We start from the raw sequence: 228,514 nt of genomic DNA on the forward strand, positions 1-228,514 counted from the left end.
TCGGAGAAAGGCGGCGAACCGCCTTTCTCACCTCAAGAAAACAAGCCTGAAACAGGCACATTGGGGAAAAACTCTGTATGGCAATCACTACGAATTCGCCTGAAGGCGAGCGCTCATCCATATCGGCGCTGTACGACCCCAAAATCCGGGGCATCGTCTATCAGGCCCTTACCATTCTCATTCTTGTGGGTATCGGCTGGTTCCTCATCCGCAATACCGCTCGCAATCTGAGCGACTTGAACCGCTCCTTCGGTTTTGGCTTTCTCGAAGGTCGCGCTGGCTTCAATCTGGGCCAGGCCCTCATTCCCTATTCCAGCGACTCCACCAATTTAGACGCATTGATCGTCGGCGTCCTCAACACACTCCTCATTTCGGTCGTTGGCATCGTCGCAGCGACGATCGTCGGCTTCATCATCGGCATCGGCAGACTTTCGAACAACTGGCTGATCGCGAAGCTTTCGCAGGCATATGTCGAACTCTTCCGCAACATCCCGCCGCTGCTCGTCATCTTCTTCTGGTACAGCGGCGTTCTGGTGTTGCTGCCGCAGGCACGCGATGCCGTGCATCTGCCGTTCTCGAGTTACCTCAGCAATCGCGGCCTCGCCTTCCCCAGCCCGATTTTCGGCGCCGGCATGTGGGCCGTGGGGATTGCTTTTCTCATCGCCATAGCCGCGGTGTTTTTCGTGGCGCGCTGGGCCCATAAGCGCCAGGCGGCGACCGGCCAGCAATTTCATACGATCTGGGTATCGATCGGCATATTGATCGGCCTGCCGTTGATCGTTTTCCTGGTGACGGGCATGCCGCTTTCCTTCGACTATCCGGTCGCCGGCAAGTTTAACCTGACCGGCGGGACGGTCGTGGGGCCGGAGTTCATAGCGCTTCTCCTTGCCCTTTCCCTCTATACCGCAACTTATATCGCCGAGATCGTGCGCGCCGGCATCCGCGGCGTCGCGAAGGGGCAGTCGGAAGCGGCGGGCGCGCTTGGCCTTCGGGCCTCGGTCATCACCAGGCTTGTCGTCATCCCGCAGGCGATGCGGATCATCATTCCGCCGCTGACGAGCCAATATCTCAACCTCATCAAGAACTCCTCGCTCGCCATCGCCATTGGTTATGCCGATCTCGTCGCCGTCGGCGGCGTAATTCTCAATCAGTCCGGCCGCGCCGTCGAAGTCGTCATCATATGGATGATCATCTATCTCGTCCTGAGCATCATAACGTCGCTGTTCATGAACTGGTTCAACGCCAAGATGGCTCTGGTGGAGAGATAAGATGGCCAGCGTAGATCAACACTTCGTCAGCAAGTCGCTTCTTTCCGCCCAACCTGCTCCCGCCAGCGAAAAGGGTGTATGGCATTGGATGCGGAAGAACCTCTTTGCCACGCCAAAGGACATCGTTCTGACCTTGCTTGCGGTCGTCTTCCTCGTCTGGGCGATCCCGCATCTGGTCAACTGGCTGTTCATACAGGCGGTCTGGGACGGGACCGACCGCACATTCTGCGCGACGAAGGTGCAAGGCGGGACGCAGCCGGACGGCTGGAACGCTGCCTGCTGGGCCTTCGTTCGCGCGAAATTCGTCGTCTTCATGTTCGGCCTTTATCCGCCGGAAGAACGCTGGCGGCCTATCCTCGTCGCTATCCTGATGGTGCTTGGCTTCGCACCTCTGCTGATGCCATCGGTTCCCAGAAAAGGATTGAATGCGATCATCGCATTCTTCGTATTGCCGGTTATCTCGTTCTTCCTGCTCCATGGCGGCTTCGGCCTCGAGACCGTGGAAACGGAGAGATGGGGCGGCCTGATGGTGACGCTGGTCATTGCCTTCGTCGCAATCGCGGTCTCCTTCCCGTTCGGCATCCTGCTCGCGCTGGGGCGCCGCTCGAAATTGCCCGTTCTCCGCATGCTCTGCGTGATCTTCATCGAGATCATCCGCGGCGTGCCATTGATCACGGTGCTGTTCATGGCCAGCTACATGCTGCCGCTGTTCATGCCGCAGGGCTGGACTGTGGATAAGCTGCTGCGCGCCGTGGTCGGCATTGCGATCTTCACATCGGCCTACATGGCCGAAGTCATTCGCGGCGGTCTTCAGGCAATACCGAAGGGCCAGTTCGAGGGAGCCGACTCGCTCGGCCTTGGCTACTGGCAGAAGATGCGGCTCATCATTTTGCCGCAGGCGATCAAGCTGGTCATTCCCGGCATCGTCAACACCTATATCGGCATGTTCAAGGACACGTCGCTGGTGGCGATCATCGGGATGTTCGATCTGCTCGGCATCGTCCGCCAGAACTTCTCGGACGCGAATTGGGCCTCGGCGGTGACGCCGGTGACGGGTCTGATTTTCGCCGGCTTCATTTTTTGGCTGTTCTGCTTCGGCATGTCGCGCTATTCAGGTTTTGTGGAGCGCCATCTCGACACCGGCCACAAGCGATAAGAATTGAGGGAAATACAAAATGGCTGAAGCCCAATCGAAGAAAATGACCGTTTCCGAGACCGAGGTCGCGGTTAACATGATTAACATGAACAAGTGGTACGGCGACTTCCATGTGTTGCGCGATATCAATCTGAAGGTCATGCGCGGCGAGCGCATCGTCATTGCCGGCCCGTCCGGCTCGGGAAAATCGACGATGATCCGCTGCATCAACCGTCTGGAAGAGCACCAGAAAGGCCAGATCGTCGTCGACGGCGTCGAGCTCACCAACGATCTGAAAAAGATCGATGAAGTGCGCCGCGAAGTCGGCATGGTGTTCCAGCACTTCAATCTCTTCCCGCACCTGACGATCCTCGAAAACTGCACGCTGGCCCCGATCTGGGTACGCAAGATGCCGAAGAAGCAGGCGGAAGAAATCGCCATGCACTTCCTGACCCGCGTCAAGATCCCCGAGCAGGCCAAGAAATATCCGGGCCAGCTTTCCGGCGGTCAGCAGCAGCGCGTGGCAATCGCCCGCTCGCTGTGCATGAACCCGAAGATCATGCTGTTCGACGAGCCGACCTCGGCACTCGACCCGGAAATGATCAAGGAAGTGCTCGACACGATGGTCGGTCTTGCCGAGGAAGGCATGACCATGCTGTGCGTCACCCACGAAATGGGCTTCGCCCGCCAGGTCGCCAACCGCGTCATCTTCATGGACCAGGGCCAGATCGTCGAACAGAATTCGCCGAAGGAATTCTTCGACAATCCGCAGCATGAGCGCACCAAGCTTTTCCTCAGCCAGATCCTGCACTGATCCCGATCCGGCCAAAGACGAATGAAAAAAACCCGCCGCTGTTTCGCAGCCGGCGGGTTTTTCATGGACAGACCTTGCACCGCCGGCGCGCGGCGAACCGAAACCGATCAGCGCAACGGCAGAGCATAGGTCTGCTTGACGACCTGGCTCGGCACATCGGTCTTGACGTTCTGGATGCCGTTGACCCTCGTCAGATGCGTGGACTGGAACTGCCTGTAGTCATCGAGATCGGACACCGCGACCCGCAGCAGCGCGTCGCTTTCGCCGAGCATGATGTAGCATTCCATTACCTGCGGCAGCGTCTTCATGGCGGCGATGAAATGGTCGATCGTCTCCGCGTCCTGCGCCGTCAGCCAGACGCGGGCAAACAGCGAAAGCGGCAGGCCCGCCTTGACCGGGTTCAGCACGGCGACATAACGATCGATGATGCCGGCATCCTCCAGAAGCTTGACGCGCCGCAAACAGGGCGATGGCGAGAGCCCCACCTCCTTTGCCAGTTCCACATTCTGAATCCGTCCGTCACGCTGCAGGACGCGCAGGATGCGTTTGTCGATCTCATCCAGCCGCATTGGCATTTCCTACCGGTAAGCCGCATATCTTGAATTCTGATGCCAATATTCTCGCAGAAATTGGCATCTTCGCAAGTCGATTGCGCCACCGAGCCGTTAGGCTTGCACCATGGAAAACGCCAATCTTCTTCTCTTTGCCGCCACCGTGCTGCCGCTCATCTGCACGCCGGGATCGGACATGCTGTTCGTCGCGTCGCAGGCCGTCTCCGGAGGCACCACAGCCGGGCTGCGCTCGACCGCGGGCATCTGCGTCGGCTACGTCGTGCATTCGACGCTGGCAGCGCTCGGTGTGGCCGCGATTATCGCGGCCTCGCCCGTCTTGTTCGCGGCGCTGCGCTGGATCGGCATCGCCTATCTGACCTACCTCGCCTTCCGGCTCATCGCGTCCTCCCTGAGAGCCGGCATTGCGCCGCCACCATCACGGATCGCAGCCAACAGATTTCGGCGCGGCTTTCTGACGGCCGTTCTCAATCCCAAGGGCATGATGATCTATTTCGCCATCCTGCCGCAGTTCATAGGACATGACGAGAGCATCGTCCTGCAGGCCTCCCTGCTTTCCGCGATCTTCATCGGCCTCTGCGGGATCGTCTACGCGTTGCTCAGCCTCGCCATCGCGGCCATCGGCTCTCGCGGAAATTTCAGCGATCGCCGCAGGAGATGGATCGAGAGTATTGCCGGCGGCCTGCTGCTTGTCGCGGCCGGACGACTGGCAACGTGAACAAACCATATAGCGCTTCGCGTGAGACGCGATATAGTATCCGCCACCGCGAACAATGCGGGATTCACGAGACGTCGGGGGAAGCGGGCCGTGAAAAAAAGCGACAGAATCATCGGCGGACTCGCTCTCTTGAGCGCCGCCATCATCATTATCAAGCTGGCCGGAGTGATGTCCGGTCACGACCTCATCCAGATGGCGGTCGATGCCACAAGGCCGAAAGACGCCGGAGGCTGGCCAACGGCAGCGAATTAAATGCCGAATGGATTCCAGCCAGATTGCGCCTTGCGATAGTTGCGACGTGGCGGGCGCTGCCGCGATCGGAAAAGTCTCTGCTTGACTCTTCCTCAACCATGAACATAGTAAGAACAAACAAGGAAGACATCATGAGCACCGGCGAGAAATTTATCATCCTGCCATATCGAAGGAACCGCGGTAATCTTGTGGTCGGTGAAATGAGGCAGGCATCGAGCATTCCATCCGCGGAGAAGATCGCGGCATCCATGGCCTCCCGATTCGTCGGCGTTGCTGCCTATGCCGTGATGGTCGACGAAGAAACCGGCGACATGTCATCCCCGCGCCTGCTGGTGAAGCATGGCGACATCGCGGATCTGAACGCCGCTTGAAGCTGATTGGCAATTTGACGAACGAACCCGCCGCCGTTCGGCGGAGTTAAGACGTGCGCCATGCAAACGGCCGGTAGGGCAAACCATTCCGGCGAAGCCGGAAGCAGCACCGAAAGACCAAGCAATAGCTTACTTTGGTCGCTGACTGCATTTACAGCCGCGTCGATCCGGGTCGCGGACTTTCAAAATGCGATTGGAGCGATACGCTCGACATAATGACGCTCGTCTCAACGCGCGGCCACGATTTTCCACCCGACAACATGGCGAAGCGCCTTCACTGCCCCGCTGCTGCTGCCTGGAACTCCGCATCATCCACGCTTTTCCGTGGCGGGAGGTGCCGCAATTCGAGATGGGCGCGAGAGAAAGCTGGTAATACCGTGAATGATTCGGTTACAAGCGCGCGCGGCTTCCCTGCGACATGTCGTGCGATTTCATCGCACGCTTCCACGGTCGCGAAGACAGCGAATAGCACCTGATATATTGATTATTATAGATTTTGGCGACCCCTGCAGGATTCGAACCTGCGACCACCTGCTTAGAAGGCAGGTGCTCTATCCAGCTGAGCTAAGGGGCCATATGGCCATGCCGCAAGTTGCCTCGCGGCTGCCAACACATGCCTGAAACCGCCGTCAAACTCAATGGGCGGCGTTCAATAAGTGCCTGCTTCAGTGAGTCCAGGGCTGGATGCGGTTGAAGCGGAAGTTGTCGGAATAGGACACGACCTGGCGGATAGGATCCTTCGGCAGGATGACCCGATAGTCGATATCGTTGCGCTTGGCGTAGTCTTCCGCCTGCTCCTGCGTCTCGAACGTCAGCTTGAGCTGCTGACGCGTATCGGCCGACGAGGTGTATCCCATGATCGGATCGATCTTGCGCGGAATTTCCTGATCGAATTCCAGAACCCAAATATGGGTCTTGGCCTTGCCGGATTGCATGGCGGTCTTTGCGGGACGATAAATCTTGGCAGGCATTGCTGCAGCGCCTCCGAATAAAGCGGGAGCGACCCGCCTCTTTGCTTCATTTGTCTTGCCGCGGCCCTTCAAGGCCGAGTGCATGTCAATTTTGATTAGCCGCGAATCCCTTGGTTTTCAAGCAAAAACGCGGTGGAAAATCGTGGCGGCCGATACGGCGTTCAAACTGTGCTTTGCAGAGCCTTGCTCGGAAGGCCATCGGGTGAAATTACCCCGGATTTGGCAACACGCCTGGTTTGGGAGCAGAGGCTGGGAGCGAGCAATGTTTCAACATAGCGCATTTTCTCGCCCGAACACTATTTCGGCCAGAGGCGCATCGAATCATGCGCAGAATTGCGGCTGCCGTTGTAACAGGCGATGTTTTACAGGGAGTTGAAGAGAATTAAGTGGTCGGAGTGGAGAGATTCGAACTCCCGACCCTCTGGTCCCAAACCAGATGCGCTACCAGACTGCGCTACACTCCGTACCGTCGCCATGATCACCGGAACAGCGCCTTCAGGCAACTGCATCATGTCTTGGCTCCGTACCGCTGGATACCAATCCTGCGGAACGAGTGGGGAGATACACGGTTCACCTGCCCGCTGCAACAGCTAAAATCACGGCAAGCCGGTCTTTCCCCCGGCGAAAAATCTATTTGGTGAGTTTTGCGGAAATAGTGGCGCTCGTCACCGTGTCGCCGACGGCAAGGCCAAGTTTCCTGACGATTCCGCCGTTCAGCTCGATGACATAAGCAACCGGTCCGTTGGAACTGATGATCGCTTCGGAATAAGGCACGGCCTTTTCCTGGATGTGGGTGACGACACCCTTCTGGTCCAGAAAGAGCATGTCCAGCGGCAGCTTGGTGTTCTTCATCCACATCATGACGGGCCGCGACGTGCCGAAATCGAACAGCATGCCGTGGTCGGCCGGCATCTTGTCACGATACATCAGGCCGAATTCCAGCTGCGGCGGCGTCAATGCCAGTTCCACGGTGAATTTATGGGTCTGACCTTTGGCCGATGCGATCGAAAGCGGCTCCGAATCGAAAGCCATGGCCTGCTGCCCCGCCGCTTGCGCCGCGAAGGAAGAGGACTGTGCTGCGGCTCCAACGAGAAAAAGCGCCAGAGTGGCGCTTTTCAAAACCTCGAGAAACAAATCTCTTTTCATCTTAGTGCGGCCGCGTGACCGGGCTTGGCGCATCCGGATGGATTTCCGCCGCCATCAGGCCCTTTTCGCCGGGCCCAAAGCGGACGAGCACCACCTGCCCCGGCCGCAGCTCGGCCAAACCGAAGCGGCGCAGCGTTTCCATATGGACGAAGATATCCTCGGTGCCCTCGCCGCGCGTGAGGAAGCCGAAGCCCTTCGTGCGGTTGAACCACTTGACGAGCGCCCGCTCCAGGCCGCTGGTCGCCGTCACCTGTACATGCGTGCGCACCGGCGGCATCTGCGATGGATGCACGGCGGTCGACTGATCCATGGAAAGGATCTTGAAAGCCTGATAGCCGCGCTCCCTGCGCTGGATCAGCGCAACGATGCGAGTACCCTCAAGAATCGTCTGATAGCCGTCTCGGCGCAGGCACGTCACATGCAGCAACACGTCCTGCATGCCGTTATCCGGCACAATGAAACCGAAGCCCTTGGCGACATCGAACCACTTGACGACGCCTGAGATTTCGATGAGCTCGACGGTATCGCCCGACATCTCCTCGAAGTCGACAACTCCCTTCGATGAAATTCTGTCACCCATCCTAGCCAGCCCTCGATTACGCGTCACACTGTTACGGTTAACTGATTCCCTGATATCAAGATTAACATCTTGGTAACGGAAAAGCGCAAGTCCTAGTTTTCGTTTATTCCCACCCTTAGATTATTGCTCCAAGACTTGCGCGAAGCTGGTGCTTCGATCGAAAATCCGGCCAGCTCAACATTAAGAGAGGAAATAGAATGCGTTATCTCCATACGATGGTTCGCGTCACCGATCTCGACGCCTCGTTGCATTTTTATAGCACCTTGTTCGGGCTTACCGAAACCCGCCGCTACGAAAACGAGAAAGGTCGTTTTACGCTCGTTTTCCTTGCAGCCAGCGAGGATGCCGAATCATCCCGCAGCAATGGCGCACCCAGCCTCGAACTGACCTACAACTGGGATCCGGAAGAATATAGCGGAGGACGCAATTTCGGCCACCTTGCCTATGAGGTCGACGATATCTACGCGACCTGCCAGAAACTGATGGACAACGGCATCACGATCAACCGCCCGCCGCGCGACGGTCACATGGCTTTCGTGCGTTCTCCGGACGGCATTTCCATCGAGATCCTGCAGAAGGGCGCCGATCTTCCCTCTGCCGAGCCATGGGCCTCCATGCCCAATACCGGCTCCTGGTAAGGCGCTAGCTTTCGCGAGGCTTACGGCACGCGCGGAGCCATCCGTTTCGCGCTTGCCGCCCATGCCCATCCTCCGGCATGCTTGGACGACTCGAAGCATCATGCATCGGATATTGCGCGGTCATCGTTCCCTGTCGGCGCGCGCGATATCGTCGTCCCTCGCAGGAGGCCGTTCCGATGCAAACCTTTCTTGCAGGGGACGTCCCATGTGCGATCAACAGATTTTATACGGCGGGAAGAAGCTCGCAAGCACTATTGCCATCATCGCTTCATTTGTGATGATCGCGGGCTGTGCAACGACGGGCAAAAAGCCGGCCGAGACATCCGAAGCGGTGCCCGCCGCGCAGCCGACAGCCGCCGAACAACTCGCAGCCGACATGAACAGCAAGGCCGATGCCCGGCGGCGCAAAGCCGACGGCACCTATCGCGACCCGATGGTGCACAGTGTCAACGGCACGCGCCAGCAGATGGTTGCGCAGCAGAATCAGGCGCTCTATCCGGCCCCCGCGACCGCAGCAACGCCTGCGGATGGACAGACCGGCATCGCCGGTCTGGTTACGCAACCGACGGCGGTCAACGCCAACAGGACCAGCATCTTCGCCGCTCCGCCGCCCATCGCCGTCAATCCGGACGGCACGCTTGCCAAGAACCAGCCGGACGGCACGCAGGCCATCACGCCGATGATGCGCAGCGTCTACAGCACGCCGCCCAACGCGATGCAGGCCGCCGCGCCACAAACGATGGGTGCCGTCAGCGCCCCGAATGGTCGCACGTCCGCCGATGTGCTGCCGCCACCCGTCATTCGCAATGCAACCGCACCCGCGGCGAATTCGAAGCAGCCGGTTGCGCAGGTGACATCGTCTGGAGTGATGGCCGCGCCAAACCCGAATGTCCGCGAGTTGAACGGCAGGCAGGCGGAGGCTCTGGCGCAGTTCATAGCCTCGAAGAACCAGCCTCAGAACGGCAAGCTGCTGGTGCAGCCGGTACAGGGCGCGAGCGGCCAGTAAAGGGCCCGTGTTTCCGGGGAATCTTCGATGTCGCCGGCAACGTCCTGTTAAGTCTCACTTATTCACAGCCGGCGGCAGTTTCACCCATCTGTCATTTTTTCCACAAAAAAGCAAAATTGCCGCTTGCGGGATTGAAATCACCCCGCTATAAGCGCGCCACACAACAGCTGAACGCGCCCTTCGTCTATCGGTTAGGACGACAGATTTTCATTCTGTAAAGAGGGGTTCGACTCCCCTAGGGCGTGCCACTGTTGTTCTTCTCCCCTTCGTGAAATCATCGTGCTACCGCTTGCGGACACAATAGGCTATTCCTATCTAGGTCGTGCGGCATGCGCCCTTCGTCTATCGGTTAGGACGACAGATTCTCATTCTGTAAAGAGGGGTTCGACTCCCCTAGGGCGTACCAGATCGCGACGGCTTGAGGTTTTCCACAATCGCCTCGAAAAATCTTCGTCTAGTCATGGATTTTTCTGGGATTTTTCGCGATTTTCCGCTTGCGGGAACGAAAGGTGCTGACTATAAGGGCGCCACAGCACGCGCCCTTCGTCTATCGGTTAGGACGACAGATTTTCATTCTGTAAAGAGGGGTTCGACTCCCCTAGGGCGTGCCACTGCTTCCCTCCCCGACATTGTTGATTTTGCTTTAAAAAAGCAAAGCCGTCATGAGTTTTCAGAGAGCTTTTGCTGCGTCCGTAACGCGAAGCTGCACGCGCCTGCTTCCCTGCCAATGATCGGCGCCGAGCGTGCCCGCAACATGGATCTGCGCGCCACGGGAAGACATCAACAGCTCGCCCAGGGGTGTCTCCGCCGCACGGAAGGCAATGCCATCCACACGGCCGCCATCCTGCGCCTCCAGCGTGATCTTGATATGCGACTGACCGACCAGGCGCGAATCGCGCAGCCTGTGGCTCGGCAGAGCAAAAATGGGCTGCGGATGGCCCGAACCATAGGGACCGGCCGTCTCGAGCCTGTCTATGAGTTCCACGGTCGCGCCGCTTGCGCCGAGCGCGCCATCGATCTTCAGCGTCTCGTTGGCGACCAGACCGGGCACCTGCTTCTCTGCCTTTTCGGTGAAGAAGGCACGCAGCTTTCCGAGATTGCTTCGTTCCACCGTCAGGCCTGCCGCCATGGCATGGCCGCCGCCCTTGACCAGCAGACCGGCGTCGACGGCGGCACGGACCATGCGGCCCATGTCGAAGCCATTGATGGAACGACCGGACCCCGTGCCCTTCCCCGCCGAATCGAAAGCGATGGCAAAGGCCGGGCGACGGAACTTGTCCTTGAGGCGCGAGGCTATCAGGCCGACGATTCCCGGATGCCAGTTCTCCCGCGCCGTGACGATGACGGATGCGCCGTCGCCATTGCCATATTCCGCCAGCGCCTCAGCCTCGGCCTCCTGCAGCATGGCGGCTTCCATGGCCTGCCTTTCGCGGTTGAGATCGTCGAGCTTCGCGGCGATCGTCTCGGCCTCGCCGGCATCCTCCAGCGTGAGCAGGCGCGCGCCGAGCGCGGCATCGCCGATGCGGCCACCCGCATTGATGCGCGGGCCGATCAGGAAGCCGAAATGATAGGGTGTAACCGGCCCGGCGAGCCCCGCCTTGCGAAACAGCGCCGCAAGCCCGAGATTGCCCTGGTGACGGGCAGCGATCAGCCCCTTGACCACATAGGCGCGATTTAGGCCCTTCAGCGGCACCACATCGCAAACGGTCGCCAGCGCGACGATATCAAGCCAGGCAAGCAGATCGATTGAGCGCACGCGGGAATCACCCGCTTCGCGCAACAGCCGCAAGGCGGCCACCAGAACCATGAAGACGACACCGGCGGCACAGAGATGTCCCTGCCCCGACAGATCGTCTTCGCGGTTCGGATTGACGAGGGCGTGGCATGGCGGCAATTCGTGCGCGACCTGATGGTGGTCGATGACGACGACGTCGATACCGCGCGCCTTCGCCACCTCCAGCGACTCGAAACTGGTGGAGCCGCAATCGACCGTGACGATCAGCGTCGCACCGTTGTCGATGAGCTGGCCGATGGCGGTGGGATTGGGGCCGTAGCCTTCGAAGATGCGATCGGGAATATAGATGCTGGCCGGAACACCGAAATGCGTCAGGAAGCGATAGAGCAGCGCTGTGGAGGCTGCGCCGTCGACGTCATAATCACCGAAGATCGCGACCGTCTCGCCCTTCCTGACCGCGTGCAGAAGGCGCTGTGCAGCCTTTTCGCAATCGGTCAGCAGATGCGGATCCGGCATCAGGCCGCGAATCGTCGGATCGAGAAAAGCCATGGCTTCGTCTTGCCCGACGCCGCGCCCGGCAAGCACGCGAGCAATCAGCTCCGGCAGGCCATGCGTCTGCGCAATGGCCAGCGCCCTGTTCTGCCCGGCCTGATCGAGCCTGGAAACCCAGCGATTGCCCGAGACCGAGCGCTCGACGCCCAGAAACGCCCGCTGAACTGGATCGACCGGTTGCTCCACCATCTCTCCCGGAATTTGCGGGCGGCGTCTCTGCGAGATACGCCGCCGCTGTCGGATTATTCTTTCGGCCGCTCGATGCGGATGACCTGTGGTTCGCCGACGAGATAGCCCTCGTTCTTGATGGAGGCAACCGCCTTGCGCACCGAATCCTCGGTCGTTGCATGGGTGACGAGGATAATCGTCTGGTGATCGGAAGGCGCCAGATGCTGCTTCGAGCGCTGGACGATCGATTCGAGCGAGATATGATTTTCCGCCATACGGGTCGCGACGCTTGCGAAGACGCCCGTGCGGTCGAGAACGGTCAGGCGGATGAAATAGCCGCCTTCGTGGCTCTGCATCTGCGCCTTGCGGTAGGGCTCGAGCGCCTTGGCCGGATGACCGAGCACCGGCACGCGCTGCTCGCCCGGGCGGCTCTTGGCGATATCTGCAATATCGCCCAATACGGACGAAGCAGTGGCATTGCCGCCGGCACCGGGGCCGACCATCAGCAATTCGCCGAGAATGTCGGATTCGATCGCGACCGCATTGGTGACGCCATCGACCTGGGCGATGACCGAGTCGAGCGGCACCATAGTCGGATGCACGCGCTGCTCGATGCCGGTTTCGGTGCGCTGGGCGACGCCGAGCAGCTTGATGCGGTAGCCGAGATCGGCGGCGGCGCGGATGTCCTCGATGGAGACGTTGGTGATGCCTTCGAGATAGATATCGTCGGCAGCGATGCGGTTGCCGAAAGCAAGCGTCGTCAGAATGGCGAGCTTGTGCGCGGTGTCGTTGCCCTCGATGTCGAAGGCGGGATCGGCTTCCGCGTAACCGAGCCGTTGCGCTTCCTTCAGGCAATCGGCGAAGGACAGGCCTTCCTTCTCCATCCGGGTCAGGATGTAGTTGCAGGTGCCGTTCATGATGCCGTAGACGCGCGAGATCGTATTGCCGGTCAGGGATTCGCGCAGCGCCTTGATGACCGGAATGCCACCGGCAACGGCGGCTTCGAAGTTGAGCAGCACGCCCTTCTCTTCGGCGATCTGCGCCAGCTCGACGCCGTGATAGGCAAGCAGTGCCTTGTTGGCGGTGACGACGTGCAGGCCGCGCGCAAGCGCGGCGCGCACGGCGGCATTGGCGGCACCCTCGGAACCGCCGATCAGTTCAACGAAAACGTCGATATCGGCCTTCTGCGCCAGATCGACCGGACCGCCGAACCACTCGATGCCTGTCAGATCGATGCCGCGATCCCGCGTGCGATCGCGCGCGGTGACGGCGACGATCTTGACGGGACGACCGCAGGTAACGGCAAGCTCGTTAGCGCGGCTCTGGATGATGCGGACGAGCGAGGCACCAACGGTACCCAAGCCCGCAATGCCGATTTTGAGGGCATCTGCCATGGAAAATTCCTGATCAGTATGGGAAGCGGCAGCCGCAAAAGCGGCTGCCGCACAATATTACGAACGGTGAGCGTTCAGCGAAATGACATTATGCATCGTCTCATCCGCGGTGGAGAGGAAGCGCTTGAGATTGCGCGCCGCCTGGCGGATGCGATGTTCGTTCTCGACAAGCGCGATACGGACGTAATCGTCACCCTGCTCGCCGAAGCCGATGCCGGGCGCAACGGCGATATCGGCCTTCTCGACCAGAAGCTTGGAGAACTCCAGCGAGCCGAGATGACGGAACTTTTCCGGGATCTTCGCCCAGGCGAACATCGTCGCGGCCGGCGGCGGCACGTCGAATCCGGCCTTGCCAAAGCTGTCGACCAGAACGTCGCGGCGGCGCTTGTAGATGCTGCGCACTTCGGCGATGTCGGAACCGTCGCCATTCAGCGCGTGGGTCGCGGCCACTTGGATCGGCGTGAAGGCGCCGTAATCGAGGTAGGACTTCACGCGCGTCAGGGCTGCAATCAGCCGTTCGTTGCCGACGGCAAAGCCCATGCGCCAGCCGGGCATGGAGAAGGTCTTCGACATCGAGGTGAACTCGACGGTCACATCCATCGCACCCGGAACTTCCAGCACCGACGGCGGCGGCGCGTCGTCGAAGTAGATTTCCGAATAGGCGAGATCCGACAGCACGATGATGTCGTGCTTCTTGGCGAAAGCGATGACTTCCTTGTAGAAATCCAGCGTCGCCACATAGGCCGTCGGGTTCGACGGATAGTTGAGAATCAGCGCCAGCGGCTTCGGGATCGAATGGCGCACGGCCCGCTCCAGCGGCGGGAAGAAGCTGTCGTCCGGCTCGACCGACATCGAGCGGATGACGCCGCCGGCCATCAGGAAGCCGAAGGCATGGATCGGATAGGTCGGGTTCGGGCAGAGAATGACGTCGCCGGGAGCCGTGATGGCCTGCGCCATGTTGGCGAAGCCCTCCTTGGAGCCGAGGGTGGCGACCACCTGCGTATCGGGATTGAGCTTCACGCCAAAACGGCGCGCGTAGTAGGCGGCCTGGGCACGGCGGAGGCCCGGAATGCCCTTGGAGGAGGAATAGCGGTGCGTGCGCGGGTCCTGAACCACTTCGCACAGCTTGTCGACGATCGCCTTCGGGGTCGGAAGATCGGGATTACCCATGCCGAGGTCGATAATGTCCGCCCCGCCCGCTCGCGCGCTCGCTTTCAAACGATTGACCTGTTCGAAAACGTAGGGCGGCAAACGCCGGACTTTATGAAACTCTTCCATTTCTTTCCCCATGGGACAGCGGCCCTCAAAACCGCGCTGAAGTTCGTTGATCTCCCGGCCAGCCGCGATACGAACTTGGACTCGCGGCGCCGCAACCATGCTGACTCGAAAGATAAGGTGAATCTTGGGCGATCATGCACGCAAAGTACAATTCGCCGGGCAGATACATCCAAATTCGGCCTATCCGAACGCTTTGCGTCCAAATCGCCTGAAACGCAAGGCTAATTCTGCGCCGGGGCGGGCTGGACGCCCTGCTGCTGGATTTCCTGCAGCGTATCCTGGCCATGGTCGGCCGCCAGCTTGCGCATCTCGGCGACGCGCTTCTGGTACTCGGCCTCCGAGATCGTGCCGGCCTTGCGCTGCGAGCCGAGCGCCGTCAGCTGCTTGACCATGTCGCCGGCCTGCTGATCGTTGATCTGCACGTTTGCAGCTGTCGGCGGCGCGTTGAAGGAAGGGTAGCCGTCCTTGTAATGCTGCTGCGTGCTGGTTTCATCGACCTGGCTACCCTTCGCGGGTTTTACGATCACGGCCTGCGGCGGCTGCTTGCGCTTGGCGTATGCCGCCTTTTCCTCAGGCGTCGAACAACCCGCGAGCGTCAACGCGAGAATCCCGCACATTGCACCGCAGAGTACGGAATACCGGTTCAGTCTTGCCACCATGCCGCCGCCCATAATTGTCGTCCTGCCCAATTCCTTGCCTTGGGTTGCGACTGTTAAATTTGTCGCAGCGTCAAAGCAAGAGCAGGGTTGCGTTTCATTCGACTTGTATTCCTTTTCCCGCAAGATGTACAAATGGAAAACAAGACATAGCTGCCGCCGGGAGGATGATGCGTGACCGACAGCAAGCGGGATAACAATGAAGGTAATGGCGGATTTCCCGGCTTCGACCCGAAGTCAGTCGAGCCTTACATCGTCAGGGATCCCGAAGCGATGGCCGTCAACTTTGCCCGCGCGCTGGAAAATCTCGGCAAGGCGGCCTCCGCATGGCTTGCGCCGCGCGAGCGCGGCGAGAAGATAGATACGGTTGCCGATCCTTTCGCCGACATGATCAAGACGCTTTCCAAGGTCGGTGAATACTGGCTTTCCGATCCTCGCCGGACCCTCGAGGCGCAGACCCACCTTCTCGCGGGCTATTTCAGCCTGTGGACGAAGACCATGCAGCGCCTCGGCGGCGATTCGTCGGCCGAAGCCGAAGTCGAGCCGGTCAAGGATAAGCGTTTTGCCGATGAAGACTGGCAGAAGAACCCCTTCTTCGATTTCCTGAAACAGACCTATCTCCTGACGGCCGGCTGGGCGGAAAAGCTGGTCGGCAATGCCGAGGGGCTGGACGAACACACCCGTCACAAGGCGGCGTTCTACACCAAGCAGATCACCGCGGCGTTTTCGCCGACCAATTTCGTCGCGACGAATCCGCAGGTCTATCGCGAAACCATCGCCTCGAATGGCGAAAATCTGGTGCGCGGCATGAAGATGCTGGCGGAGGATATTAGCTTCGGTCACGGCGAACTGCGCCTGCGGCAGACGGATATGACGAAATTCGCCGTTGGCCGCGACATGGCGCTGACCCCCGGCAAGGTGATCGCGCAAAGCGAAGTCTGCCAGATTATCCAGTATGAGCCGGCAACGGACAAGGTGCTGAAGCGGCCGCTGCTGATCTGCCCGCCCTGGATCAACAAATTCTACATTCTCGATCTCAACCCGCAGAAATCCTTCATAAAATGGTGCGTGGAGCAGGGCCACACCGTCTTCGTCATTTCCTGGGTAAACCCCGATCAGCGTCATGCGGCGAAAGACTGGACCTCCTATGCGCGCGAAGGCATCGACTTCGCTCTGGAGACGGTCGAAAAGGCGACCGGAGAACAGGAAGTCAATGCGGTGGGATATTGCGTCGGCGGCACGCTGCTGGCGGCCACGCTTGCGCTCCACGCCAAGGAAAAGAACAAGCGCATCCGCACCGTGACCTTCCTGACGACGCAGGTGGATTTCACCTTCGCCGGCGATCTCAAGGTTTTCGTGGACGAGGAGCAAATTTCAGCGCTCGAAGAGCAGATGAATACCATCGGCTATCTCGAAGGCTCGAAGATGGCGACGGCCTTCAACATGCTGCGCGCCTCCGAATTGATCTGGCCCTATTTCGTCAACAACTACCTGAAAGGCCAGGAACCCCTGCCCTTCGACCTTCTGTTCTGGAATGCCGACTCCACGCGCATGGCGGCTGCCAACCACTCCTTCTACCTGCGCAACTGCTACCTCAACAACGCGTTGAGCCAGGGCAAGATGGTGCTCGACGGCAAGACGCTGTCGCTGAAGGATGTGCGCATTCCGGTCTATAATCTCGCGACCCGCGAGGATCATATCGCTCCGGCCAAGTCGGTCTTCATCGGCAGCCAGTGCTTCGGCGGCCCCGTGGAATTCGTCGTGACGGGCTCCGGCCACATCGCCGGCGTGGTCAACCCGCCGGACAAGCACAAATACCAGTTCTGGAGCGGCGGCCCGACGGATGGCGGCTATGAAAACTGGTTGGCGCAGGCAAACGAGACGCCTGGCTCGTGGTGGCCGCATTGGCAGGCCTGGATTCTGACGCAAGATCACCGCATGACCGCAGCGCGCCAACCGGGCGGCAAGGCCCTCAACGCGCTTGAGGAGGCACCCGGCAGCTTCGTCATGGAACGGGCCTAGACGATCGTAACGCCATGCTCTTCAATTCGCCTCTCGTCCCAGCCCGCCTGATCGCGCGTTACAAGCGTTTCCTCTTCGATGCCGAGCTGGGGGACGGAACGTTCATCACCGGCTCATGCCCGAATACCGGATCGATGCTCGGGCTGACGGCGCCGGGCTCGCGCATCTGGCTCTCCGAGCATGAGGGTGGCAAGCGAAAATACCGGCACGTCTTCGAACTGATCGAAGCGGACGGCACGACCGTCGGGGTCAACACCGGCATGCCGAACCGCGTTGCGGCGGAAGCGATCGCGCTCGGACAGGTGTCCGATCTCGGCGACTACACGACGGTACGGCGCGAGCAAAACTACGGCCGCAATTCCCGCATCGATCTGCTCTTGACAGACCCTTTGCGGACAACCACCTATGTCGAGGTGAAGAACGTCCATTTCATGCGGCAGCCGGGCCTTGCCGAATTTCCCGATACCGCGACGGCCCGCGGCGCCAAGCATCTCGAAGAGCTTGGCGATATGGCAGAGGCCGGTTATCGTGCCGTCATGCTGTTCGTGATCCAGCGCAACGATTGCGATCGCTTCCGCATTTGCGGCGATCTCGATCCGGTCTATGCCAGGGCCTACGATCGGGCTTTGGCGCGCGGCGTCGAAGTATATGCGCTGAAATGCAGGGTTTCACCGACGGAAATCGCCCCTGCCGGGTTGATCCCGATAGACGAACCCGGCATAGCTGCATTACATACCAGTATAAAGATTTCTGCTGAAGGCTAGTCATGGTGAATTACATCGAAGCGGCAACCGCGCCGGCGAAGAATACGGGCGCTATCCGCATCTACGGCGAGGATGCCTTTGCCGGAATGCGCAAGGCTTGCCAGTTGACCGCCCGCTGCCTCGACGAACTGGCCGCGATCGTCGAGCCGGGTGTGCCGACCGATGTCATCGACCGCTTCGTTTTCGAATTCGGCATGGATCACGGCGCCTATCCGGCGACGCTGAACTATCGCGGCTACATGAAATCCTCCTGCACCTCGATCAATCATGTCGTCTGCCACGGCATTCCCAACGACAAGCCGCTGCGCGAGGGCGATATCGTCAATATCGACGTGACCTATGTGCTCGATGGCTGGCACGGCGATTCCAGCCGCATGTACCCAGTCGGTGAAATCAAGCGGTCGGCCGAGCGGCTTCTCGAAGTCACCTATGAATCGCTGATGCGCGGCATCGCCGCCGTGCGTCCCGGCGCCCGCACCGGCGCCATCGGCGAAGCCATCCAGACCTATGCCGAGGGCGAACGCTGCTCGGTCGTGCGTGACTTCTGCGGCCACGGCGTCGGCAGCCTGTTCCACGACTCGCCCAATATCCTGCACTACGGCCGCGTCAATGACGGCCCGGAACTGCGCGAAGGCATGATCTTCACCATCGAGCCGATGATCAATCTCGGCAAGCCGCATGTGAAGGTGCTCGGCGACGGCTGGACCGCCGTTACCCGCGACCGGTCGCTCTCGGCGCAGTACGAGCATACGGTCGGCGTCACCGCGACGGGCTGCGAGATCTTCACCCTGTCGCCCGGCGGCCTCGACCGCCCAGGCCTGCCGCCGCTGCAGGGATAATTCATGGCGAAACGTCCCGCTTCCTCCAACGGACATGGCGACATGCCCCTCGATAGAGGCGGGAAGGCGGAGACTTTTGAAGAAGCTCCGTTACTGGACGAACGGCTTTTCTTCGCACCACAGGCTGCCAGGCCTGCCTCACAGGCCGGCAAATCCGCGTCAGCGGCCCGACCCGCCCCCACGAACGCCGAAGCGCATTATCACGGTCATCGCGAACGTTTGCGCAATCGCTACCGCGACGGCGGCGATGCGGCGCTGGCCGATTATGAAATTCTCGAGCTGCTGCTTTTCCGGCTCATTCCGCGTCGCGACACGAAGCCGATCGCCAAGGCACTGCTTGCCCGCTTCGGCTCGCTCGGCGGCGTGTTCGGCGCTCCCGTCGGTCTCCTGACCGAGGTCGGTGGCGTGGGCGATGCGGTCGCGCTCGACCTCAAGCTGGTCGCCAGCGTCGCGCAACGCATGCTGAAGAGCGAATTGACGGGCAAGCCGGTGCTCTCCTCCTGGAAATCGCTCATCGACTATTGTCATGCCGCCATGGCGCATGAAGCACGCGAGCAATTCCGCCTGCTGTTTCTCGACAAACGCAACGCACTGATCGCGGATGAAGTGCAAGGCTTCGGCACGGTGGATCATACGCCGGTCTACCCGCGCGAAGTCGTCAAGCGCGCGCTGGAACTGTCAGCCTCCGCGGTGATTCTCGTCCACAACCACCCGTCGGGGGATCCGACCCCGTCTCGCGCCGATATAGACATGACCAAGACGATCATCGATACCGCCAAGCCTTTGGGCATCACGGTTCACGATCATGTTATCATCGGCAAGAACGGCCATGTCAGCTTCCGCGCTTTGCGGCTGATTTGAAATTGTCGCGCCTGCGATAATCCTTCTTCTTAATTTTTCCTCACATCCAATTGAGTTAAAATAATTATCCAATTCGACCTGCTTCAGAAATCTCCGAAGCAGCTCCCAAACTCGCCCCTTCAAGCTCCCCTTTCCGCTTTCAGCTCAGCGTCAGAATGATCTGGCAGAAGGATCGCCGCGTTCCGGTCGGCAAATCCGTCGGCGGAAGTCCTTGTTTTGATTTGGCCAATCCGCCTGTGCGGCCGGCCTTCATGGAGCTTGCATGCTGAAGATATCGCCGACGTCCGCCCGCCGCCTTCGCCGTGCCGGCCGTGGAGCATTGATCGCTCTGGGCGCCTTCGTCGCTATCGCTGGCGGCTTCTATGCTCACATGCTCTGGACCACGAACTTCCATCCGGTCATTGCGGGTGAGCTTTATCGCTCATCGCAGCCGTCGGCCGCGACGATAGCGGCCTTCCAGAAGCAATATGGCATCAAGACCATCATCAACCTGCGCGGCGACAATAGCGGCCGTCACTGGTACGACAAGGAAATCGCCGAGGCGAAAGAGCTCAATATCAACCACATCGATTTCCGCATGTCTTCCAACCGCGAGCTGACGCAGGAACAAGCCGCACAGCTCGTCGAGATCATGCGGGATGCGCCCAAGCCGATTCTCATTCATTGCCAGGCCGGCGCGGACCGCACTGGTCTTGCCTCCGCGCTGTATCTTGCCGCCATTGCCAAGGCGAACGAGACGACGGCGGAGAACCAGATGTCGATCTATTACGGCCATCTTCCGCTGTCCTTCACCCGCGCCTATGCCATGGACAGGACTTTCGAGAAGCTCGAACCCTGGCTTGGCCTCTCTGCCTCCTGATCTGCGGGCACTTCCTGTTAGATAATCTGTAACATTGAGCAGCTACCGGTTGACGGAGGATGTTGCATTGCGACATTGATTCCCTGTTCAGTCATCCGAGGCTTCCTGATGGACCAATTCGATCTCCTAGTCGTGGGTAGCGGCCCTGCCGGCCGCAGAGGCGCTATCCAGGCCGCCAAACTCGGCAAGAAGGTGCTCGTCATCGAGCAAGGCAAACGCGTCGGCGGCGTCTCGGTCCACACCGGCACCATTCCTTCCAAGACGCTGCGCGAAACCGCACTCAATCTTTCCGGCTGGCGTGAACGCGGCTTCTATGGCCGCGCCTATCGCGTCAAGCAGGAGATCAGCGCGGACGACCTGCGTCGTCGCCTGCTGATTACCCTGGACCACGAAGTCGAGGTGCTCGAACATCAGTTTGCCCGCAATCGCGTCCAGCACATACGGGGCAAGGCGAGCTTCGTCGATCCGCAGACCATGCAGGTCGTCAAGGATGACGGCGAGGTCGTCACCGTCTCCGCCGCCAGCATCCTCCTGGCCGTCGGCACGAAACCCTTTCGACCGGACTACATGCCCTTCGACAGCAAGACGGTGCTCGATAGCGATGAACTGCTCGATATAGAGCAGCTGCCGCGCTCGATGGTGGTCATCGGCGCCGGCGTCATCGGGATCGAGTATGCGACCATCTTCAGCGCCCTCGATACGCAGGTGACGCTGATCGATCCGAAATCGACCATGCTCGATTTCATCGACAAGGAAATCGTCGAGGATTTCATCTACCAGCTGCGCGATCGCAACATGAAGCTCCTGCTCGGCCAGAAGGCGGAGAAAGTGGAGCGGCAGAACGGCAAGGTCGAACTGACCCTCGACAACGGCCGCCGCATCACCACCGACATGGTTCTCTTCGCCGCCGGCCGCATGGGAGCGACCGATACGCTCAATCTCGCTGCAGCCGGCCTCGAGGCCGACAATCGCGGTCGCCTCAGCGTCAATCCGGAAACTTTTGCGACAAAGGTGCCGCATATTTTCGCCGCAGGCGATGTCGTCGGCTTTCCGAGCCTTGCCTCCACCTCGATGGAACAGGGCCGTATCGCGGCGCGCGTCGCCGTCGGCGCGATTGCCAAGGAGCCGCCGAAATACTTCCCCTACGGCATCTATGCCGTGCCGGAAATCTCCACCTGCGGCCTCTCCGAAGAAGAGGTCAAGGAGCGGCATATCCCCTACGAATGCGGCATAGCGCGTTTCCGCGAGACCTCGCGCGGCCATATCATGGGCCTCGACACCGGCCTGCTGAAGATGATCTTCTCGCTGAAGACGCGCCGCCTCCTCGGCGTCCACATCGTCGGCGAAGGCGCAACCGAGCTGGTGCATATCGGCCAGGCCGTGCTGAACCTCAAGGGCACCGTCGAATATTTCGTCGAGAACACCTTCAACTATCCGACGCTCGCCGAAGCCTACAAGATAGCCGGCCTCGATGCGTGGAACCGCATGGGCGATATCAAGTCGGAGCTTTAGATTCGGGCAATATTGACGATGCCGGCAGGGCTTACTACTCTGTCGGCATGATGAGCATTCTCAACATCGCTTCGGTCTTCTTCATAAGCCGCTGATCCCCAAGGCTTCCAGCCAAATGAAGACGAGACCGCCTGAGCGGCCATAGGGCCGTCGGCTGGTCTGTGCCGAAACAGCCGTAATGCCCACGCAGAAATGGGCGAGAGACGGCGCGACGATTGGGAAAGATTTCACATGCTATCCCAGCAACAGTATCCGGCTGCGCTTTCCAGCGCTCAGCTGAACGACTTCATCGAACATGGTTTCGTACGCATCGACGGCGCGTTTTCAGCGAAACTCGCCGAAAAGGCGCGCGCCATCATGTGGCGCGATCTTCCATGCAATGAGCATGATCCAGCAAGTTGGACGCTTCCGGTCATCAGGCTGCCAGGCTATGGAGGTGAGCCGTTCCGTACTATCGCCAACATGCCCATTCTCCATACCGCCTTCGATCAATTGGTCGGCCGCGGAAGATGGCTGCCGCGAGACGGCCTCGGCACATTCCCCGTGCGCTTTCCGCACCCTGATGATCCGGGCGATGCCGGCTGGCATGTCGATCTCAGCTTCCCCGGCGACGATTGCGATCCGAACGAGCAAACGGATTTCTCAGCGTGGCGCGTGAATATCACCTCACGAGGGCGCGCGCTGCTGACGCTGTTTCTGTTTTCCGATATCGGTGAGGATGATGCGCCGACCCGTATTCGCGTCGGTTCCCACATGGACATGGCGCGCTATCTCGAGCCGGCGGGAGAGCTAGGGCACTCGCGCATGATGCTCGAGCATATGGGAGCTTATCGCCCTCAAGCCCTCGCGACGGGAACAGCAGGAACTGTCTATATCTGCCATCCCTTCCTCATTCACGCCGCCCAGAAACATCAAGGCAGCACGCCGCGCTTCATGGCACAGCCGTCGATCGGACTTGCTGAGCCCTATCGATTGGAGCGACCAGATAATGCCTATAGTTCGGTGGAAATCGCCATCCGCCGTGCATTGGGTAGGGAATAGTCCATCGAGCCGATAGGAGGCGGTCCCTCACTCCAGCCCTCTCCCCGCTTGCTGGGAGAGGCAGTCGTTGCACAACAAAAAAGCCCCGCCGCGAACGGCAGGGCTTCATTTCGGTCCGGAAGAAAATCCGATTACTCGGCGCTGTCTTCAGCAGCCTTCTTCTTCGGAGCGGCTTTCTTCTTCGGAGCGGCGGCTTCTTCGCCTTCGGCGGCAGCTTCCGTTGCTTCAGCCTTGGCAGCCTTCTTCTTCGGAGCAGCCTTCTTGGCAGCCGGCTTGTCTTCTTCTTCGTCGTCTGCGAGCAGCGCTTCCTTGGAAACGGTCTTGTCCGTAACGTCGACTTCGGTCAGCAGATGGTCGATGACCTTTTCTTCGAAGATCGGCGCGCGCAGGTTAGCGGAAGCGCCCGGCGTCTTGCGGAAGAATTCCAGGATTTCCTTTTCCTGGCCCGGGAACTGCTGGAGCTGAGCGTAAAGAGCGCGCTGCAGTTCGTCTTCGCTGACTTCGACGCCGGCCTTTTCGCCGATTTCGGAGAGAACGAGGCCGAGGCGAACGCGACGCTCGGCGAGCTTGCGGTATTCTTCGCGAGCCTTCTCCTCGGTGGTGTCTTCGTCTTCGAAGGTCTTGCCCGATTCGCTGAGATCGGTTTCGATCTGGCGCCAGATGCTGGCGAATTCAGCTTCGACGAGCTTCTGCGGCGTGTCAAACTGATACATTTCGTCAAGCTGGTCGAGGATCTGACGCTTGACCTTCTGGCGGGTGACCGAGCCGTACTGGCTTTCGATCTGGCCGCGAACGATTTCCTTCAGGCGGTCGGCGGATTCGATGCCGAGCTTGGAAGCGAGTTCGTCGTTGATCTCGACTTCGCCCGGAGCGGCAACTTCCTTGACGTTGATGTCGAAGGTGGCTTCCTTGCCGGCAAGGTTCTTGGCCGGGTAGTCCGCCGGGAAGGTTACGGTGATGACCTTCTCATCGCCAGCCTTGAGGCCGACGAGCTGCTCTTCGAAGCCCGGGATGAAGCGGTTGGAGCCGAGAACGAGCTGAGCGTCCTCGTCCTTGCCGCCGTCGAAGGCTTCGCCGTCGACCTTGCCGAGGTAGTCGATGGTGACGCGGTCGCCATCGGCAGCCTTGCCCTTCTTGGCTTCGTAGCTGCGGGCGCTTTCGGCGATCTTGAGGATCTGCTCGTTGACTTCGTCTTCGCTGATTTCAGCGACTTCGCGGGTCACCTTGATGCCGTTGACCGGCTTCAGCTCGATGGCCGGGATGACTTCGTAGGACAGGGTGAATTCGAAATCGGCCTGGGCGGAGAGGATCTTTTCAGCCTCGTCCTGGTCTTCGGTCATGGCGATTTCAGGCTGCGTTGCCGACTTTTCGCCGCGCTCGGTGAGGATCGCCGGCGGCTGGTCGCGCACGATTTCGTTGACCAGATCGGCCATGATCGACTTGCCGTAGACCTTCTTCAGGTGCGAGACCGGAACCTTGCCCGGACGGAAGCCGTTGATGCGGACCTTGTCCTTGACCTCGGCCAGGCGCTCGTTCATGCGCACTTCCATGTCCTTGGCCGGGATGACCACCTTGATTTCGCGCTTCAGCCCTTCAGCGAGCGTTTCGATAACCTGCATTGTCCTACCTTCATTCATGGCGGCCGTGCCCAGACAGCCGTTCGTTTCGATGAGCACGACGCCGGAAAATCCCGAGCGTGGCTTGGATGCAATTCTCTTTCATCTTGCAAGAGCGCCGCGCCTTCGAACGAACGCGCAAAAGGCAGCTCTATCCCGTTACGGGCCAAAACATCTGATCCACTTTCTATTCGAAAGCGGGATGCTCTGGGCCAGATGGCGCGTCCTGCGGCATATTGGAAGACAGACTTCATCAGCCTCCCCCGTCCACAAGACAGTGTTGGTGCGGGTAGAGAGACTTGAACTCCCACGCCTTGCGGCACCAGAACCTAAATCTGGCGTGTCTACCAATTTCACCATACCCGCGTTCCCAAAACCGCATGGCGATGCCTGCCCATGGGGCCTTCCGGAGCGCGGCGTCTCTATATCACCCGTTTCAAACCACGCAAAGGAAAAATGACGGTTCCGCGACGACGCCCAAAGCTTATCGGCGTCTTCGGGCGGATATCGTCAGTAGAGCGGCTCCTCGTAGACGGATTTGCCGTCGAGAAGCAGGCTTCTGATATGGGCGGCGCCATCCGAAGACACGCGAGCCGCTATGGCGACGCGGTTGTCGTTGCGGGCGCTTTCGATATCGTGGCCCTGACCCTCGGGCACGTAATAGCGCTCTATGCCGTAACTCACGCTGATTGCCGCCTGCGACGTCTCAGCGGAATCGCCATAGGAGACATAATCGAACGGCAGGCTCTTCAATATGACCGTATCGGGCTTGGGCTCGAGCGTGCCGAAGGACGATTCGGCGATGCCCCAATAGCCGTCATCCTGCTTCTTCAGGCGGACGGAGAGAACCTGGTTGCTCAGGCTCTCCTTCGGCGGGCCGCCGACCAAGGTCGAGACGGGAACGCGGGAAATATCATAATTCAGGATGACATAGTCGCCACGCAGTAGATCGCGCGGATCGACCGGCGCCGTCTTCAGGATGACCTCGACGCCGCTTCGCAAGCCCCATGCGCGCTCTCCGACCATATAGCCGAGAACGGCGGTCTGCAGGGCCGCCACGACGATGGCCGCAAACCATAGGCGGCTGGCGGCGATGACGACATTCTTCCCGGCCATGTCGGTCATGCTCGTGTCCCCTGCCCGTTATGATCCGAAAAGCGCCGCTCCAGCTGAATGACCAGCCACGCGGCAATCGCCACAAGCAGGCCGGCGACAAGGAAGAAGCCGGCCGTGCCGATGATCGAGCCGATCGTTTCGCTGGCGAGGTAGAGAATCTCGCAGGCGAAGACGAAATAGGCGAGATAGCGCACCGCGCCGTTGTCGCGGCCACTCAGGGCGATAGCGATCACCGAGCCGGCCAGCGTCGCCGCCGCGATGAGGATGAGCGGCAGCTTGTCTTCGACCCATACATTATTCTCAAAGGAGCCGTTGCTGATCTCGGCATGCACCAGGAAGAAGCCGATCGCCGCGATCAGAAACGTGTAGAAGGCCGGCGCCGCGCCGGCCGTTCGCGCAAAGGGCGCCAACGGCGACACGGGGATGCTGACGGCCAGGAAAGCCGCAAATCCGGCGGCGGCGAACAGGATGGCCGCATTCAACCCCTCCTGCTGGCCAAAAAGCCATGTCAGCCAGCCCACGAGCATCAGATAGGCCAGATGCCGCGCCGCCGGCGCATCGGCATATCGCACAAGGGCAATCAAAATAACGGCCATCAGCGGCGGCACCCACGGCATGATGCCGTACCATTGATCGGAATGCCCCCAGAGGTAGAGGCCGCAAAAGGCCCAGGCGAGAAAGCCCGCAAGCCCGACCTGAGCCGCCGAGCGAAACAACACCGCCACAATGCAGGCCGCAACGAACCAGACGATCATCATCCTCAGTTCATCGCCGGACAAATTGTACATCTGACCCACGAGAGCCATGGCGCCGCCGAAGCTCAATGTACCGAGAATCAGCAACCCGGATGCCAGGACGGATCGTCCCTGCGCCAGCAGATATGCGGATGCCAGATAGAAGGCCCATATCATCGCGACGAGACCGAGAAGGCGCACGATCCTCGGAATTGCCTCCCAGTTTGCAGACACGAACAGCAATATGGCCAGACCGAGAAGCACGGCAGCGATGATGGTCAGCACGCGGCCGGCACTGAAACTCGTCTGGCGGCCGTCATATTCACGCAGAATGGCCTGCGCCGTCGCCGCATCGACCAGACCCTTGCCGGTCCAGATTTTCAGATCCCGTTCCAGCCTGCCTCTGTACATGCCCGGCCCCCTCGCGACGATTCCACTTGCGACAGAGTTAGCACAAATCGGCGCGCAATCGATGCGTGCCTCGTGCATTCGGCCATCACTCCGCTCCGCACGAATACGTCCCGTATTAATACAGAATTAAGGGCTTATTCGGCATTATGAGGACCGGTACTGAGATACCCATAAGAGCCATGCATTCAATTCATGCCTACCATGAAATTATTGCGCTGCACAAATTCAAAAAATCATACTATTAGATAGACAACAAACACGGCGATGGCGAGCCGGGCCGATGCAAATCGGAGCTAGCCTGGGGAGTGAAATCCCGACACGATATTCGGAGCTGCATACTCCTCCTCCCAATGCGCTCCGATCGATTGACGACACTCCTCCTCCCAAGTCGTCAATCACTACAAATGACGCCCACCGCACCTCCTCCCGCGGTGGGCGTTATTTTTCGTCCAAGCTAAATCGTTTGAATGACCAAAACCGCCCTCTCCCGAGATTTGGGACCATGGGCCGAAGCAAAACGCCTGCGGCCCGGCCGACGCGCTCCGACGAGCCGGCGATACCCCGTTTCAACAATCAAAATCCGGCTCAAGGCGTCAAGCCCGGCAAAAGCATGGCAACAAGCTGGCGGCTATCGTCATAACCCTCGCATATCCGGGGATCGGCGGAAATTGACGCCACAAGCTCAATCACCGTTTGGCCGCGATATGCACATAAAGCAGCCACCTTCTTGGGCAAATCGCCCATAAGATCTGCAGAAGGCGCATAGGTGGCATGAAGCTTTGGCTCTTTTAGTTCTTGCAGCGCAGCATATATTACAAGGCATCAGATCGCAGACGGAACCAATCACGGAGCCGCAAGATCTAAAACTCCTCGAAAGGGACTGACAATGAACCTGACCCGCTCTTTCAACAACTGGCGCAAGTATCGTCAGACCGTTAGCGAACTCGGCCGCATGAGTGCCCGTGAACTGCACGACCTCGGCATCGACCGCGCCGACATCCATCGCGTTGCCCGCGAAGCCACCGGCCGCTAATCGCCGGATAGGCTTCGCCAACAGCGAGTGCCTTCTCAACGCCCGTTGCGGACCCCGCGGCGGGCGTTCTTTTTTGCCTGCTCATTGAGCAAGTGCAGCATATCCAGACTCAGCCCGAGCCATTCCCCCTACGCAAAGCATATAAATTTTGAGCATTGGCGGCTTTTTGGGCGTCATATTGCACAAACGCATAGCAGACGCCTTTTATTTGCACTGCACAATCGACGTCCCCGCGCCTATATAGAATGCAATCGCTGAGGCGGTAATCGTACCGCCCGCAACCAAGATACCGAGGATAAGATCATGAACCCGATTCGCATTGCAAAGAACTGGATCAGCTACCGCCGCACCCTGAACGAACTTGGCAACCTTTCCAGCCAGACCCTTTCGGACATCGGCGTCAGCCGCTACGAGATCCGCAACATCGCTGCCCGTTCTTTCCGTTAATAGGAACGAACTCAGCAGACTGCCTCAAGACGGCGCCTTTCGGCGCCGTTTTTGATTCCGGCCACCAGTAAACCAATTGGATCGTCGGCCCGCCCGTGATAATGACGCGCGCATGACACAGATCACCTCCCACACTCCCATTCACGTCATTGGCGGCGGCCTCGCCGGCTCCGAAGCTGCGTGGCAGATCGCCACTGCCGGCGTGCCCGTCATCCTGCATGAGATGCGCGGCGTGCGCGGCACGGAAGCGCACAAGACGGACGATCTCGCCGAGCTGGTGTGCTCCAACTCGTTCCGCTCCGACGACGCGACCAGCAATGCCGTCGGCGTCATCCATGCCGAAATGCGCATGGCCGGCTCCCTCATCATGGCCTGCGCGGACAAACATCAGGTGCCGGCCGGCGGCGCGCTCGCCGTCGACCGCGATGGCTTTTCCGCGGCGGTAACGCAGGCGGTCGGCAGCCACCCGCTGATTACCGTCGTCCGCGAAGAGGTTCAGGGCCTGCCGCCGAAGGATTGGGACCAAGCGATCATCGCCACCGGCCCGCTGACGGCGCCCGGTCTCGCCAGCGCCATCCAGGCCGAGACAGGCGCGGATGCGCTTGCCTTCTTCGACGCCATCGCGCCGATCGTCTATCGCGACAGCATCAACATGGATGTCTGCTGGTATCAGTCGCGCTACGACAAGGTCGGCCCCGGCGGCACCGGCAAGGACTATATCAACTGCCCGATGGATGAGGCTCAGTACAATGCCTTCATCGACGCGCTGATCGCCGGCGATGCCGTCGGCTTCAAGGAATGGGAAGGCACGCCCTATTTCGACGGCTGCCTGCCGATCGAGGTCATGGCCGAGCGCGGGCGCGAGACCCTGCGCCACGGGCCGATGAAGCCGATGGGCCTGACCAACGCCCACAACCCCACGGTCAAGGCCTATGCCGTCGTGCAGCTGCGCCAGGACAATGCGCTCGGCACGCTCTACAACATGGTCGGCTTCCAGACGAAGCTGAAATACGGGGCGCAGGCGGAAATCTTCCGGCTGATTCCCGGCCTCGAGAATGCGGAATTCGCGCGCCTCGGCGGCCTGCACCGCAATACATACATCAACTCGCCGACCCTGCTCGACCGCTCCTTGGGGCTGAAGTCGCGGCCGGGCCTGCGTTTTGCCGGGCAGATCACCGGCTGCGAAGGCTATGTGGAAAGCGCCAGCATCGGATTGCTCGCCGGCCGCTTCGCGGCTGCGGAGCGCAAGGGTGAAGCGCCGTTGCTGCCGCCGGATACGACGGCGCTCGGCTCGCTGCTGAACCATATCACCGGCGGCCACATCGTCTCCGACGAGGAACCGGGCAAGCGCTCCTTTCAGCCGATGAACATCAATTTCGGGCTGTTCCCCGAGCTGGAGCCGGGTTCGATCGTCAAGCCGGAGGGCGTCAAGCGCTTTCGCGGCAAGGACAAGACCATCATGAAACGCCAGCTCATCGCCAAGCGCGCGCTCTCGGACTGCGCGAAATGGCTGAACGTTCAGGCGCCGGCACTCGCGGAAAGCGCCTGAAATCTCGATCTTCCGGGATTTTCAGGCCTTCGCTGGCGGCGCGCGGTGCTCGAGCCTTGCGTCGTCGCCGACGACATAGTTGCCGAGCAGCCAAAGCGAAACCTCGGCGGCTTCGGCGGGCGTCTTGAACTCGAATGTGCCGTTGTGGTGCGGCACATCGAGAAAATCGATGGTCAAGCCGCGACCGCTGCCTGAGAGCTTGGCACGAGCCCGGCCGGGCTCGATCAGGTGTACGCTGAAGTGATTGCGGACGTTGCGCATGAAGCCGGCCTTGTCGTCATGCAAGCGCACGAAGACCACCTGCCCATCCGCAGTTGTCTGCAACTGGCGTATCGCCTCGGTCGGAAAGGCCCGTCCAAATTCCAGAATCGCAAGGCCGGTGTCGTGCAGGCCGTCTTCCTTGTTCTGCGATGCCATCCGTGTCGCGTAATAAGCAATGAAGACAACGATCGCGAACAGTATGCACCAGACGACAATACCCACGGCAGATCCCCCTGAAATGCAAATCAAGTGCCCGCCCATCTCCATAGACACCGAGACTTGTGCGAGCGTATCTTATTTTAGATCTTCTTTGTGATCGACGCCATCGCCATGCGCATCTGCCGGCGCCACTGCGGCAATGCCAGGGATTGGTCGAAGAGACCAGCTCCGAGCCTCTGCGCCTTCTTCAACACAGGCTCAGCCAAGGCGACGGGCAAAAAAGCTGGAAACACCGCCTGCGGTATGGCGCCCGCAGCCCGTGCCTTCGCGAGATGCTCACGGCCAAGACCGGCAAAGGCCTCGATCGCCGCGGAAATGCGCGGCTTGTCCTCACCGGCCAGGAAACGATCGCGATCGAGCCCGGTGGCCGACAGTATCTCCAGCGGAAGGTAAAGCTGGCCGCGATGGCGATGAAGCGGCATGAGCAGCAGCAGGCCGCCGATCGCCTGCGCGACGCCGGCATGGCCGGCGGCATCGGCGGAACGTTTGGCTTCATCGGCGGACAGGACAAGGCTTGCAAGCTGGACAAGAGCGGAGGCCGTTTCTCCGGCATAGCCCTCCAGGCTGCTGCGGCTCTCCATGGGATCGTCGTAGAGATCGAAGATGCGTGCATCGATCATGTCGACGAGCGTCTGGCGCGGCAGGCGATATTGCTCGATCGCGATTAGGAGCTCGGAGGCGAGCGGATTGGCTTCGCTCGATCCGTGAGGCTGTCCTTCGAGGAGATCGCGCCAGTACTGCATGCGCACTTCGCCGGGCAGCGGCTCATGAACGAGATCGCGCACACGCGCCAGCTCGGCGTTGAAGGCATAGAGAGCGGCCAGCGCAGGACGCTTCTCTTCCGGCGCCAGCAGGCAGGCGAGATAGCGATCGCGATCGGTCTCGCGAAGCGTGGCAAGGCAGATGTCCCGGTTGCTACGGGGCGCAGCTGATGTCGTCATGCTAGCATCCGCAGGGTCAGACGGCGATCAGCGCCGCAGCCACGGCGCGCGATTCGGAGAGCATGATGTTGAATGTGCGCACCGCCGCCCCGGTGCTCATCGGGTCGGACGAAATCTGTCTTGCCCGCAGGGCAGCCTTGAGATCGGCGGGCAGCGGCCGCAACTCCATGCCTGTACCGACGAGCAGGACCTCGATCTGCGCGGCTTCGTCCAGCACCTTCTGGAAGCGGTCCGGCGTCAGAGCGTCGCCCAGGATCATGTCCCAGCCATAGATGCCCGAGGGCAGGCAGAGCAGAGAGCCGCGATGCGACATGTCGGCGAAGCGAAAGCCGCCATTGCCGTAAGCGTCGATCGGTGCACGCCCCGGGAAATGCGCGTTACGGATTTCTATACCTTTTGCCACTGTCTCACACCGCTGGTTTGCCTGACTGGATATCGCCGGCCGCGGGTCCATTGCTTTCGCCGCCGGTCTGGAACTTGTCCGGACGCAGCTTGAACAGGATCAGCACGGGCGCCGCAATATAAATCGACGAAAAAGTGCCGACAGCGACGCCGAAAAGCAGAACGAAGGTGAAGGCACGGATCACCTCGCCGCCGAAGATGTAGAGCGCGAGCAGCGCCAGAAGCGTCGTCGCCGATGTCAGGATGGTCCGCGATAGTGTCTGATTGATGGAAGCATCGATCAAAATCGGCAGCGGCATCTGCGAATAGCGCTTCAGGTTTTCGCGCATGCGGTCGTAAACCACGAGCGTGTCGTTCAGCGAATAGCCGACAATGGTCAGGATCGCCGCGATGCCGGTCATGTTGAATTCCATGCCTGATAGCACGAAGAGGCCGAGCGTCAGAATGACGTCGTGCAGCGTCGCGATAATCGCGCCGACCGCAAACTGCCATTCGAAACGCAGCCATATGTAGACGAGGATTGCGGCCAGAGCCGCCAGGACGGCAAGGGAAGCGGTGGTGGTGATTTCGCCCGACACGGCCGGGCCGACCACCTCCACGCGGGAGAAATTGTAGTCCTTGCCCAATTCGTCCTGCACGAGCGAGACGGCGGACTGCTCGGCATTTTCGCCGCCCTCCTGGGCATGGACGCGAATCACCGCGCCAAGGCGATCGGCAAGCCGCTCGACGCGCACGTCGCCCGGAATGATGGCCTCGAGTCGCGTTTGGATATCCGCGGGATCGGCAACGCCCTGCTTGGCACGGACCTCGATGATCGATCCGCCGGCAAAATCAATACCGAGATGCATGCCGATCGTCGCGAAGGCAACGAGCGTGATGACCGACAGGGCAGCCGAGATCGTGAATGTGTAACGACGGATCCCCATGAAGCGGATATTGGCATTGTCGAAAACGCCGCTGCGCACGCCGACCAGCAATGTGCGCGGCTTGCGACGCGATATCCACATGTTCACCAGCGACCGCGTGACGAAGCAGGAGGTGAAGAAGGTCGTGACCACGCCCACCATCAGGGTCGCGGCAAATCCGCGTACCGCGCCGCTGCTCGCATAGAAAAGAATGGCCGCCACGATGAGGACCGTCAGGTTCGCATCGGCGACGGTTGCGGCCGCGCGATTGAAGCCATGGCGCAATGCATCGACGAGCAGATGGGTCTTCTTTTCCTCTTCGCGCACGCGTTCGTAGATCAGCACGAGCGCATCGAGGCCGATGCCGATGATGAGGACGATGGCGGCCACACCGGGCAGCGTCAGCGTGATGCCGAGCAGGCCCATGAGCGCAGCCAGCATGACCATGTTGATGATGAGCGCGATCGTCGCGATGATGCCGAGCAGACGATAGAAGCCGATCATCAAGGCCGCGACGAAGATAGCGGCGGCGATGCAGGCAATCAGGCCGTAGCGCGCCGCCTCGCCACCGAGGCCAGGCTGAATGGTGCGCTCCTCGACCGTCGTCAGCGTGGCGGGCAGCGGCCCGCTCTTAATCATGACGGCCAGATCCTGGGCACCCTGGGCGGTGAAATCTCCCGGAACGTCGAGATCGCCGGTGGCTATGACGGTCTTCAGCGACGCCGCGGAGATGACCTGATAGTCCAGCACGACGACGATGATGCGGCCGAGATTGCTTGCGGTCGATTGCGCGAAGCGGTGCGTGGCCTCCGGCGTCAACTTGACGGACACCGTTCCCTCACCCTTCTGGTTGTCGACGACAGCGACAGCGTCGGAAAAATCCACATTCGAGAGCAACGGCTGCCTTTGCACGAGATAGCCGACCGGTGGGTCGTCTTCGGAAAACAGCACATCGGAGCCGGCCGGCGGATGACCGTTCATCGCGTCCTGCACCGACATCGATTGATCGATAAGGCGGAAGCTGAGTTCGGCGGGCTGGCCGAGCAGGTTTTTCAGCCGCTGCGCATCGGCAAGATCGGGCACCTGCACCATGATGCGATCCGAGCCCTGCCTGCGGATCAGCGGTTCACCCACACCCAACTGCGCGACACGGGCGTGGATGACCTTGATCGAGCGGGCGATGGCCGACGATACATGGCTGTTGATATCGGCATCGGTGATATCGAACGTCATCGCGCCGTTTTCGCCCTGAGACAGCGTGGCGGCAGGCTTGTCCGATTCGGCGGTAAGCGGGCGTAGCGCCGTCAGGGCGACCTGAATCTGCGCGGGATCGTTGATGCGCAGCTGGATTTTTCGGCCGGTGCCGGTCAGGCCCGAATAGGCGACATTGACGGTGCGCAATCGAGTCCCGATATCACCGACGATGGCCTCCAGGCGATCCTTCTCGATATCGCCGCGCTCGATCTTCAAGAGGAGATGCGAGCCGCCGCGAAGGTCGAGGCCGGGCTCGATCTTTCGATGGACCAGCCATGCAGGGAGGGATGAGAGTGCGCGCTCGCCAAGCAAGTTGGGAGCGGCCAGAAGCACGCTCAAGAGAACGACGAACCAGATCAGGGCGGTCTTCCACCAGGAGACGTGCAGCATCGCTCTCTCGAGTTAGGGCTTCCCTACTGCGCCCCTCCTTCGACGGAAAATGCAAAGGGCGCAGTAACACCTTGAATTTGTGCACAGTCCTTCAAGAAAGTCGATCCCGATTTTCAAGGATGCGCAGCAGCGGCACGGCGCCACCTCCGGCAGCGTGCGTTACGCCGCGTCGGCCTTGACCGGCTCGCCCTTGACGCGAACCTCGGAAATCGCGCTGCGGACGACGCGGATGCGCACGCCGTCGGCGATCTCGACTTCCAGTTCCTTTTCGTCGACGACCTTGGTGACCTTGCCGACAATACCGCTGGTCACGATCTGATCGCCGCGGCGGATGTTCTTCAGGACTTCGTCACGCTTCTTCGCCTGCGCGCGCTGCGGACGGATGAGAAGGAAATACCAAACGACCATTAGCGGCACAAACAGGATGATCATTTCAAAGCCGGATCCGCCGAAAACACTCGCGGCCGAATCTGTCGCGCTCTGCGCATATGCGTTGGTGATAAACATCGAAAACTCCCTTGAACTCCCTGCGGGAACGCCGCCCCGCGTCAGGTGGCCGGAATATAGTTACGCACATGACGATTGCAACAAAAACAGGCGCCAACCGTACCGTTTTCCCGGTCTGTTAGCCTTTCAGCCCCCGAGGGAGCATGATACCCGGCAAGACAGCGCGCGCATTTTACGACTTTCTTGTTCAATATTCAGGAGGAAACGGTGACTGAAGACCAAAACGCCCTGATCCTTGCCGAAGTCCGTCGACTTGCCGATGCCGTCGAACGCCTTGCCGGCCCGGCTCCGGCCGTAAACGACTGGAATGCCGCCGACTGCTTCGTGTGGGCGCCCGTCCGGCTCCATCTGCAGCCGGTTTCGCGGCCCAACCGCGTGGCTCTGACCCTTATTCGCGGCGTCGACCATGTCCGCGACATTCTGCACGAAAATACGCTACGTTTCACGGAAGGCTTTGCCGCCAACAATGTGCTGCTCTGGGGCGCGCGTGGCATGGGCAAATCCTCGCTCGTCAAGGCGGTGCATGAAGACGTGCGCCGGGCGACCGGCGTATCGCTGAAACTGGTCGAGGTGCATCGCGAGGACATTTCTTCGCTGCCCGTGCTGCTCGACATCCTGAAGGCCGCGCCGCATCGCGTCATCGTCTTCTGCGACGACCTCTCGTTCGATCACGACGATACGGCCTACAAGTCTCTGAAGGCGGCGCTCGATGGCGGCGTCGAGGGGCGGCCGGACAATGTGCTCTTCTATGCCACGTCCAACCGCCGTCACCTGCTGCCGCGCCACATGATGGAAAACGAGCAATCGACGGCGATCAACCCTTCGGAAGCCGTCGAGGAGAAGGTTTCGCTCTCCGACCGCTTCGGTCTCTGGCTTGGCTTCCACAAGTGCAGCCAGGAAGACTATCTGCAAATGATCGATGCCTATGCCGATCACTTCAAGTTCGATCTCGATCGCGCCGAGATGCATCACGAGGCCCTGGAATGGGCGACGACCCGCGGCGCGCGCTCCGGCCGTGTCGCCTGGCAATATATCCAGGACCTCGCCGGGCGGCGGCGGATCACGCTCGACCGCGACTGATCTCCAAATCCAGACCATGAACGACAAAAAGCCCGGCATAGACCGGGCTTTTTGCAGAGTCCTTGAGACGCACTATCTATTCAAGGAACGTCATTGGGTTGACCGGAGCCGAATTCTTGCGGACTTCGAAGTGGAGCTGCGGCTGGCTGACATTGCCGCTCATGCCCGAGGTTGCCAGCGTCTGGCCGCGCTGGACCTTCTGGCCACGGCTGACGTTGAGCGCATCCGCATGGCCGTAGACCGTCACCGTGCCGTCGTCATGGCGGACGAGAACCGTGTTGCCGAGTTCCTTCAGGCCGTTGCCGGCATAGATGACTACCCCATTTTCGGCCGCCTTGATCGGCGTTCCCGAGGGAACGGAGATGTCGATGCCGTCGTTGCGGCTGCCATTGACGTTCGAGCCGTAGCCGGCGACCACGGCACCGCGAACCGGCCAGCGATACTTGCCGATACCGGTTGCTTCCGGCGCATCGGCCTGGGCGTCCGACTTTGCGGCATCGTTGATGGATTGGCTCGGAGAAGCAGAGGCAACCACCTGCGGCTTGGCGGCAGTGTCGGCCGCCGCGTCGGCGTGGGCCACGACCTTCGGAGCCGGCTGCTTGGCGACGGGGTCTGCCGCTGCGTGCTTCTGCTCGGCAACAGGCAACGCGCCCGGCTTGGCCGAAATCTTCTGCGGCTCGATGGAGGCGGTCTTGACCGGATCCGGAGCGGCTGCCGCGCCATGCGGCAAGACCAGCGCCTGACCGATGCGGATGCCGCCGCCGGCCTGCATATTGTTGGCGCGCTTCAGTTCGGCGACGGTGACACCGCTTTCCTTGGCAATTTTCGCCAGCGAGTCACCCGGCTTGACGACGTAAGTGCCACCCTTCGGGGTCGGGCCCTTGCCATTGCCTGCAGCAAGCTTGTTGGGATCGGCAAGTCCGGCCTGGGATTTGCCGCGCATCTGGTTGCCCGAAGGCAATGCGAGCGCTTCCTGCTGCGGAGCCTTGGCGGGGCCCGGCATCTTGCCGCCCTTGGAAAGATCGGTCGCCTCGGATGCCATCTTGGCCGGGCTCGAAGCGCTCGCGCCGTTCATCGTCGGGATAATGATCTGCTGACCCGGCTGCGCGCCGGCGCCGTTTCGCAGGCCGTTTGCGCGCAGGATTTCCTTTTCCGGAACGCCGTAGCGACGCGACAGGAGCGCGATGTTTTCGCCCTGATGCAGCGTCACGCTCGGCGCGTTGACCGTGGTCCAGCCCGGAGACATCTGGGGCGCAGCGGCGGTCTTGATCGTCCCCGTCGACAGCGTGTCAGGTGCCGGCGCAAGAGCTGGTGCCGCGCGGGAGCCATTGTTGTTGTGCGATGCCGGGAACGGCTGAGCAAGCGCCTCAGACTCGGCGCGCGATGCCATACGAGAGCGTCCCGCATTGGCGGATGCGCCGGGAGGAGCAAGATCGCTGCGCTGAATTGCGACAGGCGCGGTGGACGCCCGGGCGCTGGAATAGGACGGATTATAGCGAGCCGGCGAATTTGGGTAGGGTTGCGATACCGGTGCGCTCTGCTGCGAATAATCCTGCTGGCCGTAACCGCCGGCCTGAGCGATGTCGGCGCGCGGCACAGGATCGCCATCCGGACCATTGAGGCTGCGACGGTTGATCGAACCCGTCGTCACATTGTCCGTCCTGCTGGAGAACAGCCCGCTGAAACGGGTCGTGTCTGAACTACAAGCCGTTGCAGTGCTCGCCAGAAGAATGGCCACCAGGACTTTCCCTGCCGATTTACTGAAGTTTGAAGAAAGACTGAAACCCATGACTCGACCCACTTAAGACGCAACCGATTATGGGTCTATTAAAGCGCGTTAATCTTACCATGCGGTTAAAGCACTGGTGCGGCATGTGTTTTTTTGAGGAATTGCTAACTATAGGAAATGAAACAGCGCACGGATGCCCTGCGTCACGGGCATCAGCCAAATTCGGACCTCAAAGATAGGAGGCGAGCAGCGGCACGATGGGCTGGTAGGGAACGTCAAACAGCTCTTCGCGTTCGAAGCGGCTGCCGGTCTTTGTCAGACGCACAAGGCGGCAAATATCGTCGTTCACGATAAGCGGCGCGATCATCGAGCCGCCAGATACGAGCTGCTCCGCATAAAAGCGCGGCATGGTCTGGAATGCGCATGTCACCAGGATGCGGTCGAATGTGCCCTCGCCCTGCAGACCGGCGCTCCCGTCGGCCTGGCGGATAATGACATTGCGCAATCCGAGCGTATCCATGCGCTGCTGCGCCAATGTCGTCAGCGTCTTGTAGCGATCGACGGTGAGCACGCGCTCGACGATCCGGCCCATGACGGCCGCGGTGAAACCGCTGCCCGTCCCGATTTCAAGAACGCGATGACCCGGCTTGATCTTCAGGCTGTGGAGAACACGCACCACCAGATCGATGCCTTCCATGAAGGCACCGCAGTCGATGGGAATCGTCTGGCTCGAATAGGCGTCATCGGCAAATTGCGGCGGCACGAAAGGCAGGCGCGGCGTCTGCTCGACCGCCGTCATCAAATCGATGTCCAATATGCCTTCTGCCCGCAGCCGCAAAACCACGGCCGCAAAGCCTTCCTTTTCCACCAAACGAGGTGTCAACCTGCTACTCCATACCGAGCGCCCGCGCCACGCGGTCTTGCGCCGAATAATCCGTCAAATCGAGTTTCAAAGGCGTTACCGAAATGCGATTTTGTTTCAACGCCTGAATATCGGTTCCTGGACGGAAGATGCCGCTTCGCTCACCGAAGCGAAGCCAATAGTAAGGGAAGCCTCGGCCGTCGGCCCGCTCCTCGACCTGCACATTGAAGGCGAGATTGCCCTGCGCAGTCACTTCCACGCCGTCCACTTCGCCGGGGCGGCAGTTGGGGAAATTCAGATTGAGGAACGTCCCATCGGGCAGCTCGACATTCATGAGCTTGTCGAGCAGTTCGGAAGCATGCGCCTCGGCGACTTCCCACGGCACGACACGCGCGCCGTTCTCATACACGTAGGCCTGGCTGAGCGCGAAGGAACGCACCCCCTGCAGCGTGCCTTCGATCGCGCCGGCGATGGTTCCGGAATAGGTCACGTCGTCGGCGACGTTCGAGCCGGAATTGACGCCGGAGAGCACAAGATCCGGCTTACCGTCCAAAACCTTGCGGATAGCCATGATGACGCAATCCGTCGGCGTTCCCCGCAGCGCGTAATGCTTGTCGGAAACCTTGCGCATGCGCAGCGGCTCGGAAAGGCTCAGCGAATGCGCAAGTCCGCTCTGGTCCGTTTCGGGCGCGACGACCCAGACATCGTCAGACAAGGTACGGGCGATCCGCTCCAGTGCAGCCAGTCCTTCGGCATGAATGCCGTCATCATTGGTCAGAAGAATACGCATCGCCCACCGTCCGATTATGCTGCTTTTTCGATCCTCTTCAGACCACCCATATATGGCAGGAGTGCGTCGGGTACAGTGACGGAACCGTCGGCGTTGAGATAATTCTCGAGCACCGCGATCAGGCACCGGCCGACGGCCGTGCCGGAGCCATTGAGCGTGTGAACGAACTTGGTGTTCTTGTCGTCCTTGCCACGATAGCGGGCATTCATGCGCCGGGCCTGGAAATCACCGCAGACCGAGCAGGACGAAATCTCGCGATAGGTATCCTGCCCCGGCAGCCAGACTTCGAGGTCGTAGGTCTTGCGCGCGCCGAAGCCCATGTCGCCGGTCGACAGCGTCATGACGCGGTAGTGCAGGCCGAGACGCTTCAGCACCTCCTCGGCGCAGGCCGTCATGCGCTCATGCTCGGCGATCGAGCTTTCGGCATCCGTGATCGATACCAGCTCGCACTTCCAGAACTGGTGCTGGCGCAGCATGCCGCGCGTATCGCGACCGGCAGAGCCTGCTTCCGAGCGGAAGGACGGCGTCAGCGCCGTGAAGCGCAGCGGCAGCTTCTCCTGATCGAGAATTTCACCGGCAACCAGATTGGTCAGCGTCACTTCCGCCGTCGGAATCAACCAGCGGCCGTCCGTCGTCCTGAACAGGTCCTCGGCGAACTTCGGCAGCTGACCCGTGCCGAACATGGCCTCGTCGCGCACCATCAGCGGCGAGCTGACTTCCGTGTAGCCATGTTCGCCCGTATGCAGATCGAGCATGAACTGGCCAAGCGCCCGCTCCAGGCGTGCGAGCTGCGATGTCAGCACCGTGAAGCGCGAACCGGAAAGCTTTGCGGCGCGCTCGAAATCCATGTAGCCGAGCTCTTCGCCGATGTCGAAATGCTCTTTCGGCTGATGGTTCCAGGTCGGCTTGGCACCCCAGGCATGCTTGACGACATTGTCGTGCTCGTCCTTGCCGACAGGCACGTCCTCAAGCGGAATATTGGGTATGCGCGACAGCACGTCGTTGAGCTCGGCCGTCAGCACGCGCTCTTCCTCTTCCGCAGCCGGAAGCGAAGTCTTGATGTCGGCGACCTCGGCCTTCAGCTTTTCGGCAAGCTCGGCGTTCTTCTGCGCCATCGCCGCACCGATTTCCTTGGAGGCGGCATTGCGGCGGGACTGCATATCCTGGACGAACTGAATGACGGAGCGGCGCTTTTCGTCAAGCGCGATGAGGCTTTGCGACAGAGGCTCCGCACCGCGCTTGGCAAGCGCCACATCGAAAGCCTCGGCATTCTCACGAATCCATCTGATATCAAGCATCTTCGTTCCAGGTCGTTTGACATGAGTATAACTCCGACCGAGGTCTCGGTCGGAGGTCGAAACGGCAATAGCTGGGAAACGAGGCTGGATCTCCCTCGCCTAGACGTCGTCCGTCTTGGTGATCTCGGAAGTCCCGCCACTCTCGTCAAGCGCTTGCCGGGTACGCTGGCGTTCCACGAGTCGCGCCGCGTAGATGGAAATCTCGTAGAGAAGGATCGTCGGCAGTGCAAGGCCGATCTGGGACATCGGATCCGGCGGCGTCAGCACGGCGGCGACGATGAAGGCAAAGACGATGGCGAATTTGCGCTTTTCCGCGAGCCAGGCCGACGTCAGCAAGCCGACCCGCGCCAGAAGCGTGGTGATGACCGGCAGCTGGAAGACGAGGCCGAAGGAAAAGACCAGCGTCATGATGAGGCTCAGATATTCCGAGACCTTCGGCATCAGCGCAATCCCGACCTGGCCGTCGCCGGGTGTCTGCTGCATCTTCAGGAAGAACCACATCACCATGGGGGTGAAGAAGAAGTAGACGAGCGCGGCGCCCATCAGAAACAGGATGGGCGATGCGATCAGAAAGGGCAGGAAGGCATTGCGCTCGTTCTTGTAGAGGCCCGGTGCCACGAACTTGTAGATCTGGGCAGCGATGATCGGAAAGGAGATCACCAGCGCGCCAAACATGGCGACCTTCACCTGGGTGAAGAAGAACTCCTGCGGTGCCGTATAGATCAGCTCGGACTTGGCGAGATCGAGATGAGCCCATTCAACGGCCCATTTGTAGGGATAGACCAGATAGTTGAAGAGATGCTTCGCCACAGCGAAACAGCCGATAAAGGCAACGAAGAACGCCACGATCGACCAGATGAGCCGCGTGCGCAATTCCATGAGGTGTTCGATAAGCGGCTGCGGCTTATCGTCGATATCACCCGTCATGCCTGGTCCTTCTTCTTGGGCGTTTTAGGCGTCGCCTGGCTGGCCGCGGCAGTCGCGCGCTTCCTGGGAGCTGGAGGCGCCTTCTTCTCTACGGCAGCAGCGGTCGCGACCTTGCGCGGGGCTCGCTTTGGTTTTTCCGTCACGACGGGCGTGCGGACGACCGCGGCCGCGACATCATCGGCCTTGACCGGCGCCTTTGCACGGGGCTTGCGAACAGCATTGGGCTTCTCAGCAGCCTTGCCCGCAGCCGCAACGGATTGCGGGGCGGGAACAGCCACAGGCTCTGGAACCGAAGCGGCCGCCAGCGGTATATTGCTCGATGCAGCGGCCGTTGCGGACGTGGCCGCAAGCGCCTCCGGCAGGCCGGACGAAACGCCAGGTACCGGCTCGGATGGTAAGGGCGTCGCGGCTAGCGCTGCCTTGTCCGGAGTTGCCGCACGCTGCAGATCGGCCTTTATCTCGTTGCCCATATCCCGCAGCGGGTTCATCGCCTCCCGCAGCGAATTCATCGGATTGAGCTTCTGGGCGTCGGCGATCGTCTGGCGCACATCGTCCAGCTCCGCTTCGCGCATCGCCTCATCGAACTGGGCGCGGAATTCGCCAGCGACTTTCCTGGCTCGCGCCGTCATCTTACCGATCGTCCGCAAGGTCGCCGGCAATTCCTTGGGGCCGATTACGACCAAGGCCACGACGGCGATAATCACGAGCTCGGACCAGCCTATATCGAACATGCAAAGGCTCCTGGGCCAACGGCAAGCCTCTCAGCTTTGCGCCTACCCGACATAATTACTTGGTTTCGTCAGCCTTGTGCTCGACCGTACGCGACGCCGTCGTTGCGGACGTCGGCTGCGCCGAAGTATCTTCGTCGTCGCTCATGCCCTTCTTGAAGCTCTTGATGCCTTTGGCGACATCACCCATCAGCTCCGGGATCTTTCCACGGCCGAACAACAACAGCGCGATGGCCAGGACGATAAGCCAATGCCATATGCTTAGAGAACCCATTGCTATAACTCCCAATTTCAGTGTCTTCCCGATGTAAGACGTTTGCGGATGTTTTTCAAACAACAAAATGCAGTGCATCCACGCATATCAGGATGACGAGCGCCTGCGCAGGCGACCAAGCGTCTCCAAGTCGAGAAGATGATTTTTATATTCGCACCAGCTAATGGCAAAAGAGAGACTTGGCCGAAGGTTTAACGAAAAACTGCCCGGACGATCGCAATTTCGTCAGGAGGCTCAATCGTCCGAGCCTGCACCGCTCGGCGGCAGGATTCCAAGCTCCTCCAGATCCAGCTGCGTGATCGGATCTTCGTCTTCGGTAAGCTCGTCGCTCATCAGCGGCGACGGAATGTTGAAATTGGCCGGGATCCGGCCGGAGAGCAGCCCTGCCCCCTTCAACTCTTCGAGACCGGGCAGGTCGCGCAACTCTTCCAGGCCGAAGTGATCGAGAAAATCGCGCGTCGTGCCGAGCGTGACCGGTCGCCCGGGCGTGCGGCGACGGCCGCGAAAACGGACCCAGCCGGATTCCATCAGCACGTCGAGCGTACCCTTCGAGGTCTGCACGCCTCGAATGTCTTCGATCTCGGCGCGCGTCACCGGCTGATGATAGGCGATGATGGCCAGCACCTCCAGCGCCGCGCGGGACAGCTTGCGCACCTCGCCCTCGTCGCGCCGGATCATAAATGATAGATCGGCGGCCGTACGGAAGGCCCAGGCACCGTCCACCTGAACGAGATTGACGCCACGCATGGCATAATCGCTCTTCAGCTTCCGCATGATAGCGGGAATATCGACGCCGCGCGCCACGCGCTCGGCAATGAATGCTTCGGAAACCGGCTGGGCAGAGGCAAAGACCAGCGCTTCGGCGATGCGCTCGGCTTCGCCCGACCGGCGTTCGTCGACATCGCCCGCTTCCGCGTCGTGCTCGAAATCCTGCTGCTCGTCGTCCGGCTCGTTCACGCTATTTCCTGCCCTATTCCGCTGCTTCCAGCGAGGAATGCTTCGGCCCGCGCCGCATATAGAGCGGCTGGAACGCGCCTTCCTGGCGAATTTCCAACTGCCCCTCGCGCACCAGTTCAAGTGAGGCCGCAAACGCGCTGGCGATGGCCGTCACCCGCTCGCTGGAGCTCGTCATATAGCTCAGCAGATAATGCTCCAGGGCCGTCCAGTCGGTGATCTCGCCGATCATTCGATCCAGAATCACGCGAGCATCGGCCAGCGACCAGACGCGGCGCTTCTCGATCGTTACCTGGGTCACGGCCTGGCGCTGGCGCAGGCTGGCATAGGCCGTGAGAAGATCATAGAGGCTGGCGTCGAAGGCCGATTGACGGCGGTCCGGAATATGCTCGGGTGCGCCGCGAGCGAAAATATCGCGGCCGAGGCGATTGCGGTTGACCAGATCGGCAGCCGCGTCGCGCATGGCTTCGAGGCGTTTCAGGCGGAAGGCAAGCGTTGCCGCCATTTCCTCGCCCGTCGGCCCGTCTTCCTTGCTTTGCTGCGGGATCAGCAGCTTGGACTTCAGATAGGCGAGCCATGCGGCCATGACGAGGTAATCCGCCGCGAGCTCGATGCGGATGCGCCGCGCGCTGTCGACGAACCGAAGATATTGCTCGGCCAGCGCCAGCACGGAGATGCGGGACAGATCGACCTTCTGATTGCGCGCCAGGTGCAGCAGAAGATCCAGCGGCCCTTCGAAGCCGGCCAGGTCGACGACCAGCGCCGGCTCATGCGAGCCGCGCTGCGTTTCGCCATCCTGCCAGAGCTTGTCCATCGGCGTTGCCGCCTGCTGAAGCTTTTCCGTGCCGCTCACCTTGTCACCCGTCCGTTTCTGGAAGTCCGGTTTTACGCCACCGCGAACATCGCGTCGAATTCGGCGCGAACCGCAGCTTCGTCGGCGCCGTCGTTCTTGCCGAAAGCCGCCTCGACCGCCTTGGCCCTTGCCAGCGACGCTCCCGTCAGGGCGGGAACATTGCGGACCACCTGCTGCATCTCGTCCATGACACCATTGCAATGCAGCACGATATCGCATCCGCCTGCAATGATATTTGCCGCGCGCTCGCCGATCGTGCCCTTCAGCGCATTCATCGAGGTATCGTCCGACAAGAGCAGCCCCTGGAAGCCGATATGGCCGCGGATGATCTCCTCGATCACCTTGCGCGAGGTCGTAGCCGGGTTGGTCGGATCGATATCCGTAAAGACGACGTGGCACGTCATCGCCATAAGTTCGTCCTTCAGCGCGACGAAGGGCGGAAAATCATGCGCCTCGAGCTCTGCGCGCGGCACCGAGACGACGGGCAATTCGTGATGCGAATCCGCAAAGCCGCGCCCATGACCGGGGATGTGCTTCATGACGGGCAGCACGCCGCCAGCCTTGAGACCGTCCGCTGCCGCGCGTCCCATCTCCGTCACCGTCACCGGATCGGATCCATAGGCCCGATTGCCGATGACGTTGCTCGACCCTTCAACCGGAACGTCAAGCACGGGCAGGCAGTCGACATTGATGCCGAATTTCAGCAGATCGAAGGCATGAAGCCGCGACATCAGCCATGCGGCGCGCAGGCCGCGCTCGCGATCCTGCCGATAAATGTCGCCCAACGCCTGCCCCGAGGGATAGTGTTGCAAGATCGGCGGACGGATGCGCTGCACCCTGCCGCCTTCCTGATCGATGAAGACCGGGGCATCGCGCCCGACGCTGTCACGCAGGGACGCAACGAGATCGGCGATCTGCGCCGGCTCGGAAATGTTGCGTCCGAACAGGATAAAGCCCCAAGGCTGCTCCCCCTGATAGAAGGATCGCTCTTCGGGCGTGATGGTGTGGCCGCTACAGCCAAGGATCATGGATTTCGATTCGGTCATATCCGAATCATAAGGCTTGCGCCGGGAAATGCGAGTGACGTCAAGCGAGGATACACAGGAACGGTACATTTCAAACGAAAACGGCGAGCCTATGCCCGCCGTTCTCAGAAATGCCGTATCTGATCCTACTTCGAAATCAGGCAGGTGCCGCCTGCTGCGCGATAGCGCTCGCAGATGGCTGCAGCCTCGTCCTTCGAGCCGGCGACGACGCGGACACGATAGTAAGTGCCCTTGCCGGCGATATCGGCCTTGCGGATCTCCAGCGGATGATTGCCGATGACGCTGGCGAACTTGGTCTTGAGGTTCGCCTGAGACTTCTGCGCATCGGCTTCGGTCGGCAGGGAGGCGATCTGCACGCCGTAGGCTCCGCCGCTAGCTGCGGAGATCGCGGCCGGGGCAGCCGCCGGGCTTGCGGACGCAACCTGCTTCGGCTGAGCCTTGGGCTGAGCACTCTGCGCCGGAGCAGTCGTATTTGCCTTGGCAGTCTCGGGGCGAGCCGTCGGGACCGGGTTGGTCTTGACGACGCGGATCGGCGTGCTTTCGGCACTCGCGGCATCGCCGCTATCGGGCTGAACTGCCGCCTGCGCATTCGCTGCCGACGGACGCGGATTGGCGGGTACGGCCTGATTGTTCGCCGGTTTTGCAACCGCAGTCGTCGTATCGGCGGCGGGCTCGTCACGCGGCACCAGCGATCCATCCGGCTTGACGATCATCGTGCGGACCTTGCGCGGCGACACGGCCGGCACCTGATCGTCGCTGTTGTTGGCGGCAACGTTGGTATTCCCGCCGTTCTGATTCGGCAGCAGGCGCGGATCCTCGGTTTCGCCAACCGGCGTCGCCGTGACCTGATCGGCGCTGCCGTCGTCCGGAGATATCGATTCGGGGATGAGCGTCTTCTGCACGACATCGACGGGCTGTTCGTTCGAGGAGACGAGCTCCTTCTGCTTCGGCGCGGCAGTGCTGTCGCCGGCGACGCGGTCATAAACGGCCTTGTCCTGATTCGGGACGACGGTGCCGCCCGGATTTTCAGGCGCGACCTTTACCGGATCGCTGTCAGCCGCGATAACGCGCGGCTCGCCGGAGAAGCTGGAGATCGGCGCGCCGTGGCGGACCCAGCTGTAGGCACCATAGGCGCCCACGCCAAGAACCACGATGACGGCAGCGGTCGTCACCATGCCGCGCACCGAGCGAACCGGCCGACGGCTACCCGCAGCCGGGTTCAGCGTCATCCTGGCCACGTTTTCGACCGGGGTGGCCGCTTCGCGGTAGCTGCGGCGGAAATCCTCTTCCAGCGCACGCTCGAATTCGTCGAATTCCTCGATGGGCTGCTTTGCGACAGGTGCGGCAGGCTGGGCAGCCGCATTCTTCGACCAGGACGCAGCGGCAGCGGCACCACCAAACGCGGTGGTAGCGACGGCCGGCCTGATCGGCTCCGGCGCAGCTTCCTTCGCCGGCGTGCCCAAAAGGCTCGCCATTTCGGAATCGAGATCGAAATCATATTCCGGCGGGACGGCAATCGGCTCCTCCGGCTCGATCGCCGGCAGGTGCGGAACGTGCGATCCCTCGAAGGTCTCGACGCGATCCTCCGTCTCCGAAATTTCCGTCGGATCGAAAGGCAGCGCCTGTTCGGCCTCGAATACCGGTATCGACGGGCGTGCCGCAGGGACAACCGGCGCAGGTGCGGGTGCAGCTTGTATTGGCTGCGTCACCACAGCGGCCGCAGGTGCGACAGGCGCCGGCGCGACCGGCGTCGCCCGGGAAACGATCGGCTCTGAAACCGGCGCGGCGGGAGCAGCTTGCCGGACAGCAGAAGATTTCGCGGCCTCGGCGAAGTCGAGACCGGCAAGTTCCATCTCTATATCGGCAAGATCGAACTCGAAGTCCTGGCCCGCAAACGGGTCTTCTGCATCGAATGCAACCGGCTTCAGCTCTTCAGCTTGCGCGACTGCCGGGGCCACCGGCAAATCCGCCGCCTCGGGGAAGGAAACTCCGAAATTCCCGAAATCGGGCTCTGCCTTTGCCGCAGGCGCATTGGCCCGGGGCGGAACCGGATAACGATCGACATCAGCCAGCAAGGCATCGATCTCGGCGGAAAGCGCGGCCGGATCGGCCTTGGCGACCTTTGGCGGCTCGGGCGACATGGAAACGGCCGGAGCCGGCTGTGTCGCGACAGGCTGCGATGCAGTCTCCCGAACGTGCGAAGGCTCGGCAATGTCAAGCGCCTCGAAATCGAGCGCGCCGTCGAACATCGCGTCCGAAGAGGCCGTCTTCGGTGCTGGCGGAGCAACGGCAGGCGCAGCCACCGGAGCAACCTGCTCCATCGACCCGGCGGACGTTGCAAGCGTGAAATTGGCGAGCGGCAGCCGGATCGTGGCGGCAGCAGATTGCGGCGTCTTGGCGACCGGTGCGACCGGCGTAGCCGGCGGCTCAACCGGTGCGGCTTTCGGCGCAGGCTGCAGAACCGGCGCAATCGACATTTCCAGCTCGTCGATCAGATCGCGAGCACCGATCGTCGGCTTTATCGGAGCGGCCACCTGAGGAGCAGGCTCCTCAAATCTAGGCTCGACAAACGTCGGTTCGGTCCGCACCGGCTCGGCGGGAGGCGCAACCAGCTCCTGGCTCGGTGGCGACACCTGCTCCGCCGGAGCGGAAATGTCATTTGCCGGACTCATTCGCGGCGTATCGTACCGCTCGAATTCGCGAAGAAGCTCGTCTTCGAGATTAAAGGCCGGTTCCTGCCGCTGAGCCGCAGGAGTTGCCTGAGCAGCGGGGCGCGGCTCGAAACCTACGATACGAGCGAGTTCTGCGAGCGGATCATCATCCGCAAAGAACTCGTCGTTTCCGCTTGCGCGATACGCCAACTGTTTTTCTGCCATCACCCGTTCCACTCGAAAACGCTACAGTTAATGCCAGCGCAATGTGGGTAAATGGTGACGTTTATCGCATTTCATCCGGTGCTGCGGTCCCGGTTATACCAAGACCCGACTTCAAAACCGACGCGACAGCGTACACCAGCCCAAGTCTGGCAATGCTCAATTCTCGGTTCTTATCGTTAACAAAACGTAATTCAGGTAAATCTTTACCTTTATTCCAGTGTCCATGGAAGGAACTGGCCAAATCGTAAAGGTAAAATGCGATACGGTGCGGCTCTTGCGACTGTGCCGCAGCTTCAACGATTCGCGGGAATTCCGCAATCTTGGCGACAAGTTGCAATTCCGCCGGATCGGATATGACGCCGGCGACCGCCTTGGACAGATCGAGGGACGCGATATCGAGATCGGGGAACGCTTCCTTGGCCTGGCGGAAGACCGACATGCAGCGGGCGTGCGCGTACTGCACGTAGAAAACCGGATTGTCCTTCGACTGCTCGGTGACCTTGGCGAAATCGAAGTCCAGGGGCTCGGAGTTCTTCCGATAGAGCATCATGAATCGCACCGAATCACGACCGACTTCATCGACGACTTCGCGCAGCGTGACGAAATCGCCGGAGCGCTTCGACATCTTCACCGGCTCGCCGTTGCGGTACAGCTTGACGAGCTGGCACAGAAGCACGGTCAGCTTCGCAGCACCTTCCGAAACGCCCCGCGCGACCGCTTCCAGCCGCTTGACGTAGCCGCCATGGTCGGCGCCGAGAATGTAGATCATCTCGTTGAAGCCACGGTCGAACTTGTTCTTGAAGTAGGCGACGTCGGCAGCAAAGTAGGTATAGGAGCCGTCCGACTTGATCAGCGGACGGTCGATATCGTCGCCCACCTCCGTCGAGCGGAACAACGTCTGTTCGCGATCTTCCCAATCTTCCGGCAACTGCCCCTTCGGCGGCGGCAGCGCGCCCTTGTAGACATAGCCCTTGAAGGTCAGGTCGTTGATCGCGGTGCGGATCAGCGCCGCGCCGTTGGCATGCAGGGTGCGTTCCGAGAAGAAGACGTCATGATGAACGTTCAACGCCTCAAGGTCTTCCCGGATCATGGCCATCATGGCGTCGATGGCGCGATCCTTGACGATGGGAAGCCATTGTTCTTCCGTCATTCCGCGCAGCTTCGTGCCGAATTCCCTCGCGAGCGCTTCGCCGACCGGAACCAGATAGTCGCCGGGATAGAGGCCGGCCGGGATCTCGCCAACCTGCTCGCCGAGCGCCTCGCGATAGCGAATGAAAACGGAGCGCGCCAGCACATCGATCTGCGAGCCGGCATCGTTGATGTAGTATTCCTTGGTAACGTCGTAGCCGGAGAAGGCCAGCAGGTTTGCCAGCGTATCGCCGACGACGGCGCCGCGGCAATGGCCGACATGCATCGGCCCCGTCGGGTTGGCCGAGACGTACTCGACATTGACCTTCTGGCCCGCTCCAAGCTTCGAGCGGCCGAAATTCTCGCCCTCGAAGATCATCGTTGCCAGCAGCCGCTGCCAGTAGCCGACCGAAAGGCGGATATTGATGAAGCCCGGGCCGGCAACCGAAACCTCGGCGACGTCCGGATCTTCCTGCAGCTTGGCGACGATGATTTCGGCAAGCGCACGCGGATTCGTGCCCAGCGGCTTGGACAGAACCATGGCCGCATTCGTGGCGACATCGCCATGGCTGGCGTCTCGCGGCGGCTCCACGCCGATACGTCCGAAGTCAAGCTCCGATCGCTTTTCTCGTACAATATCAATTTGTTCGAGAGCGCTCTTAATTCTTACTTCGAAGTCGGTGAAAAGGTTCATGATATGGTCCACGCAATTGCTTCGGCGGACCGCTATCGGCCCGACGCCGCCGCTGCCTACCGCAAATCGGGAGTCTGGTCAAACAGGCGCTTGTGGGCGCTGATGGCATAGGTGTCCGTCATGCCGGCCAGATAGTCGCCGACATGCCTGGCCTTGGCGGCGATGGCGAGGCCGGCGATATGGTCGACCCAGTAGTGGCTCTGCATCTCCGTGGGGTTGTCCATATAGGCCTGGAAGAGGTCCGTGACGATCTGCGCCGCGCCCGCACGGATGCGCATGATGTCGGGATGACGATAGATGCGCTTGAACAGCATCTGCTTGATCAGCTTGTCGGTCGCGGCCATTTCGGGCGAGAAGGTCGCGATGACCCGGCCGGCGGCGCGAATGTCGGCCACATTCCCCGGCTTGACTTCGGCAAGCGCCTGCTGCGAAACGGCGATGACGTCCTCAACCATGCGGGTGATCTGCCGGCGCATGATCTCATGCGTGAAGCGGCTCGGCTCCAGATGCGGGTAGCGCGCCCTCACCTCGGCCATCAGCCCGGCAAGGAATGGCACGTCCTCCAGCATATCGAATGTCAGATAGCCGGCGCGCAGGCCATCGTCGATGTCATGCGTGTTATAGGCGATATCGTCGGCGATCGCGGCGACCTGCGCCTCCAGGCTGGCAAAGGAAGCGATTTCGAGATCATGGATCTCGCAATAGTCGAGAATCGGCTGCGGCACCGGTCCGCGGATGCCCTTGCCGTCAGGCGTCATCAACGGACCATTGTGCTTGACCAGGCCTTCGAGCGTTTCCCAGGTCAGGTTGAGCCCATCGAAATCGGCATAGCGCCGCTCGAGCTTCGTCACGATGCGCAGGGATTGTGCGTTGTGATCGAAGCCGCCATAGGGCAACAGCACCTCATGCAGCGCGTCTTCGCCGGTGTGACCGAACGGCGTGTGGCCGAAATCGTGAACGAGCGCCACGCCTTCCGCCAAATCCTCGTCCAGCTTCAGGGCGCGCGCCAGAGCCCGCGCAATCTGTGCCACCTCGATCGTGTGCGTCAGCCGGGTCCGATAGTGATCTCCGTCCTGGGCGATGAAGACCTGCGTCTTGTGCTTCAGCCGCCGGAAAGCGGTCGTATGGACGATCCGGTCGCGATCGCGCTGGAATTCGGAGCGCGTCAGGCTCGATCCCTCTTCGTAGAGCCTTCCACGCGAAGCCCAGGGATTCGTCGCATAAACGGCCTTCTCCCCATATCCGAAACCCAATGCATGCGTATCGATCGTCATTATCCATCCATTCCGGCATTTGGCTCCCGCACCAACACAGGCGCGACGGCCGTTTCATTTCGGTCAGTTCACGGCATTATCCGGCAAGTCCGGAATGCCATGCGCTCCTTGAACGCCATAACCCATTGACGCCGCATAGCAGCCTTCATACCTATAGATAAGAAAACAGCAAAATGGTGAGTGGCTCAACCACCAAACCAGAGCTGTCACCGGCCAGACTTTCATGATAAAGGCTATGCATATCAGCCGTTTGAAAGTTCGACGGCCTAACGGTTCTCTCCGGATCTTGACCCCGGCAGGAGGAAAATATGACTGAGACAAGTGTTACCCTATCGGACGCCGCGGCAAAGCGAATCGCCGCCATCGTCGGCGCGGACGCCGGAAAGCGCGCGCTGCGCGTCGCTGTCGAAGGCGGCGGCTGTTCCGGCTTTTCCTACAAATTCGACATCGTCGATGGCCCCGAGGACGACGACGTGATCGTTGAAAAGGGTAACGCGACCGTCCTCATCGATCAGCTGTCGCTGGTCTATATGGCAGGCTCCGAGATCGATTTCGTCGATAATCTCCTCGGACAATCATTTCAGATCAAGAATCCGAATGCTGTCGCAAGCTGCGGCTGCGGCACGAGTTTTGCGATCTGATCCCTGCCCTTTTTTCCACAGTTTGATCACCGGCCAGGAGCACTCGCTCCGGGCCGGTTTCCATATGAGCTGTGGTCAAGCCGAGCGGCTGCGGATACAACAGGAGCGAAGCAAAGGAATGAGCCACCTATGAAAATCGCCACCTGGAACATCAACGGTGTCAAAGCGCGTATCGAGAACCTCTGCCAGTGGCTGAAGGATTCGAGCCCCGACATCGTCTGCCTGCAGGAGATCAAGACGGTCGACGAAGGCTTTCCCCGGCTGGAGATCGAAGCGCTCGGCTATCACGTCGAGACGCACGGGCAAAAAGGCTTCAACGGCGTTGCCATCCTGTCCAAGACCAAGCCGGATGAGGTGACTCGCGGTCTGCCCGGTGACGATGGCGACGAGCAGGCCCGCTTCATGGAAGCCGTGTTTTCCGTGCCCGGCCATGGTGCCCTGCGCATTTGCTGCCTCTATCTCCCCAACGGCAATCCGGTCGATACGGAAAAATATCCCTACAAGCTCGCCTGGATGGAACGCCTGCGCAAGTTCGCCGGGGATCGCCTGGCGCTGGAAGAGCCGATCATTCTGGCCGGCGACTACAACGTCATCCCGGAGCCGCATGATTGCTTCGACCCGAAGGTCTGGGAGAACGATGCGCTGTTCTTGCCGCAGACGCGCCAGGCTTTTCGCCAGCTCGAACATCTCGGCTTCACCGATGCGGTGCGTGCCACCACGGATGCGGTCAAGCTCTATTCATTCTGGGATTACCAGGCGGGTGCCTGGCCGAAAAACAACGGCATCCGTATCGATCACCTGATGCTGTCGCCCGAAGCCGCCGACCGCCTGACCGCAACGTCAATCGAAAAGCATGTTCGCGCCTGGGAAAAGCCCTCGGACCATGTACCTGTCGTCGCGCATATCGATTTCGGCAGCTAAGCCTCAATCCGAAACGAGACGGTGAAGGCGTATGTCGCAGCCTAGGCAAGGACGATAGCGCGGATCAAAACCCGCGATCAGTCGGAGCCGGCGACGTCAAGCTGATGAGCCATGGAGACCGCGACACGGCGGTCGTTCTCGTTGGCGATGGAGAAGGCCTGCTCCTGCATGTCTTCCATCCAGCCGCAGTCCGTCGGCTTGCACTTGTCCAATGCCGCCGTCATGAAGGCCAGACCGCGGATCGATTGCCCTTCCTGGAACAGCAGATTGCCGAAGACGGCCATGGCGCCCGGATGGCCGCTCTTGCGCGCCTGGTTCAGCCACTTCTTGGCCTGCTGCACATTGGTCGCACCGCCCTCGCCGGACAGCATCATCTGCGCCAGCTGGAACTGCGCCTCGGGGACGCCGAAGGTCGATGCCACCTGGAAATAGAGCTGGCGAGCCTGGTTGAGATCGATCTTGACCGGGCTGTTGGCGATGCCGGTCTTGTAGTAGCTCGCGAGCGCCAGGAGCGCGTTGATGAAGAAGCCTGTATCTTCGGAGCCCGGTTCCACGCCCTGCTGGGCAATCTCGCTATAGATCTTGAAGGCTTCGAAATCGTTCTGCGCGACGCCGTCGCCATCGGCATACATGTTGGCCAGAGCCCAGCGCGAGCCGGTATGGCCTTTTTCGGCGGCGTAGCGATAGGCCTCGACCGCCTCTTCCTTCTGGCCGTTCTTGTAGGCCTTGAAGCCGAACTTGAAGAGATCGAACGGACCCGATTCCTTGGTGACGCCGGCATTGATATCGAATGCGCGGGCTTGGCCTGCCAGCGCCACTGCCGTGGCAAGGGACAGGCTGAGCATCATGACTCTCGCTGATATGAACTCGGACTTAAACATAACAGTCGATTTCTTTCGCTCCATTCGGACCTGTCACGGCATTCCCATGCGCGCCGCCAGTTTCACGAATGTTTTCCCTGATGGCGCACGAGACTGGATCATCCTTGAAAAGGACGCTTCCCATGGCATTCAACCGAGGCTGTTTGCCACAATTGCGAGCATAGCTTGCAATTATGTCCAAACCAGCATTTGGGCGGCCGTTATCGTATCCCGCCGCCGAAGCAGCGTTCTCATCCGCTTTCCGATGAGTGGGATCGAACATCGTCAGGCTGACGGCTTCCCTTGGCAGACAAAGACTTTTCCGCTGCGTCGGAAGCACGACCGCTCCGAACCCGGATTGTTGCTTATGCCAAAGTGGAAGTTCACCCATCGACCGCTTACGCACTTTCTACAAGGCTTGCCCCTGTGCCCAGGTAATCGCTGCTCCCCATTTGTGGCGGGAAATGGACAAATTGTAATCTGATCACGCGCCTGCAAAGTCTTGAAACAGAGTGTTGCTGATTCGTCACAAAGATTTTACCGCCCTTGAGTTTCCCTTAACCATAAACCCCGCAAACAGGCGATTCCGCATCGCCCGTTGCCCGGCCCGGGCAAAGAAACGTCGCGAGGCCTGCCGAGGCTCGCGACGTTGACAGCGAGATGGAGAGATTGTCGGAAAGCCCCTTCAATCCAAAGGCTTGTCGTCAGAAGCTCACTTTGACCGACGTCTGAAGAGCGGCAAACAAGTCGTTGCCGAAGCTGTAGGTCGCATCGTTGCCATAGACGATGCCGCCGCGGGTAACCGGTCCGGACTTGCCGCTGGTCATCAGGCCCAAAGCGCCGCCGAAATTGAACTGAACATGCTCGGTCGCCTTATAGGCAACGCCTGCGCCGACGGTCCAGGAGTCCGAGTTTATGCCATAGCCGTCACTCGTTCCACGATCCCAGGTCAGGCTGACCGCGCCGCTCCATTTGTCATTGAACTTGTGTCCGACGCCGCCGGTGACGGTCCAGCCGTCACGATACAGGAGATCGAGCGAAGTCAGTTCGGTCGGGCTGCCGGTCTTGCAGGAAGCGACACCGCGCGTCGAGCTCGGGCACAGCGCGATGCTCTGCAGCACGCTCCAATTCGTCCACTTGACCGAACCGAAGGCGAGCCAATCAGGCGCGATGCCGGTCTGCACCTTCCACTCCAGCGAATCGGGAGCATCGGCCGAGCCGAAAACGGAGGTGAGCTTGCCACCGAAACCCGGGACCACGGGCGGCGGCACCTCGGTCAGATCGACGCTGCCCTTCAGGTTGTCGTACTTGACCCGGCTGTTATAGACGAGGCTCGTGCGGAACGCATATTCCGGAATCTCATAGGCAACACCGGCGCGCCAGCCCCAGCCGTGGCCATCGACGTCAAGCGAACCCACGCCGTCGTAGACAGCGGATATCGGCGCCGGAGTATCGTAAACCAGGCGCGACTTGTAGCCGCTGACCTCCTGGTAGAAGCCGCCGCCGATCAGGCGCAGCTGTCCGGGGCCCGCATCGAACTTGTATGAGCAGGTGGCCGAGTAGTTGTTGGTGCGCACCTTGGTCTCGATTTCGTTGTTGGCACCGGCCCAGTTCTGGCCCTCGTTGAGATGCCCGCCGAACGGCTGGGAGTAGTCGGCCATGCAGTCGATGTCATCCGTGATGCCGATCTTGAAGCCGACATAGGGGATTGCGTAATTTTCCGACGAATCGGTCGAACGGCTGCGACCATTGAGATTGCCGTCGGATGGATTGATATCCTTGGCGTTCTTGAGCTTGCGATCCGGCATGACATAGGTCACGCCGGACTCGAAGACATAACGCCCCTTGTCGAAGAGCAGATCAATGTCATAGCCGCCGCGATCAAGGCCGCCCGCGAAAGCGGCGCTCGCGAAAGACGAGCTTATGACGAGTGCAACCGCGCCCCTCAACGCAACAGAAAATGCCATAGTATCTCCCCCACTGGTGCATTCATTTGCCCGATTGTTGCGACGATCGCTTGAATTGGCAATGCAGCCAGCAAGTGCTCCAAACATGGAAAGGAATGATTGATTTACGTAAGAAAATGAACACCACCTCCGAAAATCTGCGGGATTAGGTAAATTTTTCTTTTTAAATCGCATTGCTGGCCCCACTTAGATTTTCATTCTTAGCTGCAACAATTCTGTAACAATCTGACAACAGTTCAGCTTTTCGAGAATGCCCACTGAATTTAGGGGTAGTCTGTTTCGCCTGTGCGAAGCTGGCGGTGGATCGAAGCCCGCAATCCAATCAATCCACACCGAATCGAGCGCGCAAACAAAAAGGCACGCGGCAAATGCCGCGTGCCTTTTTCATGAAATGCCTGAGGTCTTCCTGCTTAGCCGGCCTCGCTCACCCGGGCCAGCGCCACCTTGAGGCTGGATTGCTGCCCTTCGAGCTCGGCAAGGCGCTCGCGCTCGGCGGCGACGACATCCGGATTGGCGTTCGCAACGAACTTCTCGTTCGAAAGCTTACCGGCGATGCGGGCAATCTCCTGCTCGTTCTTGCCGATCGCCTTTTCAAGACGGGCCTTTTCGGCGGAGAGATCGATAAGGCTGCCGAGCGGGAGGCAGACCGTCGCCTCGCCGACGATGATCTGCGCGGCGCCCTTCGGCGCGGTATCGGCAAGCGAGATCGTTTCGACGCGCGCGAGGCGCTTGATGGCGGCATCGTGACGGAACAGGCGCTCGCGCGTCAGGCTGTTCGCATCCACAACGACCAGCGGCGCGGTCGCTGCAGGCGGCACGTTCATCTCCGAACGAACCGAGCGGATGCCGGAGACGAGATCGATCAGCCAGTTGATTTCGTCGGCCGCAACATCGTCGGCATAGGAAGGCGCCGGCCATTCCGCATGGCAAATCAACCCCTCGCGCTCCTTGCCCTCGCCCGCCGTGTGCGCCCAGAGCTCTTCGGTCATGAAGGGCATGAACGGGTGCAGCAGCTTGTAGGTCTCTTCGAGAACATAGGCCGCGCAGGACTGGCCTTCGGCCTTGGCGTTCTCGTCGTCGCCGTTGAAGATCGGCTTCAGCAGCTCGAGATACCAGTCGCAGAACTGATTCCAGATGAAGCGATAGAGCACGCTCGCGGCGTCGTTGAAGCGGAAGCTTTGCAGCGCCTCGGTGACATCGCGCTCCGCGCGCGCCAGCTCGGTCAGGATCCAGCGATTGACGGTAAGCTCCGCGGCTTCCGGAACGAAGTGCGGATCGCTCTTGGCGCCGTTCATCTCGGCAAAGCGCGTGGCGTTCCACAGCTTGGTGCCGAAATTGCGGTAGCCGGCGATGCGGGCCGGATCGAGCTTCACGTCACGGCCCTGCGCGGCCATGATCGCCAGCGTAAAGCGCAGCGAATCGGCGCCGTACTGGTCGATCAGTTCGAGCGGGTCGATGACGTTGCCCTTGGACTTCGACATCTTCTGCCCGTTCTTGTCGCGCACCAGGGCGTGGACATAGACGGTGTTGAACGGCTCGACGGGTTCGCCATTCTCATCCTTCATGAAGTGAAGGCCCATCATCATCATGCGGGCGACCCAGAAGAAGATGATGTCGAAACCGGTGACGAGGACGTTCGTCGGATAATAGCGCGCCAGTTCCGGCGTCTCATCCGGCCAGCCGAGCGTGGAGAACGGCCAGAGAGCGGAGGAGAACCAGGTGTCGAGCACGTCTTCGTCGCGCGTCAGGATTTCGCCCGGCTTGAAGTTCTCCAGCAGGTCCTCGACATAGGCCTTCATCGGCCCTTCGTGCGAGAGATAGTGCTGGATTGCCGCCTGCAGGGCTTCTTCCTCGGTCTTTTCGACAAAAACCTGGCCATCCGGTCCATACCACGCAGGAATCTGGTGACCCCACCAGAGTTGACGCGAGACGCACCACGGCTGGATGTTTTCCATCCAGTCGTAATAGGTCTTGTCCCAGCTCTTCGGGACGAGCTTGGTGCGGCCTTCGCGAACGGAGGCGATCGCCGGCTCGGCGAGCGTCTTGGCGTCGACATACCATTGCTCGGTCAAGCGCGGCTCGATCGGCACGCCGCCGCGATCGCCGTGCGGAACCATGTGCTTGTGCGGCTCGATCCTGTCGAGCAAGCCGGACTCTTCGAAAATGCGGACGATGATCTTGCGGGCCTCGAAACGATCGGTGCCTTCCAGCTCATCCCAGGCGCCATGCAGGGCAGCGGGATTGTCGAGACCCTCGAGGAAATCCTCGTTGTCCTTGATGGTGATCGTGGCTTCCGGCGTCAGGATGTTGACGACCCGCAGGCCGCGACGCTTGCCGACGTCGAAGTCGTTGAAATCATGCGCCGGCGTCATCTTGACCGCGCCTGTTCCGGCCGTCGGATCCGGATACTCGTCAGCGACGATCGGGATGCGGCGGCCGACGATCGGCAGGATCACATGCTTGCCGACGATCGACTTGTAGCGTTCGTCTTCCGGATTGACCGCAACGCCGGTATCGCCGAGCATGGTTTCGGGACGCGTGGTCGCGACGACGAGGTAGTCGCGCGTTTCCCATTCGGTCGGCTTGCCCTCGTCATCGAAGGCGACCGGATGCTGATAGGTGACGCCCGGCTCCAGCGGATAGCGCAGGTACCAGAGGTTGCCGTTGACCTCGTGCTGCTCGACCTCGATGTCCGAAATCGCGGTCAGCATCTTCGGATCCCAGTTGACCAGCCGCTTGTCGCGATAGATCAGGCCTTCCTTGTAGAGCGTGACAAAGACTTCGAGAACGGCCTTCGACAGCCCCTCGTCCATGGTGAAGCGTTCGCGCGACCAGTCGCAGGAAGCGCCGAGACGCTTGAGCTGGTTGAAGATCAAGCCGCCCGATTCAGCCTTCCATTCCCAGACCTTCTCGATGAAGGCCTCGCGACCCATCTTGTGGCGATCCGGCAGCTGCCTTTCGGCCAGCCGGCGCTCGACGACCATCTGCGTGGCGATGCCGGCATGGTCCATGCCGGGCTGCCAGAGAACGTCCTTGCCGCGCATGCGCTCGAAACGCACCATGATGTCCTGCAGCGTGTTGTTCAGCGCATGGCCCATGTGCAGCGAACCGGTCACGTTCGGCGGCGGAATGACGATGGTGAAGGTTTCAGCGCCCGGCTTGGCGTTCGCACCGGCGCGAAAAGCGTCGGCTTCATCCCATTTTTGGGCGATCTTCGGTTCGACGGTGGCGGAATCATAGGTTTTGTCGAGCATTTTATGACCGGATCTAGAGGACTGGGTGATGCGGGTTGTAAATAGGATGGCTGTGGGCAAGTCAATAAAAAAGCCGCCCCGGAGCCCGGAGCGGCGGATCGGCGAACCGAAGGCTCAGGCTTGTCAGCGACGCGGGCCGCGGGCCACTCGCTCGATTTCCTCGCGCACGAGACGTTCGACAAGCGTCGGCAGATTATCGTCCAGCCATTCCTGGAGCATGGGCCGCAGCATTTCCTGGGCCAGTTCATCGAGAGAGCGACGCGGGCCGCCATCGATGATGGCCGCGAGCTCTTCGAACGAACGGGCGACCTGCGCGCCGGCGGATTCGGACATCAGCGCGGGTGCCGATGCGGGCTGTATCGACGGCGCGGAAGCTTCCATCTCGACCGCAACGGTTGCGGGCAGTTCCGGCGCCTGGAAAATCGATGCCTCGACGGGTGCGGCCAGCTGAGGCGCTGGAGCAGCGGCCATCGGCTTCAACTCTTCCATCTCAGGCTCGACCCTGACTTCGGCCAGAGCCTGAACCGCTGTCGGAGCAACCGGAGCAGGATCGGCAACGGCGTGCCTCAAGGGAAAATCGGCAACCGGCTCGACATGAGCTTCGGCAATGCGGGCGGCGATGGCCGGCGGCAATTCGCGCGGCTGGGGAGGCTCGCGTCCGGCATTCAGCAATGCGGCGGTATTTCGTTCGGACGCGGCACGGACACGCGCGGCGACATCGGCCAGCGAAAGGCCGCGACCGGCGCTTTCCGGTTCGGCAACGGGCATCTGCGAGTTTGCTGCGACGAAACGCGGTTCCTGCTCCGCGGCGCGGGCGCGATCGGCGGCCGCGAACTCCTCGTCGACGGTCAACTGGATATCGTCGTCGCGGGAAGTGGCAAAATGCGGCGCGGGAATCGGCTTGGCGCCCACGGGTTCGTTGCTTTCGATGATCCTGCGGATCGACGCCAGGATCTCTTCCATGGACGGTTCACGCACTACATTTGGCTGAGCCATATTCATCCCCGTTTTCCCATATCCAGCGACCGGAAACTCGCCAACGCGGTAGCCGAATCAGGGCCACCCTAGATGACTGTCTTCGGGAAAAAAATCACCTGGAAAGCACTAAACCCGGTGATGCACAGTTTTGTTACGATCACAACGAATCGCTTTGCTGCCCCTGATTCTGCCACAGGCGCCGCCAATACAAAACAGGCGCCCGAAGGCGCCCGTCGCAAGTCGGATCAGCGAACCGCTCGGGAAGTCAGAATACGAATTCCTTGGCCTTGGCGAAGCCCGGAAGCGGCTTGATCGATGCGTTGAAGAAGACGTTTTCCGAGAAGGCGCCGCGTTCACGCATGAAAACGGTCGCGCGCGCGGCATGGCCATAGCCGATCACCGTAATCAGGCGGCCGTCTTCGCTGAGCTGATCCAGCAGCCCCTGCGGCAGCTGCTCGATCGAGCCGTCGATGAAAATAACGTCGTAGGGGGCGTTGCCGGCGTGGCCCTTTTCGAGGTCGCCGGTCACGACCGTAACATTGCCGTAGCCGAGCGCCGCGATGTTGGCCTTTGCCTGGGCGGCAAGATCCTCATCGCTTTCGAGAGCGACGACCTTCTCGGCGAGAAGCGACAGGATGGCGGATACATATCCGGTGCCGCAGCCGATATCGAGAACCTTGTCCTGCGTGGTGATGACGCCAAGCTGCAGAAGCTTGGCAAGCGGCGAAGCTTCCATCAGAAAGCGCGGAGCCTTGCCGGACGCAGCCGCGGCAATTTCGATATCGCAGTCGATATAGGCAAGAAGCTTCGACTTCTCCGGCACGAAATTCTCGCGCGGCACCGTCAAAAAGGCATTCAACACGGAATGGGAGGTGACATCCGTGGTCCGGATCTGGTTCTCGACCATCTTCACGCGCGCTGCTTCGAAATCCATCTTATCCTCTTGCGCCCTTCATTCCCGAACGGGCCAGCTCTACTTTCTGTTACGGGTGTCTTAATCGCCTGACGCCGCGCTTTCAAGGCATTGCGGCAACGGGTGTGGAGATTCATGACCAGGCGTCGCCCACGGACAACAATCGACGCCTTCAATTTCCGACATGCGCCTTTTCGACATCGCCCCTTGCCGCCAGCTTCGGGCAGAATCCCGGTGCGTCAAATCGGGATATCCGTTAGCAAAATGTTAACTTCGCAGGACCACGCTCCAATATATTGGACCGCCTGGGTATGGTGACCAATCAACCTTCCGGCCCGAAGCCCCTCGGGTTAAGAGCAAAATCGAATAGAAGGTGGCTGGGATGCCTGTCTCTCTCGTTCTTTTCGTCGTAACCTCGCTGCCGCTGGTGGTCTTTCTGGCCGCCAGCCTTTCCTCGATGATGTAGGTTTCCGAATGAGGCTTTCGCTCTCCGTCGCAGCGCTTCTCCTTCTCTTACCCCAGATCGCATTGAGCGAAGAAGCACCGCAGGAGACGGCCCCGATCATCGGGCATGTCGTGACGGGCAAGCAGCTCGACGAATGGTGCGAGGAAGATCGCACGCTTGCCTCGGTCTACATTCAAGGCATTCTCGACGAAGCCCAGCGGACGAAGAACCTGACGATCCGCGCCACCAAGCAGACGCCGAAGAATTCGTCGCGCTACGAGCGCTATCTTCAGCAGTTCGTCGGCGCCTTCTGTCTGCCACCCGATCTCAGCAATGCGAAAGCCACGGCAATCGCCTGCAAGTGGATGGCGGAACATTCATGGCAGCTCGAGCGGCCCGCCAGCTCGCTGATCGCCCGCTCCTACAAGTTCGCTTTTCCATGTCTTGAGGAATAGCCGTATCTCACGCTGCCCGACGATCGCTCAAAACCTGTTCGGGAGCAGTCCGGGCGGCCCAAACGGAGATCGAAGGCACCGCGGCTGAGCTAATTCCCGGTGCCGGCAAACGCCGCTTCTCATCCCCGTTGACAATTACTAAGTCACACTTATAATTAGGATGCTGAATTTGATTGACCTCTAGTCCAGCAAAAGGCGGTCCAGTTTTTTCCCTAGACTGGACCGCTTCTGCTTTTTAAGGGCGCCAAACTCCCCACTCCTCTTTGAATGCATTATTTGGCGGACCTCGGCCGGCACGAGATGACGGCGAACGTCCGGATCTTTATGAAAAGCTGAGATTCCGGTCGATGGATCCCGCTGCTTTGGCTCCACCGTCGCATATTCAGGCGGCAGGCAGGAGGTTTCGCTCATCCCAATCGTCGTCGTAACCGCTACTGTCTGACGGTGCCCAAATCTTCGAAGGCCATTTTGAATTAGCGCGACCTCCATTCGAGGATCAGTGTTGCCACCTTCCTGGAGAACAATTGGAAAACGTTCATTCGGAATGAAAAAAGGACGGAATTCAGAATGAACCCTCTTGCGGTTTTCTTTGGATCATTCTAAATCCGCGCCACCACAACGCAAATTGCTTTCGGATGGCCTCGTGGCGGAGTGGTTACGCAGAGGACTGCAAATCCTTGCACCCCGGTTCGATTCCGGGCGAGGCCTCCATCCCTTTTTCCTGTATCTCAAGTCATAGATCTTACGGCGAATTTCCGTTCGTTCGTATTGCGTGGGCGAGCTTTCCGACATCAAGAGCAGGTTCAAGCGGAAAGCCCACCTTGTATGGCACCCCAGATGAGATGGGGCCGGACGATTCCGTCGGCTCAGGAAACGAAGGCGCCGCGGCTTTAAGAACCCGCTCCGACTTGGTTCGCAATCCTGACTAAAGAGCCAGGCATATTTCACCTCGCCGCTCGCGACTGGAAGAACGTGCCGCCGGACTATCCGGAGGCGGCCCGGCTGCCGCCCATTCAGGTAGGTTATAGAAACCTAAGGTAGCTGCTAGAATCCATACTACCGGTTTGGATGCCACCCCCGAACCGGACAGTGCCGCGTCCGACGAGACTACGCCCCCAGTAGTGTCGTCGGACGCACCACTGCGATCGTTGCCAAAGCGCCATCGGGAAGCGACGAAATTCCCGGACGATTTCCGTCCGTTTCTCCCGTTTCTCTTAATGCCGATAGAAGACCCCTCGCCTGAAGGGTGGCGAGTCGCGCGCCTCGTCCGATTCTTCTCCGACGGAATCATTTTCACAACGCGGCCCAGATCCTCAAAATGGTGAGCCGGCGCAGATATCGGCCAATATTGATCGCCCGAGCCTGTGGACAGGGATGATTGTCCGCCATCTGATCTATGGCTTATGCCCGCCTCGATCCCCTCACCCCTAAGGCAGCGTAGCTTCAGCGCTTTTCCCTATTCACATGGCGGAAACCGGATGGACGCCAAACCCGGCACACTTGGATCTTTCCGGCTGGCGAATTGCGTCATTTTTGCAACAACGTCCGTTTTCAAGTAGTGCGCATATAGTTCGACCCTCTTAGTATCTTGCCAAATCAGTGAAGCAGGTTCAGGAAATAGTTCGCGGGGCTTACTACTTCGCACCTACTGATAGGGAACATGAACGGGATGGGGTTGGGCACGTCGACTTTCGGCGCGATATCTCATGCCCAATCAAGAAAGATTGGAGTTATTATGAACATCAAGAGCCTTCTTCTCGGCTCCGCTGCTGCCCTCGCAGCAGTATCTGGTGCTCACGCGGCTGACGCTATCGTTGCAGCTGAGCCGGAGCCGCTGGAATACGTCCGCATCTGTGATGCTTACGGCGCAGGCTACTTCTTCATCCCGGGTACCGAAACCTGCCTCAAGATCGGTGGCAAGGTTCGTACTGAAGGTGAGTGGTACAACGCTTACAACCGTGACAGCAAGCAGGGCACGCTGTGGCACACTCGTGCCGAGCTGAACGTCGACACCGCGACCGACACCGAATACGGTCCGCTGAAGACCGAAACCATCGTTCGCTGGGACTGGAACGACGGCGGCTCCACCTCCACCAACCTGCTGTGGTCCTACATCAGCCTCGGCGGCTTCACGGTCGGTAAGAAGGACTCGCAGTACAACCTGTACATCGGTTACGCTGGCGACGTCATCAACGACGACGTGATCTATGACGGCCCGTACGAACTCAACCAGTTGACCTATGAATACGACGGCGGCAACGGCTTCTCGGCTGTGATCTCGCTCGAAGATTCCAACTCCGGTTCGGATTCGTCCACCTACGACGGCGCATGGCATCAGGCTGAGGGTGACCACTACGCTCCGAACGTTGTTGCCGGTGCCGGCTTCAAGTCTGGCGCATGGGGCTTCAAGGTCGTCGGCGGTTATGACTCGATCGTCGAAGAAGGCGCCATCAAGGCTCGTGTAGACGCTGACTTCGGCGGCTTCTCGGCCTTCTTGATGGGCGGCTGGAACACGGACGGCAAGAAGCTGAACCAGTATGCCGGTTCGAACCAGGACATCTCCGCTTGCACGGCGCCGGACGGCACTGTGAACGGCGCGAAGTGCGGCTGGGGTGACTGGGCTGTTTGGGGCGGCGTTGGCGTTCCGGTCAACGACAAGCTGAAGTGGAACCTCCAGCTCGCCTACACCGACTCGAAGATCTTCGAAGCCACCACGAACCTGAAGTTCAACCCGGTTAAGAACCTCCTGGTCGAGCCGGAATTGACCTACGTTCACTACGACTACGCCCACGACGACACCGTTTCGGGCATCCTGCGCTTCGAACGCAACTTCTAACCTGATCTGACTTGACCTCCGATCAGAGAAGGAAGGGGTCCGGCTTTCCCTGCCGGCCCCCTTTTTTTTGTCGGTAATTCCTGAAGACACAGGTCCGCCCCACGATCAGCGCGCGTATCGCAAGGCTTCCCATCAACCAGAAAGGGGAACCTTGTCGGTGCGGTAGCGTTTATTGATGAAAAGGGACGTGCCTGAACATAGGAGTTACCGCCTTGAAACATCTCGCTTCAATTGCTTTGACCGCTGCGCTGGCAGTGGGATCCGTATTATCGGCCTCCCTGCCCGCCGCGTCCGCCTCATTCGGCAACAACCCGTCCCCTTCATCAGCATCGAACATCATCCTGGTGCAGGAGCACGGAACCCGCGGATTTCCGGGCGATGGCCGGAGAACCGACTGGCGCGATCGCCACCACGACCGCCGCCATTGGCATGAGCGGGGGTGGGAAGGCCGCCGCTGGGACAATGGCTGGAGAGACGGCCGCCGCTATCATCATCGGCCCCATCATGGCGTGATATTCGAAATTCGACCCTGATATCGTGCCTGGAACGGCCGATGCGCAACGGGATTCCCGGACGCGTCGATCGCCATCCAAGCAGCGCGCAGCCCAACGCAAATGGCGGGCTGGGCGCAAGCGGGCTCAAGCCTCCGCAAACGACATGGCCGCTGCCGAGAACCTCGGCAGCGGCCAGTTTAGTTCAAAGCGGTCACGTTTTCTCTGAAATCGCCGAACCGCTCTATCTGCCTGCTTTACGCAATTCCGGACGGAAAGCTGCTAAGCACTTCCCGGAACCGCTACAAGGGAAACCGGCGCATTTCCCTGCTCCAGCCGATCAACGGCAGACGCGTACCTTGCGTACGACCCAGTGGCCATGCTCTCTGTGCTTTACCGTCTTCATATGGCAGTTGCGGTGATGATGGTGATTGCCATGATGGCGATGATGCATCGGAGCGGCCTCGGAAGGCGCGCTGACGGCAAGGAGCGATGCCAGAGCGACTGCGGAAGCAAGAAACAGGTTTTTCATGTCGAACCTCTAAAGCATTGGGGGACTATGCTGCGCGGATCACGCATCTATGTTCATGCGCCGCTTCGCATTAACGACGCATGAACATGTTCTCACATTTGCGAGAGCAACCATGCCTTGAACTAGTTTCTTGAGAAGATCATATTCGGACGCGTAAAAGCTGTCGTAAACGGGCCTTCCGGAATCCCCGGCGTATCCTGTCGGCGCAATCTCCTTAGCCCGCTACCTTTCGGCAGCAGCAAGGGACGAAGTGCAGTGCAAGATGTTGTTATTGCAACGCAAAAATCCTGGACGACAGTGCGCGGCCCGTTTTCAGCCGATTGACGAATGAAGGGGCAGCAGGCGCCGGATGCGTGCATCGCGAAGATAAAGGCCACCCCACGCCATTACCCCGAGCAATAAACTGATAAGTTGTGGCGGCGACCCAATTTCACCGAGGCGAAAATGCGTGCAGATCGCGCCTCCCAGAAAACCGGTTATCAGGATAGCGCCCAGCATGGCGGTACGCGGAATAGCGTAGAGAACCGCGCAGGCGAGCGTAATCAGCCCCAGCAATGATGCCTGGCCGGCCGGAAATCCGGTGGCCTCCATTTCGGCGGTGAGCGTCGCCGGCGAAAACAGACTGACCGCGGCATCGGCGACCAGCACAAGGACTACGATCAATGTCAGCACCCATCCCACACGAGACAACAGGCGCGATTCCACATTCTCAGGCATCACATATCCCCCATATGCCAAAATCCGCCCCAATCGCCGCCCTCGGCCGAGCCAGCGGCTATCCTGCCATGCCGGTAGAAGACTGGTCAATGAAGACGCCCCATGCGTCCGGATCAAGATCGAAAACGAAGCCCGGGAAAATCTGCGCCGCGAAACGCGTGCAATAAAACTGCAAAATTGTGCTGCTAAAGCTGTCCGCTCATTCAGCCGGGAAACAAGCCGTATGCCGGCAATTCCGCATCAGACGCAGTCGCATCGTCGGATGTGAACTTCAGCCTTAAATCTTGCGAAGAAGAGTGGCTCCCCGGGCCGGATTCGAACCGGCGACCTGTCGATTAACAGTCGAATGCTCTACCGCTGAGCTACCAGGGAATGCGCTTGGCGCGGTGTGAGCGGGGTAATACAAATGCTTTCCCGATTTGCCAAGCGGTTTTTTCAAAAAAATCCATTTCTCTTGCATTATTTCTTCGCTTCACCATTTCCTGTGGATGACCGATCAAAGCGACACGACAACGAATGCCGATCGAAATGGCCGGAAAACAAGGCGTTTCGGCATTGATCCCTCGACCCGCGAGCTTGTTTTCGGCTCTGTGAGAATTCCCCTGCCAAGATCGCGGCTTGCCCGTATGGGTGTGGGAATCGGCCTCATCTTTGGCGGCCTGCTCGGTTTTCTGCCGGTGCTTGGCTTTTGGATGCTGCCGCTGGGCTTCATCGTGCTCTCGCACGACATGCCGATCGTTCGCCGCTGGCGCCGGCGCCTGGCCGTCTGGTGGACGAGGAAGCGCCGTCCGGCGAACTAGCCGCTCATTATTTCACGCCGACAGGGCGGGCAGGATTGCCGACGACGGTCGCTCCAGCCGCAACGTCCCTGGTGACGACCGAGCCGGCGCCGATGATGGCGCCATCGCCTATCGTCACGCCGCCGACCAGAATTGCTCCGCCGCCGATCCACACGCTTTTGCCGATCGTGACCGGCCGGGCGATCTCCATGCCCGCTCCCCGCAGCTCCGGATCCTTGTGGTGCTCGGCACAATAGATATGGACGCCTGGCCCCAGCATGCTGCCGTCACCAATGCGGACGCTGGCGCTGTCGAGAATGACGCAGCCCGTATTCATATAGACCCGGCGGCCGAGCGAAATGTTGATGCCATAGGAGCAATGAAACGGCGCTTCCAGGAAAACGCTCTCTCCCAACTCGGCAAAGAGCGCGGACAGAGCGGGAGCAAGATTGCCGCGCTGCGAAGGTGGCATGCTGTTATGCAGATGCACGGCCTCGCGCGCCTGCCAGCGCAAGGCATCGAGTTCCGGGTCGAAGCAGCAGTACCACTCTCCCGCCGCCATCTTCTGCCGCTCGCTGAGACCCATCTTCGCATTCCTCCAATACCTTCGGGATTCGCTGACGGCGATCTTGCAACACCATTCAAGGTGCCAGCAAGGAAGCAATCCCGAGTTCTCCGGCAGCCGACAAGCTATGCGCGAGTAACCACGCCCCGCACGCATTGATTAGCACAATCTCAAATGCACGATCCTGCGAAGAACGATCGTTCGCGAACCGGCGGCTCAAGTGAAAAAGCCCGCCGATACGGGATTCTTGGCCTCAACAAACTGTCACACAGCTTGTCTATAACCCGCGCTACCGCGGACTTGCGCAAGACCACCGGTTCCGAGCTTTCAAAAGGAAATAGGATTATGTCGAAACTTAAAAATTTCATTTCTGCCGCCGCCGCTGGCGTCATGAGCGCTGCGCTGGCGATGCCGGCTGCCGCAGCTCCGGTCAAGTTCGATTTCTGGTTCGGCCTCTCGGGCGATCTGGAGCGCGTCGTTCAGACGATGTGCCAAAACTTCAATGATTCCCAGAAGGACTATCAGGTCGTCTGCACCAGCCAGGGCAACTACGACGCCGCCCTGCAGAACACGATTGCCGCCTTCCGCGCCGGCAAGCAGCCGACGATCGTTCAGGTCTATGACGTCGGCACCGCAACGATGATGCTTTCCGGCGCTTATTATCCGGTCAGCAAGCTGATGGCGGAAAATAACTATAAGGTGAACTGGAACGACTATTTCCCGGGTATCGCCCGCTACTACGCCACCTCGAAGGGCGAGCTGCTCTCCTTCCCGTTCAACTCCTCCACCGCCCTGCTCTACTGGAACAAGGATTCCTTCGCCAAGATCGGCAAGACCGCTGCTCCGAAGACCTGGGAAGAAGCTGCCGAAGACATGAAGGCCCTGAAGGGCGCCGGCTATGATTGCCCGATGGCGATCAACATCTCCGGCAACGAAAGCTGGCAACTGATGGAGCAGTTCTCCGCGATCCACGATCAGCCGGTCGCGACCAAGAACAACGGCTATGATGGCCTCAGCGCCCGCCTGACGGTCAACAAGACCAAGTTCGTTAAGTACGTCACCGACCTCAAGAGCTGGTACGACCAGGGCTTCGTCAAGATCAAGTCCAAGGACCTCGGTCAGGACATGGTTCAGGCCTTCGCTTCCGGCGATTGCCAGATGATCCTGACCTCGGTCGGCGACCACGGCACGGTCACCAAGACGCAGAAGGCCGGCATGAACTGGGATGTTGCCGAACTTCCGGTCTACGCCGGCACCGAGCGGAAGAATTCGCTCGTCGGCGGCGCATCGCTCTGGGTTCTCTCCGGCAAGTCGACCGATGAATACAAGGGCGCCGCTGCGTTCCTGAACTTCATCGCAAAGCCCGAAACCGCCCTCTTCTGGTCGACCAACACCGGCTACATCCCGGTCACCAAGTCGGGCTTCGACTTCATGAAGTCCTCCGGTTTCTATGACAAGGCTCCCTTCAAGGGCCGTGAAGTCGCCATCGCCAGCCTCACCGCTTCCGAGCCGACCCCGATCACCCGCGGCGTCCGCCTCGGCAACTTCACGCAGATCCGCGCTGAATTCGGCAACCAGATGCAGGCCATCTTCGCCAACAAGGTCAGCGTCCAGGAAGGCCTCGACAACCTCGTCAAGAACGGCGACGCCGTCCTCGATCGCTTCGAAGCCACCTACAAGGGCAAGCAGCTGCCGTAAGCCTCGCAGCTGATGAACATAGCAGCGTCCGCCGGGGTTTCCCGGCGGACGTTCGTTATAAGAGCAAGCGTGGCATCGGGATCCCAAGCCGGAAGAGACAATGGAAAAGCGTATAACTTTCAGCAAATGGAGCGTCGGCATCCTGTTCGCAGTGCCGCAATTGCTCCTTATCTTCACCTTTTTCTATTGGCCGGCCGGTCAGGCGATCTTCTGGTCGCTGACGTTGCAGCAGCCCTGGGGCGGCGGCAACATCTGGGTGGGGCTCGATAACTTCAAATCCATCCTTGCCAATGCCGATTACTGGAACTCGGTCACGATCAGCATCATTTTCGCGGCGATCAGCACCGGTATCTCCCTTGTGGCCGCGCTGATCCTTGCGGCGCTGACCGATCGGCAGCTGCGCGGTTCGAAATTCTACAGCGTGGTGCTGATCTGGCCTTACGGCATCGCCGCGCCCGCCTCGGCAATGGCCTTCCGCTTTATCCTGGCGCCCGAAGCCGGCTTCATGTCCATCGTCAATCATTATTGGCCAGGATTCTGGGACCCGGGCCTCGACGGCACCGCCGCCATGGCCTCGATCATCGCCGCCTTCTCCTGGAAATATATCGGCTACAGCTTCATCTTCTTTCTGGCAGCCTTCCAGGCCATCCCACGCTCGCAGATCGAGGCAGCAGCCATGGACGGTTCCGGCGTGCTTCGGCGCTTCTGGGACATCCAGTTCCCGCTGATCACGCCGACGATCTTCTTCCTGCTGGTCATCAACATCACCGAGAGCTTCCAGGATTCCTACGGCATCGTCGATATCATGACGTCAGGTGGGCCGCACAACTCGACCAACCTCATGGTCTACAAGATCGTCTTCGACGGCTTCAAGGGCCTCGACTATTCCGGTGCGGCGGCACAGAGCATCATCCTGATGCTGCTGATCATCGTGCTTACCGTCTTCCAGTTCCGCTTCATCGAGAAGCGCGTGCATTACCGTTGAGGCTGACATGGTCGAGCGCACACCCATCCTTAATTTCTTCACGCATCTGATCCTGTTCCTCGGCTTCCTGGTGGCCGTCGGACCGCTGGCCATCGTTGCCATCGCCGCCTCGCACAATCTGGCCGACGTCAACAAAGTGCCGATGTCGCTGATCCCGGGATCGGATTTCTGGGTCAACATGAAGACGGCCTGGACCACTGCCGACCTCGGCCCCAAACTCGTCAACAGCCTGATCTTTGCGGGAGGCGTCGCGGCGGGCAAGGTAATCATTTCGGCGCTCACCGCCTTTTCGCTCGTCTACTTCCGCTATCCCGGCCGCCACTTCATCTTCTGGCTGATCTTCATAACGCTGATGCTGCCGCTCGAAGTGCGTATCGTGCCGACCTACGCGGTCGCCGCGAACGTCCTGTCCCCTTACCAGGGCCTTCTCGACATCACCGGCATCACCTGGCTCATCCAGAAGGTCACAGGCATCGAAGTATCGCTGAGCCTCGGGCTGCTCAATTCTTATCCCGGCCTGATCCTGCCGCTGATCGCCACGGCCACCGGCACCTTCCTCTATCGTCAGTTCTTCCTGACGATACCGGACGAACTGACCGAAGCCGCACGCATGGACGGCGCCGGAGCGCTGCGCTTCTTCATCGACATTTTGATACCGCTGTCGCGCACCAATATGGCCGCGCTCGGCACCATCATGTTCCTCTGGGCCTGGAACCAATATCTGTGGCCGCTGCTCGTCACCACCGATCCGTCGCACGCAACCGCAGTGACCGAGCTCAAGCAGCTCATCCCGAACGTGGGCGGGCTTCCTGAATGGCACATCGCCATGGCAGGCACGCTGATCGTCATGCTGCCCCCGCTTGCCGTGGTCGTGCTGATGCAGCGCTGGTTCGTTCGCGGCCTGATCGCAACGGAAAAGTGATCCCGCTACCTGCCGCGCCGCATCCGCGCGCGCGGCAGGCCTCTTTGCGATCGAGCATCGATCTGCATTCCGCCGGACCATCCGCATGATGGCCGGCCGCTCTCCCGGCAACCGGTCGAAACCGGTGGCGGCATCGCACGGTTTCCATCCGATGCCTCGCAATACCTGCCCCATACATCGCCGTAGATAACGACTGCCATGCGAATGGCCTTCCTCCATCGGAATGACCGCTTGGCAGCGGGCAGCCTTTCGCGCCAGCGAGGCGGTCGATCCACGCAGGATAAAAAAAACCCGGAAGTCGGGAAAACTTCCGGGCACACCTACTGAAAAGTTATGTTTGAAATCAGCTTGCCAGCACCTTGAGCGGCGTGACGGAGGCGACGGCATCGAGCCGCAGCCCGGTATCCTGGGCGAAGAGATGCGTGTGCTGCTGCGGCAGCTCCAGCGCAACGGACTGGCCGGTCTGGCCGGTCGTGTGATCGGCAACCGCGACGGCGAAGCTCGAGCCGTTGATATCGCAATGGATGACGCGGCCCGCACCAAGCTCTTCGACGAAATCGACCGTTGCCGGGATCGCGCCCGGCGTACCTGCCGCGACCAGGCGCGCATGCTCCGGGCGGATGCCGAGAGCAACCGGCTGGCCGGCATGGCGCTTGCCGATATTCGCATCGATGGAGATCGGGATACCGTCGAAGATGAATTGTTCGCCGTTAGCCGAGAAGGTCCCTTCCAGGAAATTCATGGCCGGCGAGCCGATGAAGGAACCGACGAAGCGGGTGCGCGGCGTGTTGTAGACCTCGAGCGGCGTGCCGACCTGCTCGACATTGCCCTTGTACATGACGACCAGCTTGTCGGCGAGCGTCATGGCCTCGACCTGATCGTGCGTCACGAAGACGGACGTTGCCGAAAGGCGCTTGTGCAGGCGGCGGATCTCGACGCGCATCTGCACGCGCAGCTTGGCATCGAGGTTGGAGAGCGGCTCGTCGAAGAGGAAGACCTTCGGCTCGCGGATGATGGCGCGGCCCATGGCGACGCGCTGACGCTGGCCACCGGAAAGCTCGGCCGGCTTCCGGGCGAGAAAATCTTCGAGGCCGACGATCCTGGCGGTTTCCTTGATGCGGCGATCACGCTCGGCACGCGGCACACCGGCCACCTTCAGGGCGTAACCCATGTTGGCGGCGACATCCATGTGCGGATAGAGCGCATAGTTCTGGAAGACCATGGCGCAGCCGCGCTCGCGCGGCTCGAGCTGGTTGACCACCTTGCCGTCGATGACGATCTCTCCGGAGGAAATATCTTCCAGGCCGGCGATCATGCGCAGCAGCGTGGACTTGCCGCAACCGGACGGTCCGAGAATGACGACAAACTCGCCTGATCGGAAATTCAGGTCGACGCCATGGACCACCTGATTGCGTCCATAGGCCTTGCGAACTTGTTCGATCCGGATTTCCGCCATGTTAATCTTCCCCGCCTGTCAATTCTGGGCATGTCAATCGGGTGGACTGCTAGCGAATTTGCATTACAGAACAGTGACAAGGGCCCTTATATCACAAGATGCATCCCGATTTCCTCACGAGAGTTGCGTGCGGAATTCCTCGATGAAACGCGCGGTGGTGGAACCATTTCTCCACCGGGGCCGTATATTGGTTCCGGCGGCGGCAAAACCCATGAAGTTTTAGAAGGCGGACGATCGGCCAGGACCATGACGACATCGAAGAAAGAGCCGAATCCCATCCTGCTGTGGTTCCGCAAGGATCTCCGTCTCGACGACAATCACGCTTTGCATGCCGCCGCGACATCGGGCCGCCCGGTCATTCCCGTTTATATTCGCGAGGCGGAGGCAAGTGAGTGCGGGCCGCTGGGTGCGGCGCAGGCTTGGTGGCTGCATCATTCGTTGGCCGCCTTGCAGGAAGCCCTCGATGCGCTCGCCAGCAAGCTCATCCTTCGGCAGGGCGATGCGCAGACGGTACTCGAAAAGCTTCTTGCGGAGACCGACGCCGAGGCCGTCGTCTGGAACCGGCGCTATGATCCGGCCGGCATCGCCGTGGACACCCGGGTCAAGAAGGCGCTGCGGGACAAAGGCATCGAGGCCAACAGCTTTGCGGGTCAGCTGCTGCATGAGCCGACGCGCCTGCGCACGGGCACCGGCAATCACTACAAGACCTATACGCCCTTCTGGCGCGCGCTCGAGCACTCCTGCGAGCCGCCATTTCCGATCGAGGCGCCGGAAAAACTGCTCGCCCCAAGACATTGGCCACAGTCGGATTCTCTCGATTCCTGGTCGCTGCCGCCGACAAGGCCGAACTGGGCATCGGCCTTCGCGGAGATGTGGGTGCCGGGCGAAGCCTCAGCGCACGAGAAGCTGGAGGATTTCATCGACGGTGCGATCGACGGATATGCGGTCGGCCGCGACTTTCCGGACAAGCCGGCAACCTCCCTGCTCTCGCCCCATCTGGCGCTCGGCGAAATTTCGCCGGCCCGCATATGGCATGCGACACGCGGGCTGGCCGGCAAGATTCCCGCGGACAATATCGTTCGCTTCCGCAAGGAGCTTGCCTGGCGGGAATTCTGCTATCACCAGCTCTTCCACTTCCCGAAACTCGGCTCCGCCAACTGGAACGATCGCTACGACGATTTTCCCTGGCATGCGGATGCCAGGCTCTTCGACAGCTGGCGGCGGGGGCAAACGGGATATCCGATCGTCGATGCCGGCATGCGGCAGCTGTGGCGGCACGGCTGGATGCATAATCGCGTCCGCATGATTACCGCCTCCTTCCTCATCAAGGATCTGTTGATCGACTGGCGCGAGGGCGAGGCATGGTTTCGCGATACGCTTGTCGATGCCGATCCGGCGGCCAACGCCGCAAACTGGCAGTGGGTCGCGGGATCCGGCGCCGACGCCTCCCCCTTTTTCCGCATATTCAATCCGGTGCTGCAGGGTGAGAAATTCGATCCGGATGGCGGCTATGTCCGTGCATTTGTGCCGGAACTGGCCGAACTCGACAGCAAGTATATCCATCGGCCCTTCGAAGCGCCCGACGATGTGCTGAGGCGTGCCGGCATAGAACTGGGCAAGCATTATCCCCGCCCGATCGTCGATCATGCTGTCGCGCGGCAGCGCGCGCTTGCTGCGCATGCTTCGCTGAAAGGTGACGAATGAGCGCTATTCGGCCGGGTGCGGTGTAACGCGCGGGCCGACCGACCGGCGTTTGTGCCCACCTCCAAGAAAATATCCAAGCACCCGGAAATAAAGGCTGTAAGGCAGAAACTTCAACAGCTTTGCACGGTAGACCATGCTCTTCGGGAAGCTGATGTCGAAAGCCGCTGATTTCAATCCGGCGGCGATCGCATCCGCCGCCTGCTGCGCCGATACGACGTCGGGCATCTCGAACTTGTTCTGCGCCGTCAGCGGCGTCTTCACATAGCCCGGCGTCACGAGCTGGATATGGATGCCCATGCGGTCGAGCTCGAAATTCAGGCTTTCGGCCATGTTGATAAGCGCGGCCTTGCTGGCTCCGTATGCGGCACCACCCGGCAGGCCGCCATAACCCGCCACGGACGACACGAGGGCGATCTGGCCATGTCCCCTGGCGCGCATATGGCGCACCGCTGGAACGAGGCAATTAACGACACCGTGGAGATTGACGGCGAAACTGCGCTCGAACACCTCATGATTGAGATCCTCGCCGCGCGCCGGCAAATAAATGCCGGCATTCAGGACCGCCAGGGAAACGGGGCCGTGCTGATATTCGATGGCGGCAACGGTGTGCTCCATATCCTCCGCATCGGTCACATCGCCGTCGAGTACGACGATGCTGCCGGCAAGCGCGCTTGCCTCCGCCTGCAAAGCCAGAAGCTTGTCGTGGCTGCGGGCGGTAACGGCCACCTTGTACCCCTCTTCCGCCAGCTTCAGCGCGAGCGCGCGGCCGATGCCGGAACTGGCGCCGGTAATCCAGACGACTCCGTGTTCAGGGCGTGCGATGAACGGGCTCATGGCTCTTCTCCTTGGCTGGGCGGCCGCCAACATCAAACGCTCAATCGCGGCCGTCCTTGGCATTTTAGAAATAGCGTATCATTGTGGCCGCTTTCGGCCGGTTTGCAGGCTCGGCGCGGAAATCGATGTCACCGACCGGAGACCATCGCACCCCATGGAAAAGCCGGGTCGATGGATGCCGCCAAGTCGAATTTTGCCGTGCGAACAAACAGCAAGGAACAGAATTTCTTGCCTATGCAGCCTTGTGAAGGGAAAAGACCGTTCTTACAGTAGTTGCGAACAGAAGGCAGATTCCATGACCGTCCATCCGTCCGTCCTCGAAGCAATTGGCAACACGCCGTTGATCAAGCTCAAGGGTGCCTCCGAGGCGACGGGCTCGACCATTCTGGGCAAGGCCGAATTTCTGAACCCTGGCCAATCGGTCAAGGATCGTGCGGCACTCTACATCATCCGCGACGCCGAAAAGAAAGGCCTCCTGAGGCCCGGCGGCGTCATCGTTGAAGGCACGGCGGGCAACACCGGCATCGGCCTGACGCTGGTCGCCAAGGCGCTCGGCTATCGCACCGTCATCGTCATTCCGGAAACGCAGAGCCAGGAAAAGAAGGACGCGCTGAAGCTGCTCGGCGCCGAATTGGTCGAAGTTCCCGCCGTCCCCTACAAGAACCCGAACAACTACGTGAAAGTCTCGGGCCGGCTTGCCGAGCAACTGGCAAAGACGGAGCCGAACGGCGCGATCTGGGCAAACCAGTTCGACAACGTCGCCAACCGGCAGGCGCATATCGAGACGACGGCCAAGGAAATCTGGGCCGACACGTCAGGCAAGATCGACGGCTTCATCTGCTCGGTCGGCTCCGGCGGAACGCTGGCGGGCGTCGCCATGGGCCTGCATGCCTTCAACAAGGACATCAAGATCGGCATTGCCGATCCGGAAGGCGCCGCACTCTATGAGTTCTACCAGAACGGCGAGCTGAAATCCTCCGGTTCCTCGATAACGGAAGGCATAGGCCAGGGACGCATCACGGCAAATCTGGAAGGCTTTACGCCCGACTTCTCTTACCAGATCACCGATGCCGAGGCGCTTCCCTACGTCTTCGATCTGGTCGAGCACGAGGGCCTTTGCCTGGGCGGCTCGACGGCCATCAATATCGCCGGCGCGGTTCGCCTCGCCAAGGATCTCGGTCCCGGCCATACGATCGTGACCATCCTTTGCGATTACGGCAATCGCTATCAGTCCAAGCTCTTCAATCCCGACTTCCTGAAGTCCAAGGGCCTGCCGCTGCCGTCCTATCTTGCAAAGCGGACGGATATTTCCGTTCCATACGAAACAACAGCGTGATTTCATGACCGTCAATGCCCTCTATCGTGATGATTTCTATCTCTCGACCGCGGAAGCAGTCGTAACCGCAATCCACGAAGACGGGGGCATCGAACTCGATCAGACCTGTTTCTATGCCACTTCGGGCGGCCAGCCCGGCGATACCGGCTTCCTGGAGCGTGGCGACGGCTCCAGGATCGCGCTCGGCCAGACGAAGCACGGCCCGATCAAGGACATCATCATCCATGTGCCGCTCGAGGGTCAGCCGCTGCCGATCGTCGGGGAAAAGCTGGTGCTACACGTCGACTGGGCGCGTCGCTACAAGCTCATGCGCATGCACACCGCCTGTCACCTTCTCTCGGTGGTCTGCCCCTACCCGATCACCGGCGCGGCGGTCGGCGAGGACGAAAGCCGCGTCGATTTCGACATGAGCGAGACGATCGACAAGGACGAGGTGACGGCGAAGATGATGGCGCTCGTCAACGAGAACCATCCGATTTTCGTCCGCTGGATCACGGACGAGGAGCTGATCGCCAATCCCGGTATCGTCAAATCCAAGAACGTGCGGCCGCCGATGGGTCTCGGGCGAGTGAGCCTCGTCTGCATCGGCGAGGATTCGTCCGTCGACAGCCAGCCTTGCGGCGGCACGCATGTATCGGAGACACAGGAGGTCGGGGCGATCCACATCGCCAAGATCGAGAAGAAGGGTAAGGAAAACCGTCGCTTCCGCATTCGCTTCGGCACGCCGGCCGACGAAAATTGACCGGGCAAGCGCCTATATCCCGATATCAAGACCCATAATTCACAGCAGGGAGAGATCATCATGGCAGCGGACAAGAGCCGTTTCGTCGTATCCGCGGACTGGCTGCAAGGCGAGCTGGGCGCCAAGGACCTGCGCGTTGTCGACGCATCCTTCTATCTGCCGGCCCAGAAGCGCAATGCCGACGCCGAATATGCCAGCGGCCATATTCCCGGCGCGATCCGCTTCGATCAGGACAAGATATCGGATCATTCGACCAACCTGCCACACATGGTCCCTGCGCCTGAAGTCTTTGCGGCCGAGGTCGGCAAGCTGGGCATCAGCGAGAGCGACCGCATCGTCGTCTATGACGGCCCGGGTCTGTTTGCCTCGCCGCGCGTCTGGTGGCTGTTCCACATCGTCATGGGGGCGCCGAACGTCTTCGTGCTCGACGGCGGCCTCGATGGCTGGAAAGCCGAGGGACGCCCGCTGGAGACGGTGCTGCCTGCCTTCGAACCCGCGACCTTCAAACCGAGGTTCAACGGCAGCCGTGTCGTTTCGCTCGACGAGATGCGTGCGATCGTCGATTCCGGTTCCCTGCAGATCGCGGATGCGCGCAGCGCCGGGCGCTTTGCTGCCGCGGAACCGGAGCCGCGCGAAGGCATGCGCTCCGGCCATATGCCGGGAGCGAGAAGCCTGCCTTCGGGCGTGTTCGCCACGAACGGCAAGTTCAAGTCGCTGCCCGAACTGCGCGAGACGATCGAAAAGGCCGGCATCGATCTCGATAAGCCCGTGGTGACGACCTGCGGATCCGGCATCACCGCCGCCATCATTACACTCGCGCTCGAATCCCTCGGTCACGGCAGCAACAGGCTCTATGACGGCTCCTGGTCGGAATGGGGCAGCCGGGCGGATACGCCGATCGTTACCGGTCAAGATTGAGCATCGTGATCGTGAAAACGCCCTCGTCCATCAAGGTCCATATCACTCGCCTGGAAATGACCGCACCGCCCAAGACAAGCTTGCCGGTGCCGGTCAATATCCAGACCGCGATCATGCGTTCACCCGATATCCCGCTGCCGTTCTATCGCTATCTCTACCGCCAGGTGGGCTCCCGCTGGCATTGGGTGGATCGCCTTCGCCTCTCCGATGAGAACTTGACGGCCACTCTTCACGATCAGCGCAACAATATCAGCGTGCTCTATGTCAACGGAGCGCCGGCCGGATTCTTCGAATATTTCCGTCAGGACGAAGAGACGATCGAGCTCAGCCATTTCGGCCTCATCGAGCATGCCCTCGGCCTCGGCATCGGCAAATGGTTCCTGCTGCAGGCGCTTTACGCAATATGGACGCTCAATCCTCAGCGGATCGTGACGACCACGAACAATCTCGATCATCCGCGGGCTCTGCAGCTCTACCAGATGTTCGGCTTTTCGCCGATTTCGACCGGTGAAGGTATTGTCAGGCCACTGAGTGACAAGGAACTGCTCGAACTCGTCAAGAGAGGCTGAGGCGCCGCGGCCCGCACAATTGTTCCGCGCCGTGCATAGTGGCTGACCAACGAGGCAAGACCGCAGGAATCGGGTGGTTTCCCACCCCTTGCCGGCGCATGACATTGCAGATCTCGAAAGGAGCTTTGCCATGCCTTCCATCGCTTTTGCCGCCATGCCCACGCCCGACGCCGAAGTTCTCTGGAGCGGCGGTGCGGATGCTTATGGTCACCAAGCGGAGACCATGATCTCCGATGGCCCCGGCCATCCCTGCCGCCACTGCCTGCGCAATATCGATGCCGGCGAAGAGCTGTTCGTGTTTGCCTATCGGCCCTTTCCGGAGTTGCAGCCCTACGCGGAGACCGGTCCGATCTTCCTGCACAAGACGCCGTGCAAGCGTTACGAGGCGGCGGAAATCCTGCCGCCGGTGCTGGCGACCAGCCGGGATTTCATCGTGCGTGGCTATGGGAAGAACGATCGCATCGTCTATGGAACCGGCGCGGTGACGCCGACCGGCGACATCGCGGTCTATGCGGCCTCACTGCTCGAACGCCCCGATATCGCCTATGTCCATGTCCGCTCGGCACGCAACAACTGCTATCAATGCCGGATCGACAAGGTAGGAGCGCCAGCATACGCGGATGCCAGCGCCTTCATCTGAGGTGCGCGCGACAGGCTTTACGCGACGTTCAGAATGCTCTCGGGCGCGACGGCCTCGTAGCCGAGCGCTTCCGCCACCGGCTTGTTGGTCACGCGGCCCTTATGGACATTGAGGCCATTGCGGAGGTGCTTGTCTTCCGCGATGGCGCGCAGGCCACGATCGGCCAAGGCCAGGCCGTGGTAGATGGTGGCGTTGTTCAAAGCGTGCGCCGAGGTGACCGGAACCGCGCCCGGCATGTTGGCGACGCAGTAATGCACGACGCCCTCGACCACGTAGGTCGGATCGGAATGCGTCGTCGCATGGGAGGTTTCGAAGCAGCCGCCCTGATCGATGGCGACGTCGACAATGACCGAGCCCTTCTTCATGCCGGACAGCATCTCATGCGTGACGAGCTTCGGCGCGGCAGCACCCGGGATCAGAACGGCGCCGATCACCAGATCGGCGGAGAAGACCTCCTCTTCCAGCGCCTGGATGCTGGAATAGCGGGTGTGGACGCGGCCGTTGAAGATGTCGTCGAGCTGGCGCAGGCGCGGCAGGGAGCGGTCGAGGATGCTGACGTCGGCACCGAGGCCCGCCGCCATCTTGGCCGCATGCAGGCCAACGACGCCGCCGCCGATGATGGCGACCTTGGCCGGCAGAACACCCGGCACGCCGCCGAGAAGGATGCCCAGGCCGCCATTGGCCTTCTGCAGGGCTGTCGCACCCGCCTGGATCGACAGGCGTCCGGCGACCTCGGACATCGGCGCCAGCAGCGGCAGGCCGCCGCGCTCGTCGGTAACGGTCTCGTAGGCGACTGCGGTCACGCCGGATGCGAGCAGGCCTTTCGTCTGCTCCGGATCGGGCGCGAGATGCAGATAGGTGTAGAGAAGCTGGCCTTCGCGGAGCTGCGCCCATTCGGAGGGCTGTGGCTCCTTGACCTTCACGATCATGTCGCACTTCTCGAAAATGTCTTTGGCGCTGGCGGCGATCTTGGCGCCGGCGGCAATGTAGGCATGATCGTCGGCGCCGATGCCGGCACCGGCCTTCGTTTCGACCCAGACCTCGTGGCCATGGGCGACATATTCACGAACGGACGCCGGCGTCAGGCCGACGCGATATTCGTGGTTCTTGATTTCCTTGGGACAACCAACGCGCATTTCACTCCTCCTCGAATGCTTGTTCGTCTGCATTCTCTCCGGCTGAAATCAGACCACCTCCGCCCCGCAATGTCCTTGCAAAGACAATTTGCGCTGCAGTCATTTTTCGTGATTTATTGCGCGGACACGCGTTTTTTCGAAAGATCTTCGAATGTCCGACCTCGACGCCATCGATCATTCGATTCTGCGGATGCTGCAGCAGAATGCCAGGATCACCAATGCGGAACTGGCCGAGAAAGTCGGCCTGTCCCCCTCGGCCTGCTCCCGCCGGCTCGATATCCTTGAAAAGAGCGGGGTCATCGACGGCTATCACGCGCATCTGTCGCACAAGGCGTTGAACTACAAGATGATCGCCATCGTGCACATTTCGCTATCCGGCCAGTTCGCCAAGACGCTGTCGGAATTCGAAACGGCGGTGAAACGCTGTCCGAACGTGCTCGGCTGCTACCTCATGTCGGGCGAATACGACTACATATTGCGCGTCGCCGCGCGGGATCTCGAGGACTACGAGCGCATCCATCGCGATTGGCTCTCGGCCCTGCCCCATGTCGTGAAGATCAATTCCAGCTTTGCGCTTCGCGAAATCATCGACCGGCCGAATGTCGGCTTGTGAGGATTTTCAGCGCAGGTCCAAAAGCAACGGGCGATGATCCGACACTTCGGGCGCGGCGACGGGATCGAAGCGGACGACTTCGACATTCGGCGTCACCAGCATGTAGTCGGCGAAACGGGGCTGCTTTCGGTAGTGAGACGTGCGCGTGTCGTCATGCCCCCGTGAAGTGACAAGATCGATAAGCTCCAGGCTGGCGAGGATTTCGAACGTCTCGCTGCCGGGCAGCACGTTGAAATCGCCGCAGACGACCAGCCGGTCGCCGTCCTGCTTCACCTGGCGGATAAGTTCCACAAGCGCATTCGCCTGATGGCGGCGCGCGGGCGTGTCGCCCTTGCCTCCCAGGTCACGCAGGCCATGCATGTGGGCGATGGTGACGGGATAAACGTGCCGATAATCGAACAGGCGGATGCAATGGGCGTTGCGCGAGCGCGGATGCGGCCCGTAGCCATCGGCGGAGAATTCACCATGAACGAAACCGGCAGCCTGGCCGATGACCGGACAGGTTCTGCGCACGAAGGTCGCCAGTCCGAATTCCGAGTCGAACCGCCGGTCGCCGTCGAAGAGGTCGCCCCGTGCGACGGGAAGAAAGAAGGCATCGTAAGCCGGCAAAGCAGCCTTCAGTTCCTCGAAAAGACTGGCGCGCTGCGGAAGCTCGACACCATGATCGCGGTAGACCAGCCATCCGGCATCGGCATCATGCATGCGAACCACCTCCTGCAGGCACAGAACATCCGCATCGACATCGGCGAGATAGGGGATCAAAGGCTCATGCAGCCGGCCGCCCCATGCATTCAAGGAAACGATACGCAAATTCTGCACCCTTCAATAGTCACAGAGCCAAGCCACACGTCGCTCGCCGGGACGCACGACACAAGCAAAAACCGGCGATCCTCCGATTGCGTATACCGATCATGGTGTCGATTCGAGACGCCAGACTACAATTTTAGCGATCATGCTAAGCATCTCTCAATGCACATCTGCTATCCAAAAACGGAAAAAGATGCGCAAGCTGGGATATCACCATGCAACACTTTTCGAAATCTGTGTTCCAAGGCAATCTGAAAATCAAGTCGCGAGGCTCCTCCCGCCATCACGCCCGGCTGATGGGACAGGTCCGATATTTCACCAAGCTCGTCACGGGTCGCGTGGTCGATATCTCCACGAACGGTATTGCCCTCGACCTTCAGGCGCCGCTCTATGCCGCCGCGGGAAGCAAGGTTCGCATCGAATGCGACGATATCGGCTTGCTGGATGGGTTCGTGCGCTGGGCCCATAATGGCCGCATCGGCATCGAGTTCGATCGATCCTCCAACGCCTCGGCAAAGGTCGCGTCCTATTTCCGCTTTTTCCACAAGGACATAAAGCCGGTTCTCAAACGTTGATCGAATGCCGGCGCATGTCGGCTCGATCCACAATAAGCTTGTCACATAACTGGTGCACACCTTCAAAAATCGTCCTAATCTCCCGCCCGCAAGAGATTGATGAACGACAGCCCCATCGTTGAAGGAGTGTTCCATGTCTTCCATTCTGGATTTGCCCAGCATGTCGCGCCGTTCCCTGCTGCAAGGCCTGAGTGCCACGGCGGCGCTCATCGTGCTGCATCCTTTCGCCGCTCGCGCAGCCGGCAACCAGGCGCATCTGCGGCTGATGGAAACGACCGACATTCACGTCAACGTCTTCCCCTACGACTACTATGCCGACAAGCCGAACGACACGATGGGCCTGACGCGCACCGCGACGATCATCGACAACATCCGCGCCGAAGCCACCAACTCGCTGCTGATCGACAACGGCGACGTGCTGCAGGGCAATCCGATGGGCGATTACATGGCCTATCAGCACGGCATGAAGGACGGCGACGTCCATCCGGTCATCAAGGCGATGAACACGCTCGGCTATTCCGTGGGAACGCTCGGCAACCACGAGTTCAACTATGGCCTCGATTTCATGTTCAAGGTGCTGGCCGGCGCGAACTTCCCGTTCGTCTGCGCCAACCTGACCAAGGGCCAGCTCGCCTCCGACCCGACGAAGGACGACCTGTTCTTCAAGCCCTATCTGATCCAGGAAAAGAAGATCAAGGACGGCGCCGGCAATGAAAGCCCGATCAAGATCGGCTTCATCGGCTTCGTGCCGCCGCAGATCATGCTCTGGGACATCAAGAACCTCGAAGGCAAGGCGCAGACGCGCGATATCGTCGAAGCCGCCAAGGCCTGGGTTCCGGTCATGAAGGCCGAAGGCGCGGACATCATCATCGCTCTCTCGCATTCCGGCATCGACGGCAGCGGCCCGAGCGACAAGATGGAAAACGCCTCGCTCTATGTCGCCGCGGTCGATGGCATCGATGCCGTCTTCACCGGCCACCAGCATCTCGTCTTCCCCGGCCCAAAGACCTGGGACGGCATCAAGGACGCCGATCCGGTCAAGGGCACGCTGCATGGCAAGCCCGCCGTCATGGCCGGCTTCTGGGGCTCGCACCTCGGCCTGATCGACCTGTTGCTCGAAAAGGACGGCAACAGCTGGAAGATCGTCGACTTCACCTCAGAGGCGAGGCCGATCTATCATCGCGACGACAAGAAGAAGGTCATCGCCGATGTCGCCGACAAGAAGGAAGTGGTGGAAGCGGCCAAGGTCGAGCATGAGGCGACACTCGCCTATGTCCGCACGCCCGTCGGCAAGACCTCCGCGCCGCTCTACTCCTATTTCGCGCTCGTCGCCGACGATCCGTCGGTGCAGATCGTCAGCCAGGCGCAGATCTGGTACATCAAGGACATGCTCAAGGAGACGCAGTACAAGGACCTGCCGGTTCTCTCGGCTGCGGCGCCCTTCAAGTGCGGCGGCCGCAACGGCGCCGACTACTATACGGACGTCCCTGCCGGCAACATTGCCATCAAGAACGTCGCCGACCTCTATCTCTATCCGAACACCGTACAGGCGGTCGTCATCAACGGCGCGCAGGTCAAGAACTGGCTGGAAATGTCGGCTGCGATGTTCAACCAGGTGCAGCCCGGCGCCAAGGATGCGGATCTCATCAACAACGCCTTCCCGTCCTACAATTTCGATGTCATCGACGGCGTCACCTACCAGATCGACGTGTCGCAGCCGCGCCGCTTCGGCGATGACGGCAAGGTTCTGAATGCCGATGCAAACCGCATCCAGAACCTGCAATTCGATGGCAAGCCGATCGATCCCGCGCAGAAGTTCCTGGTCGTCAGCAACAACTATCGCGCCGGCGGCGGCGGCAACTTCCCGGAAATCGGAGCCGACAAGGTCGTCTACCAGGCGCCCGACACCAACCGGGACGTCATCGTGCGCTATGTCCACGATCAGGGCACGATCAATCCGACCGCCGACGGCAACTGGACCTTCAAGCCGCTGCCGGACACGACCGCAAAGTTCCAAAGCTCTCCGAAAGCCAAGGATTTCCTCGATCAGGTCAAGAGCGTGAAGATCGAAGATGCCGGCGAAGGCACGGACGGCTTCCGCAACTACCGGCTCGTCCTGTAGTCGCGACGGCAATCGTCCTCTCCCCGTTTCGGGGAGAGGACTTTTTCATTCGGCGGCCAGCCGCTTGTCGCCTGGCAGGAATATCTCGACAGCCGCCTTGAAGTCTTCCTGATTCGGGCATCGCGAGAGGCGGGAGCGGAAGGCCTCGATCATCCAGGCCGCGGCCGGACCGGGAGGGTTATCGACCTTGCGGACCGCGTAGATCGGATATTCGCTCTGATCGTATGCCTCGAGATCCAAAGGCACCAACCGCCCCTTCTGCAAATCCTCCATGATGAACGAGGCCGGCAGGCCGCCCCAGCCAAGCCCGCCCCGGATCAGCTGATGCTTGGTGGCGATATCGCTGACGCGCCAGGTCTTATAGGAGAGGACGTTGAAATCCTTGCCGTTCGTCAGGCTGGAGGCATCCGTGACGACGAGCTGAACCTCCTCGCGCACATCGGCAAGCGTCAACGGCCTTCCCATCTGGGCAAGAGGATGGGTGGGCGTGGCAACCGGCATCATAAAGGAGTGACCGATGCGCTCGATGACCAAGGCGTCGTCCTGCTTCACCACGGAACCGCCAATGCCGATCGTCGACTTGCCGCTGGAGACAAGCTCCATCATCGTGCCTAGTTCGCCCGTATCGAGCCGCAGCGAGACATAAGGAAAGCGATCGCGAAATTCGCGCAGCACGTCGACGGTCGCATGCACCGGCACCATGACGCTGATCGCCACGGCCACCTCGGCCTCGAGCCCGGTCTTCAATCCCTTTACCCTGGCGCGCATGACCTGCAGATCGGAAAGGATGCGGCGCGCATCCTCCAGCATCACCCTGCCCGCATCCGTGAGTTTCGGCTGGCGCGAACCCGAACGCTCGAACAGCGGCATTTCGAGCTGGGCTTCCAGATTGGCGATCGTATAGCTGATGACCGACTGAGCACGATTGAGCGTGCGCGAAGCGGCGGAAAAACTGCCTGATTCAGCAACGGTCAGAAAAACCTGCAACTGATCGAGGGTGGGATTGGGGAGCATCTTCCATCCATTCTATCGATAATTCCAATCCATATTATCACAGTTTTTCTCGATAGCACTGAGGACTTATCTATTGAACCGAACGTGATCGGACTCTCCCAGCCGATTTCGCAACCCATTGAAAAGGAAAACGGATATGTCCTCCATTCTGCTTCTGACCTCCAGCCCGCGCGCGGATTCGCTCTCCACCAAGATCGCCACCGAACTTGCCGAGAAGATCAAGGCCAACAACCCGGGCAAGACGCTCGTTCATCGCGACCTCGCAGCCGATAACCTGCCGCATATTGACGGCCCCTTCACCGCCGCCATCCGCACGCCCGCCGACGCCCGCACGCCCGAGCAGCAGGAGCTCGTGAAGGTTTCCGACGCACTCGTCGACGAACTGCTGGCAGCCGACACGCTGGTCATCGGCACCGGCCTCATCAACTTCAACATCTATTCCTCGCTGAAGACCTGGATCGACAACATCGCTCGCGCCGGCCGCACCTTCACCTACACGGAAACCGGCCCGAAGGGTCTGGCCAGCGGCAAGAAGGCCTATATCGTCCTCGCCTCCGGCGGCGTCTATTCCGAAGGCCCGGCTGCTCCGCTGAACCATGCCGTTCCCTACCTCAAGTCGGTTCTCGCCTTCATCGGCATCACCGATGTCGAGACCGTCTACATCGAAGGCGTCGCTTTCGGCCCGGAAGCTGCCGAGAAGGCAATCGGCGCTGCCCAGGCCCGCGCCTCCGAGCTAGCGCTCGCCGCCTAATCGACTGCAGTCCTCAGACACCGATAGCGGCCGGCTTCAACCGGCCGCTTTTATTTTGCCTGCGGCATCTCCTTGATGAACAGCTTCACGGTCTCCAGAATCTCATCGGAGAGAGCCTCGTCATTCGCCACGCGCGCGAGGCCGAGCGCCCCGGTCATCAGGCAGGAGGCGATGATCGCCTTCCGCCTTGCTTCCTCCGTCTCCGGTTGCGGCATGCGCGCCGCCATGGAAGCAAAGTTCCTTCGCAGCCCTTCCGTCGCGACGGCGCGGACCGCATCGCTGCTGCGCGCCATATCGGCCGTCAACGCCGCATAGGCACAGCCCTCGCCGCAGTGATCGCGGTGGCGCTCGCTGAGATAGTTATCGATATAGTCATTCAGCGGCACGCTTTCCGGATCGATCCCCCTGTCCTCCTGCTGCTGCCGCCAGGATCCGATCGCGGTTTCCATGGCTTCCGCCACGAGTTCGTCGCGGGAGGCGAAATGCTTGTAGAATCCCCCGACGGTCAAACCCGCCTCCTTCATCAGATCGGCGACACCGATCCCCTCCAATCCCTCCTCGCGCAGACGCTTGGCGGCGAGCGTCACGATGCGTTCGTGCGTCTTCTGCTTCTCGATTTGCGAACGGCCCATCGAAAATCCTTTCGTGCCCGGCTTGACAAAATGGATTACGATCATAATCCTTATAGATAACGATCATAATCCAGATCGTGACAAAAGCCAACAGGAGCAACGAACATGCGTCTCAAGAACAAGGTCGCCCTCATCACCGGCGGAAACAGCGGCATCGGGCTGGCCACGGCCCGGCTCTTCCTCGCCGAAGGTGCGAAGGTCGCCATCACCGGCCGCAACGCGAAGACGCTGGCTGCGGCAGCCGAGAAGCTCGGCGGCGACGTGCTGGCGCTGCAAGCCGACACGACAGACATTCCAGCCATGGAGAAGGCGTTTGCCGAAGCTGCGGAAAAGCTTGGGAAATTCGACATCGTCTTCGCCAATGCCGGGATCGGCGGCGAAACCCCGGTCGGCAAAACGACGCTCGAACAGTTCGAATCCATCGTACGCATCAATTTTACCGGCGTCTTCTTCACGGTGCAGGCCGCCCTGCCATATCTGAACGACGATGGCTCGGTGATCCTGAATGGCTCGGTTCACGCCGTACTCGGCATTCCCGGTTACTCGGCCTATGCCGGCACGAAGGGCGCCGTTCGCGCCATGACCCGCAACCTGGCGTCCGAGCTTGCGCCGCGCGGCATACGCGTCAATCAGGTCACGCCTGGCGCCACGAAGACGCCGATCTGGGACTCGCGGGCAGCGACGCCGGAAGCCATGGACGCTCTGGAAGCCCGTTTCGGCGGATTGAGCCCGCTCGGCCGCATGAGTGAAGCCGAAGAGATCGCCAATGCCGCGCTTTTCTTCGCCTCCGACGATTCCGCCAATGTCACGGCGATCGAAATCACCGTCGACGGCGGGGCCGTCAATGCGCCGTCGGGCGCCAAGATATTCCGCACGGCTTAAACCGATGACGCCGGCAGCCGCATCCTGATGCGGACCAGCGTCTCGACCACACGAAAAAGCCGCCAGAAGCACGATGCAGCTGGCGGCCTTCCTGTACGGGAACACACCGCCTATCCGCGGGCCTTCCGGCTATGAGGATCATGGATGGAGTTCGATGTGCACGCCTATCCGGCATGGCCCTTCATGAAGCGGGCCTTGACGCGACCTGCTGTTCCGGCAGCCCTCGAACGGGAAAGCATAACGCCCTCGTCTCTTTCACGAAAACACGATCACCCGTGAAAGAAGACAGGACCTCGGGGAAGAATTGAAAATTGGCGCGATATCAGACCTGGCGGGTCTTTTCGCCATCGCCGAACAGCGATGCACCATTCTGATCGATGATCTGCTGCGCCTTGCGGAAGGTCGATTCCACGGCATCGTCCGACGAGCTGAAAACATCGGCGCGAATGAAGTTGCGCACCAGAATCTCGCCGTTCACATCCTTCTCGATCCGGCCCATGAGGCGGAACTGGTTGCCCTCGCGCTGCGGCGTCGCATGGATCGTGCAGCCGGCATGCACCTGCGGCTCGACGCTTACCGTGGAGCCGCCGGACTTTTCGGTGTTCGCCTGCGATGCGCCGCCGGTGAAGATCGAGATGATATTTGAGAATAACGAAGCCATGGATCGCCTTTAGCATGAAGGTTGCGGGGTCGCAAAGTCAAATGATCAGGTTTGCCAGGATGTCGTTTTCGGTGATGTCCTCATAGCCCATGCCGGAGCTTTCGAAGTTCGCGATAAGCTGCTTGAAATTATCCGGATTCTTCGTCTCGATGCCGATCAGGATGGAACCGAAATTGCGAGCGCTCTTCTTCAGATATTCGAAGCGGGCGATATCGTCTTCCGGCCCGAGCATGTTGAGGAAATCACGGAGCGCGCCGGGGCGCTGCGCAAGGCGCAGGATGAAGTATTTCTTGAGCCCGGCGTAGCGCATGGCACGCTCCTTAACGTCGGGCAGACGCTCGAAGTCGAAATTGCCGCCGGAGACGACGGCAATGATGGTCTTGCCGCGAATGCTGTCGCGATCGAGCTTTTCCAGCGCCGTGATCGCCAGCGCGCCGGCCGGCTCGAGCACGACGCCCTCGACATTCAGCATATCGGTGATGGTGACGCAGATGGCGTTTTCCTCGATGAGCTGGACCTGCTCGGCCGCAAAGCCCTTCAGGGCGGCGAAATTGAGGTCGCCGATGCGGCCGACGGCGGCGCCATCGACGAAATTGTCGACCTTGGCCAGCGTGACCACCTGCCCCGCCTCGATGCTGCGGCGCAGGCTCGGCGCGCCCGCGGGCTCGGCAAAGGTGAAGGCGTCACGGGCGAGCGTGTCGGCAAAATAGCCGGCAATGCCGGCCGCAAGGCCGCCACCGCCGACGGGAAGAAGGATGCGGTCGACGACAACGCCTTCCGGCAATTGCTCGGCGATTTCCGCCGCGACGGTCGCCTGCCCCTCGATGATATCGGCGTGGTCGAAAGGCGGCACCATGACACCGTCGATGCGTTCGACATGCTCGCGCGCGGCCTGATAGCACTGGTCGAAGAAATCGCCGAAAAGCTTGATGGTGATGAATTCGCCGCCGAAGATGCGTGTCTTGTCGATTTTCTGCTGCGGTGTCGTCACGGGCATGTAGACGACGCCCGGCACGCCGAAATGCCGGCAGACGAAGGCAAAGCCCTGCGCGTGATTGCCGGCGGACGCGCAGACGAAGGTTTTCTCCGTGCCGCCTTCGGCAATCACCTTGCGGAAGAAATTGAAGGCGCCGCGGATCTTGTAGGAGCGGACCGGCGTCAGGTCCTCGCGCTTCAGCCAGATATCCGCGCCGTAGCGGGCGGAAAGATGCTCGTTCAGCTGCAGCGGCGTTGCGGGAAAAAGGCCACGCATGGCCTCGGTTGCTTCGAGAACAGTCTGTTTGTCCACGGCTTGTCCGTCCTTCTTCAATCCACCCCCGCTATGACACAGGAAACATGACCAAAGAAAGCCTGTTTATCGTCCTTTCGGACCTGCGATCGAGATATTGCCGCCATTCACCGGCAATTAACTATTTATGTCGCCAACAGCCGAATTCCGCAAATCTGCGAGTTGACAGCAAAGCTCCCCCTGCGTCCAATATGATACAGCCATCATGACGATGGTTAGAGGCCCGCCCCAACACCGATCCGTCGGCGCAGGCGGGCTTCGCTATCCCTATGGCCTCTCACGATTGAACAGCGCCGAGTTTCGTGGACGCCCTTGGGTTAGATTTTCTGCTGTTTTTCGGACTCGACGGGTGACAGCATCCCGTTCCTGACGTGTTTGCGTTTCGGGTTGTAAGATATCTCGACGTAACCTCCGCAACCGGATAGCCGCGCTCGGTGATCTGACGCAAAATCTCGATTGCCACTCAACTTGCCTTGGAGACGCGGCCATACACCGTGAACCGCCCGTCCTTCGCGACGAGATGGTAGGCGGAAAGCAGCGCGGCAAAACGCGCCTGCCCAAGTACGTGATTGGTCCAGAGCGGGTCGTCCTGTTGAACGACGATCAGATCGTAATTGTGGTTGGCGAACTCGGCATATTTACCATCCAGATAGGTGTCCGACTGCTTCTGGTAGCGGGCAGCGTCCGCCATTTTTCCCTGCGCCGCCGCATCTAAACCCCGCGTGAACGCAAGAGCGCCCAACCAGTCGCTGTTATAGGCAGACAAGAAGCGTCCCCCAACAATCCTGACGAGCGGATGGGCAGCGGTAACGTCGCTGCCGATGACGGCGAGCGTCGGTTCCCCCCTCGATGCCGCTCTGACTGCTGCGACGAAAGCCTCGTCTGGCTTCTGGGTGTCCAGGAAAGGTCGCCAGGCAAACGCGAGGACAATTGCGCAGAGACTGACGCGTCCGAGCGTTTCGCGGTTGCAACGCCAGCCGGAAGACGCTGCGATACGGCAAAGGACAGCAACAACGGCCAGCGAAATCGCGGCGAATGCATGGTAGGGCCAGCCCTTGCCTTGGTAGACTAGAGGGATGACAGCGGCGAGCGAGGCGAGCAGCGCCACCGCGCAGAGCGGGGTCACGGGCGCTTTCGGTGCAACCATCCAGAACAGAAGAAGAAGCATCAGGTAAACGGGCCCGTAGCTCAGCGCGACCCTGACTGAATCACCGGTTCCCATATAGACATCCGCCACCTGCGGAAGGATGTCCCGCATGAATTCGGGGCAAAGCAAAAAGACGAGCGCGACATACACGGCGCCGACAATGCCGATAATGCAATTCTCGGGCGCAAGGAGTGAGCGGACGTCTCGTCGGCGCCAGGCCACGTAAAGGGCGGGTGCAACGTAAGCGACTGCATAATAGGGCTTCACCAGGATAAGAACGCTGCCGCAGAGGCCGACGGCGACAATCAGGGCCAGGCTAGGCCTGACAGGGCGCGTGGCATCGGCCCGCCAAGCCATGATCGCCAGCAACGGCAGAAACAGCACCGTGCCCAGGTGATCCCTCTCCGTGAAGGCGTTGCCGGGAAAAATCATGAACAGCGCGACGAACAGCGGCAACAGCCGAAGCAGGACACGATTTTCGGCAAAGCCGGCGCGCTGGACGACCAATGCTGCCAAACCAAGACCCGCGATCACAGCCAGGCAGGTGTAGAGATAGACGCCGATTTCGGGAGCGATTCCCACCCATCGCGACAGCGCTACTGCCGGCAGGTAAAGCCAGATCGAGAATGGCGGGTTCGGGTCGATCAGATCGACGTAGAGGCGCTCTCCGGCAAGCAACCGCTCTGCGATCGTAATGATCCCGCTGGTGTCGACGATGGTTCCCCACCGCTGCTGCAGCAGGGCGGCCACCGCGAAGACTACAGCGCTCTGGATCAACGCCGCTCGCAGCGCGGACGGTTTCGCCGACCAGAACCGGGATACACCCAGCGCGCTACTCATAGGCGGCCAAACAGATGATTGCCCGACGAAACGGCGGTGTTGCCGTCGATGCACCGTAACCCATGTCAAAACACACCCATTGCCGACTTGCGACGCGACTCTAGCGCGGACTTAATAAACCTGGCGTTAAGACGGGGCATATCGGCCCCGCGTATACCATGTCTGGTACCAACGAGCGCGGCTTCCGCCGACGCGGCGGGCAGGCTCAAGCTGCCCGCGCTCCCGATGGGCAGGCATCGGTGGGTGACCCGATAAGATCCACCGGTATCAGTGTTCCGCCAGTCTGTGCTCGGGAGACCGCCTCCGGCGGGCTTCGCCTGTTTCACTTTGGCGACATGCTGCCTTCACGAACGGCTTCTTGCACAGTCTCGCGAGAATGCCTTGGTTCGAGGGTCAGCAGCTTTTGCTCTATCGCGACGACCTGAAACTTTGCCTTTGTATCGCTGCGCTTCAAGCCAGCGAGCAATTCCGGGCGCAAACCGTCGCCGCGTCTTGCGGCGATCTCATGCAGCCGAAGAAAAATCGACATGGCACCCTCCGATCCGGCTGATGAGATCAGAGTAGGCGTCGACATGGGCGGCAACCACCCGATTCCTGTGAAGCCGTTGGTGCGGACGACGGGGGTCGAACCCGTACAGCCAAAGGCCGAGGGATTTTAAGTCCCTTGCGTCTACCAGTTTCGCCACGTCCGCGCTGGGCGATTTCAATATCTTGCGTCGGGTGATTTGGAAAGCGCTGGGCGGTCGTTTTTTGGCTTGCCGGGCAGGTTTCTGGAATAAGCGTTTTGAGCCTCTCGGCCCCGTCGATCAGTGTCGACGATGTGGCGCACTTTCGGCGAGCGGATCACCCTCACCTCAATGGAAAAGGCGCAGCTTCCGCCGCGCCTCTCCGACACCATGTGTGACTTTCAAATCAAGCGGTGAGCTTGGCTGCGATCTTGGCGACGTGGGCGCCCTGGAATTTGGCTGCTTCCAGCTCGATTTCGGACGGCTGGCGCGAGCCGTCGCCGTTGGTGATGGTGGAGGCGCCGTAGGGCGAGCCGCCCTTGACTTCTTCCGTGCCCATCTGGCCCTGAAAAGCATAGGGAAGGCCGACGACGGCCATGCCGTGGTGCAGAAGCGTCGGGATGAAGCCGAGGATGGTCGATTCCTGGCCGCCATGCTGGGTCGCGGACGAGGTGAAGACCGAGCCGACCTTGCCGACGAGCTTGCCATTGAACCAGAGGCCGCCGGTCTGATCCCAGAAATTGCGCATCTGCGAGGCGACCGTGCCGAAGCGCGTGCCGGCGCCGACGATGATGGCGTCATATTCGGCCAGTTCGTCAGGCGTTGCGACCGGGGCTTCCTGGTCGAGCTTGAAGTAGGAGGCCTTTGCAACCTCTTCCGGAACGAGTTCCGGGACGCGCTTGACGGTGACTTCGGCACCGGCGGACTTTGCGCCTTCCGCGACGGCATAGGCCATCTTCTCGATGTGACCGTAAGCGGAATAATAGAGAACCAGAACCTTAGCCATGAACGTCTCCCGTTTGTTGGACGCGTTGATTGTCGAGGCATGTTGTATCAGCGATGCGACAGGGGCGCAGCCCCCAGGCTCAGAACGCACTGTTCATCCTGCGTAGACGGAAAATCATTTGCAATACGTGCGAGGGCCGCCGGAGAAACAAAAGGAGCGTTTGCATTCGCCGTAAACAGCGCTACCTATTTCGGACCCTTTTGCGAACGCGCCGATGCGCATTTTCCTGGATGTCTTCATGTCAAACGAAACCATTGTCACAGCCGCCATGCTGGCCATCGGCGACGAACTGCTGTCCGGCCGCACGAAGGACAAGAATATCGGCCATCTCGCCGACGTGCTGCTGCTTGCCGGCATCGACCTGAAGGAAGTCCGCATCGTCGCCGACGACGAAGATGCCATCGTGACGGCGCTGAACGCCTTGCGCGGCCAATACGACTATGTCTTCACCTCGGGCGGCATCGGCCCGACCCACGACGACATCACCGCCGACGCCATAGCCAAGGCCTTCGGCGTGCCCTGCGAGCATGATGCCGAAGCGATGCGGCTGATGGGTGAAATGTATGCCTGGCGCGAGATGGAGTTTACCGAGGCTCGCCAGCGCATGGCCCGCATGCCCGTCGGATCGAAGCATATCGCAAATCCGGTCTCGACGGCTCCAGGGTTCAATATCGGCAATGTCTATGTCATGGCCGGCGTGCCGCAGGTTTTCCAGGCAATGCTCGACAATGTCATACCGACGCTGCGGACCGGCGCGCACATCTTGTCGACCGCCATTTCCTGCCCCTATGGCGAGGGAGAAATCGGCACGCCGCTCGGCCTCATCCAGAAGGCGCATCCCGATACCAGCATAGGCTCCTACCCGCGCTACGTCGGTCAGTTCTTCTCTACCGAAATCGTCGTCAGAGGCCGCTCCGCCGAACTGGTTGAAAATGTCGCAGCGGAAGTGCGCGCCATGATCGAAACGATCCGGCAGTCGAAAGCGAAGGAAAATCAGTCGGCTGAGGCGTGACATTCAACGAATAAGTGCATATCGCGACGGAACCGGATGCGCCTGCCACGCATTAATTTATCGCGGAATGCAGATATAATGAGCAGATCAACCCCTCCGCATGGGAGATCACGTCATGGCTTACAAGACCATATTGACCGTTCTCGACAACCCCGACAACACGCGCATCGCCGCTGATTTCGCGGCGGCGCTGGCCAAGGAACACGGCGCTTACATCGTCGGCCTTCATGCGGAAATCGTCTCCACCGTGCCGCTGGTGGCCCCGATGGAAATTCCGGATCCCGTCGCGGTGCAGGCGCTTCAGGATGTGGCGCACAATCAGGCCCTCGAAATCGAACGGCTGTTCCGAACCAAGATGGAAGGCGCCGGCCTCGGCTATGAATGGCATAGCTTCGCCAGCACGATCGGCTACGGGACGGAACCGTTGATCGAAAGCGCCCGCAGCGCCGATCTGCTGGTTGCCGTACAGCCGGACCCATCGAAATATGCCGACTCCCAGGTCGATGTCGAAACATTCCTGTTCGACAGCGGACGGCCGGTGCTGCTCATTCCCTATATTCTGAAGGAACCGAAGCCCGTTCGCCGCGTGCTGATCGCCTGGAACGGCTCCAAGGAAGCGGCCCGCGCCACCTTCGATGCCCTGCCCTTCCTGAAGGCGGCCGATTCCGTCGAGATCCTCTCGGTCAGCCCCTCCGAAAAGGACCCTCATCCGTCCAAGGAAACCGGTGTTCAGCTCGCGGCTGCGCTGACGCGTCACGGCGTCCGCGCCACGTTCGAGACGGCGGCCTGCGCCGGCAAGTCGACGCCCTCGCAGGTCATCGAAAATCGGCTTGCGGACGACAGCATCGACCTTCTGGTCATGGGTGCCTATACGCACTCCTGGCTGTGGCAGATGATCTTCGGCGGCACGACGCGCACCTTGCTGCAGTCGATGACCGCGATGACGCTTCTGGCCCGTTGAGCCGCTCGCACAAGCCGAATGAGGCGGCTCCCGGCATCGATGTGCAACGGGAGCTGCTTTGCGGCTATTGCCTTTTGCCAGTAAATCCAGCAGAAAGCAGCGACCGATGACAGAATTCCCGCCAGGGAACCGTTCGCGCGGTCGTAAGGGGCAGATCCCGAAAGGCATATCGCTTTTCCTCGGATGAGATCCTGTTCAAGCAGACAGCCGGCGAATCGCGTTCCGGACCCGGATCCCCGATCTGGATCAAGGTCTGCGCCCGCTGCGGGGTCCTGCTCAGGGTCGCCGGTGTTGCCGGTGCGTCATTATTCCATGCCCCGGAGCTTCTGCCATGTCCCTGCCCGATAAAGCCTTTCCCGTATCCTGGGATCAGTTCCATCGCGATGCGCGCGCGCTTGCCTGGCGGCTTGCCGGCCTCAACCGCGAATTCAAGGCCATCGTCTGTATTACCCGTGGCGGCCTCGTGCCGGCCGCCATCATCTCGCGCGAACTCAACATCCGCATGATCGATACGGTCTGCATCGCCTCCTACCACGACTATGCGAGCCAGGGCGAAATGAACCTGCTCAAGGGCATTGCGCCGGAATTGACGGCCAATGGCGGCGAAGGCGTCCTTGTCGTCGACGACCTCACGGATACCGGCAAGACGGCTCTCGAAGTGCGCGCCATGCTGCCGAAGGCACATTTCGCCTGCGTCTATGCCAAGCCGACGGGCGTTCCCACAATCGATACCTTCATCACCGAGGTCAGCCAGGACACCTGGATCTACTTCCCCTGGGACATGGGCTTCACCTATCAGGAGCCGATCGCCAAGGGTCATCGCGGCTGATCCCGAAGGCCGGCGGCGCGAATCAGTTGCGCTTTTCCACCCGGCACCGAAACAAGACACGACGGACGGTAATAGAGGTGGGCGCTGCGGCGCCCACTACATTTAGTGGGCCTCATATCCGCGGGAATGCGCGGGATTCAAGGGGTTCCGCGCGAATCATGAGGTGCCACGGCACGATTTCAGCGCGCTGCCAATGGCATCAAGGTCACGGTCACAATTTTGTCGTTTTCAACTACGGCGATAATGGCTGTTGCTTTGTCTGCGGTCGTCCGAAGGGCGAGCGCCTCCCCTCAAGCTCTTGATTCTTCTACCCTACTGGCGTTTCCCCAATTTCCACAGGCAAGCCCACAAGATATTGTGGTTAACAATCCACCACAAACCACCCCTTGACGGAATCGGGTCTTTCAAAGTTAATGGATGACGTTGCGGCGGCGACTGAACCAGACGAATTTACGAGGGCTGGTTCTCATTTCGAAATCGGATTTGGATTCAAGGCGATTCACCTTTGCCGGTGGCCGCCGAGAAGGTTTTTGTGCCGAAATCGATGCTGCCGAAAAAACATATGCGGGGACTGGCGGCAATAAGCTGTTAATACTATATTTAGTGTTTGCAGCCACCATCACCACAAGATACAGGATGGCATCTCCGGGTGAAACCTCCTGTTAGAGAACGGATTGAAAGCTGGCTGCGCGTTGAAATCGCGATGCCGGGATGAGAATTTTTGCGCCCTGTTCTCATGCGGGCGCGCCAACGAATGAGGATCGGGACCATGCGCATCGAACGTCGTTTTACGAAGGCCGGCCAGTCACCCTATGCGGACATCGAATTCCGCAAGGCGACCAGCGAGATCAAGAATCCTGACGGGTCGATCGTCTTCCGCCTCGAAAACATCGATGTGCCGGCGCAGTTCTCGCAGGTCGCGGCGGACATCCTGGCGCAGAAGTATTTCCGCAAGGCCGGCGTGCCCGCCAGGCTCAAGAAGGTGGAGGAAAACGACGTTCCTTCCTTCCTGTGGCGCTCGGTACCTGACGACGCGGCGATCAAGGACCTGCCCAAGGATCAGCAGAGCGGCTCTGAAACCGATGCGCGCCAGGTCTTCGACCGCCTTGCCGGCACCTGGACCTACTGGGGCTGGAAGGGCGGCTATTTCTCGTCCGAAGAAGATGCGTCCGCCTTCTGCGACGAGCTTGCCTATATGCTTGCGACCCAGCGCGTCGCGCCGAATTCGCCGCAGTGGTTCAACACCGGCATGCACTGGGCCTACGGTATCGACGGCCCCGGCCAGGGCCACTATTATGTCGACCCCTTCACCGGCAAGCTCACCAAGTCCAAATCGGCCTATGAGCATCCGCAGCCGCATGCCTGCTTCATCCAGTCGGTCGAGGACGATCTCGTCAACGAAGGCGGCATCATGGACCTGTGGGTTCGCGAAGCCCGCCTGTTCAAATACGGCTCGGGCACCGGCTCGAACTTCTCGATGCTGCGCGCCGAGGGCGAAAAGCTCTCCGGCGGCGGCCGCTCCTCGGGCCTGATGAGCTTCCTGAAGATCGGCGACCGCGCTGCGGGCGCCATCAAGTCGGGCGGCACGACGCGCCGCGCCGCCAAGATGGTCGTCGTCGACATCGACCATCCGGATATCGAGGAATACATCAACTGGAAGGTCAAGGAAGAGCAGAAGGTTGCCGCTCTCGTTACCGGCTCGAAGATCGTCGCCAAGCACTTGAAGGCGATCATGAAGGCGACCGTCAATTGTGAAGGCGACAATGACGATTGCTTCGACCCGGCCAAGAACCCTGCCCTGAAGCGCGAAATCCGCGCCGCCAAGAAGGACCAGGTTCCGGAAAACTACGTCCAGCGCGTCATCCAGTTCGCCCGCCAGGGCTACAAGGATCTTGAATTCAAGACCTACGACACCGACTGGGATTCGGAAGCCTATCTCACCGTATCGGGCCAGAACTCCAACAACTCGGTCTCGATCAAGGACGACTTCCTGCGCGCCGTCGAGAACGATGGCGACTGGCACCTGACCGCCCGCAAGGACGGCAAGGTCGTCAAGACGCTGAAGGCCCGCGACCTCTGGGAATCCATTTCCTACGCCGCCTGGGCATCGGCCGATCCGGGCCTGCATTTCAACACGACGATGAACGACTGGCACACCAGCCCGGCTGCCGGCCCGATCCGCGCATCCAATCCGTGCTCGGAATACATGTTCCTCGACGACACGGCCTGCAACCTCGCTTCGCTGAACCTGATGACCTTCAAGGACGCGGCGACGAAGCGCATCAACATCGCCGACTACGAGCACGCCGTCCGCCTCTGGACCGTTGTCCTCGAAGTGTCCGTCATGATGGCGCAGTTCCCCTCGCGCCGCATCGCCGAACTTTCCTACGAATACCGCACGCTCGGCCTCGGCTACGCCAATATCGGCGGCCTGCTGATGTCGTCGGGCATTCCCTATGATAGCGACGAAGCCCGCGCCATCGCCGGCTCGCTGACCGCGATCATGACCGGCATCGCCTATGCGACCTCGGCCGAAATGGCCTCCGAACTCGGGACTTTCCCGATGTTCAAGCCGAACCGCGAGAACATGCTGCGCGTCATCCGCAACCATCGCCGCGCCGCCTACGGCGAGACGTCGGGCTATGAAGGCCTGTCGGTCAACCCGGTGGCGCTGATCCACTCCGAAAATCCGGACCAGGATCTCGTCGCCCATGCCAAGGCTGCCTGGGACAAGGCGCTGGAACTCGGCGAAAAGCACGGCTACCGCAACGCCCAGGCAACCGTTATCGCGCCGACCGGCACGATCGGCCTCGTCATGGATTGCGACACGACCGGCATCGAACCGGACTTCGCTCTGGTGAAGTTCAAGAAGCTTGCCGGCGGCGGCTACTTCAAGATCATCAACCGCGCCGTTCCGGAAGCACTGCGTACGCTCGGCTACTCCGAAAGCCAGATCGCCGAGATCGAGGCTTACGCCGTCGGTCACGGCAACCTGAACCAGGCCCCGGCCATCAACCCCGCTTCGCTGAAGGCCAAGGGCTTCACGGCGGAGAAGGTCGATGCCGTCAACGCCGCCCTGAAGAGCGCCTTCGACATCAAGTTCGTCTTCAACCAGTGGACCCTCGGCGCCGACTTCCTGAAGGGCACGCTGAAGGTTTCCGACGAACAGATGGCCGACATGAGCTTCAACCTGCTCGACCATCTCGGCTTCTCCAAGAAGGACATCGAGGCCGCCAACATCCATGTGTGCGGTGCGATGACGCTGGAAGGCGCTCCCTTCCTGAAGAACGCGCATCTGGCCGTCTTCGATTGCGCCAATCCCTGCGGCAAGATCGGCAAGCGCTACCTCTCGGTCGAAAGCCATATCCGCATGATGGCGGCAGCCCAGCCCTTCATCTCGGGCGCCATCTCCAAGACGATCAACATGGCGAACGAAGCAACCGTCGAGGATTGCAAGAACGCCTACATGCTCTCCTGGAAGCTCGGCCTCAAGGCCAACGCGCTTTATCGCGACGGCTCCAAGCTCAGCCAGCCGCTGAACGCCTCGCTGATCGAAGACGACAGCGACGAGGACGCGCTGGAGGAATTCCTGCAGGCGCCGGCCGCCGCACAGGCCGTCACCATTACGGAAAAGATCGTCGAGCGCGTGATCGAGAAGGTCATCCGCACGCAGGAGAAGCTGCCGGGCCGCCGCAAGGGTTACACCCAGAAGGCCAAGATCGGCGGACACACCATCTTCCTGCGCACCGGCGAGTATGACGATGGCCGTCTCGGCGAAATCTTCCTCGACATGAACAAGGAAGGTTCGGCGCTGCGCGCCTTCATCAATAACTTCGCGATTTCCGTCTCGCTCGGCCTGCAGTATGGCGTGCCGCTCGAGGAATATGTCGACGCCTTCACCTTCACCAAGTTCGAGCCGGCCGGCATCGTCACCGGCAACGACGCGATCAAGAACGCGACGTCGATCCTCGACTACGTGTTCCGTGAACTGGCGATCTCCTATCTCGGCCGTCACGACCTTGCTCATGTCGACACCTCCGACTTCAACAACACGGCGCTCGGCCGCGGCGTTTCGGAAGGCAAGGCGGATGTCGTCTCCAAGGGTCTGACCCGCGGCTACAAGCCGACGCTGGTTCCGACATCGGGCGAACGTCCCGCAGCCGAGGTCAAGGGCTCCGCAACGGCCGCCCCGGCCCGCGCCGCCTCGCTCAGCACCGTCACCGCCTTTGCCGGCAACACCGTACGCAAGCTGGAACCGGCCGGTGCCGTCTCCACCTCCGAAGTCGTCGCCTTCAAGCGCGACTATGAGGAACGCGCGAAGGAACTGGCCGAGGAGATCGCCGAGGAACTGGCAAGCGAAAGCAGCGAATCCTCAACCGGCCTCTTCACCGACAAGGCGGCAAGCGACGCGGCAACGGCGAAGACGGAAGCCAAGAAACTGGAATCCGAACGCCGCGCCCGCTCCATCATGCAGGGCTATACCGGCAACATGTGCACGGAATGCCAGAACTTCACGATGGTCCGCAACGGCACCTGCGAGAAGTGCGACACTTGCGGCGCAACGAGCGGTTGCAGCTGAGTGCCGGCCTGAGCACAGTTGAAAAGCAGACATTGGAAAGGCCCGGAAGTTCTCGCTTCCGGGCCTTTCGTTTGACGGGGTTCGTCTCGCCAGCGGGATGGAGCGTCGAAGACAGGCTACTGCGATGTATCCGCGCTTTGTGCTGTCCCGCTGATCACCGGGCAGGATTGCGGCACCGGTCGATCGAAGAGCACTGCGATGCTGCAATCCGACGTGAACATCGCTTCGTCGTCATGCCCGACGCCGGGCACCTCGACCACTTTCTGGTTGAGATCGGCCGGATGCCGCTTCTTCATGTAGTCGAAATAGGTCAGCCCGCGCGCCAGGCGGTAAGGGCCCTGCGCCATGGCGGCGCAGGAGCGATCGATGAAATGGGTGTAGGGGTTGGTGTCCGCCTCCCCCAACAGGTAAACGACATTGCGCTGGGCATATCTGGTTTCGAGAAGCTTCGGGTCCTGCGAGGACACGTATGGCGGTGCGGAGGCCAGCCCATATCGCCATTGCGTTGCGCGCGGACAGGCGGCCACCGATTGATCCGCCGGCAAAGCCGGGCGCTCATTGTCGAAATAGAGATAGCTTGACGGATTGGCGACGAGATAGCGAACGGAGATGCCCGTATTGGCCAGATCCTGCGCTTCGCGTCCTACCACGGCGTAACGCTGCACGAGCTGAGCCCCTGCCGAATGGCCCATGACGACGATGGTCTTCAGTGAAGGATACAGGCGACGATCGGCAAAATGCTGCAGCAGGGCATCGAGCGCGGAAAAGGAGCCGACCGGCGCGGGCTGACGTGCGGCATCGCCGCCTTTCCAGCCATTCTGCGTCCAGGCCAGCGTCTGCGCGGACAGGGAGAAGGCCCTGACGTCAGGCCTTGTCAGGAACTGCGGCGCGACCACCATCGTCCCCTTCGCGAGATCGCCTGCCTTGGCCAGCAACTTCTCTCCGGTCGCATAATAGGCGTCGGCATTTCGAAGTGTGCCATGGACGATGACCAGAACCTTCGTCACATCGGGCGCCACGGCATCGATTGCGTGGTCCGCATAGACGGGCAGTTCGCCCTTTCCATCCGGCGTCTCGATGAGCAGTCGCTGGTCCGCGACCTGCTTGACCGGCTCACGAAGCCGCTCATGCTCGGAGGCTGCATGCGCGAAGCCGGCTTCACCCGAGAGGCCGGCCGCGACCAATGCCGCTCCCAACAATCGGGCACAGACCCCATTCCCGATGCTTCGCAAAATCTTCATTCGCAAAACCCGATCCCGGCAGGCGATAATCATTGCATGTCCTGTCTCTTTGCCGACCTGAAGGATAGTCATCCATTCCCGATCCGGCATCTGGCAGTCTTGAAACTCGTACGGCTTCAACGCGCGAACGAACGAAAATCCGTCGCGCCATCGAAAATTTCCCGGCCGCTTCGGATGAGGTCGTTCCAATGCGTTAGACAGTCGCGTGATCTTCCATCCGCAACAGCCATGAAAACCGGCCTTTAAAGCCGCATTCTTTGCCCGAAAAGCTGCGACAGAGCGGATAACTCATGGCATAAGGCGCCAAAACTTTCTTCGGACTTCGCGTTAGACATGATTCGTATCGAGAATATCAGCAAGCAGAACAGCCATCGCATCCTCTTCATCGAGGCTTCCGCGGCCCTCAACAGGGGCGAGAGCGTCGGCCTCGTCGGCCCGAACGGCGCGGGCAAGACGACGCTTTTCCGGATGATCACCGGACAGGAACTGCCCGACGAGGGACAGGTTTCCGTCGATAAGGGCGTAACCATCGGCTATTTCAGCCAGGATGTCGGAGACATGTCCGGCCGCAGCGCCGTCTCGGAAGTGATGGAGGGCGCCGGCCCGGTCAGCGCGGTTGCCGCCGAGCTGCGCGAGCTGGAAGCCGCCATGAGCGATCCGGACCAGGCCGACAAGATGGACGAGATCATCGAGCGCTATGGCGAGGTTCAGGCGCGCTACGAGGAGCTGGACGGCTATGCGCTGGAGGGCCGCGCCCGCGAAGTGCTGGCGGGCCTGAGCTTCAGCCAGGAAATGATGGACGGCGATGTCGGCGCGCTGTCGGGCGGCTGGAAGATGCGCGTGGCGCTTGCCCGCATCCTCTTGATGCGCCCCGATGTCATGCTGCTCGACGAACCGAGCAACCATCTCGACCTCGAAAGCCTCATCTGGCTCGAACAGTTCCTGAAGGGCTATGAAGGCGCATTGCTGATGACCTCGCACGACCGCGAGTTCATGAACCGCATCGTCGGCAAGATCATCGAAATCGATGCCGGCAACCTGACCAGCTATTCGGGCGACTATGAGTTCTACGAGCAGCAGCGCGCGCAGAACGAGAAGCAGCAGCAGGCGCAATTCGAGCGCCAGCAGGCCATGCTCGCCAAGGAAATCAAGTTCATCGAGCGTTTCAAGGCGCGCGCCTCACATGCCTCGCAGGTGCAGAGCCGCGTCAAGAAGCTGGAAAAGATCGATCGCGTCGAGCCGCCGAAGCGCCGCCAGACCGTCGCCTTCGAATTCCAGCCGGCACCGCGCTCGGGCGAAGACGTGGTCGTCCTGAAGAACGTTCATAAGGGCTATGGCAGCCGCAGCATCTATGAAGGGCTTGATTTCATGGTGCGGCGGCGGGAGCGCTGGTGCATCATGGGCATCAACGGCGCCGGCAAATCCACGCTGCTGAAGCTTGTGGCCGGTTCGACGGAGCCTGACGAAGGCAGCGTCGCGCTCGGCGCCAGCGTCAAGATGGGATATTTCGCCCAGCACGCCATGGACCTGCTCGACGGAGAGCGCACCATTTTCGAAACGCTGGAGCATGAATTCCCGCAGGCCGGGCAAGGCTCCCTGCGGGCGCTCGCCGGCTGCTTCGGTTTCTCCGGCGACGACGTGGAGAAGAGATGCCGCGTGCTGTCGGGCGGCGAGAAGGCGCGGCTTGTCATGGCGATCATGCTCTTCGATCCGCCGAACCTGCTGGTGCTGGACGAGCCGACGAACCATCTCGATCTCGATACGAAAGAGATGTTGATCCAGGCGCTGTCGCAATATGAGGGCACGATGCTGTTCGTCTCGCACGACCGGCATTTCCTCGCCGCACTCTCCAACCGCGTGCTGGAACTGACGGCGGAAGGCATCCACCAATATACCGGCGGCTACACCGAGTATGTCGAGCGCACCGGCTACGAGGCCCCCGGCCTCAGGAGCTGACGGTTCGCCAAGGGGCGCTATTGCGGATCGGCAGAAGCTGCGGCACCGGCATTGATCACGGCAACGGGTGCCGTCCTGCCGCGCACGCGGATTTCGATGCGGCGGCGTGCCTCGACGGCACCGCGCTGGCCGGACGTGATGGTATCGCCGGGCAGGATAAGCTGCGCGGCGGACATCGGCAGAATGGTGGCATCCTTCAGCTTGGGATTGGCCTTGAGCACGTTGGCGACGGCAATGGCGCGGGCAAGGCCTAGCCCTGCATTGTCGGCGGGCAGCAGGGCCGATACCGGCAGCTTGCCGTCCATCGCGTTGATGATCGTGTCGTCGAGATTGGATTTTTCACGCGCCACCGGCTGCTCGTCCGTATGGCCGATCACCTCGACGATATTGGCGCCGTAGAGGCTGAGGTTGCTGGCGATTTCGTCTGTGATCGTCGTGCTGAGCAACTGGGCGAAGGTGCCGGTGAGCTCGGCGCTTCCCGACTGGAAATAGTTCTTCTTGGCATCGTCGAGATTGATGATGGGCGGCCAGTCGTGCGTGCCCTTCCCGCTCCCATTTTCGGCCAGCAGCTGGTTGATCTGGTCCGGCGCTGCCGTGAGCGGGATGCCATGCTCCTTCAGAGTGGCGGCAACCTTGGAAAGCGATTGCAGATCGGCCGCTGTCGCACCCTGATCGATGATGCTGTCGAGCGTCTCCTTCGCCAGCACCAGCTCACGCCATTGCTTGTCCACCACGGCCTTGTCGGCTGCGGAAAGATCGCCGGAGACGACCTTCGATTGCAGCAACACGATCTCGACTGCCTGCTCGGCCCGCTTCTTCTCCAGCAATGCGACCTGCTGTTCGGCTTTCACAAGCTTGCGCTCGACCTCGTAGCGCCGGTTTCTTTCCGCCGAAATCATGGCGGCGGCCACGAGCAGCAGACAGAAGACCAGAAGCAGCATGGATTCGGCCATGGTCAGGCCAAGGATAAGGCCGCGATTGTAGCCCTTGTGCTCCAGCTTCGGCGCGCTGTCCGAGCCTCCCGCTACCATAGATGCCACCAGTGTTTTCGCGGCACCGCTTCGTTTTCGGAGGCAGCATCGTCAGGTTCGGCCGCTGCGGATCTTGGCAAGGGCGCCTGCCCCATCGCTTCGGCCATGCGCCCGATCGCCACTTCGATATTGCGCAACGGCTGCAATTGCGCCTCCGACATCTCCTTGATGGCAGCGATCGCCGGCGCCAGCTCCGCCCGCACCAGATCCTCCGGCGAGCGGATCTCCTCCAGCTTCTTGCCGACATTTTCGACGGCGGCGCCGAAGGTTCCGATGATCTCCGAAAGCTGCGATGTCGTCGCCGTCAGCTGGGCGGCTGCGTCGTTGATCGGGGTCACCGCCTGCCTCGCCAATGTCTCCAGGATCTTGTTGATCTCCTGGCCGTTGCGCTCGGCCTGATGCGCGATCTCCTCGAACCCCTCCGACAGCATCTGATTGCTGACACGCCGATAGTGAGAGAACTCGCGCGACGAGGAATCCAGTTCCGTGCGCACGCGCCGCGTCATCTCGGCAAGTTCGTGGCGCACGCTGCGCTCGATGTCGATCGGGTCGCGCCGCATCTGGTTGAAGAGGATGCGCAGCGTCACCCCGGCAATGGTCGAGGTGACGGCGATGCCGAAATTGCGGACGATGGTCTCGATCGATGTTTCGCCGGCAAAGAGATAGAGCGATACGCCAAGGCTCGACAGGGTGAAGAGAAAACCCATGTAGTAGAGATTGTCGCCCGCCTGCTCGTTGTGCAGCCGGAATCCCGCGACCGCAAGCGACACGACGAAGTAGATCGCCATCAGCGCCAGCGGAACGCCGGTGACGACCGGCAGCGACCAGCCCAGGAGCTTCGACGACCAGATGAAGACCATGCCGCCGATGGTGATGGAGGCGAAAAGCACCATCGGCCCGTAATCCCGGAAGAGATATCTCGCGTCGGTGCCAGCCATCAGCGTATCCCCTCCAACCGCACGAAGCCGTCGAAATAACCGTTGTTGTTCTTGATCCACTGCGCCCAGAAGTTGGCGAGATCCTCCATGCCGAACTTCATGTTCGGCCTTTGGAAGGCGAGGATCCTGACCGTGACACCATCCAGCGACGTGCGAAAGCGGTCGTTTGCCGGGCTCTGCTGATATTTCTTGTAGGAGACGCCATCCCGGTAGTTCGAGAAGGCGGCGGTATGCTCGATCATATCGGAGGCGATGTAAAGGCGCTTTGGGATGCCGCCAGGCGCGCTGGCAAAGACCTCCAGATTGATCTTCTGGATGGCCGCCATGATCGGTGACAGCCTGCCGGATTCGCCGGCACTCAGCTTGCCGGCGATATCGGCAAGCGGCTTCTGGAAGCCCTTTTCCCATCGGGCCTGCGCCAGACGCGGATTGCTGGTCCATTCATCGACGTTGGCACCGCTTCCGGGATTGCAGCCGTGGAAGGTCTGGATCAGCTCGCCCTCCTTTTCGGTGAGCGCATAGATATCGACCGCGCCGCCGACCGGCACGTCCGCCACGATCTTCTGGAACTGGTTGCGCAGATCGAGCGCCGTCGTATCCGAGATCGGATCGGTGACGTCGAGCAGGATCGCCGTTTCCGCCTTCGCGCCGTCCACCGGGCAGAGCGATGCTTGGTCGACGGCGACATTGCCGTTCGCCTTGTAGCGCAGCCAGCCATAGGCGCCGACGATGCCAAGGGAGAGCACGGCGAGACACACCGTTGCGATGATGAGACCGGCGGAACCGCCGCGCCGGCTACGCCGCTTGCGTCGCGCCAAGGATGCTCTCCGGGAAAAGATTGTCGAGCTGATGATATTTCTCGATAGCGCGCTCGAATTCGTCGCCGATCCGCTTAATCTGGTCCGACAATTCCGCCTGAGCGCTCTGGATGCGCGAGCCCAGCACCTTGTCGTCCCATTCCTCTTCGCTGCGAATGACCGGCGTCAGGCGCTCCATCCTGTAGGCGGTGTTGAAGTAGGATGGCGCAGGCTCCGTACGGGCGGCCCGGTCGGCGTCGCGGTAAGAGGTGAGCAGCACATTGGCCGCGCGCTCAAGATGGTTCTGGTGCTCGGCAAAAAGGCCCGCCGTTCTGGCCCGATGAGCGATGATGGCCGCCGTTTCCTGTCGGCGCAGCGAGAGATCGCGGATGATTTCCTCGATCTTGCTGTTGTGCTCGTCGCGAATCTCGCGGAGATCATCGATCAGATCGAGCTTGCGATCGATATAATTATCCCTGGCCGCATCGAGGCGCTTCTGCACGCCGGCAAAGCCAGGATAGGGGTCGGTCAGATAGCAGCCGTCGATGAAGGCGACGAGCGAGAACATCAGGCCGATGGCGAAGAGCATCCACGAATTCAATTCCTGAAGCCCGAGCGGAGCCGTCTTCAGACGCTGGATCACCTCGGCGCCGGCCCCGCTCAAAATCGTCGCCGAAACCTCGCGATAATGCGCCAGCACAATGTTGATGCCCAATGCCACGGCGACATAGGCGACGAGCCCAAGCAGGCCGAGCAGCTTCAGCGTATAGGATCGATGCACCAGGAAGCGGACGCAAAAGAAGGAAAACATCAACGCCGCGCCGATGTTCAGGAAGGCAAAGGCGGCTGCTTCGGTCACGCCGCCGACGATGCCCTGCTCGCTGCCCTTGGCCAGAAAGCTGCCGTTCATCACCATTTCGACAAGGACGAGGAAGACGATGAGCGAAACCTTGAAGCCCCATGCCGCCTTGCTGGAGACCTTCGCGGCGCGCTGCAGCCTGTGCGTGGCCTTGAAACCCACCATCTCATCTTCGGCGGTTTTCAGCTTGCGGCGCAGGCCGTGCAGTTCGTCGACGCCGCTCGCCGCCTCAGCCTTGAAATCCGAGACGCTGGAGGCATTCGCCTGCCGGATCAGCCCGAACTGGCCCTCGAAATCGAGGTTGCGCAGACGGCTGTCGAAGGTCTGGAACTGGTCCTCGAGGATCTGGTAGGAGCTTTTCTTTTCCGCCTCGACCCAGGCGACGATGCGCTGCTCCGTCTCGTCATGCGACTGCGCATCCGGCGGCGGCCGGTTTTGCCGACCGGCGGCTGCTCCCTTCTCCTTCAGATCGAGGGTCGTGCCGAGTTTCTCGATATCGACGACAGGAAAAACGTCCGTCGAGGCACGGAAATCATGGCTGGTCTCCCGAACGCTGTTCCAGAGACGGTTGAGGGCTTCGAAACGCAACGATCTTCCCCGGCGAATTCATCAACTTAGAAAGGACAATTGACAAATCGATACCGCACCGGTTGTCCACGGTCCAGAGCGATGTGATGAAGGTTAGGATGCGATTGTGGTAAAGACTAGCCCGAGCCCGTGGCGATCTAAAAACACTCGCTTCAATGAGGGCGACTGCTGCCATGCCGGGCGATTGCGTCTACACCCCGACCGTGTTCGGGGTAATTTTCCAGAACCCCGCGCGGCGCAGCCCCTCGCTATAGATATCGCGCTGCCATTGTTCCTTGAACGGCATGACGGAAACCCAGCGATCGACATCGAAACCGGGATTGGTTTGATGGATGCGCCGCACGAAGAAGCCGGCCCTTTCCTCTTCTCCGAGCATGGCCCAGCTCGCTGCGGAAACCCGGTCCGCCAGGCGGGAATCGGCCATCCGGCCGATATAATCCAGAGCGGTCTCGAAGCGGCCGAGCGTGTAGCTGGCCACGGAAGCGGTCCAAAGATAGGTGTCGGGGCTGACCGGATTGAGCGCGATCGCACTTTCTATCTTCGTCAGCGCAAGCTCCGGCCGCGATGAATGGAGCAGCGCTTCGGCGTGGTCGGCAATGATGCCGGCGTGGCCCGGATTGAGCGCTTCGGCCAGTTGCAGCGCCTCGATGCTCTCGTCGTTTTCCCGCTGAAAGGTCCTCGTCATGCCGAACTCGCGATAGCCGTCGGCGATATCCCGCCGAGCTGCGATGGCCTGCATGGCGTAATTTTCCGCCTCGTCCAGCAGGGCCGCGTCGCTGCCCGAGGTCAGCACCCACTCCTTGGAATAGGTCCGGGCAATCGAACTCAAGGCAGGAGCGAAATGGCCGCTGCCCCGCAATGCCGCCTCCAGTTCCGACCGCGCTTTTCTCAGGTTCGGGATCGAGAGGCGATCCAGGTAGCGCCTGCCGGCGAGATAGCGATGATAGGCCGTCGGGTTTTCGGCGAAGTGGGACTTCATCATCTCCCGGCGCTCGATCTGCCCTGCAAGGGACAATACGATATGACGCGTGACCGTCTGCCTCTGCTCTTCGGACGGCGACTGCCCAAGGCTCGTGCGCTCTGCCCAGACGATTTCATCGCTGGCCGCCTCGACCAGTTGCAAGAACAGCAGCGGGCCGTCGTCCCGCACGCTGAGGCGCATCTCGAGAATGTAGGAGCGGTCCCATTGGTCGAACGTCGCGGCGGCACCCTCGCCAACCTTGCCGATCCGGACCGCCGTGTTGCGGCCCGCAATGTCCAGGCTGTCCAGCGCGCAGAAGCCGATGGTGATATCGTTCACAAGGGACGAGGCATCATACCCTATATCTTGCCTCTCCGCGGATGGGAGTAGGAGTAGAGGTATCCGGACCCTCGCCCGCCCAGCCGACGCTCTTTCATGACGGAGATTGGCGCCTTCAGCCTGCGCCACCAAAATGTCCTCTTGCCGCAGCGACCATGAACCGAGCAGCTCGGCACGCTGCTCGAAGGTCTGCCTGAAATACGCCACCTCGCCCGCCGCATCGAATATCCGCAGCAGGATGTGATGAATATCCCGATCTTCCGGGTCGACACCCAGGACAAGAAGCGCCGCTTCCTTCACCAGCGCGACATCATCGTTTGCGGTCGCTTCCGCGGCGGCGGCTGTCAACGCTTTCTTCAGCACATCGACATGTCTGCGTCTTTGCGCCTCGCGCCAATGAACGAAAACCGCGCTTTGGCAATCGATCCCCTGCAGGAACTGCGCCTCGAGCGTTTTCGCCAGCAGTTTCAATCTCGCAAACATCGGCTCGGCCTGCTCCCCGCGGGCAAACCAAAGATCGGAGGTCGAGGGCGGCGTTTCGAGTTCGACGACGGTTTCGCTGAAACGAAGAAACGACCTGCCAAGCGCTTCCTGGCGGGCCCTTACGCGCGAAACCAGCTTGCGCAGATTGACTTTTGCGCTGCCATTGTCGTCTCCCCACAACAGCCGGGCGATCGCGCTGCGTGACGCGCGCGCCGTTGGCTCCAGCATCAGATAGACCAGGATCAACAGGCCCTTTTCCGGAAACGCAACCTCGCGACCGTCGCTGTCCAGAAGTTGCAGGCTGCCAAATGCATTCAGTGAAAACATGATCCTGTTCACAAAATCCACGCGAGACCACGCTGGCGGAAAAACCTCTTCCTTTTTACCGGCGGCTCTCATTCGGGCTCGGATGAGCGTGGTGAAATTCCCATAAGCCTGTAGTGTGTAGGAAGGTCCGGCGATTTTCAATTCCAATTGCCTCCAACCCGACAGCCCTTCGCCAAATCGAAAACGCGACATATCTTTTCAAAACACGCGATCTCATTCGGAGCATCAAGCCATGACGTCTTCCCCCTTCAAGAACATCTGCATCTACGGCGCCGGCGCGCTGGGTGGCGCGATCGCCACGAAGCTCGCTTCCGCCAAGGGAGCGCAGACGCAGATTTCCGTCGTCGCGCGTGGTGCTCACCTGGATGCCATCCGCTCGGGCGGCCTGAGCCTGTGGGAATCCGGTGCGAACAGCCCCCTTGTCGCGCAGATGACGGCAACGGCCGATGCCGGCGAATTGCCGCCGCAGGATCTCGTCATCACCGGGCTCAAAGGTCATCAGCTTGCCGCCGCCGTTCCCGGAATTGCCAAACTGCTGCATTCGGGGACCCGCGTCGTGATGATCCTCAACGGCGTGCCGTGGTGGTATTTTCATCGGGACCGGCAGAGCGGCCATGCCGAATACCAGATGGAAGAACTCGATCCGAACGGCGATCTCTGGCGCCTGATCGGGCCCGAGCGCGTCATCGGCTGCGTTGCCTATCAGGGAGCGGAGGTCATCGCGCCCGGCGAGGTCAAGCTCAGCAACAGCGGCCACTTCATCCTTGGCGAGCCTTCCGGCGAGACAACGGCGGATATCGAAGCCATAGCGGCGCTTCTTCGGCAGGCCGGCGTCAACATCTCCATTTCCTCGCGCATTCGCGACGATATCTGGAGCAAGCTGATGGGCAACGCCGCCTTCAATCCGATCAGTGCGCTCACCCGCGGCTTGATGTCCGACATCATGGAAGATCCCGCGCTGGCGGCGATGGTCGGCCAGGTGATGGGCGAGGTCAAAGCCGTTGCGGAGGCATTGGGATCGCAAGTCGCCATGTCCGTGGAAGAGCGGCTTGATCGCTCGCGCCAGATCGGCCCCGTGCGCACGTCGATGCTGCAGGATCTGCTTGCCGGCAAGGCACTGGAAATCACGCCGCTCGTCGGTGTCGTCGTGTCGCTCGGCAAGCTCGTGAACGTACCGACACCAATTTCCGCGACGATCCTGGCGCTGGTGACGCAACTCGACCGCAAGAACCAGCAGGACGCGGGCTGACTGGAGATCGAGGGCGCGCGAAGAGCCCTCCGACTTTCCGGCAATGGGCCACAGGCCTATTGCCGGATCAATTGCGGGTATGGCGGCTCTTTATATCTCCCTTACTTCTTCACCTTTGGCTGCGAATGGATTTCCTATGAACGGCGGCGTTACGCTTGCGGCGAAATATGGAGATCGACCCCATGCTCGACACGCACGCACCCAATCTGACGGAATCCATCCGTGTCCTGGTCCACAACAGCGATGAGAGACGTCACCGCACCGCGGCAGCGGTGCCGGGCGTAAAAAACCGGTGCAAACGCTCGCCCCACAATCGGCAAGTTCGCGAAAAACGCACCTTTCAGGCCATGTTCGCCTTCGGGCTTCTGCTCGGCGGCCTCGAGCTGTTCATCGTGCTGCACTATCTTTGAGATTTCGCCGACATGAGTAGACCGACTTTTCAGAGACGCATCGGCGGTGCGATGACCGCCCTTGTCACGCCTTTTCGAGATGGCATTTTCGATGGCGTCGATATGATGGCGCATATCGAATGGCAGTTGCTGAGCGGGATCGACGGCCTTCTGGTCTGTTCCCTGACGGGCGAGGGTCCGACGCTGACAGAGGCCGAACGCATCCGCGCCATCGAGATCTGCATCGAACTTTCCGACGACAAGGTGCCCGTCATCGTCGCGACCGGGACCAATGACACGGCCACGACCATAGAGGAAACGATCCAGGCGCAGCGGCTCGGCGCCGACGCCGCCTTCGTGACGGTTCCCTATTATTCCAAGCCGACGCAAAACGGTGTCATTCACCATTTCGAACAGCTCGCGGCGCGGACCGAGCTGCCCATCATCGTCCACAATCAGCCATCGCATACCGCGATCGACCTCACCCCTGCGACGGTCGCGCGGTTGGCGGAAATTCGAGGGATCGTAGGGATCGCCGATGGCAGCGGCGATGTCTCGCGCCTCGATCTCTGGCGTTCCTTGCTGCCGGAGCGATTCGGCCTCTACACGTCGAACGACGCCTGCGCGCTCGCCTTTACCGCTGCCGGCGGCAACGGCTGCTTTTCCGGCGCATCCAATATCGTCCCGCGGCTCTTTCATTCCATGCAGCATTCGGCCATTTGTGGAAACATCAGCGCGTCCCGATCCATCGACGAGCGGCTGCAACCCTTGCTCGGCGCACTCGCACGCGAAAGCGAGCCGACAACGGTCAAGTACGCCCTGTCACTGGTCAGGGATATCGAGGCGGATATGCGTTTGCCGTTGGTCGGCGTCGCCGATGAGACGGCAGCGGCCATCCGGGCGGCAATCACACCGTTTCAGCTCGACGGCAGCGGACGGTTCGCGTCCCGCCATGCCTATCGCCTGGGATTGTGAAACCGCTTCATCCCTATGAAATTTTTATATTTTTGCCGTTTCAGGCAAATGGAAATCCTAGCAACTCCCTCATAGATTCAAGAGCGTAGCACCGGAAAGGGTCTTGTCGGACCGGCGGTGCTGGTGACACGGAAAGGAACCATGATGTCACGCTACAGGCATGTCGGCCTATCAGCCGATCCCCTTCAACGCCCTCGTGCCGCGGGCTTCGCAACGAGCGAGCGGCACATCTCTTCGGATGCACTGCTGGACGGGCTTCGCTCCGTCGCTCCACGCCTCGGGCTTGTTCTCCTGATCGCCGGCGCCCTGCAAATCGCGCTGCGCCTGACCGGACATTGAGTGAAATCGCAGAGATCCAAGAGGAAGAATACAATGGCAAACGCACAGCATATTCAGCGTCGCTCGGCTCATAGTCCGCTCTCGCCGGCTCCCGCTCGCTTCATCATCGGCCGGGACCGCCGTGGCGGCTGGATCGTTCAGGACAGGATGGGCCTCGTCGGCGGCCTGTTCCGCAACGAAGCGGCCGCCCTGCACTTCGCGGCTGAAGAATGCAACCATAATCCGGCCGACATCTGCCTTGCGCCCGAAGGCGCCATCCTCGACCTGGACGGCTTCGCGGTCCACTCCTCCAACCTGCACTAGCCCTGCCCGATCGCGGGCTTCGACAGCTGCGGCATCCGGCCGAACGCTTCCTTAACCCGCCTTCGGTAGGCTTCCAGGCCGGGTGTCCCAGAAAATAGAAACACGATGTCGAAGCCTGCCTTCCGCTACAGCCACTATGATCTCAAGGAACAACGCGCCGGTACGGTGATTGAAATCACGCTATCGGCCGTCGCCAATGTCCGGTTGATGAACAGCTCGAATTTCGAGCGATTTACCGAGACGCTCAAGCATCAATTCCTGGGCGGCGTCGCCAAGAAATCACCGATTCGACTGAGCATTCCGGAGGCCGGCCATTGGCATCTGGTCGTCGATATGGAAGGGCACAAGAGCCTGGCGGAATCGAGCGTGAAAATGGTCGACAAGACGGCTGCTCCCCGCATACAGAAAGCACCGCAGGACGTCGCCGACAGGTGATGCGCAGATCAGCGCTCGCCGCGCTCCTTGCGCAGCTTCGCCCACCAGTCCAGCCGCTTGCGGATTTCGCGCTCGAAGCCGCGCTCCGGCGGATCGTAAAAGGTCTGGCGACCCATTTTCTCGGGAAAGTAATTCTGGCCTGAAAAGGCATCCGGCTCGTCGTGATCGTAACGATAGCCGTCGCCATATCCTTCGGTGCGCATCAGCTTGGTGGGTGCATTGAGGATGTGCTTCGGCGGCAGGAGCGAGCCATTCTGCTTGGCGGCCTGCGTCGCTGCCTTGAAGGCCGTGTAGACGGCATTGGATTTCGGCGCGGTCGCAAGATAGACGCAGGCCTGCGCCAGCGCCAATTCACCTTCCGGCGACCCCAGATAATCATAGGCATCCTTGGCCGCGTTGCAGATTACCAGAGCTTGCGGATCGGCAAGGCCGATATCTTCGACCGCCATGCGCACCAGCCGGCGGCCGAGATAGAGCGGATCCTCGCCGGCATCGAACATGCGCGCGAGGTAGTAAAGTGCTGCGTCGGGGTCTGAGCCGCGAACCGATTTATGCAGCGCCGAGATCAGATTGTAGTGCCCGTCCTGCGCCTTGTCATAGACCGGTGCGCGGCGCTGGACGATCTTGACCAGCATATCGGGATCGAAAAGCTCGTCCTTGCGCGCCGCGCGCCAGACTTCCTCCGCCAACGTCAGAACCGAGCGGCCGTCGCCGTCGGCCATGCGGATCAGGCTGGCCCTGGCATCCTCCGTCAGCGGCAGCGGCTTGCCCTCTACCGCTTCGGCGCGGCGCAGCAGCTCCTCCAGGCTTTCCTCGTCATGCGAGCGGAATGTCAGAACGCGGGCGCGAGAGAGAAGAGCGGCATTGAGCTCGAAGGACGGATTTTCGGTCGTCGCTCCCACCAGAATGACGGTGCCGTCTTCCATCACGGGCAGGAAGCTATCCTGCTGCGCGCGATTGAAGCGATGGATCTCATCGACGAAAAGCAGGGTCTGGCGGCCGTCCATGCGGCGCAGACGCGCCGTCTCGAACACCTTCTTCAGATCGGCGACACCGGAAAAGATCGCCGAAATCTGTTCGAAGGCAAGGCCCGCCTCGCCCGAAAGCAACCGCGCGACCGTCGTCTTGCCGGTGCCGGGAGGCCCCCAGAAGATCATGGAGCCGAGAGAACCCGCCTCGATCATCCGGCGCAGCACGCCATCCTCACCCGTCAAATGCGGCTGGCCGGTGACTTCGGCCAATGTTTGCGGCCGCAGACGATCGGCCAGAGGCCGCTTGTTGGCGACCTCCTCCGGTATCCGCGGTGCAAACAGGTCATCGCTCATCGGAAGAACTGCCGGATGCGCTGGCCGTCGCGCTCGATTTCGACGCGCCAGAAGCTTGGGTTGGAGGTAACGGTCTTCTGAAGGATCTCCGTGGTGTTGATGGTGACGCCATTGATGGAGATGACGATATCGCGCGCGGCAAATCCGAGGCGATCGGCCGGCGAGTTCGGCTTCAGGCTCTCGATGACGACGCCCGTGGAATCCGGGGGCATGTGCAGATCATCGGCAACGCGCGGCGAGAGATTGGCAACGGTCGCGCCGGAGAACGGATTGTTGCCCTCGATCACCCGTTCGTCGCGCGGCGTGGATTCGGGCGCCGCGGCAAGCGTCATCGTGGTCTCGTGTTCCTTGCCATTGTCCAGCACGGTCAACGACACCGTCGCGCCGAGACCGGCCGTGGTCAGGCGGTAGCCGAGCGCGTCGGGATGCTCGATGGAGATGTTGTTCAGCGCCGTAATGACCTCGCCCGGCTTGAGCCCGGCCTTGGCCGCCGGGCCGCCATCGACCACCTTGGTCACCAGCGCACCGCGCACCTTGTCCAGGCCAAGCGCTTCGGCGACATCGGATGTCACGGGCTCGAAGGAGGCGCCGATATAGGGGCGCTCGAAGGATTTGTCGCCACGATCGGCTGCGGCAAGGAAGACCTTGACCAGATTGGCGGGGATGGCGAAGCCAATGCCGTTGGAGCCGCCGCCCTGGGAAAAGATCGCCGTATTGAGCCCGATCAGCTCGCCGGTCATGTTGACGAGCGCGCCGCCCGAATTGCCGGGGTTGATCGAGGCATCGGTCTGGATGAAGAAGCCAACCTCGTTCTTCACCTGATTGCGGGCGAGCGCCGAAACGATGCCGCTCGTCACCGTCTGCCCGACACCGAAGGGATTGCCGATCGCCAGCACGAGATCGCCGACCTCGATGCCATCGGAGTTGCCGAGGGGCAGGATGGGGAAGGTCTCGTTCTTCGACTCGATCTTCAGCACCGCGAGATCGACCCGATCGTCCTTCAGAATGACCTTGCACGGAAACTCGCGGCCATCCGAAAGCGCGATCTTGATATCGTCGGCACCATCAACGACGTGGTTGTTGGTGATGACCGTGCCGTTTGCCTCCACGATGACGCCCGAACCCAGCGACGATTGCTTCTCGGTGCGATTCGGCATGCGCTGGCCGAAGAACTGCTCGAAGAAGGGATCGCCGGCAAAGGGAGACTGACGCTGCACCACGCGCTCGGCATAGACGTTCACCACGGCACCGGACGTCTGCTTGACGAGCGGGGCGAAGGAAAGCTGCATCTGCGTCTGGCTTTGTGGCAACGTCTTCGCCGTCTGGGCCTGAACGGAAAGCGGCATCGCCATGACGAGGGCAATCATCGAAACGGCAGCGCGCTTCAGGAGGACATGCATGGAGGTTTCCCTTTTTAATTCTCTTTAAACAACGTTGTAGCGCCCGACGCTAGAAAGAAAAGAGGGCGGAAGCATGAAGCATAAATGGACGTTTGCGGCGATAAAAAATAGGCTCGTTGAACAAAAACATGCTGTCATGCATTTCGCGTTGGGAATCGTGAAAAGGGAACCAGACATGCGATCGAACCATCTTGCCGCCATCTTCGTCTTCACCTTCGTCATGGCCGGCACCTCCCATGCCGCAAGCTTCGATTGCGAGGCGCAGACCCTGAAGCCGGACGAGAAGACGATATGCGATGTCCGGGCACTCAACGATGCCGATGTGAAGATGGTGACGACCTTCGATCTGCTCTCCGGCCTGCTCGCCATGGGCGCGCGCGGCACGATGCAGGATCAGCAGACGGAATGGCTGAAGAAACGGCAAGCCTGTGGCGCCGATGTCGCCTGCCTCACTTCGTCCTACGAGGAGCGCCTGAAGGTGCTGAACGACACCTACAAGCAGATCAATCGGCCGCTGTAAGGGCTTGGTTTGCAATGGCTTAAGGGCTTACGCCGAAAATGTCCCCTCTCCCCGCCTGCGGGGGAGAGGGCTAGGGTGAGGGGCAAGCGCGCATCAGGCAGACTATGCTTTCGCGGCAAATCTCCTGAAAGCCCCTCATCCGTCCTCTCGCGGCCGAGCTCCGCTCGACCGTTCGAGTCCACCTTCTCCCCGCTCTGCGGGGCGAAGGGGCTTGGTTATTTCCCACCGAGATCTCTGACCGCGCCGCGGTCAGCGCTCGTGGCAAACGCAGCATAGGCTTTCAGCGCTGTGGTGACGTTGCGCTTGCGTGCTTCGGCCGGATGCCAGCCCTTGACGTTCTGGGCTTCGCGGCGAGCGGCAAGCTCCTTGTCGTCGATGCGCAGGCTGATGGTGCGGTTCGGAATATCGATGTCGATCATGTCGCCTTCGCGCACCAGGCCGATCGCGCCGCCGTTTGCCGCTTCCGGCGAAGCGTGGCCGATGGAGAGGCCGGACGTGCCGCCGGAGAAACGGCCATCGGTGATGAGCGCGCAAGCCTTGCCGAGACCCTTCGACTTCAGATAGCTCGTCGGATAGAGCATTTCCTGCATGCCGGGGCCGCCCTTGGGGCCTTCGTAGCGGATGACGACGACGTCGCCGGCCTTGACCTCGTTGCTGAGGATGCCCTTGACGGCCGAATCCTGGCTTTCGAAGACCTTTGCCGGGCCGGAGAACTTCAGGATCGATTCATCGACGCCGGCCGTCTTCACGATGCAGCCGTCGAGCGCCAGATTGCCCTTGAGGACGGCGAGACCGCCGTCCTTGGAGAAGGGATGCTCGACGGAGCGGATGACGCCAGTCTCGCGGTCGGTGTCGAGTTCGTCCCAGCGGGAGCTCTGGCTGAACGCGACCTGCGTCGGAACGCCGCCGGGAGCCGCGCGGAAGAATTCGCGGACGCTCTCGCTGTTGGTGCGGGTGATATCCCAGCGATCGATGGCGTCACCGAGCGTTTCGGCATGGACCGTCGGGCAATCGCGGTTGATGAGGCCGCCCTTGTCGAGTTCGCCGAGGATCGACATGATGCCGCCGGCGCGGTGCACGTCTTCCATGTGGACGTCGCTCTTTGCCGGCGCGACCTTCGACAGGCATGGCACGCGCCGCGACAGGGCATCGATATCGGCCAGGGTGAAATCGATTTCGCCTTCATGCGCGGCGGCAAGAATGTGCAGAACCGTATTGGTCGAGCCGCCCATGGCGATGTCGAGCGCCATGGCGTTTTCGAAAGCCTGCTTCGAAGCGATGGTGCGCGGCAGGGCGTTGCTGTCATCCTGCTCGTAATAGCGGCGGGCGAGATCGACGATCAGATGGCCGGCCTCGACAAAAAGGCGCTTGCGATCGGCATGGGTGGCGAGCGTCGAGCCGTTGCCGGGCAGCGACAGGCCGAGCGCCTCCGTCAAGCAGTTCATCGAATTGGCGGTAAACATGCCGGAACAGGAACCGCAGGTCGGACAGGCGGAGCGCTCGATGACCTGAACGTCCTCGTCGCTGATCTTGTCGTCGGCAGCGGCAACCATGGCGTCCACGAGGTCGAGAGCGACCTTCTTGCCGTGCAACACGACCTTGCCGGCTTCCATCGGGCCGCCGGAAACGAAGACCGTCGGGATGTTCAGGCGCAGCGAGGCCATGAGCATGCCGGGGGTGATCTTGTCGCAGTTGGAGATGCAGACCATGGCGTCGGCGCAATGGGCGTTGACCATGTATTCGACGCTGTCGGCAATGAGTTCGCGCGAGGGCAGCGAATAGAGCATGCCGTCGTGCCCCATGGCGATACCGTCATCGACGGCGATGGTGTTGAACTCCTTGGCAACGCCGCCGGCCGCCTCGATCTCGCGCGCGACAAGCTGGCCGAGATCCTTCAAGTGAACGTGGCCGGGCACGAACTGGGTGAAGGAGTTGACCACCGCGATAATGGGCTTGCCGAAATCGCTGTCCTTCATACCCGTTGCGCGCCAAAGGCCGCGTGCGCCGGCCATGTTGCGGCCGTGGGTGGTGGTTCTGGAACGATAAGCTGGCATGGTGTCTTCCTCGTCATCCTGGAATTCGTGCGGCGTCGGCAAGGCCCAAGCTTTCTGGCCGAAGAGGACGCCGACAACTCCGCTTTTTGGAATTGTCCTAATCCAATCGTGCAATACTGTCACTATCAACTCAAGCGAATCCGGTACGCCGCAGGGGCAACGGCCGCATCCGCGCCATCAGGGCGCAAGTCTAGAATTGGGAATGCAGCGACCCGATCACAAGCGCACACAAAAAGTTGGTTTCACTTCCAAAGAGATACCGGCCTAGGAGTGTAACAAAATCTGCGCCCACCGCGTATTGCTCATATCGAAACCGCAATCGCATAGAGGAATTGTTTCATGGCTGCTTTCCGTCCGCCGAAAATTGCGCCATCCGAGATCACGCCGCGCTCGGCCTATCTCAGGCGCCGCGAATTCCTGACGGCCGCAGCGACCGGCATCGGCATGGCTGCCATCGGTGGCAAGGCGGCGCTGGCCGAGGCGCTGACGGCGACCAAGAGCAATTACACGGTCGATGAAAAGCTGACGCCGATCAAGGATGTCACCACCTACAACAATTTTTACGAATTCGGCCTCGACAAGGCCGATCCGGCCAATCTTTCCGGGAAATTCAAGCCACGGCCCTGGACTATCACGGTTGACGGCATGGTCAACAAGCCGGGCACTTTCGATGTCGATGCCCTCATCAAGGAGTTTCCGCCGGAAGAACGCGTCTATCGCATGCGCTGCGTCGAGGCATGGTCGATGGTCATCCCATGGGACGGCTTTCCGCTCTCGGCCCTGCTCGACAAGGTAGAGCCGCAGGGGAGCGCAAAATTCGTCGCCTTCGAGACGGTTGTCAGGCCGGAGGAAATGCCGGGGCAGTCCGGCCTCCTGCAATCGCTGGACTGGCCCTATGTCGAAGGCCTGCGACTGGACGAGGCGCGCAATCCCCTCACGCTGCTCGCCGTCGGCCTCTACGGCGAAACGCTGCCGAACCAGAACGGTGCGCCGATCCGCCTTGTCGTGCCGTGGAAATACGGCTTCAAGGGCATCAAGTCGATCGTGCGCATCACGCTCACCGACAAGCAGCCGCTGAACACCTGGCAGGCGACCAACAGCCAGGAATACGGCTTCTACGCCAACGTCAATCCGGCCGTCGACCATCCGCGCTGGAGCCAGGCGACCGAGCGGCGCATCGGCGAAGGCGGGTTCTTCGGCTCCAACCGCCATCCCACCCTGCCCTTCAACGGTTATGCCGACCAGGTCGCCAGTCTCTATAGCGGCATGGACCTCAGGGTGAATTTCTGATGGCTTTCTCCTTCGCCCTGCCCAAGCGCTGGCAACCTGCTTCCGTCTGGGCGCTTTATGTCGTCGGGCTGCTGCCGGCCGCCTGGGAATTCTATCTCGGCGCGACCGACCAGCTCGGCGCCGACGCGGTCAAGACCTTCGAGCTTTTCCTGGGACTGTGGGCGATCCGCTTTCTGCTGCTGACGCTGGCGGTGACGCCGCTTCGGGATCTCTTCGGCTGGAATTATCTGCGCTATCGCCGCGCGCTCGGCCTGCTCTGTTTCTACTACGCCCTGATGCATCTGACCGTCTATATGGTCCTCGATCAGGCGCTGGACGTGCAGGCCGTCATCGACGACGTGCTGAAGCGGCCCTTCATCATGTTCGGTATGGCGGGCCTCGTCATGCTGCTGGCGCTTGCCGTGACCTCGAACAACGTCTCGATCAAGCGCCTCGGCAAGAAGTGGATCTGGCTGCATCGCCTGGTCTACATCGTCGCCGCCTGCGGCGCGCTGCACTTCGCGCTGTCGACCAAGATCCTGTCGCTGGAGCAGTTTATCTATATCGGCCTGCTGATCGCGATGATCCTCTATAGATCCTACAGGCCGATCATGATGGAAAAACGCCGGGCTGCGCGCAGGCCGGCCGCGGCTTCCAATTCCCGAGCGGCCTGAACGCGGCCGCTCTCTCCTTTTCAGGCAATGGTCATTCCGCAGCGCTGGCGATCTTGGCCTGGCCGTGCTCCTGCACCTCGACGGTTGCCGTCAGGCCGGCAATCAGCTTCGTGCCGTCAGGCACCTTGTCGAGCGCGATGCGCACCGGCACACGCTGCGCCAGGCGCACCCAGCTGAAGGTCGGCGTAATGTTGGCAAGCAGGCTGCCGGAGGTCCGTTCACGGTCCTCGATGCCGTAGGCGATGCTTTCGACATGGCCGGTCAGCTTTTCGGCCTGCCCCATCAAGTGGATGGCAACCTCGTCGCCGACATGGATGCGCGGCAGCTTGGTTTCCTCGAAATAGCCTTCGACACGCAGGGAATCGGTATCGATCAATGCCACCTTGGCTGTTCCGGCCGAAACGTAGTCGCCCGGGCGCAGGCTGAGGTTCGAAATCGTGCCGTTGACGGTAGCGTGAACTTCGGAACGGTCGAGGTTCAGCTGAGCGAGCTCGCGATTGGCGGTCGCCTGACGGAGAGCGGCCTCCGCCTGCTGCTCGGTCGTCTGCGCCTGTTCCTTCTGCTGAAGCGACGCGGCATCGCCGAGGCGCCCCTGCCGCTCGCTTTCGCGGCGAGCCTGATCGAGAGCGGCATTGCTGCTCGCAAGCGCTGCATCCGCCTGTTCGAGAGCGATGGCAAAGCGATCGCGATCGACACGGAAGAGAACATCGCCCTTCTTGACGGTCTGGTTGTCCTTGACGAGGACTTCGCTCACGAGACCGGAGACATCAGGCGCGATGCCGACGACATCGGCCCGCAGGCGCGCGTCGCGCGTCCAGGGCTCATCCATGTAATGACCCCAAAGCTGGCGGCCGACATAGACGGCGGCAACGACGAAGATGAGAGTGACGGCCACACGGCCGATGAGTTTTAACGCGTTCATGTGAAGTACCAACGGGAGACAGAGGAGACGGCGCCGAGCAGCAGGACGTAAAGCGCGAGATCGAAGAGACCGCGATGCCAGACCAGAGTGTAGGCTCCGGCCCATGCGAGCAGGCGTCGAAGGATGATGACGACAAACAGCGTCATGAGCATGAGTACGAGAAGGCGTGGAACGTAGACGCCATAAAGATCGAATTCTGCGGGCATGATATTACTCGGCGGCAATGGAAAGAGGTTGAGTTGTATCCGATACGGGCGGTCGCCAGCTTGCAGGCGGCTCGGCATGGGGGAAAAGCGCGCGGCGAAGGCCCACGAGCGCATCGAGGCTCGCTCGGCTCGATTGCCGTTTTTCCCGTGCGACTGCCTCGAGGCTATGGTCGATCGAGATGCGCAATTCGTCGGAGGGGTCGACGGCGCTCTTGGCTTTCAGCCGTGAGCGATAGAAATCCGAGACGCCGATCAGGACTTCGCTGACGGATGCGGCGGCGGCGGATTTCAATTGGCCGCGCTCCTTTTGCAGCATCAGCACGTTGAAGCCGAGACGGACATCCGCATAGCCATCGACCTTTTTCAGCTCGCGATCTTCGACAATTGCAAGACGCGGTACAAGCTGACCGAGACGATCCAGAATGCGGCCGGAGAGGCGCTCATGGTCGGCGCGGCGGATGCCGGCTGCGGTTTCGGCAAGATCGGTCCAGCCGGCCTTAACGAGCCGCCAGGCGGCGAGCTCCGAACCAAACGGACGGGTAAGCAGGGTCCAGACCAGGGCGAAACCCATGCCTGCCAGGCTCGAGATCGAGCTGTTGGCGAAGCTTGCGAAATCGGCCGTATAGCGATCCTGCAGTGCAATGAAAGACGCGCTGTTCACCGCCAGCAGCATGGCCAGCATGTTCATCTGCGGTCGCGGTATCAGCAAGCCCATCACCAGGAAAGGAGGCGCAAAGACCAGCGCCAGCATCTCGAAGCCGGATATGGACGGCAATATGGCGAAGATATAGGCACAGGCGATGACCACGCTCACCGCGCTCCAGACAAACATCGACGTGATGAAGGGAGCGGGCCGATCGAACGAGGCGAAGAACGAGCATGCAACGGCTGCCATGGTGACGAAGCCAGCCCCGTCCTCCCATCCGGAATAGATCCAGAAGAAGCAGGCGACCGCAATCCCGACGACGACGGTGCCGGCCGAGAAGGCAAGCAGCGCGTAGTCATAGTGCCTGATATGGCCGACGACGTTGCGATGGCGGAAGGCAGGACGCCAGGTGCCGACCTGCTGTCCGGAGGCGATCTGATCGCGCAGCGTCAGACAATCCTGCCAGAGATCGACGATTTCCTTCAGGCGAGCCAGAGCGCTCGACCGGACGAGATCGTCCCAGCCGAGATCCAGGTCATTCTCCTGCAATTCCTCGATCTTCTTCGACAGGATATCGGCGGTCTCGTCAGCCTTGCCGCGTCCGCCCTGCCCGAGCCAGTCGGCGATATCGTTCAGCACGGCGACCAGCTCCTGCGATAGCGGCTTTCCACCAGCTTTCAGGGCATGCAGCCGGTCGGCAAGCGAGGAAAACAGCGGCAGCAGCATCAACAGGCGGCCGCGCAGCTCGCGGGAATGCCGGACGATATCGCGGCTGCCCGCATCATATTTGAGCTGGCTGATGACGAGATCGAGACCGGTGACGTCTGACGCAAGCTTCTGCCGCTTCAGCGGGGTTGCCGGCGAAGCGCCCTCGCCGCGCAGGATCTCGTCCGCCCAGGTGCCGGCATCATCCAGCCAGGAGCCGATGCGCTGGCCGAGCACCGAACCGACGCTGCTTGGAAAGATAATGGCGCTGACGACGCTCGCGCAGACGATGCCGATGATGATCTCTTCCGAGCGGGCCAACGCCACATCGAAAACGGTTTCGGGTGCTCCGACGGTCGGCAGCGCGATCAGCGGCAGGGAATAACCGGCAAGCATGAAGACATAGCTGCGCGAGGTGCGATCGAGCATCGAGATGAACAGCAGCGTGCCGGTCCACAGCGCGACGACAATGGAAAGCAACTCCGGCGCATTCACGAAGAGCGGGATCAGGATCACCGACGCGCTGGCGCCGATGAGTGTGCCGAGAGCGCGATAAAGTCCCTTGGAACTCGTCGCTCCGGCAAGAGGATTGGCAACCACATAGACGGCGGCCATCGCCCAATAGGGGCGCGGCAGGTCCAGCGACAGCGCGATGAACAGCGCCATGATAGCCGCAATGAAGGCTTTGACCGAAAACAGCCAGTCGCGCCAGGATGGAATGTTCATAGGACCTTCTCCCGCTCCTGCTCGGCCCCGCCAATCTTCGGCGATTCGAATTCCTCGAAAGCCTTCAGGACTCGAACGGCGGCTTCGATATCGGCAGGATCGACATTGGCGAGGATCTTGCCGCGCAACTCGTCGAGGGCGTCCTCCATGCGGGAAGCGAGCACCTCGCCTTCGGCGGTCAGCCACAGGCCCTTCGCGCGCCGATCCGTCGGGTCGTCCCTGCGGATGACGAGATCCATGCTTTCGAGCTGATCGAGCAGCCGGACCAGCGACGGGCCTTCGATACCGACATAGGTGGCGAGAACCACCTGCCGCACGCCTCCCCCCAGACGGCCGATCCAAAGCAGCGGCGCAGCCGCGGCTTCCGATATGCCATAGGAGCTCAGCGCGAGATCGACGACGCGCCGCCATTGGCGACCGGTCGTTAGCAGATTGGCGGTGAAGAGGCGTTGTAGGGCGTTTGACGATTTCATGGAAACTTATTAGCACTAAACTAATTAGGATTCAAATTATTATGACCCGAAGTGCTATCGGAAATGCGAAATGCAGCCATGCATCCAGAGCAATTCCCGGAAGAATATATAGCGGTTTTCCGTCTGGAATTGCGTGAAAACAAAAGGATAGAGCGTTTTCGCGATTCGAGGAAAAGCGGGAGGCTTTCGCGGTGAGCGCCAACCAAGGGCGGTCGGGAGTGCGCCGGATCGGTCACAGGGTGCGTCGCTCGACCGCTCGTTATTGACCGATGTGCCTACAATTGCCGGCTTTTCGTGACGGCGCCCCTCTCGCCGGCAGCTTGTGGCTACGACATGAAGCGCTCCCGCATTCACATGGAAGATTTCGGCCTCGACAGCGCGCAATCGACCGCCAGCGCGGCCGCTATGCCGGCGGCATAGGCCAGGATGTTCCAGGGTGAGAACACTCGCCCCAGCAAAAGGGCTCCGGCCGTCGTCAGGCGAAATGCATCCAGCGACGGCGTATGCCAAAGCCTGAAAAGCTCGACGAAGATCGCGATAGTCAGCGCCACCGAAACAACCTTGATACGCCGCGTTGAAACGAAGATCGTCGCAAGGAGCCAGTAGACCATCGCTCCCCACAGTAAGGAGCCACCATATTTGACGACCACGAAGGGCAGATGCAGCGCATAGCCGTGCCGCCGGAGTGCAAGGCCGCTCGCTATGGTCAGCAGTAGCGCGAGGAACAGGAGCAGTCTCCCGCGTGTCAATGTTCGCTGCATGTCCAACGGCGCTCCCCTCTTATCGATGCATATGAGCCGAGCACGACTCGACAAGGCAGCCACGATATTCCTCGACGAGGACGGTGAATAAAAGGTGGCAAGCGCCCAAAACGACACAAGGGCCGGATGATCGCTCATCCGGCCCTCGATCTTTTACCCGAAGCTGGCCTTAAGCGGCTGCGGCTTCTTCCTCGGCAGCAACGCGAGCCTTGTCGGCTGCACCCTTGGCAGAGGTGTCGCGATCAACGAATTCGACGACTGCGAGAGCGGCGTTGTCGCCCTGGCGGAAGCCTGCCTTCATGATACGCAGGTAGCCGCCGTTGCGGGTGGCGTAACGCGTTGCGATCGCATCGAACAGCTTGGCGACGACAACGGCGTCGCGGATCTGCGAGATGGCCTGACGACGAGCGTGCAGGTCGCCGCGCTTGCCGAGGGTTACCAGCTTCTCGACGATCGGACGGATTTCCTTCGCCTTCGGGAGCGTGGTGACGATCTGCTCATGGGTGATGAGCGAAGCCGCCATGTTGGCGAACATCGCCTTACGATGGCTAGCGGTTCTATTCAGCTTGCGGCCGGCTTTACCGTGGCGCATGGCTATTCTCCTTCACTTGCAGGCATTCGCCTGCCGTTTGAACTGTTAATATTGGTCTTCGTAGCGCTTGGCGAGATCTTCGATGTTCTCAGGCGGCCATGCCGGCACTTCCATGCCGAGGTGCAGGCCCATGGAAGCGAGAACTTCCTTGATTTCGTTCAGCGACTTGCGACCAAAATTCGGCGTGCGGAGCATTTCTGCTTCGGTCTTCTGAATGAGGTCGCCGATGTAGACGATGTTGTCGTTCTTCAGGCAATTTGCCGAGCGAACGGACAGTTCCAGTTCGTCTACCTTCTTGAGGAGCGCCGGGTTGAAAGCGAGTTCGGTAACTGCTTCCTCTTCGGTTTCCTTCTGCGGCTCGTCGAAGTTGACGAACACGCCAAGCTGATCCTGCAGGATGCGAGCAGCAAAAGCGACGGCATCTTCGCCGCTGATCGAACCATCGGTTTCGATCGACATGCTCAGCTTGTCGTAGTCGAGAACCTGTCCTTCACGGGTGTTTTCAACCTTGTAGGACACCTTCTTGACCGGCGAATAGAGGCTGTCGACCGGGATGAGGCCGATCGGAGCGTCTTCCGCACGATTGCGCTCGGCCGGAACATAGCCCTTGCCGTTGTTGACGGTGAATTCCATGCGGATTTCGGCACCCTCGTCGAGCGTGCAGATAACATGCTCGGGGTTGAGGATTTCGATATCGCCGACCGTCTGAATGTCGCCAGCCGTTACGACGCCTGGGCCCTGCTTGCGGACGACCATGCGCTTGCTGTCATCGCCGTCCATCTTGATGGCGATTTCCTTGATGTTCAGCACGATGTCCGTCACGTCTTCCCGGACGCCCGGGATAGAGGAGAACTCATGCAGCACGCCGTCGATCTGCACGGCCGTCACAGCGGCACCGCGCAGAGACGACAGCAGAACGCGACGCAGCGCGTTGCCGAGCGTAAGACCGAAACCACGCTCCAGCGGCTCGGCTACAAGCGTAGCCTTCGTGCGACCGCTCGAGGTGAACTCGACCTTGTTCGGCTTGATCAGTTCCTGCCAATTCTTCTGAATCATGTTTTTGCCTTCCGTTCGTTGCCACCATCCAATCGTGGCAACCGAGCTTGAGTAACACCAAGCCGGGCGCATCTACCCCGGCCGATGTCGTGAGTGGCGATGATCAGACGCGGCGCTTCTTGCGCGGGCGGCAACCATTGTGCGGGATCGGCGTCACGTCGCGGATGGACGTGATCATGAAACCAGCAGCCTGGAGCGCGCGCAGAGCGGATTCACGACCGGAGCCCGGACCGCAAACTTCAACTTCCAGCGACTTCATGCCATGTTCCTGAGCCTTCTTGGCGCAGTCTTCGGCAGCGATCTGGGCGGCGAACGGGGTCGACTTGCGCGAACCCTTGAAGCCCTTGGCACCAGCGGACGACCAGGCAATCGCATTGCCCTGTGCGTCGGTGATGGTGATCATCGTGTTGTTGAAGGTCGAGTTGACGTGTGCGACGCCCGACGTGATATTTTTACGTTCGCGACGACGAACGCGTACGGCTTCCTTGGCCATTTTAGTCCTTTCTTGGATCTCTGCACCGCCGTAATCCCAGCGGCTACACCGAAGCGACACCCAGAGGACGCCGCTCCAAACTCAAAAGAGGCCGGCGGATCGCCAGCCCCTTCCATCCGGTTTCCCGGAGATTACTTCTTCTTACCAGCAATCGCCTTTGCCGGACCCTTGCGGGTACGAGCATTGGTGTGGGTGCGCTGGCCGCGAACCGGCAGACCGCGACGATGACGCAGGCCGCGATAGCTGCCCAGATCCATCAGACGCTTGATGTTCATCGCGGTATCGCGACGCAGGTCACCTTCAACCTGATAGTCACGGTCGATGGTTTCGCGGATCTGCAGAACTTCAGCGTCCGTCAACTGATTGACACGACGCTCGGCCGGAATACCGACCTTCTCGCAGATTTCCTGAGCAAACTTAGGTCCGATCCCGTGAATGTAGCGAAGCGCAATAACTACGCGCTTTGCAGTCGGGATGTTGACGCCAGCGATACGAGCCACGCCTGTTCTCCTTGCATTCCTTTTGCCTAAGCAAAGGGCTTTGTTATGCAGCCCGGGAGCTGCTTGTTCGATTTGAGTCCGCAACATGTCAAAACGACCGTACCCGGACTTCCCGTTGGAAATCCGCGCCGATCGCATGGCATATCGCGAGTTGGCGCGGTGTTTAGCGGAATCAGTGCAAAAAAGCAACCGTTCCGGCAAGTTTATTTTAGGCTATCTAAACCTTAGCCAGGATAGCCTCTATGCTGTCGGTCACATGCTCGATATCGGCCATGCCGTCGATGCTCTGCAGCTTGCCCTTCGCATAATAGTAACCGATCAGCGGCGACGTCTCCTTGTAGTAGACCTGGAGGCGGGTCGCCATGGTTTCGGCATTGTCATCCGGACGACGCTTGAAGTGCGTCGAGCCGCATTTGTCGCAAACGCCAGCCGTTGCCGGAACCTTGTCGGTGTCGTGATAGACGCTGCCACAGTTCGAGCAGGAATAACGTCCGGAGACGCGGCGAATCAGTTCGGCGTCGTCGACCTTCAACTCTATGACGACGGAGAGCTCCAGGCCCTTCGCGTTGAGCATACGTTCGGTTGCGTCCGCCTGCACCAGGGTGCGCGGGAAACCATCGAGGATGAACCCTCTGGCGCAATCCGGCTGGTCGATGCGTTCGGAAACGATGGCGTTGACGATCTCATCGGAAACAAGCTTGCCCGCGTCCATAACGGCCTTGGCACGCTTGCCAACTTCAGTTCCGGCAGCTACCGCAGCCCTCAGCATATCGCCTGTGGAAAGCTGCGGGATGCCGTGCTTTTCCACGATACGCTGGGCCTGGGTCCCCTTACCTGCTCCCGGCGGCCCTAAAAGTATGAGTCTCATCGCCCCCTCTTTCCTCCACGCAACTTCGATTTCTTGATCAGGCCTTCATATTGCTGTGCGATCAGGTGACCCTGAATCTGCGCCACCGTATCCAGCGTTACGCTAACCACGATCAGAAGCGAAGTGCCACCCAGAGACAAGGGAATACCTGTCTGGGATACGAGAATTTCGGGCAGGATGCAGACGAAGACAAGATAGATCGCGCCGATGACCGTGATGCGGGTCAGCACGTAATCGATGTACTCGGCGGTGCGCTCACCCGGACGGATGCCCGGAATGAAGCCGCCATGCTTCTTCAGATTGTCGGCCGTGTCCTTCGGATTGAAGACCAGCGCGGTATAGAAGAAGGCGAAGAAGGCGATCAGGGCGCCGTACAGCACCATGTAGACGGGCTGTCCGTGGCCGAGAGCGGCGACGATCGACGTCACCCAGCCCGGGAGCGCCGTGTTGTTGCCGAGGCCCGCGACCGTTGCCGGCAGCAGGAGCAGCGAGGATGCGAAGATCGCCGGAATGACGCCCGAAGTGTTGAGCTTCAGCGGCAGGTGCGACGTGTCGCCCTGGAACATGCGCGTGCCGACCTGACGCTTCGGATACTGGATCAGCAGGCGGCGCTGAGCGCGCTCGACGAACACGATGAGCGCGATGACGAGAACAGCGACGACGAGCACGGCAAGAATCAGGCCCGTCGACAGCGCGCCGGTGCGGCCGAGTTCGAGCGTGCCGGCCAGAGCAGTCGGAAGACCGGCGGCAATACCGGCGAAGATAATCAGCGAAATACCGTTGCCGATACCACGCGACGTCACCTGTTCACCGAGCCACATCAGGAACATTGTGCCGCCGAGCAGCGTTATGACGGTGGAAATGCGGAAGAACCAGCCTGGATCCACCACGACGCCATTGCCATGCTCCAGGCCGATCGCAATGCCATAGGCCTGCAATGCGCCGAGCAGCACCGTGCCGTAGCGGGTGTACTGGTTGATGATCTTGCGCCCCTGCTCGCCTTCCTTCTTCAGGTTCTCGAGCGACGGCACGACCGACGTCATGAGCTGAACGATGATCGAAGCGGAAATATAGGGCATGATGCCGAGCGCGAAAATCGCCATGCGCTGCACGGCTCCGCCCGAAAACATGTTGAAGAGGCCAAGAATCCCGCCCGACTGATTCTGGAAAGCCTGAGCGTAAGCGGCAGGATTGAGGCCAGGAAGCGGGATGTGAGTACCGAGCCGGTAAACGAGGAGAGCGCCGAGCGTAAACCACAGGCGCTTCTTGAGATCCTCGGCCTTGGCGAAGGTCGAAAAATTGAGATTGGACGCCAATTGTTCCGCTGCAGAAGCCATGCAAATCTCCGCATCACTAATTCCGGCATAATCGGCCGAGCCCGGAATCAGTATGTAAATTGTTCAAAAGCCGGGCTTCGGACAGATTGCACAGCAATCGGGCGCCTCACCCTTGGTTCCCGTTATTGACCGGAAAGACACTAGCGCATCAATCAGGTTCGTGAGGCTCACATATGGGAGCAAAATCGCCCGAAGTGAAGCACCTCGGGCGATTATTGATAATATTATTCTGCGGCAGAAGCGAGCAGCTTGATGGAACCGCCAGCCTTTTCGATCTTTTCGACCGCCGACTTGGAAGCACCTGCAACTTCAAGGGCAAGCTTCGCCTTCAGTTCGCCATCCGAGAGCACCCGGACGCCGTCCTTGACGCGGCGAATCACGCCTGCTGCCTTGAGAGCAGCTGCATCAACGGTGTTCTTGGCATCGAGCTTGCCGGCATCGACGGCAGCCTGGATGCGAGCCAGCGATACGACAACGTAGTCGGAAGCGAAGATGTTGTTGAAGCCGCGCTTCGGCAGGCGACGATAGATGGGCATCTGACCACCTTCGAAGCCGTTGATCGCAACACCCGAACGGGACTTCTGACCCTTCACACCACGGCCACCGGTCTTACCGGAGCCGGAGCCGATGCCGCGGCCGAGGCGCTTGCGGCTATGGGTCGAGCCTTCGTTATCCTTAATCTCATTCAGTTTCATAGCGATTACCTCCGGCTCACTTCTCGTCGACAACGCGAACGAGATGCTGGACAGCACGGATCATGCCACGAACAGCCGGGGTATCTTCCAGCGTGCGGCGACGGTGCATCTTATTCAGTCCGAGACCGATCAGCGTCTTCTGCTGAACATCCGGACGGCGGATCGGGCTGCCAATCTGCTCGACCGTAACGGTCGCCTTGGCTTCAGCCTTCTTGGTCGTCTTGGCCATAGGTCAAACTCCCTTATTCTTCAGCGGCATTGCCCGAAGCGGAACGACGAGCCTGCAGAGTGGCATACTTGATGCCGCGCTGAGCTGCGATGTCCTTCGGGTGAACCTGGTGCTTCAGGGCGTCGAACGTAGCGCGAACCATGTTGTACGGGTTCGACGAACCGGTCGACTTCGCAACGACGTCATGAACGCCGAGCGTTTCGAAAACGGCGCGCATCGGGCCACCGGCGATGATACCGGTACCGACCTTGGCCGAACGCAGGAGAACCTTACCTGCGCCGTGACGGCCATGGACGTCGTGATGCAGCGTACGGCCGTCGCGCAGCGGTACGAAGATCATGTCGCGCTTGGCGCTTTCGGTTGCCTTGCGGATGGCTTCCGGCACTTCGCGTGCCTTGCCATGACCGAAGCCTACGCGGCCCTTCTGGTCGCCGACGACGACGAGAGCGGCAAAACCGAAACGGCGGCCACCCTTGACAACCTTGGCGACGCGGTTGATCGCGACCAGCTTGTCGACGAATTCGCTATCGCGCTCTTCACGGCTCTGACGGTCTTCCCGCGGAGCCCTCTTTTCCTGTGCCATTGTCCTCTTCCTTTTTCTTTTCCGGGTGCAATCGGCAAACAAAACGAAGACCGCATGCCCTCCCTTGCGGGAAACCTGCGGTCCGGTGAACATCCGGCCGGCATCCTGAGATTACCGGCCGGAAATCTGATTAGAAGGACAGGCCGCCTTCGCGGGCTGCTTCAGCCAGAGCCTTGATGCGGCCGTGGTAGATGAAAGCGCCGCGATCGAACACGACTTCCTTCACGCCGGCCTTGGAGGCGCGCTCGGCGACGAGCTTGCCAACCAGGGCTGCGGCTGCGGTATCGGCACCGGTCTTCAGAGAACCGCGCAGATCCTTGTCGAGGGTGGAGGCAGCCGCAACGGTCTTGCCAGCCACGTCATCGATGACCTGGGCGTAGATGTTCTTCGACGAGCGATGAACCGACAGGCGCGGACGGCCATTGGCCACCGCCTTAAGTTGACGGCGCACGCGGTTGGCGCGACGCGCAAGTGCTTCTTTCCTGCTAGCCATTTCGCGTGATCCTTACTTCTTCTTGCCTTCTTTGCGAACGATCCGCTCGCCGGCATACTTAACACCCTTGCCCTTGTAGGGCTCAGGACCGCGATATTCGCGGATTTCAGCCGCAACCTGGCCGACCTGCTGCTTGTTGATGCCGGTGACGACGATTTCCGTCGGCTTCGGCACAGCGATCGTGATGCCTTCCGGCGGCACGTAGATCACGTCGTGGCTGAAGCCGAGCGCGAGCTGCAGGTTCTTGCCCTGCAGGGCGGCACGGTAGCCGACGCCGTTGATTTCGAGCTTGCGCTCGTAACCTTCCTTAACACCCTTCAGGATGTTCTCGACCATCGTGCGGGACATGCCCCACTTTGCGCGAGCGTCCTTGGAGTCGTTAAGCGGCGTTACGACGATTGCATTGTTTTCCAGCTTGAGACCGATTTCGTCATTGGCGACGAAAAACAGCTCGCCCTTAGGGCCCTTGGCAGTCACTTTTTGGCCATCAACCGTGGCCGTGATCCCTGCAGGCACCTGAACGGGCTTCTTACCGATACGAGACATTTTTCAAACCTGTCTGTTTCGAAGGAGATCCCTGTCCGATCTTAGAAGACCGAGCAGAGAACCTCGCCACCAACATTCTGTTCACGAGCCTGGTGATCGGCCATCACACCCTTCGGAGTCGAAAGGATGGTGATGCCGAGACCGTTCGCGACCTGCGGAATGGACTTAACCGAGACATAAACTCGGCGGCCCGGCTTGGACACGCGGCCGATCTCACGGATCACCGACGAGCCTTCGTAGTACTTCAGCTCGATGCTGAGTTCAGACTTGCCGTTGCCGAAATCGACGACGGAGTAGCCACGGATGTAGCCTTCAGCCTGCAGAACATCGAGGACGCGTGCACGGAGCTTGGAAGCAGGCGTCGAAACCGACGACTTGCGACGCGAAGCGCCGTTGCGGATGCGGGTGAGCATATCGCCCAAAGGATCAGTCATAGTCATCTAATCTGCTCCTTACCAGCTCGACTTGACAATGCCCGGCACCTTGCCGAGGTTGCCAAGTTCACGCAGCGCGATACGCGACATGCGCAGTTTGCGGTAGTATGCGCGCGGACGGCCCGAGACTTCGCAACGGTTGCGAATACGGGTCTTCGATCCATCGCGCGGGAGCGATGCCAGCTTCAGGGTGGCCTTGAACCGGTCTTCGATCGAAAGAGACTGGTTCATGATGATTGCCTTGAGAGCAGCCCGCTTCGCGGACTGGTTGGCAACCGTATTGCGGCGGCGCTTGTTCTTTTCAACTGCGCTTGTCTTCGCCATATCAGGGTTCCTTTTCTACGCTCGTCGTTACGGTTATTGACGGAACGGGAAGTTGAACTCTTTCAGAAGAGCCCGTGCTTCGTCGTCGGTCGTCGCCGTCGTGCAAACGATGATGTCCATGCCCCACATCTGATCAACCTTGTCGTAGTTGATCTCAGGGAACACAATGTGCTCCTTGATGCCCATGGCGAAATTGCCACGACCGTCAAAGCTCTTCGGGTTCAGGCCGCGGAAGTCGCGAACGCGCGGAAGCGCGATGTTGACCAGACGATCCAGGAACTCATACATGCGGGCGCCGCGAAGGGTTACCTTGGCGCCGATCGGCATATTCTCGCGGACCTTGAAGCCAGCGATGGAATTGCGCGCGCGGGTGATGACCGGCTTCTGACCAGCAATGGCCGCCAGGTCGGCTGCAGCAACGGTCGGCTTCTTCGAATCAGCCGTCGCTTCGCCCACGCCCATGTTGATCACGATCTTGTCCAGCTTCGGGATCTGCATCTCGTTGGCGTAGGAGAACTTCTCCTGCATAGCCGCGCGGATGCGGGCGCCGTATTCCGTCTTGAGCCGCGGCTCGTACTTTACCTCAGCCATCGATCACTTCTCCCGATGTCTTGGCCACGCGGACCTTCTTGCCATCTACAACCTTGAAACCGACGCGGGTCGGCTTGCCGTCCCGGTCGACGATTGCCAGGTTGGACAGGTGAAGCGAGGCTTCCTTGCTGATGATGCCGGCTTCCTGGGTCTGCGTCTGGCGCTGATGGCGCTTGATGACGTTAACGCCACGGACGACCGCACGGTCTTCCTTCGGCATCACTTGAATGACTTCGCCGGTGCGGCCCTTGTCCTTACCGGTCAATACGACGACCTTGTCGCCTTTACGGATCTTCTGCATCGCTCCGCTCCTTACAGTACTTCTGGAGCCAGCGAGATGATCTTCATGTGGTTCTTGGCGCGAAGTTCGCGCGGAACCGGTCCGAAGATACGGGTGCCGATCGGCTCTTTCTTGTTGTCGATGAGGACTGCTGCGTTGGTATCGAAGCGGATGACGCTGCCATCCGGACGACGGATGTCCTTGGCGGTGCGAACGACAACCGCCTTCATCACGTCACCCTTCTTCACACGGCCGCGCGGGATAGCTTCCTTGATCGAAACGACGATGACGTCGCCGATCGAGGCATACTTGCGCTTCGAGCCGCCCAGCACCTTGATGCACATGACACGACGTGCGCCGGAATTATCCGCCACGTCGAGGTTTGTTTGCATCTGAATCATGTCAGGTCGCCTTCTTGTTGTTACCGGAATGGTTGGGCCAAAAGACCCCCTACCCCGGCTTATGGACTAGTCTCTTGTCTGATTTCGCCGGTTTCCGAGACCGCTTGCGGTCACCATTGCCAGCCATCAATAAAGCAAAAGAACGCTCGTTATCGAGCGTCCTGCTTCCAAGCTCGTGCTTCATACAGATATTTCGCCCAAGCGCAAGGGCCTGAGCGAAATTCTGTTACTTGGTCTGGGCGGAAACGACCGTCCAGGTCTTGTCCTTGGAGATCGGTGCGCATTCCTCGATGGAAACGACGTCGCCGATTTTGTACTGATTGTTCTCGTCGTGAGCCTTGTACTTCTTGGAACGACGAACAGTCTTCTGGAGCAGCGGGTGAGCGAAACGACGCTCTACGCGGACTACTACCGTCTTCTCGTTCTTGTCGCTGACCACGACGCCCTGCAGAATGCGCTTCGGCATGTTATTTTTCCTTTAGGCCTTTGCTTCTGCCGCCTTCTGGCGGGCAATGGTTTTTACGCGAGCGATGTCCTTGCGGACTTCGTTGATGCGCGAGGACTTCTCAAGCTGGCCGGTCGCCTTCTGAAAGCGCAGGTTGAACTGCTCCTTCTTCAGCTTGGCAAGCTCGTCCTTGAGTTGGTCGGCGCTCAGGGCGCGAACATCTGCGGCTTTCATGAGCTTCTTCCTTACTCTGCAATGCGCTGTACGAAGCGCGTCTTGACCGAGAGCTTGGCGGAGCCGAGGCGCAGAGCCTCGCGAGCGATTTCTTCGCTCACACCGTCGATCTCGAACATCATGCGGCCGGGCTTGACCTTGCATGCCCAGTATTCGACGGAACCCTTACCTTTACCCATACGGACTTCGGTCGGCTTTGCCGTCACCGGAACATCCGGGAAAACACGGATCCATACACGGCCGGCGCGCTTCATGTAGCGCGTGATCGCGCGGCGGGCCGCCTCGATCTCGCGAGCGTTGACGCGGTTAGGTTCCTGCGCCTTCAGACCGAATTCGCCGAAAGCCAGATCAGAACCACCCTTGGCGACGCCCTTGATGCGACCCTTGAACTGCTTACGGTACTTCGTACGCTTTGGTTGCAACATTTTCTTATTCTCCGAACTTATCTGCCACGTACGCTATCAAGCGTTGTCGCGGCGGCGGTCTCTATCGCGATCGCGGCTAGCCGGACCCTGGGCGTCGCCCTCGAGCGCGCGGCGTTCGGAGGCCATCGGATCGTGCTCAAGGATTTCGCCCTTGAAGATCCAGACCTTGATGCCGCAGATGCCGAAAGCGGTTTCTGCTTCAGCCGTACCGTAATCGATGTCGGCGCGCAGCGTATGCAGCGGCACGCGACCTTCGCGGTACCATTCCGTACGAGCGATTTCTGCACCGCCGAGACGGCCTGCGCAGGTGATCTTGATGCCTTCGGCGCCAAGACGCATCGCGGACTGAACGGCGCGCTTCATGGCGCGACGGAAAGCAACACGGCGCTCAAGCTGCTGAGCGATCGACTGGGCAACCAGCGTCGCATCGATTTCCGGCTTGCGAACTTCAACGATGTTGAGGTGCGTTTCGGAATTCGTCATGTCCGACAGCTTCTTGCGGAGCTTGTCGATGTCAGCGCCCTTCTTGCCGATGATCAGGCCCGGACGAGCCGAGTGGATCGTGACGCGGCACTTCTTGTGCGGACGTTCGATGACCACCTTCGAGATACCAGCTTGCTTCAGTTCGTTCATGACGAACTTGCGCATCTTCAGGTCTTCGTGGAGGAGCTGGCCGTACTCGGCATTGTCCGCAAACCAGCGGCTATCCCAGGTACGGTTGATGCCGAGACGAAAACCGATCGGATTGATTTTCTGACCCATTATGCGGCCTCCCCTTGAGCTTCCACTTCGCGAACGACGATCGTCAGATGTGCGAACGGACGCTCGATGCGAGATGCGCGGCCACGGCCACGAGCGTGGAAACGCTTCATGACGATCGACTTGCCGACGTAGGCTTCTGCGACGACCAGCGAGTCAACGTCGAGATCGTGATTGTTCTCAGCGTTTGCGATCGCAGATTCGAGCGTCTTCTTGACGGCACCTGCGATGCGCTTGCGAGAGAATTCCAGCTCTGCGAGTGCGCGATCAACCTTCTTGCCGCGGATAGAAGCCGCGACCAGGTTGAGCTTCTGCGGGCTGACGCGGAGAGTGCGCGCAACTGCCTGCGCCTCATTATCCTTCAGCCGGCGTTCGGTTTTTGCCTTGCCCATTGTTACTTCCTCTTCGCCTTCTTGTCCGCACCGTGACCATAATAGGTACGGGTCGGGGCGAACTCGCCGAACTTGTGTCCGACCATGTCTTCATTGACGCTGACCGGAATATGCTTGCTGCCGTTGTAAACACCAAAGGTGAGACCAACGAACTGCGGCATGATGGTGGAGCGACGGCTCCACATCTTGATTACTTCGCTGCGTCCGCCTTCGCGCACCTTCTCAGCTTTCTTGAGAAGATAGCCGTCAACAAACGGACCTTTCCATACTGAACGAGCCACTTGAGACTTCCTCTCTTACTTCTTGCGCTGATGGCGCGAGCGCATGATCATCTTGTCGGTCGACTTGTTCGACCGCGTACGCTTGCCCTTGGTCGGCTTGCCCCACGGAGTCACCGGATGGCGACCACCAGAGGTGCGGCCTTCACCACCGCCGTGCGGATGGTCGACCGGGTTCATGACAACACCGCGGTTATGCGGCTTCTTGCCACGCCAACGCGAACGACCGGCCTTGCCGTCATTGATGTTGCCGTGATCCGGGTTGGAAACGGCACCGATCGTTGCAAGGCAGGTGCCGTGCACGAGGCGCTGTTCACCGGAGTTCAGGCGAAGGATCGCCATGCCCTGGTCACGACCGACGAGCTGGGCGTAGGAACCGGCGGAGCGAGCGATCTGACCGCCCTTGCCCGGCTTCATTTCCACGTTGTGGATGATGGAGCCGACCGGAATGAACTGAAGCGGCATGGTGTTGCCCGGCTTCACGTCCACTGCCTTGTCAGAAGCGATGACCTTGTCGCCGGCAGCGAGGCGCTGCGGAGCGAGGATGTAGGCCAGCTCGCCGTCCGTGTACTTCACCAGAGCGATGTAAGCGGTACGGTTCGGATCGTATTCGATGCGCTCGACGGCTGCTTCAACGTCGAACTTGCGACGCTTGAAGTCCACCAGACGATAGGTGCGCTTGTGACCGCCACCCTGGAAACGCACGGTGATGCGGCCGGTGTTGTTGCGGCCACCCTTGGAGGTCAGGCCTTCCGTCAGCGTCTTGACCGGCTTGCCCTTGTAGAGCGAGGAGCGATCGACGATGACCAGCTGACGCTGGCTCGGGGTCGTCGGATTGAATGTTTTCAATGCCATTTTCTTATTCCTCAGAGACCGGTGGAGACGTCGATCGACTGGCCTTCGGCGAGCGTCACAACAGCCTTCTTCACGTCCTTCTGCTTGCCGACGAGACCCTTGAACCGCTTGGTCTTGCCGAGGCGCAGCAGAGTGTTGACGGCCGTAACCTTGACGCCGAAGAGCGCTTCGACGGCAGCCTTGATTTCAGGCTTCGTCGCGTTCTTGGCAACGTTGAAAACAACCTGGTTATTGTCCGAAAGCAGCGTGGACTTTTCGGTGATCGCAGGAGAAACGATCACATCATAATGGCGAAGATCCGTCACTTGAATCGCTCCTCTAGAGCTTCAACTGCAGCCTTGGACAGCACGAGCTTGCCGCGGCGCAGGATGTCGTAAACGTTGATGCCCTGAACCGGCAGAACATCGATATTCGGGATGTTCTTGGCTGCGAGCTTGAAGTTGCTGTCGAGTTCAGCGCCGCCGATGAACAGAGCGTTCGTCAGGCCGAGCGTTTCGAAAGCGCCAGCGAGTGCCTTGGTCTTGGCTTCGGTTGCGACGAGATTGTCGATGACGATCACGTCTTCAGCCTTGAACTTGGCCGACAGAGCATGACGCAGGCCGAGGGCGCGAACCTTCTTCGGCAGATCATGTTCATGGCTGCGGGCGACAGGGCCGTGAGCCTTACCACCGCCGCGGAACTGCGGAGCGCGAGCCGAATGGTGACGAGCGCGGCCCGTACCCTTCTGCTTGTACATCTTGGCACCGGTGCGCGCCACGTCGGCGCGGCCCTTGGCCTGATGCGTGCCCTGCTGCTTCTTGGCAAGCTGCCAGCGAATGACGCGGGCAAGAATGTCTTCGCGCGGCTCGAGGCCGAAAATCGCGTCAGAAAGGGAAACCTTCCCAGCGTCTTTGCCCTCAAGGGTCTTGACGTTCAATTCCATTGGTTTGGCTCCCTTACTTCGCTGCCGACTTGACGGCGTCGCGCACGATGATCCAGGCACCCTTGGAGCCAGGAACCGCGCCCTTGACGAGGATCAGACCGCGATCTTCATCGGTCGATACCACTTCGAGGTTCTGCGTCGTCACGCGCGTCTGGCCCATGTGACCAGCCATCTTCTTGTTCTTGAACACCTTGCCCGGGTCCTGACGCGAGCCGGTCGAACCGTGCGAGCGGTGCGAAACCGACACACCGTGCGTGGCGCGCAGACCGCCGAAGCCGTGACGCTTGATAGCGCCGGCAAAGCCCTTACCGATCGTCGTGCCGGTCACGTCGACGAGCTGGCCCGCCGTGAAGTGAGCGGCCTTGAGCTCGGTGCCGACTTCAAGCAGGTTGTCGTCCGTGACGCGGAATTCAACGAGCTTGGCCTTCGGCTCAACGCTTGCGACGGCGAAATGACCGCGCAGGGCCTTCGTCGTGTTCTTAACTTTTGCCTGGCCGGCACCGAGCTGTACTGCGGTGTAGCCATTCTTTTCAACTGTGCGCTGGGCTACGACCTGGCAGCCATCCAAACGCAATACGGTTACCGGGACGTGCTCGCCGGCGTCGTTATAGACGCGGGTCATTCCCACCTTCTGTGCAATCACACCTGAACGCATCGGTTCAATCCTTCTCACTCAGCTCGAGAACCTAAGTCTCAGAGCTTGATCTCAACATCGACACCGGCGGCGAGATCGAGCTTCATCAGCGCGTCTACCGTCTGCGGGGTCGGGTCAACGATGTCGAGGAGGCGCTTGTGCGTGCGCATCTCGAACTGCTCGCGGCTCTTCTTGTCGATGTGCGGGGACCGGTTAACCGTGAACTTCTCGATACGGGTCGGAAGCGGAACGGGGCCCCGGACGCTAGCACCGGTGCGCTTCGCCGTCGACACGATCTCGCGCGTGGAAGCATCGAGAATCCGGTGATCGAACGCCTTCAGGCGAATGCGGATATTTTGGCCGTTCATTCGACGTTATCCTTGTGTTTTGTTATCTCGCGTGCCGCTTAAAAAAGGGCACGGAATGTTCTTTTTCCTAAGGCGGACCACCGGTTTCAAAGATCGAGAGGGACGCCGGCTGCGGCATCCCCATCCACTCTTTAGACCTTTCGGCCCACCTTATTGTTAATTTCATCGGCTGCTTCGTTATCCGAAGCAGAGTGCAAATCGCGCTCGCGCGCCATTTGCAACATTTCCATGTCATAAGCAAGCGGCTACAGCCGCTTGCTTCATATTATTGTCATCGAATCGGTAAAGCCGGCGGCGTGGCCGCCTGCTTTATTACTCGACGATGGAAGCGACGATGCCAGCGCCGACGGTACGGCCGCCTTCGCGGATAGCGAAGCGAAGCTTCTCTTCCATCGCGATCGGAACGATCAGCTCAACCGCAACCGTGACGTTGTCGCCAGGCATAACCATTTCCGTGCCTTCCGGAAGCGTCACGATGCCCGTCACGTCCGTCGTGCGGAAGTAGAACTGCGGACGGTAGTTCGTGAAGAACGGCGTATGACGGCCGCCTTCTTCCTTCGTCAGGATGTAGGCTTCGGCCATGAACTTCTTGTGCGGCTTGACAGAACCCGGCTTGCACAGGATCTGGCCACGCTCGACGCCGTCACGGTTAACACCGCGAACCAGCGCGCCGATGTTGTCGCCGGCCTGGCCCTGGTCGAGCAGCTTGCGGAACATTTCAACGCCGGTAACCGTCGTCTTCGACGTCGGACGAATGCCGACGATCTCGACTTCTTCACCAACCTTGACGATACCGCGCTCGACGCGGCCCGTCACAACCGTACCACGGCCCGAGATCGAGAACACGTCTTCGATCGGCATCAGGAACGGCTGGTCGATCGGACGCTCAGGCGTCGGGATGTAGGCGTCAACAGCCGCCATCAGTTCGCGGATCGCGTCTTCGCCGATCTTCTTGTCCGAATCTTCAAGCGCGGCAAGCGCCGAACCCTTGATCACCGGAATGTCGTCGCCCGGGAAGTCGTAGGACGACAGAAGTTCGCGAACTTCAAGCTCGACGAGCTCCAGAAGCTCGGCGTCGTCAACCTGGTCGACCTTGTTCAGGAACACAACGATCGCCGGAACGCCAACCTGACGGGCCAGCAGGATGTGCTCGCGCGTCTGCGGCATCGGGCCGTCGGCTGCCGAGCAAACCAGGATCGCGCCGTCCATCTGTGCGGCACCCGTGATCATGTTCTTCACATAGTCGGCGTGGCCGGGGCAGTCGACGTGCGCATAGTGACGGTTCGGCGTCTCGTATTCAACGTGGGCCGTCGAGATCGTGATGCCGCGGGCCTTCTCTTCCGGAGCGGCGTCGATCTGGTCGTACGCCTTGAACTCGCCGAAGTACTTCGTGATCGCTGCCGTCAGAGACGTCTTGCCGTGGTCAACGTGCCCAATCGTACCGATGTTAACGTGCGGCTTATTGCGCTCAAACTTACTCTTTGCCATTTTCGGCTCTCCGTTTTTCCTGTCCCCGAAGGGATCAATTCTTGTTATCGGTCAATTGGTATTCCGGTCACTTCTGACCGGAATACTTTGCCTGGATTTCCTGTGCGACGTTCGACGGAACCGGCGCGTAATGATCGAAGGTCATCGTGTACTGCGCACGGCCCTGAGACATGGAGCGCAGGTTGTCGACGTACTTGAACATGTTCGCCAGCGGGACGTTCGCGTTGATGACAACGGCGATACCGCGGCTTTCCTGGCCCTGGATCTGGCCGCGACGCGAGTTCAGGTCGCCGATGACGTCGCCGACGTAATCTTCCGGCGTTACGACTTCGACCTTCATCATCGGCTCGAGGAGCTGGGCACCGGCTTCGCGGGCTGCTTCACGGAAGCAGGCACGAGAAGCGATTTCGAAGGCCAGAACCGACGAGTCGACATCGTGGAAGGCGCCGTCGATGAGCGTCGCCTTGACGCCGAGCATCGGGAAGCCAGCCAGCGGACCCGAAGACAGAACGCTTTCGATGCCCTTCTGAACGCCCGGGATGTATTCCTTCGGAACGGAACCGCCGACGATCTTGGACTCGAACTTGAAGTCGTCGCCGTCCGGGTTCGGTTCGAACACGATCTTGACGCGAGCGAACTGACCGGTACCACCCGACTGCTTCTTGTGAGTGTAGTCCTTTTCCGTCTGACGCGTGATGGTTTCGCGGTAGGCAACCTGCGGCGCGCCGACGGTGGCTTCAACCTTGAATTCACGACGCATGCGGTCGACGATGATGTCGAGGTGAAGTTCACCCATGCCGGCAATGATCGTCTGGCCCGATTCCTGGTCCGTCTTTACGCGGAACGACGGATCTTCTGCAGCCAGGCGGTTGAGCGCGAGGCCCATCTTTTCCTGGTCGCCCTTGGTCTTCGGCTCGATCGCGATCTGGATGACCGGCTCGGGGAATTCCATGCGCTCGAGGATAACCGGCTTCAGCGGATCGCAGAGCGTATCGCCAGTGGTGGTTTCCTTGAGGCCGGCCAGGGCAACGATGTCGCCCGCGAAGGCTTCTTCGATGTCTTCACGCGAGTTCGAGTGCATCTGCAGCATACGGCCGACGCGCTCGCGCTTGTCCTTGACCGTGTTGATGACCGATGCGCCCTTTTCGAGCTTGCCGGAGTAGATGCGGGCGAAGGTCAACGAACCGACGAAGGGGTCGTTCATGATCTTGAATGCCAGCATGGACAACGGCTCGCTGTCGTCAGCGTGACGTTCGATCTCGGCGTCGGTCTTGAAGTCGATGCCCTTGATCGCCGGAATGTCGAGCGGCGACGGCAGGTAGTCGACAACGGCGTCGAGCAGCGGCTGAACGCCCTTGTTCTTGAAGGCGGTGCCGCAGAACATCGGATGGAACTTGACGTCGATCGTGCCGCGACGGACGAGCGCGCGGATCTGATCGTTATCAGGCAGGTTGCCTTCGAGGTAGGCTTCGGTCGCGGCTTCGTCGATCTCGACAACGGTCTCGATCAGCTTTTCGCGGTATTCCGCAGCCTTGGCCTTCATGTCTTCCGGGATTTCAACGACGTCCCACTGAGCGCCGAGCGATTCATCGCGCCAGATGAGAGCGTTCATCTCGATCAGGTCGACGACGCCCTTGAACTCGGTTTCAGCGCCGATCGGCAGCTGCATGACGACGGCCGTCGCGCCGAGACGGGTCTTGATCATCTCGACCGAGCGATAGAAATCGGCGCCGGTCTTGTCCATCTTGTTGCAGAAGATCATGCGCGGAACATGATACTTCTCAGCCTGACGCCAGACGGTTTCCGTCTGCGGCTCAACGCCAGCGTTGGCGTCGAGCAGAGCAATCGCACCGTCGAGAACGCGCAGCGAACGCTCGACTTCGATGGTGAAGTCGACGTGGCCGGGGGTGTCGATGATGTTGAAGCGGCGGGTCTTGCCGTCGCGGCCCTTCCAGAAGGTGGTCGTGGCAGCGGAGGTGATCGTGATGCCACGCTCCTGCTCCTGCTCCATCCAGTCCATGGTGGCTGCGCCGTCGTGCACTTCGCCGATCTTGTGCGACTTGCCGGTGTAGTAAAGAATACGCTCGGTGGTCGTGGTCTTGCCGGCGTCGATGTGCGCCATGATACCGAAATTGCGGTAGTCTTCGATTTTATATTCGCGAGCCATAATGGACTGCCTTTCCGAAACCGTTCGGGATTACCAGCGATAATGCGAGAACGCACGGTTGGCATCAGCCATCTTGTGCGTGTCTTCGCGCTTCTTGACGGCGGCGCCGCGGTTGTTGGAGGCATCGAGAAGTTCGCCGCTGAGGCGATCGACCATCGTCGTTTCGTTACGCTTGCGAGCAGCAGCGATCAGCCAGCGAATGGCAAGAGCCTGACGACGCTCCGGACGAACATCGACCGGAACCTGGTAGGTAGCACCACCAACGCGACGCGAACGAACTTCAACGTGCGGAGCGATGTTATCCAAAGCCTGATGGAACACGCCGAGCGGCTCCTGCTTTGCCTTGCCCTGCACGGCGTCGAATGCGCCGTATACGATGTTTTCAGCTACCGACTTCTTGCCGTCGAGCATGATGGCATTCATGAACTTGGTGACGACCAGATCGCCGAACTTCGGGTCCGGGTTGATCTCGCGCTTTTCTGCTCTGTGACGTCTGGACATGTACTTCTCGTCTCTCAACTGTTAGCGGCGCTCTACCACGCGGAGAACCTCGCGCAGCGCCGAATGATTACAACCGAAGGATTACTTCGGACGCTTCGCACCGTACTTGGAACGGCGCTGCTTGCGGTTCTTGACACCCTGGGTATCGAGTACGCCGCGGATGATGTGATAACGGACGCCCGGAAGGTCCTTTACGCGGCCGCCACGGATCATGACGACAGAGTGTTCCTGAAGGTTGTGACCTTCGCCGGGGATGTAACCAATGACTTCGAAGCCGTTGGTCAGGCGGATCTTTGCGACCTTACGCAGAGCCGAGTTCGGCTTCTTCGGCGTCGTCGTGTAGACGCGGGTGCAAACGCCGCGCTTCTGCGGGTTCTCCTGGAGAGCGGGAACCTTGTTACGCTTTACCTGCGCCTGGCGAGGCTTGCGGATCAGCTGGTTTACGGTAGGCATTCAACCATCCCTTGTAAATCTATCTCGACACCCTTGCGGGCATGACTCTCGCCGTCACCGGCAACGACACACGTTCGTCTCAATGCGCAAAACGTGGCCCGATCCGCTTTCGCAGATGGACCACAGAAAAGCAGAGGACGCCGTTTTGGCGTCTTGCGTGCAGCATTCGTGTCTTCAACGTGCGTTTAGAACCTTGTTTGAGGTGAACTCCAGAGCGCGTCGCTCCGGACAGCCATGCCTCACATGGGTCCCGATGGCGGCGGTACTACTGGTTTCTCGCCGTTTCGTCAAGGCCGGTTAAGAATTATCTTTGTCACAAAGCCCGGAAAGGCTAGGCAAACCGGCCATTTGAGGCCCTGGATACGGAAATGCCGTCTCTTCGGCAAGATGGACTTTGGTATTTCGTCAAAATCCCTATAAGGAATCACCTGAGGACATTTCCATCCAACGAACCCGGGCAACCAAAGGGAATCACCGGGTCGATTCGATACTCCCGAAGGAAGACTCATGATTACTGCGCCAGACAACGACAATAATTCCGACGGCCCCATGGTCTTCATCATCATCGGCAAGGGATACGAGTCCGATGGTGGCGAAGGCATCGACCTGCATGTCATGCTGAAAGCGCCCGATGACGATACCGCCGTGCGCGAAGCGCTGAACGCGCTAGCCGAGGAAGGCTTCATCGAGGCCGACCTGGACCAGATCGGCCTGCTGACGGACATACCGGACGAGGAGCCGCACGCCTCCGCCTATCAAGGCGCCCTCGAAGGCGAAGTCGCGATCATTCGTTTCCGCTGACAAAGCCGTCTTCATCGACGGAGGCGACCTCCCCTCGCCCGCTCCACTTCATCGCCGCATAAAAAGAAACCGCCCGGATCGCTCCGGGCGGTTTTGATTTTTCGCGTTCCGCGCCGCTTATTCGGCCGGCGTGTTCTCGCTTGCGAGATCCTGCAGCATCGGCGTTGCGACGCCGGCGCCCGTGCCCTTGCGGCGCTCTTCCAGGATGAGCTCGTCGCGAGCCGTAGCGATGCGGCGGATCTGCGTCATGGTGCCGCCCGTACCGGCCGGGATCAGGCGACCGACAATGACGTTTTCCTTCAGGCCCTGCAAGCCGTCGGTCTTGCCGGCGATTGCAGCTTCGGTGAGCACCTTCGTCGTTTCCTGGAAGGATGCGGCCGAGATGAAGGACGGCGTCTGCAGCGATGCCTTGGTGATGCCGAGCAGGACCGGATCGCCGTAGGCAGGCTTCTTGCCGACTTCGATCAGCGAGTCGTTCATGTCGTCCAGCTCGATACGGTCGACATTGTCGCCGACGATGTACTGGCTGTCGCCTGCATCGGTGATTTCAACCTTCTGCAGCATCTGACGAACAATCACTTCGATATGCTTGTCGTTGATGACAACGCCCTGCAGACGATAGACTTCCTGGATTTCGTTGACGAGGTAGGAAGCCAATGCCTCCACGCCCTTGATCGCCAGGATGTCGTGCGGAGCCGGGTTACCGTCGAGTATGTAGTCACCCTTTTCGATATAGTCGCCTTCTTGAAGGTGGAAGGGCTTGCCCTTCGGGATCAGGTATTCGACCGGCTCGACACCGTCTTCCGCCGGCTCGATGATGACGCGACGCTTGTTCTTGTAGTCGCGGCCGAGGCGGATCGTACCATCAATCTCTGCGATGATGGCGTGGTCCTTCGGACGACGGGCTTCGAACAGTTCGGCAACACGCGGCAGACCGCCGGTGATGTCCTTCGTCTTGGCGCTTTCCAACGGCGAACGAGCGAGAACGTCACCCTGAGACACCTTGGTGCCCGGCTCGACGGACAGGATCGCGTCCACCGAGAGCAGGAAGCGGGCTTCACCGCCGCGCGACAGCTTGGCAACGTTACCGCTGGCGTCCTTGATGACGATCGCCGGCTTCAGATCGGAGCCGCGCGGCGTCGAGCGCCAATCGATAACCTGACGCTTGGTGATACCGGTCGACTCGTCGGTCGCTTCGAGAACGGAGAGACCATCGACGACGTCTTCGAAGTGAACCGTACCGGCCACTTCCGTCATCATCGGACGGGTGTAAGGATCCCACTCCGCCAGACGCTGGCCGCGCTTCACCTTGTCGCCATCGTCGACATAGATTTTCGAACCGTAGGCAACACGCTGCGAAGAGCGCTCGACGCCACGCTCGTCCAGGATCTGGACGGCCATGTTGCGGCCCATGGCAACGAGGTTGCCTTCGGAGTTGCGCAGCATGTTGCGGTTCTTGATCTGCACCGTGCCCTCGTAAGAGGCTTCCAGGAACGACTGGTCGACCACGGTCGCGGTGCCGCCCAAGTGGAAGGTACGCATGGTCAGCTGCGTGCCCGGCTCACCGATCGACTGTGCGGCGATGACGCCGACAGCTTCGCCGATGTTGACTGGCGTACCGCGAGCAAGGTCGCGGCCGTAGCAGACCGAGCATACGCCCGTCTGGATTTCGCAGGTCAGCGCCGAGCGGATACGGATCGACTGGATACCAGCCTTCTCGATCTCGATGACATCCGGCTCGAGGATCATCTTGCCGGCATCGACGATGCGCTCACCCGTGACCGGATGATCGATGTCGTCCAGTGCCGTACGACCGAGGATACGGGCGCCGAGCGAGGCAACGACCTGACCGGCATCGACGATGGCGGTCATGGTGAGGCCGTTTTCGGTGCCGCAATCGATCTGCGTGACGATGCAATCCTGCGCGACGTCGACGAGACGACGGGTCAGGTAGCCCGAGTTCGCGGTCTTCAAGGCGGTGTCGGCCAGACCCTTACGGGCACCGTGCGTCGAGTTGAAGTACTCGTTAACGGTGAGGCCTTCCTTGAAGTTCGAGATGATCGGCGTCTCGATGATTTCGCCCGACGGCTTGGCCATGAGGCCGCGCATGCCGCCCAGCTGGCGCATCTGGTTCGGAGAACCACGAGCACCGGAGTGGCTCATCATGTAGATCGAGTTCATCGGCTTCTGGCGACCGGTCTTCTCGTCGAATTCGACAGCCTTAATGCGGGCCATCATTTCTTCGGCGACCTTTTCCGTAGCCTTGCCCCAGGCGTCGACAACCTTGTTGTACTTCTCGCCCTGGGTGATCAAGCCGTCGTTATACTGCTGCTCGTATTCCTTCACGAGTGCTTCGGTATCGCCGACGATCTTAACCTTGGTATCCGGAATGACCATGTCGTCCTTGCCGAACGAAATGCCGGCGCGGCAGGCATGGGAGAAGCCAAGCTGCATGATGCGGTCGCAGAAAATGACCGTGTCCTTCTGGCCGCAATGGCGGTAGACCGTGTCGATCATCTTGGAGATGTTCTTCTTGGTCATTTCCTGGTTGCAGATGTCGAAGGTGACCTTGCCGTGCTTCGGCAGCAGTTCGCCGATCAGCAGGCGGCCAGGCGTCGTTTCGTAGATCTTCGAATAGGTCTTGCCCTCTTCGTCGACCGACTTGAAGCGGCCGCGGATCTTCGAATGCAGCGTCACGACCTTGTTTTCAAGAGCGTGATGCAGCTCGCCGAGATCGGAGAAGGCCATGCCTTCGCCGGGCTCGTTCTGGTTCAGGATCGACAGATAGTACAGGCCGAGAACCATGTCCTGCGAAGGAACGATGATCGGCGCGCCGTTTGCCGGATGCAGAATGTTGTTGGTCGACATCATCAGCACGCGGGCTTCAAGCTGGGCTTCCAGCGAGAGCGGTACGTGGACGGCCATCTGGTCGCCGTCGAAGTCGGCGTTGAAGGCCGTGCAGACGAGCGGATGCAGCTGGATCGCCTTGCCTTCGACCAGCATGGGTTCGAAGGCCTGGATGCCCAGGCGGTGCAGCGTCGGTGCGCGGTTCAACAGAACCGGATGCTCGCGGATGACCTCGTCGAGGATATCCCAGACTTCCGGCTTTTCCTTTTCGACCAGCTTCTTGGCCTGCTTGACGGTCGAGGAATAACCCTTCGCGTCGAGGCGGGCGTAGATGAACGGCTTGAACAGCTCGAGCGCCATCTTCTTCGGCAGGCCGCACTGATGCAGCTTGAGTTCCGGACCGGTCACGATGACCGAACGGCCGGAATAGTCGACGCGCTTGCCGAGCAGGTTCTGACGGAAGCGGCCCTGCTTGCCCTTGAGCATGTCGGACAGCGACTTCAGCGGGCGCTTGTTGGCGCCGGTGATGACGCGGCCACGGCGGCCGTTGTCGAAGAGCGCATCGACAGATTCCTGCAGCATGCGCTTTTCGTTACGGATGATGATGCCCGGAGCGCGCAGTTCGATGAGGCGCTTCAGACGGTTGTTACGGTTGATGACGCGGCGGTACAGGTCGTTCAGATCCGACGTCGCGAAACGGCCGCCATCGAGCGGAACCAGCGGGCGCAGGTCCGGCGGGATGACCGGGACGACCTTCATGATCATCCATTCCGGGCGGTTGCCGGATTCCATGAAGTTCTCGACGATCTTCAGGCGCTTCATCAGCTTCTTTTGCTTGAGGTCCGATGTCGTATCGGCAAGCTCGGAGCGCAGGTCGCCGGCGATCTTCTCGAGCTGCATGCTGGCCAGCATCTCGTAGATCGCTTCAGCGCCGATCATGGCGGTGAACTGGTCTTCGCCATATTCGTCGACGGCGAGCATGTACTCTTCTTCCGAGAGAAGCTGATGCTCCTTGAGAGCGGTCAGGCCCGGCTCGGTAACGATATAGTTTTCGAAGTAGAGGACGCGCTCGACATCCTTCAGCGTCATGTCGAGCAGCGTGGAAATACGGCTCGGCAGCGACTTCAGGAACCAGATGTGGGCAACGGGAGCCGCAAGCTCGATATGGCCCATGCGCTCACGGCGAACGCGCGACAGCGTGACTTCGACGCCGCACTTTTCGCAGATGATGCCCTTGTACTTCATGCGCTTGTACTTGCCGCACAGGCACTCGTAGTCCTTGATCGGCCCGAAGATTCTTGCGCAGAAAAGACCATCGCGTTCCGGCTTGAACGTGCGATAGTTGATCGTTTCCGGCTTCTTGATCTCGCCATAAGACCAGGAAAGAATCTTCTCCGGCGACGCGATCGAAATCCGGATGGAATCGAAATTTTGCGCAGGCACCTGCGGATTGAAAAGATTCATGACCTCTTGGTTCATGCCTATCTCCTTTAGGGGCGAAACGCCCTCGAATTGCGATCAGTCCGGCAAATCCCGGGAGCCTGACTGACGCTTTAAAACCGCCTTGCGGCGCCATGCATCCGAAGGGACGCCGACGGCGCTGCAATATTCCAACGGTGCGCGCTGACAGACAGCGCGCACCCGACAGGTTATTACTCGGCTGCGTCCGGAAGCTGGCTTGCCGTCTGCAGATCGTCGACCTTGGAGTTTTCCAGTTCGACGCTGAGACCCAGCGAGCGCATTTCCTTGACGAGAACGTTGAAGCTTTCCGGAATGCCCGCCTCGAAGGTGTCGTCGCCACGAACGATGGCTTCGTAGACCTTCGTACGGCCGGCCACGTCGTCCGACTTGACCGTGAGCATTTCCTGCAGCGTGTACGCCGCACCGTAAGCTTCGAGCGCCCAGACTTCCATTTCGCCGAAGCGCTGGCCACCGAACTGCGCCTTACCGCCCAGCGGCTGCTGGGTGACGAGCGAGTACGGGCCGATCGAACGGGCATGGATCTTGTCGTCGACAAGGTGGTTCAGCTTCAGCATGTAGATGTAGCCAACCGTGACCTGACGGTCGAACTGCTCGCCGGTACGACCGTCGTACAGTGTCGACTGACCGGTCCGCTTCAGACCTGCCATTGCCAGCATCTCGTTGACATCGGCTTCGCCGGCGCCATCGAAGACCGGGGTCGCGATGGACACGCCACGCTTCCACTGGTCAGCCAGACGCAGAACCGACGCATCGTCATACTCGTGAACGTCGTCGCTCTTTGGACCGTCGCCGACGACCAGATCGATCGTCTTGCGCAGAGGCTCGATGTTGCCGCTCGCCTTGTAGGCTTCGATCAGTTCGCCGATCTGGCGACCCATGCCGGCGCAAGCCCAGCCCAGGTGCGTCTCAAGGATCTGACCGACGTTCATGCGCGAGGGAACGCCGAGCGGGTTCAGCACGATATCCACATGCGTACCGTCTTCCAGGAACGGCATGTCTTCGACCGGAACAATGCGCGAAACGACGCCCTTGTTCCCGTGACGGCCTGCCATCTTGTCGCCCGGCTGGATCTTGCGCTTAACAGCGACGAAGACCTTGACCATCTTCATGACGCCCGGAGGCATTTCGTCGCCGCGCTGGACCTTCTCGACCTTGTCCATGAAGCGCTGTTCAAGGCGCGACTTGGATTCGTCGTACTGGCCACGCAGGGCTTCCAGCTCGCTCTGGACCTTTTCGTCCTCGACGGCGAACATCCACCACTGCGAACGCGGATACTCCGAAACGACGGCGTTGGACAGTTCCGTGCCCTTCTTGAAGCCCTTCGGACCAGCAAGAGCCACCTGACCACGCAGCATCTCCACCAGACGGCCGTAGACGTTACGGTCGAGGATCGCCTGCTCGTCGTCACGGTCCTTGGCGAGGCGCTCGATCTCTTCGCGCTCGATCGCCATGGCGCGTTCGTCCTTTTCAACGCCGTGGCGATTGAAGACGCGAACTTCGACGACCGTACCGTAGGTGCCGGGCGGCATGCGCATGGAGGTGTCGCGAACGTCGGACGCCTTTTCACCGAAGATGGCGCGCAGCAGCTTTTCTTCCGGCGTCATCGGGCTTTCGCCCTTCGGCGTGATCTTGCCGACGAGGATGTCGCCCGGCTGAACTTCGGCGCCGATGTACACGATGCCGGCTTCGTCCAGGTTCTTCAGCGCTTCTTCCGAAACGTTCGGAATATCGCGGGTGATTTCTTCCGGACCGAGCTTGGTGTCGCGCGCCATCACTTCGAACTCTTCGATGTGGATGGAGGTGAACACGTCGTCGGCAACGATACGCTCGGAGAGCAGGATCGAGTCTTCGTAGTTGTAGCCGTTCCACGGCATGAACGCGACGAGCACGTTGCGGCCGAGAGCCAGATCGCCGAGGTCGGTCGAGGGACCGTCCGCCAGGATGTCGCCCTTGTTGACCACGTCACCGACGGTAACCAGCGGACGCTGGTTGACGCAGGTGTTCTGGTTCGAACGCTGGAACTTCATCAGGCGATAGATATCGACGCCGGACTTCGACGGATCGAGGTCTTCGGTGGCGCGGATAACGATACGCGTCGCGTCGACCTGGTCGACCACGCCGCCGCGGCGAGCGCCGATGGCAGCACCGGAGTCACGCGCGACGACCGGCTCCATGCCGGTGCCGACGAACGGAGCTTCGGCACGCAGAAGCGGCACGGCCTGACGCTGCATGTTCGAGCCCATGAGAGCGCGGTTGGCGTCGTCGTTTTCCAGGAACGGGATCAGAGCGGCTGCGACCGAAACCAGCTGCTTCGGCGAGACGTCCATCAGGTTGATGTTGTCGCGCGGAGCGAGCATGACTTCGCCGGCATGACGGCAGACGACGAATTCCTCGATGAAGGAGCCGTCGGCGTCGAGCTCGGCATTGGCCTGAGCAACGTAGTACTTCGCCTCTTCCATGGCGGAGAGGTAGAGCACGTCGTTGGTCACCTTACCGTCGATGATGCGGCGATAAGGGCTTTCGATGAAGCCGTACTTGTTGACGCGGGCAAAGGTCGCCAGCGAGTTGATGAGGCCGATGTTCGGACCTTCCGGCGTTTCGATCGGGCAAATACGACCGTAGTGCGTCGGATGAACGTCGCGGACTTCGAAGCCGGCGCGCTCGCGGGTCAGACCGCCCGGGCCGAGAGCCGAGAGACGGCGCTTATGGGTGATTTCCGAAAGCGGGTTCACCTGGTCCATGAACTGCGACAGCTGCGAGGAGCCGAAGAATTCGCGGACCGCAGCGGCAGCCGGCTTTGCGTTGATCAGATCCTGCGGCATGACCGTGTCGATTTCGATCGAGGACATACGTTCCTTGATCGCACGCTCCATGCGCAGCAGGCCCAGACGATACTGGTTTTCCATCAGCTCGCCGACCGAACGGACGCGGCGGTTGCCGAGGTTGTCGATGTCGTCGATCTCGCCCTTGCCGTCGCGCAGCTCCACGAGCATCTTGACCACGGCCAGGATGTCGTCCTTGCGCAGGATGCGAACGGTGTCTTCGACGTCGAGGTCGAGACGCATGTTCATCTTCACGCGGCCGACGGCGGAGAGATCGTAACGCTCCGCATCGAAGAACAGCGAGTTGAACATGGCTTCGGCCGATTCCATGGTCGGCGGTTCACCCGGACGCATGACGCGGTAGATGTCGAACAGAGCGTCCTGACGGTTCTCGTTCTTGTCCGCCGAAAGCGTGTTGCGGATATAGGCGCCGACGTTGATGTGGTCGATGCCGAGGATCGGGATTTCGTCGAAACCAGCCTTCAGGATGACCGGCAGGGTCTTCTCGTCGATTTCGTCGCCGGCTTCGAGGTAGATCTCGCCGGTCTGGAAATTGACGATGTCTTCCGCCAGGAAGAGGCCGTAGAGCTCTTCGTCGGTCGCCTTGAGAGCCTTGAGGCCCTTGTCCTGCAGCTGACGAAGCAGACGCGGGGTCAGCTTCTTGCCGCCTTCGACAACGACTTCGCCGGTATCGGCGTCGATCATGTCGGTGACGGTCTTCGCACCCTTCAGCGTTTCCGCCTTGAAGGGAATGCGCCAGCCATCGCCGGAGCGCTCGTAGAGCGACTTCGTGTAGAAGGTCGACAGGATTTCTTCGCCATCCATGCCGAGCGCCATCAGCAGCGACGTCACCGGAATCTTGCGGCGGCGGTCGATACGGGCGTAGACGATGTCCTTGGCGTCGAACTCGATGTCCAGCCAGGAACCGCGATACGGGATGACGCGAGCGGCGAAGAGCAGCTTGCCGGAAGAGTGGCTCTTGCCCTTGTCGTGATCGAAGAACACGCCCGGCGAGCGGTGCATCTGCGACACGATCACGCGCTCGGTGCCGTTGACGATGAACGTACCGTTGTTCGTCATGAGCGGCATGTCGCCCATGTAGACGCTCTGTTCCTTGATGTCCTTGATGGACTTCGCGCCCGTATCCTCATCGATATCGAACACGATCAGACGGAGGGTCACCTTCAGCGGCGCGGCATAGGTCAGGTCGCGCTGGCGGCACTCATCGACGTCGAACTTCGGCGGTTCGAACTCATAGGAAACGAACTCCAGCATGGAAGCGCCGGAGAAATCGGTAATCGGGAAAACCGACTTGAAGACAGCCTGAAGACCTTCGTCCGGGCGGCCGCCCTTCGGTTCTTCGACCATGAGAAACTGATCGTAGGATGCCTTCTGAACCTCGATGAGGTTCGGCATCTCTGCGACTTCGGGAATCTTACCAAAAAACTTGCGTACGCGCCTGCGACCGTTGAACGAAAGGGTCTGAGCCATCGTCGCTCCTTTAAAATCCTGCACCCGGGCCTGCAACGGACGGGTATCGCTGGCCAGGCGACCCCATCAATCAATGAGTAGTTCAATCTCGTCTGTCTAACCGAAAACCGCTCGGCCGGATTGCGTCGCGGTTCGGTTTGAGACCATCCTCTTGAAGAACCCATTACCCAAAAGCCGTTTTTCCCGCGGCTTTTGGGTAATTCGTTCAGAAAAACGGCAAATGGGAGGCGGCAAAAAGCCACCTCCCAAAGCAGTTTCAAGCTTACTTGACGTCGACCTTTGCGCCGGCGTCTTCGAGCTTCTTCTTGATGTCAGCAGCTTCTGCCTTGGAAACAGCTTCCTTGACAGCCTTCGGAGCGGCTTCAACGAGATCCTTGGCTTCCTTGAGGCCCAGGCCGGTGATGGCGCGGACTTCCTTGATGACGTTGATCTTGTTTGCGCCGGCATCAGCGAGGATGACGTCGAACTCGGTCTTTTCTTCTTCAACGGCAGCAGCAGCGCCAGCACCACCGGCAACGGCAGCAACAGCTACCGGAGCAGCGGCGGAAACGCCCCACTTTTCTTCGAGAAGCTTGGACAGTTCTGCGGCTTCGAGAACGGTCAGCGAGGAGAGGTCGTCTACGATCTTTGCGAGATCAGCCATTTTTGTAGTTCCTTTTGTTCGGTTCGAACTGGTTGATTATGAACAGCGAAAAACCGCCTTACGCGGCTTCGTCCTTCTTGGCGTAGGCCGAGAACACGCGAGCAAGCTGACTTGCCGGCGCTGCAACAACACCTGCGATGCGGGTAGCCGGAGTCTGGATCATGCCCAGCAGCTTCGCGCGCAGCTCATCCAGCGAAGGCAGGGTCGCGAGCGACTTTACTGCTTCGGCGTTGAGCGTTGTTGTTCCCATGGCTCCGCCCAAAACAACGATCTTGTCGTTGCCCTTGGCGAAATCCACGACGACCTTCGGAGCGGTAATCGGATCAGTGCTGTATGCAATCAGCGTCTGACCGGTGAAGAGATTGGAAATCCCTTCCGCATCCGTGCCCTGAAGAGCAATTTTGGCCAGGCGGTTCTTCGCGACTTTGACGGTGCCGCCGGCAGCGCGCATCTTGGAACGAAAATCGTTCATCTGAGCGACTGTAGCACCAGCATAGTGGGCCACGACAACCGAGCCCGAAGCCTTGAAGACTTCGTTCAGTTCCGTGACGAATTCGCGTTTTTCCGCTCTTTCCACTGCTTTTCTCCAGTTGACAGGACCGGGTTAGCGGGCCTGCCGGGTTGCCTTTTGCCTCCTGGGATCAAGAGAGATCCCAAGCGACGCTTGAGGATCCTGTCCCCTCGCGCTCGAGCCTGACGGCTCCAAGGCACAAGGCATCCAAGGCTCGAACCGAGTTCATCGAAGCAGCGCTTCTTCAAAATTCGGGTCTTACCCGTCTCATGCAGGCTTGAGTGATTAAGGGATAACCACCTGCAATCTCGGACAGGAATTCCGGATTTCTCCGGAAATCCCGGCCCCGAAAGGCCGGGAATTCTTAAACGCCAGACACGAGGTCCGGCGTGATTATCAGGCGCTCGGCGCCGTAACCGTCGACAGCTCGATCTTGACGCCCGGACCCATGGTCGAGGAGATCGCGACACGCTTCAGGTAGTTGCCCTTGGCGCCAGCCGGCTTTGCCTTGATGACGGCGTCTGCGAAGGCACGGATGTTTTCTTCCAGAGCCTTGGCATCGAACGAAGCCTTGCCGATACCGGCATGGATGATACCAGCCTTCTCGACGCGGAACTCGACAGCGCCGCCCTTGGAGGCTTCAACAGCGCCCTTGACGTCCATCGTAACGGTGCCGACCTTCGGGTTCGGCATCATGCCACGCGGGCCGAGAACCTTACCGAGACGACCGACGAGCGGCATCATGTCCGGGGTCGCGATGCAACGATCGAAGTCGATCTTGCCGCCCTGAACGATTTCAACCAGGTCTTCAGCGCCGACGACGTCAGCACCGGCAGCCTTGGCTTCGTCAGCCTTGGCACCGCGAGCGAAGACGGCAACGCGAACCGTACGGCCCGTGCCGTTCGGCAGGTTGACGACGCCGCGAACCATCTGGTCGGCGTGACGCGGGTCAACGCCGAGGTTCATCGCGATTTCGACGGTCTCGTCGAACTTGGCGACGGCACGGTCCTTGACCATGTTGATGGCCAGATCCAGAGCATAAAGCTTGGTCGGATCGACGCCTTCACGAATCTTCTGAATACGCTTTGCTACCATGGTCTCAGCCCACCACTTCCAGGCCCATCGCGCGGGCAGAGCCCTCGATCATGGCCATTGCGCCTTCGATATCGGCGGCATTCAGATCCTTCATCTTGGCTTCGGCGATAGACTTCACCTGAGCCTTGGTAAGAGTGCCAGCCTTGGCGCCCTTGCCCGGAGTCTTCGAGCCGGACTGAATCTTCGCTTCCTTCTTCAGGAAGTAGCTGACCGGCGGCTGCTTCATTGCGAAGGTGAAGGACTTGTCCTGGTAGTAGGTGATGACGACCGGGATCGGCATACCCTTTTCCATTTCCTGCGTGGCGGCATTGAACGCCTTGCAGAATTCCATGATGTTAATGCCACGCTGACCAAGCGCAGGACCGATCGGCGGCGAAGGATTCGCCGAGCCGGCCTTAACCTGCAGCTTGAGCTGGCCTGCAACTTTTTTAGCCATTTCTCTCTGCCTTTCTGAATGACCGGTTTCCCGGTCCACGATGCCGGATCACTCCGGCGGCTGCGGTTGCGTGGTGCGGATCACAAGGTCCGGCTAAGACCCTACCCTTCCACGCGGATTGCGGCGGCGCCGCGAGACGCAAGCGAATATTCGCCTACGTCGAAACTTGAGCGAGAGGCCGGCAGCCGAGCCAACCCCTTCGCGAGGATACAATCAAACCTTCTCGACCTGGCTGTATTCCAGCTCGACCGGCGTAGCGCGGCCGAAAATAGACACTTCCACCTTCAGGCGCGAACGCTCCTCGTCGACATCCTGAACCGTGCCGTTGAACGAGGCGAACGGACCATCAGAAACACGAACCTGCTCGCCGATCTCGAAGGATACGGAAGCCTTCGGCCGTTCGACACCCTCCTGGACCTGCCCGAGAATGCGCTCGGCTTCATAATCCGGAATCGGAACGGGCTTATTGTCGGAACCGAGGAAGCCAGTAACCTTCGGCGTATTCTTGATCAGGTGGTAGGCTTCATCCGTCAGGTTGGCACGAACAAGCACATAACCCGGGAAGAACTTGCGCTCACTGTCAACCTTGCGGCCGCGACGCACTTCCACAACCTTCTCGGTCGGCACCAGGATCTTTTCGAACAGATGCTCGAGACCCTTCTGCCTGGCCTTCTCCTCGATGGATTCAGCCACTTTCTTCTCGAAATTAGAATAAGCGTGGACGATGTACCAACGTGCCGCCATGTTCATCTCCACTCGATATCAATTGCCGGTATTCAGCGCGTAGCTGAGAATCCAGCCGATCAGCTGGTCGGCAGCAAAGAAAAACAACGAGGCGAAAACAACCATGACGAGAACCATCACCGTCGAGATCATAGTCTCGCGGCGTGAGGGCCAGGTGATTTTCGACGTCTCGGAGCGGACCTGCTGTAGAAACGCTAGTGGATTCGTTTTGGATGCCATTGACCGCCCACGCAATTACGGCGCGTAAAGCTGAAAATATCAGCCCCACGCACCGCGTGTCTGTTAAACCCTACATAAACACCGATTCCCGATTTAACAAGAGGAAATACGGTGTTTTCTAAAATTTGCCGACAATTCGGCATGACCCTCGACACGAGAAGCGGCAAAACCAATGCGCCAGTCAAATCAAGGAGAATGGCAGGGGCAGCAGGGCTCGAACCTACGACCTGCGGTTTTGGAGACCGCCGCTCTACCAACTGAGCTATACCCCTTCTTCCTTCGATTTTCACTTCGAGCGGTGAACCGCCGGAGCAATTCGAAGACATGGCGCTCCCTTTAAGGCGGGATGAAACGATTGGCAAGAGCGTTTTTTGCTTTTTCCCAATCGGGTCCGCAACTTCACCCACCACCGCTTGCGCGACGAGCCTGATCGCAGCCGGAAAGCCGCGTTTCGGCGTTCATTGCTCCCCAGGCGCGCCTTTCGGCCTGCGCTTGAGAAATTTCGGTCTGATCGACCGCAGGAAATTGTCCGTCGAGCGAATCACGTTCGTCAGGGATATCAGCTTGTCGATCTCGGCGTCGGCATTGCCGAGCCGCTCCGACAGCACCTCGGCGGCGGCCAAGGCAATCTCGGCCGGCGGAACTTCCGTGAAGCGCTCGGCGAGCCGGACATAGGGGTTCACCGATACGCCGCCGTGGATCGAGATCTTCCCCAGCCGGGCAAAGAGGCGCAGGAAGGTTTGCTCGAAGCTCCAATCATGCGCGGAAACCACTCTCCACTTCTGGGTGCGCCTGGCCGAGAAACCGGCAAGCACGATGGTCCCCGGCAGTTTCAGATCGCTGAGCCACAGCGCCATGGCAAAGCCGCTCGTCGGCGTCTTGCCTTCCGTGTAGAAATCCGAACAAAACCCAACCAGATCGAGATGGCCGGTCGGCGCCCCCTGGAAATCGGCCGCGGGATTGAGCTTCTCCTCAGGGCCGAGGCGAATATTCATGATGCCGAGGAAAAACTCCTTCGGAAAGAACTTCACGACCTCGCCCACCTCGCCTCGATAGACGATGTTGGCCCCGCGCGGCTGGCCGCGCGAGATCAGCAGCGAATGCCCATGGAACGGGCGGCTCAGAACCTTGTAGACCTTGTTGAAGAACACGAAGAGCGTGGTCGGCGGAAACTGCGCCTGCAGGCTCGCAATATCGACCGCATCGCTATTGGCGACCAGAACGATATGAGAGAACCCCGCCAAGGTTTCGCGCCACTCTTCCGCGCTATTCAACCCGGCTGCGGAACCCGCAGCCGGAAAGCCGGCGTCAACAGGAGCTGTCGTTTTCCGATCCAACTCGCTCACTTCTGCTGGACGTGCAGCATGCGCTCGCGCATGGCGAACCATTCTTCGGCATAGTCATCGTTGCGGTACTCGTCGAAATACGGGCCGCCGTCGGTGAAATGCACCAGCTTGGCATCTTCACGATAGTCGTATTCGTTGACGAGGTAATTCCAGGTCACCGGCACCTCGCCGATCTGGTCGTCATTCTCCAGCCATTTGAACTGATGAAGCTGGAGGCCGGTCGCCGTGTTGACGAAATCCTTCGTCAACGCCGTGCAACGGGCATTGTTGAACAGGATCATGCTCGACCAGTTCTTCTTTTCGTATTTGGTCTGCGTCTGGCCGAGGAACTTGGTTTCGATCTTCGGCTGATAATCATGCTTGACGCACATTGCGGCATAGCGGTCGTCGCGCAAGGCCCACAGCTCGGCGATATCGGCGCGGGCAAGCATGTCGCAATCCATGAAGATGCTCCAGCCCTGGTAGTCGCTGAGATAGGGAACGAGGAAGCGCGAGAAGGAAAATTCGGTCGATTGCAGCGGATTGCGCTCGCGCGTGAAGATGCCATCGAGATTGTTGAGCACGATCGGCGAGAAGACCACCGGAATAGACGAGCGCTCGATGATGCTCTGGGTCAGAACGTGATAGGCGACGACTTCCTTGGAATCGAAACCGACAAAAATACGTGCAACATTATCCTTCATGATACCTCCGAAGCGGCTGATCTCTTCGCGATCAACCGGCAAACTATCTTCCGACGCGACATAGATCGCGCCCAGCTCATCCTCCAGGCGCTCTTGCCATGGGACGCTGGTTCGAAACGAGGGCGCGGATATACCGTACCAAGCGTTGCAATCTCAAGGAGATGCCCCGCAAACACAACCCTACTTAAATAAACGGGGGTATTTGTCGAGTGTTTGCGGAAGCATTTTTGGTTATCCCACGTAACAAATGGAGAGGCGGCCGGCTCGACCCCTATCCCCACCCGGCGTTGCGGTCGCGCACGCCGGTTTCCTCCGGGGGCCGCCGCCCTTCAGATTTTTACGTGGCGGCGCCAGTCGTGCTCCTCCTTGAAGCCCAGAACCTCGCGAATCTTGCGGTTGGACAAGAGGCCCTCGTATTCACCGATCTCGCGCGTGAAAGGGACGCCCGGATAGTGCTTGGCGGCAAGCTCGCGCGACGGCGTGTTGGCTGACACCGTGTCGTTCGCGGCATTGAACACCTGGAAGCCGAGACCGTTCTTCTCGATGCAGAGATGGACAATCTGGCCGAGATCGCGAGCATCGATATAGCTCCAGGCGATCCGCTTGCGGATCTCGCTGTTGGCGAAATAGTCGGGGAAATGCTCATATTCGTGCGGCTCGATGACATTGCCTATGCGCAGCGCATAGACGTCGATGCCGAAGCGTTCGGCAAAAGCGCGGGCCGTCTTCTCGTTCACAACCTTAGACAGGCCGTATGAGTCCATCGGATCGACGTCATAATCTTCCTCGAGCGGGAACTGGTGGAAGTCGCGATGACCCTCGGCAAAGCAGACCCCGTAGGTCGTCTCGCTGGAAGCGATGATGATCTTCTTCACGCCGAGCTTCGCAGCCGCCTCGATGACATTGTACGTGCTCATCGTATTGATGCGGAACGTCTCGTTGTCGGGCTTGATCAGGATGCGCGGCACGGCGGCAAAATGCACGACGGCATCGAAAGGCTGCACGCCCTTGCCGTGGTCGAGATCGGGGAAATCGCGATGCATGGTCAGAACATTGTAGACTTGTCCTGCATCGGTGACATCGGCCTGCAGATTGGTGACACCGGGGCTGTTCAGCGGCACGAGATCGACGTTGTGGACCTCATAGCCGGCATTGACCAGCCACGGAACCGTGTGCCGCCCGGCCTTGCCGCTTCCGCCGGTAAACAAAATACGTTTCTTCATGAAATTTCCTCCTGATAAAATCGAGCGATAGATAGGCCCTTGCGTTCATTTCGCAAGACACGCTTTGGTGACGCGGAGCCTCTCCGGCAAAATAGCCGAGGAGGCCTTATCGGCAAAATATCACCGACAGGTGACTTTGGCATCGCGCTAGCTTTGCAGATGCTTCAGAACTTCATCTCCACCCTGCCGGATCGAAAGGCCACTCGTGTCGATGATCGCGCAGCCATGCGACCTGGCTTCATGGCGCAGATAGGCGGCCCAGTTCATCATGGTCGCATCGGCAAGTTCTGGCTGACCACGCTCCACAGTCAACCGGGCTGCTCTCGTTGCATCGTCGCAATCGATCAATAGCAGGCGATAGTCATCGATCTTCGCGGCTGCAGCCGCTTCCCTGACGAAGGATGGCCGCATCTGTCCTTCAAGCAGAACCGCCCGGCCCTTTCGCAGCTGCGGCGCAAGCCGCGCCAGCCATTCGACGGTCTTGTCGCGTTGCCAGGCCTCTGGCGAACCATGATCCCGGATCATGACATCGAGCGACGGCACGCCGATGCTATCGAAATGATAGACGGTCACGGTCTGCGCATGGTCCCTGGCGACTGCCCCCGCGATGGCCGTTTTCCCCGAACCCGAGGCACCCGTCAGAATGATCAAGCTCATGCATGTCTCCACAATGCAAAAAAGCCCCGCTGTTTCCAGCGGGGCCTTCTTATAAAGGAATAATCCGAGGATTACTCGACGATGGAAGCGACGATGCCAGCACCGACGGTACGGCCGCCTTCGCGGATAGCGAAGCGAAGCTTCTCTTCCATCGCGATCGGAACGATCAGCTCAACCGCAACCGTGACGTTGTCGCCAGGCATAACCATTTCCGTGCCTTCCGGAAGCGTCACGATGCCCGTCACGTCCGTCGTGCGGAAGTAGAACTGCGGACGGTAGTTCGTGAAGAACGGCGTATGACGGCCGCCTTCTTCCTTCGTCAGGATGTAGGCTTCGGCCATGAACTTCTTGTGCGGCTTGACAGAACCCGGCTTGCACAGGATCTGGCCACGCTCGACGCCGTCACGGTTAACACCACGAACCAGCGCACCGATGTTGTCGCCAGCCTGGCCCTGGTCGAGCAGCTTGCGGAACATTTCAACGCCGGTAACCGTCGTCTTCGACGTCGGACGAATGCCGACGATCTCGACTTCTTCACCAACCTTGACGATACCGCGCTCGACGCGGCCCGTCACAACCGTACCACGGCCCGAGATCGAGAACACGTCTTCGATCGGCATCAGGAACGGCTGGTCGATCGGACGCTCAGGCGTCGGGATGTAGGCGTCAACAGCCGCCATCAGCTCGCGGATCGCGTCTTCGCCGATCTTCTTGTCCGAATCTTCAAGCGCGGCAAGCGCCGAACCCTTGATCACCGGAATGTCGTCGCCCGGGAAGTCGTAGGACGACAGAAGTTCGCGAACTTCAAGCTCGACGAGCTCCAGAAGCTCGGCGTCGTCAACCTGGTCGACCTTGTTCAGGAACACAACGATCGCCGGAACGCCAACCTGACGGGCCAGCAGGATGTGCTCGCGCGTCTGCGGCATCGGGCCGTCGGCTGCCGAGCAAACCAGGATCGCGCCGTCCATCTGTGCGGCGCCCGTGATCATGTTCTTCACATAGTCGGCGTGGCCGGGGCAGTCGACGTGCGCATAGTGACGGTTCGGCGTCTCGTATTCAACGTGGGCCGTCGAGATCGTGATGCCGCGGGCCTTCTCTTCCGGAGCGGCGTCGATCTGGTCGTACGCCTTGAACTCGCCGAAGTACTTCGTGATCGCTGCCGTCAGAGACGTCTTGCCGTGGTCAACGTGCCCAATCGTACCGATGTTAACGTGCGGCTTATTGCGCTCAAACTTACTCTTTGCCATTTGAATGCTTCCTATGAACGTAATGAGTGACCCCGGCGAACCGGTTTAGTGCCGCCGTTTAAGGCTTTCGTCGCGTTTGCGCAAGACTTAATTGCAGGGCCTATAACGGGCGAAGTCCCAGCAAAGACGCGTGATCCGCAGCCTTCGGCATTCCTTCGCCGCGTAAGCTTCGCCGGCCGATCCGGAAAAACATAAAAGCGTTTGCCGGTTCAGGCGGTTAGATAGGCACGTTCAGGACGGAATTCCAGATGGCCAACACCGGAGCGCCCCATCTGACGTGCAGTTACAAAACCAAACGCGCCCTCGCCCGTCGGGCAAGAGCGCGAAGCCAGGAAACGGCAGCGATCTCTCATTGCCGTGATCTCTATTCCATCCGCGAGAGTCGGCGCAAGCCGACAACCACGACCGGATCGCTGTCAATCGAGAAGATCGGCCGGCACTTTGCCGCCATTGTCCGCTAGCTTCTTCAACAGCGCCTTGTGAAGGAAGATGTTCATCTTGGCTGAATCTCCGGCATCGCCGGTATAGCCGAGCTCCTGCGCCAGTTCCTTGCGCTCGGAAAGGCTCGCATCCATGCCGAGCGCCTTCATCAGGTCGACGATCGAATGCTTCCAATCGAGCTTCTGGCCGCTCTTCTTGACCGCAGCATCCAGGATCGCTGCGATGTCGACCGGCGCAGCAGGCGCGCTGGTTGCCGGAGACGTTGCTGCGGTGGTCGATGAAGGAGCCGGCGTCGGCACAGGTGCCGGATTCGCGGTTGCCGCCGTGCTCTGCGTCGGTGCGGGAACAGCCTCGGCAGCCTTTGCCTCGCCCCAGATTGCACCCTTGATCTTGTCGAAGATACCCATTTGCGCTCTCCCGTTTCGGTTGTTCGAACAATATCTATCGCTCGCGCCGATATAAGCAACCCTTCATGTCAAATAGTGCTGACGAAGATGAAGCCCCGCTTTTGCGAGATTGCAGGCCGCAGCTCAAACGCGGGCCGGCCTCCTGAGGCCGGCAAACTCCGCATTTTCCGGCCGAGGCCTGGCAAGAGAATCCTCTTGCAATATAGTCCGTGGACAGATAGTCTGTGCGCAGATCAAATAACTGATCGAAAGAGATGGATGGAGCGAAGACCATGTGGACCAATGAATACACTGCCGTTTCTCCCCTTTCGGCCCAGGCAATATGGGCCGCCCTTAAAGCGCTGCACGAAGGTCGCCTCACCTACGAGGGCGCCGATACATTCGTGCTGCACGGGCCCTTTGCCAAGGGCTCCAGGGTCTCGGTAACGCCCGTCGGACAGGACACGTTTGAAGCGACCATCGTCGACGTTGTCGACAACGTGACCTATGCCGACGAGACCTCGTTCGGCGATACGAAGCTGTTGTTCCGGCACACGCTGGTGCCCGTCGCGGACGGTACGCAAGTGACCCATCGGCTCGAGATTTCCGGCTCTTCCGCCGCCGAAGTCGGACCGGAGCTCGGACCGCAGATCAGCGGCGATTTCGATACCTCGATGGCCAGATTGTTCGAGCAGGCGCGGGAGCTGGCAAACCTTGACTGAAGAACAGGAGCTCAACACCCGCTTCAAGGGTGGCCCTTCGGAGAGTCCAGGATTGTTGCTGTGGCGAACCACCATGCGCTGGCAGCGCGTCATGACGGCGGCTTTGGCTCCGCTGGATCTTACCCATGTACAGTTCGTGCTGCTGGCCTCGGCCATGTGGCTCGGCCGCAACGGTCAGCCCCCCAATCAGGTGCAGCTCGCCGCTCAGGCCGGCACCGAGGTAAAGATGACGTCGGACGTCGTTGCCCGGCTCGAGGCAAAAGGATTGATTGCGCGGGAGACGGACCCTCACGATTCGCGGGCCAAAGTGATACGCGTTACCGCGTCCGGAGCTGCGGCAGCACAGCGCGCCATCATGGCGGTCGAGGCCGCCGACGCGGAATTTTTCGAGCCGGTGGACGAGACGCAGCTCGTCGAGCTGCTACGGCAGCTTGCCGGCGAGATCCGCTAAGATCAACGGAATGGCGCCAGCCACCACCTTGCAACCATTGGGGATATGCTTCCCGGCGGCGGGCGTATTGTCATCCATGATGCACTTCGCGGATTCCAGCGAAGCACCGGTCAAGATAAGCAGGCTTGTTCAAGCTATCAGGTATGGGAAACATGGAGCGGGTAGCGGGAATCGAACCCGCGTATTCAGCTTGGAAGGCTGCTGCTCTACCATTGAGCTATACCCGCGGGTGGTCAAGATCCGGCACGGAATGGTGGAGGGAGTTGGATTTGAACCAACGTAGGCTGAGCCAACGGATTTACAGTCCGTCCCCTTTAACCACTCGGGCATCCCTCCAGTATTCCGACTGGATCTTGCGACCAAGCTTGCTAGACGTTGGCGTCGCCGCCGTCGTCTGCGCCGCGTATATGACCGGACGATTTCCGTCTGTCAACACAAGGAATTGCCAAAAATGACGAAAAAATTTCAGCCTGTGGGAAAAGCCCGGTATGGAAAGAGGACTATGCGCTCGGGAAGGCGCTGGTTATAAAGCCGCATGAGCAAAGATAAATCATCGGGCCGCCAGGGCCAGGGCAGCAGCGCCGACGACACGTCGGCGAAAGACACTCATTACGCGACGCTGCGGCGCGCGCATCGCGATGCCAAGCGCGAGCGCGGCGAAATCCCGACGCCGGTGCCGCAGAAGCGCAAGCGGCAAGGCGCTGACGACTGGAAGCCACCGGCGCTTGCACCCGATCAGGTCTATCTCTACGGCCTGCACACGGTTCGCGCCGCCCTCGGCAACCCCGAGCGCAAGAACATCAAGCTTTCGACGACCCAGAATGCGCTGGTGCGGCTGGAGATCGGCCCGGTCGACGCGCTCGGCATCCCGGTCGAGATCGTTTCGCCGCAGGATATCGACAAGGTGCTGGGTCCCGAAGCGATCCATCAGGGCGTCATGCTGGAAACACGTCCCCTGCCCGTGCGCCGCCTGGAGGCCTTGAAGAACAGCCCGCTGCTGCTGGTTCTCGATCAGGTGACGGATCCGCACAATGTCGGCGCCATCATGCGCTCGGCCGTTGCTTTCGACGCAGGCGCCGTCATCACCACGCAGCGCCACAGCCCGACCGAATCAGGCGTGCTGGCCAAATCCGCCTCCGGCGCGCTCGAGCTCATACCTTATATACAGATCACCAATCTTGCGGACGCCCTCGGCGAACTGCATCGACTCGGCTTCACGACGATCGGGCTTGATTCGGAAGGGCCGGCACCGCTGGAAGGCACCTTCAGCGGCGACAAGATCGCCCTTGTGCTCGGCTCCGAGGGGAAGGGGTTGCGGCAGAAGACGCGGGAAACGGTGAATGCACTGGCGCGGCTCGACATGCCGGGCGCCATCAAATCGCTGAATGTCTCGAACGCAGCCGCGATCGCGCTATATGCAACGCGATCCTATCTCAAATCATAGCAGCGTCATCGGCCGCTGCGGCATGTTGGGAGAATTTGCTTTGATCCGTGTTCTCGGCCCAGCGGCAGTTTCCGCCGCCCTCGCTTTCACATTGGCTCAGCCGGCCCGTGCTGCCGACGACGAACTGGTGCAGGCGCAGGCCGGCGTGTGGCTGGTCGCCCCCGAAAGCGGCGCCAAAGGTTGCCGTATCACCTTCGGGACGAATGTCGTTTCCGGCGGTTATGAAATCACCGGTGCGGATTCCTGCGCAACGCCCCTGCCCGCGCTCTCCAAGGCCAGCGCCTGGAACTTCACCGACGATGGCTCGCTCGCCATCGCCGATGCCGAGGGCAAGCCGCTCATGCGGTTCCAGCAGGAGGAAGGCTCCCCTTGGGAGAGCGAAGCAGGCGACCCCACATGGCTGCTGCCGGCGGTCGGCGACGTCGATCATGTGCCGACCGTCGCGAGCCTCGCGGGCGCGTGGCGTATCCAGCAGCCTGACGGCAAGCCTGTCTGCGATGTCACGCTGACCACCGACAAGGATCAGGACGGCACCGCCAAGATGTCAACGGGTGGAGACTGCGCCGCTGAAATCGGCGAACTCAAGCTTTCACTCTGGGCGGCCGAAGGTTTCGGCCTGGTGATGCTGGGCAATGACGGCTCCTCGCTTTCCTTCGACATGAAGCCCGACGGCAGCTTCCAGAAATCCGAGGAAGAGGAAGGCGAGCCGCTTCTGCTGGTACGCAAATAGAGCCGCGGGAGCGCATCGAAGCACGCTGCGGCTTGACCTATCGAAAATGTGACTATGTTTCCAGAAACCGGCATGAGGCCGGCAGAAGTGTCACATGACCGAATAGGTGCGGCGCGCATGGTATTATCGAATATCCGAAAGTTCATTTTCCACGATCTTCGCAGCGTGGAGGGGTATATCGATCCACCGGACGCTCTCGTTTTTCTTTCACTCCTCGACTGCCAGAGGCAACACAACCTTAGCGGTGGCATAGCCGAAATCGGTATTTACTTCGGGCGGTCCTATTTTCTACTGAAAAAGATCGCCGGCCCCGACGAAGATGTTCTCGGCATCGATCTCTTCGACATCGGCAACCTGTCTCACGGTATTTCGGACCAGTACCGCCTGTTCCTCGAACACGGAAATCGGCTTGGCCTGCCCGTCGACGAGGAGATGCTGCTCGTCGGCGACAGCACGACTTTGGCGGCGCAGGAGATTACCGACAAGATCGGCGCTGTGCGTTTCTTCAGCGTAGACGGCGGCCACAGCCTGACCACACTGACCAACGACAGCCATCTGGCAAGGGACACCATCGCCGATCACGGCGTCATCGTCTTCGACGATACGTTCAATCCGGCATGGCCGGAAGTGACGGTCGGCGTGGCGGACTTCCTCCGCGACAACGACGACGCCTTTTCCACCTTCTGCATGACCAAATACAAAACCTATGTCTGCCGGCGCGAATTTCACGATTTCTACCGCGCGGCGATAGAGCAAGCGCCGGACCTGGGCGCATTTGACCTGGCCGAGACGCATTTTCTGGGCTGCGATGCGGTGCGCGTCCACAATCCCTTCAGCCGCCGTCTTCTCTACGAACTGATGACCCGCTCCGGCATGGGAGCAATTTCCGAGCGCGCCTATCGGTGCCACTAGGTAGGGCTGACAATGCTCATTGCACTGTCACCGGCGCGGGCTGCCAGGCAGACTGTCGCCAAAGCGATCTTTCCGTGACTGGACATCCGTCCTGCAGCTTGGACCATGAAGTGACATTGAGGTTCATCTCGCATTGCGCGAGATAGCTTTTGCCGCCTACGGTCATGCAGGCGACCTCGCCGACTGCATGCTGCTTTCCATCCGTATTCTTGCAGTAGCAATTCTCACCGGCAAACGCCGGCACGCTTGCAATCACCGCGATGACGACAAGCGGCAATCCCAAGACGACATGCCTCGATATTTCGTGCATGACCATATCCTCACCCGCCATTGACGCATGAAGTCTATGCCTATTTCAGACATTGTAAATGTGCCTGTATTTCCGCGCATAACCGACAGGGACGCGAAGGCGGGCTCAGTGAACGGCGGGATCCTCGTCGTCGAAGAACGACCGGATACCGTCACGCGCGACGGTCGCCAGGAATTCGTCAAAGGCTTCGCGGTCGGTCGCGAAGGGCTCTTCCCATTCGGTCAGATCCTCCTCCGGCGTGATGACCTCCATCCGCCAATCGGCATTGGTGCCGGCGGGACGAAAGATATCCACGAGGACGGTCACATCGTCATCGGTGAATTCACCCGAGAGTTCGGAGTGTTCCAGCTTAGGCTTCTTGGGCTTATTGGGCATATTTTTCCAAGCATACGATATGGTACTGGTGGCTGCCACGAGCGTTCCGATCTCGTGCGCAACCACATATTATCTCGCCGCCACCGGTTTTCCATACCGGAGATGCGATGATGACCAATTTCCAAGGAAAATCTGGTGCCCCCGCCAGGGTTCGAACCCGGGACCCCCTGATTACAAATCAGGTGCTCTACCAACTGAGCTACAAGGGCGTATGCGCATGCCAAGTAACAGATTTTGAAATCCTGTAAAGGGAAAATCGGTCGCTCGGCGTCAAAGCTGGGGATCGGCGATTCACCAGTTCCAGCAAAACGCCTTGTCGCGAGAAGGGAATAACATTACCTAGTATCGCCATTCAAAGGACGTTGCATGTCACGCAATCTTCAATCCGTTTGTTTTCTCGCCTCCACCGCACCGGAAGCCCAGGCGGCCCGGGAAGACCTGATCCGTCTTTACGGCCAGACGTCGCAGGAGGAAGCGGATGTCGTCGTGGCGCTTGGCGGCGACGGTTTCATGCTTCAGACGCTGCACAATACGATGAACTCAGGCAAATGCGTCTATGGCATGAACCGGGGCTCCATCGGCTTCCTGATGAACGACTATCGCACGGATTGCCTGGCCGAACGCATCGAAGCGGCGGTCGAGAACGCATTCCATCCGTTGCAGATGAATACGCATAATGACGATGGCAGCACGTCGAGCGCTCTTGCCATCAACGAGGTCTCCCTGTTCCGCCAATCCTATCAGGCGGCAAAGCTGAAGGTCGAAATCGACGGCCATGTCCGGCTGCCCGAGCTGATCTGCGATGGCCTGATGGTGACGACGCCGGCCGGCTCCACCGCCTATAATCTCTCCGCGCACGGCCCCATTCTCCCTCTCGAAGCGCCGCTGCTGGCCATGACGCCCGTCAGCGCCTTCCGCCCGCGCCGCTGGCGCGGTGCGCTGCTGCCCAACAGGGTATCGATCGATATCAGCGTGCTTGAGCCGGAAAAGCGGCCGGTCAACGCGGTCGCCGACAATGCCGAGGTCAAGTCCGTGCTCCGTGTCCGGATTGCCCAGACAGAAGACACGACCGCGCGCATTCTCTCCGATCCGGACCGCTCATGGTCAGAACGGATATTGGCCGAACAGTTCGCCGATTGAAGCGGTGCCGTGAAGACATAAAAAAAGCCCCGTTCCCGGGGCTTTTTTCGTCAGTTTGAGTGGATCCAACCTTATTCGACGTCATCCACGACGGCATCGGCGGCGCCGCTGATGCGATGTGCAAGAGCCGCTTCCATGAATTCGTTGAGATCGCCGTCCAGAACGTCGCTAGGCGCCGTGCTGGCAACGCCAGTGCGCAGATCCTTGACGAGCTGGTAGGGCTGCAGGACATAGGACCGGATCTGGTGACCCCAGCCGATATCCGTCTTCGAAGCAGCTTCGGCATTGGCAGCCTCTTCCCGCTTCATCAACTCCGCCTCGTACATGCGGGCACGCAGCATGTCCCAGGCCTTGGCACGGTTCTTGTGCTGCGAGCGCTCCTGCTGGCACTGCACGACGATACCGGTCGGGATATGCGTGATGCGCACGGCCGAATCGGTCGTGTTGACGTGCTGGCCGCCGGCGCCGGACGAACGATAGGTGTCGATGCGGCAGTCGCTTTCGTTGATATCGATCTGGATCGAATCGTCGACGACCGGGTAGACCCAGATCGATGAGAAAGACGTATGGCGACGCGCATTGCTGTCATAGGGCGAGATGCGAACGAGACGATGAACGCCCGATTCGGTCTTCAGCCAGCCATAGGCATTATGGCCCTTGACCAGAAGCGTTGCCGACTTGATGCCGGCTTCTTCGCCGTCATGAACTTCGAGCAGCTCCACCTTGAAGCGCTGGCGTTCGGCCCAGCGGGTATACATGCGCAACAGCATGTTCGCCCAATCCTGGCTCTCGGTGCCGCCCGCACCCGAATGGACTTCCACATAGGTATCGTTCGAATCGGCCTCGCCGGAGAGCATGGCCTCCACCTGCCGGCGCGCCGCTTCCGTCTTCAGGCCCTTGAGGGCCTCTTCCGCCTCGCGGACGACATCCGCGTCGCCCTCTTCCTCACCAAGCTCGATCAGCTCGACATTGTCGGCAAGCTGACGCTCCAGCGCGCGAACGCCGCTGATGCCATCGTCAAGCTGCTGGCGCTCGCGCATCAGCTTCTGCGCTTCGGAAGCGTCGTTCCAGAGGGTCGGATCCTCTGACTTGTTATTCAACCAGTCCAGTCGTCTTACCGCCTGATCCCAGTCAAAGATGCCTCCTCAGCAGGGTGATAGCCTGCTTGGTTTCATCGACTATTTTCTCGATTTCGGCTCTCATGATCCTGTTTCTTCATTTCACCGCTCAAGACGAGCGATTATCCAATTCAAAAAGAGTGCTGGTGACATAATTATACATGCCGCGGCTGTAAAGCCCCGCGGCATGCCGATCGGACAAATAGGGTCGGGTCAGAAGAGCCCGCCGGATCCCGAAGTGACGGCCTGGTTCGCCTGCGGCGACGTTCTCAGGATCTCCTCCGGCGGGGCCTGCGTGGCATCGCCGCCGCCGATGACCTGCAGGCTCGTGGCAGGGCCGGTGCCTGGCTTGAAGGCTTCCATGATGGCGCTCGGATCGCCCGGTTGCGCCGCCATGCCCGTGGCGCGATTGACCGCAATCATCGTCATTCCGGCCGGAACCTGGAATTTCTCGGGTGCCTCGTCCTTCGTGGCTGCCTGCATGAACTCGTTGAAGATCGGCGCGGCGAGAGCGCCGCCCGTACCGCCCCTGCCCAGCGTGGCCGGGGTGTCGTAGCCGATATAGAGGCCGGCAACGAGGCTTGGCGTGAAGCCGACGAACCAGGAATCCTTTTCATCGTTGGTCGTACCGGTCTTGCCGGCGACATCCGTGTTGAGCTTGATCTTGCCGGCGGCCGTGCCGCGGATGACGACGCCCTGCATCATCGACGTGACCTGATAGGCCGTCATCGGATCGAGCACCTGCTCGCGATTGTCGGCGATGACCGGTTCATCCTGATTCTGCCAGGCGCTGACATTGCAGCTGTCGCAGACACGCTCCTCGTGTTTGAAGATGGTCTTGCCGTAGCGGTCCTGAATGCGGTCGATCAGCGTCGGCTTGATCTGCTTGCCGCCGTTGGCGATGACCGAATAGGCCGACACCATGCGCAGCACGGTCGTTTCGCCGGCACCCAGCGACATGGCTAGCACAGGGTTCATGTGGTCGTAGATGCCGAAGCGCTCGGCATATTCGGCAACCAGCGGCATGCCCATATCCGCCGCCAGACGCACCGTCATCAGGTTGCGCGAGTGCTCGATGGCGAAGCGCAGCGTATGGACGCCGCCGCCCTCACCTTCGTAGTTCGTCGGCTTCCACACATCGCCGTTGCTGAGCGTGATCTGCAGCGGATCGTCCAGAATGACCGAGGCCGGCGTATAGCCGTTGTCCATCGCAGCCGCGTAGACGAAGGGCTTGAACGAGGAACCCGGCTGACGCTTGGCCTGCGTTGCGCGATTGAACTCGGACTGGGAATAGGAGAAGCCGCCGACCATGGCGAGCACGCGGCCGGTATGCGGATCCATGGCGACCAGGCCGCCCTGCACCTTCGGCGGCTGACGCAGGCGATAGCTGCTCGAATCGGCAGCACCGGTCTTCTGCACGTAGATCACGTCGCCCGGGTTCAAGACCCCGCTCGGCGATTTTGCCGACTTGCCGCCGGCCGAACGGAAAGCCCAGCGCATGTCGGCTGCGGCGATCGTGCCGCGCGTACGCTCCGTCGAAACCTTGCCGGCGGCATCCACGCTCGGCTGTACTCCGATGTCGACGGCCTGATCCGATACGGAAAGGACGACGGCGACCTGCCATTCCGGCACGTCGCTCAGCGCGGGAACCTTGGCGAGCTCGGCACCCCAATCCTGCGAGGTCGCGATCTGCTTGATGGGACCGCGATAGCCACGACGCTCGTCATAGTCGACCAGACCGTCCTGCAGCGCCTTGCGCGCCTCGAGCTGCATCTGCGGGTCGAGCGACGTGCGGACGGAAAGACCGCCCTCATAAAGGGTCTTCTCGCCATATTGGTCGATCAGCTGGCGGCGAACTTCCTCGGCGAAATAGTCTGAGGCGAACAGCGAGGGGCCGCTCTTCGGCGGCACGACGCCGAGCGGCTGCTTCTTCGCCTCTTCGCCGTCGCTCGGGCTGACATAGCCATTCTCCACCATGCGATCGATCACCCAGTTACGGCGGGTGAGCGCTGCTTCGGCGCGACGGAACGGATTGTAGTTGGCAGGCCCTTTGGGAAGCGAGGCCAGGTAGGCCGATTCGGCAATGGTCAATTCGTTGACCGACTTGTCGAAATAGGTGAGCGCCGCGCCGGCGATACCGTAGGAATTGAGGCCGAAATAGATTTCGTTCAGGTAAAGCTCGAGGATCTTGTCCTTGCTATAGGCCTGCTCGATGCGGAAGGACAGAATCGCTTCCTTGATCTTGCGGTCGAAGGTCTGGTCGGCGGACAGAAGGAAGTTTTTGGCGACCTGCTGCGTGATGGTGGACGCACCGACGAAGCGGCGGCCGGAGCCGATGTTCTGCAGGTTTACCGCCACCGCGCGGATGAGGCCGCCGACGTCGACGCCGGGATGATTGTAGAAATTCTTGTCTTCAGCCGAAAGGAACGCTGCCTTGACGCGATCGGGGATCGCCTGGATCGGCACGAAAAGCCGGTTCTCCCGCGAATATTCCTTCATCAGCGCGCCGTTGCCGGCGTGAATGCGCGTCGTCACCGGCGGGGCGTACTTCGCCAGGACCTCGTAATCGGGAAGCTCCTTCGAGACCACGCTCAGATAGATGGCAGCTGCAGCCGCTGCACCCAGAAACAGGAGGCAGCCCAGCCCAAAGAAATATCCAATCAGTCTGATCATGTGATACTACCGGTGCTTGTTCTTCATGAGGCACGCGTGCGAGATCATCGCACAACCACGGGCGTTTTGCACGCTCGCGGCGTGAATGCAATACGGCATCGAGACAAAGCCGTGTGTCGCTCGCGAGCGAATGATACTTCGCTGTAAAGGCGGGAATGTGAGCAAAATAGGGCTTGCCTCCGGTATTCCCAGTTTCATTCGGTTCTAATGTTCCGCGCTGTTACATGGAAGCCACGGCCGGCCGGCACACCTGCCGGTGCTAACCGCCATTTGCGACGATCGCCACGCGATACTGCTTCACGGCCTCCGTCAGCCGGTCGGCCACCTTCTGCCGCCAGTCCGCGTCGAGCAGAAGCTTTTCATCCTCCTTGTTGGAGAGAAAGCCCAGTTCGAGCAGGATCGAGGGGACGTCCGGCGCCTGCAAGACCTGGAAACCTGCGTGGCGATGCGGATTGTTGATCATGGAAATCTGGCCGTTGAACGAGGACAAGACATCCTGCGCCAGCGAAATGGAGAACGCCTGCGTCTCGCGGCGGGTCAGATCCATCAGGATGTCGGTGACAGCGGCAGGCTGCGTCTGGGCCTCCGCGCCGGCGATCCGATCGGAGTTGTTTTCGCGGTCGGCCACCTCCCCGGCAAGCCGGTCCGAAGCCTTGTCCGAGATCGTATAGACGGTCGCGCCGCGAATGTCCTTCTGCTTGAGCGTGTCGGCATGCAGCGAGATGAAGAGCGAGGCATGATTCTGCCGGGCTATCGTCACGCGCTCCGACAGGGAGAGATACTGGTCCTTGTCGCGCGTCAGAAAGGCCTTGATGCCCGGCTGGGCGTTCAGCTTGTCGGCGAAGAGCTTGGCGAAGGCGAGCGTAATATCCTTCTCTTGCGTGACGCCGTCGCTGCCGGTCGCACCCGCGTCGATGCCGCCGTGACCGGCATCGACGGCGACGAGGAACGTATTCGGGTCGGCCTTCTGCGTCGGCTCGACGGGCCCGACATCCTTGGCGGTATCCTCGCCGGTCCAGCTCTGCTTCTTCACGAGATCGGCGAATTGCTCGGCCGGCAGCATCTCGGCATCGAGCACTAGGCGCTGGCCTTTACCGCTTTCATCCGCCTGCACCTTGGCCACGACCAGCTTCACCGGCTTCTTCGCCGTCAGCACGATACGAGCGCTGTCCGCATCCATCGCGCCAAACCGGATATCCTTGAAAAGACCGGTCGGCTTGAGATCCGTGGCCGGGAAACCGAATGCCGTCGCCGGAAGATCGACGACGATGCGGACGGGATTGTCGAGATAATGAACCGTGAAGGCGGGCTCGCGATCCATGTCGATGACGATGCGCGTTCGGGCGTCGTCGCCGGCGATGCGCGCTCCGTAGGCAAGCAAGGGGTCGGCCGCCGCAGCGACGGGTACAAATGCCGAGGCTGCCAGAAGAATCACCAGGGCGAAGGCCGCTGCCGCAAATCGCAAAGCCCTCACGCAAATCTCCGCCACATGCCGCAATCCCTTTACCAAGTATCCAACGCGCCCCATATTGGTTTCGACGTTGCTTTTGAAGTCCCAATAGCGGGAACCAGGTTTGACGTGATGGCCACACCCGATGATGCGCCGGAGGGCGAATCGACGAGACACCCTCCCGTGTTCTCATCAACGGACGAATCCATCAATATTATGGCATACTTGGCTTTTCCCTTGCTATTGTGACAGATAAAACATACAACGCATATTAGGGTAGAAGTGTTGACGGGATAGAGTCGTCGCAAAGGCAGCCGCCTTCGAGTACCAGGCGCCAAAAAGCGGCATTCATCCGCCGTCTGCAGTGCTTCTGCTCCGAACAGTGGATATCTGAATTTCCGGTTTCAGACGGGAAGTTCATCGGTGGAGAGCCACCAAACGCTCTTTAGAGAGCACATTCATCGGGCCCATTTGTGGGTCTAAGGCATAGTTGATCTCGCTTGGTTACGGATGCTACCGCAGCAGCTTTTTGAGAGAGTGAACAGACCCCAGGGAAATGATGCCCCGGCTGCCGTCTGGATACTGTCATCGCCGAACCAATCGCGACTTTCATTATCCGGTGCAGCAAAGGCGGAGCATGTCCCGCTTGTCCCTGTGACAAGCAGGCCTCCGTCCGGTTGTCTGCGCCGAGGAGCACAGCTTTCATGGCAGACAAAATGCTTATCGATGCGTCTCACGAGGAAGAGACGCGCGTCGTTGTCGTTCGCGGGAACCGCATAGAGGAATTTGACTTCGAGTCGCAGCACAAGAAGCAAATCCGCGGCAACATCTATCTTGCAAAAGTAACGAGGGTCGAGCCTTCGCTTCAGGCTGCTTTCGTTGACTACGGCGGCAATCGGCACGGCTTCCTGGCCTTCGCCGAAATTCATCCAGACTATTACCAGATCCCCCTTGCCGATCGTCAGGCGCTGCTGAAGGCCGAAGCCGAAGAGCATCGGCACGAAGACGATGTCGAGCATGTCGAAACGGCGCTCGATCTTTCCCAGCAGGAACAGCCGGATATCGGCATCGTCCCCAAGGCGAGCGGCGAAACCGAAGCGCCTGCCGCGACCGCTGAAGATGCTTCCGCCGCCGAGGAAGCGGCACCCGCCGAGGAAGCGGCCCCTGCCAAGAAGGCCAAGCCCCGCCGCAGCCGCAAGAAGGTTGCTGCCGAAGCTCCCGCCGAGGAAACGCCTGCTCCGGAAGCAACCGCTGCCGTCGATGCGCCGAGCGAAGATGAGGAAGGTCCGTCGGGCGAAATGGCCGCGATGGTGGAGACCGATTCGATATCCGAGGACGTCACCGTTTCCAAGCGCCGCCACGATGACGACGACGATGATGATCACGATCATGAAGAGGAAGTGATCGAATCCGTCGGCGCCGAAGACGCGATGGAAGAGGTTCCGGATCGCGTGCAACGCAAGCCGCGCAAGCAGTATCGCATCCAGGAAGTCATCAAGCGCCGGCAGATCCTGCTGGTGCAGGTGGCCAAGGAAGAGCGCGGAAACAAGGGCGCGGCGCTGACCACCTATCTCTCGCTCGCAGGCCGTTACTCGGTTCTGATGCCGAATACGGCTCGCGGCGGCGGCATCTCCCGCAAGATCACCAATCCGCAGGATCGCAAGCGCCTGAAGGAAATCGCCAAGATGCTCGAAGTGCCGCAAGGCATGGGCGTCATCCTGCGTACCGCCGGCGCCAACCGCACCAAGGTCGAAGTCAAGCGCGACTTCGAGTATCTGATGCGCCTGTGGGAAAACGTCCGCACGCTGACGCTGTCATCGACCGCTCCTTGCCTGGTCTATGAAGAAGGCAGCCTGATCAAGCGCTCGATCCGCGACCTCTACAACAAGGATATCAGCGAGATCATCGTTGCCGGCGAAGAAGGCTATCGTGAAGCCAAGGACTTCATGAAGATGCTGATGCCGAGCCACGCCAAGGTGGTTCAGCCCTATCGTGACATTCACCCGATCTTCTCCCGCTCCGGCATCGAGGCGCAGCTCGACCGCATGCTGCAGCCGCAGGTAACCCTGCGTTCGGGCGGCTACCTGATCATGAACCAGACGGAAGCCCTGGTCTCGATCGACGTCAACTCCGGCCGCTCGACCCGCGAGCATTCGATCGAGGACACCGCGCTCCAGACCAATCTGGAAGCAGCCGAGGAAATCGCTCGCCAGCTGCGCCTGCGCGACCTTGCCGGCCTGATCGTCATCGACTTCATCGACATGGAAGAGAAGCGCAACAACCGCGCTGTCGAAAAGAAGCTGAAGGAATGCCTGAAGAACGATCGCGCCCGCATCCAGGTCGGCCGCATCTCGCATTTCGGCCTTCTGGAAATGTCGCGCCAGCGCATCCGCGCATCGGTTCTCGAAAGCACGACGCAGATCTGCTCGCATTGCGGCGGAACCGGCCATGTGCGCTCCCAGTCCTCCGTCGCGTTGCATGTCCTGCGCGGCATCGAGGAATACCTGCTGAAGAACACGACGCATGACATCACCGTGCGCACGACGCCTGACATTGCGCTCTATCTGCTCAATCACAAGCGCCAGACGATCATCGACTACGAAAGCCGCTTCGGCGTTGCGATCGTCATCGATGCCGACAACGCTGTCGGCACGCAGCATTTCGCGATCGACCGCGGCGAACCCGTCGCCAATCCGGTGAAGATCGAAAGCCTGTTCAACTTCGCAGCCATCCCCGAGGACGATGACGACGATATCGTCATCGAGGCCGAGGAGGATGAAGACGAAGAGCTGGAAGAAAAGGCAACGAGCGTCGAACAGCAACCCTCTGCCCGCTCCGAAAACAATGACGGCAACCGCAAGCGCAAGCGCCGTCGTCGGCGTCGCGGCCGCGGCAATGATGGCCATGCGGCCTCGGTTTCCGGCGATGCTTCCGCGGACGATGCCGCAGAGGATGCGGACGGGGATGAAGGCGACGACGATGAAGCCGATGCCGGCGTAGAAAACGCCGCATCCGCCGGAAGCGACGATGACGCGCAGCAGAAGCGCAAGCGCCGCCGTCGCGGCAAGCGTGGTGGCCGTCGCAATCGTGAAAACGAAGGTAACGAGCAGACCGCGGGCGATGACGAAGGCTCGGACGAAGCGCTCGAGACCGCCGCATCCGGTGAAGGCGAAGAAGAAGCAAGCGTATCCGTAGTGGAAATTGCGATTGCCGAAGGCGAAGCCGCCGTCGAGGGGCAGCCTGCCATGGCCGCCGTCGAGACCGCAGCGGTTGTCACCGAAGACGTGAAGCCCGCCAAGGGCCGCGGTCGCCGGAAGGCAAAGGCTGTCGAGGCATCGCCAGTGGAAACGCCGATTGTGGAAGAAGCGCCCGCGGCAGACGTCGAAACCGAAGTGGTTGCCGAAATCACCGAAGCTTTGGACACAACGGCTGAGCCGGCAGCGTCCGACGCAGCGGACGATGCGGCCAAGCCGGCGCGCGCCAACCGCGAATCCAACGTTTCCTCCTCCGCTCCGGTCGTAACGTCGACACGCACCAATGAAGGTGGGGATGGTGACGGAGAACCGACCAAGCCGAAGAAGGCCGGCTGGTGGCAACGCCGCGGCTTCTTTTGAGAAGACCGATTTAGAATGAATTTTTAAAATCCGGCCGTGGCGACACGGCCGGATTTTTTATTGCCGTAAGTGTGATTTGCCGCTCGCGCATCGGCGCACGACTTCGCGACTTGCGAAAACACATTCGCAAGTCCGTGCAAGCCATTGATCCCGGATTCTATTTCAGCCAGGCAGCCATGCGTTCGGTGGCTTCCTCGATCTCGGCATTGGAACCGGCATAGGAGATGCGCATGGCGCGATGCCCCTCCACCGGATCGAAATCGAGGCCGGGCGTGGCGGCCACATTGATTTCCGCCAGCATCTTGCGTGCGAAGGCCATGCTGTCGTTGGTGAAGCGGCTGACATCCACATAGGCATAGAAGGCGCCGTCCATCGGCGAGGCGATGCGGAAGCCGATTTCCGGCAGTCGGCGCATGAGAAAATCGCGGTTGCGTCCATAGCTTTCGCGATAGATATCGAGTTCGGCACCCGCGCCGAGCGCAGCTTCGGCGGCGATCTGCGACAGTTCCGGCGCGGAAATGTAGAGGCTCTGCGCCACACGCTCGATTGGACGGACCAGCCGCTCCGGCAAGACCATCCACCCGATGCGCCAGCCGGTCATGCAGTAATATTTCGAGAAGGAGTTGATGACGATCGCCTCGTCCGTAAGCTCCAACGCGCTCGTCTCCTCGCCGACGAAGGTCAGTCCGTGGTAGATTTCATCGGAGATGAAGGCAATCGAACGATCGGCGCAGTAGTCGGCAAGCGCCTTCAATGCCGCCCTGCCCGTCACCGTTCCGGTCGGATTGGCCGGGCTTGCCAGCAGCACGCCCTTCAGGCGCTTGCCGCTCGCCGCCTGTGCCGCCTCGAGGCTCTCGGGCGTGAGCGTAAACTGCGTTTCCTCTGTGACCGGCACCTCGGCGACATCGAGGCCGAGGGCGGCAAGGATATTGCGATAGGCCGGATAGCCCGGCCGCGCGATGGCGACGCTGTCGCCCGCATCGAACAATGTCAGAAAGGCAAGATTGAAACCGGCCGACGATCCGGTGGTAATGGCAATGCGTTTCGGATCGATGGCCAAGCCATGGCGTGCCCGATAGTGCTGGGAAAGCGCCTGCCGCAGGGCCAGCGTGCCGAGCGCATCCGTATAGCCGATGCGCCCATGACCGAGGGCCGCCCGCGCGGCCTCCAATGCCGCCTGGGGAGCCGGATGGGACGGCTGCCCCACCGCCATGGAAATGACCGGGTGTCCGGCCTGACGGCGCAGCGTCGCCTCGGCCAGCACATCCATCGCATGGAAGGGTTCGACATCGCTGCGTTTGGATAGGGAAAACAAGGTCAATTCTCTCCTGGGTCGGATCGGCATGCGACATTTGCCGCAATATGGGCTCGTTCACAATCCTGCGATTGAGGCTTTGTCGTGAAAATTCCTGTTTCTGGAATTAAGGACGCACCGTAAATTGTCGATCGATATTTGCGGATGTTAACCCGACGATGTTATGCCGCATCCGAAAGTGGCGTCTCCGCCCAGATCCAAACGAGGACCCAATGACCTTTTCTCTCAAAAGCCTGCTGACGGTTTCGGCGATTGCCCTGACAGCGTCATTCGCCATAATCCAGCCAGCTGCCGCGCTGGACGACCAGCAGAAGAAGGAAATCGGGGATTTCATCAAGGAATATCTCGTCGAGCATCCGGAAGTGCTGCTGGATGCACAGGCCGCGCTCGAAAAGAAGCAGGACGAAGCCCGAATTAGCCAGTCGGCCCAGGTAATCAGCCAGAACAAGGACGAGATCTTCAGTTCCAAGGATGATGTGGCCATCGGCAATCCGAAGGGCAATATCACCGTCGTCGAGTTCTTCGACTACAACTGCACCTATTGCCGGCATGCCCTCGGCGACATGGACACGCTGCTGAAGCAGGACAAGGACGTGCGTTTCGTCCTGAAGGAGTTCCCGATCCTCGGTCCGGATTCGGTTGCGGCTTCCCGTGTTTCCAACGCCTTCCGCCAGCTCGCGCCTGAAAAATACGAACAATTCCATCGCAAGCTGCTGGGCAGCGACGGCCGGGCGTCGGAAGACAGCGCCATCGAGGTCGCGACCTCGCTCGGCGTCAGCGAAGCGGCCATCCGCGCGGAAATGGCAAAGAGCCCGAATACCGCAACGATCAAGGCAACCTACCAGCTTGCGTCCGATCTCAATGTCACCGGCACACCCGCCTACGTGATCGGCAACGAAATGATCTCCGGCGCCATCGGCCTCGATGCCATCAAGGAGAAGATCGCCAACGTCCGCAGCTGCGGCAAGACCACCTGCTGATCGGCGCCACGGGCCGGCTTGGCCAGGGGAAACCGATCGCTTGCTCTGATTTTGACAGAGCTTTGAAACGCGCCGCGTCATCGCGCGGCGCAAAAATGCCAAAATCGTGGCGTTTCCACACCTAGAGACATGCAACCTTCGCTCCGGGGCTTTTCTACAGGGCCTCGGGAGTCTATAGGTTGCGCTGTACTTTGACGGAACATCTGATGGCGCAAACGATTTTTGTCCTGAACGGACCCAATTTGAATGCCCTGGGCAAGCGCGAGCCGGGCATCTATGGCGGCAAGACGCTCAAGGATATCGAAGCAGACTGCAAGTCCGCAGGTGAAAGCCTGGGCTTCGTCGTCGATTTCCGGCAGAGCAATCATGAAGGCGTGCTGGTCGACTGGATGCACGAAGCTGGCGACAAGGCTGCCGGCGTCGCGATCAATCCCGGAGCCTATGGTCACACATCGATCGCGCTGCATGACGCGATCCGCGCCATCACCGTTCCTGTCGTGGAAGTGCATATCTCGAACATCCACGCACGCGAGGAATTCCGGCACAAATCGATGATCGCGCCTGCCGCAAAGGGCGTGATCTGCGGTTTTGGGCCTTATAGCTACATCCTGGCGCTTCATGCGCTGAAATCCATCACCCAATAACAAAAATACAGGGCAAGAAATCCAATGGCTGAAAAGAAATCGGGTATCGACCAGGCGCTGATTCGCGATCTCGCCAACATTCTCAACGACACGGATCTGACCGAGATCGAAGTCGAACAGGAAGATCTGCGCATCCGCGTGTCGCGTGCCGGCACGCCCCAATATGTGCAGGCGCCGATCGCCGCTCCGGCCGGTTACGCCGTTCCGGCAGCTGCCGCCGCCGCTCCTGCTGCCGCAGCACCCGCCGGCAAGACCCGCAATCCTGACCACGTCATCAGCGCACCGATGGTCGGAACCGTCTATCTGGCGCCGGCGCCGGGTTCGGCTGCCTTCATTCAGGTCGGCTCGGTCGTCAAGGAAGGCCAGACACTGCTGATCATCGAAGCAATGAAAACGATGAACCAGATCCCTGCGCCGAAGTCCGGCACCGTAACAGAAATACTCGTTCAGGATGGACGCCCGGTCGAATACGGCGAAGCCCTGGTCGTCGTCGAGTAGGCCGGCCCCATGCCCATGATTTCGAAGATTCTCATAGCCAATCGCGGAGAGATCGCCCTGCGGGTGCTGCGCGCCTGCAAAGAGCTCGGCATCGCGACCGTTGCGGTCCATTCGACCGCCGATGGCGACGCTATGCATGTGCGCCTGGCGGATGAAAGCGTTTGCATCGGCCCGCCGCCGTCGCGCGACAGCTATCTCAATATCCACCAGATCGTTGCCGCCTGTGAGATCACCGGCGCCGACGCCGTGCATCCCGGCTATGGTTTCCTGTCGGAGAATGCCAAGTTCGCCGATATCCTCGAAGCGCATGGCGTCACCTTCATTGGCCCCACGGCGGAACACATCCGTATCATGGGCGACAAGATCACCGCCAAGACCACCGCGCAGCAGCTCGGCATTCCGGTCGTTCCGGGTTCCGACGGCGAGGTGAAGACCGAGGCGGAGGCGCTGAAGACGGCGCGCGAGATCGGCTATCCGGTTCTCATCAAGGCGACCGCCGGCGGCGGCGGCCGCGGCATGAAGGTCGCTCGCACCGAGGAAGACCTGATCGAGGCCTGGTCGACGGCACGCACGGAGGCTGCAGCCGCCTTCGGCAACGAATCCGTCTATATGGAAAAGTATCTGGGCAAGCCGCGCCACATCGAGATCCAGGTGTTCGGCGATGGCGAAGGCAATGCGATCCATCTCGGCGAACGCGACTGCTCGCTGCAGCGCCGTCACCAGAAAGTCTGGGAAGAGGCCAACTCTCCGGCACTCAATGTCGAGCAGCGCATGAAGATCGGCAAGATCTGCGCGGACGCCATGATGAAGCTGAAGTATCGCGGCGCCGGCACCATCGAGTTCCTCTATGAGAACGGCGAGTTCTATTTCATCGAAATGAACACCCGCCTGCAGGTGGAGCATCCGGTGACGGAAGCCATCACCGGCATCGATCTTGTGCACGAGCAGATCCGCGTCGCTTCCGGCGGCGGCCTCTCCGTGACGCAGGACGAAGTGCATTTCCATGGCCACGCCATCGAGTGCCGCATCAACGCCGAAGACCCGCGCACCTTCGTCCCCTCGCCGGGCACGATCACGCATTTCCATGCGCCCGGCGGCCTCGGCGTGCGCATCGATTCCGGCGCCTATCAGGGCTACAAGATCCCTCCATACTACGACAGCCTGATCGGCAAGCTGATCGTGCATGGACGCACCCGCGTCGAATGCATGATGCGTCTGCGCCGCGCGCTCGACGAATTCGTGGTGGACGGTATCAAGACCACTCTGCCGCTGTTCCAGGATCTGGTTTCCAATCAGGATATCGCCAACGGCGATTACGATATCCATTGGCTGGAAAACTACCTGGCGAAGACATCGGCCTAGCCTGTGCCAGGAGCGCGCGGCAGACATCCCGGCGTTACCCCGGAGATTTTGCTGCGCGCCTATTCCATCGGGCTTTTTCCGATGGCGGAATCGGCTGACGACCCGGAGATATTCTGGGTCGAGCCGGAATTGCGGGGCATCATCCCTCTCGATACGTTTCACGTCTCCAAGAGCCTCGCCAAGAAAATCCGCCAGGATCCTTTCGACATCCGCTTCGATAGCGATTTCGAGGCTGTTATCGCGGCTTGCGCCGAACAGACGAGCGGTCGCCCGAGCACCTGGATCAACGATACGATCCGCTCCCTCTATTCCGTCCTGCATCATATCGGCCATGCCCATTCGGTGGAGGCCTGGGAAGGCGACCGGCTGGTGGGCGGCCTCTATGGCGTTTCGCTGGGGTCTGCCTTCTTCGGCGAAAGCATGTTTTCCCGCCGCACGGATGCCTCCAAGATCTGCCTCGTCTATCTGGTCGAGCGCCTGCGGGAGCGCGGCTTCACCCTGCTCGACACGCAATTCACCACGGAACACCTGAAGACATTCGGCGCCATCGATGTGCCGAAGGACGTCTATGCCACGATGCTGGAAAAGGCGATGGAATCCGCCAATCTGAGCTTCTCCGACGAGAGCCACTGAGAACCCGGCCACTATCAAGTTCAGGGCACTTCAAACTCTGATTGCAACCTGCTATCGCTAAACGCGAAGAGCGTTGGTGCATAGAGGTTCCACTTTGCCGTCGTAAATACCGGTCTCATTTAAATCACCCAATGCATCGGGGCGGCGCACCGCCGTCCGATGCGTATTCATGTCCATCGGGTGATGGCCTGAGACCGGTTTGGCATTGTCACAACGCGCCCCGCGCAGCCATTGCTGTCTCAGCTCTTCAGCCGTCCCGCAACATCGCCATACCGCGCCCTGACGGGCTTGTCTCACCGCCAGTCTGGTGGACTTCCAGACGGAAGACCAAGACGGTATGTGCAATATTCTTCAGGTCCGTTGGACCATTTCGCCCCGAACGGCGCCTCAGCCATGGATTGCCTGCAGCGGCTGCGGATGTTTGAAACCCTTCAGATCGAGCGGCAAGATCCGGCTCAACGCCAATGGCAAGAGGCTCGATGCCTGGCTCGTCTACAAATGCGTCGATTGCGACAAGACCTGGAACCGAGCGCTTTTCGAGCGGAAGGTGGTTCACGATATCTCTCCCTACACCCTGGAGGCGCTGCAACACAGCGACCCGCATTGGGTACGCGCTCGGGAATTCGATCTCGACGGATTGAAGCGGAAAGTCAGGCGCGTTGACGAAATATCCGATGTCTTCATTCGGAAGAGGATAACGCGGGAAGCGCGCGACTGGACAATACTGGAGATAGAAATAGTCGCCGAACTCTCCACGAGCCTGCGCCTTGACCGGTTGCTGTCTTCGGGGCTGGCCATCTCGCGTTCGAGGCTGCAGGCTCTCAGCAAAGGCGGTCAATTGAAAGCCGAGCCGGACCGCAACAATTTTCTGCGTCACAGGCTCCAGGACGGAATGAGGATTGCCCTCGACCTGTCGGAGATCTCCGATCGCCAGGCGATCGGACGTGCCGCCGCCGATTGAGAAAGATTCTAAAAATTCAGCCCGCAGGAGCCAGGCTTCTGCGGGCGGTACGGTTCAACAGCGGAAATCCAGAAACCGATTATTTTGCGCCGGTAGTATCGGGGGGCGGAACGTCGGACTTCTGTTTGCACTCTTTCAACCAGACGTCATAGATCGGGTGCTCGACAGCATTGAGACCGGGGCTGTCGGCAAACATCCAGCCGGTGAAGATGCGCCGGATACGGCGATCAAGGGTGATTTCATCCACCTCGACAAAACCATCCACCTTCTGCTGCTCGGTATCATCTCGCGAATAGCAAGCGCGCGGCGTCACCTGCAACGCTCCGAACTGCACGGTTTCGTTCACATAGACATCGAAAGTCGTGATCCGGCCGGTGATCTTGTCCAGGCCGGAGAAAACGGCGACCGGGTTGGCGATGCGGGCCGCCTCGGCGGAAGGCGCGGACATGATGCCGGCCAGGAGAGCAATGCCTGCTCCCGATAATACACGCAAAGAAGCGCTCCGCGTGAAAAACGTCATATCCGCCAATCTCCGCTTGGTCTCGGTCAAGGCGCCGAGCAAAAGCCGGCATATGTCGCGCCTAAAGGCCAATTGTGGCCAAAGGACGAGCCGGCCCTTCAGCTCAGTTGCCAGGGGTCCAGGCGTCGTAGTCGCCAGTCACGCGCGGACGCTCGCCGGCAACGGCGAGCGAGCCCGGCGGACGGTAAGCCTGCGGCGAGCCGGTCGGGTTGGCGCGATGCTCTTTCTGCCATTCCTTGGCGACGTAGTTTTCCTTGGAGGGCGGAACATCGGTGCGGTGATGCATCCAGCCGTGCCAGCCCGGAGGAATAGCAGAGGCTTCGGCATAGCCCTTGTAGATCACCCAGCGCTTCGGAAGGCCGTAGGAGGACATGCCGCCTTCGTAATAGACGTTGCCGAGCTCATCCTCGCCGACACGCTTGCCAAAACGCCAGGTCGCGAAGCGCGTCCCCATTGTCTGACTGTTCCACCAGGTGAAGGTCTGTACGATGAGATTCCACATGTCTTTTCCTCGATACCCGCTGAGGGGCGAGCGATACCAGAATTCGATAGTTTGCTTATGCCGCCACCGGACCGGCTTGTCCAGTGATTCCAGCAAGCAAACGACCTCATTTCAATGTCATCTTGAAGCCCAGATGCGTCGGCTTGAAACCCAATCTTTCATAGAAGCGATGGGCATCTTTGCGTACGGCATTCGAGGTCAATTGCACCATGCGCATGCCGCGGCCTTTTGCCTCGTCGATACAGAAATCGATCATTGCGGCGCCGATCCCCTGCCCGCGCATGTCCGCCCGCGTCTGGACCGACTCGATGATCATCGCCGACGATCCCCGGCCGTGCAGCGAAGTGACCACGATCGTCTGGAATGTACCGACGATCTCGCCGCCAAGCTCGGCGGCGTAGAGCGTCTGGTCCGGCGATGACGCGATAGTGCGAAAGGCACGCAGATAATCGTCGTGGGCAGAGGGATCGGTCGTATCGCCGTGGCCGCCCATAGCGTCGGCGGCGAACAGGCCGATCAAGGACGGAAGGTCAGATTCTTTCGCTTCGCGGATAAGTAGTTCTTGTGAGGGCAATGCGTTCTACCTAAGTCTTCATCTGCAATGATGCGCAGGAAATGCCAAATGGTGACGACCAAGACATATGGATTTGATTATTTTATGCCGGAACTTCACCTCAAGACGGCACTTCTGACTTCTTTAACCGCATTCCTTGGCTTTGTATCCCTCATCCCGAGAGGTGGCGCGGGAATACACCTTGCTCTGTTCCTGGCATTTGCGGCGAGCGCCTCCTTCACCTTTATAGGATTTCATACAATCGCCCGTTGGACACGGAAGACCGTTCTGACCATGAGCCCACAGGGCCTTACCGATAACAGATTTGGACAGGTAACCATCCCCTGGACGGCAATTGAGCGTATCGATCAGACCCCGCCAGTAGAGAACAACAGTTCGCAAGCCGATAATGCCCGCTTCATGTTTCGCGGCATAATCCGGCTGCTTATCGCATCAGGAATCTACGGGAAGGTCACGATTCCCGGCAATCCCACTCTGACCCGACACCGCGACAAACGGCGCATCAAAATTTGGCTTCGTGCTGGAACGCACATCGAGCAAGCAACTCCGGCAGCAAGGCTTCGCATCCGCGACAATGCGGATGGAACGCAACGAGTTTACATAGCCACGGCAGATCTCAATGTGACGCGCGAAGAGCTTCTCGGCCTGATCATCAACTTCCAGAACCAATATGGAAGCGCGGCTCAAGGCCTGCCGGCTACTGCGTAGCCAGCGGCTTTTCGAGTATCAGCGTCGGCAAGCCCGATTGCCCCTGCCCGCTATTGTCGGCGCGGCCGACCTCGACGAAGCCGTGCGCCTTGTAGAAGGCAAGTGCGGGCTCGTTTTGCGGATCGACCTCCAGGCGCATGATCTCCGCGTCCGGAAAGCAGGTCTCAAGTTCCGCGAAGATATCGCGGCCCACACCCTGGCGCTGATAGCGGGGACCAACATAGAGCATGTGGAGCATCACGGTCTTCGTCAGTTCGGTCGACATGGCCGCATAGCCCATGCCGCCGATCGTCCTGCCGTCATCGGCGACGAGGAATTCGGAATTCTTGTTCGCCAGCCGAGCTTTCAGCGAAGCCGGCGAATGCCAGGAGGCGTGCAGCTCGCTGACCTTCTCCGCTCCGTAGATCCGGTCGTAGGTCGCGTGCCAGGTCTCGCCCAGCAGAGCGCGGACCTTTTCCAGGTCCTGCTCGCCGGCGCTGCGGACGAAGAACACCGATTATTCCTCTTCGATGCCGAGCTTGGCCTTGACCAGCGCCTGCACGGCCTGCGGGTTGGCCTTGCCGCCGGTCGATTTCATCACCTGGCCGACGAACCAGCCGGCAAGCGTCGGCTTGGCCTTGACCTTGGCGACCTGATCCGGGTTGGCGGCGATGATCTCGTCGACCGCCTTTTCGATGGCGCCGGTATCGGTGACCTGCTTCATGCCGCGGTACTCGACGATTTCAGCGGGATCGCCGCCTTCGTTGAGTACGATTTCGAACAGATCCTTGGCGATCTTGCCGGAGATGGTTTCGGCCTTGATGAGATCGATGATCGCGCCGAGCTGAGCGGGCGAAACCGGAGTCTCTTCAATGTCTTTGCCGGTTTTGTTCAAGGCGCCGAGCAAGTCGTTGATGACCCAGTTTGCGGCGGCCTTGCCGTCACGGCCGGCGGCAACCGCCTCGAAATAGTCGGCGATCGCCTTTTCCGAGACGAGCACGGAGGCGTCATAGATCGACAGGCCGAGCTCGCGAACGAAACGCTCCTTCTTGTCGTCGGGCAATTCAGGCAGATGCTCGGCAAGCTCCTTGACGAAGGCATCATCGAATTCGAGCGGCAGCAGGTCCGGATCGGGGAAATAGCGGTAGTCATGCGCATCTTCCTTGGTGCGCAGCGAGCGGGTCTCGCCCTTGTTCGGATCGAACAGGCGGGTTTCCTGGTCGATCGTGCCGCCGTCTTCCAGAATGCCGATCTGCCGGCGCGCTTCGTATTCGATCGCCTGACCGATGAAGCGGATGGAGTTGACGTTCTTGATTTCGCAGCGCGTGCCGAACTCGCCGCCGGGGCGACGGACCGAAACGTTGACGTCGGCGCGCATCGAGCCTTCGTCCATGTTGCCGTCGCAGGTGCCGAGATAGCGCACGATCGAGCGCAGCTTCGTCATATAGGCCTTGGCTTCGTCGGACGAGCGGATGTCGGGCTTGGAGACGATCTCCATCAGCGCCACGCCGGAGCGGTTAAGATCGACATAGGACATGGTGGCGTGCTGGTCGTGCAGCGACTTGCCGGCATCCTGCTCGAGATGCAGGCGCTCGATGCCGATCTCGATATCCTCGAACTGGCCCTGGCGATCGGGGCCGAGCGAAATGACGATCTTGCCTTCGCCGACGATCGGATCCTTGAACTGCGAGATCTGGTAGCCCTGCGGCAGGTCGGGATAGAAGTAGTTCTTGCGGTCGAAGATCGAGCGCTTGTTGATCTGCGCCTTCAGGCCGAGGCCGGTACGCACGGCCTGCTTGACGCATTCCTCGTTGATGACGGGCAGCATGCCGGGCATGGCGGCATCGACCAGCGAGACGTTGGAATTCTGCGGCTTGCCGAACTCGGTCGAGGCTCCGGAGAAGAGCTTGGAATTGCTCAACACCTGGGCATGGACCTCCATGCCGATAACGATTTCCCAATCGCCGGTGGCACCGGGAATGAAGCGTTTTGGATCTGGCGTGCGGACGTCGACAAGGGTCATGGGAAGCTCTTGAAATGCTGTTCTTCTGAACTTTGTGAGGTAGAGCAATTGGCCGGGCGGCGCAAGGCTTTCGGCATCCGGCGATGCGCTATATGCCCGGTCCGTAGGCGCCGTCGCTTTCCTCGACCAGCGATTTCGAAAGCCCCACGGTCGGCACGTCGCTGTCGAGTTTCGGAGAGTAGACGACCGACAGCCAGTGTATTTGATAGCCGCGCGCCTTGAAGAAGGCGATGGCATCCGTGTTGCCGGCATGCGTGTGCAGGGAAACCTTTTCCAGCCCCTGCTCGCGCACGTCCTGCTCAATGCGCGCCAGAAGCGCGGAGCCGAGGCCTCGTCTCACGAAATCCGGATCGATCCAGAAATCGGAGATCGCTTCGTCCAGCCCCTCGCGCGCGGCCCATCCGACCGCCTCTCCGTTCCGCTCGATGACCGTGATCGTCAGCCACAGATTGCGGGTGAAACTCGAGAAGGCCTCGCTCGCGGTTTCCAGCAGCTCGCCCGTGCCGCCGATCGCGCCCATCGCCTTCTGCCAGGAGCGCAGGCCGATGCTCGCCAACACCTCGGTTTCACCTTCATGGGCATTGCGAATATGGATCATCGGGCCCCCGCCATTTGCAAGCAGTAAAGCACCGGCGAAAGGCTTTTGCCAGCGGCGAGATTCGCAATCACGGCCACGGACGAGATACATGAAACGGGTTGCGCTTGACCGCCGCACGCAACCTGCCTTACACAGGGCATCTCAACGGAGTTTTGATGTCTAGCTTTCGTCAGTCCCGGTAAAGGCCTCGCTCGCAAGTCTTCTTGCGTGCCGGGCCTGAAAAACGAAGCCCCGACTTCCCCAAAGGGAAGCCTCGGATCGTTTTTGTGCGCCTTTTGGCGCTATACGGATTCTGACAACAATGGACATTTCCCGCGCCGAACAGCGCATCCTGCACTTGCTCGCCCAAGGCGGGCGCATCGAAATCGAACGCAGCGAAAACAAGAAGGTCGAGAACGCCTTCTGCTTCACCCGCGACGGCTGGGTCTATCCCGACTTCGATATCGATCTTTTCCGCAGGCTCAAACGCCTCAAGGCCATCAAATCCAGCGACGGCCATCCCTATCGCATCAGTGAAAAGGGGCTGCGGTTGGTGCGCTCGCAATTGAACAATCGATAGAACAAGCACGAGAGCCGCCCGATTCGAGGCGGCTCTCGCCGATTGAGCCGTTGATATGAGACCGCGTGGCGATCAGAACGCGCTGATGATTTCCGCCACCTTGTCGCTCCGGCGATCGCTTTCCTCCTGCACCGCAACGCGCCTTTCGTTCAGCGCGGCGATTTGATCCTCGCTGTCCGCCAGAGCCTTCAAGTAGCGCTTCTTCAAATCGCTATTGTCAGGCACGGCGCCGAGATTCTGTCTTATCCGCTCCTGCTCGCTGGTGGTCTTCTCGATTTCGCTGTCGAGGCTCGCCAGATCGTTCTGGACGGCGACCTGCCTTTTGCGCGCGTCAGCGAGATTTGCGAGCTTGTCCGTGAGTGCCTTGTCGTGTGTCGAAGCCGACCACCCGATCAGTGTGTCAGGCTCCGCATCGACCAGAGCGTAGCTGTTGCTCTGAAGCTGCTCGTCGACTGCCGTCAGCGTCTTTTCGGAGCCGGCGGGCACAACCGCCTTGAGCCGCTGGTGCGTTGCCGTCTTGCCGAAACTATCGGTCGAGGAGAACGACCAGCCGTCCCTGATCGGGTGCTCGATGAGGACGGTCCTTTCGCCGTCGAGCGCTCCCGACACGGTATATGTCGTCGTCTGGCGGTATTTGACGACGGCCTGCATCATGCCGTCGGAAACCTTCAGAGAGGCGATCTCCTCCGTCGGCGTCTGCTGCTCGCTGATCGATACCTTGCGATCGGTTGCGAAGCTGGCGAGGCGCGTATCGTCCTTGGGCAGCGCCGATAGCTGGGAATCGCCGATATAGCCGGTCTTGCTGTCGTATAACGTCAGAATTCCCGCCGGCATGCTGACCCCGGTGGTGTTCTTGAGCATCACGGCGGCGATAGGATTGTGCAAGGTGCTGCCTGCCCGATACATATCCACCATGTCGGCTTCCACATCCGCATCCATGATCGGCACCGACAACGTGTCGCCATTGGCCAGATCGTAAGTCCCCGGAAGTTCGAACGTGGCGGAAATATCGCTTTCGGTCGCAGCGGTGGGGTTGCCGGCGGCAACTTGCATTGGCGCGGCAGGCTGTTCCAGTTCGTCGGTTGCGTAGGCCTGCGCGTCTGCCATTTTTCTGGCCTCGCTCCTCGCCGCTCCTGCGGGGGCGGGCATTGCCGGCACCCCGATACTCGAAGCCAGACGCCGCCTGTTGGACAGGTCGCCGCTATCGGGATCGGGGACATTGTCGGAAGCCGTATTAACAGGCACTTCCTGCCGCTCTCTCCAATAAAGCTGGTGCAGACCCTGCTTCAGCGTCACCGGCTCGGCCGACGTCAGCGTCAGCTTGACGCCCTTCCAATCCTCGCCGCTGGCATTTTCCAGCACCGTCCATGCCTGCAGGCGCGCCATTTCATTTCCCTCGATGACGACCTTGTAGGCCGTTTTCCAGATCGGCGACGGGACGACATAGGTGAGGCCGATATCGCTGCTGTTCTTCACACCGTTCACCTTGATATCGATGGCGCGGGTGCGATCGTTCTTGCCTCGGGCAATGGCCGCCGTCGCCTGGGCGAGCTTCGCTCTCGTGTTGGGATCGTCAAACCGGACGGACGCATCCTCGCCGAGCGCCAGCGTCTCCACCGCGCCATCCTTGTCGATGACGGTCAGCAGGTACACCGTTGCTTTCCCGTCGGCCTTCCTCGTCTCGATTCCAAGAATGTTGCCCTCAACCGTCTTTCCGCCGCTGGCGACTGCCACTTTGGCGCCCTGCATCGATGTCAGAAGCGACGGCACGGAGGAGAGCGCTTCCAGGCTGAACGGCAGACCCTTGAACGCCTCCTGCAACGGCTGCGGCCCTGCCAGCGACATGCCGGCAACCGAGCCCGCGGACCCGTCGACCACAAGGCTCTTGAGAATGTCATCGACCTGATCGAGCGGCACCTCGATCCGGATCACGCCGTCGCCATTGATATCGGCCGATCGCGAAACCTGGGCCAGGCCGCCCGAGGACAGGGTGATGGATCGGATGGCCCCATTGTCGGCCGCCAGCGAAAACGCTGGAAATGACGCGCTGAGAAGCAGGATCGCCGTGACGTGCTTGAGCATGAAGAGACCTTCCGATTCGGTTGCAGAGAACAAGACCAAGCGGCCTTCTGCAATTTATGATCGTATTTCGGTCCAAAGTGTGATGGCGCGTGGGCGGAATATTGGCATGTGCAAAAAGGGCCGCCCGGATTTCCCGGCGACCCTTCTGATAAGTAATGTCAAACGTCACGAAGCTTCGCGAGATCGTTCAGCAGGCCGCTCCTGCCGCTGTGGATCTTCGGCTTACCACCACTTCGCTGGTGTGAACTTGCCGGCGGCCTGTTCGATGACGTGGGCGGTCTTGAACAAGGTCTCTTCTTCGAACGGCTTGCCGATGAGCTGCAGGCCGAGCGGCAGGCCCTTCGGGTCGAGGCCGGCGGGGACGGCGATGCCGGGGAGACCGGCCATGTTGACCGTCACCGTGAAGATGTCGTTGAGGTACATCTTCACCGGATCGGAAGCGAGGTTCTCGTCGGCGATGCCGAAGGCCGAGGACGGCGTTGCGGGCGTCAGGATGGCGTCGACGCCGGCATTGAAGGCCAGTTCGAAGTCACGCTTGATCAGCGTGCGAACCTTCTGGGCGCGCAGATAGTAGGCGTCGTAATAGCCGGCCGACAGAACGTAGGTTCCGATCATGATGCGGCGCTTCACTTCCTGGCCGAAGCCGGCGGCGCGCGTCTTTTCGTACATGTCGACGATATCCTTGCCGTCGACGCGCAGGCCGTAGCGAACGCCGTCGTAGCGGGCAAGGTTCGAGGAAGCTTCCGCGGGCGCGACGATGTAGTAGGCCGGCAGCGCATATTTCGTGTGCGGCAGGGAGATATTGACGATCTCGGCGCCGGCATCCTTCAGCCAGGCGATGCCCTGCTGCCAGAGCGTTTCGATCTCGTCCGGCATGCCATCGACGCGATATTCGTTGGGGATGCCGATCTTCATGCCCTTCAGCGACTGGCCGAGCGAGGCTTCGTAATCCGGCACCGGCAGGTCGACGGAGGTCGTGTCCTTCGCATCGACGCTTGCCATCGACTTCAGCAGAATGGCGGCATCGCGCACGTCGCGGGCGATCGGGCCGGCCTGGTCGAGCGACGAGGCGAAGGCGGCGATGCCCCAGCGCGAGCAGCGGCCATAGGTCGGCTTGATGCCGACGGTGCCGGTGAAGGCGGCGGGCTGGCGGATGGAGCCGCCCGTATCGGTCGCGGTCGCGCCGGCGCAGAGATGCGCGGCAACGGCAGCGGCCGAACCGCCGGACGAGCCGCCCGGAACGAGCTGCTGGTTGGACCCTTCGGCACGCCAGGGGTTGATGACCGGGCCGTAATAGGAGGTTTCGTTGGAGGAGCCCATGGCGAACTCGTCCATGTTGAGCTTGCCCAGCATGACGGCGCCGTCGTTCCAGAGGTTCTGCGTCACCGTCGATTCATAGCGCGGCTTGAAGCCGTCGAGGATGTGGCTGCAGGCCTGGGTATGGATGCCTTCGGTGCCGAACAGGTCCTTGATGCCGAGCGGGATGCCTTCGAGCGCGCCGGCCTGGCCACTGGCCAGGCGCGCATCCGAGGCCTTGGCCATCTCGCGGGCTTTATCGGGCGTCACGGCGATATAGGCGTTGATCTGACCGTTGGCCGCGTCGATCGCCGAGATATAGGCCTCGGTCAGCTCGGTGGCGGTGATCTGCTTGGCGCGCAGCTTGTCGCGGGCTTCGGCAATGGTCAGGCTGGTCAGTTCGCTCATTTTGTTTCGCTTCAGATCTGGAATTGGGCAATGGGTCGGAACGGGCTCGAAGCGAGCCGTTATTCGACGACTTTGGGCACCAGGAAGAAATTCTGATCGGTATTCGGCGCATTGGCGACGATATCGGCGGCCTTGTTGCCGTCGGTCACTTCGTCGGTGCGCTTCTTCATCGCCATCGGCGTGACCGAAGTCATGGCCTCGACGCCATCGACATTCACTTCGGAAAGCTGTTCGACGAAGCCCAGAATGCCGTTCAGCTCGCCCATCATCCGCTGCGCTTCGTCTTCGTTGACGGCGATGCGGGCAAGATGGGCGACGCGTTTGACAGTGGCGAGATCGACGGACATGGCATTCTCCGAGGTAGGTTTTACCTACATTGCAGGTAGGTATTTTTCACACTCGCTATAAAGGCCATGCCCGCCATACGCAACGGGTATCGTTAGGCAGAAACGCTCTCGCCCACCTTCGGTGCCGCAACCGCGGTCTTCGAGCCTTCCATGCCGGCGATGAACTTTTCCGGCGTCTGGTCGATGATCGGGAAAGTGCCGTAGTGGCAGGGAATGGCGGTCTTGAAGTTGAAGAAGCGCTGGCAGGCGAGCGCGGCCACCGCGCCGCCCATGGTGAAGCGGTCGCCGATCGGCAGGATGCCGATATCGGGCTGATGCAGTTCGTTGATGAGGCCCATATCCGAGAAGATGTCGGTATCGCCCATATGGAACAGCGTCGGCTCGTCATCGAAATGCAGCATCAGGCCGTTCGGATTGCCGAGCGCGTGGGAAACGCCATCCTCGGTGATCTGTGCGGAGGAATGCAGAGCGTTGGTAAAGGTGGCCGAGAAACCGCCGAGGCCGACGGTGCCGCCGGTATTGCCCATTTCCAGCTTCTCCACGCCCTTGGTGCCGAGCCAGGAAGCGAGATCGGCATTGGCGAGAACGACCGCGCCGGTATCCTTGGCGATCTGAACCGCATCGCCGACATGGTCGGCATGACCGTGCGTCAAGAGGATGTGGGTCACGCCGGCGGCAACGTCCTTGAGATTGAGACCGGCGGCGGCAAAGGAAGAATTGTAGCTGAGGAAAGGATCGATCAGTATTTTTGCCTTGCCCGTTTCGATGCGAAACGCGGAATGGCCGAGCCAGGTGATCTTCATTGGATTTCTCCTTAATGCTTGATTTGAAAAGGAAGGCCGATGTCCAGAGCGTTTCCGGTTGGAGCCAAGCCAGTGGAAACGCCCTATCTGTTTGTTCTTCCGCATCTCCGGACGCAAAACCGCTGTGCGCTTTTGCTGGAAATGCTCTAGGAGATATCTCAAACCGCTGCAAAGAAAAGCGGCTTTGACTTCAATTTGTTTTGACGAGAGCGAGACCCCGATGACGACGTTGACCATCGAAGACCTAGCCGTGATGCTTCTGCCCGGCCAGCCGATTGCCGGCCTCGACCTCGGCACGAAGACCATCGGGCTCGCCATGTCCGATCTCGGACGGCGCTTTGCGACCCCGCGCCCGGTGATCAAGCGTGTGAAGTTCACTCAGGATGCGGAAACGCTGCTCGCCTTTGCCGGGAAGGAAAAGGTCGCGGCCTTCGTCATAGGGTTGCCCGTCAACATGGATGGCTCTTCGGGCCCGCGCGTCCAGGCGACTCGCGCCTTCGTGCGCAGCATGTCGGAAAAGACCGCCCTGCCCTTCGTCTTCTGGGACGAGCGGCTGTCGACCGTTGCGGCCGAGCGGGCTCTGCTGGAAATGGACGTCTCGCGGGCCAAACGCGCCGAGCGCATCGACTCGGCCGCCGCCAGCTTCATTCTTCAGGGAGCCTTGGACAGGCTGTCGGCGCTCGGCAGGGAGACCTTGCCCGATCTCGATGCCTGACGGCGGCGCCACCAGCCCATGATGGCGGCACGGCGACGAAAACCGAAGATCGCGAATACCAGCAGGCTGTCGAAGGCAATGGCGCGCGCGACGAGCGGCGGGATGGTTTCCGGCGGAATGCCGAGGACCTTGCCGTAGATGGCAAACACCAGATCATGCATCTGCCGCGTCAGCATGAAGATGCCGAAGCTCATGTCGTAGTACGACAAATAGTACCATGCCCCGAGAAACGAGACGGGGGCGGCCCAGCAAATCAACAACCACTTCATGCGGTACCTCTTCGACGCGGATATTGCGTCGTGCCAGCCGACAGGACGAGCCAGTTCGACAATGCCATGGCGCTCAACACCACAGCGGGCAGCGTTATATCTAGTGCGAGCACGGCGAAGAACATCATCGCCATGACAAGAAACACCAATTTTGCGGGTCTCAACCCCATGGCTGCACGCTTGATGGTTAACTATTCGTCTTTTCACAGTGACGAGTTAACCGTTGCGGCGCAATGTAAACCATTTGTTAAGGTTAACGGCCGAGCAGGCTTGTGGATATCCCCTGCCGAAGCACCGCCGTCAGCCGTAGACGCCGCGCACGATGCGCTTCAAAGCCGTTGCCGCCTTCTCCCAGTCCTTTGAGTTTTTCAAGGCAAGACCGGCGCATTGATCGCTGACGGCCGAAGCCAGCACGATATGCTGGATGGCCGCAAAAATCATGGCGTTGACCGCCTGCGCATCGACGCCCTTGGGGGGCACCAGCGAGCCCCGCATGCGCTCGATCCAGCCGGCCAGCGCCTTGGAGCGCGCCTCCGACAGCCGGCGAACCTGCTCGCTGCTTTCGGAAACTTCCCAGGCGACGATGCGGCGCATCAGGGGGTCGGCACGCAGCGCATCGAGAAACAGAAGCGAGAGCCTCTCCATCAGGTCGCCGTAGGTCAGCAGGAACATGCCGCCGGTATCGTCGGGAATGCGATCCGCCACCCAGCTGCCGAGATCCGTGCCGATCGCTTCGACGAGGCCGTCGAGACCGCCGTAGTAGCGATAGATCAGCTGCTTGTCGCAGCCGGCGCCGCGGGCGACCGCATTGATACCGAAATTCTGGAACCCCTCCTCCGCCAGAAGCCGCTTGGCGGCATCGAGGATCGCCTGCTGGGTTGCGGCGCGATTGCGCACGCGCTTTTCCACGACAGGCACGTCCAAGGGGATTTTCACGGCAGCGTTTGCGACGGCCATCGACTCGACTCCAATCTGTCACCGGGCGGTGAATAGCAGGCCAGGCGGCCTCAAACAACAAAGATGCCAGGATGCGAGCCCGTCAAAACCCGCGAATCCACAGATTAGAGAGACCGACCAAACCACACAGTGGTTTCGGACACCAGACCCGCAGGGAGTTCCACGGGCACGAAACCGCGCGACGACCAGAATCGGACGGCACCGCGGTTGCCGGCGTTGGCGCCGAGATGGATGCCTGTGACACCGTTGGTCCGGGCGTTAGCGATCCACCGATCGAGGAGTGCGGTGCCGATACCCTTGCCCTGTGCTCGCGGCAGCAGGTTCATATGAATATGTGCGGGGAACCGCTCGATCAAGAACGCGGGCGCCTGCTTCGGATGATGGATCGCCGATATCCGCTTCTGGTCCGCATCCCAGAGAGCCAGATCGCCTTGCGGATCGGGATAGAGCCGACGCAGTTGCGGCCACCATTCGCGCTCCAGCCGCTCATCGAAGGCAATCGTGTCGAAGGCACCGGAAATATAGCCAATGACGCCCTCGTCATCCTCGGCGACAAAAACCAGCTCGGGATGAAGCGTGGCGTAAGGCGCGGAATAGATATGCCCGATCAGGCGGCCGTCGCGATGCAACGGCGCCGCATCCTTGCCGGCATCGCCCGTTGCCAGCGAAATGGCGTAGAGCTGGTCGATGTCTTTCGAGCGCACTTGGCGAAGATTGATCATGACGGCCTCTGGATACAGGCCTTTCAGCCGATTGAACTTCAGACGTCTTTTCAGAGGTGTCGATTTACATCCATCCGCTTGTGCAGCACACGGATGATAGCGATCTGCGAATCCTGCAAGAGATAGTAAATGACATGGGAACCAACGATATATTTGAAATAGCCTTCACGAACATCAGCGCGACGGCCGATATTTAGACCGGATGCCAATCCTTCGAATGACCTAATGACCTCTGCATGATAGGTTTCCGCCTGTTTTACCGACCAGCGCTCGACGGTATATCGCCAAATGTCCTCAAGGTCTCTCTCGGCAAGCGGAGATAAGGCGTAGCGGCGCTGCTTATTCGCCATATGTCGCACGCATCCGCTTCACGAACGCAGCATTGTCGAAGGAAGCCGGCTGCCCGGACGCCTCGCCGGCAATCAGCGCGTCCTGGAGAGACTTTACCTTGGCTTCGTGCTCTTCCAGAAGACGCAAACCCGCACGGACAACGTCACTAGCGGAACCATATCGGCCTGTCTGAATCTGAGCTTCAATGAAGGCGCTAAAATGGTCGCCAAGCGAAACGGACGTGTTACGAGCCATCGAAACCTCCTGCGTCGATACCAATATATAATATCGGTTGGTATCACATCAATGCGGCCAAAATCTGCGGAAACCGCGCAACCTAGGTCGCCGGCGGATAAAGCAGATCGACGATGTAGCTGGCGTCAAAGCGCGAATCGAGCATGCCGTAGGTCGCGCGCCAGCCGCCGGCCAGACGCGTTTCGATGAAGGCGTCGGCGATCTTGCCGGCTCCGAGGCGATAGAGCTCGGCGGCGCCGGCCGCGAGCGCCATCTGTTCGACCAGCAGGCGGGCGGCACCCTCGTCCTGCTCGCAAAGCGCCATGGCGGCACGCAGCACATCGATGGTCTTCTTGCCGGCCGGACCGAGATCGCGGGCAAGACCGGCAAAGACGGTCTCGAACAGGTCCTTGCCCCGGTTCAGCACGCGCAGCACATCGAGCGCCATGACATTGCCGGAGCCTTCCCAGATCGCGTTGACGGGGGCTTCCCGATAATGGCGGGCGATCGGGCGTTCCTCGATGTAACCGCTGCCGCCGATGCACTCCATGGCTTCATAGATCAGCGCCGGCGCGATCTTGCAGCACCAGTATTTGGCAACGGGCGTCATGACGCGGGCATAGGCCGCATCCTCGCTGCTGCCGCTGGCCTTGTCGAAGGCTTCGGCGAGACGGAAGGCAAGTGCCGTCGCCGCGGCGACATCGAGCGCCATGTCGGCGAGCACGCGCGTCATGATCGGCTGGTTGACCAGCATCTTGCCGAAAACGCTGCGGCCGCGTGCGTGATGCACGGCTTCGGCCAGCGACGCGCGCATGATACCGGCAGAGGCCAGCGCGCAATCGAGCCGCGTCAGCGTCACCATGTCGAGGATGGTGCGGATGCCGGCATCGGGCGCGCCGAGCAGGAAGCCGAACGTGTCGGTGAACTCGACTTCCGAGGAGGCGTTCGAGCGGTTGCCGAGCTTGTCCTTCAGCCGCTGGAAATGCAGGCCGTTCGCCGAGCCATCCTCCAGCAGACGCGGCACGAGGAAGCAGCCCATGCCGTCCTTGGTCTGGGCGAGCATGATGAAGGCATCGCTCATCGGCGCCGACATGAACCACTTGTGGCCCGAAAGCCGGTATATGCCCTCGCTGACCTTGTCGGCGCTCGTCCTGTTGGCGCGGACATCCGTGCCGCCCTGCTTTTCCGTCATGCCCATGCCGATGGTAACGGCACTCTTCTGCATGGCGGGCTTGTTGGACGAATCGTACTTGCGCGAGAGAATTTTCGGCGCCCAGTCCTTCTGCACGGCCGGCGAGGCCATCATCGCCGCCACCGAAGCGCTGGTCATGGTCAACGGGCAGAGATGGCCGCATTCGAGCTGGGCCGTCAGATAGAAGCGGGCGGCGCGCACCTTGTGCGACTGGCCTTTCGCTTCCGGATCGGCCTGCGCATCCCAGATCGAGGAATGCAGGCCCATCGCCATGGAGCGGCGCATCAGCGCATGCCAGGCCGGGTGAAATTCGACGACATCCAGGCGCTCGCCACGCGGGCCGTGGGTGCGAAGCTGCGGCGCGCCCTGGTTCGCCATGCGCGCCAGTTCCTGTGCCTCGTGCGAGGTGACGAAACGACCATGCTGCTCCAGCTCTTCACGCGTCGAACGCGGCAGGCCGGAGGTGAGATCGACGATCAGCGGATCGGAACGATAGGCATTGATGCCGGTCCAGAGGCTCGGCTGGTTCAGGTCGGCAAAAGGGTCGTCAGTCCGGGTCGCTTGGGTCATGAATCGCTTGTAGAGCAAGAAGGTAGCAAAGGGAAACTGGAAGTTATATCTCCCAACAGCATAGCTCCTGTAGCGGGATTCGGGCGAAATTGCATGGGGAACAAACGGGCTCGGCGCACGCCCCCGCTTGCCCCGTGGGCGCTCCCTCTTTATAGACCGCCTGACGAAATCCAGAGGGCAGGTCCATGGTCTTCTTTCCCCACCGCCACCTCATCGGCATCAAAGGCCTCACCGAACAAGATATCACCTATCTTCTCGACAAGGCCGACGAGGCGGTCAAGATCAGCCGCCAGCGCGAAAAAAAGACATCCACGCTTCGCGGGCTGACGCAAATCAACCTCTTCTTCGAAGCCTCGACGCGCACGCAATCCTCCTTCGAGCTGGCCGGCAAACGGCTTGGCGCCGATGTGATGAACATGTCGGTCGGCAATTCCTCGGTCAAAAAGGGCGAGACGCTGATCGATACGGCGATGACGCTGAATGCCATGCGGCCCGACGTGCTTGTCATTCGCCATTCGAGCGCGGGCGCTGCCGCGCTGCTGGCGCAGAAGGTTTCCTGCTCCGTAGTCAATGCCGGCGACGGCCAGCACGAGCATCCGACGCAGGCCCTGCTCGACGCGCTGACGATCCGCCGCGCCAAGGGCAAGCTTTCGCGCATCATCGTCGCCATCTGCGGCGATGTGCTGCATTCGCGCGTTGCCCGCTCCAACATCCTGCTTCTGAATGCCATGGGCGCGCGCGTCCGCGTCGTCGCCCCCGCCACGCTGCTGCCGGCCGGCATCGCCGACATGGGCGTCGAAGTCTTCCATTCGATGAAGGAAGGGCTGAAGGACGCCGACGTCGTCATGATGCTGCGGCTGCAGCGCGAGCGCATGTCCGGCGCCTTCGTGCCCTCGGTCCGCGAATACTATCACTTCTACGGGCTCGACGCCGAAACGCTCAAGGTCGCCAAGGAGGATGCGCTCGTCATGCATCCGGGTCCGATGAACCGTGGGGTGGAAATCGCCTCCGAAGTCGCCGACGGCCCGCAAAGCGTCATCGCCGAACAGGTGGAGATGGGTGTCGCGGTGCGCATGGCCGTGATGGAGACCCTGCTCGTTTCGCAAAACCAGGGACCTCGCACCGAGGGAGTGGGCGCATGACCAACTCGATCGTCCTCCAGAACGTCCGCATCATCGATCCCTCGCGCGATCTCGATGAGGTCGGCAGCATCGTCGTGGAAGACGGCGTGATCGTTGCCTCCGGCAAGGATGCCAAGAGCCACGGCGTTCCCAAGGGCGCGACCGTTCGCGATTGCAGCGGCCTCGTTGCCATCCCCGGCCTGGTCGATGCGCGCGTCCATGTCGGTGAGCCCGGCGGCGAGCATCGCGAAACGATCGCCTCCGCCAGCCGTGCGGCAGCGGCCGGCGGCGTCACCTCCTTCATCATGATGCCGGACACGGATCCGGTCATCGACGATATCGCGCTGGTCGAGTTCGTCAGCAAGACGGCGCGCGATACGGCGGTCGTCAATGTCTATCCGGCGGCGGCCCTCACCAAGGGCCTCGCGGGCGAAGAGATGACCGAAATCGGCCTGCTGCGGGAAGCCGGCGCCGTGGTCTTCACCGACGCCCATTCCAGCGTCCACGACACGCAGGTCCTGCGTCGCATCATGACCTATGCGCGAGAATTCGGCGCGGTGATCTCCTGCGAGACGCGCGACAAATATCTCGGCGCAAACGGCGTCATGCATGAAGGCCTGCTGGCGAGCTGGCTCGGCCTGTCGGGCATTCCGAAGGAAGCCGAGCTCATTCCGCTCGAGCGTGACCTGCGCATAGCCGCGCTGACGCGCAGCCACTATCACGCCGCGATGGTTTCGGTGCCGGAATCGGCTGAAGCCATCCGCCTCGCCCGCTCGCGCGGCGCCAAGGTCACCTGCGGCATCTCGATCAACAATCTCGCGCTCAACGAGAACGACATCGGCGAATACCGGACCTTCTTCAAGCTCTATCCGCCGCTGCGCTCCGAGGACGACCGCATGGGCATGATCGAAGCGCTGGCGGACGGCACGATCGACATCATCGTCTCCTCGCACGATCCGCAGGACGTCGATACGAAACGCCTGCCGTTCGGAGAGGCAGAAGACGGTGCCGTGGGGCTCGAAACGCTGCTTCCGGCGGCACTCCGGCTCTATCACAGCGGCCAGGTCGGCCTGATGCGCCTTGTCGATGCACTTTCGACGCGGCCGGCGCAGATCTTCGGGCTCGCCGCCGGTACGCTGAAGCCCGGCGCCAAGGCGGATATCGCCCTTGTCGATCTTGACGAGCCTTGGCTTGTCGCCAAAGACATGCTTCTGTCGCGCTCGAAGAATACGCCCTTCGAAGATGCGAGAATGAGCGGCCGCGCGGTTGCAACCTATGTCGCCGGCAAGCTGGTTCACAGCCTCTAGGGCGAGCCCGGAGTTTATGGAGAATAAGACGTGATGGCGGACTTCTGGACTTGGCAGCTTACCCCGCAGACCGTGCTAGCCGCCCTCGTCATCGGCTACCTGCTCGGCTCCATTCCATTCGGCCTCTTGCTGACGCGCATGGCCGGGCTCGGAGATGTGCGCAACATCGGCTCCGGCAACATCGGCGCGACCAACGTGCTGCGCACCGGCCACAAGGGCCTCGCTGCGGCGACGCTGCTGCTCGATGCCTTCAAGGGCACGGCCGCCGTCCTGATCGTCGCGCATTTCTTCGGCGAGGATGCCGGCGTTCTGGCCGGTTTCGCCGCCTTCATCGGCCACATCTTCCCGGTCTGGATCGGCTTCAAGGGCGGCAAGGGTGTTGCGACCTATCTCGGCATCCTGCTCGGACTGGCGCCGCTGATGGCGCTGATTTTCGCCATCATCTGGCTGGTCATCGCCTTCACCACCCGCTACTCCTCGCTTTCCGCGCTGGTTGCAACTCTTGTCATCCCGGTTGTATTGTGGATATTGGGCGTCGACAAGATCGCCGCCGTGATGGCGCTGATGACCGTCATCTCCTGGTACAAGCACAGGGCCAATATTGCCCGGCTGACCGCCGGAACGGAAGGCAAGATCGGAGCGAAGGGATAATGGACACAGGCAGCGCAAGACGGACCGGAGTTGCGCTGACCGAAAAACAAAGGATCGCCTGGCTCAGGCTCATCCGCTCCGACAATGTCGGCCCGTCCACCTTTCGCGATCTCATCCATCACTACGGTTCGGCTGAAGCGGCCCTTGCCATGCTACCGGAGCTTTCGCAGCGCGGCGGCTCGACGCGCGTGGTCCGCATCGCCGATGAACGCGACGCTCTTCGGGAACTGGAGACGGCACATCGCTTCGGAGCACGCTTCGTCGGCATCGGCGAGCCGGATTATCCGCCGGCCTTGCGGGAAATCGACGGCGCTCCGCCACTCCTCGCCGTCAAGGGCAACATGCCGACCGCGACACGCCCGGCCATCGGCATGGTCGGATCGCGCAACGCCTCGATCAGCGGTGTCAAATTCACGGCCATGATCGCGCGCGTCTGCGGCGAGGCCGGTTATGCCGTGGTCTCCGGCCTGGCACGCGGCATCGATACCGCGGCCCATCGCGCCAGCCTTGCGACGGGTACGATTGCCGCCATGGCCGGCGGGCTCGACAAGCCTTATCCGCCTGAAAATATCGGACTGCTCAACGAAATCTGGGACGGCAGCGGGCTCGCCGTCAGCGAAATGCCGTTCGGCTGGGAACCCAGGGCGCGCGACTTTCCGCGCCGCAACCGGCTGATCGCCGGTATTTCGCTCGGTGTCGTGGTCGTTGAAGCGGCGACCCGCTCCGGCTCGCTGATAACGGCGCGCCTTGCCGGAGAATTCGGCAGGCTCGTTTTCGCCGTTCCCGGTTCACCGCTCGATCCGCGCTGCGAAGGCACCAACGGCCTGCTCAAGGACGGCGCGATGATCGTGACGAGGCCGGACGATATCGTCGAGGCACTGCGACCGCTCGCCGAACCGGACCTCTTTCGTCCGCGCCCGGCCGAAGCACCCGTCGAAAGGAGCAAGCCGCTTTCCACACCGCCGGACGACGCAGAGCGCGACCATATCGTCGAAGCGCTCGGGCCGACACCGGTCGAGATCGACGATATCGTGCGTCACACCGGCCTGCCGATATCGGCTGTTCATTCCATCCTTCTCGAATTGGACATGGCCGGCCGGCTGCACCGCCATCCCGGCGGACTTGTGTCGATCTCCATGCTGGATTGAAAACTGTGACACGCATACCAATTCTAAGCATCGCATCGTCGCGCCAAGCGCAAAAATTGCCATCGCCTCTTGACCGCGACGAATTCCCTGTCCATGTCGGAAGGCCGGGAAGCCGGAAAAACCGGTATCTCCCGCGCCTTTATCTCGGCGCGACCTCGTATTCAGAGACTTAATGATGAACGTTGTAGTGGTGGAATCGCCTGCCAAGGCCAAGACAATCAATAAATATCTGGGACCCGGATATAAGGTTCTTGCTTCCTTTGGCCATGTGCGCGACCTGCCCGCCAAAGACGGCTCGGTGCTGCCGGACCAGGATTTCGAAATGCTGTGGGAAGTCGACGGCGCTTCGCAAAAGCGCATGAAGGACATCGCCGACGCGGTGAAATCCTCCGACGGCCTGTTTCTCGCAACCGACCCGGATCGCGAGGGTGAAGCGATCTCCTGGCATGTGCTCGACCTGCTCAACAAGAAGCGCGTCATCAACGGCAAGCCGGTGAAGCGCGTCGTCTTCAACGCCATTACCAAGAAGGCCGTGCTCGACGCCATGGCCGACCCGCGCGACATCGACGTGCCGCTGGTCGATGCCTACCTCGCCCGCCGCGCCCTCGATTATCTCGTCGGCTTCAACCTGTCGCCGGTGCTGTGGCGCAAGCTGCCCGGCGCCCGCTCGGCCGGCCGCGTGCAGTCCGTCGCGCTCCGTCTGGTCTGCGACCGCGAATCCGAGATCGAGCGCTTCATCTCGGAAGAATACTGGAATCTTTCGGCGATCCTGAAGACGCCGCGCGGCGATGAATTCGAGGCGCGCCTCGTATCGGCCGACGGCAAGCGTCTGCAGCCACGCGCGATCGGCAACGGCGAAGATGCCGGCAAGCTGAAGGCGTTGCTGGAAGGCGCCGCCTATGTCGTCGACAGCGTCGAGGCAAAGCCGGTCAAGCGCAATCCAAGCCCGCCCTTCACCACATCCACGCTGCAGCAGGCAGCCTCCTCCAAGCTGGGCTTCTCGGCTTCGCGCACCATGCAGGTGGCGCAGAAGCTCTATGAAGGCGTCGACATCGGCGGCGAAACCGTCGGCCTCATCACCTATATGCGTACAGACGGCGTACAGATGGCGCCAGAAGCGATCGAGGCGGCACGGCATGCCATCGCCGACCAGTTCGGCAACCGCTACCTGCCGGAGAAGGCCCGCTTCTATTCGACCAAGGCGAAGAACGCCCAGGAAGCGCACGAAGCGATTCGCCCGACGGATTTCGATCGCACGCCGGACCGCGTCCGCAAATTCCTCGATGCCGATCAGCTGAGACTCTACGACCTGATCTGGAAGCGCGGCATCGCCAGCCAGATGGCCTCCGCCGAGATAGAGCGCACCACCGTCGAGATTCTTGCCGACAATGCCGGCCAGAAGGCCGGCCTGCGCGCCGTCGGCTCCGTGATCCGCTTCGATGGCTTCATTGCCGCCTATACCGACCAGAAGGAAGACGGCGAGCAGAGCGACGATGCCGACGACGAAGATGGCCGTCTGCCGGAGATCAACGCACGCGAAAATCTCGCCAAGCAGAAGATCAATTCGACGCAGCACTTCACCGAACCGCCGCCGCGCTATTCGGAAGCGTCACTCATCAAGAAGATGGAAGAACTCGGCATCGGCCGTCCGTCGACCTATGCCGCGACGCTCGCGACGCTGCGTGACCGCGATTATGTGACGATCGACAAGCGCAAGCTGCTGCCGCAGGCCAAAGGCCGGCTGGTGACGGCCTTCCTCGAAAGCTTCTTCACCAAATACGTGGAATATGATTTCACGGCCGATCTGGAAGAAAAGCTCGACCGCATCTCCGCCGGCGAGCTGAACTGGAAGGACGTGCTGCGCGATTTCTGGCGTGACTTCTTCGCCCAGATCGAAGACACCAAGGAGCTGCGCGTCACCAACGTTCTCGACGCGCTGAACGAGACGCTCGCCCCGCTCGTCTTCCCGAAGCGTGAAGACGGCAGCGACCCGCGCATCTGCCAGGTGTGCGGCACCGGCAACCTCTCGCTGAAGCTCGGCAAATACGGCGCGTTCGTCGGCTGCTCGAACTATCCGGAATGCAACTATACCCGCCAGCTTTCTTCCGAGGGCGGCGCGGAGGCCGAATCCAACGGATTGAACGAGCCGAAGGCGCTCGGCGCCGATCCTGTGACCGGCGAAGAGCTGACGCTACGCTCCGGCCGCTTTGGGCCTTATATCCAGCGCGGCGACGGCAAGGAGGCCAAGCGTGCCTCGCTGCCGAAGGGCTGGAAGCCAGAGGATATCGATTATGAGAAGGCAATGGCGCTGATCTCGCTGCCACGCGACATCGGCAAGCATCCGGAAAGCGGCAAGATGATCTCGTCCGGCATCGGACGCTACGGTCCGTTCCTGCTGCATGACGGCAGCTATGCCAATCTCGAGACCGTCGAAGACGTGTTCACCGTCGGCCTGAACCGGGCGGTGACCGTGCTTGCCGAAAAGCAGAGCAAGGCGGGTGGCGGAGCACGCGGCGGCACACCGGCGGCGCTGAAGGATCTCGGCGCGCATCCGGATGGCGGCGGCTCGATCACCGTTCGCGACGGCAAATACGGCCCCTATGTCAACTGGGGCAAGGTCAACGCCACTCTGCCGAAGGGCACGGACCCGCAGGCGATCACGGTCGAGGAAGCTCTGGTTCTGATCGCGGCAAAGGCCGGCAAGAGCGGCGGCACGACCAAGAAGGCACCCGCCAAGGCAAAGGCCGCGGCAGCCGGTGCGAAAGCAACGAAGACGACCGCCAAGCCCAAGGCTGCTGCAAAGAAGCCCGCGGCCAAGGCGACAGCGAAAAAGAAGAGTGCAGAGTGAGCAGAGAACCGCGCGGCAGGAATCCATCGTCGGAACGACGTTCCGGCAAGCCCGGCCGCGCCGGTAAGCCCGGCGGCGACGCCGAACCGATGATGGCAATCGTTCACGGCACGCTGCCGCCACGCGAAGTCATCCTGCGCTTCATTGCCGATCATCCGGAGCAGGCTTCCAAACGCGAGCTTGCAAGGGCCTTCGGTTTGAAGGGCGAGAGCCGCGTCGCGCTCAAGAACCTGCTGCGCGAACTCGAAGAAGACGGCATGGTGCAGAAGAGCCGCAAATCGCTCATCCGCCCGGGCGCACTGCCGCCGATCGCCGTTCTCGATATCACGACACGCGACAAGGACGGCATGCTGATCGGCCGCCCGGCCGAATGGGCTGAGGAAAGTGGCGTCGCGCCGGCCGTGATGATCAAGCAATCCTCTTCCTCCGCCGGCCGCAACGGCAAGGGCAAGGCGCCCGTCGCCGGCATGGGCGACCGCATCCTTGCCAAGATATTTCCGGCGGTCGATCGCGGCGGCCCGGCCTACACCGCGCGCATCATCAAGGTCATCGACAAGCGGCAGGGCGCCTCCATGGGCGTCTTTCGCGAGACCCCGGGTGGTGGCGGCCGCCTGATGCCGATCGAGCGGCGCGGCGAAGAGATGGTGATCGATCCCGACTATACCGGCGGCGCCAAGGACGGCGATCTGGTGGAAGTCGAGGTGGCCCGCCTCGGTCGCTTCGGACTGGCGCGCGCCAAGGTTCTCTCCGTCGTCGGCTCTGTCGCGTCCGAAAAGGCGATCTCGATGATCGCCATCTACGCCCATGGCATTCCGCATGTATTCCCTGCCGCCGTGATCGCGGAGGCCGACGCGGCCAAGCCCGCGACGATGTCGCATCGCGAGGACTGGCGCAGCCTGCCGCTGATCACCATCGATCCGGCCGACGCCAAGGACCATGACGACGCGGTTTACGCCGAAATGGACCCCTCGCCCGACAATCCGGACGGCGTGATCGTCACCGTCGCCATCGCCGACGTTTCCTGGTATGTGCGCCCGAACTCGCCGCTCGACCGCGAGGCACTGAAGCGCGGCAATTCGGTCTATTTTCCGGATCGCGTCGTACCGATGCTACCCGAGCGCATCTCCAACGATCTCTGCTCGCTGAAGGAAGGCGTCGATCGCCCTGCCCTCGCCGTGCGGATGATCTTTTCCCGTGAGGGACGCAAGGCCGGCCATACCTTCCATCGCGTGATGATGAAGAGCGCGGCCAAGCTTTCCTATCAGCAGGCGCAGGCGGCCATCGACGGCAAACCCGACGACAAGACCGGGCCGATGCTGGAACAGATTCTGAAGCCTCTCTGGCACGCCTACGAGATCCTGAAGAAGGGCCGCGAGCGGCGCCAGCCGCTCGAGCTCGACATGCCGGAACGCAAGATCCTGCTGAAGCCGGACGGCACGGTCGACAGTGTTATCGTGCCGCCGCGGCTCGATGCGCACAAGCTCATCGAAGAGATGATGATCCAGGCGAACGTCGCCGCCGCCGAGACGCTGGAAAAGAAGAAGCAGGCCCTCATCTACCGCATCCATGATGGCCCCACGCTCGCCAAGCAGGAAGTGCTGCGCGAATTCCTGGCGACGCTCGGCATATCGCTCGGCAAGGGCGGCAATGTCCGCGCCAACAGCTTCAACGGCATCCTGGCGAAGGCCGAGGGCACGCCGCATCAGACCATGGTCAACGAGATGGTGCTGCGCTCGCAGAGCCAGGCGATCTACAGCCCCGACAATATCGGGCATTTCGGCCTGAACCTGATGAAGTATGCCCATTTCACCTCGCCGATCCGCCGCTACGCCGATCTGATCGTGCATCGCGCGCTCGTGGGCTCGCTCGGCCTCGGCGAAGGCGGGATCACGCCGGACGAAGAGGCATCGCTCGACGATATCGCCGCTGAAATCTCGACCTTCGAGCGTCGCGCCATGGCGGCTGAACGCGAGACGGTGGACCGGCTGATCGCCCACCATCTTGCCGGTCGCGTCGGTGCGGAATTCGAGGCGCGCGTCGGCGGTGTCACCAAGTCGGGACTTTTTGTCACTCTTCCGGACTATGGTGCTGACGGTTTCATCCCTATATCTACGCTCGGTACTGATTATTTCATCTATGACGAGGCGCATCAGGCGCTGACGGGCGAAAGAACGGGGCTCGGCTATCGTCTCGGCGACGATGTGACCGTGAGGCTGGCGGAAGCCGTGCCGCTTGCCGGGGCGCTGCGCTTCGAAATGCTGAGCGAGGGAAAGCCCATGCCGACGGCGGTGCGCTCCTTCCACAAGGCGACCCGCCGCAACAAGAACCAGGCCCGCAAGACGCCGGGCACGAGACCGCCACGCGGCCGCAGGTAAAAGGGCGGCTGCCGGCAGGGAGGAAGAGCATTCATGACGGGCAACCCATCCGACTCCCCCATCCGCTTCGGTGACGCCGACGAAAGCGAGCGTCCGGTCGGGCGCTCCATTGCCCGTGGCATGTTGAATCGCTGCCCGCGCTGCGGCACCGGCAGGCTTTTCCAGGCCTTCCTGAAGCCGGTCGATCACTGTGCCGTATGCGGCGAGGATATTTCCCATCAACGAGCCGACGATCTGCCCCCCTATCTGGTGATCCTGGTTCTCGGGCACATTATCGTTGGCGGCTACATGTTGACGGACATGACCTTCAAACTGCCGCTCTGGGCGCATTTCGTCATCTGGGCGCCCCTCACCGTCATCGCAGCGCTTGCGATCATCCAGCCGATCAAGGGCGGTGTCATCGGCCTGCAATGGGCTCTGCGCATGCATGGCTTCGGTGGTCACGACGACAGCCCGGAGGAGTGGGATCAGGGAAATGGCCGTTCGTGACCATGCTTTCAGCCGTATGCTGCCTGCCTCAGTCGAGGACGGAAAGTGCCTCGGCGCATTACGCCCTCATATCGGGAGTTGATGTCGATTTATTGCTTATTCGTGCTTCCGGCGCGCTGCTTCGGCGGCAACCGCTTGACATAAGCAGCATTTCTTGTCTGAACATCCCCGCATCAAAGGGACCATTCCGGAAGGTGTGACTGTTCACATGAAAGCCGACCCGTCACCAGAATTTGGCCGTGCCGTGCCTTTCTATGTTGCGCATCCGGATCGATTCGCCCGCCTCATGCTCCAGGAATTAGTTTATGCTTGAACCGACGAACGACAAGGCCGGCCATGTCGAAGCAATTCACTGGCCTTCGCTCGTCGCAGCCATCGCGTCCGTGTCCGCCGTCGGCATCGCCATCGGACTGGGCCTGCCTCTTCTCAGCATCATTCTGGAGAAGCGCGGTGTTTCCTCGAGCCTGATCGGGCTCAACACGGCGATGATGGGAGTTGCGTCGATGCTGGCCGCGGTCATCACGACCAAGCTCGCCCATCGTTTCGGCGTCGTGCAGACGATGATCTGGGCGGTCGTTCTGTCGGCGCTGAGTTCGCTCGGATTCTATTATGCGGAGAACCTGCTCCTATGGTTCCCCCTGCGCCTCGTCTTCCATGGGGCGACGACCACGCTTTTCATCCTGTCGGAATTCTGGATCAATGCAGCCTCGCCGCCTTCCAAGCGCGGCTTCGTGCTCGGCCTCTACTCCACGGTTTTCTCCCTCGGCTTTGCCGCCGGCCCCCTGCTCTTCTCCGCCGTCGGCAGCGAGGGCCTGATGCCCTTCGTCATCGGCGCCTGCATCATCCTGGCGGCCGCCATTCCGATCTTCATTGCGCGTAACGAGAGCCCGCTCGTCGACGAGAAGCCGGAACTGCATTTCGTTCGCTATATCTTCCTCGTGCCGACGGCGACGGCGGCGGTCTTCGTGTTCGGCGCGGTCACGGTCGGCGGAGGATCGCTGTTCACCAGCTACGCGACGCGCCTCGGGTTCAACGAATCACAGGCCGCGCTGCTGCTGACGGTCATGGGCGTGGGCAACTTCGTCTTCCAGATCCCGCTGGGGCTGCTTGCCGACCGCATGCGCGACAAGCGGCCATTGCTGTCGATCATGGCCACCATAGGCCTTGTCGGCGCGCTTCTGCTGCCGTCGCTGGCGTCGAACTGGGTCATTCTCGCCATCATTCTGCTCTTCTGGGGCGGCTGCGTTTCGGGCATGTACACGGTCGGCCTCAGCCACCTCGGCACGCGGCTGACCGGCGTGGATCTCGTCGCGGCCAACGCAGCCTTCGTGTTCTGTTATGCCGTCGGCATGGTCCTGGGGCCGCCGACGATCGGCACCGCCATGGATTTCGTCAATCCCAGCGGTTTTGCCTGGGCTGTTGCCTTTTTCTTTGGGCTTTATGTCCTGCTTTCGGGGATACGACTGCTTTTCATGGGCAACAGGGGTTGACTTTTCGGGCGCTATTTGTAGTTTCGCGCCAGAATTCGCCGTGGACCTCCGCACTGGCCGTCCACGGCGTTCATTTTTATTAAAGGCAGGACGACTATGGCCAAGGCTACCACCATCAAGATCAAGCTGCTGTCGACGGCCGACACCGGTTTCTTCTACGTCACGACGAAGAACAGCCGTACGATGACGGACAAGATGACGAAGACGAAGTACGACCCGATTGCTAAGAAGCACGTCGAGTTCAAGGAAACGAAGATCAAGTAAGTTTCCTAAACTTCAGGTTACAAAAAGGCGCAACCTCCGGGTTAGCGCCTTTTTTGTTCTTCGGAGACGTTTTCCGCGAGCCGTCCGGTTTTGCTACATCATCCGGGACAATACTCGACCGCCCCGCCAGAAAGAAAAAACGCCGCCTTCGACAACGAAGAGCGGCGTTTGAATTGGGGGTCGGCTGACCTGCAAAACGGCACGAGGAACCGTTCTTTTTTGCCTGTCAGCCGACCGACCCCACGACCCAGGAGATGCGGCGGACCTGAGCATCATGGGGTATTCCTGAACCCTTGCGGGCTGTCTGTGTATGGGACTAAATTCGCGCGAAATCGAAAGGAAATCAACAAATTCTTAATGATAAAAAATACTTGTCTGTTGGGATGGTTAAAATTCATGACTTCGGCGAAGAGAAATCATCGATAGTTTTAATCAGCTAATTCTCCGGAAGTACCAAGAATAAAGAAACATCTCCTCCGATGACAGCAAAGTTCGAATACAGATATTAAAGAATATTTGAATATATAAATTACCGCCAGTTGAGCTCGCATCTCCCAATTGGCTCATTACAAGAAAATAAAAATCAAAACAAAACTATATAATAAAATAACAGAAATATTTCAAAGTTATTCCAAAACCGAACCAAATCTTCCAAATCAAAAGTAAAGATCCGATCCTTTTCTTTAAACGACGCCAAACTGCTTACAAGCTCGGAACAATGAGCAAAAACCTTTCAGCATTGTTCAAAACCTGTGAAATACCCCCAATATTCGCGGATGATACCCGTCTCCTGAGAGCGGCAGCCTCAGGCTGCCGAAGCGACGACCCGATTGCGGCCTGCTCTTTTGGCCTCGTAGAGCGCAAGATCGGCTTGTTTCATAAGCTGCTCCGGCGTCTCGATCGTCTCCAAACGGCACGAAATCCCGAAGGACGCCGTGATGTTGAGCGCAACGCCACTATCGCGCAGCTTTACCGGCATATTTTCTACCGCAGCGCGCAAGCGCTCCGCGACGGCGGCGGCGATATCGGCTGGCGTGTCCGGCATGACCACCACGAACTCCTCGCCGCCGTAGCGGCAGGCAAGGTCGGCGCCGCGCACCGTGGAGCGGATGCGTGCGGCAAACTCCTTCAACACTTCATCGCCGGCATCGTGACCGTGGGTGTCGTTGACGCTCTTGAATCTGTCGATGTCGGTGATCAGCACCGAGAGCGGGCGCCCCCGCGCCAGCGACCGGTCGAAAAGCACCTTGAGGTGATTGTCCAGATAGCGCCTGTTGTTGAGGCCCGTCAGCGCATCGGTGACGGCCAGCTCGATGGTCTGCTGCACGCTGGCGCGCAGGCGGTCGTTGTAGCGCTTGCGGCGGATCTGCGTCAGGCAGCGGGCCACCAGCTCGTTCGGATCGATCGGCCGGACGATGTAGTCGTTGACGCCGAGGTCGAGCGCGCGGACGATCATCTCGTCAGCCCCCTGCTCCGTCACCAATAGCACCGGCAGGAAACGCGTCCGCTCGAGCGAGCGGAGCTGCGAGCAAAGCCGCAACGGATCGTAATCCTCGAAATTCGAATTCACGATCACCAGTTCGAACGGACGCTCGGCCGCCTCGAACAGAGCCGCCTGCGGATCGGACATGGCGATAACCTGGGCGATCGGCTTGAGGGCGCGGATGATTCGCTCCTGCGAATTGGCGCGGCCATCGACCAGAAGCACCTGGCCGGCTTCGTCGGCGCGGCCATCGCCGATCCGCAACAAATCCTCAATGCCGAAATTGCGCGCGGTCTCATTGCGCATGCGCAGTTCGTCACTCAGCGTCTTCAGGCGAAGCAGGCTCTTGACGCGGGAAATGAGCTGCAGATCGTTGACCGGCTTGGTCAGGAAATCGTCGGCACCGGCCTTCAGGCCGCGCACGCGGTCGGCGGGTTGATCGAGCGCCGTCACCATGACCACTGGGATGTGCGCCGTGCGGGGATCCGACTTCAGATGCTCGCACACCTCGAAGCCGTCCATGCCAGGCATCATGATGTCGAGAAGGATGAGATCGACCTGGGTATTCGCGCAGATGGCGAGCGCCTTCAACCCATCCTCGGCCGTCAGCACTTCGAAGTATTCCGCCAGCAGCCGGGCTTCCAGGAGCTTCACATTGGCCGGAATATCGTCGACTACGAGGATGCGTGCGGTCATCAGCTCTTCCCCATCATCAGGCGTCGCCCAGATAGGTCTTGATCGTCTCTATGAATTTCGGCACGGAGATCGGCTTCGAGACATAAGCTTCGCATCCGCCCTGGCGAATGCGCTCCTCGTCACCCTTCATGGCGAATGCCGTGACGGCGATCACGGGGATGACGTGGAGATCGTCGTCCTCCTTCAGCCATTTGGTGACTTCCAGGCCGGAAACCTCCGGAAGCTGGATATCCATGAGAATCAGATCCGGACGGTGCTTGCGCGCGAGGTCGAGCGCCTCCATGCCATTTCGGGTCTGGATCGTCGTATAGCCGGAAGCCTCGATCAGGTCGCGAAAGAGCTTCATATTCAGCTCATTGTCTTCTACAATCATTACCTGCTTAGGCATGGAAAGATGTCCCTGCATCCGGTACTGTATCCATTCTCTCGAAATATAGGGTCGCGAGGAACCGATTCCAGAAATACTTGAATCGCAAACTACCGGCATTTGGTTGAAAAATAGGTAACTCCCCCTTCAAAATGCAAAGTAACTTCAAGAACCCGAAGAAGAATGCGGCCGACCCGCACGAGACTGCGATCGCGGTACTCGGCTGGCTGGCGAACGAACCGGATATGTTCGGCCGATTCTTGGCGCTGACCGGCGTAGAACCGGCGCAAGTGCGCAACGCCATCAACGAGCCTGCCTTCCTTGCCGGGATGCTCGATTTCCTGATGAACCACGAACCGACATTGCTGGCCTTTTGCGAGGCCAGCGGTATTTCGCCGGAGGCCGTCGCTGCCGCATCGGTGCATTTGTCGCCGCCCGGCCTCGCCTCTGGAGAATATTGACCATGGATGCCCCGCTCGAATTCGACGTTTCTCATATCCAGCTGCAGGAGCGGCCGCTGATCGTTTGCGATGTCGACGATGTCGTCTTGCATTTCTTTGCGCCTTTCCTGACCTTCATTGACGGCGAAGGCTATGAATTCCTGCCGCGTTCCTTCCGGCTGACGGGCAATCTCGTCTCCAAGGCTACCGGCTCGGCGCTGGAGGAAAAGGATGTTCACCGGCTGATCGAAACCTTCTTCGAAGCGCAGGAGCACTGGCAAACGCCATTCGATCGCGTCGTCGATACGCTTGGCGAATTCTCGAAGGATGCCGACATCGTCTTCCTCACGGCCATGCCGCCGCAATTCTGGGCGCAGAGACGACGGCTGCTCGACAGGCTCGAGCTTGCCTATCCTCTGCTGGCATCGCTGCAGCCGAAGGGGCCGATCGTGCGCTCGCTGCACCGACAGCGCACGATGCCCGTCGCCTTCGTCGACGACATGGCCCACAATCTGCATTCGGTCAGCGAGCATGTTCCGGAATGCCTCCTGATCAATCTGAAACCCGATTCCATCGTCCATCGCATGGCGCCGGCAGCCCCCGCGGGCATCCCGCAAGCAAACGAATGGGGCCAGGCAGCAACGCTGATCCAGGCCCATATCGTGCGCTGACGCGACGCGGTCCGATCTCAAAGAGCGAGGCGCATCAAAGGCCGGCCATCCTTGCGCTTCGCCACTTCAGAAAATCCGGCCGCCTCGAATATACGTCGCGAACCGACATAGAGGCCGACGGATTTTGATTGTTTCGTGCGTTCGATCGGACAGCCTTCCAGCAGTCGCGCGCCGGAAGCCCGGGCGAAAATTCACGGCCTCCGACAGCATGCGATGGCTATGGCCCTTGCCGCGATCCCGCGAGTTCATGAAGAAACAGCTCACGGCCCAGACCGAGCGATCTTCCGCATCGGCCGGATCGAGCGGGCGCGATACGGTCTTCGGCGAATTCCATTGCGGCAGATCGGCGCGTGGACCGACCTGCACCCAGGCGATCACCTGACCGCCGATATAGCCGAGGAGGCCGGGCGGCGGCCCTTCCGCAACGCGCTCCTGAATGAACTGCTTCTTTGCCGTCGCATCCATCGTCTTGCGCTGCGATGTCGGAACGCGAAAATAGGTGCACCAGCAGCCATAGCAGGCGCCACTCGGCCCGAACAGCGTTTCAAAATCGTCCCATCGATCCGGCGTCAACGGCTGCACGCTTAAATTCTGCACCTCTCCTCCCCCTGCAGTTTTCCGGCTTGAGACTCGCAAGCTTAGAACATAAAGTGGCAATGTTCAATTTTTGTTCTCATCCGATGACCAATGCACCAGACAAGATCTCCGGCTTCTGTCGCGATTGCCTGAGCGAGCAATCGGCAGCACGACCGCGTTGCCGGAGCTGTGGCAGCCCTCGCCTCGTCTATCATCGCGAACTCTATGCGCTGACGCTCGCGCACATCGATTGCGATGCCTTCTACGCCTCGATCGAGAAACGCGACAATCCGGAGCTGGCTGACAAGCCGGTCATCATCGGCGGCGGCAAACGCGGCGTCGTCTCAACCGCCTGCTATATCGCCCGCATCCACGGGGTACGGTCCGCCATGCCGATGTTCAAGGCGCTGGAAGCCTGCCCGCAGGCTGTCGTCATCCATCCCAACATGGAAAAATACGTCCGCGTCGGCCGAGAGGTCCGAGCCATGATGCAGGAACTGACGCCCCTGGTGCAGCCGCTTTCGATCGATGAAGCCTTTCTCGAACTCGACGGCACGCAGCGGCTCCACCACGATCCGCCGGCCCGCATCCTGGCCAAGTTCGTCAAGCGGGTGGAGCAGGAAATCGGCATCACCATCTCGGTCGGCCTTTCCTATTGCAAGTTCCTCGCCAAGGTGGCTTCCGACCTGCAGAAGCCGCGCGGCTTTTCCGTCATCGGCCGGGAAGAGGCGCTCTCCTTCCTGGAGCCGCGATCCGTCACAACGATATGGGGTGTCGGCAAGGCCTTTGCCGCGACGCTGGAAAACGACGGCATCCGAACCATCGGGCAATTGCAGGCCATGGAGGAAGGTGACCTCATGCGCCGCTACGGTGTCATAGGGCAACGGCTCTTCCGCCTTTCGCGAGGGATCGACGACCGCACCGTCCATCCGAACGAAGCAGCAAAGAGCGTCTCCGCCGAAACCACCTTCTTCGAAGATATCTCCCGCCATGACGATCTCGTGCCGATCCTGCGCGATCTTTCGGAGAAGGTTTCGCGACGTCTGAAGCGCAGCGGCATTGCCGGCCAGACGGTGGTGCTGAAGCTGAAGACTGCCGATTTCAAGACCCGAACGCGCAACCGCCGCCTGGAAGATCCGACCCAGCTTGCGGACCGGATTTTCCGGACCGGCCTGCGCCTGCTCGAACACGAAACGGACGGCACGAAATTCCGTCTCATCGGTATCGGCGTTTCCGATCTTGGCGATGCCGCACGCGCCGACCCGCCAGATCTCATCGACGAACAGGCCACCCGGCGCGCGGCTGCGGAAGCCGCCATGGACAAGCTGCGAGAAAAATTCGGAAACAAGACCGTCGAGACCGGTTATACATTCGGCGATAAACGCCATAAATAACAATGGCATAAAATAAAGTCACCGTACGGTGATGAAAGTCTGCGCGCGCAGATGATCGTGCTACGCGCGTGAATCTTCGCGCCGAAAAGCTCGGATTCAAACTTTTTTGGTAAATTTCCATTAGGACTTGGAATCTGTAACTTCCGAACGGCGCGGATCCGCCGTCGATTGTGTTTTGCGTACGGGTTCCTATGCGTCTATCGGCTGTATCGACTATTCTTCTCGCCTGCCTGACGATCTCAGGCTGCGCCGCCCGAGGTGAGCGCGAAGCCGCGCAAGCCAGCCCGCCTTCGAAGGAATTGACCAGCTCCATCGCAAAGACCGGCAGGCCCGTGCCGTCGGTCGAAATCGGCGAAACGGTTTCGCGCGTCGAACAGCAGCAGGCTCTCGCGGTTGCTATGCCGACGGATATCCGGCCGGAAGGATTGCTGCCCTCCGACCAGGGGGGCGACGACACGCCCGTACCGCTTCAGCGGCCGCTTGCCATGCTCGCGCCCTCAAACCCGATCCCTCGCGCCCTGCGCCAGCAGCCGATGCAGATCTACACGCACCGCTTCCGCGACGCCAAGCCGATCAACTTCGGCTCCTCCACCTCGCCCCGGACGCTCGCCGTCCACGGCGTCGATGTCTCGCGATGGCAGGGCGAGATAGACTGGGATACGCTGCGCACGCAGGGGGCGAACTTCGTCTATATCAAGGCGACGGATGGCGGCGATCATCTCGATCCGATGTTCAGGAAGAACTGGCGGGCTGCTCAACAGGCCGGCCTGAAGCACGGCGCCTATCACTTCTTCTATTGGTGCCGGACAGCCGGGGAACAGGCCGACTGGTTCATTCGCAACGTTCCGAAGGAAGCCGGGGCCCTGCCGCCGGTGATCGATGTGGAGTGGAATGGCGAATCGAGCTGCAAGCGCCGGCCTTCGCGCGAGCAGGTGCTCGCCAAGATGCAGGTCTTCATGGACAAGCTGGAAAAGCACTACGGCCAGCGCCCGATCGTCTACACCGCTCCGGATTTCTATCGCGACAATCTGCGGGGCGAGTTGCTCAACTATCCCTTCTGGCTGCGTTCCGTGGCTGCCCACCCGTCCAAGGTCTATCCCGGCCGCAACTGGCTGTTCTGGCAGTATTCGGGCTCGGGCGTTTCCCACGGTGTCGATGGCAGGATCGACCTCAATGCCTTCCACGGCACCGAGCGGGATTGGCATAACTGGGTAGCGTCCAGCGCGCACTGAACCTTTCCGCCTTCGTTGACGGAATAGCGCCGAGACAGAGCCGAACGCTCCGTCTCGGCGTTGTTGTATAGTTCATGGCTGCAGAGGCCCGCCTCATGGCGACAAGAAGCGTCTCTTCGGCAAGTCTTCCTTAAACTTCGATCTCTAACCTTGGGCGCTACGAGTATTGCGTTTTGGTTTGTGTCTATGAAGCCGTTTTTATTGCTTGGGCTCGGGCTGCTCTCAGCCACGGCCCTTTCTCATCCCGCTCTTGCCGCGCAGGATGCCCGCACCCTGCAGATCGTGGTGTCGAAGGACAGGCAATCGCTTGCGGTCTATGATGGCGATACAGTGATTGCGACCTCGAAGGTTTCGACCGGCAAGCGCGGGCATACGACGCCGAGCGGCATCTTCTCCATTCTGGAAAAGAAGGTCTATCACGAGTCCAATCTCTATTCGGGCTCGCCGATGCCCTTCATGCAACGGCTGACATGGTCTGGAATCGCGTTGCACGAATCCAATTCGGTTCCGAATTATCCGGCCTCCCACGGCTGCGTGCGCATGCCGAAGGCCTTCGCGAAGACGCTTTACCAGATGACCGAGCGCGGCGTGCATGTGGTCATCGCCGATCAGCCGCTGGTGCCGCAGCCCTTCGACAATTCCATGCTGTTCCAGCCGCAGGCCGCTCCACCGCCGGCGCTGTTCTCCGGCATCGAACTTCGCCCCATGACCGCGAGCTTTCTGCCGCAGGGGCAATCGCTGCAGGTCGCGACGAACGATGTCACTTCGATCCAGATCCCGAAAGCGCAGGAAATCATCGCCCCGCCTGCCGATCCCGCACCGCTCAGCATCCTGATTACCCGGCGCGGCCTGCGTGAGAACGTGCGCGACCTCCAGGGCCTGCTGAACGGCATGGGTTTCATCACCGGAACGCCCGACGGCATGCTCGGGCCCGCGACGGTGCAGGCCATCGAGGACTTCAAGAAGGCGCATGACATCAAGGCGGCAGGCAGTCTCGTCAGTCCGGATCTGATGAAGGCGGTCTATGCCGCCGCCGGCAAGGGCGAGCCTCCGAACGGCGCAATCATGGTTCGGCAGAATTTCGCGCCGCTCTTCGAGGGGCCTGCCATCATCGCCGAACCGCAAGAGGCGCTCGGCGTGCATTTCTTCACCGCCAATGCGATCGACCGCATCAGCGGCAAGGCCGACTGGTTCGGCATGACGCTGGAAGAAGATCTCAGCAAGCAGGCGAAAAAACGCTACGGCATCACCAGCGAGGAGCAATCGCAATCGCTCGACGCCGCAGGGCAAGCGCTTGGCCGCATCACCATCCCCGATGATGTTCGCCACCGCATCGAGGATCTGTTGACGGCCGGATCGTCGCTGACGATTTCCGACACCGGCATCGGGCCGGAAACCGGCAACGAGACCGATTTCATCACCATCACCAACAATGGCGCGCTCGGGAAGAAGGGCTAAAGCCTTTTGTCTTCACGCAATTGCGGAGGGAAAGCCGCCATGCGCTTTTCCCGGGATTGCTCTAAACAAGCTCCACATCAATCACGCCCGGCGCCGTGCGCAGTGCGGCGGCGATTTCCGGCGTGATGCGATATTTCTCCGGCAAAGCCACCTCGACCTCGCGCATCCCTTCCTCCTTGATGACGATGAAGGAAACGAGGCCATCGCCCCTGGCGTTGAGATGCGCGGCCACTGCTTTCAGCGGCCCGGAATCGCGAACATAGACGCGCAGGGCCTTCTGCATCTGCAGCGATTTCTCCTCCAGCGATTGCGCGGTCTGCAGACGCAGGCTGATGCCTTCCGGGCGCTCATCCGCCTGGGCGGTGATGACGAAGGATTTCCCGACTTCGAGAACGTCGCGATACTGGTTGAGCGTCTCCGAGAAGAGCACGGCCTCGAACTGGCCCGAAGCATCGGAAAACACGAAGATACCCATCTTGTTGCCGGTGCGCGTCTTGCGCTCCTGCTTCGAGATGACTGTGCCGGCCAGGCGACCGTTGCTGGCCCCTTGCTTCACCGCAGCGGAAAAGTCGGCGAAGGGCTGGACGCGCATCTTGTCGAGCACGCTCTTGTAGGTGTCGAGCGGATGCGCCGTCAGATAGAAGCCGAGCACCTGGAATTCGCGCAGCAGCCGCTCCGAGGCGAGCCAGGGCGTGTAGGTCGGGAAGACAATCTTTTCCGGCCCTGACGCCGCGCTTCCGAACATGTCGTGCTGGCCGCTGCGCTTGTTTTCCTGCGCCACCTGGGCATAGCCCATGATGCGGTCGATACCGGCGATCAGCTGCGCGCGGTCGATCTCGAAGCAATCGAAGGCGCCGGCGCAGATCAGGCTTTCCAGAACGCGGCGGTTGATCTGCTTGGGATCGATGCGCAGGCAGAAATCCTCGATGCCGGCAAAGGGCTGCTCGCCGCGCACCTCGACGATATGGTCCACGGCGGATTCGCCGACGCCCTTGATGGCAGCAAGCGCATAGCAGATCCGGTTGTCGCCCGTCTCGAAATGACGGAACGAGGTCTGAACGGAAGGCGCGATGACCTCGATGCCCAGGCGCTTGGCATCCTGGCGAAAGTCGTTGACCTTCTCGGTATTGGACATATCGAGCGTCATAGACGCCGCAAGGAACTCCACCGGATAGTGCGCCTTCATATAGGCGGTCTGGTAGGAGACGATGGCATAGGCGGCGGCGTGCGACTTGTTGAAGCCGTAGTTGGCGAATTTCGCCAGCAGATCGAAGATGACGTCGGCCTGGCCCTTGGAAACTTCGTTCCTGATGGCACCATCGACGAAGCGCTCGCGCTGCTGGTCCATCTCCGCCTTGATCTTCTTGCCCATGGCGCGGCGCAGAAGGTCGGCCTCGCCGAGCGAATAGCCCGAGAGCACCTGGGCGACCTGCATCACCTGCTCCTGGTAGACGATGACGCCCTGCGTTTCCTTCAGAAGATAATCGATCTTCGGATGGATCGACTCGATTTCTTCCTCGCCATGCTTGCGGGCATTATAGACCGGGATATTTTCCATCGGGCCGGGACGGTAGAGCGCCACCAGCGCGATGATGTCCTCGATGCAGTCCGGGCGCATGCCGATCAGCGCCTTGCGCATGCCCGCGCTTTCCACCTGGAACACGCCGACCGTCTCGCCGCGCGAGAGCATGTCATAAGTCTTCTTGTCGTCGAGCGGGATGCTGGCAAGATCGATGCTGATACCGCGCTTGGCGACGAAATCGACGGCCGTCTTCAGGACCGTCAGGGTCTTCAGGCCGAGGAAGTCGAACTTCACGAGGCCGGCCTGCTCCACCCATTTCATGTTGAACTGGGTGACCGGCATGTCGGAACGCGGATCGCGATACATCGGCACCAGCTTCGACAGCGGGCGGTCGCCGATGACGATACCGGCGGCGTGCGTCGAGGCGTGGCGATAAAGGCCCTCGATCTTCTGGGCGATATCGAGAAGGCGGGCGACGACCGGCTCCTTGTCCGCCTCCTCCTGCAGGCGCGGCTCCTCTTCGATCGCCTTGCTGAGCGGCGTCGGATTGGCGGGATTGTTCGGCACGAGCTTGCAGATCTTGTCGACCTGGCCATAGGGCATTTCCAGCACGCGGCCAACATCGCGCAGGGCAGCACGCGCCTGCAGCGAACCGAAGGTAATGATCTGCGCCACCTGCTCGCGGCCATATTTGGCCTGCACGTAGCGGATCACCTCTTCGCGCCGGTCCTGGCAGAAGTCGATGTCGAAGTCCGGCATCGAGACGCGTTCCGGATTGAGGAAGCGCTCGAACAGCAGCGAGAAACGCAGCGGATCGACATCGGTGATAGTCAGCGCGTAGGCAACCAGCGAGCCCGCGCCCGAGCCGCGGCCGGGGCCGACCGGAATATCATGCCGCTTCGCCCATTTGATGAAGTCGGCAACGATCAGGAAGTAGCCGGGGAACTTCATGCGCTCGATGACGCTCAGTTCGAATTCCAGCCGCTCGCGATAGTCCTTTTCCTCATAGCCCGGCGCCATGCCGAGCGAGGCGAGACGCTGGTCCAGTCCCTCGATAGCCTGGGCACGCAGCTCCGCCGTCTCGGCACGTTCGGCTTCCTCGGCATCGTCGGTGGCACCGGTGAAGCGCGGCAGGATCGGCTTGCGCGTCTTCAGCACGAAAGAGCAGCGGCGGGCGATCTCGACGGTGCTGTCCAGCGCCTCCGGAAGATTGGCGAAGAGCTTCGCCATGTCGGCGCGGCTCTTGAGATAATGATCCGGCGTCAGGCGGAAACGCGTGTCGTCGGAGACGATGGCGTTGTGGGCAACCGCCATCAGCGCGTCGTGCGCATCGTAGTCGTCGCGCGTCGGGAAAAAGGCTTCGTTGGTGGCCACGAGCGGAAGCTCGTGCTCATAGGCCATCGCGATCATCTTCTGCTCGTGGCGACGATCATAGGTGCCGTGACGCTGCAGCTCGACATAGAGCCGGTCGCCGAACAACCGCTTCAACGTCAGCAGCCGGGAGAGCGCCTGCGGCGCATGGCCTTCCTTCAGCGCCATATCGACCGGGCCTGTGAGCGAGCCGGTGAGCGCGATCATGCCTTCCGTGCCGATCTCCTCAAGCCAGGAGGCGGTGATGTGGACGGCGCTATTGCCTTCGCCGCCGAGATAGGCACGGCTGACCAGATCGACGAGGCGCTCATAGCCCTGCTCCGTGGCGGCAAGCAGCACGATGGACGGCAGCTTGGCCAGTGCCTGTTGCGGCCCGCGCTTCTCGCCCTCGCCGCCATCTTCCATGTCGATCGATACCTGGCAGCCGATAATCGGCTGCAGTCCCTCGTCCATCGCCTTCTGTGAGAATTCGAGGGCAACGAAAAGATTGTTGGTATCGGTGATGGCGATGGCCGGCTGGCTGTCGCCGGCAGCCTTGGCCAGTATCTTCTTGAGCGGCAGCGCTCCCTCCAGCAGGGAGTAGGCGGAATGAACCCGGAGGTGCACGAATTCCGGCATTTCGCCGACCGGCACAACCGCGCCGCCGCCACTCACATCCGCCATTTCAAACCCTTCCGCATGCCCAAATGAATCGGCGGCATTGTCGGCATTACGGATCATAAAGTCCAGAAGTTGCTCCCATCAAATACGGGAGCATCATGTGCATCTGGGGATAAAACTCACATCGCCATCATGATGAGGGAAAAGCTGGCAACGAACATGACGATGGAGGTGAATGCTGCAACGTCTCGAATGATATCGGTCATTTACGCGCTCCTTACTCGTTATGTTTCTTTTTTGTTCTATTTTTGTTCGAGAGTCAATAGAAGCATCAATAAATTTCATCACCGGACTTTTTTGGGCCTCCGATAGACGCGGAAACGGCGTGACGCTATGCAAAGGCAACCGGGAGATCACCATGAAAACACCTGCCTGCGCTCTCATTCTTCTTTCGCTCGCAACCGCAGCCCATGCCGGGGATCCCGTCCCGCCCGGGCGCATCATCGATGCCGCGATCGGCGACTGGAACAAGGACGGCAAACCGGATCTCGCCCTTCTGGCGGCGTCTTCCCCTGACGATCAGGCGGACAATCCGATCGGCATCTACATCTACCTGCGCGACGACGAGCATTCCTTGCTGAAGCTGGCCGCAAGCGCTCCAGACAAGATATGGGGCAGCGTCGAGCCCGGCGGCGTTGTCGGCCAGGAACCGTCTATCTCCGCGCTGCCGAACGGTTCGATCGCAATCGTCTCGCAGAATGACAGCATCGGCCGCGACCGCTGGGAACAGACGCTGACCCTCGCCTATCGCAACAGCGGCTTCGTGGTCGCCGGCTATACGTACGACTCCAGCGACACGCTCGAACCGGATAACAGCCACAGCTGCGACTACAACGTGCTGACCGGCAAGGTGACGAAGGACGGCAAGACGCTGAAGGCCGATGCCAAGACCGTCAGCATCCAGGACTGGCAGGACGATATCGGTCAGAAGGCGTGCGAGAGCGGCCAATAGTTAGTTTGTTCTCTTTTTGTTCTTTACAATCCGCCCAACCAATGCCATTGTGATTGCTCACCAAAATTGGAGAGCGTCATGCCGGACCTTGCCGAGCTGAACGATTTTATTGTCATCGCCAAGGCGGAAACCTATGTCGGCGACGGCGAGAGGCTGCCGTCCTGCCGCAGCGGTTCGCATGACATCGGCTACGTCAACGGCCGCTGGCGCTATCTCGACAGCTATTTCGGCGGCACGGATTTTGCCGGGCAGGAGCTCGTCTGGTACGATGACGAGCCGGTCTGGGCGATGAATTACTTCGGCCATATCATAGAGCCGGATCTGATCGACGGCAGGCGTGCCGGCATGGTCATCAAGGCAGCGCTGCTGCGGCTCTATCTGGACGAAAACCGCTTTCCCGGCGGCTTCGAGTTCGAGCACGCGTACGGTCGCTATATCGACCGCAGCAACGGAACTTGCGACCATTTCATCGGCCACGAGGCCATCATGGTGAGGGAGAGCAAGGCCTATGAGCTGGACTATCGTGGCGGCCTGATCGTCCCCTGATGGAGCCGATCAGACTTCGACCACCTTGCCGTCACTCAACGTCACGCGGCGGTCCATGCGGATGGCAAGTTCGTGATTGTGGGTAGCGATCAGGGCCGCAAGGCCCGATTGACGCACCAGCGCCTCCAGCGCATCGAAGACATAGTGGGCGGTTGCGGGGTCGAGGTTACCGGTAGGCTCGTCGGCCAGCAGCACCAGCGGGGCGTTGGCGACGGCGCGGGCGATGGCGACACGTTGCTGCTCGCCGCCGGAGAGCTCGGCCGGGCGATGATCGGCGCGATGGCCGATGCGCATGTAGTCGAGAAGCTGGGCAGCCCGCTCGCTTGCATCCTTGCGCGAGAGGCCGGAAATGAGCTGCGGCATCATGATGTTTTCAAGAGCCGAGAATTCCGGCAAGAGGTGATGGAACTGATAGACGAAGCCGATCTCGCTCCGGCGCACGGCCGTACGCTTGTCATCGGACAAGCCTTCGCAAGCCTGGCCGTTGATCAGCACCTCGCCGGCATCCGGGTGTTCAAGCAGGCCGGCGACATGCAGCAGCGTCGACTTGCCCGTACCGGACGGTGCGACAAGGGCGACGATCTCCCCGCTGTGCAGGGCGAAATCCGCGCCTTTCAGGATCGACAGGCTCGTCTCACCCTGCCCATAATGACGCTCCACGCCCGAGAGCTGGAGAACGACCTTGCGTTTCATCAAATGCGAATTCCTTATTCGTAGCGCAGCGCCTGCACCGGATCGAGCCTCGAAGCGCGCCAGGCCGGAAAGATCGTAGCAAGGAAGGAAAGCGTGAGCGCCATCACGATAACGGAGATGGTTTCACTGAAATTCATCTGGGCCGGCAGTTTGCTCAGGAAATAGACTTCCGGATTGAAGATCACCGTGCCCGAAATCCAGGAGAAGAACTGGCGGATGGACTCGATGTTCAGGCAGACCACGACGCCGAGTATCACGCCCGCAAGCGTGCCGACGACGCCGATAGCGGCCCCCGTCATGAAGAATATGCGCATGATCGCGCCGGACGTCGCGCCCATGGTGCGCAGGATGGCGATGTCGCTGCCCTTGTCCTTCACCAGCATGATCAGGCCTGAAATTATGTTCAATGCGGCGACGAGGACGATCAATGTCAGAATCATGAACATCGTATTGCGCTCGACCTGCAAGGCCGAGAAGAAAGTGGCGTTGACCTGCCGCCAGTCGGTCAGGAAGATCTGCCGCCCGGCCGCGTCCTCGATCTTCGGTCGCAACTGATCGACGTCATCCGGGTTGGTGACGAAGAGCTCTATCTTCTCGACAATGCCTTCGGCATTGAAAAAGACCTGCGCCTCCTCCAGCGGCATGAAGACAACGGAGGAATCATATTCCGACATGCCGACCTCGAAGAGACCGGAGATCGTATATGCCTTGACGCGCGGATTGACGCCGAAAGGCGTGACGTCGCCATCCGGCGCCGTGAGCGTGATCTGATCGCCCACCGTCAGACCCAGTTGCCGCGCGAGGCGGCTGCCGACCAGCACGCCCTGCCCTGAAGCGAAACCGACCATGTCGCCGGAAACGATGTGATCGGAAACTGTCTTCAGCTTGGTCAGATCCTCCGAGCGGATGCCGCGCACCAGCGCGCCGGTTCCGGAGCCGCCGCGGCCGGAGGCAAGCGTCTCGCCCTCGACGAGCGGCAGCGCCATGGTGACACCGGGCACGGCGGAAAATTTCTTGGCCAGCTCCGCATAGTCGTTCAAAGGCGAATCGATCGGCTGTACGACCACATGGCCGTTGAAGCCGAGGATCTGCTTGAAGAGCTCGGCGCGGAAACCGTTCATGACGGCCATGACGATGATCAGCGCCGCAACGCCCAGCATGATGCCGACCAGCGAAAAGCCGGCGATGACCGAAATGGACGCTTCCTTGCGCCTTGAGCGCAGATAGCGCCAGGCGACAAGCCGCTCAAATCCGGAAAACGGACGAGACGATGGGCTGGCCTTGAACGAATTTTCCTGCTGTTCCACTGCCGCGCTCACCGCCATTCGCCTTCCATCCCATCTATCGTCAATCAGCCCGCCAGCCGCTTGATTGCTGCCTCGACCGTCATCGTCTCGCGAGCGCCGGTCTTGCGGTTCTTCAATTCCACTTCGCCGCTCGCGATCGAACGCGGGCCGACAATAAGCTGTACCGGCACGCCGATGAGGTCGGCCGTCGCAAACTTCGTTCCGGCGCGCTCATCGCGATCGTCGAACAGCACGTCCTTGCCGGCTTTCGACAGCGCGGCATAAACCGTTTCGCAAGCCTCGTCACACGCTTGATCCCCGGCCTTCATGTTAATCACCACGACATCAAACGGCGCGACCGAATCCGGCCAGATGATTCCGTTCTCGTCATGCGATGCTTCGATGATGGCGGGAACAAGGCGGGTCGGGCCGATACCGTAAGATCCCATGTGGACAGGATGTTCCTTGCCGTCCGGACCC

Annotated in this window: 222 protein-coding genes, 13 tRNA genes and 1 pseudogene (1 of these 236 only partly in view); 90 read left to right on the plus strand and 146 right to left on the minus strand. The window is 60.5% G+C overall.

The features are described 5' to 3' along the window. Positions 1-77: 77 nt before the first annotated feature. Genes GR212_RS07725 through GR212_RS07735 form a run of 3 tightly spaced genes read left to right on the plus strand, consistent with a single transcriptional unit; the run spans position 78 to position 3,217 of the window. The gene (locus tag GR212_RS07725; protein WP_163985892.1) at positions 78-1,268 is read left to right on the plus strand and encodes an amino acid ABC transporter permease; all 1,191 of its coding nucleotides are present in this window, start codon (positions 78-80) and stop codon (positions 1,266-1,268) included. Between the two features lies 1 nt (position 1,269). Further along, entirely contained in the window at positions 1,270-2,424 is a 1,155-nt protein-coding gene (locus tag GR212_RS07730) for an amino acid ABC transporter permease (protein WP_163985893.1), read from the plus strand. Positions 2,425-2,443: 19 nt separating this feature from the next. After that, positions 2,444-3,217, plus strand: a complete 774-nt coding sequence (locus GR212_RS07735) for an amino acid ABC transporter ATP-binding protein (RefSeq protein ID WP_163985894.1) — start codon at positions 2,444-2,446, stop codon at positions 3,215-3,217. Positions 3,218-3,324: 107 nt separating this feature from the next. Here GR212_RS07735 and GR212_RS07740 read toward each other — a convergent pair whose 3' ends face one another. Beyond that, positions 3,325-3,792: an Lrp/AsnC family transcriptional regulator gene (locus tag GR212_RS07740; protein ID WP_204326314.1), complete on the minus strand. Its 468-nt coding sequence runs from the start codon at positions 3,790-3,792 to the stop codon at positions 3,325-3,327. A 103-nt stretch (positions 3,793-3,895) separates the two neighbouring features. Between GR212_RS07740 and GR212_RS07745 the strand changes: the two genes are divergently transcribed. From GR212_RS07745 to GR212_RS07750, 3 genes are all read left to right on the plus strand, one after another. Further along, positions 3,896-4,504, plus strand: a complete 609-nt coding sequence (locus tag GR212_RS07745) for a LysE family translocator (protein ID WP_163985896.1) — start codon at positions 3,896-3,898, stop codon at positions 4,502-4,504. A gap of 90 nt (positions 4,505-4,594) precedes the next feature. Continuing rightward, entirely contained in the window at positions 4,595-4,756 is a 162-nt protein-coding gene (locus GR212_RS36795; protein WP_204326484.1) for a hypothetical protein, read from the plus strand. Between the two features lie 131 nt (positions 4,757-4,887). Next, on the plus strand, positions 4,888-5,127 hold the full coding sequence (locus GR212_RS07750) for a hypothetical protein (RefSeq protein ID WP_163985897.1): 240 nt from the start codon (positions 4,888-4,890) through the stop codon (positions 5,125-5,127). A 497-nt stretch (positions 5,128-5,624) separates the two neighbouring features. Here the strand turns inward: GR212_RS07750 and GR212_RS07755 are convergent. The 5 genes from GR212_RS07755 to GR212_RS07775 form a co-directional block, all read right to left on the minus strand. After that, positions 5,625-5,701: transfer RNA gene (locus tag GR212_RS07755), tRNA-Arg, on the minus strand. Between the two features lie 91 nt (positions 5,702-5,792). Further along, positions 5,793-6,098, minus strand: coding sequence for an ETC complex I subunit (locus GR212_RS07760; RefSeq protein ID WP_163985898.1), 306 nt, complete (start codon positions 6,096-6,098; stop codon positions 5,793-5,795). 387 nt (positions 6,099-6,485) lie between these two features. Continuing rightward, positions 6,486-6,562: transfer RNA gene (locus tag GR212_RS07765), tRNA-Pro, on the minus strand. A gap of 166 nt (positions 6,563-6,728) precedes the next feature. Then, positions 6,729-7,244, minus strand: a complete 516-nt coding sequence (locus GR212_RS07770; protein WP_163985899.1) for a DUF192 domain-containing protein — start codon at positions 7,242-7,244, stop codon at positions 6,729-6,731. Between the two features lies 1 nt (position 7,245). Beyond that, positions 7,246-7,824: a cold-shock protein gene (locus GR212_RS07775; RefSeq protein WP_015339721.1), complete on the minus strand. Its 579-nt coding sequence runs from the start codon at positions 7,822-7,824 to the stop codon at positions 7,246-7,248. A 197-nt stretch (positions 7,825-8,021) separates the two neighbouring features. Here GR212_RS07775 and GR212_RS07780 point away from each other — a divergent pair, with 197 nt between their 5' ends. The 5 genes from GR212_RS07780 (at position 8,022) to GR212_RS07800 (ending at position 10,079) form a co-directional block, all read left to right on the plus strand. Next, a complete protein-coding gene (locus GR212_RS07780) occupies positions 8,022-8,462 on the plus strand; it encodes a VOC family protein (protein ID WP_163985900.1) in 441 nt (146 codons plus the stop codon). Positions 8,463-8,667: 205 nt separating this feature from the next. After that, positions 8,668-9,468: a hypothetical protein gene (locus tag GR212_RS07785; protein WP_163985901.1), complete on the plus strand. Its 801-nt coding sequence runs from the start codon at positions 8,668-8,670 to the stop codon at positions 9,466-9,468. Positions 9,469-9,641: 173 nt separating this feature from the next. Next, positions 9,642-9,716: transfer RNA gene (locus GR212_RS07790), tRNA-Glu, on the plus strand. Positions 9,717-9,799: 83 nt separating this feature from the next. Further along, positions 9,800-9,874 (plus strand) — tRNA-Glu (locus tag GR212_RS07795). 130 nt (positions 9,875-10,004) lie between these two features. Continuing rightward, positions 10,005-10,079 (plus strand) — tRNA-Glu (locus GR212_RS07800). Positions 10,080-10,138: 59 nt separating this feature from the next. Here the strand turns inward: GR212_RS07800 and recJ are convergent. The 4 genes from recJ to GR212_RS07820 all read right to left on the minus strand — a co-directional run bounded on the left by recJ (position 10,139) and on the right by GR212_RS07820 (position 15,266). Beyond that, a complete protein-coding gene (gene recJ / locus GR212_RS07805; RefSeq protein WP_204326315.1) occupies positions 10,139-11,944 on the minus strand; it encodes a single-stranded-DNA-specific exonuclease RecJ in 1,806 nt (601 codons plus the stop codon). A 53-nt stretch (positions 11,945-11,997) separates the two neighbouring features. Beyond that, positions 11,998-13,317, minus strand: a complete 1,320-nt coding sequence (locus GR212_RS07810; RefSeq protein ID WP_163985902.1) for a homoserine dehydrogenase — start codon at positions 13,315-13,317, stop codon at positions 11,998-12,000. A 57-nt stretch (positions 13,318-13,374) separates the two neighbouring features. Beyond that, a complete protein-coding gene (locus GR212_RS07815; RefSeq protein ID WP_163985903.1) occupies positions 13,375-14,595 on the minus strand; it encodes an LL-diaminopimelate aminotransferase in 1,221 nt (406 codons plus the stop codon). Between the two features lie 221 nt (positions 14,596-14,816). Continuing rightward, positions 14,817-15,266: a hypothetical protein gene (locus GR212_RS07820; protein WP_163986321.1), complete on the minus strand. Its 450-nt coding sequence runs from the start codon at positions 15,264-15,266 to the stop codon at positions 14,817-14,819. 159 nt (positions 15,267-15,425) lie between these two features. Here GR212_RS07820 and GR212_RS07825 point away from each other — a divergent pair, with 159 nt between their 5' ends. The 7 genes from GR212_RS07825 to GR212_RS07855 all read left to right on the plus strand — a co-directional run bounded on the left by GR212_RS07825 (position 15,426) and on the right by GR212_RS07855 (position 23,149). Then, positions 15,426-17,273: a PHA/PHB synthase family protein gene (locus tag GR212_RS07825; protein ID WP_163985904.1), complete on the plus strand. Its 1,848-nt coding sequence runs from the start codon at positions 15,426-15,428 to the stop codon at positions 17,271-17,273. Between the two features lie 14 nt (positions 17,274-17,287). After that, a complete protein-coding gene (gene sfsA, locus GR212_RS07830) occupies positions 17,288-18,037 on the plus strand; it encodes a DNA/RNA nuclease SfsA (RefSeq protein ID WP_163985905.1) in 750 nt (249 codons plus the stop codon). A 2-nt stretch (positions 18,038-18,039) separates the two neighbouring features. Next, positions 18,040-18,876 carry a type I methionyl aminopeptidase gene (gene map / locus GR212_RS07835; protein WP_047634638.1) on the plus strand — a complete coding sequence of 279 codons (837 nt, stop codon included), beginning with the start codon at positions 18,040-18,042 and terminating at the stop codon, positions 18,874-18,876. A gap of 42 nt (positions 18,877-18,918) precedes the next feature. Beyond that, positions 18,919-19,737: a RadC family protein gene (gene radC / locus GR212_RS07840; RefSeq protein ID WP_432444359.1), complete on the plus strand. Its 819-nt coding sequence runs from the start codon at positions 18,919-18,921 to the stop codon at positions 19,735-19,737. Between the two features lie 262 nt (positions 19,738-19,999). After that, positions 20,000-20,596, plus strand: coding sequence for a dual specificity protein phosphatase family protein (locus GR212_RS07845; protein WP_163985907.1), 597 nt, complete (start codon positions 20,000-20,002; stop codon positions 20,594-20,596). A gap of 108 nt (positions 20,597-20,704) precedes the next feature. Beyond that, positions 20,705-22,108, plus strand: coding sequence for a Si-specific NAD(P)(+) transhydrogenase (gene sthA / locus GR212_RS07850; RefSeq protein ID WP_163985908.1), 1,404 nt, complete (start codon positions 20,705-20,707; stop codon positions 22,106-22,108). A 231-nt stretch (positions 22,109-22,339) separates the two neighbouring features. Continuing rightward, positions 22,340-23,149, plus strand: a complete 810-nt coding sequence (locus GR212_RS07855; protein WP_163985909.1) for a phytanoyl-CoA dioxygenase — start codon at positions 22,340-22,342, stop codon at positions 23,147-23,149. 131 nt (positions 23,150-23,280) lie between these two features. Here the strand turns inward: GR212_RS07855 and tig are convergent, their stop codons facing one another. The 4 genes from tig to GR212_RS07875 form a co-directional block, all read right to left on the minus strand. After that, a complete protein-coding gene (gene tig / locus GR212_RS07860) occupies positions 23,281-24,768 on the minus strand; it encodes a trigger factor (protein WP_163985910.1) in 1,488 nt (495 codons plus the stop codon). Positions 24,769-25,046: 278 nt separating this feature from the next. Continuing rightward, a tRNA-Leu gene (locus GR212_RS07865) sits at positions 25,047-25,131 on the minus strand. Between the two features lie 144 nt (positions 25,132-25,275). Further along, a complete protein-coding gene (locus tag GR212_RS07870) occupies positions 25,276-25,881 on the minus strand; it encodes a GDYXXLXY domain-containing protein (RefSeq protein WP_432444360.1) in 606 nt (201 codons plus the stop codon). A 5-nt stretch (positions 25,882-25,886) separates the two neighbouring features. Next, positions 25,887-27,026 carry a DUF2157 domain-containing protein gene (locus GR212_RS07875; RefSeq protein ID WP_163985912.1) on the minus strand — a complete coding sequence of 380 codons (1,140 nt, stop codon included), beginning with the start codon at positions 27,024-27,026 and terminating at the stop codon, positions 25,887-25,889. Between the two features lie 886 nt (positions 27,027-27,912). On the opposite strand from GR212_RS07875, the gene GR212_RS07880 reads away from it, so the two are divergent. The 3 genes from GR212_RS07880 (at position 27,913) to trmFO (ending at position 30,055) form a co-directional block, all read left to right on the plus strand. Then, the gene (locus GR212_RS07880; protein ID WP_163985913.1) at positions 27,913-28,059 is read left to right on the plus strand and encodes a DUF1127 domain-containing protein; all 147 of its coding nucleotides are present in this window, start codon (positions 27,913-27,915) and stop codon (positions 28,057-28,059) included. Between the two features lie 303 nt (positions 28,060-28,362). Then, positions 28,363-28,506 (plus strand): DUF1127 domain-containing protein, encoded by a 144-nt coding sequence (locus tag GR212_RS07885; protein ID WP_069611985.1) that lies wholly within the window; start codon positions 28,363-28,365, stop codon positions 28,504-28,506. Between the two features lie 112 nt (positions 28,507-28,618). After that, on the plus strand, positions 28,619-30,055 hold the full coding sequence (gene trmFO / locus GR212_RS07890) for a methylenetetrahydrofolate--tRNA-(uracil(54)-C(5))-methyltransferase (FADH(2)-oxidizing) TrmFO (protein WP_163985914.1): 1,437 nt from the start codon (positions 28,619-28,621) through the stop codon (positions 30,053-30,055). Between the two features lie 21 nt (positions 30,056-30,076). Here trmFO and GR212_RS07895 read toward each other — a convergent pair whose 3' ends face one another. The 5 genes from GR212_RS07895 to yajC all read right to left on the minus strand — a co-directional run bounded on the left by GR212_RS07895 (position 30,077) and on the right by yajC (position 34,934). After that, positions 30,077-30,538, minus strand: coding sequence for a hypothetical protein (locus GR212_RS07895; protein ID WP_163985915.1), 462 nt, complete (start codon positions 30,536-30,538; stop codon positions 30,077-30,079). A 77-nt stretch (positions 30,539-30,615) separates the two neighbouring features. Beyond that, positions 30,616-31,476, minus strand: a complete 861-nt coding sequence (locus tag GR212_RS07900; protein WP_163985916.1) for a phytoene/squalene synthase family protein — start codon at positions 31,474-31,476, stop codon at positions 30,616-30,618. A 16-nt stretch (positions 31,477-31,492) separates the two neighbouring features. After that, a complete protein-coding gene (locus GR212_RS07905) occupies positions 31,493-31,879 on the minus strand; it encodes an MTH938/NDUFAF3 family protein (RefSeq protein ID WP_163985917.1) in 387 nt (128 codons plus the stop codon). 4 nt (positions 31,880-31,883) lie between these two features. Further along, positions 31,884-34,427, minus strand: coding sequence for a protein translocase subunit SecDF (secDF, locus tag GR212_RS07910; RefSeq protein WP_163985919.1), 2,544 nt, complete (start codon positions 34,425-34,427; stop codon positions 31,884-31,886). A gap of 159 nt (positions 34,428-34,586) precedes the next feature. After that, positions 34,587-34,934 carry a preprotein translocase subunit YajC gene (yajC, locus tag GR212_RS07915; RefSeq protein WP_163985921.1) on the minus strand — a complete coding sequence of 116 codons (348 nt, stop codon included), beginning with the start codon at positions 34,932-34,934 and terminating at the stop codon, positions 34,587-34,589. A gap of 207 nt (positions 34,935-35,141) precedes the next feature. On the opposite strand from yajC, the gene GR212_RS07920 reads away from it, so the two are divergent. After that, complete coding sequence (locus tag GR212_RS07920) at positions 35,142-36,014, plus strand: DUF815 domain-containing protein (protein WP_163985923.1); 873 nt, start codon at positions 35,142-35,144, stop codon at positions 36,012-36,014. Positions 36,015-36,090: 76 nt separating this feature from the next. On the opposite strand, the gene GR212_RS07925 is transcribed toward GR212_RS07920, so the two are convergent. From GR212_RS07925 to GR212_RS07985, 13 genes are all read right to left on the minus strand, one after another. Next, complete coding sequence (locus GR212_RS07925; protein ID WP_163985925.1) at positions 36,091-37,803, minus strand: LysM peptidoglycan-binding domain-containing M23 family metallopeptidase; 1,713 nt, start codon at positions 37,801-37,803, stop codon at positions 36,091-36,093. Positions 37,804-37,972: 169 nt separating this feature from the next. Beyond that, a complete protein-coding gene (locus tag GR212_RS07930) occupies positions 37,973-38,626 on the minus strand; it encodes a protein-L-isoaspartate(D-aspartate) O-methyltransferase (protein ID WP_163985927.1) in 654 nt (217 codons plus the stop codon). Between the two features lie 4 nt (positions 38,627-38,630). Beyond that, on the minus strand, positions 38,631-39,395 hold the full coding sequence (gene surE, locus GR212_RS07935; protein ID WP_163985929.1) for a 5'/3'-nucleotidase SurE: 765 nt from the start codon (positions 39,393-39,395) through the stop codon (positions 38,631-38,633). Between the two features lie 14 nt (positions 39,396-39,409). After that, the gene (gene serS, locus GR212_RS07940; RefSeq protein WP_163985931.1) at positions 39,410-40,693 is read right to left on the minus strand and encodes a serine--tRNA ligase; all 1,284 of its coding nucleotides are present in this window, start codon (positions 40,691-40,693) and stop codon (positions 39,410-39,412) included. Positions 40,694-40,792: 99 nt separating this feature from the next. Further along, complete coding sequence (gene tatC, locus GR212_RS07945) at positions 40,793-41,620, minus strand: twin-arginine translocase subunit TatC (RefSeq protein WP_163985933.1); 828 nt, start codon at positions 41,618-41,620, stop codon at positions 40,793-40,795. Beyond that, complete coding sequence (gene tatB / locus GR212_RS07950; RefSeq protein ID WP_163985934.1) at positions 41,617-42,351, minus strand: Sec-independent protein translocase protein TatB; 735 nt, start codon at positions 42,349-42,351, stop codon at positions 41,617-41,619. Before tatB ends, tatC begins: the two co-directional genes overlap by 4 nt. A gap of 55 nt (positions 42,352-42,406) precedes the next feature. Further along, positions 42,407-42,622: a twin-arginine translocase TatA/TatE family subunit gene (locus tag GR212_RS07955; RefSeq protein ID WP_163985936.1), complete on the minus strand. Its 216-nt coding sequence runs from the start codon at positions 42,620-42,622 to the stop codon at positions 42,407-42,409. A gap of 234 nt (positions 42,623-42,856) precedes the next feature. Further along, positions 42,857-43,579, minus strand: coding sequence for an SMC-Scp complex subunit ScpB (gene scpB, locus GR212_RS07960; RefSeq protein WP_163985938.1), 723 nt, complete (start codon positions 43,577-43,579; stop codon positions 42,857-42,859). Between the two features lie 13 nt (positions 43,580-43,592). Next, positions 43,593-44,390, minus strand: coding sequence for a segregation and condensation protein A (locus GR212_RS07965; RefSeq protein WP_163986322.1), 798 nt, complete (start codon positions 44,388-44,390; stop codon positions 43,593-43,595). A gap of 71 nt (positions 44,391-44,461) precedes the next feature. Continuing rightward, positions 44,462-45,475, minus strand: coding sequence for a beta-N-acetylhexosaminidase (gene nagZ / locus GR212_RS07970; protein WP_163985940.1), 1,014 nt, complete (start codon positions 45,473-45,475; stop codon positions 44,462-44,464). 125 nt (positions 45,476-45,600) lie between these two features. Beyond that, a complete protein-coding gene (locus tag GR212_RS07975) occupies positions 45,601-48,351 on the minus strand; it encodes an SPOR domain-containing protein (RefSeq protein WP_163985941.1) in 2,751 nt (916 codons plus the stop codon). 61 nt (positions 48,352-48,412) lie between these two features. Beyond that, positions 48,413-50,173 carry an arginine--tRNA ligase gene (gene argS, locus GR212_RS07980; RefSeq protein ID WP_163985942.1) on the minus strand — a complete coding sequence of 587 codons (1,761 nt, stop codon included), beginning with the start codon at positions 50,171-50,173 and terminating at the stop codon, positions 48,413-48,415. 56 nt (positions 50,174-50,229) lie between these two features. Then, on the minus strand, positions 50,230-51,447 hold the full coding sequence (locus tag GR212_RS07985) for a deoxyguanosinetriphosphate triphosphohydrolase (protein ID WP_163985943.1): 1,218 nt from the start codon (positions 51,445-51,447) through the stop codon (positions 50,230-50,232). 308 nt (positions 51,448-51,755) lie between these two features. On the opposite strand from GR212_RS07985, the gene GR212_RS07990 reads away from it, so the two are divergent. Together GR212_RS07990 and xth are read left to right on the plus strand one after the other, a co-directional pair. Further along, positions 51,756-52,088, plus strand: coding sequence for a HesB/IscA family protein (locus GR212_RS07990; RefSeq protein WP_163985945.1), 333 nt, complete (start codon positions 51,756-51,758; stop codon positions 52,086-52,088). A 129-nt stretch (positions 52,089-52,217) separates the two neighbouring features. Beyond that, on the plus strand, positions 52,218-53,009 hold the full coding sequence (gene xth / locus GR212_RS07995) for an exodeoxyribonuclease III (RefSeq protein ID WP_163985946.1): 792 nt from the start codon (positions 52,218-52,220) through the stop codon (positions 53,007-53,009). Between the two features lie 77 nt (positions 53,010-53,086). Here the strand turns inward: xth and exoR are convergent, their stop codons facing one another. From exoR to GR212_RS08020, 5 genes are all read right to left on the minus strand, one after another. After that, the gene (gene exoR / locus GR212_RS08000; protein WP_163985948.1) at positions 53,087-53,890 is read right to left on the minus strand and encodes an exopolysaccharide production regulator ExoR; all 804 of its coding nucleotides are present in this window, start codon (positions 53,888-53,890) and stop codon (positions 53,087-53,089) included. 683 nt (positions 53,891-54,573) lie between these two features. Further along, positions 54,574-55,836, minus strand: a complete 1,263-nt coding sequence (locus GR212_RS08005; RefSeq protein ID WP_163985950.1) for an OmpP1/FadL family transporter — start codon at positions 55,834-55,836, stop codon at positions 54,574-54,576. A 410-nt stretch (positions 55,837-56,246) separates the two neighbouring features. After that, positions 56,247-59,090, minus strand: coding sequence for a valine--tRNA ligase (locus tag GR212_RS08010; RefSeq protein WP_163985951.1), 2,844 nt, complete (start codon positions 59,088-59,090; stop codon positions 56,247-56,249). A 123-nt stretch (positions 59,091-59,213) separates the two neighbouring features. Continuing rightward, entirely contained in the window at positions 59,214-60,086 is an 873-nt protein-coding gene (locus GR212_RS08015) for a PopZ family protein (protein WP_163985953.1), read from the minus strand. A gap of 247 nt (positions 60,087-60,333) precedes the next feature. Beyond that, positions 60,334-61,002, minus strand: a complete 669-nt coding sequence (locus GR212_RS08020; protein WP_163985955.1) for a protein-L-isoaspartate O-methyltransferase family protein — start codon at positions 61,000-61,002, stop codon at positions 60,334-60,336. 453 nt (positions 61,003-61,455) lie between these two features. On the opposite strand from GR212_RS08020, the gene GR212_RS08025 reads away from it, so the two are divergent. The 4 genes from GR212_RS08025 to GR212_RS08040 all read left to right on the plus strand — a co-directional run bounded on the left by GR212_RS08025 (position 61,456) and on the right by GR212_RS08040 (position 65,250). Further along, entirely contained in the window at positions 61,456-61,881 is a 426-nt protein-coding gene (locus tag GR212_RS08025) for a Rap1a/Tai family immunity protein (protein ID WP_163985956.1), read from the plus strand. Positions 61,882-62,518: 637 nt separating this feature from the next. Then, positions 62,519-62,592: transfer RNA gene (locus GR212_RS08030), tRNA-Cys, on the plus strand. A 1,024-nt stretch (positions 62,593-63,616) separates the two neighbouring features. Continuing rightward, positions 63,617-64,717 carry a porin gene (locus tag GR212_RS08035; RefSeq protein ID WP_163985958.1) on the plus strand — a complete coding sequence of 367 codons (1,101 nt, stop codon included), beginning with the start codon at positions 63,617-63,619 and terminating at the stop codon, positions 64,715-64,717. Positions 64,718-64,929: 212 nt separating this feature from the next. Then, positions 64,930-65,250, plus strand: coding sequence for a hypothetical protein (locus GR212_RS08040; RefSeq protein WP_163985960.1), 321 nt, complete (start codon positions 64,930-64,932; stop codon positions 65,248-65,250). A gap of 298 nt (positions 65,251-65,548) precedes the next feature. Here GR212_RS08040 and GR212_RS08045 read toward each other — a convergent pair whose 3' ends face one another. The 3 genes from GR212_RS08045 to GR212_RS08055 form a co-directional block, all read right to left on the minus strand. After that, the gene (locus tag GR212_RS08045) at positions 65,549-65,740 is read right to left on the minus strand and encodes a hypothetical protein (RefSeq protein WP_163985961.1); all 192 of its coding nucleotides are present in this window, start codon (positions 65,738-65,740) and stop codon (positions 65,549-65,551) included. A 312-nt stretch (positions 65,741-66,052) separates the two neighbouring features. Then, positions 66,053-66,457 carry a DoxX family protein gene (locus GR212_RS08050; protein WP_163985963.1) on the minus strand — a complete coding sequence of 135 codons (405 nt, stop codon included), beginning with the start codon at positions 66,455-66,457 and terminating at the stop codon, positions 66,053-66,055. 297 nt (positions 66,458-66,754) lie between these two features. Then, positions 66,755-66,829, minus strand: a tRNA-Asn gene (locus GR212_RS08055). Between the two features lie 116 nt (positions 66,830-66,945). On the opposite strand from GR212_RS08055, the gene GR212_RS37040 reads away from it, so the two are divergent. Continuing rightward, complete coding sequence (locus GR212_RS37040; protein WP_163985965.1) at positions 66,946-67,257, plus strand: hypothetical protein; 312 nt, start codon at positions 66,946-66,948, stop codon at positions 67,255-67,257. Between the two features lie 7 nt (positions 67,258-67,264). Here the strand turns inward: GR212_RS37040 and GR212_RS08065 are convergent, their stop codons facing one another. Beyond that, the gene (locus tag GR212_RS08065; RefSeq protein ID WP_163985966.1) at positions 67,265-67,822 is read right to left on the minus strand and encodes a sugar O-acetyltransferase; all 558 of its coding nucleotides are present in this window, start codon (positions 67,820-67,822) and stop codon (positions 67,265-67,267) included. Between the two features lie 324 nt (positions 67,823-68,146). Here GR212_RS08065 and GR212_RS08070 point away from each other — a divergent pair, with 324 nt between their 5' ends. The 3 genes from GR212_RS08070 to GR212_RS08080 all read left to right on the plus strand — a co-directional run bounded on the left by GR212_RS08070 (position 68,147) and on the right by GR212_RS08080 (position 71,406). Then, positions 68,147-69,499, plus strand: coding sequence for an extracellular solute-binding protein (locus GR212_RS08070; RefSeq protein ID WP_163985968.1), 1,353 nt, complete (start codon positions 68,147-68,149; stop codon positions 69,497-69,499). A 100-nt stretch (positions 69,500-69,599) separates the two neighbouring features. Then, positions 69,600-70,484, plus strand: coding sequence for an ABC transporter permease subunit (locus tag GR212_RS08075; RefSeq protein ID WP_163985970.1), 885 nt, complete (start codon positions 69,600-69,602; stop codon positions 70,482-70,484). A gap of 7 nt (positions 70,485-70,491) precedes the next feature. Continuing rightward, positions 70,492-71,406, plus strand: coding sequence for an ABC transporter permease subunit (locus tag GR212_RS08080; protein ID WP_163985971.1), 915 nt, complete (start codon positions 70,492-70,494; stop codon positions 71,404-71,406). Positions 71,407-71,749: 343 nt separating this feature from the next. Here GR212_RS08080 and GR212_RS08085 read toward each other — a convergent pair whose 3' ends face one another. Next, on the minus strand, positions 71,750-72,862 hold the full coding sequence (locus GR212_RS08085; protein ID WP_163985973.1) for a sn-glycerol-3-phosphate import ATP-binding protein UgpC: 1,113 nt from the start codon (positions 72,860-72,862) through the stop codon (positions 71,750-71,752). Between the two features lie 246 nt (positions 72,863-73,108). Between GR212_RS08085 and GR212_RS08090 the strand changes: the two genes are divergently transcribed. Beyond that, a complete protein-coding gene (locus GR212_RS08090) occupies positions 73,109-74,566 on the plus strand; it encodes a cryptochrome/photolyase family protein (RefSeq protein WP_163985975.1) in 1,458 nt (485 codons plus the stop codon). A 3-nt stretch (positions 74,567-74,569) separates the two neighbouring features. On the opposite strand, the gene GR212_RS08095 is transcribed toward GR212_RS08090, so the two are convergent. Next, positions 74,570-75,400 carry an SDR family NAD(P)-dependent oxidoreductase gene (locus tag GR212_RS08095; RefSeq protein WP_163985976.1) on the minus strand — a complete coding sequence of 277 codons (831 nt, stop codon included), beginning with the start codon at positions 75,398-75,400 and terminating at the stop codon, positions 74,570-74,572. A 295-nt stretch (positions 75,401-75,695) separates the two neighbouring features. On the opposite strand from GR212_RS08095, the gene GR212_RS08100 reads away from it, so the two are divergent. From GR212_RS08100 to GR212_RS08120, 5 genes are all read left to right on the plus strand, one after another. Further along, complete coding sequence (locus GR212_RS08100) at positions 75,696-76,736, plus strand: cysteine synthase A (RefSeq protein WP_163985978.1); 1,041 nt, start codon at positions 75,696-75,698, stop codon at positions 76,734-76,736. A 4-nt stretch (positions 76,737-76,740) separates the two neighbouring features. After that, positions 76,741-77,478, plus strand: a complete 738-nt coding sequence (locus GR212_RS08105; RefSeq protein WP_163985979.1) for an alanyl-tRNA editing protein — start codon at positions 76,741-76,743, stop codon at positions 77,476-77,478. A gap of 60 nt (positions 77,479-77,538) precedes the next feature. Continuing rightward, positions 77,539-78,396: a 3-mercaptopyruvate sulfurtransferase gene (gene sseA / locus GR212_RS08110; RefSeq protein WP_163985981.1), complete on the plus strand. Its 858-nt coding sequence runs from the start codon at positions 77,539-77,541 to the stop codon at positions 78,394-78,396. Between the two features lie 8 nt (positions 78,397-78,404). Further along, a complete protein-coding gene (locus GR212_RS08115; RefSeq protein WP_163986323.1) occupies positions 78,405-78,965 on the plus strand; it encodes a GNAT family N-acetyltransferase in 561 nt (186 codons plus the stop codon). Positions 78,966-79,095: 130 nt separating this feature from the next. Next, positions 79,096-79,605, plus strand: coding sequence for a DUF1203 domain-containing protein (locus GR212_RS08120; protein WP_163985982.1), 510 nt, complete (start codon positions 79,096-79,098; stop codon positions 79,603-79,605). Between the two features lie 17 nt (positions 79,606-79,622). On the opposite strand, the gene ald is transcribed toward GR212_RS08120, so the two are convergent. Continuing rightward, a complete protein-coding gene (ald, locus tag GR212_RS08125; RefSeq protein WP_163985984.1) occupies positions 79,623-80,741 on the minus strand; it encodes an alanine dehydrogenase in 1,119 nt (372 codons plus the stop codon). Positions 80,742-80,892: 151 nt separating this feature from the next. Between ald and GR212_RS08130 the strand changes: the two genes are divergently transcribed. Beyond that, the gene (locus tag GR212_RS08130; protein ID WP_163985986.1) at positions 80,893-81,354 is read left to right on the plus strand and encodes an Lrp/AsnC family transcriptional regulator; all 462 of its coding nucleotides are present in this window, start codon (positions 80,893-80,895) and stop codon (positions 81,352-81,354) included. 6 nt (positions 81,355-81,360) lie between these two features. On the opposite strand, the gene GR212_RS08135 is transcribed toward GR212_RS08130, so the two are convergent. Next, positions 81,361-82,164, minus strand: a complete 804-nt coding sequence (locus GR212_RS08135) for an endonuclease/exonuclease/phosphatase family protein (RefSeq protein ID WP_163985988.1) — start codon at positions 82,162-82,164, stop codon at positions 81,361-81,363. 212 nt (positions 82,165-82,376) lie between these two features. Between GR212_RS08135 and GR212_RS08140 the strand changes: the two genes are divergently transcribed. Together GR212_RS08140 and GR212_RS08145 are read left to right on the plus strand one after the other, a co-directional pair. Further along, positions 82,377-82,736: a PilZ domain-containing protein gene (locus GR212_RS08140; protein WP_163985989.1), complete on the plus strand. Its 360-nt coding sequence runs from the start codon at positions 82,377-82,379 to the stop codon at positions 82,734-82,736. Positions 82,737-82,869: 133 nt separating this feature from the next. Further along, on the plus strand, positions 82,870-84,858 hold the full coding sequence (locus GR212_RS08145; protein ID WP_163985991.1) for a bifunctional 2',3'-cyclic-nucleotide 2'-phosphodiesterase/3'-nucleotidase: 1,989 nt from the start codon (positions 82,870-82,872) through the stop codon (positions 84,856-84,858). Positions 84,859-84,903: 45 nt separating this feature from the next. Here the strand turns inward: GR212_RS08145 and GR212_RS08150 are convergent, their stop codons facing one another. Beyond that, positions 84,904-85,872: a LysR family transcriptional regulator gene (locus tag GR212_RS08150; protein ID WP_163985992.1), complete on the minus strand. Its 969-nt coding sequence runs from the start codon at positions 85,870-85,872 to the stop codon at positions 84,904-84,906. 136 nt (positions 85,873-86,008) lie between these two features. On the opposite strand from GR212_RS08150, the gene GR212_RS08155 reads away from it, so the two are divergent. Further along, on the plus strand, positions 86,009-86,623 hold the full coding sequence (locus GR212_RS08155; protein ID WP_163985994.1) for an FMN-dependent NADH-azoreductase: 615 nt from the start codon (positions 86,009-86,011) through the stop codon (positions 86,621-86,623). Between the two features lie 50 nt (positions 86,624-86,673). On the opposite strand, the gene GR212_RS08160 is transcribed toward GR212_RS08155, so the two are convergent. Further along, positions 86,674-87,255, minus strand: a complete 582-nt coding sequence (locus GR212_RS08160; protein WP_163985995.1) for a TetR/AcrR family transcriptional regulator — start codon at positions 87,253-87,255, stop codon at positions 86,674-86,676. 105 nt (positions 87,256-87,360) lie between these two features. Between GR212_RS08160 and GR212_RS08165 the strand changes: the two genes are divergently transcribed. Beyond that, positions 87,361-88,137: an SDR family NAD(P)-dependent oxidoreductase gene (locus GR212_RS08165; RefSeq protein ID WP_163985997.1), complete on the plus strand. Its 777-nt coding sequence runs from the start codon at positions 87,361-87,363 to the stop codon at positions 88,135-88,137. Positions 88,138-88,459: 322 nt separating this feature from the next. Here the strand turns inward: GR212_RS08165 and GR212_RS08170 are convergent, their stop codons facing one another. The 6 genes from GR212_RS08170 to wrbA form a co-directional block, all read right to left on the minus strand. Beyond that, positions 88,460-88,798 (minus strand): HlyU family transcriptional regulator, encoded by a 339-nt coding sequence (locus GR212_RS08170; RefSeq protein WP_163985999.1) that lies wholly within the window; start codon positions 88,796-88,798, stop codon positions 88,460-88,462. Positions 88,799-88,835: 37 nt separating this feature from the next. Continuing rightward, positions 88,836-90,086 carry a threonine ammonia-lyase gene (ilvA, locus tag GR212_RS08175; RefSeq protein WP_163986000.1) on the minus strand — a complete coding sequence of 417 codons (1,251 nt, stop codon included), beginning with the start codon at positions 90,084-90,086 and terminating at the stop codon, positions 88,836-88,838. A gap of 463 nt (positions 90,087-90,549) precedes the next feature. After that, positions 90,550-92,142: a hypothetical protein gene (locus tag GR212_RS08180; protein WP_163986002.1), complete on the minus strand. Its 1,593-nt coding sequence runs from the start codon at positions 92,140-92,142 to the stop codon at positions 90,550-90,552. Between the two features lie 253 nt (positions 92,143-92,395). Continuing rightward, positions 92,396-92,602 carry a hypothetical protein gene (locus tag GR212_RS08185; protein ID WP_163986003.1) on the minus strand — a complete coding sequence of 69 codons (207 nt, stop codon included), beginning with the start codon at positions 92,600-92,602 and terminating at the stop codon, positions 92,396-92,398. A 77-nt stretch (positions 92,603-92,679) separates the two neighbouring features. Further along, positions 92,680-92,765, minus strand: a tRNA-Leu gene (locus tag GR212_RS08190). A gap of 220 nt (positions 92,766-92,985) precedes the next feature. Next, positions 92,986-93,585, minus strand: coding sequence for an NAD(P)H:quinone oxidoreductase type IV (gene wrbA, locus GR212_RS08195; protein WP_163986005.1), 600 nt, complete (start codon positions 93,583-93,585; stop codon positions 92,986-92,988). Positions 93,586-93,823: 238 nt separating this feature from the next. Here wrbA and GR212_RS08200 point away from each other — a divergent pair, with 238 nt between their 5' ends. From GR212_RS08200 to GR212_RS08215, 4 genes are all read left to right on the plus strand, one after another. Next, complete coding sequence (locus GR212_RS08200) at positions 93,824-94,597, plus strand: competence/damage-inducible protein A (RefSeq protein ID WP_163986007.1); 774 nt, start codon at positions 93,824-93,826, stop codon at positions 94,595-94,597. A gap of 115 nt (positions 94,598-94,712) precedes the next feature. Continuing rightward, positions 94,713-95,558 carry a universal stress protein gene (locus GR212_RS08205; protein WP_163986008.1) on the plus strand — a complete coding sequence of 282 codons (846 nt, stop codon included), beginning with the start codon at positions 94,713-94,715 and terminating at the stop codon, positions 95,556-95,558. 331 nt (positions 95,559-95,889) lie between these two features. Beyond that, complete coding sequence (gene gpt / locus GR212_RS08210; protein WP_163986010.1) at positions 95,890-96,387, plus strand: xanthine phosphoribosyltransferase; 498 nt, start codon at positions 95,890-95,892, stop codon at positions 96,385-96,387. 769 nt (positions 96,388-97,156) lie between these two features. Next, entirely contained in the window at positions 97,157-100,966 is a 3,810-nt protein-coding gene (locus GR212_RS08215) for a vitamin B12-dependent ribonucleotide reductase (protein ID WP_163986012.1), read from the plus strand. Between the two features lie 116 nt (positions 100,967-101,082). Here the strand turns inward: GR212_RS08215 and GR212_RS08220 are convergent, their stop codons facing one another. Then, positions 101,083-102,207, minus strand: coding sequence for an alpha/beta fold hydrolase (locus tag GR212_RS08220; protein ID WP_163986013.1), 1,125 nt, complete (start codon positions 102,205-102,207; stop codon positions 101,083-101,085). Positions 102,208-102,540: 333 nt separating this feature from the next. On the opposite strand from GR212_RS08220, the gene GR212_RS08225 reads away from it, so the two are divergent. Beyond that, the gene (locus GR212_RS08225; RefSeq protein WP_163986016.1) at positions 102,541-104,163 is read left to right on the plus strand and encodes an ABC-F family ATP-binding cassette domain-containing protein; all 1,623 of its coding nucleotides are present in this window, start codon (positions 102,541-102,543) and stop codon (positions 104,161-104,163) included. 17 nt (positions 104,164-104,180) lie between these two features. On the opposite strand, the gene GR212_RS08230 is transcribed toward GR212_RS08225, so the two are convergent. From GR212_RS08230 to GR212_RS08250, 5 genes are all read right to left on the minus strand, one after another. After that, on the minus strand, positions 104,181-105,194 hold the full coding sequence (locus tag GR212_RS08230) for an OmpA family protein (RefSeq protein ID WP_163986324.1): 1,014 nt from the start codon (positions 105,192-105,194) through the stop codon (positions 104,181-104,183). Then, positions 105,188-106,132 carry a hypothetical protein gene (locus tag GR212_RS08235; protein WP_163986017.1) on the minus strand — a complete coding sequence of 315 codons (945 nt, stop codon included), beginning with the start codon at positions 106,130-106,132 and terminating at the stop codon, positions 105,188-105,190. The genes GR212_RS08230 and GR212_RS08235 overlap by 7 nt, the downstream gene beginning before the upstream one ends. Next, entirely contained in the window at positions 106,132-106,950 is an 819-nt protein-coding gene (locus tag GR212_RS08240) for a hypothetical protein (protein ID WP_163986019.1), read from the minus strand. The genes GR212_RS08235 and GR212_RS08240 overlap by 1 nt, the downstream gene beginning before the upstream one ends. Next, complete coding sequence (locus tag GR212_RS08245; protein ID WP_163986021.1) at positions 106,928-108,376, minus strand: hypothetical protein; 1,449 nt, start codon at positions 108,374-108,376, stop codon at positions 106,928-106,930. Before GR212_RS08245 ends, GR212_RS08240 begins: the two co-directional genes overlap by 23 nt. Before the next feature lie 190 nt (positions 108,377-108,566). Next, positions 108,567-110,486 carry a hypothetical protein gene (locus tag GR212_RS08250; protein ID WP_163986023.1) on the minus strand — a complete coding sequence of 640 codons (1,920 nt, stop codon included), beginning with the start codon at positions 110,484-110,486 and terminating at the stop codon, positions 108,567-108,569. A gap of 232 nt (positions 110,487-110,718) precedes the next feature. On the opposite strand from GR212_RS08250, the gene GR212_RS08255 reads away from it, so the two are divergent. The 6 genes from GR212_RS08255 (at position 110,719) to GR212_RS08280 (ending at position 114,176) form a co-directional block, all read left to right on the plus strand. Next, a complete protein-coding gene (locus tag GR212_RS08255; RefSeq protein WP_163986024.1) occupies positions 110,719-111,735 on the plus strand; it encodes a ketopantoate reductase family protein in 1,017 nt (338 codons plus the stop codon). A gap of 182 nt (positions 111,736-111,917) precedes the next feature. Next, positions 111,918-112,145 carry a hypothetical protein gene (locus GR212_RS08260; protein WP_163985748.1) on the plus strand — a complete coding sequence of 76 codons (228 nt, stop codon included), beginning with the start codon at positions 111,918-111,920 and terminating at the stop codon, positions 112,143-112,145. A 12-nt stretch (positions 112,146-112,157) separates the two neighbouring features. Then, positions 112,158-113,099 carry a 4-hydroxy-tetrahydrodipicolinate synthase gene (gene dapA, locus GR212_RS08265; RefSeq protein ID WP_163986026.1) on the plus strand — a complete coding sequence of 314 codons (942 nt, stop codon included), beginning with the start codon at positions 112,158-112,160 and terminating at the stop codon, positions 113,097-113,099. A gap of 141 nt (positions 113,100-113,240) precedes the next feature. Next, on the plus strand, positions 113,241-113,438 hold the full coding sequence (locus tag GR212_RS08270; protein ID WP_163986028.1) for a hypothetical protein: 198 nt from the start codon (positions 113,241-113,243) through the stop codon (positions 113,436-113,438). A 33-nt stretch (positions 113,439-113,471) separates the two neighbouring features. Further along, complete coding sequence (locus GR212_RS08275) at positions 113,472-113,741, plus strand: hypothetical protein (protein WP_163986030.1); 270 nt, start codon at positions 113,472-113,474, stop codon at positions 113,739-113,741. Positions 113,742-113,846: 105 nt separating this feature from the next. Continuing rightward, positions 113,847-114,176, plus strand: a complete 330-nt coding sequence (locus GR212_RS08280; protein WP_163986033.1) for a DUF1883 domain-containing protein — start codon at positions 113,847-113,849, stop codon at positions 114,174-114,176. A gap of 8 nt (positions 114,177-114,184) precedes the next feature. On the opposite strand, the gene GR212_RS08285 is transcribed toward GR212_RS08280, so the two are convergent. Together GR212_RS08285 and GR212_RS08290 are read right to left on the minus strand one after the other, a co-directional pair. Then, positions 114,185-115,501 (minus strand): replication-associated recombination protein A, encoded by a 1,317-nt coding sequence (locus GR212_RS08285; RefSeq protein ID WP_163986034.1) that lies wholly within the window; start codon positions 115,499-115,501, stop codon positions 114,185-114,187. After that, positions 115,498-116,901 carry a DegQ family serine endoprotease gene (locus GR212_RS08290; protein ID WP_163986036.1) on the minus strand — a complete coding sequence of 468 codons (1,404 nt, stop codon included), beginning with the start codon at positions 116,899-116,901 and terminating at the stop codon, positions 115,498-115,500. Before GR212_RS08290 ends, GR212_RS08285 begins: the two co-directional genes overlap by 4 nt. Positions 116,902-117,076: 175 nt before the next feature. Here GR212_RS08290 and GR212_RS08295 point away from each other — a divergent pair, with 175 nt between their 5' ends. Beyond that, positions 117,077-117,421: a lysozyme inhibitor LprI family protein gene (locus GR212_RS08295; protein ID WP_163986038.1), complete on the plus strand. Its 345-nt coding sequence runs from the start codon at positions 117,077-117,079 to the stop codon at positions 117,419-117,421. A 215-nt stretch (positions 117,422-117,636) separates the two neighbouring features. On the opposite strand, the gene ilvD is transcribed toward GR212_RS08295, so the two are convergent. Continuing rightward, positions 117,637-119,475 carry a dihydroxy-acid dehydratase gene (gene ilvD / locus GR212_RS08300; RefSeq protein ID WP_163986040.1) on the minus strand — a complete coding sequence of 613 codons (1,839 nt, stop codon included), beginning with the start codon at positions 119,473-119,475 and terminating at the stop codon, positions 117,637-117,639. Positions 119,476-119,814: 339 nt separating this feature from the next. Here ilvD and msrP point away from each other — a divergent pair, with 339 nt between their 5' ends. Together msrP and msrQ are read left to right on the plus strand one after the other, a co-directional pair. Then, positions 119,815-120,765, plus strand: a complete 951-nt coding sequence (gene msrP / locus GR212_RS08305; protein WP_163986042.1) for a protein-methionine-sulfoxide reductase catalytic subunit MsrP — start codon at positions 119,815-119,817, stop codon at positions 120,763-120,765. After that, a complete protein-coding gene (gene msrQ / locus GR212_RS08310; protein WP_163986044.1) occupies positions 120,765-121,418 on the plus strand; it encodes a protein-methionine-sulfoxide reductase heme-binding subunit MsrQ in 654 nt (217 codons plus the stop codon). Before msrP ends, msrQ begins: the two co-directional genes overlap by 1 nt. A gap of 31 nt (positions 121,419-121,449) precedes the next feature. Here the strand turns inward: msrQ and GR212_RS08315 are convergent, their stop codons facing one another. The 36 genes from GR212_RS08315 to rpsL form a co-directional block, all read right to left on the minus strand. Beyond that, the gene (locus GR212_RS08315) at positions 121,450-122,340 is read right to left on the minus strand and encodes an efflux RND transporter periplasmic adaptor subunit (protein WP_163986045.1); all 891 of its coding nucleotides are present in this window, start codon (positions 122,338-122,340) and stop codon (positions 121,450-121,452) included. Continuing rightward, positions 122,337-122,546 (minus strand): DUF1656 domain-containing protein, encoded by a 210-nt coding sequence (locus GR212_RS08320; protein ID WP_163986046.1) that lies wholly within the window; start codon positions 122,544-122,546, stop codon positions 122,337-122,339. The genes GR212_RS08315 and GR212_RS08320 overlap by 4 nt, the downstream gene beginning before the upstream one ends. Positions 122,547-122,550: 4 nt before the next feature. Further along, positions 122,551-124,623 (minus strand): FUSC family protein, encoded by a 2,073-nt coding sequence (locus GR212_RS08325; protein ID WP_163986047.1) that lies wholly within the window; start codon positions 124,621-124,623, stop codon positions 122,551-122,553. After that, entirely contained in the window at positions 124,620-125,096 is a 477-nt protein-coding gene (locus GR212_RS08330) for a MarR family winged helix-turn-helix transcriptional regulator (protein ID WP_163986048.1), read from the minus strand. The genes GR212_RS08325 and GR212_RS08330 overlap by 4 nt, the downstream gene beginning before the upstream one ends. A gap of 350 nt (positions 125,097-125,446) precedes the next feature. Further along, the gene (locus GR212_RS08335; RefSeq protein WP_204326321.1) at positions 125,447-125,857 is read right to left on the minus strand and encodes a DUF2809 domain-containing protein; all 411 of its coding nucleotides are present in this window, start codon (positions 125,855-125,857) and stop codon (positions 125,447-125,449) included. 169 nt (positions 125,858-126,026) lie between these two features. Beyond that, positions 126,027-126,449: a 50S ribosomal protein L17 gene (rplQ, locus tag GR212_RS08340; RefSeq protein ID WP_007690793.1), complete on the minus strand. Its 423-nt coding sequence runs from the start codon at positions 126,447-126,449 to the stop codon at positions 126,027-126,029. 45 nt (positions 126,450-126,494) lie between these two features. Continuing rightward, a complete protein-coding gene (locus GR212_RS08345) occupies positions 126,495-127,505 on the minus strand; it encodes a DNA-directed RNA polymerase subunit alpha (protein WP_037152076.1) in 1,011 nt (336 codons plus the stop codon). 103 nt (positions 127,506-127,608) lie between these two features. Further along, positions 127,609-127,998, minus strand: a complete 390-nt coding sequence (gene rpsK / locus GR212_RS08350) for a 30S ribosomal protein S11 (protein WP_004118426.1) — start codon at positions 127,996-127,998, stop codon at positions 127,609-127,611. A 131-nt stretch (positions 127,999-128,129) separates the two neighbouring features. After that, positions 128,130-128,498, minus strand: coding sequence for a 30S ribosomal protein S13 (gene rpsM, locus GR212_RS08355; RefSeq protein WP_015339612.1), 369 nt, complete (start codon positions 128,496-128,498; stop codon positions 128,130-128,132). A 217-nt stretch (positions 128,499-128,715) separates the two neighbouring features. Beyond that, positions 128,716-129,366, minus strand: a complete 651-nt coding sequence (locus GR212_RS08360; RefSeq protein WP_163986049.1) for an adenylate kinase — start codon at positions 129,364-129,366, stop codon at positions 128,716-128,718. Then, complete coding sequence (gene secY / locus GR212_RS08365) at positions 129,363-130,703, minus strand: preprotein translocase subunit SecY (protein ID WP_163986050.1); 1,341 nt, start codon at positions 130,701-130,703, stop codon at positions 129,363-129,365. Before secY ends, GR212_RS08360 begins: the two co-directional genes overlap by 4 nt. Positions 130,704-130,927: 224 nt before the next feature. After that, entirely contained in the window at positions 130,928-131,398 is a 471-nt protein-coding gene (gene rplO / locus GR212_RS08370) for a 50S ribosomal protein L15 (protein ID WP_163986051.1), read from the minus strand. 16 nt (positions 131,399-131,414) lie between these two features. After that, the gene (rpmD, locus tag GR212_RS08375; protein WP_007690786.1) at positions 131,415-131,627 is read right to left on the minus strand and encodes a 50S ribosomal protein L30; all 213 of its coding nucleotides are present in this window, start codon (positions 131,625-131,627) and stop codon (positions 131,415-131,417) included. Positions 131,628-131,640: 13 nt separating this feature from the next. After that, positions 131,641-132,210, minus strand: coding sequence for a 30S ribosomal protein S5 (rpsE, locus tag GR212_RS08380; protein ID WP_163986052.1), 570 nt, complete (start codon positions 132,208-132,210; stop codon positions 131,641-131,643). A 130-nt stretch (positions 132,211-132,340) separates the two neighbouring features. Beyond that, a complete protein-coding gene (gene rplR / locus GR212_RS08385; RefSeq protein ID WP_163986053.1) occupies positions 132,341-132,703 on the minus strand; it encodes a 50S ribosomal protein L18 in 363 nt (120 codons plus the stop codon). A gap of 12 nt (positions 132,704-132,715) precedes the next feature. Then, positions 132,716-133,249 (minus strand): 50S ribosomal protein L6, encoded by a 534-nt coding sequence (gene rplF, locus GR212_RS08390; protein ID WP_163986054.1) that lies wholly within the window; start codon positions 133,247-133,249, stop codon positions 132,716-132,718. Positions 133,250-133,290: 41 nt separating this feature from the next. Further along, a complete protein-coding gene (gene rpsH / locus GR212_RS08395) occupies positions 133,291-133,689 on the minus strand; it encodes a 30S ribosomal protein S8 (protein ID WP_034480422.1) in 399 nt (132 codons plus the stop codon). Between the two features lie 12 nt (positions 133,690-133,701). After that, positions 133,702-134,007, minus strand: a complete 306-nt coding sequence (gene rpsN / locus GR212_RS08400; RefSeq protein ID WP_163986055.1) for a 30S ribosomal protein S14 — start codon at positions 134,005-134,007, stop codon at positions 133,702-133,704. Positions 134,008-134,040: 33 nt separating this feature from the next. Then, positions 134,041-134,598, minus strand: coding sequence for a 50S ribosomal protein L5 (gene rplE, locus GR212_RS08405; RefSeq protein WP_163986056.1), 558 nt, complete (start codon positions 134,596-134,598; stop codon positions 134,041-134,043). Further along, positions 134,591-134,899 carry a 50S ribosomal protein L24 gene (rplX, locus tag GR212_RS08410; protein ID WP_163986057.1) on the minus strand — a complete coding sequence of 103 codons (309 nt, stop codon included), beginning with the start codon at positions 134,897-134,899 and terminating at the stop codon, positions 134,591-134,593. Before rplX ends, rplE begins: the two co-directional genes overlap by 8 nt. Positions 134,900-134,910: 11 nt before the next feature. Next, on the minus strand, positions 134,911-135,279 hold the full coding sequence (gene rplN / locus GR212_RS08415) for a 50S ribosomal protein L14 (protein WP_003573790.1): 369 nt from the start codon (positions 135,277-135,279) through the stop codon (positions 134,911-134,913). Positions 135,280-135,505: 226 nt separating this feature from the next. Then, the gene (gene rpsQ, locus GR212_RS08420) at positions 135,506-135,745 is read right to left on the minus strand and encodes a 30S ribosomal protein S17 (protein ID WP_112341047.1); all 240 of its coding nucleotides are present in this window, start codon (positions 135,743-135,745) and stop codon (positions 135,506-135,508) included. A gap of 12 nt (positions 135,746-135,757) precedes the next feature. Further along, a complete protein-coding gene (rpmC, locus tag GR212_RS08425) occupies positions 135,758-135,958 on the minus strand; it encodes a 50S ribosomal protein L29 (RefSeq protein WP_007690763.1) in 201 nt (66 codons plus the stop codon). An 11-nt stretch (positions 135,959-135,969) separates the two neighbouring features. Further along, entirely contained in the window at positions 135,970-136,383 is a 414-nt protein-coding gene (gene rplP / locus GR212_RS08430; protein WP_003573792.1) for a 50S ribosomal protein L16, read from the minus strand. A 36-nt stretch (positions 136,384-136,419) separates the two neighbouring features. After that, positions 136,420-137,145, minus strand: a complete 726-nt coding sequence (gene rpsC, locus GR212_RS08435) for a 30S ribosomal protein S3 (protein WP_004118393.1) — start codon at positions 137,143-137,145, stop codon at positions 136,420-136,422. After that, positions 137,145-137,534 carry a 50S ribosomal protein L22 gene (gene rplV / locus GR212_RS08440; protein WP_004118391.1) on the minus strand — a complete coding sequence of 130 codons (390 nt, stop codon included), beginning with the start codon at positions 137,532-137,534 and terminating at the stop codon, positions 137,145-137,147. The genes rpsC and rplV overlap by 1 nt, the downstream gene beginning before the upstream one ends. 2 nt (positions 137,535-137,536) lie before the next feature. After that, positions 137,537-137,815, minus strand: a complete 279-nt coding sequence (rpsS, locus tag GR212_RS08445) for a 30S ribosomal protein S19 (protein ID WP_004118389.1) — start codon at positions 137,813-137,815, stop codon at positions 137,537-137,539. A 15-nt stretch (positions 137,816-137,830) separates the two neighbouring features. Next, positions 137,831-138,667, minus strand: a complete 837-nt coding sequence (gene rplB, locus GR212_RS08450; protein WP_163986058.1) for a 50S ribosomal protein L2 — start codon at positions 138,665-138,667, stop codon at positions 137,831-137,833. A gap of 11 nt (positions 138,668-138,678) precedes the next feature. After that, on the minus strand, positions 138,679-138,972 hold the full coding sequence (locus GR212_RS08455) for a 50S ribosomal protein L23 (protein WP_047634801.1): 294 nt from the start codon (positions 138,970-138,972) through the stop codon (positions 138,679-138,681). Further along, positions 138,969-139,589: a 50S ribosomal protein L4 gene (rplD, locus tag GR212_RS08460; protein ID WP_112803573.1), complete on the minus strand. Its 621-nt coding sequence runs from the start codon at positions 139,587-139,589 to the stop codon at positions 138,969-138,971. Before rplD ends, GR212_RS08455 begins: the two co-directional genes overlap by 4 nt. A gap of 13 nt (positions 139,590-139,602) precedes the next feature. After that, positions 139,603-140,244 (minus strand): 50S ribosomal protein L3, encoded by a 642-nt coding sequence (rplC, locus tag GR212_RS08465; RefSeq protein ID WP_028753974.1) that lies wholly within the window; start codon positions 140,242-140,244, stop codon positions 139,603-139,605. Between the two features lie 38 nt (positions 140,245-140,282). Beyond that, positions 140,283-140,591 carry a 30S ribosomal protein S10 gene (gene rpsJ / locus GR212_RS08470; protein WP_003547547.1) on the minus strand — a complete coding sequence of 103 codons (309 nt, stop codon included), beginning with the start codon at positions 140,589-140,591 and terminating at the stop codon, positions 140,283-140,285. A gap of 312 nt (positions 140,592-140,903) precedes the next feature. Beyond that, entirely contained in the window at positions 140,904-142,079 is a 1,176-nt protein-coding gene (gene tuf, locus GR212_RS08475; protein WP_163986059.1) for an elongation factor Tu, read from the minus strand. A 67-nt stretch (positions 142,080-142,146) separates the two neighbouring features. After that, on the minus strand, positions 142,147-144,246 hold the full coding sequence (gene fusA / locus GR212_RS08480; protein WP_163986060.1) for an elongation factor G: 2,100 nt from the start codon (positions 144,244-144,246) through the stop codon (positions 142,147-142,149). 30 nt (positions 144,247-144,276) lie between these two features. Further along, complete coding sequence (rpsG, locus tag GR212_RS08485) at positions 144,277-144,747, minus strand: 30S ribosomal protein S7 (RefSeq protein WP_034513449.1); 471 nt, start codon at positions 144,745-144,747, stop codon at positions 144,277-144,279. A gap of 81 nt (positions 144,748-144,828) precedes the next feature. Beyond that, complete coding sequence (gene rpsL, locus GR212_RS08490; protein WP_003507760.1) at positions 144,829-145,200, minus strand: 30S ribosomal protein S12; 372 nt, start codon at positions 145,198-145,200, stop codon at positions 144,829-144,831. A 507-nt stretch (positions 145,201-145,707) separates the two neighbouring features. Between rpsL and GR212_RS08495 the strand changes: the two genes are divergently transcribed. Then, entirely contained in the window at positions 145,708-146,001 is a 294-nt protein-coding gene (locus GR212_RS08495) for a hypothetical protein (RefSeq protein WP_047637046.1), read from the plus strand. 117 nt (positions 146,002-146,118) lie between these two features. Here the strand turns inward: GR212_RS08495 and rpoC are convergent, their stop codons facing one another. From rpoC to GR212_RS08570, 15 genes are all read right to left on the minus strand, one after another. After that, on the minus strand, positions 146,119-150,327 hold the full coding sequence (rpoC, locus tag GR212_RS08500) for a DNA-directed RNA polymerase subunit beta' (protein ID WP_163986061.1): 4,209 nt from the start codon (positions 150,325-150,327) through the stop codon (positions 146,119-146,121). Between the two features lie 173 nt (positions 150,328-150,500). After that, on the minus strand, positions 150,501-154,643 hold the full coding sequence (rpoB, locus tag GR212_RS08505) for a DNA-directed RNA polymerase subunit beta (protein WP_163986062.1): 4,143 nt from the start codon (positions 154,641-154,643) through the stop codon (positions 150,501-150,503). Between the two features lie 262 nt (positions 154,644-154,905). Beyond that, entirely contained in the window at positions 154,906-155,286 is a 381-nt protein-coding gene (gene rplL, locus GR212_RS08510; RefSeq protein WP_004123442.1) for a 50S ribosomal protein L7/L12, read from the minus strand. A gap of 58 nt (positions 155,287-155,344) precedes the next feature. Continuing rightward, positions 155,345-155,863: a 50S ribosomal protein L10 gene (gene rplJ / locus GR212_RS08515; protein ID WP_163986063.1), complete on the minus strand. Its 519-nt coding sequence runs from the start codon at positions 155,861-155,863 to the stop codon at positions 155,345-155,347. A gap of 330 nt (positions 155,864-156,193) precedes the next feature. Then, positions 156,194-156,892, minus strand: a complete 699-nt coding sequence (gene rplA / locus GR212_RS08520) for a 50S ribosomal protein L1 (RefSeq protein WP_163986064.1) — start codon at positions 156,890-156,892, stop codon at positions 156,194-156,196. Positions 156,893-156,896: 4 nt separating this feature from the next. Then, positions 156,897-157,328 carry a 50S ribosomal protein L11 gene (rplK, locus tag GR212_RS08525; protein ID WP_104822776.1) on the minus strand — a complete coding sequence of 144 codons (432 nt, stop codon included), beginning with the start codon at positions 157,326-157,328 and terminating at the stop codon, positions 156,897-156,899. Positions 157,329-157,541: 213 nt separating this feature from the next. Then, the gene (gene nusG, locus GR212_RS08530; protein ID WP_004123460.1) at positions 157,542-158,072 is read right to left on the minus strand and encodes a transcription termination/antitermination protein NusG; all 531 of its coding nucleotides are present in this window, start codon (positions 158,070-158,072) and stop codon (positions 157,542-157,544) included. An 18-nt stretch (positions 158,073-158,090) separates the two neighbouring features. Beyond that, positions 158,091-158,291: a preprotein translocase subunit SecE gene (gene secE / locus GR212_RS08535; protein ID WP_163986065.1), complete on the minus strand. Its 201-nt coding sequence runs from the start codon at positions 158,289-158,291 to the stop codon at positions 158,091-158,093. Between the two features lie 196 nt (positions 158,292-158,487). After that, positions 158,488-158,563: transfer RNA gene (locus GR212_RS08540), tRNA-Trp, on the minus strand. Positions 158,564-158,749: 186 nt separating this feature from the next. After that, complete coding sequence (locus GR212_RS08545) at positions 158,750-159,628, minus strand: 3-deoxy-manno-octulosonate cytidylyltransferase (RefSeq protein ID WP_163986066.1); 879 nt, start codon at positions 159,626-159,628, stop codon at positions 158,750-158,752. 5 nt (positions 159,629-159,633) lie between these two features. After that, entirely contained in the window at positions 159,634-160,320 is a 687-nt protein-coding gene (locus tag GR212_RS08550) for a glycosyltransferase (RefSeq protein WP_163986067.1), read from the minus strand. Positions 160,321-160,649: 329 nt separating this feature from the next. Beyond that, positions 160,650-161,543 carry an NAD-dependent epimerase/dehydratase family protein gene (locus tag GR212_RS08555; RefSeq protein WP_163986068.1) on the minus strand — a complete coding sequence of 298 codons (894 nt, stop codon included), beginning with the start codon at positions 161,541-161,543 and terminating at the stop codon, positions 160,650-160,652. Positions 161,544-161,690: 147 nt separating this feature from the next. After that, on the minus strand, positions 161,691-162,200 hold the full coding sequence (locus GR212_RS08560; RefSeq protein WP_163986069.1) for an AAA family ATPase: 510 nt from the start codon (positions 162,198-162,200) through the stop codon (positions 161,691-161,693). A gap of 71 nt (positions 162,201-162,271) precedes the next feature. Beyond that, the gene (gene tuf, locus GR212_RS08565; RefSeq protein ID WP_163986059.1) at positions 162,272-163,447 is read right to left on the minus strand and encodes an elongation factor Tu; all 1,176 of its coding nucleotides are present in this window, start codon (positions 163,445-163,447) and stop codon (positions 162,272-162,274) included. Positions 163,448-163,863: 416 nt separating this feature from the next. After that, on the minus strand, positions 163,864-164,295 hold the full coding sequence (locus GR212_RS08570; protein ID WP_163986070.1) for a DUF3597 domain-containing protein: 432 nt from the start codon (positions 164,293-164,295) through the stop codon (positions 163,864-163,866). Positions 164,296-164,567: 272 nt separating this feature from the next. On the opposite strand from GR212_RS08570, the gene GR212_RS08575 reads away from it, so the two are divergent. Together GR212_RS08575 and GR212_RS08580 are read left to right on the plus strand one after the other, a co-directional pair. Then, positions 164,568-164,996: a polyketide cyclase gene (locus GR212_RS08575; RefSeq protein ID WP_163986071.1), complete on the plus strand. Its 429-nt coding sequence runs from the start codon at positions 164,568-164,570 to the stop codon at positions 164,994-164,996. Then, positions 164,989-165,447 carry a MarR family winged helix-turn-helix transcriptional regulator gene (locus GR212_RS08580; RefSeq protein WP_163986072.1) on the plus strand — a complete coding sequence of 153 codons (459 nt, stop codon included), beginning with the start codon at positions 164,989-164,991 and terminating at the stop codon, positions 165,445-165,447. The genes GR212_RS08575 and GR212_RS08580 overlap by 8 nt, the downstream gene beginning before the upstream one ends. Before the next feature lie 153 nt (positions 165,448-165,600). Here the strand turns inward: GR212_RS08580 and GR212_RS08585 are convergent. Both GR212_RS08585 and GR212_RS08590 read right to left on the minus strand, forming a co-directional pair. Then, positions 165,601-165,674: transfer RNA gene (locus GR212_RS08585), tRNA-Gly, on the minus strand. Positions 165,675-165,698: 24 nt separating this feature from the next. Then, positions 165,699-165,783: transfer RNA gene (locus tag GR212_RS08590), tRNA-Tyr, on the minus strand. Between the two features lie 199 nt (positions 165,784-165,982). Here GR212_RS08590 and rlmB point away from each other — a divergent pair. From rlmB to GR212_RS08605, 3 genes are all read left to right on the plus strand, one after another. Further along, positions 165,983-166,891: a 23S rRNA (guanosine(2251)-2'-O)-methyltransferase RlmB gene (gene rlmB, locus GR212_RS08595; protein WP_163986073.1), complete on the plus strand. Its 909-nt coding sequence runs from the start codon at positions 165,983-165,985 to the stop codon at positions 166,889-166,891. A 40-nt stretch (positions 166,892-166,931) separates the two neighbouring features. Next, positions 166,932-167,621 carry an AprI/Inh family metalloprotease inhibitor gene (locus GR212_RS08600; RefSeq protein WP_163986074.1) on the plus strand — a complete coding sequence of 230 codons (690 nt, stop codon included), beginning with the start codon at positions 166,932-166,934 and terminating at the stop codon, positions 167,619-167,621. A gap of 117 nt (positions 167,622-167,738) precedes the next feature. Continuing rightward, entirely contained in the window at positions 167,739-168,533 is a 795-nt protein-coding gene (locus tag GR212_RS08605) for a class I SAM-dependent methyltransferase (RefSeq protein ID WP_163986075.1), read from the plus strand. 16 nt (positions 168,534-168,549) lie between these two features. On the opposite strand, the gene GR212_RS08610 is transcribed toward GR212_RS08605, so the two are convergent. From GR212_RS08610 to GR212_RS08620, 3 genes are all read right to left on the minus strand, one after another. Then, positions 168,550-168,843 (minus strand): hypothetical protein, encoded by a 294-nt coding sequence (locus GR212_RS08610; protein WP_163986076.1) that lies wholly within the window; start codon positions 168,841-168,843, stop codon positions 168,550-168,552. A 105-nt stretch (positions 168,844-168,948) separates the two neighbouring features. Beyond that, positions 168,949-169,218, minus strand: a complete 270-nt coding sequence (locus GR212_RS08615) for a hypothetical protein (RefSeq protein WP_163986077.1) — start codon at positions 169,216-169,218, stop codon at positions 168,949-168,951. Positions 169,219-169,351: 133 nt separating this feature from the next. Beyond that, positions 169,352-169,427: transfer RNA gene (locus GR212_RS08620), tRNA-Thr, on the minus strand. A 157-nt stretch (positions 169,428-169,584) separates the two neighbouring features. Here GR212_RS08620 and GR212_RS08625 point away from each other — a divergent pair. Continuing rightward, positions 169,585-170,358, plus strand: a complete 774-nt coding sequence (locus GR212_RS08625; RefSeq protein ID WP_163986078.1) for an NAD kinase — start codon at positions 169,585-169,587, stop codon at positions 170,356-170,358. 71 nt (positions 170,359-170,429) lie between these two features. Here the strand turns inward: GR212_RS08625 and prfB are convergent. From prfB to GR212_RS08640, 3 genes are all read right to left on the minus strand, one after another. Next, a protein-coding gene (gene prfB / locus GR212_RS08630) for a peptide chain release factor 2 (RefSeq protein WP_163986079.1) occupies positions 170,430-171,561 on the minus strand; the annotation gives its coding sequence in 2 pieces (ribosomal slippage) (positions 170,430-171,491 and positions 171,493-171,561; 1,131 coding nt in all). Positions 171,562-171,689: 128 nt separating this feature from the next. After that, positions 171,690-174,149: a penicillin-binding protein 1A gene (locus tag GR212_RS08635; RefSeq protein ID WP_163986080.1), complete on the minus strand. Its 2,460-nt coding sequence runs from the start codon at positions 174,147-174,149 to the stop codon at positions 171,690-171,692. A gap of 259 nt (positions 174,150-174,408) precedes the next feature. Then, entirely contained in the window at positions 174,409-175,659 is a 1,251-nt protein-coding gene (locus GR212_RS08640) for an N-acetylmuramoyl-L-alanine amidase (RefSeq protein ID WP_432444356.1), read from the minus strand. A 644-nt stretch (positions 175,660-176,303) separates the two neighbouring features. On the opposite strand from GR212_RS08640, the gene GR212_RS08645 reads away from it, so the two are divergent. After that, on the plus strand, positions 176,304-179,213 hold the full coding sequence (locus GR212_RS08645; protein WP_163986082.1) for an Rne/Rng family ribonuclease: 2,910 nt from the start codon (positions 176,304-176,306) through the stop codon (positions 179,211-179,213). Between the two features lie 157 nt (positions 179,214-179,370). On the opposite strand, the gene GR212_RS08650 is transcribed toward GR212_RS08645, so the two are convergent. Beyond that, positions 179,371-180,528 (minus strand): pyridoxal phosphate-dependent aminotransferase, encoded by a 1,158-nt coding sequence (locus GR212_RS08650; protein WP_163986083.1) that lies wholly within the window; start codon positions 180,526-180,528, stop codon positions 179,371-179,373. A gap of 212 nt (positions 180,529-180,740) precedes the next feature. Between GR212_RS08650 and GR212_RS08655 the strand changes: the two genes are divergently transcribed. The 6 genes from GR212_RS08655 (at position 180,741) to GR212_RS08680 (ending at position 185,606) form a co-directional block, all read left to right on the plus strand. Beyond that, complete coding sequence (locus GR212_RS08655) at positions 180,741-181,508, plus strand: DsbA family protein (RefSeq protein ID WP_163986084.1); 768 nt, start codon at positions 180,741-180,743, stop codon at positions 181,506-181,508. Between the two features lie 206 nt (positions 181,509-181,714). Further along, positions 181,715-182,152 carry a type II 3-dehydroquinate dehydratase gene (gene aroQ / locus GR212_RS08660; RefSeq protein WP_163986085.1) on the plus strand — a complete coding sequence of 146 codons (438 nt, stop codon included), beginning with the start codon at positions 181,715-181,717 and terminating at the stop codon, positions 182,150-182,152. Positions 182,153-182,176: 24 nt separating this feature from the next. Further along, positions 182,177-182,650 (plus strand): acetyl-CoA carboxylase biotin carboxyl carrier protein, encoded by a 474-nt coding sequence (gene accB / locus GR212_RS08665; RefSeq protein WP_163986086.1) that lies wholly within the window; start codon positions 182,177-182,179, stop codon positions 182,648-182,650. Between the two features lie 9 nt (positions 182,651-182,659). After that, positions 182,660-184,012: an acetyl-CoA carboxylase biotin carboxylase subunit gene (gene accC, locus GR212_RS08670; protein ID WP_204326323.1), complete on the plus strand. Its 1,353-nt coding sequence runs from the start codon at positions 182,660-182,662 to the stop codon at positions 184,010-184,012. Between the two features lie 3 nt (positions 184,013-184,015). Beyond that, positions 184,016-184,645, plus strand: coding sequence for a leucyl/phenylalanyl-tRNA--protein transferase (gene aat / locus GR212_RS08675; RefSeq protein WP_163986087.1), 630 nt, complete (start codon positions 184,016-184,018; stop codon positions 184,643-184,645). Between the two features lie 421 nt (positions 184,646-185,066). Further along, entirely contained in the window at positions 185,067-185,606 is a 540-nt protein-coding gene (locus tag GR212_RS08680; protein WP_246725714.1) for a DUF1062 domain-containing protein, read from the plus strand. Between the two features lie 79 nt (positions 185,607-185,685). Here the strand turns inward: GR212_RS08680 and GR212_RS08685 are convergent, their stop codons facing one another. The 3 genes from GR212_RS08685 to GR212_RS08695 all read right to left on the minus strand — a co-directional run bounded on the left by GR212_RS08685 (position 185,686) and on the right by GR212_RS08695 (position 187,202). Next, entirely contained in the window at positions 185,686-186,126 is a 441-nt protein-coding gene (locus GR212_RS08685; protein WP_163986328.1) for a DUF2155 domain-containing protein, read from the minus strand. A gap of 103 nt (positions 186,127-186,229) precedes the next feature. Then, complete coding sequence (locus tag GR212_RS08690) at positions 186,230-186,628, minus strand: NADH:ubiquinone oxidoreductase subunit NDUFA12 (protein ID WP_163986088.1); 399 nt, start codon at positions 186,626-186,628, stop codon at positions 186,230-186,232. A 106-nt stretch (positions 186,629-186,734) separates the two neighbouring features. Continuing rightward, complete coding sequence (locus GR212_RS08695; protein ID WP_163986089.1) at positions 186,735-187,202, minus strand: GNAT family N-acetyltransferase; 468 nt, start codon at positions 187,200-187,202, stop codon at positions 186,735-186,737. Between the two features lie 48 nt (positions 187,203-187,250). Between GR212_RS08695 and GR212_RS08700 the strand changes: the two genes are divergently transcribed. Beyond that, complete coding sequence (locus GR212_RS08700; RefSeq protein ID WP_163986090.1) at positions 187,251-187,910, plus strand: hypothetical protein; 660 nt, start codon at positions 187,251-187,253, stop codon at positions 187,908-187,910. Here GR212_RS08700 and GR212_RS08705 read toward each other — a convergent pair. The 3 genes from GR212_RS08705 to GR212_RS08715 all read right to left on the minus strand — a co-directional run bounded on the left by GR212_RS08705 (position 187,900) and on the right by GR212_RS08715 (position 190,510). After that, positions 187,900-188,403 carry a GNAT family N-acetyltransferase gene (locus GR212_RS08705; RefSeq protein ID WP_163986091.1) on the minus strand — a complete coding sequence of 168 codons (504 nt, stop codon included), beginning with the start codon at positions 188,401-188,403 and terminating at the stop codon, positions 187,900-187,902. The genes GR212_RS08700 and GR212_RS08705 overlap by 11 nt on opposite strands. Positions 188,404-188,406: 3 nt before the next feature. Next, complete coding sequence (gatB, locus tag GR212_RS08710) at positions 188,407-189,912, minus strand: Asp-tRNA(Asn)/Glu-tRNA(Gln) amidotransferase subunit GatB (protein ID WP_163986092.1); 1,506 nt, start codon at positions 189,910-189,912, stop codon at positions 188,407-188,409. 88 nt (positions 189,913-190,000) lie between these two features. Beyond that, positions 190,001-190,510: a GNAT family N-acetyltransferase gene (locus tag GR212_RS08715; RefSeq protein WP_163986093.1), complete on the minus strand. Its 510-nt coding sequence runs from the start codon at positions 190,508-190,510 to the stop codon at positions 190,001-190,003. Positions 190,511-190,811: 301 nt separating this feature from the next. Between GR212_RS08715 and GR212_RS08720 the strand changes: the two genes are divergently transcribed. Continuing rightward, positions 190,812-191,069, plus strand: coding sequence for a YjhX family toxin (locus GR212_RS08720; RefSeq protein WP_163986094.1), 258 nt, complete (start codon positions 190,812-190,814; stop codon positions 191,067-191,069). Positions 191,070-191,141: 72 nt separating this feature from the next. Here GR212_RS08720 and GR212_RS08725 read toward each other — a convergent pair whose 3' ends face one another. From GR212_RS08725 to GR212_RS08740, 4 genes are all read right to left on the minus strand, one after another. Continuing rightward, on the minus strand, positions 191,142-193,151 hold the full coding sequence (locus tag GR212_RS08725) for a DUF4139 domain-containing protein (RefSeq protein WP_163986095.1): 2,010 nt from the start codon (positions 193,149-193,151) through the stop codon (positions 191,142-191,144). A 222-nt stretch (positions 193,152-193,373) separates the two neighbouring features. Then, on the minus strand, positions 193,374-194,855 hold the full coding sequence (gene gatA, locus GR212_RS08730) for an Asp-tRNA(Asn)/Glu-tRNA(Gln) amidotransferase subunit GatA (RefSeq protein WP_163986096.1): 1,482 nt from the start codon (positions 194,853-194,855) through the stop codon (positions 193,374-193,376). Positions 194,856-194,914: 59 nt separating this feature from the next. Next, entirely contained in the window at positions 194,915-195,202 is a 288-nt protein-coding gene (gatC, locus tag GR212_RS08735) for an Asp-tRNA(Asn)/Glu-tRNA(Gln) amidotransferase subunit GatC (RefSeq protein ID WP_015339557.1), read from the minus strand. 92 nt (positions 195,203-195,294) lie between these two features. Continuing rightward, a complete protein-coding gene (locus tag GR212_RS08740; protein WP_163986097.1) occupies positions 195,295-196,005 on the minus strand; it encodes a metal-dependent hydrolase in 711 nt (236 codons plus the stop codon). A 220-nt stretch (positions 196,006-196,225) separates the two neighbouring features. Between GR212_RS08740 and ruvX the strand changes: the two genes are divergently transcribed. Then, positions 196,226-196,720: a Holliday junction resolvase RuvX gene (gene ruvX / locus GR212_RS08745; protein ID WP_163986098.1), complete on the plus strand. Its 495-nt coding sequence runs from the start codon at positions 196,226-196,228 to the stop codon at positions 196,718-196,720. Here ruvX and GR212_RS08750 read toward each other — a convergent pair. From GR212_RS08750 to GR212_RS08775, 7 genes are all read right to left on the minus strand, one after another. Further along, on the minus strand, positions 196,657-196,989 hold the full coding sequence (locus GR212_RS08750) for a DUF6105 family protein (RefSeq protein ID WP_163986099.1): 333 nt from the start codon (positions 196,987-196,989) through the stop codon (positions 196,657-196,659). The two genes, ruvX and GR212_RS08750, sit on opposite strands and share 64 nt — an antisense overlap. After that, positions 196,986-197,159: a hypothetical protein gene (locus GR212_RS36805; protein WP_204326325.1), complete on the minus strand. Its 174-nt coding sequence runs from the start codon at positions 197,157-197,159 to the stop codon at positions 196,986-196,988. Before GR212_RS36805 ends, GR212_RS08750 begins: the two co-directional genes overlap by 4 nt. Positions 197,160-197,289: 130 nt before the next feature. Beyond that, positions 197,290-197,946 carry a TetR/AcrR family transcriptional regulator gene (locus tag GR212_RS08755; RefSeq protein ID WP_163986100.1) on the minus strand — a complete coding sequence of 219 codons (657 nt, stop codon included), beginning with the start codon at positions 197,944-197,946 and terminating at the stop codon, positions 197,290-197,292. 104 nt (positions 197,947-198,050) lie between these two features. Next, positions 198,051-198,668, minus strand: coding sequence for a GNAT family N-acetyltransferase (locus GR212_RS08760; protein ID WP_163986101.1), 618 nt, complete (start codon positions 198,666-198,668; stop codon positions 198,051-198,053). Between the two features lie 50 nt (positions 198,669-198,718). Beyond that, entirely contained in the window at positions 198,719-199,018 is a 300-nt protein-coding gene (locus GR212_RS08765; protein ID WP_163986102.1) for a type II toxin-antitoxin system RelE/ParE family toxin, read from the minus strand. Then, a complete protein-coding gene (locus tag GR212_RS08770) occupies positions 199,008-199,253 on the minus strand; it encodes a type II toxin-antitoxin system ParD family antitoxin (RefSeq protein ID WP_163986103.1) in 246 nt (81 codons plus the stop codon). The genes GR212_RS08765 and GR212_RS08770 overlap by 11 nt, the downstream gene beginning before the upstream one ends. 82 nt (positions 199,254-199,335) lie before the next feature. After that, the gene (locus GR212_RS08775; protein WP_163986104.1) at positions 199,336-200,994 is read right to left on the minus strand and encodes an acyl-CoA dehydrogenase family protein; all 1,659 of its coding nucleotides are present in this window, start codon (positions 200,992-200,994) and stop codon (positions 199,336-199,338) included. A 185-nt stretch (positions 200,995-201,179) separates the two neighbouring features. Between GR212_RS08775 and GR212_RS08780 the strand changes: the two genes are divergently transcribed. From GR212_RS08780 to rpmG, 9 genes are all read left to right on the plus strand, one after another. Next, entirely contained in the window at positions 201,180-202,136 is a 957-nt protein-coding gene (locus tag GR212_RS08780) for an aspartate carbamoyltransferase catalytic subunit (RefSeq protein ID WP_113351558.1), read from the plus strand. Continuing rightward, a complete protein-coding gene (locus tag GR212_RS08785) occupies positions 202,133-203,422 on the plus strand; it encodes a dihydroorotase (RefSeq protein WP_163986105.1) in 1,290 nt (429 codons plus the stop codon). The genes GR212_RS08780 and GR212_RS08785 overlap by 4 nt, the downstream gene beginning before the upstream one ends. A gap of 30 nt (positions 203,423-203,452) precedes the next feature. Further along, entirely contained in the window at positions 203,453-204,073 is a 621-nt protein-coding gene (gene plsY / locus GR212_RS08790) for a glycerol-3-phosphate 1-O-acyltransferase PlsY (RefSeq protein ID WP_348643453.1), read from the plus strand. Beyond that, a complete protein-coding gene (dprA, locus tag GR212_RS08795) occupies positions 204,073-205,221 on the plus strand; it encodes a DNA-processing protein DprA (protein ID WP_163986107.1) in 1,149 nt (382 codons plus the stop codon). The genes plsY and dprA overlap by 1 nt, the downstream gene beginning before the upstream one ends. A gap of 175 nt (positions 205,222-205,396) precedes the next feature. Then, positions 205,397-208,069, plus strand: coding sequence for a type I DNA topoisomerase (topA, locus tag GR212_RS08800; RefSeq protein WP_163986329.1), 2,673 nt, complete (start codon positions 205,397-205,399; stop codon positions 208,067-208,069). After that, a complete protein-coding gene (rnr, locus tag GR212_RS08805) occupies positions 208,066-210,444 on the plus strand; it encodes a ribonuclease R (protein ID WP_163986108.1) in 2,379 nt (792 codons plus the stop codon). Before topA ends, rnr begins: the two co-directional genes overlap by 4 nt. Before the next feature lie 33 nt (positions 210,445-210,477). Beyond that, positions 210,478-210,933: a DUF983 domain-containing protein gene (locus GR212_RS08810; protein ID WP_163986109.1), complete on the plus strand. Its 456-nt coding sequence runs from the start codon at positions 210,478-210,480 to the stop codon at positions 210,931-210,933. Between the two features lie 305 nt (positions 210,934-211,238). Continuing rightward, entirely contained in the window at positions 211,239-212,423 is a 1,185-nt protein-coding gene (locus GR212_RS08815; RefSeq protein WP_163986110.1) for an MFS transporter, read from the plus strand. Positions 212,424-212,519: 96 nt separating this feature from the next. Beyond that, the gene (rpmG, locus tag GR212_RS08820; RefSeq protein ID WP_003587245.1) at positions 212,520-212,687 is read left to right on the plus strand and encodes a 50S ribosomal protein L33; all 168 of its coding nucleotides are present in this window, start codon (positions 212,520-212,522) and stop codon (positions 212,685-212,687) included. 805 nt (positions 212,688-213,492) lie between these two features. On the opposite strand, the gene GR212_RS08825 is transcribed toward rpmG, so the two are convergent. After that, positions 213,493-214,866, minus strand: a complete 1,374-nt coding sequence (locus tag GR212_RS08825) for a PleD family two-component system response regulator (protein ID WP_163986111.1) — start codon at positions 214,864-214,866, stop codon at positions 213,493-213,495. A 16-nt stretch (positions 214,867-214,882) separates the two neighbouring features. After that, positions 214,883-215,254 carry a response regulator gene (locus GR212_RS08830; protein WP_028754034.1) on the minus strand — a complete coding sequence of 124 codons (372 nt, stop codon included), beginning with the start codon at positions 215,252-215,254 and terminating at the stop codon, positions 214,883-214,885. A gap of 131 nt (positions 215,255-215,385) precedes the next feature. Between GR212_RS08830 and GR212_RS08835 the strand changes: the two genes are divergently transcribed. Beyond that, the gene (locus GR212_RS08835; protein WP_163986112.1) at positions 215,386-215,694 is read left to right on the plus strand and encodes a DUF3572 domain-containing protein; all 309 of its coding nucleotides are present in this window, start codon (positions 215,386-215,388) and stop codon (positions 215,692-215,694) included. 2 nt (positions 215,695-215,696) lie between these two features. Continuing rightward, positions 215,697-216,344, plus strand: a complete 648-nt coding sequence (locus GR212_RS08840) for a hypothetical protein (RefSeq protein WP_163986113.1) — start codon at positions 215,697-215,699, stop codon at positions 216,342-216,344. 17 nt (positions 216,345-216,361) lie between these two features. Here GR212_RS08840 and GR212_RS08845 read toward each other — a convergent pair. Then, a pseudogene (locus GR212_RS08845) lies at positions 216,362-216,941 on the minus strand (GNAT family N-acetyltransferase). Between the two features lie 83 nt (positions 216,942-217,024). Between GR212_RS08845 and GR212_RS08850 the strand changes: the two are divergent. The 3 genes from GR212_RS08850 (at position 217,025) to GR212_RS08860 (ending at position 221,004) form a co-directional block, all read left to right on the plus strand. After that, positions 217,025-218,314 carry a DNA polymerase IV gene (locus GR212_RS08850; protein ID WP_163986114.1) on the plus strand — a complete coding sequence of 430 codons (1,290 nt, stop codon included), beginning with the start codon at positions 217,025-217,027 and terminating at the stop codon, positions 218,312-218,314. 191 nt (positions 218,315-218,505) lie between these two features. Then, the gene (locus tag GR212_RS08855; protein ID WP_163986115.1) at positions 218,506-219,546 is read left to right on the plus strand and encodes a glycoside hydrolase family 25 protein; all 1,041 of its coding nucleotides are present in this window, start codon (positions 218,506-218,508) and stop codon (positions 219,544-219,546) included. 186 nt (positions 219,547-219,732) lie between these two features. Further along, entirely contained in the window at positions 219,733-221,004 is a 1,272-nt protein-coding gene (locus GR212_RS08860) for a L,D-transpeptidase family protein (protein ID WP_163986116.1), read from the plus strand. A gap of 61 nt (positions 221,005-221,065) precedes the next feature. Here the strand turns inward: GR212_RS08860 and dnaE are convergent, their stop codons facing one another. Then, on the minus strand, positions 221,066-224,560 hold the full coding sequence (gene dnaE, locus GR212_RS08865; RefSeq protein ID WP_163986117.1) for a DNA polymerase III subunit alpha: 3,495 nt from the start codon (positions 224,558-224,560) through the stop codon (positions 221,066-221,068). 355 nt (positions 224,561-224,915) lie between these two features. On the opposite strand from dnaE, the gene GR212_RS08870 reads away from it, so the two are divergent. Both GR212_RS08870 and GR212_RS08875 read left to right on the plus strand, forming a co-directional pair. Continuing rightward, on the plus strand, positions 224,916-225,509 hold the full coding sequence (locus GR212_RS08870; protein ID WP_163986118.1) for a hypothetical protein: 594 nt from the start codon (positions 224,916-224,918) through the stop codon (positions 225,507-225,509). A gap of 78 nt (positions 225,510-225,587) precedes the next feature. After that, positions 225,588-226,055 carry a DUF5680 domain-containing protein gene (locus GR212_RS08875; RefSeq protein WP_163986119.1) on the plus strand — a complete coding sequence of 156 codons (468 nt, stop codon included), beginning with the start codon at positions 225,588-225,590 and terminating at the stop codon, positions 226,053-226,055. Between the two features lie 9 nt (positions 226,056-226,064). Here the strand turns inward: GR212_RS08875 and GR212_RS08880 are convergent, their stop codons facing one another. The 3 genes in view from GR212_RS08880 to proS are tightly spaced (at most 26 nt apart) and all read right to left on the minus strand, a layout consistent with a single transcriptional unit that may run on beyond the window. Beyond that, a complete protein-coding gene (locus GR212_RS08880) occupies positions 226,065-226,748 on the minus strand; it encodes an ABC transporter ATP-binding protein (RefSeq protein WP_163986120.1) in 684 nt (227 codons plus the stop codon). 14 nt (positions 226,749-226,762) lie between these two features. After that, a complete protein-coding gene (locus tag GR212_RS08885; protein ID WP_163986121.1) occupies positions 226,763-228,073 on the minus strand; it encodes a lipoprotein-releasing ABC transporter permease subunit in 1,311 nt (436 codons plus the stop codon). Between the two features lie 26 nt (positions 228,074-228,099). After that, positions 228,100-228,514: the end of a proline--tRNA ligase gene (gene proS, locus GR212_RS08890; RefSeq protein ID WP_163986122.1), read on the minus strand. 908 nt of this gene lie beyond the right edge of the window; only the last 415 of its 1,323 coding nucleotides appear in the window; the start codon falls outside the window, past its right edge — the gene reads right to left on this strand; its stop codon occupies positions 228,100-228,102.

Source organism: Martinezella lusitana (genome assembly GCF_010668395.1).
Taxonomy (GTDB): domain Bacteria; phylum Pseudomonadota; class Alphaproteobacteria; order Rhizobiales; family Rhizobiaceae; genus Rhizobium; species Rhizobium lusitanum_A.

Coding starts and splice junctions, on each gene's coding strand:
- GR212_RS07725 (WP_163985892.1), top strand. CDS start 78: ATGGCAATCACTACGAATTCGCCTGAAGGCGAGCGCTCATCCATATCG.
- GR212_RS07730 (WP_163985893.1), top strand. CDS start 1,270: ATGGCCAGCGTAGATCAACACTTCGTCAGCAAGTCGCTTCTTTCCGCC.
- GR212_RS07735 (WP_163985894.1), top strand. CDS start 2,444: ATGGCTGAAGCCCAATCGAAGAAAATGACCGTTTCCGAGACCGAGGTC.
- GR212_RS07740 (WP_204326314.1), bottom strand. CDS start 3,792: ATGCCAATGCGGCTGGATGAGATCGACAAACGCATCCTGCGCGTCCTG.
- GR212_RS07745 (WP_163985896.1), top strand. CDS start 3,896: ATGGAAAACGCCAATCTTCTTCTCTTTGCCGCCACCGTGCTGCCGCTC.
- GR212_RS07750 (WP_163985897.1), top strand. CDS start 4,888: ATGAGCACCGGCGAGAAATTTATCATCCTGCCATATCGAAGGAACCGC.
- GR212_RS07760 (WP_163985898.1), bottom strand. CDS start 6,098: ATGCCTGCCAAGATTTATCGTCCCGCAAAGACCGCCATGCAATCCGGC.
- GR212_RS07770 (WP_163985899.1), bottom strand. CDS start 7,244: ATGAAAAGAGATTTGTTTCTCGAGGTTTTGAAAAGCGCCACTCTGGCG.
- GR212_RS07775 (WP_015339721.1), bottom strand. CDS start 7,824: ATGGGTGACAGAATTTCATCGAAGGGAGTTGTCGACTTCGAGGAGATG.
- GR212_RS07780 (WP_163985900.1), top strand. CDS start 8,022: ATGCGTTATCTCCATACGATGGTTCGCGTCACCGATCTCGACGCCTCG.
- GR212_RS07785 (WP_163985901.1), top strand. CDS start 8,668: ATGTGCGATCAACAGATTTTATACGGCGGGAAGAAGCTCGCAAGCACT.
- recJ (WP_204326315.1), bottom strand. CDS start 11,944: ATGGTGGAGCAACCGGTCGATCCAGTTCAGCGGGCGTTTCTGGGCGTC.
- GR212_RS07810 (WP_163985902.1), bottom strand. CDS start 13,317: ATGGCAGATGCCCTCAAAATCGGCATTGCGGGCTTGGGTACCGTTGGT.
- GR212_RS07815 (WP_163985903.1), bottom strand. CDS start 14,595: ATGGAAGAGTTTCATAAAGTCCGGCGTTTGCCGCCCTACGTTTTCGAA.
- GR212_RS07820 (WP_163986321.1), bottom strand. CDS start 15,266: ATGGGCGGCGGCATGGTGGCAAGACTGAACCGGTATTCCGTACTCTGC.
- sfsA (WP_163985905.1), top strand. CDS start 17,288: ATGCTCTTCAATTCGCCTCTCGTCCCAGCCCGCCTGATCGCGCGTTAC.
- map (WP_047634638.1), top strand. CDS start 18,040: ATGGTGAATTACATCGAAGCGGCAACCGCGCCGGCGAAGAATACGGGC.
- radC (WP_432444359.1), top strand. CDS start 18,919: ATGCCCCTCGATAGAGGCGGGAAGGCGGAGACTTTTGAAGAAGCTCCG.
- GR212_RS07845 (WP_163985907.1), top strand. CDS start 20,000: ATGCTGAAGATATCGCCGACGTCCGCCCGCCGCCTTCGCCGTGCCGGC.
- sthA (WP_163985908.1), top strand. CDS start 20,705: ATGGACCAATTCGATCTCCTAGTCGTGGGTAGCGGCCCTGCCGGCCGC.
- GR212_RS07855 (WP_163985909.1), top strand. CDS start 22,340: ATGCTATCCCAGCAACAGTATCCGGCTGCGCTTTCCAGCGCTCAGCTG.
- tig (WP_163985910.1), bottom strand. CDS start 24,768: ATGCAGGTTATCGAAACGCTCGCTGAAGGGCTGAAGCGCGAAATCAAG.
- GR212_RS07870 (WP_432444360.1), bottom strand. CDS start 25,881: ATGGCCGGGAAGAATGTCGTCATCGCCGCCAGCCGCCTATGGTTTGCG.
- GR212_RS07875 (WP_163985912.1), bottom strand. CDS start 27,026: ATGTACAGAGGCAGGCTGGAACGGGATCTGAAAATCTGGACCGGCAAG.
- GR212_RS07880 (WP_163985913.1), top strand. CDS start 27,913: ATGAACCTGACCCGCTCTTTCAACAACTGGCGCAAGTATCGTCAGACC.
- GR212_RS07885 (WP_069611985.1), top strand. CDS start 28,363: ATGAACCCGATTCGCATTGCAAAGAACTGGATCAGCTACCGCCGCACC.
- trmFO (WP_163985914.1), top strand. CDS start 28,619: ATGACACAGATCACCTCCCACACTCCCATTCACGTCATTGGCGGCGGC.
- GR212_RS07900 (WP_163985916.1), bottom strand. CDS start 31,476: ATGACGACATCAGCTGCGCCCCGTAGCAACCGGGACATCTGCCTTGCC.
- secDF (WP_163985919.1), bottom strand. CDS start 34,427: ATGCTGCACGTCTCCTGGTGGAAGACCGCCCTGATCTGGTTCGTCGTT.
- yajC (WP_163985921.1), bottom strand. CDS start 34,934: ATGTTTATCACCAACGCATATGCGCAGAGCGCGACAGATTCGGCCGCG.
- GR212_RS07925 (WP_163985925.1), bottom strand. CDS start 37,803: ATGGGTTTCAGTCTTTCTTCAAACTTCAGTAAATCGGCAGGGAAAGTC.
- surE (WP_163985929.1), bottom strand. CDS start 39,395: ATGCGTATTCTTCTGACCAATGATGACGGCATTCATGCCGAAGGACTG.
- serS (WP_163985931.1), bottom strand. CDS start 40,693: ATGCTTGATATCAGATGGATTCGTGAGAATGCCGAGGCTTTCGATGTG.
- tatC (WP_163985933.1), bottom strand. CDS start 41,620: ATGACGGGTGATATCGACGATAAGCCGCAGCCGCTTATCGAACACCTC.
- tatB (WP_163985934.1), bottom strand. CDS start 42,351: ATGTTCGATATAGGCTGGTCCGAGCTCGTGATTATCGCCGTCGTGGCC.
- GR212_RS07955 (WP_163985936.1), bottom strand. CDS start 42,622: ATGGGTTCTCTAAGCATATGGCATTGGCTTATCGTCCTGGCCATCGCG.
- GR212_RS07965 (WP_163986322.1), bottom strand. CDS start 44,390: ATGGACAAGCTCTGGCAGGATGGCGAAACGCAGCGCGGCTCGCATGAG.
- nagZ (WP_163985940.1), bottom strand. CDS start 45,475: ATGACCGAATCGAAATCCATGATCCTTGGCTGTAGCGGCCACACCATC.
- GR212_RS07975 (WP_163985941.1), bottom strand. CDS start 48,351: ATGGCAGAAAAACAGTTGGCGTATCGCGCAAGCGGAAACGACGAGTTC.
- argS (WP_163985942.1), bottom strand. CDS start 50,173: ATGAACCTTTTCACCGACTTCGAAGTAAGAATTAAGAGCGCTCTCGAA.
- GR212_RS07985 (WP_163985943.1), bottom strand. CDS start 51,447: ATGACGATCGATACGCATGCATTGGGTTTCGGATATGGGGAGAAGGCC.
- GR212_RS07990 (WP_163985945.1), top strand. CDS start 51,756: ATGACTGAGACAAGTGTTACCCTATCGGACGCCGCGGCAAAGCGAATC.
- xth (WP_163985946.1), top strand. CDS start 52,218: ATGAAAATCGCCACCTGGAACATCAACGGTGTCAAAGCGCGTATCGAG.
- exoR (WP_163985948.1), bottom strand. CDS start 53,890: ATGTTTAAGTCCGAGTTCATATCAGCGAGAGTCATGATGCTCAGCCTG.
- GR212_RS08005 (WP_163985950.1), bottom strand. CDS start 55,836: ATGGCATTTTCTGTTGCGTTGAGGGGCGCGGTTGCACTCGTCATAAGC.
- GR212_RS08010 (WP_163985951.1), bottom strand. CDS start 59,090: ATGCTCGACAAAACCTATGATTCCGCCACCGTCGAACCGAAGATCGCC.
- GR212_RS08015 (WP_163985953.1), bottom strand. CDS start 60,086: ATGGCTCAGCCAAATGTAGTGCGTGAACCGTCCATGGAAGAGATCCTG.
- GR212_RS08020 (WP_163985955.1), bottom strand. CDS start 61,002: ATGGATTTCGAAGCAGCGCGCGTGAAGATGGTCGAGAACCAGATCCGG.
- GR212_RS08025 (WP_163985956.1), top strand. CDS start 61,456: ATGAGGCTTTCGCTCTCCGTCGCAGCGCTTCTCCTTCTCTTACCCCAG.
- GR212_RS08035 (WP_163985958.1), top strand. CDS start 63,617: ATGAACATCAAGAGCCTTCTTCTCGGCTCCGCTGCTGCCCTCGCAGCA.
- GR212_RS08045 (WP_163985961.1), bottom strand. CDS start 65,740: ATGAAAAACCTGTTTCTTGCTTCCGCAGTCGCTCTGGCATCGCTCCTT.
- GR212_RS08050 (WP_163985963.1), bottom strand. CDS start 66,457: ATGCCTGAGAATGTGGAATCGCGCCTGTTGTCTCGTGTGGGATGGGTG.
- GR212_RS37040 (WP_163985965.1), top strand. CDS start 66,946: ATGACCGATCAAAGCGACACGACAACGAATGCCGATCGAAATGGCCGG.
- GR212_RS08065 (WP_163985966.1), bottom strand. CDS start 67,822: ATGGGTCTCAGCGAGCGGCAGAAGATGGCGGCGGGAGAGTGGTACTGC.
- GR212_RS08070 (WP_163985968.1), top strand. CDS start 68,147: ATGTCGAAACTTAAAAATTTCATTTCTGCCGCCGCCGCTGGCGTCATG.
- GR212_RS08075 (WP_163985970.1), top strand. CDS start 69,600: ATGGAAAAGCGTATAACTTTCAGCAAATGGAGCGTCGGCATCCTGTTC.
- GR212_RS08080 (WP_163985971.1), top strand. CDS start 70,492: ATGGTCGAGCGCACACCCATCCTTAATTTCTTCACGCATCTGATCCTG.
- GR212_RS08085 (WP_163985973.1), bottom strand. CDS start 72,862: ATGGCGGAAATCCGGATCGAACAAGTTCGCAAGGCCTATGGACGCAAT.
- GR212_RS08090 (WP_163985975.1), top strand. CDS start 73,109: ATGACGACATCGAAGAAAGAGCCGAATCCCATCCTGCTGTGGTTCCGC.
- GR212_RS08095 (WP_163985976.1), bottom strand. CDS start 75,400: ATGAGCCCGTTCATCGCACGCCCTGAACACGGAGTCGTCTGGATTACC.
- GR212_RS08100 (WP_163985978.1), top strand. CDS start 75,696: ATGACCGTCCATCCGTCCGTCCTCGAAGCAATTGGCAACACGCCGTTG.
- GR212_RS08105 (WP_163985979.1), top strand. CDS start 76,741: ATGACCGTCAATGCCCTCTATCGTGATGATTTCTATCTCTCGACCGCG.
- sseA (WP_163985981.1), top strand. CDS start 77,539: ATGGCAGCGGACAAGAGCCGTTTCGTCGTATCCGCGGACTGGCTGCAA.
- GR212_RS08120 (WP_163985982.1), top strand. CDS start 79,096: ATGCCTTCCATCGCTTTTGCCGCCATGCCCACGCCCGACGCCGAAGTT.
- ald (WP_163985984.1), bottom strand. CDS start 80,741: ATGCGCGTTGGTTGTCCCAAGGAAATCAAGAACCACGAATATCGCGTC.
- GR212_RS08130 (WP_163985986.1), top strand. CDS start 80,893: ATGTCCGACCTCGACGCCATCGATCATTCGATTCTGCGGATGCTGCAG.
- GR212_RS08140 (WP_163985989.1), top strand. CDS start 82,377: ATGCAACACTTTTCGAAATCTGTGTTCCAAGGCAATCTGAAAATCAAG.
- GR212_RS08145 (WP_163985991.1), top strand. CDS start 82,870: ATGTCTTCCATTCTGGATTTGCCCAGCATGTCGCGCCGTTCCCTGCTG.
- GR212_RS08150 (WP_163985992.1), bottom strand. CDS start 85,872: ATGCTCCCCAATCCCACCCTCGATCAGTTGCAGGTTTTTCTGACCGTT.
- GR212_RS08155 (WP_163985994.1), top strand. CDS start 86,009: ATGTCCTCCATTCTGCTTCTGACCTCCAGCCCGCGCGCGGATTCGCTC.
- GR212_RS08160 (WP_163985995.1), bottom strand. CDS start 87,255: ATGGGCCGTTCGCAAATCGAGAAGCAGAAGACGCACGAACGCATCGTG.
- GR212_RS08165 (WP_163985997.1), top strand. CDS start 87,361: ATGCGTCTCAAGAACAAGGTCGCCCTCATCACCGGCGGAAACAGCGGC.
- GR212_RS08170 (WP_163985999.1), bottom strand. CDS start 88,798: ATGGCTTCGTTATTCTCAAATATCATCTCGATCTTCACCGGCGGCGCA.
- GR212_RS08185 (WP_163986003.1), bottom strand. CDS start 92,602: ATGTCGATTTTTCTTCGGCTGCATGAGATCGCCGCAAGACGCGGCGAC.
- wrbA (WP_163986005.1), bottom strand. CDS start 93,585: ATGGCTAAGGTTCTGGTTCTCTATTATTCCGCTTACGGTCACATCGAG.
- GR212_RS08200 (WP_163986007.1), top strand. CDS start 93,824: ATGTCAAACGAAACCATTGTCACAGCCGCCATGCTGGCCATCGGCGAC.
- GR212_RS08205 (WP_163986008.1), top strand. CDS start 94,713: ATGGCTTACAAGACCATATTGACCGTTCTCGACAACCCCGACAACACG.
- gpt (WP_163986010.1), top strand. CDS start 95,890: ATGTCCCTGCCCGATAAAGCCTTTCCCGTATCCTGGGATCAGTTCCAT.
- GR212_RS08215 (WP_163986012.1), top strand. CDS start 97,157: ATGCGCATCGAACGTCGTTTTACGAAGGCCGGCCAGTCACCCTATGCG.
- GR212_RS08220 (WP_163986013.1), bottom strand. CDS start 102,207: ATGAAGATTTTGCGAAGCATCGGGAATGGGGTCTGTGCCCGATTGTTG.
- GR212_RS08225 (WP_163986016.1), top strand. CDS start 102,541: ATGATTCGTATCGAGAATATCAGCAAGCAGAACAGCCATCGCATCCTC.
- GR212_RS08230 (WP_163986324.1), bottom strand. CDS start 105,194: ATGGTAGCGGGAGGCTCGGACAGCGCGCCGAAGCTGGAGCACAAGGGC.
- GR212_RS08235 (WP_163986017.1), bottom strand. CDS start 106,132: ATGGCTGGCACCGACGCGAGATATCTCTTCCGGGATTACGGGCCGATG.
- GR212_RS08250 (WP_163986023.1), bottom strand. CDS start 110,486: ATGTTTTCACTGAATGCATTTGGCAGCCTGCAACTTCTGGACAGCGAC.
- GR212_RS08255 (WP_163986024.1), top strand. CDS start 110,719: ATGACGTCTTCCCCCTTCAAGAACATCTGCATCTACGGCGCCGGCGCG.
- GR212_RS08260 (WP_163985748.1), top strand. CDS start 111,918: ATGCTCGACACGCACGCACCCAATCTGACGGAATCCATCCGTGTCCTG.
- dapA (WP_163986026.1), top strand. CDS start 112,158: ATGAGTAGACCGACTTTTCAGAGACGCATCGGCGGTGCGATGACCGCC.
- GR212_RS08270 (WP_163986028.1), top strand. CDS start 113,241: ATGATGTCACGCTACAGGCATGTCGGCCTATCAGCCGATCCCCTTCAA.
- GR212_RS08275 (WP_163986030.1), top strand. CDS start 113,472: ATGGCAAACGCACAGCATATTCAGCGTCGCTCGGCTCATAGTCCGCTC.
- GR212_RS08280 (WP_163986033.1), top strand. CDS start 113,847: ATGTCGAAGCCTGCCTTCCGCTACAGCCACTATGATCTCAAGGAACAA.
- GR212_RS08285 (WP_163986034.1), bottom strand. CDS start 115,501: ATGAGCGATGACCTGTTTGCACCGCGGATACCGGAGGAGGTCGCCAAC.
- GR212_RS08290 (WP_163986036.1), bottom strand. CDS start 116,901: ATGCATGTCCTCCTGAAGCGCGCTGCCGTTTCGATGATTGCCCTCGTC.
- GR212_RS08295 (WP_163986038.1), top strand. CDS start 117,077: ATGCGATCGAACCATCTTGCCGCCATCTTCGTCTTCACCTTCGTCATG.
- ilvD (WP_163986040.1), bottom strand. CDS start 119,475: ATGCCAGCTTATCGTTCCAGAACCACCACCCACGGCCGCAACATGGCC.
- msrP (WP_163986042.1), top strand. CDS start 119,815: ATGGCTGCTTTCCGTCCGCCGAAAATTGCGCCATCCGAGATCACGCCG.
- msrQ (WP_163986044.1), top strand. CDS start 120,765: ATGGCTTTCTCCTTCGCCCTGCCCAAGCGCTGGCAACCTGCTTCCGTC.
- GR212_RS08315 (WP_163986045.1), bottom strand. CDS start 122,340: ATGAACGCGTTAAAACTCATCGGCCGTGTGGCCGTCACTCTCATCTTC.
- GR212_RS08320 (WP_163986046.1), bottom strand. CDS start 122,546: ATGCCCGCAGAATTCGATCTTTATGGCGTCTACGTTCCACGCCTTCTC.
- GR212_RS08325 (WP_163986047.1), bottom strand. CDS start 124,623: ATGAACATTCCATCCTGGCGCGACTGGCTGTTTTCGGTCAAAGCCTTC.
- GR212_RS08330 (WP_163986048.1), bottom strand. CDS start 125,096: ATGAAATCGTCAAACGCCCTACAACGCCTCTTCACCGCCAATCTGCTA.
- GR212_RS08335 (WP_204326321.1), bottom strand. CDS start 125,857: ATGCAGCGAACATTGACACGCGGGAGACTGCTCCTGTTCCTCGCGCTA.
- rplQ (WP_007690793.1), bottom strand. CDS start 126,449: ATGCGCCACGGTAAAGCCGGCCGCAAGCTGAATAGAACCGCTAGCCAT.
- GR212_RS08345 (WP_037152076.1), bottom strand. CDS start 127,505: ATGATTCAGAAGAATTGGCAGGAACTGATCAAGCCGAACAAGGTCGAG.
- rpsK (WP_004118426.1), bottom strand. CDS start 127,998: ATGGCCAAGGAAGCCGTACGCGTTCGTCGTCGCGAACGTAAAAATATC.
- GR212_RS08360 (WP_163986049.1), bottom strand. CDS start 129,366: ATGAGACTCATACTTTTAGGGCCGCCGGGAGCAGGTAAGGGGACCCAG.
- secY (WP_163986050.1), bottom strand. CDS start 130,703: ATGGCTTCTGCAGCGGAACAATTGGCGTCCAATCTCAATTTTTCGACC.
- rplO (WP_163986051.1), bottom strand. CDS start 131,398: ATGAAACTGAATGAGATTAAGGATAACGAAGGCTCGACCCATAGCCGC.
- rpmD (WP_007690786.1), bottom strand. CDS start 131,627: ATGGCCAAGACGACCAAGAAGGCTGAAGCCAAGGCGACCGTTACGGTC.
- rpsE (WP_163986052.1), bottom strand. CDS start 132,210: ATGGCACAGGAAAAGAGGGCTCCGCGGGAAGACCGTCAGAGCCGTGAA.
- rplR (WP_163986053.1), bottom strand. CDS start 132,703: ATGGCTAGCAGGAAAGAAGCACTTGCGCGTCGCGCCAACCGCGTGCGC.
- rplF (WP_163986054.1), bottom strand. CDS start 133,249: ATGTCTCGTATCGGTAAGAAGCCCGTTCAGGTGCCTGCAGGGATCACG.
- rpsH (WP_034480422.1), bottom strand. CDS start 133,689: ATGACTATGACTGATCCTTTGGGCGATATGCTCACCCGCATCCGCAAC.
- rpsN (WP_163986055.1), bottom strand. CDS start 134,007: ATGGCGAAGACAAGCGCAGTTGAAAAGAACAAGCGCCGCCGCAATACG.
- rplE (WP_163986056.1), bottom strand. CDS start 134,598: ATGGCTGAGGTAAAGTACGAGCCGCGGCTCAAGACGGAATACGGCGCC.
- rplX (WP_163986057.1), bottom strand. CDS start 134,899: ATGCAGAAGATCCGTAAAGGCGACAAGGTCGTCGTATTGACCGGTAAG.
- rplN (WP_003573790.1), bottom strand. CDS start 135,279: ATGATTCAGATGCAAACAAACCTCGACGTGGCGGATAATTCCGGCGCA.
- rpsQ (WP_112341047.1), bottom strand. CDS start 135,745: ATGCCGAAGCGCATTCTGCAGGGCGTCGTGGTCAGCGACAAGAACGAG.
- rpmC (WP_007690763.1), bottom strand. CDS start 135,958: ATGAAAGCCGCAGATGTTCGCGCCCTGAGCGCCGACCAACTCAAGGAC.
- rplP (WP_003573792.1), bottom strand. CDS start 136,383: ATGTTGCAACCAAAGCGTACGAAGTACCGTAAGCAGTTCAAGGGTCGC.
- rpsC (WP_004118393.1), bottom strand. CDS start 137,145: ATGGGTCAGAAAATCAATCCGATCGGTTTTCGTCTCGGCATCAACCGT.
- rplV (WP_004118391.1), bottom strand. CDS start 137,534: ATGGGCAAGGCAAAAACCGAACGCCGGCTGAAGGATAATGAGGCGCAG.
- rplB (WP_163986058.1), bottom strand. CDS start 138,667: ATGGCATTGAAAACATTCAATCCGACGACCCCGAGCCAGCGTCAGCTG.
- rplD (WP_112803573.1), bottom strand. CDS start 139,589: ATGGAATTGAACGTCAAGACCCTTGAGGGCAAAGACGCTGGGAAGGTT.
- rplC (WP_028753974.1), bottom strand. CDS start 140,244: ATGCGTTCAGGTGTGATTGCACAGAAGGTGGGAATGACCCGCGTCTAT.
- rpsJ (WP_003547547.1), bottom strand. CDS start 140,591: ATGAACGGCCAAAATATCCGCATTCGCCTGAAGGCGTTCGATCACCGG.
- tuf (WP_163986059.1), bottom strand. CDS start 142,079: ATGGCAAAGAGTAAGTTTGAGCGCAATAAGCCGCACGTTAACATCGGT.
- fusA (WP_163986060.1), bottom strand. CDS start 144,246: ATGGCTCGCGAATATAAAATCGAAGACTACCGCAATTTCGGTATCATG.
- rpsG (WP_034513449.1), bottom strand. CDS start 144,747: ATGTCCAGACGTCACAGAGCAGAAAAGCGCGAGATCAACCCGGACCCG.
- rpsL (WP_003507760.1), bottom strand. CDS start 145,200: ATGCCTACCGTAAACCAGCTGATCCGCAAGCCTCGCCAGGCGCAGGTA.
- GR212_RS08495 (WP_047637046.1), top strand. CDS start 145,708: ATGATTACTGCGCCAGACAACGACAATAATTCCGACGGCCCCATGGTC.
- rpoC (WP_163986061.1), bottom strand. CDS start 150,327: ATGAACCAAGAGGTCATGAATCTTTTCAATCCGCAGGTGCCTGCGCAA.
- rpoB (WP_163986062.1), bottom strand. CDS start 154,643: ATGGCTCAGACCCTTTCGTTCAACGGTCGCAGGCGCGTACGCAAGTTT.
- rplL (WP_004123442.1), bottom strand. CDS start 155,286: ATGGCTGATCTCGCAAAGATCGTAGACGACCTCTCCTCGCTGACCGTT.
- rplA (WP_163986064.1), bottom strand. CDS start 156,892: ATGGTAGCAAAGCGTATTCAGAAGATTCGTGAAGGCGTCGATCCGACC.
- rplK (WP_104822776.1), bottom strand. CDS start 157,328: ATGGCTAAAAAAGTTGCAGGCCAGCTCAAGCTGCAGGTTAAGGCCGGC.
- nusG (WP_004123460.1), bottom strand. CDS start 158,072: ATGGCGGCACGTTGGTACATCGTCCACGCTTATTCTAATTTCGAGAAG.
- secE (WP_163986065.1), bottom strand. CDS start 158,291: ATGGCATCCAAAACGAATCCACTAGCGTTTCTACAGCAGGTCCGCTCC.
- GR212_RS08550 (WP_163986067.1), bottom strand. CDS start 160,320: ATGAAGGATAATGTTGCACGTATTTTTGTCGGTTTCGATTCCAAGGAA.
- GR212_RS08555 (WP_163986068.1), bottom strand. CDS start 161,543: ATGAAGAAACGTATTTTGTTTACCGGCGGAAGCGGCAAGGCCGGGCGG.
- GR212_RS08560 (WP_163986069.1), bottom strand. CDS start 162,200: ATGAGCTTGATCATTCTGACGGGTGCCTCGGGTTCGGGGAAAACGGCC.
- tuf (WP_163986059.1), bottom strand. CDS start 163,447: ATGGCAAAGAGTAAGTTTGAGCGCAATAAGCCGCACGTTAACATCGGT.
- GR212_RS08570 (WP_163986070.1), bottom strand. CDS start 164,295: ATGGGTATCTTCGACAAGATCAAGGGTGCAATCTGGGGCGAGGCAAAG.
- GR212_RS08575 (WP_163986071.1), top strand. CDS start 164,568: ATGTGGACCAATGAATACACTGCCGTTTCTCCCCTTTCGGCCCAGGCA.
- rlmB (WP_163986073.1), top strand. CDS start 165,983: ATGAGCAAAGATAAATCATCGGGCCGCCAGGGCCAGGGCAGCAGCGCC.
- GR212_RS08605 (WP_163986075.1), top strand. CDS start 167,739: ATGGTATTATCGAATATCCGAAAGTTCATTTTCCACGATCTTCGCAGC.
- GR212_RS08610 (WP_163986076.1), bottom strand. CDS start 168,843: ATGCACGAAATATCGAGGCATGTCGTCTTGGGATTGCCGCTTGTCGTC.
- GR212_RS08615 (WP_163986077.1), bottom strand. CDS start 169,218: ATGCCCAATAAGCCCAAGAAGCCTAAGCTGGAACACTCCGAACTCTCG.
- GR212_RS08625 (WP_163986078.1), top strand. CDS start 169,585: ATGTCACGCAATCTTCAATCCGTTTGTTTTCTCGCCTCCACCGCACCG.
- GR212_RS08635 (WP_163986080.1), bottom strand. CDS start 174,149: ATGATCAGACTGATTGGATATTTCTTTGGGCTGGGCTGCCTCCTGTTT.
- GR212_RS08645 (WP_163986082.1), top strand. CDS start 176,304: ATGGCAGACAAAATGCTTATCGATGCGTCTCACGAGGAAGAGACGCGC.
- GR212_RS08655 (WP_163986084.1), top strand. CDS start 180,741: ATGACCTTTTCTCTCAAAAGCCTGCTGACGGTTTCGGCGATTGCCCTG.
- aroQ (WP_163986085.1), top strand. CDS start 181,715: ATGGCGCAAACGATTTTTGTCCTGAACGGACCCAATTTGAATGCCCTG.
- accB (WP_163986086.1), top strand. CDS start 182,177: ATGGCTGAAAAGAAATCGGGTATCGACCAGGCGCTGATTCGCGATCTC.
- accC (WP_204326323.1), top strand. CDS start 182,660: ATGCCCATGATTTCGAAGATTCTCATAGCCAATCGCGGAGAGATCGCC.
- GR212_RS08685 (WP_163986328.1), bottom strand. CDS start 186,126: ATGACGTTTTTCACGCGGAGCGCTTCTTTGCGTGTATTATCGGGAGCA.
- GR212_RS08690 (WP_163986088.1), bottom strand. CDS start 186,628: ATGTGGAATCTCATCGTACAGACCTTCACCTGGTGGAACAGTCAGACA.
- GR212_RS08700 (WP_163986090.1), top strand. CDS start 187,251: ATGGTGACGACCAAGACATATGGATTTGATTATTTTATGCCGGAACTT.
- gatB (WP_163986092.1), bottom strand. CDS start 189,912: ATGACCCTTGTCGACGTCCGCACGCCAGATCCAAAACGCTTCATTCCC.
- GR212_RS08715 (WP_163986093.1), bottom strand. CDS start 190,510: ATGATCCATATTCGCAATGCCCATGAAGGTGAAACCGAGGTGTTGGCG.
- GR212_RS08720 (WP_163986094.1), top strand. CDS start 190,812: ATGGACATTTCCCGCGCCGAACAGCGCATCCTGCACTTGCTCGCCCAA.
- GR212_RS08725 (WP_163986095.1), bottom strand. CDS start 193,151: ATGCTCAAGCACGTCACGGCGATCCTGCTTCTCAGCGCGTCATTTCCA.
- gatA (WP_163986096.1), bottom strand. CDS start 194,855: ATGAGCGAACTGACCAGCCTGACCATTGCCGAAGCCCGCGACAAGCTG.
- gatC (WP_015339557.1), bottom strand. CDS start 195,202: ATGTCCGTCGATCTCGCCACTGTCAAACGCGTCGCCCATCTTGCCCGC.
- GR212_RS08740 (WP_163986097.1), bottom strand. CDS start 196,005: ATGAAGATCACCTGGCTCGGCCATTCCGCGTTTCGCATCGAAACGGGC.
- ruvX (WP_163986098.1), top strand. CDS start 196,226: ATGACGACGTTGACCATCGAAGACCTAGCCGTGATGCTTCTGCCCGGC.
- GR212_RS08750 (WP_163986099.1), bottom strand. CDS start 196,989: ATGAAGTGGTTGTTGATTTGCTGGGCCGCCCCCGTCTCGTTTCTCGGG.
- GR212_RS36805 (WP_204326325.1), bottom strand. CDS start 197,159: ATGGGGTTGAGACCCGCAAAATTGGTGTTTCTTGTCATGGCGATGATG.
- GR212_RS08755 (WP_163986100.1), bottom strand. CDS start 197,946: ATGGCCGTCGCAAACGCTGCCGTGAAAATCCCCTTGGACGTGCCTGTC.
- GR212_RS08760 (WP_163986101.1), bottom strand. CDS start 198,668: ATGATCAATCTTCGCCAAGTGCGCTCGAAAGACATCGACCAGCTCTAC.
- GR212_RS08765 (WP_163986102.1), bottom strand. CDS start 199,018: ATGGCGAATAAGCAGCGCCGCTACGCCTTATCTCCGCTTGCCGAGAGA.
- GR212_RS08770 (WP_163986103.1), bottom strand. CDS start 199,253: ATGGCTCGTAACACGTCCGTTTCGCTTGGCGACCATTTTAGCGCCTTC.
- GR212_RS08775 (WP_163986104.1), bottom strand. CDS start 200,994: ATGACCCAAGCGACCCGGACTGACGACCCTTTTGCCGACCTGAACCAG.
- GR212_RS08780 (WP_113351558.1), top strand. CDS start 201,180: ATGGTCTTCTTTCCCCACCGCCACCTCATCGGCATCAAAGGCCTCACC.
- GR212_RS08785 (WP_163986105.1), top strand. CDS start 202,133: ATGACCAACTCGATCGTCCTCCAGAACGTCCGCATCATCGATCCCTCG.
- dprA (WP_163986107.1), top strand. CDS start 204,073: ATGGACACAGGCAGCGCAAGACGGACCGGAGTTGCGCTGACCGAAAAA.
- topA (WP_163986329.1), top strand. CDS start 205,397: ATGAACGTTGTAGTGGTGGAATCGCCTGCCAAGGCCAAGACAATCAAT.
- GR212_RS08810 (WP_163986109.1), top strand. CDS start 210,478: ATGACGGGCAACCCATCCGACTCCCCCATCCGCTTCGGTGACGCCGAC.
- GR212_RS08815 (WP_163986110.1), top strand. CDS start 211,239: ATGCTTGAACCGACGAACGACAAGGCCGGCCATGTCGAAGCAATTCAC.
- rpmG (WP_003587245.1), top strand. CDS start 212,520: ATGGCCAAGGCTACCACCATCAAGATCAAGCTGCTGTCGACGGCCGAC.
- GR212_RS08825 (WP_163986111.1), bottom strand. CDS start 214,866: ATGACCGCACGCATCCTCGTAGTCGACGATATTCCGGCCAATGTGAAG.
- GR212_RS08830 (WP_028754034.1), bottom strand. CDS start 215,254: ATGCCTAAGCAGGTAATGATTGTAGAAGACAATGAGCTGAATATGAAG.
- GR212_RS08835 (WP_163986112.1), top strand. CDS start 215,386: ATGCAAAGTAACTTCAAGAACCCGAAGAAGAATGCGGCCGACCCGCAC.
- GR212_RS08840 (WP_163986113.1), top strand. CDS start 215,697: ATGGATGCCCCGCTCGAATTCGACGTTTCTCATATCCAGCTGCAGGAG.
- GR212_RS08850 (WP_163986114.1), top strand. CDS start 217,025: ATGACCAATGCACCAGACAAGATCTCCGGCTTCTGTCGCGATTGCCTG.
- GR212_RS08855 (WP_163986115.1), top strand. CDS start 218,506: ATGCGTCTATCGGCTGTATCGACTATTCTTCTCGCCTGCCTGACGATC.
- GR212_RS08860 (WP_163986116.1), top strand. CDS start 219,733: ATGAAGCCGTTTTTATTGCTTGGGCTCGGGCTGCTCTCAGCCACGGCC.
- dnaE (WP_163986117.1), bottom strand. CDS start 224,560: ATGGCGGATGTGAGTGGCGGCGGCGCGGTTGTGCCGGTCGGCGAAATG.
- GR212_RS08870 (WP_163986118.1), top strand. CDS start 224,916: ATGAAAACACCTGCCTGCGCTCTCATTCTTCTTTCGCTCGCAACCGCA.
- GR212_RS08875 (WP_163986119.1), top strand. CDS start 225,588: ATGCCGGACCTTGCCGAGCTGAACGATTTTATTGTCATCGCCAAGGCG.
- GR212_RS08880 (WP_163986120.1), bottom strand. CDS start 226,748: ATGAAACGCAAGGTCGTTCTCCAGCTCTCGGGCGTGGAGCGTCATTAT.
- GR212_RS08885 (WP_163986121.1), bottom strand. CDS start 228,073: ATGGCGGTGAGCGCGGCAGTGGAACAGCAGGAAAATTCGTTCAAGGCC.